Genomic DNA, 222,070 nt, shown 5'->3' with positions numbered 1-222,070 from the left:
TCATGACCAAGTCCGGCGACACCACGACGCTGTCCGACTTCGAACTCGACGGAAAGAGTTTCTCCGTCGATGGCAACATCGTGCTGGTCAATGGCGCCCTGTCTTCCGCAAAGTTCAGCAAGGTCACCTTGAACAGGGGCGACAATGTCGCGGTGTCGGTGAAGCGGTCCGGCAAAGGCTATGCGGTCAACATATCAGGCAACGCGCTGGACGCCCGCTCGCTGATCAAGCAGTTCACCTCGGACGTCGACACCGCGACCAAGACCACGGGTTCCGACTCTATTTCCGTCAGCGCCGATGTCGACCAGCTGACCGGTTTCCACGACGAGCAATTGTCCAACCTGAAGCTCGACTACAGCGCGGCTGGTTCGCGCGTGAACGGACTGAAGGTCAGCGCCACGGCAAGTTCGGGCGCCGCCATAACCATCAGCAACACCACCGGCGCCGGCCGGCGCACGCTCAACATGCAGTCCGCCGACGCTGGCGCGATACTCAGGTTTCTCAACATCTACGAGCACATGGAGGGCGGAGCGATCACCCTGGCGCTGGCGGGGCCGAGCGACGGATCGCTGACGGGCAAGGTGGATACCAGCAACTTTTTCGTGGTCAACGAACCGAAACTGGCCTCCATCGTCTCGACCACGCCGGCCGGCGACAACCGAAGCCTAAACCAGGCGGTCAAGGGCAATCTGGACACGTCGCGGGTGAAGTTCGAACGCGGTTACGCCGAGATCGACAAGGGCAGCGGCTATCTGAAACTGGCCAATGGCGTGCTGCGCGGCCCGCGCATCGGCACGACGTTCCAAGGCACGCTCTACGACCAGAACAACAACATGGACATGACCGGCACGTTCATGCCGGTCTATGGCCTCAATCGCATCTTCGGCGAATTGCCCATCGTTGGCGCGCTTCTCGGCAATGGCCGCGACCGCGGCCTGATCGGCGTCACCTACCGGCTCAAGGGCAACGCCAACAAGCCGGTTCTGGATATCAACCCGCTGTCGGTGATCGCGCCCGGGATATTCAGGTCGATCTTCGAATACCGGTGACCGGCCTCAAACAGGCCGCACGAGAATGTGTTTTTTCCTGCCGAGTGAAAGCTTTGCGACGTTTTCCGGACTCAAATCCTGAGATGTCACCAGCTTGCGCTCGTCGCTGACAGGCAGATCGTTCAGCCGCACCGCACCGCCCTGCACATGCCGCCGCGCCTCGCCGTTCGACGCCGCCAATCCGGCGGTCACGAGCAGCGACAGGATGCCGACGCCGGCTTCGAGTTTGGCATTTTCCACCTCGACGGTCGGCAGCGATTCGGCGAGTGCGCCTTCTTCGAATGTCTTGCGCGCCGTGTCGCCGGCCTGTTCGGCGGCTGCGCGACCGTGCAGCAAGGCCGTGATCTCGGTGGCGAGGACTTTCTTCGCCTCATTGATCTCGGATCCGCCGAGTTGCTCGAGCCGCGCGACCTCGTCCAAGGGCAGCGTCGTGTAGAGTTTCAGGAAACGGCCGACATCGGCATCCTCGGTATTGCGCCAGTACTGCCAGAACTCATACGGGCTCAGCATGTCCGCATCGAGCCAGACCGCGCCCGACGCCGACTTGCCCATCTTGGCGCCCGATGAGGTGGTGAGCAGCGGCGTCGTCAGCGCATAAAGCTGCGCGTCCTCCATGCGGCGGCCGAGATCGATACCGTTGATGATGTTGCCCCACTGGTCGGAGCCGCCCATCTGCAGGCGGCAGCCGAGACGCTTGTAGAGCTCGACGAAATCATAGGCCTGCAGGATCATGTAGTTGAATTCGAGAAACGACAGCGACTGTTCGCGATCGAGCCGCAGCTTGACGGAATCGAAGGCCAGCATGCGGTTGACGGAAAAGTGACGGCCGACGTCGCGCAGGAAATTGACGTAGTTGATCTCCATCAGCCAGTCGGCGTTGTTGACCATGATCGCGTCATTCGGCCCGCTGCCGAATTTGAGGTACGGCATGAAGTTGCGGCGGATGCCGGCGAGGTTGTCGTCGATATCCTGCGGGGTCAAAAGCTTGCGCGCCTCGTCCTTGAAGGACGGATCGCCGATCATCGAGGTACCGCCGCCCATCAGCGCGATCGGCCGATGACCAGTCTGCTGCAGCCAGTGCAGCATCATGATCTGGATCAGCGAACCGGCATGCAGGCTCCTGGCGGTCGCGTCGAAGCCGATATAGGCCGTCACCGTCTCCGTGGCGAAGAGATTGTCGAGGCCGGCATCATCCGAAGTCTGGTGGATGAAACCGCGCTCGCTCATCGTGCGCAGGAAATCGGATTTGAAGGCAGGCATTTTTTGTTTCCCGAAAGCGTCCGGCCGATCTGGCCCAAGCGTGGCGTGCATGAACGCGGGCGTTTAGCACCCAAGCGCGATCAGCAAAAGTGGAATCCGGTTTTGGCGCGATCGCACGTTGCGAGCGGCAGCCGCTGCTGCCCACTGGCCATTTGCCGCAATCCACCGTCCGGCTCCCATGCTTGCTTCATCGTTTCGGCTGGCGTAATGAGGCGCCGCGCCAAAGGTTCTTGCAGTCCACGACCTCAAGCGGCACCGCACGGCATCCACAAAATGCCATATCCGACGACAGAGCCCCGACGCGACATGCCGGACGCATTGATATCCATCGTCATTCCTTGCAGGAACGAGGCGGCCAATCTGCCGCTGTTGATCGACGAGATCGAGGCCGCCATGGCCGGGCGCGACTTCGAGCTGATCATCGTCAACGATGGCTCGACCGACGACACCACTTCGGTTCTGGCCGCGCAAGCAGCACTTCGCCCGTTTCCGGTGCGGGAATTGCGGCACCGGAAATCCGCCGGCCAGAGCCTTTCGGTGCGTTCCGGCGCCTGGGCCGCGCGCGGCGGCATCGTCGCCACGATCGACGGTGATGGCCAGAACGACCCTCAATACATACCCATGCTGGTCGATGCCTTGCGGCAGGCGGGCCCCGATTTCGGCGCGGCACAGGGCCAACGCCTCAAGCGTCGCGACAGCAAGGTCAAGCAACTGGCGTCGCGTTTTGCCAACTGGCTGCGGGGCGCGATCCTGCATGACGACACGCGCGATACCGGTTGCGGCCTCAAGGCGATCCACACCGATATCCTGCGCAAATTGCCGTTCTTCGACGGCACCCATCGCTTCGTTCCGGCCCTGGTCATCCAGGAGGGTTATCGCGTCGTGCATTGCGATGTCGTCGATCGCTCGCGCCGGCATGGCAAGTCGAATTACGGCATTTTCGATCGCGGCCTGCAGGGTGCGCTCGATCTCGGTGGCGTCTGGTGGCTGCGCCGCCGGCGCCGCAGAATGCCCAAAGTAGAGGAAATCAGCCGTGGTTAACGTGCTTCAGGAACTGGTGACCTGGCTTCACCAGGTTTTCGTCAAGCAGTTCGATGCGTGGATCCTGCTCGGCTTCATCGCCCAGTTCTTCTTCACCATGCGCTTCGTCGTGCAGTGGCTCGCCTCCGAGAAGGCCAAGCGCAGCGTCGTGCCGGTCGCCTTCTGGTTCTTTTCCCTGTTCGGCGGCGGCCTGCTGCTGATCTATGCGATCGTGCGCCAGGATCCTGTGTTCATCGCCGGCCAGGCTATGGGCATGTTCATCTATATCAGAAATCTCTGGCTGATCGCCAACGAGCGCAAGGCGGCGGCGATGACCAAGGTCGATTGAGCAGCGGTCGATTGGGCAGTCTGGCGCATCGAGAGAACGGTTGGAGAGGCTGAGAACATGGCGGTGAACAGGAATTACATCCTTCTCTTCCTGTTCAGCCTGGTGATGACGGTTTCGGGGTTGGCCTCGATGCCGCCGATCGACCGCGACGAGTCGCGCTTCGTCCAGGCCACCAAGCAGATGGCCGAGACCGGCAACTATGTCGACATCCGCTTTCAGGACGCCTCGCGCTACCAGAAACCGATCGGCATCTACTGGCTGCAATCGGCGGCCGTGGCGCTGAGCGGCGACGGCGCCCAAGCGCCGATCTGGGTCTACCGCACGGTCTCGGCGCTTGGCATTGCCATTGCGGTGCTGGCGATCGCCTGGACCGGCACCAATCTGTTCGGCGCCAATGCCGGCATCGCCGCCGGCCTTGTCATGGCGGCGATCTTCGCCACCGCTTTCGAAGGCCGCGACGCCAAGACCGACGCTATGCTGCTGGCCTGTTGCGTGGCGGCGCAAGGCGCACTGGCGCAGATCTATCTGGCATCGCGCCGCAACCAACCTGTCGCCGGCCATCTCTGGTGGATTTTCTGGATAGCGCAAGGTGCGGCGATCCTCATCAAGGGGCCGATCGCGCCGCTGCTGTCGGCGCTCACCATCGCCGTGCTGTTTGCCTTCGAGCGTGACGGGCGCTGGCTGTCGAAGCTGAAGACGGGGCGCGGCCTGGCGCTCGTGGTGCTGATCGTGCTGCCCTGGCTTGCGCTGATCACCTGGAAGAGCGGTGGCGCCTTCCTGCAGCAGGCCGTCGGCAAGGACATGATCGGCAAGGTCGCGTCGGGCGAGGAATCGCACGGCCTGCCGCCCGGCTTCTACATGCTGACCTATTCCCTGTTCATGTGGCCCTTCGGCCTGATCGCGGTCGGCGCCGGGCTGCAGGCCCTCAACCGCTTGCGCGACGATCCCCGGCTGCGCTTCTGCCTCGCCTGGTACATCCCGTTCTGGCTGGTGTTCGAGCTCATCCCGACCAAGCTGCCGCACTATGTCCTGCCGGCCTATCCCGGCATGGCGCTGCTGATCGGCTGGCTGCTGACGTTGCAGCCGCAGGATGCGAACGCACCGCTCAAGCGCTGGCAGGATTGGTTGTGGTGGTCGACCGCCTTTGGTCTCGCCGTGGTCAGCCTCGGTCTGGCGGCGGTCTGCATCGGCGCGCCGATCTACCTCACCGGCGCCTTCTCCTGGTGGAGCATTCCGGCGGCGGCGGCAGCGCTCGGCGCCGGCTACTTCGCCTTTTCGCGGGAGTTGCAAGTGCCGCTGCGCCGCATCGGAGCTGTCGCGGTCTGTGCCGGCATCACCTATGGGCTGTTGTTCGGCGTCATCGCGCCGTCGCTGAAGCCGATCTGGCTGAGCCCGGCCATCGAGGCGGCGGTGCGCGCCAACAAGCCTTGCGACACCACCGTACTCGCCTCGTCGCGCTATCAGGAACCGAGCCTGGTGTTCCTGGTCGGCACGAAAACGGTGCTGACCAATGTCGAGGGCGTCGCCAGGCATCTGTTTACCGATCCGGCCTGCGCGCTCGCACTGGCGCCGATCGCGGACGAGCAGAAACTGAATGGCATGCTGGCGGCATACGGCAAATCGGTGAACCGCGTTGCCGAGATCGACGGGCTCAACTATTCGTCGGGAGACAAATTGTCGCTCGGCCTCTATCGTGTGGCCCAATGACGGCTCGTCGATGACAGGGTCGAGTTTCCAATGCTCGTGAAATCGCGCCCTTCCGTTTCAGGTATGCTCCTTGGAGTGGGGCGCCGGTCCCTCGACAATTTTCGCGATACGATGCAGATCGCAAAAAGGCGCTTTGCCGCTCGTCCCGCCAGATACCCGAACGTCGTGTGGCCGGTTTGGGGCCTGGTCTGGATTTTGCTGACGGCGGCGGCGTTTGTTCGCCTCGACACCCCGGCAGGAATGTCTCACGGCCAGTGGTCGCCAGGGTTCGTCCAATTGGCCGATTTCTTCACGCAGTTCGGCCTGGGAGGCTGGTATCTCATCCCATCAGCGCTTTTGCTCGTTGCCGCGAACCTGACGGACTGGCGAAGCCTTTCAAGGCGATCGCTGATGCTGGTCTACAACTGGACCTGCCTGGCTTTTCTGATGCTGAGCGCCGCCGGTCTGTCCGGCCTGGCCGTCAATGTGCTGAAATATGCAATCGGTCGGGCTCGCCCGCTGTATTTCGACGATTTTGGCGTGCTGGCCTTGCATCCCTTTGCTTTTGATGCGCGCTTCGCCGGCTTCCCGTCCGGCCACGCCACCACGATGGGCGCCGTGTTCGGGGTGGCTCTGCTGTTGTTTCCGCGGCGCTGGTACATCGCCCTGGCGATCACGGCCTGCATTGCCTCGACGCGGGTCTTCGTCGGCGCGCACTATCCCAGCGACACCGTCGCCGGCTTCGGCCTCGGCTGCGCCTTCGCGTTGGCTTGCGGGCTGGTCTTTGCCCGGCTCGGCTTCATCTTTCGCCCGATGCCGTCGGGGTTGCCGGCCCGCAAGGGAACGTTTCGGCTGACCTAATTGCCGTCCAGGCCGCCATAGGATCTGACCAGGCGTGCCATGTCAGGCGAGCGGTGGTCTTCGTTTTCGAGCCCTTGCGCAACGCCGACGCGATCGGCGACCGGCCGGTTCTGGCTGACCTTCCACTTGCCGTGGATTTCGCTGATCTCGATTTCCAGCCCGATGATGCCCTTGATCTGCGACTGGATGAAGGGCGCCGGCGCATCGGTCACCGCCCAGGGCGCGGCGCGGGCGCCTTCCTGGGACGCGGTCAGGTCGGCGATCTGCTGCGCCAGCCAGGCCTGGTCATCGATCACCTTGACGGTGCCTCGCACCTGCACGATGGCGTAATTCCAGGTCGGCACCACCTTGCCGGTCTCGCGCTTGGTCTCGTACCAGGACGGCGTCACATAGGCATCGGTGCCCTGGAAGACGATCAGCACCGGCGATGCCGGATTGTCGGCCAACAGCTGCCATTGCGGATTGGCCTTCGCCAGATGGGCGCGCAGCCTGCCGTTCGGCGGCAGGCCTTCATTGAGCCCGGAGGGGGCGTCGAGCAGGAACGGGATGGCGTTGGCGACCGGCCCCTCGGCTCCGTTGCAAATCAACAGGCCCAGAGGATGCGCCCGGATCAGCCCGTGCAGGATTTCCGGCCGCGTTTCCCTGAAATGAGGAGGCTCGTACATCGCTGCCCGTTTCCTTTGCCTATCTCAACCGCTTCGCCTATCTCAGCCGCTTGGGGCGCGGATCCGACAATTCGCCGGCCAGCCGGCGATCGAGATAGTCCGCGCATTCCTCGAGCAGCAGGTCGGCATCGTTGGAGAAGAAGTGGTTGGCGCCGGGCAAGGTCTTCTGCGTGATGGTGATGCCCTTTTGCGTGTGCAGCTTGTCGACCAGGCCCTGCACATCTTTCGGCGGCGCCACCTTGTCGGCATCGCCATGGATGATCAGGCCAGACGACGGGCAGGGCGCCAGGAACGAGAAATCATAGGTGTTGGGCTGCGGCGCGATCGAGATGAAGCCTTCGATCTCCGGCCGGCGCATCAGGAGTTGCATGCCGATCCAGGAGCCGAAGGAGTAACCGGCGACCCAGCAGCTCTTGGAATCCGGATGCAGGGACTGCACCCAGTCCAACGCGGCAGCGGCGTCCGACAACTCTCCGGTGCCGTGGTCGAACTCGCCCTGGCTGCGGCCGATGCCGCGAAAATTGAAGCGAAGCGTGGTGAAATCCCGCTTCTGGAACATGTAGAAGAGGTCGTAGACGATCTTGTTGTTCATCGTGCCGCCGAATTGCGGATGCGGGTGCAGGACGATGGCAATCGGCGCGCTCTTTTCCTTGGAAGGCTGGTAGCGTCCCTCCAGACGGCCGGCAGGACCGGTGAAAATGACCTCAGGCATGAAATACTCCACTTGGTATGCGAATGCGCGGCGCCCGGAACGTGTCTTCCTCTGGCCTTGACGCAGGGCGAGCGTCTTCTTAGAAGCTAGTTTAGAATTGTTCAAAACTGAGTGGCCAGAAGTCGAGCCCGGCCACCCGCGCCGCAAGCCGCGTAAATAGGACGGCTCGCCTTGGAATTTCAAGGAAATAACGCGATACGACAGCGGAATGGCTTCTGACGGGACCAAACGGACGAAAATGGCCGGAACACGCGCCTATCTCGACCATAATGCCAGTGCGCCGCTGCTTGCCGCGGCGCGTGAGGCTGTGGTCGCGGCACTTGACGTCGCCGCCAACCCGTCGTCGGTCCACGCCGAGGGACGCGCCGCACGCCGCCTGATCGAGACCGCGAGGCGTGACGTGGCGGCGCTGGTCAACGCCAGGGCCGAGCACGTCGTGTTCACCTCCGGCGCGACGGAAGCTGCCTCGACGCTGCTGACATCAGACTGGCAGATGGGGCGCGGCAGCGTGCGCATGAGCCGGCTTTACGTGTCGGCGGCCGATCATCCCTGCCTGTTGAATGGCGGGCGCTTCCCGGCGGCGCAGGTCGCCCGGATCGGCGTCGACGCCAACGGCATTGCCGATCTCGACGCGTTGGCGGCCGCACTCGCCCATCACGACAAGGCCGAGGGCCTGCCGCTGGTCGCCATCCATGCCGCCAACAACGAAACCGGCGTCATCCAGCCGATCGATCGTATCGCCGAGATCGTCAAGGCAGCGGGCGGCGTCCTCGTCGTTGATGCAGTCCAGGCCGCAGGGCGCGTTTCGATCGATCTGTCAGCGGGTTACGCCGATTACCTGATTCTGTCCTCGCACAAGATCGGTGGTCCCAAGGGGGTCGGCGCCATCGTCGCCGCCTCGGATCTGATGATGCCGAAGCCCTTGATCAATGGCGGCGGCCAGGAAAAGGGCCATCGCGGCGGCACGGAAAACCTCGCCGCCATTGCTGGCTTTGGCGCCGCTGCACGCGAGGCACTCACCGGATTGACGGCCATGGATGCGGTGCGCCATCGCCGCGACGAGATCGAGGCAATCGTGAAAATGCTGGTGCCGGACGCGGAAATCTTTGGAACCGGTGCGCCAAGGCTTGCCAACACGACATTCTTCGCTATTGCGGGCATCAAAGCCGAAACCGCGCAGATCGCCTTCGATCTGGCCGGCGTGGCGCTGTCGGCCGGCTCCGCCTGTTCGTCGGGCAAGGTCGGCCCGAGCCATGTGCTGAAAGCCATGGGGTACGGTGACAGTCTTGGCGCCTTGCGCGTGTCGATCGGTTCGGCGACCGGCGCAGAGGACATCGAACTGTTCCGTACCGCGCTGGCGGCAATCGCCGCACGCCGGGCGAACAGGGAAAAGGCCGCATGAGCAGCGGCCGGACACAAACAGGCCTTTGGCCTGGCAGAGCCGTGCGTTTCATATTGGCCGGGTGAATTTCCGGTCGAAACGCACTATATGAAACTTACGCTGCCGCGAATGCCCTTCGGCGTTCATTTTTGGCGGTGCCATAGTTTGAAAACTGTCGGGCCTTGACCCCGGCGTGGATGGAGAACGCATATGCCTGCTGTGCAGGACACGATCGATCGGGTCCGAAAGATCGACGTCGACCAATACAAATACGGATTCCAGACCGAAATCGCGATGGACAAGGCCCCCAAGGGCCTCAGCGAAGACATCATCCGTTTCATTTCGGCCAAGAAGGACGAACCGTCCTGGATGCTGGAATGGCGTCTGGAAGCGTATCGCCGCTGGCTGACGCTGGACGAGCCGACCTGGGCGCGCGTTCACTACCCGAAGATCGATTTCCAGGACATCTACTTCTACGCGGCGCCGAAGAGCACGCCCGGCCCGACGTCGCTGAGCGACGTCGATCCCGAACTGCTGAAGGTCTACGAAAAGCTCGGTATTCCGCTGAGGGAGCAGGAAATCCTCGCCGGTGTGCAGAAGACCGACGCCTCGGAGCTCGAGGAAGTCAGCGATAATGTCTACAAGTCGGGCCGCGTCGCCGTCGACGCGGTGTTCGATTCCGTCTCCGTCGTCACCACTTTCAAGAAGGAACTGGCGCAGGCCGGCGTCATTTTCTGCTCGATCTCGGAAGCCATCCGCGAGCATCCGGAGCTGGTGAAGAAATATCTCGGCTCGGTCGTGCCGACCTCCGACAATTACTACGCCACGCTCAATTCCGCCGTGTTCACCGACGGCTCCTTCGTCTTCGTGCCCAAGGGTGTGCGTTGTCCGATGGAGCTGTCGACCTATTTCCGCATGAACGAGAAGAACACCGGCCAGTTCGAGCGCACGCTGATCATCGCCGAGGAGGGGGCTTATGTCTCCTATCTCGAAGGCTGCACGGCGCCGCAGCGCGACGAGAACCAGCTGCACGCCGCCGTCGTCGAACTGGTGGCGCTCGACGATGCCGAGATCAAATACTCGACGGTGCAGAACTGGTACCCTGGCGACGCCGAGGGCAAGGGCGGCATCTACAATTTCGTCACCAAGCGCGGCGACTGCCGCGGTCACCGCTCGAAGATTTCGTGGACGCAGGTCGAGACCGGCTCGGCCATTACCTGGAAGTATCCGAGCTGCATCCTGCGCGGCGACGATTCCAGCGGCGAGTTCTATTCGATCGCGGTGTCGAACGGCTATCAGCAGGTCGACAGCGGCACCAAGATGATCCATCTCGGCAAGAACACGTCGAGCCGCATCATCTCCAAGGGCATCGCCGCCGGCTTCTCGCAGAACACCTATCGCGGCCAGGTCTCGGCGCACCGCAAGGCGACCAATGCCCGCAACTTCACTAATTGCGATTCACTGCTGATCGGCGACCAGTGCGGCGCACACACCGTGCCCTACATGGAAGCCAAGAATTCGACGGCGCAGTTCGAGCACGAAGCGACGACGTCGAAGATTTCCGAGGACCAGAAATTCTACGTCATGCAGCGTGGCATTCCCGAAGAGGAAGCGATCGCGCTGATCGTCAACGGCTTCGTCAAGGACGTCATCCAGCAACTGCCGATGGAGTTCGCTGTTGAGGCGCAGAAGCTGATCGGGATCTCGCTTGAGGGCTCGGTCGGCTGACCGGACACATATTCAGGAAACAAAGAATGCTTGAAATCAGAAACCTGCACGCCCGCATCATCGATGATGGCACCGAAATCATCCGCGGCCTGAACCTGACGGTGAAAGCCGGCGAGGTCGCCGCGATCATGGGGCCGAACGGCTCGGGCAAATCGACGCTGTCCTACATCCTCGCCGGCCGCGAGGACTATGAGGTGACCGAGGGCGATATCCTCTACAACGGCCAGTCGATCCTCGAAATGGACCCGGCCGAGCGCGCCACGTCGGGCATTTTCCTCGCCTTCCAGTATCCGATGGAGATACCGGGCGTGGCCACCATGGAATTCCTGAAGGTGGCGATGAACGAGCAGCGCAAGGCGCGCGGCGAGGAGCCGCTGAAGATCCCGGAATTCCTCAAGCGTGTGAAGGAAGCCGCCGCCTCGCTCAGCATGGACATGGCGATGCTGAAGCGGCCGCTCAATGTCGGCTTCTCCGGCGGCGAGAAAAAGCGGGCCGAGATCCTGCAGATGAAGCTGCTGGAGCCGAAACTCTGCGTGCTCGACGAGACCGATTCCGGCCTCGACATCGACGCGCTCAAGATTGTTTCCGACGGCGTCAACGCGTTGCGCGCGCCGGACCGCGCGTTCCTGGTCATCACCCACTACCAGCGCCTGCTCGAACACATCGTGCCCGACAGCGTGCACGTGCTCTACAAGGGCCAGGTCATCAAGTCCGGCGACAAGTCGCTGGCGCTCGATCTTGAAGCCAATGGCTATGCCGGCGTGATCGGCGAAGCCGCGTGAGATGCCAGAGGTAATACCGATGAACATGCACGCACAACCGCAGCGGACACCGGCCGAAACAGCGTTGATCGACGCGTTTGGCGACCGGCTGTCGCTGCTGCCGGGCGACGGCGCGGTAATGCTGAAGCGCGACGACGCCATCGAAGCGATCAAGCACGGTCTGCCGACCCGGCGCATCGAATCCTGGCACTACACCGACCTGCGCCGGCTGTTGAGCGCGGTGCCGGACTTCGATCCGGCCGCCTCGCCCAAAGCTCTTGCACCGATCGTGGAAGGCTCCGCCGTGCTGGCGATCCTCAACGGCGTGTCGAGCGCGAAAGTGCCTGATATCGAGGGCGTCACCGTGCAGCGCCTGTCGGAAAAGCTGACCGACGGCAGCATCGCGCCGGGGCTCGACCCCTATGGCAGCGACGACGCCATCGGCGCGCTGAACGCGGCTTTCGTGGCCGACGGTTACTTTGTCGATATCGCCGATGGCGCCGAATTGGAAAAGCCGATCGAACTGCAGAACCTGCAGGCCGGTGGCCAGACCCATGTGCGCCTGCCGGTGCGTGTCGGCGCCGGCGCCAAGGCTGTCATCGTCGAACGTCAGGCCGGCGATGGGGCTGCTCTGGTCAGCTCGGTCAGCCAGCTCGTGCTCGGCGAAGGCGCCGAGGTGACGTGGCTGATCGTCCAGGAGCAGCCGGAGACGGCGACGCATCTGGCGCAGTTCAAGGCCCATATCGGCAAGAATGCGAAACTGACGCTGTTTGTCATGAATGCCGGCGGCAAGCTTGTGCGCCAGGAGATCATGGTCCGGACGACCGGCGAAGGCGCCGACTTCAAACTGCGCGGCATCAACCTCCTGGCCGGCGACACCCACACCGACGTGACCATGGTGCTCGACCACGCCGTGCCGCACACGGCCTCGACGGAAGTGATCCGCAATGTGGTGACGGGCAAGGCGCGCGGCGTCTTCCAGGGCCGCATCAACGTCCATCAATATGCGCAGAAGACCAACGCCAAGATGGCCTGCAACACGCTGCTGTTGTCGGATGATGGCGAGTTCTCGACCAAGCCGGAGCTTGAAATCTTCGCCGACGACGTCGTCTGCGGCCATGGCGCGACGGTCACCGAGATCGACCACGACCATCTGTTCTACCTGATGGCGCGTGGCGTCGACGAGAAGACCGCGCGGGGCCTTCTGGTCAAAGCCTTCGTCGCCGAGGTGATCGAGGAACTGGACGACGAGACGATCGTCGAGGCCCTGGAAGCGAAGCTCGACGACTGGTTTGTGACACACGGGTAGCTCCCTCCCTTCTCCCCTTGTGGGAGAAGGTGGATTGGCGCGAAGCGCCAAGACGGATGAGGGGTTCTGGAAGGAACGCGGCCTAGAGCGGCAAGGACTTCGAAATGGACCAGAAAGTCGAAAACTTCCCCTACGACGTCGAAGCGATCCGCCGCGACTTCCCGATCCTGTCGCGCGAGGTCTACGGCAAGCCGCTGGTCTATCTCGACAATGGCGCCTCGGCACAGAAGCCGCAGGCGGTGCTCGACGCCATCCAGCATGCCTACAGCCAGGAATATGCCAACGTCCATCGCGGCCTGCATTTCCTCTCCAACGCGGCGACCGACGCCTATGAAAAGGCGCGTGAGACGGTGCGTCGCTTCCTCAACGCACCAAGCACCGACAACATCGTCTTCACCTCGAACACCACCTCGGCCATCAACACCGTCGCCTATGGCTATGGCATGCCCAACATCGGCGAGGGCGACGAGATCGTGCTGTCGATCATGGAGCATCACTCCAACATCGTGCCGTGGCATTTCATCCGCGAGCGGCAGGGTGCGAAACTGGTCTGGGTGCCGGTCGACGATCTCGGCGTCTTCCACATCGAGGAATTCGAAAAGCGGCTGACCGACCGCACCAAGCTGGTCGCCATCACCCAGATGTCGAATGCGCTGGGCACGGTGACGCCGATCAAGGAGATCGTCCGCATTGCCCATGCGCGCGGAATTCCCGTCCTCGTCGACGGCAGCCAGAGCGCCGTGCATATGCCTGTTGACGTGCAGGATCTCGACTGTGACTTCTTCGTCTTCACCGGCCACAAGGTCTACGGCCCCTCAGGCATCGGCGTGCTCTACGGCAAGAAGGACATTCTCCTAGGCATGCGGCCATTCATGGGCGGCGGCGAGATGATCGAGGAGGTGACTGAGGACATCGTTACCTACAACGAGCCGCCGCACCGCTTCGAGGCCGGCACGCCGCCGATCGTGCAGGCGATCGGGCTGGGCGCGGCATTGGATTATATGGAGAAGGTCGGCCGTGAGCGCATTGCAGCGCATGAGGAAGATCTCAAGACCTATGCGCATGAACGGCTGCGCGCCATCAATTCGCTGCGCATCTTCGGTGACGCGCCGGGCAAGGGCGCCATCATTTCCTTCGAACTGCAAGGCATTCACGCCCATGACGTGTCGATGGTGATAGACAGGCAAGGCGTTGCCGTCCGCGCCGGTACCCATTGCGCCCAGCCGCTGTTGAAACGCTTTGGCGTAACCTCCACATGCAGGGCATCGTTTGGCATGTATAATACCAGGACCGAAGTCGACGCTTTGGCCGAAGCGCTTGAAAAAGCGCGCAAGTTTTTTGGGTGACGACCATGGATGACGCTAGCCACACCACCGAGACCGCACCGGAACCGGCCATGAACCCGCTGGTTTCCGCTTCGGCCATTCCCGCCGACGAACTGGCGCGGCTGACCGACGACATCGTCTCGGCGCTGAAGACGGTCTATGACCCGGAAATCCCGGCCGACATCTACGAACTCGGCCTCATCTACAAGATCGACATCGAGGACAATCGCGCGGTCAAGATCGACATGACGCTGACCGCCCCCGGCTGCCCTGTCGCTGGCGAAATGCCCGGCTGGGTGGAAAACGCCGTCGGCGCCGTCGAAGGGGTGTCCGGCGTCGAGGTCAACATGACCTTCGACCCCCCCTGGTCGCCCGACCGCATGTCCGAAGAGGCGCAGGTCGCGGTGGGTTGGTACTAGCGTCGAGCCCGACAGGGGTTGGCGCACTTGCGCCAGTCATAAAACTTCACCATTTTAGGTGAGGAATCGTTCGGCAGGCCTTGAACCTGCGTGAATGCGGAGAAAGAAAAATGGGACGCTTTGCCGTCATCACGATGACCGAGAAGGCCGCCGACCGGGTGCGCGAGATCGTCGCCACGCGCGACGGCGCGCATGGCATTCGCCTCGGCATCAAAAAGGGCGGCTGCGCCGGCATGGAATACACGGTCGACCTGGTGACTGAGCCCAACACCAAGGACGATCATATCGAGCGCGACGGCGCGCATGTCTATGTGGCGCCGGAGGCAGCCCTTTTCCTGTTCGGCACCGAGATGGATTTCGAGCAGACGACGCTGCGCACCGGATTCACCTTCCACAACCCGAACCAGAGTTCGGCCTGCGGCTGCGGCGAATCCGTCGAGCTGAAGCCGGCCGATCTCAAGGCTCTCGCGGAAGCTCGCGCCACGGCCTGAGTGCCCTTCGCCCCGTTTACGGGGTGAAGAACGCTAGTCCACCCACATGCCCGTCCGCTTGTGCCAGTCGGCGATCGATTCCTCCGGGTAGACATCGAACGTCTTGTCGCCCTTGCCGATCACGGGCTCGACCCAGTTGGCCTTGTATTTCAGCATCAGATGCACCCGGCTGGGCGGCTTGGGAAGGTCGTTGTCGATCGCCGATGCGAACGGATGCACGAGCTCCGGCCAGGTCGGATCGTAGAGCCACAGTGCCGACCCGCACTTGCGACAGAAATTGCGCTCGCCCGTTGATATCTCGCACTGCGGACGCTCGTCGTCCTCGATCTCGGCCCGGTAAACGCCGAGGCTCCTTTTGCCCTTGATTTTCAGGGTGTCGTTGATGGCGCCGAGGTTGATGGCAAAGCCGCCGCCGCCTTGCTGCTTGCGGCAGATCGAGCAGTAGCACAGCATGAATGGTGCCGGCGTGTGGCTCCCCACCTCGAAGCTGACGGCATTGCAGCGGCAGGACCCTTTTAGCAGAAGCGGCATGGCAAAAACTCCAACGGATGGCTCTCAACCTGTCAGCATGATTTTGGTTGCGGCATGACAATGCCAAATGCCGGTGACATGATTGCGGCATGGACAATGAACGCATCGCCGAACTGTTCGAGGGCCTCGGCCCGGTCAGCATCCGCAAATTGTTCGGCGGCAAGGGCATCTATTTCGACGGTGTCATCGTCGCCATCGTGCTGCGCGGCGAATTGATGCTGAAGGCCGACGCGCAAAGCGCGCCCGACTTCGAAGCCGCGGGATGCCGGCAATGGACCTATACCGGCTCTCGCCACGGCAAGCTTGTCTCCATGCCGTACTGGACCATTCCCGACAGCGCCTTCGACGATCCCGACGAGATGGCGCCATGGGCACGCCGCGCCTATGAGGCAGGGCGGCGCGCCGGCAAGTAGCTGCGTCGGAACTACAAAGCCTTGGCGATCTCCGCCGCCAGCCTTGCGTTGTTTTCGACCAGCGCGATGTTGGTCTTCAGGCTCCGACCGCCTGTGAGTTCGAGGATTTTCGACAGCAGGAACGGCGTCACCGCCTTGCCGGTCACGTTGAGCGCTTCGGCGGCCTTCTGCGCCGCTTCGATATAACCGGCCATCTCCTCGGCCGGGATTTCGTGGTTCTCGGGCACCGGATTGGCGATCAGCATGCCGCCGGCGAGCCCCAGCGCCTGCCGCGTCTGGTAGAAATGCGCGATCTCTTCCGCTCCGTGCAAGGTCAGCGGCGCGCGGAACGGCGAATGCCGCGACCAGAAAGCCGGCATCGTCTCGCAGCCATGACCGACCACCGGCACGCCGCGTGTCTCCAGCACTTCCAGCGTCTTTTCGATGTCGAGGATGGCCTTGGCGCCGGCTGACACGACAATCACCGGCGTGCGCGCCAGTTCATCGAGGTCGGCGGAAATGTCGAAACTCTTTTCCGCCCCCTTGTGCACGCCGCCAATGCCGCCGGTGGCGAACACCTTGATGCCGACCATGTGCGCGGCGATCATCGTGGCGGCGACCGTGGTGCCGCCGGTGCGTCCTTGCGCCACCGCAAAACCGAGGTCGGCGCGCGACAGCTTCATGGCGTCGCCGGTCATGGCCAGCGATTCGCGCTCGCCGTCCGACAGGCCGATCTTGATGCGGCCGCCAACCACGGCGATCGTGGCCGGCACCGCGCCGCCATCACTGATGATCTTTTCGACATCGGCTGCCATGGTGCCATTGTCAGGGTAGGGCATGCCATGGGTGATGATGGTGCTCTCCAGCGCCACCACCGGCCGCCCGGCGGCCAGGGCTTGCGCCACGGGCGCATGGATGTCGATGAAGGGGCTGGCGGTTTCTGGTGTCATCTTGATCTCCAACCCGGAGTGCGGCGCATCCATCTGGACGCGCAGCTGCATACCGGTGCTATGAACTGGCCGGTCTCATGCCACTTCCTGCGCATCCGGCACAAGAGCCAGCGCCTCGGTGAAATCAGCTGCGGAGAAATCGGGAACGGCGTCGGCGCTCTCGATGGCCAGCGTTGCAGCGGCAATGCCTTCGCGCAGCGCTGCGCGCAAAGGCAGGCCGCGCAGCAAGGCGGCGACCGCCGCGCCGGCCAGCGCATCGCCGGCGCCGGTGACATCGGCGACCTTTCTTGGCGTCGGCGGCAGGATCGAGAAGGTGCCGGCTTCATCGAAGCCCAGCATGGCAGCTCCGCCCGCCGTCACCACGCCGCTTTTGAGCCCTGCGCGTTTCAGCCCGCCGACGATGTCCTGCCCTGGGGCCGCACCGTCCAGGCCGGCAAGGGCTAGCGCCTCGCGCCGGTTCATGAAGACGACGGCCAGATGGCCGAGCACTGGCCTCAGGCGCACGATCTTGGCCGGCGAGATGGCAATGGCGAAGACGGGCTTGCCGGCGGCGAGTGCCACCAGCCGCTCCAGTGCCGCCGTCGGCAGGTTGGCGTCGCAGAAGACGGCATCGGCGGCAGCGACAACCTCTCTCACCTTGGAGCGCCTGATCTGCTTGGGAAACGCCAGCTCATAGAGCGCCATGTCGGCGAAGCCGACGATCAACTCGCCCTCGCTGTCGATCAGCGCCGTATAGCTCGGCGTCGTGCGATCGAGGAACACCGCCGACAGGTCGGCAATACCGGCCTCGGCGATGGCTCGTGAAACGGTATCGGCGGCGGCATCGCCGCCACGAACCGACAGCAGCGACGCGGAGACACCGCGACGAACCGCACTGCGCAAAGCGTTGAAGACGCCGCCGCCGACATCCTCGCGCATCGTGCCGGGATTGGACGCGGCTGGCACGTAGGGGCCGGACACCTGGCCGCGCCTATCGATATGGGCGCCACCTACGGCCAGTATTTTCGCGGATTTCAGCATGCCGGCGATATGACCTTTGTTATTCCAGCCGCACAAGCGCTAGGCTGCGTGACGAAGCTTCGCATCCAAGGCCGCGATTCGGCAGATCGAAACAATCGAGCCGCCTGGCCCAATGCGAGGTGCATTCCTGATCGAATTCCTGGGACAAAAAAAGAACAAATCGGGATATTGATTGTTTTTCAGATATTTGAACCCCCTTGCCAAACGAGAACAAAAAAGGTACAAATAGGCAGGGATTACGGATTGTCCGGCCTTCATTGACGACCAAGGGGTGATGTATCATGGCTCAGAATTCTTTGCGGCTGGTAGAGGACAAAGCGGTGGACAAATCAAAGGCTCTGGATGCGGCGCTGTCGCAAATCGAGCGGGCTTTCGGCAAAGGCTCGATCATGCGGCTCGGCGCGAACGAGCAGGTCGTCGAGATCGAAACGGTGCCGACCGGCTCGCTTGGCCTCGACATCGCGCTTGGCGTCGGTGGCCTGCCGCGCGGCCGCATCGTCGAGATCTACGGGCCGGAAAGCTCGGGCAAGACGACGCTGGCGCTGCACACCGTGGCCGAGGCCCAGAAGAAGGGCGGCATCTGCGCCTTCGTCGATGCCGAGCATGCGCTCGATCCGGTCTATGCCCGCAAGCTTGGCGTCGATCTGGAAAACCTCCTGATCTCGCAGCCCGACACCGGTGAGCAGGCGCTGGAAATCTGCGACACGCTGGTGCGCTCCGGTGCCATCGACGTGCTGGTGGTCGATTCGGTCGCGGCGCTGACGCCACGCGCCGAAATCGAAGGCGAGATGGGCGATTCGCTGCCCGGCCTGCAGGCCCGCCTGATGAGCCAGGCGCTGCGCAAGCTGACCGCCTCGATCTCGCGCTCCAACACCATGGTCATCTTCATCAACCAGATCCGCATGAAGATCGGCGTCATGTTCGGTTCGCCCGAGACCACGACCGGCGGTAATGCGCTGAAATTCTACGCTTCGGTCCGCCTCGACATCCGCCGCATCGGCTCGGTCAAGGACCGCGACGAGGTCGTCGGCAACCAGACCCGCGTCAAGGTGGTCAAGAACAAGCTGGCGCCGCCCTTCAAGGTGGTCGAGTTCGACATCATGTATGGCGAGGGCGTGTCCAAGACCGGCGAACTGGTCGATCTCGGCGTCAAGGCCGGCGTGGTCGAGAAGTCGGGCGCCTGGTTCTCCTACAATTCGCAGCGTCTCGGCCAGGGCCGCGAGAATGCCAAACTGTTCCTGCGCGACAATCCCGACACAGCGCGCGAGATCGAGCTGGCGCTCAGGCAGAATGCCGGGCTGATCGCCGAGAAATTCCTCGAGAATGGCGGCGCCGAGAGTGGCGACGACGGTTTCGAGGAGGAATCCGGCGCGATGTAGCAGCGTCGTGCGCAAGATGCCGGTCGAAGATCGGCCATAATTTTGTTTCATTATCTCAGGCTTATGTAATCGAGTTCTGTGTTTTCGCGTTCCAAACCGCCGGCTTTCGAGCCGGCGGTTTTTCATTTTGACGGCGAAGCAGCCTGGGTTCGAACGGCAGGCAAAGGCCGCGAATTGGACCAATTCCGTGTTTCTGGACAGGGTGCGATGTGACGGCTAAAAGGCCATGTCCATTTCCGCCGGTTTGCCGGCGGCTCTCTCGAAAAGGCAGTATTCATGAGTGGCGTGAACGAGATCCGGTCGACTTTTCTCGACTACTTCCGCAAGGAGGGTCACGAGATCGTCGCGTCGAGCCCGCTGGTGCCGCGCAACGATCCGACGCTGATGTTCACCAACGCCGGCATGGTGCAGTTCAAGAACGTCTTCACCGGCCTCGAGAAGCGGCCCTATTCGCGCGCCTCGACCGCCCAGAAGAGCGTTCGCGCCGGCGGCAAGCACAACGACCTCGACAATGTCGGCTACACCGCGCGCCATCTGACCTTCTTCGAGATGCTCGGCAATTTCTCCTTTGGCGACTATTTCAAGGAGCGCGCCATCGAGCTTGCCTGGAACCTGATCACCAAGGAATTCGGGCTGAACAAGGACAAGCTGCTGGTCACCGTCTATCACACGGACGATGAGGCGGCCGGCTTCTGGAAGAAGATCGCCGGATTTTCCGACGACCGCATCATTCGCATCGCGACCTCCGACAATTTCTGGGCGATGGGCGACACCGGACCGTGCGGGCCGTGCTCGGAGATCTTCATCGACCGCGGCGAACACATCTGGGGCGGACCTCCCGGCACCCCCGAGGAGGATGGCGACCGCTTCCTCGAATTCTGGAACCTGGTGTTCATGCAGTATGAACAGGTGACGAAGGAGGAGCGCATCGACTTGCCGCGCCCGTCGATCGACACCGGCATGGGCCTGGAGCGCATGGCGTCCATCCTGCAAGGGGTGGAAAGCGTCTTCGAGACCGATCTGTTCCGTCATCTGATCGACGCGGCGTCGTCCGCTATCGGGCACGGTCCCGACAAGGAGACGGTCGCGTCGTTCCGCGTCATTGCCGATCATCTGCGTTCATCCTCCTTCCTGGTGGCCGATGGCGTGCTGCCGTCGAACGAAGGCCGTGGCTATGTCCTGCGCCGCATCATGCGCCGTGCCATGCGCCATGCGCAGTTGCTCGGTGCCCGCGACCCGCTGATGTGGCAGCTGGTGCCGGCGCTGGTGCGCGAGATGGGCCAGGCCTATCCGGAACTGGTGCGTGGCGAGCAGTTGATCACCGAGACCCTGAAGCTCGAGGAAACCCGTTTCCGCAAGACGCTGGTTCGTGGCCTCGGCCTGCTTGCGGAGGCGACGGAAACGCTGGGTGTCGGCGACATGCTGGATGGGGAGACGGCTTTCAAACTCTACGACACCTACGGCTTCCCGCTCGATCTGACGCAGGATGCATTGCGCCAGCGCAGCATCTCGGTCGATCTTGCCGGCTTCACCAATGCGATGGAGCGGCAGAAGACCGAGGCGCGGGCACATTGGGCAGGCTCCGGTGACGCGGCCACCGAAACTGTCTGGTTCCCGGTGCGCGAGAAGGCCGGAGCGACCGAATTCCTCGGCTACGAGACCGAGCAGGCGGAAGGCCTCATCCAGGCGCTGGTGCGGGACGGCAAGACCGTCGACAGCGCCGGCAAGGGCGACGCGGTTGCCGTGGTCGTCAACCAGACGCCTTTCTATGCCGAGTCCGGCGGCCAGATGGGCGACACGGGTATCATTTCAGGCGAGGGCTTCTCGATTGAGATTTCCGATACGCAGAAGAAGGCCGATGGGCTGTTCGTCCATATCGGCAAGGTGGCCAGCGGCACGGTCAAGACGGGTGCTGCCGTCGAACTGAAGGTCGATCATTCGCGCCGCTCCAGGCTGCGCGCGAACCATTCCGCGACGCATCTGATCCATGAGGCGCTGCGCGAGGTGCTGGGTAGCCATGTCGCACAGAAGGGTTCGCTGGTCGCACCCGAGCGCCTGCGCTTCGATATCTCGCACAACAAGCCCATTTCGCCGGAGGATCTCGAAGAGGTCGAGCGCATGGCGAACGAGATCGTCGTCCAGAACGGCCCGGTGACCACGCGCCTGATGTCGGTCGACGACGCCATCGCCGAGGGCGCCATGGCGCTGTTTGGCGAGAAATACGGCGATGAAGTGCGCGTCGTGTCGATGGGCACCGGCCTGCATGGTGCCAAGGCCAACCGGCCCTATTCGGTCGAGCTCTGCGGCGGCACGCATGTCAGGGCGACCGGCGATATCGGTCTGGTTCGTGTCGTGTCCGACAGTGCGGTCGCCGCCGGCGTGCGCCGCATCGAGGCGTTGACCGGCGAAGCCGCGCGCAAGCATCTCGACGAGCAGGACCGGCGCCTGAAATCGGTCGCTTCGACGCTGAAGATCTCGCCGGCCGACGTGCCGGCGCGCGTCGAAGCACTGCTCGACGAGCGCAAGAAGCTCGAGAAGGAACTGACCGAAGCGCGCAAGAAACTTGCGCTGGGCGGCGGTGCCGCGGCGGGTGCGCCGTCGGAAAACGAGACCGTGGCGGGTGTCGGCTTCCTCGGCAAGGCGGTCTCGGGTGTTTCGCCGAAGGATCTGAAGCCGCTGGCCGATGCCGGCAAGAGCTCGCTCGGTTCCGGTGTCGTCGTCTTTGTCGGCGCCGGGGAAGACAACAAGGCGAGCGTCGTGGTGGCCGTCACAGACGACCTCGTCGGCCGCTTCAGCGCCGTCGATCTGGTGCGCGTGGCCTCCGCCGCATTGGGCGGGCAGGGCGGCGGTGGCCGGCCCGACATGGCGCAAGCCGGTGGCCCCGACGCTTCGAAAGCCAATGATGCGATCGCCGCGGTAAGGGCTGCGATCAGCGAGGCGGCGTAACAAGCGCCAGTGAGATGAAGCTGGGGTAACAGCCGGCCCGGCGGACATCTTGGGGGATGATGTGCCCACACTGACCATGTATCAGGTCGACGCTTTTGCCGACCGCGCCTTTCAGGGCAACCCCGCTGCCGTCCTCATCCTGCAGGACTGGCTGGCGGACGATGTGATGCAGGCTGTCGCAAACGAGAACAATCTTGCCGAAACCGCCTTTGCGCGGCCGAATGGCAAAGGCTGGGATCTGCGCTGGTTCACACCGGTTCACGAAGTCGACTTCTGTGGTCACGCCACGCTGGCGACCGCCCATGTGCTGGCGTCGCAACACGATGTGGCTGAGGACATGGCCTTTGCCACGCGCGTGGGCGAGTTGCGGGTCTCGCAGCGGCAAGGCGCCTTTCAGCTCGATCTGCCATGTTTTCCGCCGCAGCCTGTCGATGGCGAAACCATGTCGGCGCTGCAGGAGATTTTATCCCCGCTTCCGGTCGCGGGCTTTCGCAATTTTGAAAACCTGTTCGTCGAGTTCGCCGAGGAGCAGTCCGTCCGGACCTTCGTACCCGATCTGCTCCGGATCGGAACCTTCCACCCGCTCGGCCTGGTCATTACCGCGCGCGGTCAAGCGCATGATTTCGTGTCCCGCTATTTCGTCCCGGGAGCAGGCATTCCCGAGGATCCGGTGACCGGCTCCATCCATGCGACGCTGGTGCCCTACTGGTCTGAAAAACTCGGGAAGACCCATCTGTCGGCGTTCCAGTGTTCACAGCGCGGCGGGCATCTGCTGTGTGATCTGGCCGGGGATCGCGTGCTGATCCAGGGCCGCGCCAGGACCTTCATGAAGGCGGAAATCTACCTTCCGGAATGAATGGCGGGCCGGAATAAACAGCAGGTGCAGGCTGATCAGGTCGCCGGGCCGCTCGCGGCAAAGCTTGGACGGGCCGCGATCCGGTCCCACCACGCCTTGATCTCGGGGAACCCGGCGAGCAGTTTTTGCCCCTCGGTGACCTTGATGAAATAGCTGATGATCGGTGCCGCATGCAGATCGGCCAGCGTCAACTGGTCGCCCAAAAACCATGGCCCCGGCGCTTTCAGCGAGGCGAGCGTCTGAAGCGCTTTGCGCGCCTGCGAAAGCCCGTTGGCGATCAGGGTCTCGTCGGGCGCGTCCTTCTCCAGCCGCTCGACGGCGACATCCCAGACCATCGACCTGTAGGCATAGGCGTCGAGCATGCCGATGATCTGGTTCATCCGCGCCTGGCCGCGCGGATCCTTCGGTTGTAGCGCCGGCCCCTCGAAGGCCTCGTCGACATATCTGGCAATCGCGCTGGTCTCGAAAAGCCGAAACCCGTCATGTTCGAAGGCCGGGATGCGGCCGAACGGATGATGCTCGAAATACCAGGCGGGGATGCCCTCGGCGGCAAAGACATCGACCGGCACAAGCTCGTAGTCGATGCCCTTTTCCGCAAGCACGAGGCGGACGATGCGCACATAGACGCTATAGTCCGCGCCGTAGACGACCGGTTTGCCCATGTGCCCTCCCGGGTCTTGGCTGGTCAGGCCATCGCCTTCTGCAGGTTCTCGTCGATCTTGTCGAGGAAACCGGTGGTCGAGAGCCAGGGCTGGTCGGGGCCGATCAGCAGCGACAGGTCCTTGGTCATGAAGCCGGATTCGACGGTCTGGATGCAGACCCTTTCCAGCGTCTCGGCAAAGCGCTTCAGCTCGGCATTGTCGTCGAGCTTGGCGCGGTGGGCGAGGCCGCGCGTCCAGGCAAAGATCGAGGCGATCGAATTGGTCGAGGTCTCCTCGCCCTTCTGGTGCTGGCGGTAGTGGCGGGTGACGGTGCCATGCGCGGCTTCGGCTTCCACCGTCTTGCCGTCCGGCGTCATCAGCACCGAGGTCATCAGGCCAAGCGAACCAAAACCTTGCGCAACGGTGTCGGACTGGACGTCGCCGTCATAGTTCTTGCAGGCCCAGACATAGCCGCCCGACCATTTCAGGCTGGAGGCCACCATGTCGTCGATCAGGCGATGCTCGTACCACAGCTTCTTCGACTTGAACTCGGCCTCGAACTCGGCCTCGTAGACTTCCTGGAAAATGTCCTTGAAGCGGCCGTCATAGGCCTTGAGGATGGTGTTCTTGGTCGAGAGATAGACCGGATAGTTGCGCAGCAGGCCGTAATTCAGCGAAGCGCGGGCGAACTCGCGGATCGAATCGTCGAGATTGTACATGGCCATGGCGACGCCGGCGCCCGGCGCATCGTAGACATCGTGCTCGATCACCTTGCCGTCCTCGCCGACGAACTTGATCGTCAGCTTGCCCTTGCCGGGAAAGCGGAAATCGGTGGCTCGGTACTGGTCGCCGAAGGCGTGACGGCCGACGATGATCGGCTTGGTCCAGCCGGGCACCAGACGCGGTACGTTCTTCATGATGATCGGCTCGCGGAAGATGGTGCCGCCGAGGATGTTGCGGATGGTGCCGTTCGGCGACTTCCACATCTTCTTCAGCTTGAATTCCTCGACGCGCTGCTCGTCGGGCGTGATCGTCGCGCATTTCACGCCGACGCCGTATTTCTTGATGGCGTTGGCCGAATCGATGGTCACCTGGTCGTTGGTGGCGTCACGGTGCTCGATGCCGAGGTCGTAATATTCAAGTTTGAGGTCGAGATAAGGGTGGATCAGCTTGTCCTTGATGAACTGCCAGATGATCCGGGTCATCTCGTCGCCGTCGAGTTCGACGACCGGGTTTGCCACCTTGATCTTCGCCATGGAAAGAATGCCTCGTTCAACAGTTGGGTGATGGCGGGGCCGGCCCCGCCAGGGTAGGGACTTCGCCTATAGCAAAGCGATCCGAGCGGTGCAAACCAACGGCGGCGGAAGACGCAGGCTTCTGCTGTAGAGATCGGTAACAAAAAGGCGATGCCGCACTGCCCTTGAGGGACAGGCGGCATCGCCTTTGTTTCTGCGGCCGCGCAGGCGGCAGGTGGTTATTGCAATGGCGTACCGCCAGGGCCCGGGAAGGCCGTGATCGGCGTGCCGTCGGCTACGTTGCCGGAGATCATGTTGTTCTTGAACGACTGGACGGCGCCGCTTCCGGTATTGCTGACCCCGGTGACATTGCCGAACACCGTCGATCCGCCGAGAAAGGCGATGGCGCTTCCGTTGCCGCTGGCCGCGGCAGCGTTCGCGTTGACGCCGCTGCCGGCATTGGCGCTGATCGTGTTGCCGACAATCGTCGCGCGCACCGGCGATGCCGCGGCGATGGATTTGATCGCCACACCGTTGCCGGTGTTGCCGCTGACCAGGCTGTTGGTCAGTGTCAGGTTCATGGCAACGGTGTTGCCAGTGCCGTCGACAAGAACGCCGCTGCCGTTGTTGGTAATTTCCACCTTCGAAAGGATGGCATTGATGCCAATGGCCCCAGTCGTTTTGACGAGGACACCTTCAGCGCCTGTTTCGGCTATTCGCGTGTTGCTTATGTAGAGTTCGCTGTTGCCGTTGGGGAGAAATTCGACGCCGTTGCCGGTAAACCGCTCGATGTTGCAGTCCTCGATATGCAGCTGACCTTGGCCGACCATACGCACGCCGTCGAGGCCGGTGCCCACACCGAATATGTCGAGGCCGCGAAGATGAACCGCGGCGCCGACAGGCGTGTTCACGATGATGGCGTTCGTACCACTGACAAGCACGCCCGCTTCAGTGTTCCTGCAGTCGATGGTGATGGATTTGGTGATGGTGACCCCGCCAAAACCGCCAGGGTCGATACAGTTGATTTCACCACTTACCGCCGTCTTCGAGATGGCACCTGCAAACGTCTTGCAAGGTGCCGTGCGGCTGCACGGATTGGCGTCGTCACCAACGCCGGAAACCCACGTGCGTGTCGCTTGCGCGGAAGCTGGCGCGGTCAGGAAGACTGACGCCAGTGCCAACACAGCGAGTGAAAGGAAAAACCGTACAACTTTCAATTGCCCCTCCTAGATTTTGGCCAACGCCCTCGTCGGCCATGGAAACCCGTGTCGAAATGCTTGGGGCATAAATAAATGACGGGAGCGTGCAAGACACACTCCATCTTCCAAATACCAACCGTCGATACAGATTGAAAACCCAAGCGGCTGGGAGCCTACCTTTTTCTAATTTGATTCTCCAGTCACGCGGTGCGTCATCGTAAATAAATATGCATTCGGATCGTAGATGATTTCTACAAATGGAAAACATCGTCAATGCCAACAGCGGCCGGTCCATTTGTCGGCTGGCGCATGGTCGGGCGATGCAAACCGGTGGCAGAGAAAGACGCAGGCTTCTGCTGGCAGTCGAGTACAAAAAGGCGATGCCGCACTGCCCTTGAGGGACAGGCGGCATCGCCTTTGTTTCCTACTGCGGCGCAGGCGGCAGGCGCTTATTGCAATGGCGTACCGCCAGGGCCCGGGAAGGCGGTGAGCGGTGTACCGTCGGTGAGGTTGCCGGCGATCATGTTGTTCTTGTACGACTGGACGGCGCCGCTCCCGCTATTGCTGACCCCGGTGACATTGCCGAATATCGTCGATCCGCCGAGAAAGGCGATTGCGCTTCCGTTGCCGCTGGCAGCGGCACCGTTCGCGTTGACGCCGGTGCCGGCATTGGCGCTGATCGTGTTGCCGGTAATCGTCGCGCGCACCGGCGATGCCGCGGCGATGGATTTGATCACCACCCCGTTGCCGGTGTTGCCGCTGATCAGGCTGTTGGTCAGTGTCAGGTTCATGGCAACGGTGTTGCCTGTGCCGTCGACAAGAATGCCGCTGCCGCTGTTGGTAATTTCCACCCTCGAAAGGATGGCATTAATTCCGACGGCCCCAGTCGTCTTGATGAGGACACCGTCAGCGCCTGCCTCGGCTATCCGGGTGTTGCTTATGTAGAGTTCGCTGTTCCCGTTGGCGAGAAATTCGACGCCGTTGCTGGTTATCCGCTCTATGTTGCTGTCCTCGATATGCAGCTGACCCTGACCCACCATACGGACGCCGTCGATCCCGTTGCCCGCACCGTTTATACTGATGCCGCGAAGATGCACTATGGAGCCGACGGGCGTGTTGACGATGACGCCGTTCGTGAGTGACGAAAGCACGCTACCTTCTGTGTGTCTGCAGTCGATGGTGATGGATTTGGTGATGGTGACCGCGCCAAAGCCGCCCGGGTCGAGACAGTTGATCTCGCCGGCCGTCGCCGTCTTCGAGATAGCACCGGCAAACGTCTTGCAAGGCGCGGTTCGGCTGCACGGATTGGCGTCGTTGCCAACGCCGGAAACCCACGTCCGCGTCGCTTGCGCGGAAGCTGGTGCAATCAGGAAGGCTGACGCGAGAAGCAACACAGCGAGTGAAAGGAAAAACCGTACGACGTTCATTTACCCCTCCTAGGTTTGGCTGACGCTTCGTCGGCCATTGAATCAGTGTTGGATGCTTGGGGCATAGATAAATGACAGGAGCGCGCAAAACGCACTCCATCGTTCCAAATACTATTCGTCGATAAAAATTGAACCCAAGCGGTTTCGATATTACCGCTTTCTAAATTGGTTTCCCAGTCACGCGATGCGTCATCGTAAATAAACGTTCATTCGGATCGTAGATGATTTCTACAAATGGAAAATATCATCAATAGCAACAGCGAGCACGGGCCGATCCATTTGTCAGCGGTTTGGGGTCGCAATGGTTGAGCCATTTGCCGCAACAAGACCAGATGTCTTGTCGCCAACTGCACGAGTGCGATGCCGCATCCCACCAATCTCTTGAGGGACGGAGCGCGCGGCTCAACTGCTTGGACAAGTCTGGTATTTGCGCGAGCCCCCCGGTGACGCGCATCTGGATTTTTCGCGCAAACCTGGGGGAGCGGCAGAAGAGTATTTGTCTGTCAGGCGGCCGATAACTCTTCAAAAAGCCGTATCGATATGGCAGGACGCGAAGACTTCGTAACGCAATCACCTGGAACACATGGCAGGAACGGACTTTCAGCGCGACCTCATGACCGCTGGCCCGGCGATCATCCTCGTCGAGCCGCAGCTCGGTGAGAACATCGGCATGGTCGCTCGTGCCATGGCCAATTTCGGCCTGTCGGAGCTGCGCCTGGTCAATCCACGCGACGGTTGGCCGAGCGAAAAGGCGCGCGCCGCCGCCAGCCGCGCCGACCACGTCATCGACGCCGTGACAGTGTTCGACGATCTGGCCTCGGCGCTCGCCGACCTGAACTTCGTTTTCGCAACCACCGCCAGGCAGCGCGACGGCTTCAAATCCGTGCGCGGCCCGGTGGAAGCGGGCAGGGTGCTCCGGACCCGTCACGCAATGGGGCAGCGCACCGGCATCCTGTTCGGACGCGAGCGCTTCGGCCTCTACAATGACGAGGTCGGCCTTGCCGACGAGATCGTCACCTTCCCGGTCGATCCCGATTTCTCTTCGCTCAACATCGCCCAGGCGGCCTTGCTGATGTCCTACGAATGGATGAAGTCCGGCCTGGAAGACAAGACCAAAACCAATTTTTCCGGCCCAGACATGAAGCCGGCAAGCAAGGAAGAACTTCACGGCCTGTTCGCCTATCTCGAAGGCGCATTGGAAGCGCGCGGTTATTTCCGTCCCGCACCGAAGAAGCCGAAAATGGTCGACAATCTGCGCGCCGTGCTGACGCGTGCCGGCTTTGCCGAACCGGAGCTGAAGGTGCTGCGCGGCATAATCTCGTCGCTGGACAGATTTTCACCGGCGATGCCGCGTGGCGAGGGGTCTCCGGGCGACGATCCAAGACGATTGCCCGCGGCCGTGGCGCGCGCCCGCAAGGCGGAAGGCGATCGCCTTGCCGGCAAGGCCACCGGCAAAGACGACGACATGCCGCCGCTCGGCGGAAAAGGAACCGATAATGACTGAGCGGCCGATCCTGATGTTCGATTCCGGCATCGGCGGGCTCACCGTGCTGCGCGAGGCGCGTGTGCTGATGCCTGACCGCCGCTTTGTCTACGTCGCCGACGATGCCGCCTTCCCCTATGGCGCCTGGGAGGAGCCGGCGCTCAACGCCCACATCCTCGGCCTGTTCGGCGCGCTGCTGGAAAAATTCCAGCCCGAGATTTCGGTCATTCCCTGCAACACGGCCTCGACGCTGGTGATCGACGCGTTGCGCGAGAAATTCCCCGGTCATCCCTTTGTCGGAACGGTGCCCGCGATCAAGCCGGCGGCGGAGCGTACGCGCTCCGGACTCGTCTCGGTGCTGGCGACGCCGGGCACAGTCAAGCGTCAATACACGCGCGACCTGATCAGCAAATGGGCGCAGAAATGCCATGTGCGGCTGGTCGGCTCGGACCGGTTGGCGCCGCTGGCGGAAATCTACATGCGCGAGGGGTTCGTCGACGAGGAGATCGTCCGCGCCGAGATCGCGCCATGCTTCGTCGAGAAGGACGGCGCCCGCACCGACATCGTCGTGCTCGGCTGCACGCACTATCCGTTCCTGGCCAACCGCATGCGCAAGACCGCGCCCTGGCCGGTCGACTGGATCGATCCGGCCGAAGCGATCGCCCGCCGCGCCATGTCGCTGCTGGCGCCCGTCAATGGACCACTGCCGGTGGGTGAGCCTGACATTGCGGTCTTCACCTCCGGCAAGGTGGATTTCGCCACCAGCCGGCTGATGCAGGGGTTCGGGCTGGTCGTGAGCTAGATGGCGGCGGAAACGTCTGCCATTCAAACAGGTTCGAAGACGATGCTGCGTTGATCTGGATCGGCCAAGACCAGCCTTAGCGTCAGATCGTCGCCCTGTCTAAGCCCGGAGGCCTTTACGTTGACAACGACAGGCATGTCGGCAAGCTGAACGCGCACGCCATGGTCGACGACGTCGGTGACAGCAGCTTTGAACGTCTCGCCCTCGCGTCCCTTCAGCATTATCGCCTCGGCAAGGTCGATAGCTGCGTGGTTGATCTGCGAAGCGTGGCTATCCGCACGCCCCATCACCTGCGGCAATCTGGCGAACGCGTCGGTGACAGCCTGGGACACCGGCTGGCCATTGGCGATGGCCAGTGCGCAGCGCACGACGTAGCGATCGGCCAGTCGCCTGAGTGGCGCCGTTGCATGGGCATAGGTCGCTGCCATCGCCTCATGCCAAGGGACAACACCTTCTTTATAGGGTTGGTAGGATGCGCCGGCGCTCGCATGGCGGATTTCCAGCATCAGCGCCGCCTGTTGCGGATCGGTCGGGTCAAGGGTCCGCTGATAGTCGCGCAAGCTGGTGGAGGCCGGCCAAGACAGCCCGAGAGCCTGTGCCGCGCTGCGCAGTCTTTGCACCCTGAAGGCATCTGGCTCCGACATCACCCGAAACAACCCGGTATGGTGCGCAAACATGGCGTCGGCAATCGCCATGTTTGCAGCCAGCGAAAGCGCGGCGTTGTCTTGCTCGGATTGCAGCAGCGGTCTGAACGAAAGCCGAAATGTACCATCGGCGAGCCTTTCAACCTCCTGCTCGGGTGGATCGACGCGCGAAGCACCACGACGCTTTTCGTTCATTGCCATGCGTCGCGCCATTTCGGCGAAGCCGGCCGGAACGTCGGAGGCCTTCACACTGTCATAGGCGAGCTTCGCGCGGCTTTGAATGATTGCCCGCTCCGCGCCGTCCAACTTCGTCGCGCCGTCCTGCGCAACCCGAACCGTGAAGACAACCGCTGGCCGCGATCCATCCGGCAACAGGCTCGCTGCACCCTCGGCAATTACCGGCGGGTAGAGCCCGGCCTTGCCGTCCGGCAAGTAAAGCGTCTCGCCCCGCGTCCAGGCTTCGAGATCGATCGCGTCACCGTCCTCGACGAACCAGGCTACGTCGGCAATGGCGTAATGCAGCAGAAGATCGCCGCCGCTCACTTCGATTGAGAACGCCTGATCAAGATCGGTGGAACTCGCCGGATCGAGCGTGACGAAGGGCATCGCTGTTCGATCGGCATGCTGGTTGGGCACACGTTTGGCCGCCGCCTCCGCGGCGGCCATTACGACTACCGGAAATCCATCTGGCACGTGGAATTCGGTGCGGATTTTCGCCAGGCCAGTGGAGAGAGCTTGTGAGGGATCGGTCAGAGATTTCATTCAGCCGTCCTACACTGGGGTTCCAGACACGGGAAGGCTGCCAACGAAAATCACCAAGCCTGACCACGTGGCGAACTGGCACCAAGCGGGCCGGGAACCGAGCCACCGGGGCTGGAACCGTCACCGAAGCGCGGCGTTTCTTCTGAGAGCAAGGGAGAAACAGCCATGCCAGCCACCTCGAAAGCCCAGCAGAAAGCCGCCGGCGCCGCTCTGTCGGCCAAGCGCGGCGAGACGAAAAAGAGCGAGCTCAAAGGCGCTTCGAAGGAAATGTATGAATCGATGAGCGAAAAACAGCTCGAGGAATTCGCCGAGACGAAGCGCAAGGGACTGCCGGAGAGGAAATCGGACAGCTGACCCTGGCAGCGTCATCTGGAGAAGGGCGTCAAAAAATGAAAGCCCGCGGTTGAACCGCGGGCTATCGTCATTGTGACGGATGGGCTGTTTTCCCCGATCAACCGATCCAGTCTGATGTCACCAGCGGTGGCAGCGCCGGACCCTGTGGACGATCACCCTGCGGTGACCATGCCGCCACACCACTCTCTTCTTCACGATGATGCGGCAAACCTGTTTGTGTCCGTGCCAATGACGCGCCATCGCCGGTTCCGGCGCCACCGCCATCGAACCCGCAAGCACCGCAGCACCAGCCAGGGTAAGGAAGAATTTCTTCATAAGTCTTGCGCTCCTCGAGCTCCAGTCCGTTCCTGATGCCGTTGGCGCAACAACCTCCCGCCACATCCGGCACTGCATCTACGCGGGAAAACGGGTATCTCGTCGCCGAGCCCTATGCCAGTCACAAGCTTGACACCGGTTAAATCTCGGTTTAACCAGCCGTCACAACCACCGGGCAGCGATGTCCGGTTTTTGTTTTGTATGCGCAAGATCAGGATGCCTAATCGTTTCTGATCTTGTTTGAAATGACGTGTCCCGTGGGTTTTCCGCCGCGTTGCGTGGGAAAACCCTGTCAGGTCTCGAAAACGGAGGCCAGAGGAGGGCGCGTTTCCTTTACCCGGACCATGAGGTTCCGGGTGTGTTGTTTTGAAAAGGGAATGCGATGAGCAAGCGCGAATCCGCGAAGTACAAGATCGACCGCCGTCTTGGCGAAAATATCTGGGGCCGCCCGAAGTCCCCGGTCAACAAGCGTGAATACGGCCCCGGCCAGCACGGCCAGCGCCGCAAGGGCAAGCTTTCCGATTTCGGCCTGCAGCTGCGCGCCAAGCAGAAGCTGAAGGGTCACTATGGCGACGTTTCGGAAAAGCAGTTCCGCAAGGTCTATGAAGAGGCCGATCGCCGCAAGGGCGACACCTCCGAGAACCTGATCGGCCTGCTCGAGTCGCGTCTCGACGCGGTCGTCTACCGCGCCAAGTTCGTGCCGACGATTTTCGCCGCCCGTCAGTTCGTCAACCACGGCCACGTCAACGTCAACGGCAAGCGCGTCAACATCGGCTCGTACCGCTGCAAGCCGGGCGACGTCGTCGAAGTCCGCGAAAAGTCGAAGCAGCTGGTCATCGTCCTGGAATCGGTGGGCTTGGCCGAACGCGACGTGCCGGACTACATCGAAGCCGATCACAACAAGATGGTCGCGACCTTCTCGCGCATCCCCGGCCTGGCTGACGTTCCGTTCGCCGTGCAGATGGAACCGAACCTGGTCGTCGAATTCTATTCGCGCTAAGCGGCGAATTCCATTCGCGCTGAGCGAACGCATTTGCGATACCCTCCAAAGGCCGCCCGTCGAGGCGGCCTTTTCTTTGTCGGCCATGTCCGCTAATCCGAGCGCTCCGAGCAATTCCAGGAAAAGCGGGAATCGGTTTTCCGTCCGGAATTGCTCCGAACAAAGTGATAGAGCGGTCGGCGTTTCCTTGAAACGATGACCGGTCCACCGAAAGCGACATGCCATGAACATGCTGCCAGACATCGAAACGCTTGAACCGATTGCCGACAGCGACGGCGGCTTTCATCCGCTGTTTGCCGACGTGCCGTCCTCGGTCGAGTTCAACAAATTGCGCAAGCGGCTGCTGCGTCTCACCCGCCAGGCGATCGAGGATTTCTCGATGGTGAAGCCCGGCCAGCGCTGGCTGGTTGCGCTGTCTGGCGGCAAGGACTCCTACGGGCTGCTCGCCGTGCTGTTGGACCTCAAATGGCGCGGGCTGTTGCCCGTCGATTTGCTTGCCTGCAACCTGGACCAGGGCCAGCCGAATTTCCCCAAACACATCCTGCCCGACTATCTCGACAGCCACGCCATTCCGCACCGGATCGAGTATCAGGACACCTATTCCGTCGTCACCGACAAGCTGCCCGAGGGCAGCACCTATTGCGCGCTCTGCTCGCGGCTCAGGCGTGGCCATCTCTATCGCATCGCGCGCGAAGAGGGCTGCTCGGCGCTGGTGCTCGGCCATCATCGCGAGGACATTCTGGAGACCTTCTTCATGAACCTGTTCCATGGCGGCCGTCTTGCCGCCATGCCGCCGAAACTGCTCAACGACGAGGGCGACGTCATGGTGCTGCGGCCGCTGAGCTACTGCGCCGAAACCGACCTTGAGAAATTTGCCGCGGCGATGCGGTTTCCGATCATTCCCTGCGATCTCTGCGGCAGTCAGGAAGGCCTGCAGCGCAACGCCATGAAGGCGATGCTCGAGGATATCGAAAAGCGCATGCCCGGCCGCAAGGAAACCATGCTGCGTGCGCTGTCCAACGGCAGGCCATCGCACCTGCTCGACAGAAAACTGTTCGACTTCGCCGCGCTCAACGACACCCTCACCACCAGGCAAGATGTTCCCGATGAAATTTGACGACACCGCGATCGACTGGCTGGCCGGCCTTCTGGCCGAGGCAGCCCAGGCCGAGATCATGCCGCGCTTTCGCCGTCTGGGCGACGGCGACATCCGGCAGAAGACCTCGGCCGCCGACCTGGTGACCGAAGCCGACGTCAATGCCGAGCGGCTGATCACCGCAAGGCTGCGCGCGCGTTATCCCTCGGCGATGGTGGTCGGCGAGGAAGCCTGTTCAGACGATCCGGCGCTGCTCAATGGCCTGGGCGATGCCGATCTGGCTTTCGTCATCGACCCGGTGGACGGCACTTTCAACTTCGCATCCGGCGTGCCGCTGTTCGGCGTCATGCTGGCAGTGGTGGTCAAGGGCGAGACCGTTGCCGGCATCATCCACGATCCGGTCGGCAAGGACTGGTTGATCGGCGCCAAGGGCGCCGGCAGCCATATCAGGCATGCGCATGGCAGCCTGGAGAAGGTGCGCGTCGCGGCGCCTGCGCTGATCGCGGACATGACCGGCTCCGTCTCCTGGCAATACATGCCCGAACCGGAGCGGTCGCGGCTGGCGCGCAATCAGACGAAGATCCTGTCGCAATTCGCCTATCGCTGCGCGGCCCACGAATACCGCCTGCTGGCCAGCGGCCACGCCCATTTCGTCGTCTACAACAAGCTGATGCCGTGGGATCATCTGGCCGGTGTGCTGATCCATGCCGAGGCCGGTGGCCACGCCGCGCGCTTCGACGGCAGCGCCTATCTGCCGTCGCACCTGGATGGTGGCTTGCTTGTCGCGCCCGACCGGGAAAGCTGGCACGAGTTGCGCCGCGAACTCTGGGCAGAATAGCACCTGTTCCTGCGGCCGGTGTTGAACCGGCGGGTTTAATGCAAGTCGGCCATATGCCCTGAGACCGGCGGGTTGTGGGGCTGGAACATCTTGCCGCGCTCGGCGATGAAAATCATCAGCAGCGCTGCGACCGAGACGCTGCAGAAGCCGGCGGCCAATGGCGTCACCGTGCCGTTGAAGGCCTGACCGATCAGCGTGCCGAGAATGCCGCCGAGAAAGGTCTGCATGAAACCCAGGATGGACGATGCCGTGCCGGCCAGTTGGCCGAGCGGCTCCATGGCCAACGCGTTGAAATTGGCGCCGAGCGCACCGAAAGGCAGCATAGCGCATGCAAAGAAGGTGATGAAAAGCCAGAGTGGCATCTTCATTTCCAGCGAAACGACCAGCCAGGCCAGGCTGATGACCAGAAACAACAGCAGCGCGCTCTGCGACAGGCGGCGCATGCCGATACGGCCGACAAGACGCGAGTTCAGATAGTTGGAGAAAGCAAGCACGCCCGCAACCCCGGCGAAGATAACCGGGAACATCTCGCCGACGTTGAATATGTCGACATAGATCTGCTGCGCCGAGGCGATGAAGCCGAACATGGCCCCGAAAATGAAGGTGCTGGCAAAGGCATAGCAGATCGCAACGCGGTTGGTGAGCACGATGCGGAAACCGCCGACGATGGAGTTGACGGTCAGCGGCCGGCGGTATTCGGGATGCAGCGTTTCAGGCAGGCGCAGCAACGACCAGGCCGACACGATCAGCGCACCGGCCGCCATGGTGACGAAGATCCAATGCCAGGTTGCAAACAGCATGATGAACTGGCCGATCCCCGGCGCGATGACCGGGATGGCCATGAACACCATGAAGATCAGCGACATCACCTCGGCCATGCGCCGGCCGTCGAACGTGTCGCGCACGATCGAGACGGCGATGACGCGGGTCGCGGCCGCGCCTATGCCCTGTACGGCCCGGCACAACAGAAGCGTCGCAAAGCTTGGCGCAACAGCCGCCGCTGCAGCCGCGGCGACATAGATCACCAGCCCGGCCACCAATGGCGCGCGGCGTCCGAAACGATCCGAGATCGGACCGAAGAAAAGCTGGCCGCCGCCGAAGCCCAGAATATAGGCTGTTATGACATATTGCCGATGGTTTTCATTCTCGACGCCGAGCGAGGCGCCGATCTGCTGCAGGGCTGGCAGCATGATGTCGATGGCCAGCGAGTTCAGCGCCATCAGCGCGGCGCACAAGGCGATGAACTCCCAGCGCGGAATGGGCAGTTTGCTTGCCGATTGCGGCGCGGCTGTTGGCTGGTCCACGGCAAGTCCGATCTCTCAAACGAAAACGCGCCGGCGGGCCGGCGCATTGGCTCGTCTTGGTCCCGATATCAGGGACATAAAATTGCCGAGGTGGGGCTGCCCTGGCGCTTAACGTATGCGCAAACAGAAATCAGGCGGCGCCTTTGACGCTGACGCCCTTCTCGACGAGGAACGTCTGCAACTCGCCTGCCTGGAACATCTCGCGGACGATATCGCAGCCGCCGACGAATTCACCCTTGACGTAGAGCTGCGGGATCGTCGGCCAGTTGGAATATTCCTTGATGCCCTGGCGCAGCTCGGCCGAGGTCAGCACGTCCACGCCTTTGTAGTCGGCGCCGATATAGTCGAGGATCTGCACGACCTGGCCGGAAAATCCGCACTGCGGAAAACCGGGCGTGCCCTTCATGAAAAGGACGACGTCGTTGCCCTTCACTTCGTTGTCGATGTAGTCGTTGATACCGCTCATGGACGATCCTTTCACGCCTGTGGGAGTCAGGCTGGAAACATAGCCATCAAATAAACCCATAGGTTGCCCGAAACAAGATGTTTGCGCCGCCGCCGCTGAAATGGCGCAAAGGATCGCCTGATATTGGGCCAAACGGGGGGCATTCTGAAGTCTCGAGGCGCGATGAAAAGCCGGCATGGTGCGGCGATCCTTGGTAGGCATTCTTGCTCTGGGCAGCGCTCCTGATCTGGCGGTTCAGGCAGCCGCAGCGCCCGGCCATCATCATGGAAAACGAACGCCGACGCCGCCGCCAGCCGGATGTGGCAATCGCCACCCAGTCCGGCCCGATGCTGCCCGCCGGGTGGCGCCAAAGCCGAAATATAGCTGTAGCTAACTCTTGAAGCTTGCGCTATTGTGGCCGCAAGTCTCATTTGCAAGGAGGATGCCGGCATGCGCGAGGGGGAACTCTGGCTGGAGCGAAAGCTCGATCGAAGGCTGCTTCTGGCCGGTGGCCTTGCGGCTGCCGGCGGCACCGTGGTCGCGGCGAATGCCGCCCGCGGTCAGACAAGCCACGCCGGTCACGAGATGCCGGCGGCCGCTGCCGCTGAAGCGCCGCCGGCGCATCTCTCAGCCCATGGCGCCATGATTACAGTCGGCGAGGTCGACGACGCACGCAACGGCTTCGATCCATCGAAGATGCTGAGCGACTGGTACACCGGAACGGTGTCGATGCTGCCGGACGGGCGGACGCTTCGGACCTTCGAGGTCACTGCCGAGGACAAGGAGATCGAGATCGCGCCCGGCATCATGTTCCCGGCCTGGACCTACAATGGCCGTGTGCCAGGACCGACGCTGCGTGCGACCGAAGGCGAGCGGCTGAGGATCGTCTTCCGCAACCAAGGCTCGCATCCGCATTCGATGCATTTTCACGGTATCCATGCCGCGCGCATGGACGGTGTTCCGGGCGCCGGCCTGATCGGACCGGGCGAGGAGTTCGTCTACGAGTTCGATGCGAGGCCGTTCGGCTGTCACCTGTATCACTGCCACGCCCTGCCGCTGAAGCGGCACATCCAGAAGGGCATGTACGGGGCCTTCGTGATCGACCCCGATCCGGCCCGGCATCCGGAGCATGAAACGGTCGCCCGATCGCGCCTGCTCGGCACGCCGGAGAATGCCGGCTGGCAGGAATTCGTCATGGTGATGAATGCCTTCGACACCAACTTCGACAACGAGAACGAGGTCTACGCCGTCAACACGGTCGCACACGCCTATGCCAAGAAGCCGATCCGGGTGCTGAAGGACAAGCCTGTCCGCATATATCTCGTCAATGTCGTCGAGTTCGATCCGATCAATTCCTTCCACCTGCACGCCAATTTCTTCGACTACTACAATCAGGGCACAACCCTGACGCCCACGCTCAGGACCGTCGACCTGATCACCCAGTGCCAGGCCGAGCGCGGCATCCTCGAGTTCCATTTCCGCGACCACGAACCGGGCCTCTATATGTTCCACCCCCATCAGTCGGAATTCACCGAACTCGGCTGGTCCGGCATGTTCGACGTCGTGGAGGCCGTGTCGTGACCGACCTGAGCCAGAGTTCTGCCGATCCGCGCGCCGACCGCCCAAGGTCTGCCCATCTGCTCTGGGTCGCACTGCCGCTCGTTGTGCTCGGGCTAGCCATCGCCTGGCTGGTCTCCTCTGACCCGCTGTCGAGCTTCCGCAATGGCGCGCCGCCGGTCGAGAACCTCACCTTTGAACGGACGATCCTGGGGGCCGACGGCATCCGGGTCCTTGTCCGGGGCGGCGGATCGGAAGCGATGACCGTCGCGCAGGTCCAGGTCGACGATGCCTTCTGGCAGTTCACGCAGGATCCTCCTGGACCGATCGCGCGCGGCGCCACGGCGTGGATCAGCCTGCCGTATCCCTGGGTGCTGGGGGAGGCGCATGCGATCAACGTCGTGACCAGCACCGGGACGACATTCGGGCACGAGATCGCCGTAGCCGTACCCACGCCGACACGCGATTCGCTGAGCTTCGCCGCGCAGGCGGTGCTCGGCGCCTTCGTCGGGATCCTGCCGGTAGCGATCGGCCTTATGTTCTATCCCGCGCTCCGCGGCGTCGGACGGGGCGGCATGGACTTTCTTCTGGCCCTGACCGTTGGGCTGCTCGCCTTCCTTTTCGTCGATGCCCTGGAGGATGCCTTCGAACTGGCCGGCGAAGCCGCCGCCCTGTTCCAGGGGCCGACGATGGTGGTGCTTGCCGCCGCCGCCAGTTTCCTCCTGCTGATGGCTGCAGGCCGGCGGAGTGGGACGCCGACCGGTCTGGCGCTCGCCACCTTCATCGCGCTCGGCATCGGCCTGCACAATCTCGGCGAAGGGCTGGCGATCGGCGCCGCCTTCGCCTCGGGCGCGGCGGGGCTGGGCACCTTCCTCGTGCTCGGCTTCACATTGCACAACATCACCGAGGGTATCGGCATCGCTGCCCCGATCCTGAAGCAGCGCCCGTCATTGCGGACCTTCGCCGGACTGACGCTGCTCGCGGGCGGACCCGCCGTCGTCGGCCTGTGGATCGGCAGCCTCGCCTACGCCCCGCAATGGTCGGCGCTGGCGCTGGCTGTCGGCGCAGGGGCAATCCTGCAGGTGATCGTCGAGCTTGTTTCGATGCAGTTTCGCGAGCGGGGAGACGGCACACGTGCATTGTTTGCACCGAGCGCGATGGCTGGTTTGGCAGCCGGAGTTGGCTTCATGTACCTCACGGCGATGCTGGTCAAAATCTGAACAGCGCCGGTCTCGAGGTTCAGTCCGGCACGCTGGTCTGCAGCGCCAGCGCGTGCAGCACGCCGCCCATATTGCCCTTCAGCGCGTCATAGACCATCTGGTGCTGCTGGACGCGGCTCTTGCCGCGAAAGCTCTCTGCCACCACCTCGGCCGCGTAGTGGTCGCCGTCACCGGCGAGATCGCGGATCGTGACCTTGGCGTCCGGAATGCCGTCCTTGATCAGTTTTTCGATGTCGTGGGCATCCATTGCCATGGCAAAATCCTGTTTCGAGCGGCCGGAGCCCGGCCATCTGATAAGAGTCGGGCGAGCCTAAAGCCTTTCTGGTCCGGATTGAAGCCGTTCAATCCTGCCACCGGCAAGAAGACCCGGGCCGACTTAGGCTGGTGGGCTTGCTTCGTCCTCGGCAGCATCCTCGCGCGTCGAAAAAGCGCGGCCAAGGCTGAAGGCCAGCACATAGAGCGGAGCGTTGATAATCAGGCTGACAATGGGGAGATAGCTCGTCATTCGCCAGAACGGCGAGAAGAATGGCTGACCGTATCCATCGCAGACAAGCGAGGAGCCGTATTCCCACAGCGCTCCAACGAGCACCGCGGCCGCGAAAAGCTTGATGCAAGTGACAATATGCCTTGCCCGCGCCGGATCCGGCAAAAGGCGATCCCATAGCACCAGGCAGAGGATCGGAACCGCGTAGATGAGGTTCTGCGCGGCGAGCATCGGAATGGTGCCATTGGCCGCGGCGAGGAACTCCGAGCGTGTTTCCAGCCGTGTGCAAACCTCGCTCGAGGTCGTCGACAGCAGGAAAAAGACGAACGGCCCGAGGAACCAGAAGAAGAACAGCGACGGCCAGAAAACGACTGCAAGCAGCGCCCGGGCAGCCAGTCTCGTCAACTGGCCTGATCCATGAAGCGTGGGAACCAGCCTTCGTGGGCGCCGGTCAATTCGCCGACCGGGATCGCCCGCGCCTCGCCGAGCTTCAGCGTGTTGCCGCCCGTCGAGCCGATCCAGGGCGCGAAAATGCCGAGTTCGCCTTGCTGCTTGCGAATGGTGTTCCATTCATCGCTATCCGGATCGATCGACAGCGTCAGGAGATAGCGCCCCTGATCCTCACCGAACCAGACCGGGATCGGATCGGTGCCGACAAGCCCCGGGACGGTGGCGCCGATGCCGGACGCCATCGCCATTTCGGCCAAGGCCACCGCGATGCCACCATCGGAAACGTCATGCGCCGCCGTGACGATGCCGGACGCGATCAGGGCGCGCACATGGTCCCCGACACGCTTTTCATGCTTGAGGTCGACCGGCGGCGGCGGGCCGTCGCTGCGCCCATGGATGTCGCGCATATAGACCGACTGGCCGAGATGCGTTCCCCACGAAGCGGGCGCGCCGACCAGCAGGATCATCTGGCCCGCACCGGCAAAGCCGGTTCGCACCATCTTCGACCAGTCGGCGATCAAACCGACGCCGCCGATGGTTGGCGTCGGCAGGATGCCCTGGCCGTTGGTTTCGTTGTAGAGCGAGACATTGCCGGAGACGATCGGGAAGCCGAGCGCGCGGCAGGCATCGCCGATGCCTTTCACCGCGCCGACCAGCTGGCCCATGATCTCCGGCCGTTCCGGATTGCCGAAATTGAGATTGTCGGTGGCCGCCAGCGGCAGCGCGCCTGTGGCGGTCAGGTTGCGCCAGCATTCGGCCACCGCCTGCTTGCCACCCTCGTAAGGATCGGCTTCGCAATAGCGCGGCGTCACGTCTGACGAGAAGGCCAGCGCCTTGGTCGCATGACCGTCGACACGCACCACACCGGCGTCGCCGCCCGGCAACTGCAGCGAATTACCCTGGATCAGCGTATCGTATTGCTCCCAGACCCAGCGGCGCGACGAAAGATCCGGTCCGCCGAGCAGCTTCAGGAGCGCCTCGGCGACATCGGCCTGCGGAACGTCGTTGGCGGCAAGCGGGGCTGGCTTCTTGGCCTCGATCCAGGGACGATCATACTCCGGTGCCTTGTCGCCAAGATCCTTGATCGGCAGATTGGCGACCTCGTCGCCCTGATGCAGGACGCGGAAGCGCAGATCGTCGGTGGTCTTGCCGACAATGGCGAAGTCGAGCCCCCATTTGTGGAAGATCGCCTCGGCTTCCTCTTTCTTTTCTGGGCGCAGCACCATCAGCATGCGCTCCTGGCTTTCCGACAGCATCATCTCGTAGGCACTCATGCGCTCTTCGCGCACCGGCACCTTGTCGAGATCGAGCTCGATGCCGAGGTCGCCCTTGGCACCCATCTCGACTGCCGAACAGGTGAGACCGGCCGCACCCATGTCCTGGATGGCGATGACCGCGCCCGAGGCCATCAGTTCGAGGCAGGCCTCCAGCAGGCACTTTTCGGTGAAGGGGTCGCCGACCTGCACGGTCGGGCGCTTCTCGTCGATCTTGTCGTCGAATTCGGCCGACGCCATGGTGGCGCCACCGACACCGTCGCGGCCGGTCTTGGCGCCGAGATAGACGACCGGCAGGCCGACCCCCTTGGCTTCCGACAGGAAGATCGCATCGGTCTTGGCTATGCCGGCCGCAAACGCGTTGACCAGGATGTTGCCGTTGTAGCGGGCGTCGAAATTGACTTCGCCGCCGACCGTCGGCACGCCGAAGGCGTTGCCATAGCCACCAACGCCGGAAACCACGCCTGAAACGAGGTGCCTGGTCTTGGGATGGTCGGGCGCGCCGAAGCGCAGCGCATTCATCGCTGCGATCGGCCGTGCGCCCATGGTGAAGACATCGCGCAATATGCCGCCGACGCCGGTCGCGGCACCCTGGTAGGGCTCGATGTAGGAGGGGTGATTGTGGCTTTCCATCTTGAAGACGACGCAGTCGCCGTCGCCGATGTCCACCACGCCGGCATTCTCGCCCGGTCCCTGGATGACCTGTGGGCCGGTGGTCGGCAGTGTGCGTAGCCATTTCTTCGAGGATTTGTACGAGCAATGCTCGTTCCACATCGCCGAGAAGATGCCGAGTTCGGTGAAGCTCGGCTCACGGCCGACAAGATCGAGGATGCGCTGATACTCGTCGGGCTTCAGCCCATGCGTGGCGATGAGCTCGGGGGTGATCGGCACGGAATTGGAAATGGTCATGGGCGGCGATTTGTATCCGGGGCGCTGGGATTTGAGTCCCCTCTTATCGCAAGCCTTGCGGCCGATACACCCATGGATCGACGAAAAACGCAGGAAAACCGGACAAAGCCACCGGGCAATCCGGGGTAGCCAGCGATCCCTCAGGAGCGAGCTGCTTCGGGCTCAGGAAAAACTGTCGTAGCCGGCGCGGCCCTCATCCAGAAGCCGCCGGATCACCGCGACGCCTTCGGCGATGTCCTTGCGTTGTCTTGGCTGTGAAACGCCGAAGCGCACGCCGTGGAAAACCTGCTCTGAGCGGCCGGCCTTGAATTCGTCCTCGTCGTCGATCAGCACACCGTGTTCGAGACAGGCGTTCTTGAAGGTGCCGGAAAGCCACGGGTCGGGCAGGGTCAGCCAGACAAAGGGCACCTTTTCGTGTGACTTGAACGCGAAGCCGGCCAGTGTCTCGCGCACGATCGCGATGCGGGCGTTGATTTCGGCGATGCTGCGTTTGCGGATCTCGTCCGCCAGGCCGGACAGCACCAGCCGGGTATTCACCTCCGCCAGCAGGAAGGGCATGCCGCCAGTCATCATCTTGTGGGCGACACGGATGCGGTGGCGATAGGCGGGCGGGCAGGAAAGCCAGCCGCCGCGAACGCCGGCCGCGACCGATTTCGACAGGCCGCCTGCGACGATGGTGCGTTCAGGCGCATATTCGGCCAGCAACGGCGTCGGATCATCGGTCAGGTTGCCGTAGAGATCGTCCTCGATGAGAACGACATTGTATTCGCGTGCGACGCGCGCGATTGCCTCGCGGCGCGACGCCGACAAGGTCACCAGCGTCGGATTCTGCGCCGTCGGCATCAGGAAGATCATCCGGGGATGTTTTTGCGCGCAGACGCGCTCGAAATCGGCCGGGTCGATGCCCCCTTCGTCTGACGCCACCAACGCCGTGCGACGGCCGATCAGCCCGGCACTGCGCGAAATCTGCGAGTAGGTGAGGTGCTCGAAGGCGACATAATCACCGGGTGTTGTCAGCGCTGCGATCGCCGCCATCACCGCGGCATGGGTGCCGAGTGTGGGGACAATGGCGTCGGCTTTTGGGCGGAAGGAATTGCGCGACAGCCAGCGGGCGCCGGCTTCGTACCAGCGGTCCGGAAAGTCCCGCGTGTAGCTCGAAATCTCGTGCGGATAGTCCTGCGCCGTGCGCGACAGGACATCGGCGACATCCGCGCCCTGGCCGATGTCGGGCGCGGCCGTGCTGTCGAAACGCAGCTTGCCGCGCGGCGCATCGATATAGCGCGTGCCTTCGCCGCTGACGTCTGAGGTCAGCAGGTTCGGCCTCGCATCATCGGCGCGCTGGCCGAGCACATAGGTTCCACGCCCGACTTCGCCGCTCACCAGCCCGCGCTCGCGCAGCAATTGATAGGCCCGGCCGACCGTGCCGACGGTGGTGCCGATGTCGTAGGCGAGGTCACGTTGCGGCGGCAGTTTTGCTCCCGCATCGATCACGCCCCGGTCGATATCCGTTTCGATGGAATCCGCAAGCCGTTGATACAGCGGCCCGGAGCCGGCGGTGAGGTCTGGCAGCCAATTTGTCATGGTGACAATTTTCTATATTGCACCGAATTGTGAGTCAATACATATCAGCTCTGCATCAAAAAGGGTGCAATTGAGAATTCTGGTAGAAAGAAAATGAATACAATCGCTACAATCCGTCATTCGAGAGCCGAGTTGTCAGGCCAATCGACATGCCCATCGGGCCGGCGCGGCTTTGCCGGCCGGCTGGTGTATGTGGTCAGGTCGCTGGCGAACTGGATCGACCATCTGCTGCAGCGCCGGCGCAGCCGGCTGGTGCTGCTGGAAATGACCGATGATCAGCTCAAGGATATCGGCGTCTCGCGCCGCGATGCCCACAGCGAGGGCATCAGGCCGTTCTGGGACTGACCCGGTTTTGGATCAGGGCCAAACCTGTAATTGCGGACTGGTGTCCGGATGACTAACAGACGCTCGATGTTCTGATGCGTGCAACGCCGTGGTCGACAAGGACGGCGACCACGCACAGCACGAGAAACAGTCCGGTGACGGCTGCCGCAGAGATGGCGACGGTGGCTACGCCGTTCTTGGCGACATCGAGGAAGGGGTAGGGCACCTCGCCCGCGATGGGCGCCCGCGCCGGCGCATAGATCAGGTAGGCCACGGGATAGAGCATCCACCAGGAAATGTCGTTCCACCGCGTCCTGCCGTCGGCGCCTGCCATCAGCCACCACAGCAGGAACAGCACCGGCGTCACATAGTGCAACAGGACGTCGCAGAGCAGGAACAGGCCCTGTGGGTGCCAAAGCTGCGACAGCACCGTCGCATAGACGATGAACACCAGGGTGATCGAAACGGCGATGCCAGCGCGCATCCGGAATCCCGCGAAGGCAGGCAGCCACGCATAGCCGGTGGACGACAGCAGCGATGTGTACACCAGCACCGCGCCGATGTTGGTCAGGATGGTGAAGAAGCTGAAAAGGAAGACGATGGAGCCGAGCAGGCTGCGGCCTGCTTCCATCGACGCCGGAATGCTGATGCAGAACTGCAGGACGAGCCCGGCCAGACCGATGACCAGACCCGCGATCTGCAGGAACCGGCTCATTGCCTATGCGGCCGCCGAACAGGAGGGATTGCCCGCCTGCCAGCGCGCAATGTCCGAGCCGATGCGCGCACCGAGCGGGCCGTCGATCAGCGGTCCAAACGCGTCGACGCGGCTCGAATTGCCTTGTGCCTGCACGACCAGCAGTGGTTTGCCGCCATAATGCTTGGCCGGCACCAGCAGGAAGCGCGGCGTGCCGCTGTACGAATTCAGCTCGTTGGCCATCTGGTATTGCTTGAAGGCCGGATCCTTGCTGGCGATCCAGCATTTGTGGGCAGCGATTGCCACTTGTTCCATGGCCAGCAATGAGGCACTTTTGCCCGAGGGGACAGGCGTGCTCTTCGGGCTCGATTGGCAGGATGCCAGGGCGAAGCCTGCCGCGGCAACCAGCGCGATCGTCTTGCTCCTAGTCAAGCGGCACCCATCTCAAGCTCGGACAGAAAAATCTTCAGGCCGTCGGTCATTTCGCCCCACACCCGCGACAATGCCGGATGCTGCGAGGCGATCTGTTGATAGGCATCGAATTTGGGATAGGCGTCGAGCAGGTCGTGGCGTCCCGTCATGGCGCGGAACTGGTTGAAGATGAACCGTGTCGGCGTCAGCCAGGCGTCGGCGAAACTGATATCGTCGCCGAGCGCGAAAGGGCCTTGCGCCATGCGTTCCTCGATCGCCGCCAGTCCGTGGTGCAGGCGGGCGAACTGGGCGTCGATCTCGACATTGTTTCGCTTCGGCACGAAATGAAGCTCGAAAAGCTTCATCATCGGGGTCAGTACGTCGAGATCGGTGATGCGGGCGAACATGCGCACCAGCGCACGATCCTTGGAATCGGGCGGCAACAGCGCGGGTTCCGGAAAGCGCTCCTCGAGATACTCGGCAATGACCACGGATTCGACGATCGTTTCGCCCGAACCGGTGATCAGCACAGGAATGCGGTTCAGCGGTGAGATGGCGCGAAACTCTTCCGGGATCGGAAAGCCGGGCGGCGGCGCGATGATCTTGAGCGGCACATCCTTGATGTAGGCCAGTGCCCGCACGATCGACGAATAGGGCGACAACGGTCGCGAATAGAGTTTCATGACCGTCTCTCTCCCCAGTGATGCGGACTTGCTCCCGTAAAGAGACAGGAATGTCCGGCTGTTTTCAAGGCATCCGCCTCGATGATGTCAGGCGGCAATGCCAAGCGCGCTCTCGAACAGCGCCCGGCCATCGCTGCCGCCGTGGGCTGCTTCGATCAGGTTTTCCGGGTGCGGCATCAGGCCGAGCACATTGCCGCGTTCGTTGATGATGCCGGCAATGTCGTTGATCGAGCCGTTGGGGTTGGTACCGTCGGCATAGCGGAACACCACCTGACCTTCGCCTTCGAGACGGGCAAGCGTGTCGGCGTCGGCAAAATAGTTGCCGTCATGATGTGCCACCGGCGAGCGGATGATCTGACCCGGCTGGTAGCGGCGGGTGAACATGGTGTTGGCATTGGTGATCTGCAGCTTGACCTGCCGGCAGACGAATTTGAGCGACGTGTTGCGCATCAAGGCGCCAGGCAGCAGGCCGGCCTCGACCAGGATCTGGAAACCGTTGCAGACGCCGATGACCATCACGCCCTGTGCCGCCTTTTCGGCCACCGCCCGCATCACCGGCATGCGCGCGGCGATCGCGCCGCAGCGCAGATAGTCGCCGAAGGAAAAGCCGCCGGGAATGGCGATCAGGTCGACATCCGGGATTTCGGTATCGGTCTGCCAGACCGTGACCGGTGGTTTTCCCGAAATCTTGGTCAGCGCCGCGATCATGTCGCGGTCGCGGTTGAGGCCAGGCAGAAGGACGACGGCGGATTTCACGTCAGGCGATCTCCACCGCGTAATTCTCAATCACCGTATTCGCCAGCAGCTTGTCGCACATGGCTTTCAGATCAGCCTCGGCCTTGGCCTTGTCGGTCTCCGAAAGCTCGACGTCGAACACTTTGCCCTGCCGCACCGCGCCGACGCCGCCGAAACCCAGTCCGGACAGTGCGTGTTCGATTGCCTTGCCTTGCGGGTCGAGCACGCCGTTCTTGAGGGTGACGGTAATGCGGGCCTTGATCACGCTGGACATGCTCCTGTTCTCAAATATCGGGGTGCAAGCCGCTATCAGTGCGGCTTGCCTTTGACGCCTTCGGTCGAGGCGACAAGCACCGGGCCGGTGGGGCGCGGCGGCTCGTTCTCGTTCATGATGCCGAGGCGGCGGGCGACTTCCTGATAGGCTTCGACGAGGCCGCCCATGTCGCGGCGGAAACGGTCCTTGTCGAGCTTGTCATGCGTCGCCACGTCCCACAGGCGGCAGGAATCCGGCGAAATCTCGTCGGCGACGACGATGCGCATCATGTCGCCCTCGAACAGGCGACCGCATTCGATCTTGAAGTCGACGAGCTGGATGCCGACACCCATGAACAGGCCGGAGAGGAAGTCGTTGACGCGGATGGCGAGCGCCATGACGTCGTCGATTTCCTGCGGGCTGGCCCAGCCGAACGCGGTGATGTGCTCTTCCGACACCATCGGATCGTCAAGCGCATCGGCCTTGTAGTAGAATTCGATGATCGAGCGCGGCAAAACGGTGCCTTCCTCGATGCCGAGGCGCTTGGACAGCGAGCCGGCCGCGACGTTGCGCACCACCACCTCGAGCGGAATGATCTCGACTTCCTTGATCAGCTGCTCGCGCATGTTGAGCCGGCGGATGAAGTGGGTCGGAATGCCCATGCGGTTGAGATGGTTGAAGATGTGCTCGGAAATGCGGTTGTTGAGCACGCCCTTGCCGTCGACGACTTCGTGTTTCTTCTTGTTGAATGCGGTTGCGTCGTCCTTGAAGAACTGGATGAGCGTACCCGGCTCGGGTCCCTCATAGAGGATCTTGGCCTTGCCTTCATAAATGCGGCGGCGATTTTTCATCTGATTTTTTCTCTGGAGTTCCGGGCAGGCGGCAAGCGACCATTTCCTGTCCGTCTGCCTGAAATAGTGCGGCTACGGTAGGGTTCAATGCCGGGTCTATCCCAATCACATCGTTTGCTCAATCGGCAAATCCTTCCAATCAACCGCTTTCGGGAGTGAAATGCCGCAGCGCAGCATGCTACGAAGCGTATTGACCGGCTCGCGACCTTTTGGTTTGTGCTTCGTCAACACATATACATCATCACCAGCGAATCGATTTCCATCGGAGGGATGCCATGAGCAGCATGAAGGATCGCGAAGAGGGCTTTGAGCGCAAATTCGCATTCGACGAGGAACTTCGGTTCAAGGCCTCGGCGCGCCGCAACAAGGCGCTCGGCCTGTGGGCAGCCGAAAAGCTCGGAAAATCGGGCGCCGATGCCGACGCCTATGCCAAGCAGGTGGTCGTCGCCGACATCGAGGAAGCCGGCGATCACGACGTATTCCGCAAGATCCGCAAGGACTTCGACGACGCCGGTGTCGACCAGTCGGACCACCAGATCCGCCGCACCATGGACGAGCTGATGGCGCAGGCGATCGAGCAGATCAAGAACACCTGATCCCACCACGCGCTGGACCAATCGACCGCCCGGCCTATCCGGGCGGTTTTTCTTTGCCTTTGCAGCGGTTTCCGGCTGAAACTGCTGTCGTTAACAAGGAAAAGATCAGATGTCCCTGAAGTCCCGCCTTGCGGCCGATGAAACGCTGTTCACCGCATGGTCCGGCGTACCGGATGCCTTGACCGTCGAGATCGTCGCCAAGCAGGGCTTCGATGCCGTCACGCTCGACATGCAGCATGGCGGCCATCATGAGGACAGCGTGCTGCGCGGTCTCGTGCCTGTGCTCGCCGCAAACAAGCCGGCGCTGGTGCGCATTCCGGTCGGCCGCTTCGACATGGCAAGCCGCGCGCTCGATTTCGGCGCCGAGGCTGTCATTGCGCCGATGGTGAATTCGGTGGCCGATGCAAAACTGTTCGCCGCCGCCATGAAATATCCGCCGATTGGCGAGCGCTCCTGGGGCCCGACCTATGCGTTTCCGCGCCACGGCAAGGGCGACCAGGCTGAATGGCTGCGCGACACCAATCAGCGCACCATGGCTTTCGCCATGGTCGAGACCCGCGCGGCACTCGACGCGCTCGACGGCATTCTCGACACGCCTGGTATCGACGGCATCTTCCTCGGCCCGTCGGATTTCTCGATCGCCTGGAGCAACGGCACGACCGTCAATTCGACGCTGGAAAGCATGATGGAAACCGTGGCGTCGGTCGCCGAACGCACCCGCAAGGCCGGAAAACATGCAGCGATCTATGTCGTCGAGCCGGCGATTGCCGGCCGCGTTGTGTCGATGGGCTACCGGCTGCTGGCCATGGGCTCGGAACACGCGCTGATCGGGCTCGGTGCAAAAACCCTGATCAAGAGCGTCAGGGATTCGATCGGCTCCTGAGCAAGCTCAGGGTTTCAGGTCGGTCAGGAACTTGGCGAAGGTCATCGAGCCTTCGGGCCACGGACCGAAGCCTGAATCGGCGTTGAGGTGACCGGTCTCGCCGGCGTCGATGAACAGCGAGCCCCAGGCGCCGGCAATGTCTTCGGCGACATCGAAGGCGCAGAAAGGGTCGTTGCGGCTGGCGATCACGATCGAAGGAAAGGGCAGCGGTTCGCGCGGATAGGGACCGAAGGTCATCAGGTGCCTGGGCTTGATCTTGGGATTGGCGACATCTGGCGGCGCCACGAAGAAGGCGCCGGCGACCGGCTTTACGAACTGCGGCATGGCTTGCACTGCCGCCGCGACACCAAGCGAGTGCGCAACGATGACGACCGGCCGCTCGGCCTCGTTGACCGCCTTGGCCACGCTCGCCGTCCAGTCCTCGCGCACTGGTTTGGACCACTCCGCCTGTTCGACGCGGCGCGCCGTCGACAGCTTCGACTGCCAGCGGCTCTGCCAATGGTCGGGGCCGGAATTGGTGTAGCCCGGCACGATGAGAATATCTGTGTCTTTGACCTTCATGGCGCTGAAATAGCGAGCGGCGTCGCTTCGTGCAACGGCCATGAACCGCGCTCTTGATCACAATGGTGAACACGATGTTCGCTTCTTCACGTCTTGTGTGAACGATGGCGATGGACGATTTGTCGTCAGGAATAGAAACAGCCAGTGCGGGAACTCCACACGGCGTACAATGATTGGCGGCGCGGGGCTCTACCGCAGGCTGGCCGAACGGAGACTTTGATGAGTGAATTGCCTTTTGCCGCCACCACCCCCGTCAGCGTCGCCCGTGTTGGGCTGAAGGCGCGCAATGCCGAAAGCCTTGCCGCCTATTATCGCAGCGTCGTCGGCCTGCAGGAGTTGAGCCGCGCCGATGGCGCGATCACGCTCGGCGCCGCCAACCGTCCGCTGCTGGTCATCGAGGCGGATGCGAAGGCAAAGCCGGACGATCCGCAAAGCGCCGGCCTGTTCCACACCGCCTTCCTGCTGCCCAGCCGCGCCGATCTCGGTCGCTGGATCAACCATGCCATCGCCGACAAGATCGCCATCGAGGGGGCTTCCGACCATCTGGTCAGCGAAGCGCTGTACCTGACCGATCCCGAAGGCAACGGCATCGAGATCTACGCCGACCGCCTCCCGCAGGACTGGAAGTGGAATGGCGACAAGATAGCCATGGCCACCGAGCGGCTGAACATTCCGTCGGTGGTTGCCGAAGTGCCGGTCGGTGACGCGGGTTGGCAGGGGGCGCCGGAAAACAGCATTGTCGGCCATGTCCATCTGCGCGTCGGCAGGCCGGAAGACGCCGAAGCCTGGTGGAACCAGGAATTCGGCTTCGACACCGTGGCGAAATATGGCGGTCAGGCGGTGTTTCTGTCGTCCGGGGGCTATCACCACCACATCGGCGCCAATGCCTGGCGCAGCCCCGGCGCCGGCCGCCGCGATCCGAGCCGCTCGGGCCTTGCCTGGGTTGAGATGCGCTCGGACAATGTGGCCAGCCCGGTGACCCGCGAAGACCCGTGGGGCACGGTGATCAGGACTGTTCCCGGCAAGGCCTGATCAACAAAAGCAGTTTAAGCTCGTAGGCGCTTGTCGACATATGAATCGACGAGCGCAGAGAGTTTCTGGGCATGAGCGAGAAATTTTTGCGCGTCGTAGCCGGCTGCGTCGAGATGAAAATCCAGCACAAACTGATGCAGCAGATCTGCAAATTCGCGGAGATCAGCGGTGTTCAGTTCATGTACGTATATGCAGTTGTAACCCCAGTCGTACTGATTACGAAAATTAACTAGGTACGGCTTTTCTCCGACCCTATCGATACAAAAGCGAATTACCCAGCGAGCGAACCAGGACGCTGTGCCAAAGTCTTCGATAACGTCGTCAATGACAACTACACCCATCGCCTGTACAGTTTATGCGATATGGACAAACTACGTCGTGCCTTGAAAAACGAAGGCGCTGTCGGCAACAACCAAGTTCCCTGCAGTCGAAATCCTCAGGCTTCGCCGAACACCCGCTTGAAGATCGTGTCGACATGCTTGGTGTGATAGCCGAGGTCGAACTTCTCGCGGATCTCGGCTTCCGGCAGGGCTGCGGTCACTTCCTTGTCGGCCAACAATTCCTCAAGAAAATCAGCGCCTTGTTCCCACACCTTCATGGCGTTGCGCTGAACCAGCCGGTAGGAATCTTCACGCGACAGGCCCGCCTGCGTCAGCGCCAGCATGACGCGCTGCGAATGCACGAGGCCGCGGAACTTGTTCATGTTCTTCAGCATGTTGTCGGGATAGACGAGCAGCTTGTCGACGACGCTGGTCAGCCGCGACAACGCAAAGTCGAGCGTCACCGTGGCGTCCGGCCCGATCATGCGCTCGACTGAGGAGTGTGAGATGTCGCGCTCGTGCCAGAGCGCTACATTTTCCATCGCTGGCAGCGCCATGGAGCGCACCATGCGGGCAAGGCCGGTGAGGTTTTCCGTCAGCACCGGATTGCGCTTGTGCGGCATTGCCGACGAGCCCTTTTGTCCCGGCGAAAAATACTCTTCCGCTTCCAGAACCTCGGTGCGCTGGAGATGCCGGATTTCGATCGACAGCCGCTCGATCGACGAGGCGATGACGCCGAGCGTGGCGAAGAACATGGCGTGGCGGTCGCGTGGGATCACCTGCGTCGACACCGGTTCCGGCTTCAGGCCGAGTTTTGCCGCCACATGTTCCTCGACATACGGTTCGATGTTGGCAAAGGTGCCGACCGCGCCCGAAATGGCGCAGGTGGCGATGTCTTCCCGCGCGTGCACCAGCCTCTCGCGGCAGCGCGAGAACTCGGCATAGGCCTGCGCCAGCTTGATGCCGAAGGTCGTCGGCTCGGCATGGATGCCGTGGCTGCGGCCGATCGTGACGGTGTCCTTGTGCTCGAAGGCACGCCGCTTGAGTGCTGCAAGCAGCGCGTCGATGTCGGCGAGAAGGATGTCGCTCGCTCGGGTAAGCTGCACGGCAAAGCAGGTGTCGAGAACATCAGACGATGTCATGCCCTGGTGGATGAAGCGGGCGTCGGGTCCGACGAATTCGGCAAGATGGGTCAGGAAGGCGATGACGTCGTGCTTGGTGACACGCTCGATCTCGTCGATCGCCTCGACATCGAATTTCGCGGCACCGCCCTTTTCCCAAATGGTTTTTGCCGCTTCCTTGGGAATGACGCCGAGTTCGGCCAGCGCGTCGCAGGCATAGGCTTCGATCTCGAACCAGATGCGGAACCGGGTTTCGGGCGACCAAATGGCGACCATTTCCGGCCGGGAATAACGAGGGATCATCGGTCAGTCCTGATTTGTCGAGGAGTTTGCCCGCGTCCTAACAGAGGCGGGCAAAATGCTCAACGCTGCTGCCGTGCAAACCAGACGCTGGCGGCAAACAAGGCGACGAAACCAAGCGGAAAATAAAGCCGGATGCCCAGCACCACGAACTGATAGAGCGCCGTCAGCATCGTGAAGACGAACTGAAGGCCCCAGGTGAAGGTGAAAGCCGGGGCATGCCATTCGGCGTAGTAGGAGCGGTACTGCAGGGCAAACAGCCCGCCGGTCAGGCCGATCGTTGCGCCGAGCAGGCACACGAACGCCGCCGCAAAGGCGACCTCCCAGCGCCTTCCAAGCGAGACCAGCCGTGCCGCGAACAGGCCAAGCGGAAAGGCGAGCGCTCCGCCGCAGGCATAGAGCAGCGACACGGTGCGGATTTTCTCCGGCGTCTCCCAGTCGTCCAAAAGCAGGTTGACGAGCGCGCTGGCGCCCATCGTCACGGCCCACAACAAGGCGCCGAAAAGCGCGGTCCGCGGTGTTGGCATCGCACGGCGAAGGCGGCTCGGGGGGCGATTGCGCCCAGCGGGTTGAACAAGCGGTGTCACAGGCGGCCGGTCACCGCGATCCAGCGAAAGTTCGGCCCCTCGAAGCCGTACTGGCGCACCGTGATCAGCACCGCATAGCCGCTCAGACTGTCCATGGAAAATGTCTGCACCGCGCCGATCCGGTAGCCGTTTGGGCAACCCCGGCTTCTGGGGATCGACTTGTCCTCGTGCAGCAGCTTGCTCGTGCCGCCATCCTGCGCCTCGATGCGCAGCAGCCGAAAGCCGTTGATCTCTCCCTGGCTCTCGCAGCCTTCGGTGTTGTTCATGCCGATCTCGTCGAGCCGGAATTCGAGCGGCCGGTCGACCGGCGAAAAGATCGGGCGTGGGTTGACCGCCATCCGGTGCGGATCGGCCGAAAGCTCGGTCACCGGGTTGAAGCCCGCGGTGATACCCCTGTTCGCGCTCAACTCAGCCTGTTTGACGATCGCTTCGCCTTTCTGCTGGGCCTCAAGGCGCGCCGCTTCGAGCGTGGCGTTCTCATCGTCAATCCGGACCCGGATCGGCGTTCCCTTGAGAAAGCTGTCGTCGTTCGTGTCGATGTAGTAGCGGTTGGCATAGGGGAATCCGGACCCGTCCTGGACGCCATACTCCTCGAAGGCGAAGACGCCGCCGTCCTTGGTGAAACCGAGGATTTCGAGTTCGGCGACATCGCCTGCATGGGCGGCGATCGACGTCGCGAACTGTGCAAGCAGAGAAACGGCTAACAGAAAAAGCAATCGCATCGGTTCACTCCGGCAGCTGTCGTCGTTCCAATCCCCAAAAGCACGTCGCGTTTGAACGGATTCAGGTGACGCGCTTTAGGTCTTTCTTTCTATGCATGTCGTTCTCCCAAAACCGGAACCACCTTTGGGCGACATGCATTAGCACGACGGAATCAAAACGTCGTGCAGTCCCAAAGCCGATGCATCCAATCGGCCCGTCATTAGTTATCGTCAGCAGCCCCAATGGAGAACCACCATGACCGACACCAGCAAAATTCGTGAGCATATGGAAGTCGTTGGCGCCGATGGCGTGCATGTCGGCACCGTCGACAAGGTGGAAGGTGAGCGCATCAAGCTGACCAAGGCCGATAGCGGCGCTGGCGCTCACAAGGGCCACCACCATTACATTCCCCTGAGCCTGCTTGCCGAGGTCGATGGCAAGAAGGTGTGGCTGTCAGCGAATTCCGATGTCGCGGTGACCTTCGAGGAAGAAAAATCCGATCCGGTTTGATCGACTGCTTCACCCCGAGCGCGACGACCAGACTGGAAACAGGTCGTCAACGGCAGGCGTCGCGGCAAACACGCCGCGGCTGATGGCGCGCGCCATGGTGGCTCCGGCCGTGGCGTAGAGGTCGATCGCCGCGTCGGCCGCAAGCTCGACACCACTCGTGCCCGTCGCCAGCGCAAACACCAGGTCGCCATCGGCCGGCGTATGCGTTGGCCAGATGGCGCGCACGAATCCGTCATGCGCCGATATCGCCAGGCGCTTTGCAGCGGCCTTGGTGAGCACCGCGTCCGTGGCAATGACGGCGATGGTGGTGTTTCCGCCGGTTTCCATCTGTCCGCCGACACGCTTGTCGCGGTATTTCAACAGGATCCGTTTCGCATCGTCTGGCATCGGCGAGGGATAGCCAAGCCCGCCGAATTCGTCGCCGATTTCGAACGGTGCCGCCCAGAAATGGCGGGTTCGGCCGACGGTCACCGAGCCGGTCGGATTGATGGCGGCCAGCGCGCCGATGGTGATGCCGTTGTCGAGAAGCGTCGAGGCCGAGCCGAGGCCGCCCTTCAACCCTGAAGTGAGGGCTCCGGTGCCGGCGCCGATCGTGCCGAGCTGGAATTCGGTGCTGGCGGCTTGGACCGCTTCATAGCCGAGGTCGCGGTAGGGTGGATAACGCCCCCAATCCTTGTCGCCGCCATTGCGCAGGTCGAACAGGATCGCCGCTGGCACGATCGGCACGCGAAAGCCGCCGACTTCGAGCCCGATGCCGCGCTCGCGCAGCGCCGCCTGCACGCCGGATGCCGCGTCGAGGCCGAAAGCCGAGCCGCCCGAAAGCACCACGGCGTGGACTGCCTCGACCGAATTGTGCGGTTCGAGCAGATCGGTCTCACGGGTGCCCGGTGCACCGCCCAGGACCTGCACGCTTGCCACCGCCGTCCCGTCGCAAAGCACGGTCGTGACGCCGGACTTCAGCCTGGTGTCGGAAGCATTGCCGACGCGCAGGCCGGCAACGTCGGTGATCAGATTGCGCGGGCCGGTGCGAAACATCAGTTGCTTTCCAAGGGCGCAAAGCGCGTGCCATCGAAGCGGAAGACACGGTAGGGGCTCTGGCTGAGGTCGCCTTTCGCGTCGAAGCGGACCGGCCCGATCGCAGTGGTGAAATCATGCCCCGTCAGAGCGTCGGCGAGCGGCTTGCCCGAGGTTTCGGACAGGCCTGACGCCGCCTTGGCGATCTCGACCGCCGCATAAGCCGGTAATGTGTAGCCGTCCGGCACGATTTTCTGTGCCGAGAAGCTTTCCAGGACCTTTGGATCGGCGACATCGGCCCATTCAGGCGGCGCGATCATCAGCGTGCCCACCGCATAGGGCACGTCGCCCGGTGTGCGCAAATTTTCGCCGCCGGCGAAGACGATGCCGGCAGACAGTTGCGCCGCATCACGGCCCATGATGGCGATGTCTTCGCCGTCGCCGCCGGCAAAGACATGCGAGGCGCCTGCCTTTTTCAGCCGGCCAATCATTCCGATCTGGTTGTCGAGCTGCGGCCGGAACGTGTCGACGAAAACCGGTTTCAGCGCCGCCTGCTCGGCCGCCGCGCGAAGCGTCTCGGCGATTTCGCGGCCATAGATGGTGCCGTCATCGATGATAGCGAACAAGTCATTCTGCCACAGATGGGTGAGGCTGGAGGCGACTGCATTGCGCTCATCGTCACCTCGTGGCCCGAGACGGTAGACCGGCCAGCCGGTCTTGGCACGCCGGTCGGTCAGGCTTTCGGTTCGCACACCAACGGTGATGACCGGAATGTTCGCGTCCTTGAGGATCGGCATCGCCGCTTCGATCGCCTCGGTGCAGAGAAAGCCGACCACGACATTGACCTTGGCCGCCACGAATTCCCTGGCCGCGGCGGCGCCGCCGTCAGCGGTGCAGGCATCATCCATGGTCTTGAGTTCGATGCCGTTCGCTTCGGCTGCAAGACCCGTGCCGGCGTCGATCTGCTTGCCCAGGATGGCTGACGGTCCTGACAAGGGTGCCGCAACGCCGACCAGCATCGTCTGGGCGCTGGCGGCGCTGGCCATGAACAGCCAGGCCAATGCGGCCGATATCGTTACCCTGGATCGCATCCTGATGAAGAATTCCTCCAAGCTGGCGACATTTTGCTGGCGCCAATTCCGCCAAGACCTAAAGGCTGGCCGGGCTTGGTGCAACACGCGAATTTTGGGGAGAAGGAGCCCAGGCTCAGCCGTCGCCTCGCTTGTGGCATGTCATATGTCGCCATATATAGCGGTAGGGTTCTGACTGTGGAAAATTTCCGGTGCTGAAGAAGAACGACATTGGGCCGCAGGCCTATCGCGATGCGATGAGCCATTTTGCCGGCCACGTCCATGTGGTCACCACCGATGGGCCGGCGGGCAAGCGCGGCGCGACGGTGATCGCGGCCTGTTCGGTATCGGATACGCCGCCGACGATTCTGGTCTGCCTCAACTGTGAAAACCTCAAGAATGAGCCGTTCGTGAAAAACGGCAGATTTGCCCTGAACACGCTGGCTTCGCACCAGGAGCCGCTGTCGGTCGGCTTTTCCGGCATCACCGGCCTGCCGGTCGAGGAGCGCTTCGCGCTCGGCGAGTGGGACGTGATTTCCACCGGCGCGCCTACGCTGAAGGGCGCGCTCGCGGTGTTCGACTGCGAACTGATCGACACCAAGGATCTGGCCACGCATCGTGTGCTTTTTGGCAAGGTGACAGGCCTGCGCATCGGCGATAATTTGCGGCCGCTGATCTACCACGCCCGCGGCTACCACGTTCTGGACAGCGGAGCGCCGGCGTTCACGGAGAAAGAATGACCGAGCTGAAACCGCGCACCGTGCCGCGGACGATCGACGAGACGCTCGATCTCCTGACCGGCGCGGACTATGTGGCGGACCGGTCGCTGGCGACCGTGCTGTTCCTGTCGTTGCGCATGAAGCGGCCATTGTTCCTCGAGGGCGAGGCCGGCGTCGGCAAGACCGAGATCGCCAAGGTGCTGGCCCAGGCGCTTGGCCGCCGGTTGATTCGCCTGCAGTGCTATGAAGGGCTCGATGTCTCGTCCGCCGTCTACGAGTGGAACTACGCCGCGCAGATGATCGAGATCCGCATGGAGGAGGCGGCCGGCAAGGTCGACCGCACCGCCATGGAGCGTAATGTCTTCTCCGAAAAATACCTGATCCGTCGCCCTGTGCTCGATGCGCTGACCGGCAAGACAGGCGCTGCCCCGGTCTTCCTGATCGACGAGCTCGATCGTACCGACGAGGCATTCGAGGCCTTCCTGCTCGAAATCCTGTCCGATTTCCAGGTGACGGTGCCTGAACTCGGCACCATCAAGGCGGAAGAACCGCCAATCGTCATCATCACCACCAACCGCACACGTGAGATCCATGACGCGCTGAAACGGCGCTGTCTCTATCACTGGGTCGACTATCCCAATGCCGAGCGAGAGCTGGAGATCGTGCGCCGAAAGGTGCCGCAGGCCAACCAGCGGCTTTCGGCCGAAGTGGTTTCCTTCATCCAGAAGCTGCGCCAGATCGAACTGTTCAAGGTGCCGGGCGTGGCCGAAACCATCGACTGGGCCGGCGCACTGACCGAGCTCGACAAGGTGGCGCTCGATCCGGAAACCGTGTCCGACACGATCGGCGTGCTGTTGAAATACCAGGACGACATCGCCCGCATCGAACAGGGCGAAGGCCGGCGCATCCTCAACGAGGTGAAAGCCGAGCTTTCGGCTGCGGAGTAGGGCCATGCCGGTGTCGCGCCCCGAACCCAAGGAAGCCCGGCCGGACGGACGCATCGCCGACAACATCGTCTATTTCGCCCGTACCTTGCGCAAGGCAGGCATGCGGGTCGGGCCGGCCTCGGTCAAGGATGCCATAGAGGCGGTGCTGGTCGCCGGCATCGGTTCGCGAGATGACTTTTACTGGACGCTGCATGCCGTGCTGGTGTCACGGCACGAGGATCACGCCACCTTCGACGAAGCCTTCCGGCTGTTCTGGAAATCGCGCGAACTGATCGAAAAGATGCTGGCGATGTTTTCGCCTGTGGCGCCTGACGCCAGGGAGAAGCAGAAGCCGCGCGCCGCCGAGAACCGTGTCAGCCAGGCGATGTTCGAGGGCCACCAGAAGAACCAGCCGGCCCAGGAGATCCCCGAGATCGAGGTCGATGCCCGCTTCACCTTTTCCGGCAATGAGGTGCTGCGCGGCAAGGACTTTGCCCAGATGAACGCCGTTGAAATGGCGGATGCCAGAAGGGCGATCGCCCAGTTGCGGCTGCCATTCGACATGGTGCGGACCCGGCGCTTCAAGGCAGATGCGCACGGCCGCCGCATCGATCCGCGCGCCATGATGCGTTCGGCAGCGCGCACCGGCGGCGAACTGATCCTGCCGAAATTCCGCTCACCGCGTGAGGTCCATCCGCCGCTGGTGGTGCTGGCCGACATTTCCGGCTCGATGAGCCAGTACACGCGCATCTTCCTGCATTTCCTGCATGCGTTGACGGAAAAACGCCGGCGGGTGCACACGTTCGTCTTCGGCACGCGGCTGACCAACCTGACCCGGCAGATGCGTCATCGCGATCCCGATGCCGCACTTGCCGACTGTTCGGCGGCGGTCAAGGACTGGTCGGGTGGCACCCGCATCGGCGACACGCTGGCCGAGTTCAACCGGCTGTGGTCGCGGCGTGTGCTGGGGCAGGGCGCGGTGGTACTTTTGATCACCGACGGGCTGGAGCGCGACGATATCGCCGGCCTGTCGGAGGAAATGGAGCGCCTGCACAAATCCTGCCGGCGGCTGATCTGGCTCAACCCGTTGCTGCGGTTCGACGGTTTCCAGGCGCGCGCCCGCGGCGTCAAGGCGATGCTGCCGCATGTCGACGAGTTTCGCTCGGTGCACAATCTCGATGCACTCGCCGATCTCTGCGCATCGCTGGATAAGAAATCGGCGCAGTCTGTCGATCCGCGCCGGTGGCTGGACGCTGGCGCGAGGCACGCCGCGTGACCATATGTGGCCCGAGAAATACGAGAAACAGACTCTGAGAGAAGCGATCATGGAAGACAGCATCTATCTCGATGAGGCCCGCGACCCGCTGATCATCGCGGAAGGCTGGATGAAGGACGGCAAGGATGTGGCCATCGCCACCGTGGTCGAGACCTGGGGTTCTGCGCCTCGCCCCGTCGGCAGCCATCTGGTCATTGACGCCGACGGCAATTTCCACGGCTCCGTCTCGGGCGGCTGCGTCGAAGGCGCGGTGGTGACTGAAGCAATCGACGTGATCGACAGCGGCAAGGCCAGGATGCTCGAGTTCGGTGTTGCCGACGAAACCGCCTGGCAGGTCGGTCTGTCCTGCGGCGGCCGGATCAAGGTCTATGTTGAAAGATTGGGCTGACCTTTTATGGATCCCTATGCGCTGAAAACGTTGAACGCCGAACGCCGCGCCCGCCGCGCGGCGATCCTTGTCACCGATCTTGGTGACGGCCGCGACCGTATCGTGCGCGAAGGCGATCAGGTTGCCGGCGATCTCGGCGCTGCGATCGCCAAGGCGTTCCGCACCGGCAATTCCGGTTCGGTCGAGGCCGAAGGGCGGACCTTCTTTCTCAACGCGCATCTGCCGCAGCCGCGGCTCGTTGTCGTCGGCGCCGTGCACATCAGCCAGGCGTTGGCGCCGATGGCCAGGATCGCCGGCTATCCCCTGGAGATCATCGATCCGCGCACCGCCTTTGCTACACCCGACCGCTTTCCCGATGTCGCTTTGCACGCCGAATGGCCGGAGGATGTGCTGAAACGCCAGCCGCTCGACAGCTACACGGCTCTCGCCGCCGTCACCCATGATCCGAAGGTCGACGATTTCGCGCTGAAGGCAGCACTCGACGCCAGATGCTTCTATGTCGGCGCGCTTGGTAGCCGCAAAACGCATGCCAAGCGCGTCGAACGCTTGCTGGCGTTGGGCGCGAGCGCCGAGCAGATCGCCCGCATCCATGCGCCGATCGGGCTCGACATTGGTGCTGCCAGCCCTGCCGAGATTGCGGTCGCGGTACTGGCACAGGTTGTCCATGCCTTCCGCTCGCGCGGCCTCGAGTCCAAAGGCGCGGCAGCGTGAAATTTGGCCCGATCCCGATCGAAGCGGCAGAAGGTGCGGTGCTCGCACATGCCACCACAGCCGGAGAACGGCGTTTTCGCAAGGCGCACAGGCTGAGCGCCGAAGATGTCTCGGTGCTCAAGGTGGCAGGCGTCACGCAGGTGGTTGCGGCTGTGTTGGCTTCTGACGATCTCGGCGAAGACGCCGCCGCGCAGGAAATAGCCGAAAGCATGCGCTTTCGCGGTATCGATGTGCGACCGGCCGCCACCGGGCGGGTCAACCTCCATGCCAGCTCAGCGGGCATCTTCACCGTCAATGCCGCGATGATCGACGCCATCAACGCCGTCGATCCCGCCATCACCATCGCCACGCTGGCGCAGCATGCGCCGGTCGAGAAAGGCCAGATGGTCGCGACGGTGAAGATCATTCCTTTCGCGGTCAGCTCCGCGCTGGTCGATGCGGTCACGAAAATCTGCGCCGGTGGCGAGATCTTTGCAGCCAACGCCTATCGGCCGGTTCGCGTTGGCGTCATCCAGACGGTTCTGCCGGGCATCAAGCCGAGTGTGCTCGACAAGACATTGCGCGTCACCGAAGCGCGGCTGGCGCGCTCGGGCGGCAGGCTGACGGCAGAGCGCCGCACGCCGCATGAGATCGCGCCGGTGGCGGAGGCCGCGGCTTCGCTGGCGCGCGACAACGATATGGTGGTGATCTTCGGCGCCTCGGCGATGAGCGATTTCGCCGATGTCGTTCCGGCAGCGATCGAAATGGCGGGTGGTACCGTCATCCGCGCGGGCATGCCGGTCGACCCCGGCAATCTGCTGGTGCTCGGCACGCTCGATGGCAAGCGTGTCATTGGCGCCCCCGGCTGCGCCCGCAGCCCCAAGGAGAACGGCTTCGACTGGGTGCTGGACCGGTTGATCGCTGGCCTTGATGTGACCGCCAAGGATATTGCCGGCATGGGGGTCGGCGGACTGTTGATGGAAATCCCGACCCGGCCGCAGCCGCGCGAACCGCTGCCGGCCAAAAGCCAGCTCAAGGTCGGCATCGTCCTTCTGGCGGCTGGCCGGTCGAGCCGCATGGGTGGACCGAACAAGCTCCTGGCGCTGTTCGATGGCAAGCCTCTGGTGCGCCGCACCGCCGAGCGTGCGCTTGGCTCGAAGGCTTCGGGCACGATTGTCGTCACCGGCCACCAACGCGAGCGGGTGCGCGCGGCGCTGGCGGGCCTCGATGTGACCTTCGCCGACAATCCCGATTTCACCGACGGTCTGTCCACGTCGCTGAAGGCCGGTATTGCCTACCTGCCCGAAGACGCCGCCGGCGTGATGATCGTTCTCGGCGACATGCCGGGTGTCGCGTCGGGTGATCTCGACGGATTGATCGATGCGTTCCGCAAGGCCGGCGGCAATTCGGTGGTCCGCGCCTCGCATGACGGCAAGCGCGGCAACCCGGTGCTCTTGCCGCGCTCCCTGTTTCCAGCGATCGCCCATCTCGAGGGCGACACCGGCGCACGTCATCTGGTCGAGGCCGAAGGGCTCGATGTCATCGATGTCGAGATCGGGGAAGGCGCGTCTGTTGATGTCGACACCCGCGAAGCGCTGGAAGGAGCCGGCGGCGTGCTGCAGGATTGACAAACCGAAGTCGAAAACCGCATGCCTTGGGCATGTCTTTCCGCTTCCGCTTTTTCTGCGCCCTTGTAACCGCGACAACCCTGTTGTCGTCGGTCGCTCAAAGTCAGACGCTGTCGCTAAAACCCTTCAAGGACGATCTCTTCGCCTATCCGGGGACGCTGTCGTCCGACACCAACGGCGCCTACACGGTCCTCGATTACCGTGAGATGCGCGACATCAACCAGCGTGACGAGGTGCCCGAGCGCCGGGTACACGCCCAGTACACCGACACCGGCGTTCGCAAGGCGCAGCAGGATCTGCTGCTGAAGACCGACGCTGGCGATGTCAGGCATGTTGCCGTCGGCAAGACCGAGGGCGCCGCCATCATTGTGCTTTACCTGCACGGGCAGGGCGGCAGCCGCAAGCAAGGCGTCGATGACTTCACCTTTGGCGGCAATTTCAACCGGCTCAAGAACCTGATGGCCGGCAATGGCGGCCTCTATCTCAGCCCGGATTTTACCGATTTCGGCGACAAAGGTGCGGCGCAGGTCGCTGCCCTGATCGACCACTACGCCGAACAATCGCCGGGCGCGAAGATCTTCGTCGCCTGTGGATCGATGGGCGGCGCTCTGTGCTGGAAGCTTGCCGCCCGCAACGACACGGGCCGGCGCATCAATGGGCTGCTGCTGCTCGGCTCGCTATGGGACGAGAGTTTTTTCTCAAGCCCGGCCTTCAGGCGTCACGTCCCTGTCTTCTTCGGCCAGGGCAGCCATGACGTGGTTTTCCCCGTGGAAAAGCAGGAAGCCTTCTTCCGCTCTATCATCGCCAAATCGAAGGCCTATCCCTACCCAACCCGCTTCGTTCGCTTCGAGACCGGTACCCATGGCACGCCGATCCGTATGACCGACTGGCGCGGCACGCTCAACTGGATGCTGTCGAAGGCGCCCTGATTCCCGCTTGGGGGAAGCTCTTCTGACTCTCAGGGTGCGGTGTTGTAGTCGACAACGGTCTGCGGATTTTGCTCGCCGTCATAGGAAGCATCGACGTCGAACTGGACCAGCGAGAAATTGCCGTTGCGGAACAGATACGTCCCCGCGTCGGACGCATCGCCGATGCCGCGCCACTTGTTGAAAGTGGTGATCGTGTGGGCTTCCTCGTCATAGTCGGAATTGACCGCCCACCCGGTCGTCTGGAAGCCGACGATGCTCATGCCCAGCAATTTGCCGTCGCTGTCATTGTTCTCGTAGCGGATGTCCATCTTGGGTTCGGCGAACTGCAATTGCTGCACGCCCGACACCTCGTCGGTCATGTAGTAGATCGAGCTTTCATTGTAGGCAGCGGCCGAACAGGAAAAATGGAACAGCCGCGTTTCCTTGTCGGGATCGCCGGGCGCCGCATCCTTGTCCTTGTACTTGATCGAAAAGACGGTCGGCTCATTGGCCAGGAACTGCTTGTCGCACTGGTCGCCATAGGTCGCCAGGAAGGCCTTCTTGGCCTGCTCCAATGCCGTGTCCTTCGTCGGTTGCGGCGGCCCGTCGCCGCAACTCGCCGGCAGTGCCTCCTCGAAATCGGCCGTGGAGGGTTTCAGCGCGCCTTTTTCGATGTGGATCGGGTCGAAAGGCGGTGCCGCCTGGATCTGGGCATTGACCTGGCGCAGCGTATAGCAACCGGCAAACACCTTTTCGCCGCCACTCTTGTCGGTGGCGCGGATGGCGACTGGGACGTTGTAGAAAATGCTGCCGGCGGCGCCTTCGTCTGAAACGGCACCCGTCGCGACCTCGACCTTGTCGGTGCCGTCAAAGCCCTTGACGAAACTGTCGAAGTCTTTTGCCGGCTTTGTATCGCCGAAATAGCCCCAGGCGCGGGCGAATTCATGCCGGTTGATGGCGCTGTAAAGTGAGCGGACAACGGCGTCGGCGCTTGATCGATCGTCGACATAGGGCGCTTCGGGGGCATCGTCGGCGGCGAGCGCCGTCTGGCCGGTTGTGGCAAGGGAGAGAAAGGCAGTCGCTGCGAAAAGGACGCGTCTCATCGGGAATCTCCGCTCGATGAGGAGATTCTACGATGGCGATTGCGGCAACGTGGTGACGGGGCGTGAGGGACGCTTGAAGAATCGTGCGCGAAGGCGTTACGTCCGTCCGCCGGCGTCCGGCCGGACAGGAGATTTGACGTGACGATATCGATGTATGAGGCATCCGTGCCAGTGTTTTCGGCCAGGCTGAAAGCACTTTCCACTGTGCTGGCGGCCGCCGAACAGAATGCGCTTGACCGCAAGATCGACCCGCAGGTGTTTTTGACGGCCCGGCTGGCGCCTGACATGTATGCGCTGACCCGGCAGGTGCAGATCGCCACCGATCACGCCAAGGGCGCGCCGTCGCGCCTCGCCGGGCGCGAAGTGCCGAGATATGAGGACAATGAGGCGAGTTTTGCCGAAGTCCAGGCGCGCATCACGAAGACCCTGGACCTGCTGGCGACATTTTCAGCTGCCGACTTCGACGGTTCGGATGACAAGGTGATCGAGTTGAAGCTTGGCGGGCGCGAAAGCTCGATGCCCGGCCTGCAGTATCTGCTGCATGTGGCCATGCCCAACTTCTATTTCCACCTCACCACGGCTTACGACATCCTTCGCCACAATGGCGTGCCACTGGGCAAGGCGACATTCCTGGGCGCGCGCTGAGCAATTGAGGCTTTCGAGATGTCCCGGATGGGGCCGGGACATCTTGGCCTCCATGCACCTAGCGGATGGACATTTCGCGGGCGATGCGCGGAAAATCGGCGGGCTTGATGCCGATGTCGGCGCGGTCAGCATTGCTCATCGAATGAAGCAGTGCGAGCGCCGAGCGATATCTCAGATGTTCCTGCGGCCGCGGCCTGGCGAACATTTCAGTGAAGAAACCCATGATTCAGCCCCTGGTTGGTCCTCCACGGCTGCCAATATAGGTGAATCGTGACAATTGTGCATTGCAGCATTTGCATAGCAGCCATGTCTTCATGATCTTTTTTGAAGATATTTTGCAGTCGACTGAAACTTCTGTCCGGTGCGCACCGTACGCTTGAACGCTGGCACATGCCGGCTTTCCTCGCCACTCCTGGCGAATTCCGGACTGCATGAAAGTGCAGTCCGGCTTTTTGTCTTGGGACTGCGGATGAGCGAGCGGCGAACCAGGCGAAGGCTAAATTCGTTAACATCGGTGGCATGCATTTTTAACGAGCCGGTTCTATGCTCCGAAGCTTGCATGGTCGGGCGAGAGGGAGGCTGACATCGCTACTGGCGCCAAGCGTGATTTCGCTTCGTTGCTCGACGACCTCTTCGTCGCCTCCGACAAGAGCGACGGGATTGAGGGCGAAGAGACCGGCGCTCGTCCGTCCATCCCTTTCGACTATCTCTCGGTGGCGGATGAACTCCATTCCGGCCGCATCAAGGTATCGGGCAGCGGCTTTGCCACTGAATATCGCGAGGCCGGCGCCGATCTGGCGACCGAATTCGCTGCATTGCTCGATCATGCCAAACTGGCTCTCGCCGGCGAAGAACAAAAGCCCGAGGAAAAGCTGCCGCCGATCGATCCGGAATCCATCGCGGTCGAACTTGGCCTCAATCAACCGAAGCTCATCGCCGATTTTGGCCGCATGCGACGCAGCTTTGCCTTCGCCAACCATCCGGACCGTGTCGCTCCGCACCTGCGCCAGCGCGCCATGATCCGCATGCAGGTCGCCAACATGCTGATCGATGAGGCCAAGCGCCGTGCGCTGGCCGGCGCTCGCCGCTAAACGCCGCTGGTTCACGCAAAAGTCGGTCTGGCGAGGCTTGGAGAGCGCCTCTGCTTTCCCTATAGATGCGGCTTCCTTCCCATGCCGCCTAGCAAGCTTTCCCTCCGGAGCAGAATTCCATGCACAAACGCCGTCTCGGTCGGACCGATCTTCTTGTTACCCAGATCTGCCTGGGCTCCATGACCTGGGGCCAGCAGAATACCGAGGCCGACGGGCATGCCCAGATGGACCTGGCCTTTTCGCGCGGCGTCAACTTCATCGACACAGCCGAGCTCTACCCGATCCCGCCCAAGGCGGAGACGCAAGGGCGGACCGAAAAGATCATCGGCAGCTGGATGAAGGCGAAGGGAAACCGCGACAAGGTGATCCTGGCCTCCAAGGTGGTCGGCCGCACGGCCAACAGCTGGTTTCGCGGCGACCGGCCGTCGCAGCTGGTGCGCGCCGATATCTTTGATGCCATCGACAAATCGCTGGCCAAGCTCGGCACCGACTATCTCGACCTCTATCAGATCCACTGGCCGGAACGGGACATACCCTGGGGCGCCAACCCGACGCGCGTCGGCGCCGTACCGCGCCGTGCTGATTCTGTCGGCGCACCAACCGACGAGACGCCGATCGAAGAGACGCTTGCCGTGTTCGACGAACTGGTGAAGATCGGCAAGATCCGCCATTTCGGCCTGTCGAACGAGAGTTCCTGGGGCGTGATGCGGTTCCTGGCCGAGTCTGACAAAGGTGTCGGTCCCCGTGTAGCGTCGATCCAGAACGCCTACAATCTCGTCAACCGCACGTTCGAGGTAAACCTCGCCGAGGTCTGCGAGCGCGAGCAGGTGTCGCTGCTCCCCTATTCGCCGTTGGCGCAGGGCTATCTCTCAGGCAAATACGACCATGGCGCGCGCCCGTTGGGATCGCGCACCCAGCTGTTCAATCGCGGCCAGCGCTATGAGACCCCCAATGCGGCCGAAGCACAGCTCGAATACAACGAACTGGCACGCTCCTTTGGCCTGGAGCCTGCGCTGTTTGCCAATGCCTATGTGTCGAGCCGGCCCTTCGTCACCTCGAACATCGTCGGTGCGACGACCCTTGCGCAACTCGACATGGCGCTGTCTTCGGTGGACGTCGTCTGGACCGAAGAGATGCAGAAGGCGGTGGATGCAATCCATCAGCGCGTCGGCAATCCCTGTCCTTGATTGGCTTCGGGGTAGAATTGTCCAGGAATGACTGAGGGGTGGAGACGATGGCGGATTTTTCGATCGAGGCAGTGCGTGGAAGGTTTCCGGCCCTCTCGCTGGCCGACAAGGGGCGGCGCCGCATCTATCTCGACAACCCCGCCGGCACGCAGGTTTCGCACGCGGTGGCCGATGCGGTGTCGCGCTGCCTTTTGACCACCAACGCCAATCTCGGAGGCTATTTCGAAACCACGATTGCCGCGCAGGCCGTCGTCGACGAGGCGCATCAGGCGATGGCCGATTTCCTCAATGCGGCGAGCCCTGAGGAAATCATCATCGGCGCCAACATGACGACGCTGACCTATCACATGTCGCGCACGCTCGGCCGCACGCTGAAGCCGGGCGATGAGATCATCCTCACCCGCATGGACCATGAGGGTAACGTGTCGCCCTGGCTGCAATTGGCCGAGGATCTCGGTCTGGTGGTGCGCTGGCTGCCGTTCGACGAAAAGAGCTGGCAGGTCGAAGAGGCGACGTTGGCCGCGCTGCTCACGGACAAGACCCGGCTGGTCGCGTTGAACTACGCCAGCAACCTGACCGGCTCGATCAATCGGGTGAAGGCGTTGACCGCCATCGCCAGGAATGCCGGCGCGTTGGTCTATGTCGACGCCGTCCAGTTCGCGCCGCATGGCCTGATCGACGTCAGGGATCTCGGCTGCGATTTCCTGATCTGCTCGGCCTACAAATTCTTCGGTCCGCATATGGGCATATTGTGGGGCCGGCGCGACGTCATCGATGGCTTGAAACCCTACAAATGCCGCTGTTCTTCGAATGGCCTGCCGGAGCGGTTCGAACTCGGAACGCCGCAGATCGAACTGATGGCGGGCCTCACGGCCGCTGTGGATTATTTCGGCGAACTGGGTGCGGCAGCGGGCGAGGGTGGGTCGCGAAGGCAGAAGATCGCCAAGGCATTCGAGGTGTCGATCGCCTACGAAAACCCGCTGGCGCAGAGGCTGATCGACGGCCTGTCCGACATTTCAGGGCTGACCATCCATGGCATCACCGATCCGAAGCGGCTCGGCGAGCGCGTACCGACGGTTTCCTTCACCGTCGATGGCATCGTGCCGGAGACGATCGTTCGGCAGATGAACGCCGAAAACATCTTCCTGTGGTCCGGGCACAACTACGCCTGGGAGATCGTCCACCAACTCGGCATTCCTGCCGAGCATGGCGTCGTGCGCATCGGCATCGCCCACTACAACACGGCAACCGAAATCGACGAGACGCTGGAGAGCGTGCATCGGGTGATCGCCATGCTCAGGCAGCAGCGCTCCTGACGCCAGTCCGGATCTTCAGCGCGTCTTGCCACCGAAGCCGGTGAGGAAGGCGGTGAGGTTGTCGCTGAGTTCGTCGCAGAGGTAGCCGCCTTCCTGGACGATGACCGTCGGCAGGCCGAGCGTGGCAATCGCCTCGCCAATGCGCGAAAAGCCTGGTGTCGTCACCGAAAGCCCGCCGAACGGATCGCCCTCGAACGCGTCGAGGCCGAGTGCGACGACCAGCGCGTCGGGCGAAAAGGCACGAATACGCTGGAACGCCACCGCAAGCGCTTCCAGAAACGCCGCATCGGCGGATTTGCGCGGCAGCGGCAGGTTGAAGTTATAGCCGAGGCCCGGGCCTTCGCCGCGCTCGTCGGCATGGCCCCAGAAGAACGGATAGAAGCGCACTGGATCGGCATGCAGTGACACGGTGAGCACGTCCGGCCGAGCATAAAAGACGCCTTGCGTGCCGTTGCCGTGATGCAGGTCGACATCGAGGATCGCCACCCGCGCCGCCTGCTTGCGCAGAACCTGAGCTGCAACGGCCGAATTGTTCATGAAACAGAAGCCGCCGGCGACATCGGCAAAGGCATGGTGGCCCGGCGGCCGGCACAGTGCGTAAGCGGCCGGCGCGCCAGCCATCACTGTCTCGGCTGCTTCGACCGCGCTCCACGCGCTCCATAGCGCGCTCTGCCATGTTTGGCCCGAGATCGGGCAAGCGGTGTCAGCCATGTGATAGCCGGCCTGGCCCACCGCCGAGGCCGGATAGGATCCGTTGCGCGCGATCGGATGGATGTTGGGGATTACCTCGGCCGAAGCGCCGTCGATGCGCTGCCAGCGCTCGAAGATGTGCTCGAGAAAGTCGAGATATTCGGGCGTATGCACCGCCGCGACCGGGCCGAGCCCGTGATCCCGCGGCCGCTCGATCGTGCAGCCGGCAGATTTTGCGCCGGCTAGCAATCGCTCGACCCGTTCCGGCTTTTCCGGATTGGGCTTTGCCGCACCGCTCGAAAGAAAGGCCTTAGGGTCGTGGCGCTTCTGTTCCTCGGCATAGAAGGCTTTCATTCCTGCTCTCCATTCTCCGGCGCGTCGGCGAAGGCAAAAAAGGCATCGCCGATGATCTTCTGCGTCTGCTCGTAGCTCGACCAGGCGATGCCCAGCCTTTCATAAAACGCCTTGGCGCTCTCATTGTCGGTGTCGACGGACAGTCGCAGATAGACGCCGCCTTCCTTTCGGCACTGTGCCGCGACGTGCCGCAGCAGGCGCTCGCCGATCTTGCGACCACGAAACCGGTCCTCGACATAGAGGTCCTGCACATAGACGCCAGGCCGCCCCATCCAGGTGGAAAAGATCGGGAAATGCAGGCAGAGACCGGCGAATTCGCCGTCCACCTCGGCAATTAGGGTGGAAAAGGCGGGTTTTTCGCCAAAGCCGTAGGTTCTGAGATCGTCTGTTGTCGAGATGATCTCTTCGGGCACGCCGATGTGGCACCCGAGTTTCAGGATCGCCGCGTGGATGGTTTCGACATCGTCTATGCGGCCGGGCCGGATAACGGTGTCGGTGGCTTGGGCTTTTTCTCGCATGGATCAGGCCGCGGCGCCGGCCGAACCCGGTCTGGTCAAAAGGTCATCAAGCTCGTCAATGCCGTCTTCCGAAAAGACGCGAATGCCGTTCGCTTCCAGCAGCGCGGTGGTCGTGCCATGGCCAGCCACCCGGTTACCCCTGAAACTCCCGTCATAGATGAAACTGCTGCCGCAGGACGGGCTGCCGTCGGTAAGAACCGCATATCGACACCCTGTTTCTCGGGCGAGATCGAGCGTGAGTTGCCCGGCTTCGAGATAGAGTTCGGTCACATCGTTTCCCGTTTGCTCGACCACTTGGCCTTGGCCGTGAAGCACTGCGCGGCCGTCTCCTGTGCCTCGAATTTCCGCCGGAGGACGTGGCGTGGAGAAGCCTGCGGCAACCTCCGGGCAGATCTGCACGATCCGCCCCTCTGCCTGCCATCGCGCAAGAATGGGATGATCGTTGAGCCGGTAGGAGCCGTTGTAGCGGACCTTGCTGCCGAGCAGGCAGGCGAAACGAGAACCCTTTCCATATCAGCCCTCCCTTTTCCACTCGACCTCCAGTGCTCCCCTAGAACGCCACCCGGTCGCCGCCCTTGAGTGCCAGCATGTCGCGCGCTTCGGTGGGCGTGGCAACCTCCAGCGACAGCCCGTCGAGAATGCCACGGATACGGCGCACCTGATCGGCATTGGACTTCGCCAGTTGGCGGCCGTCATAGAGACTGTCTTCCAGCCCGACGCGGACATTGCCACCCATCGCCGCGGCAATCGAGATCAGCGGCATCTGATTGCGGCCGGCGGCCAGCACCGAGAACTGGTAGCTGTCGCCGAACAGCTTGTCGGCGATCCGCTTCATATGGACGAGATTGTCCGGGTCGGCGCCAATGCCGCCCAGTATGCCCAGCACGAACTGGATGAACAGCGGTCCCGACACCAGCCCGCGGTCGCGGAAATGCGCCAGCGAATAGAGGTGGCCGACATCGTAGCATTCGAATTCGAAGCGCGTGCCGCAGCCCTTGCCCAGCCTCTCAAGCACGCCCTCCATGTCGGCGAAGGTGTTCTTGAAGATGGTGTCGCGCGTGGCTTCCAGCAGCTTCGGCTCCCATTCGTGCTGCCACTCCCTCGGCTTGTCGAGCATCGGAAACAGCGCAAAATTCATCGAGCCCATGTTGAGCGAGCACATTTCGGGTTCGGCCCGCAGCGGCGCTGCCAGCCGCTGGTCCAGCGTCATCAGCGACGAGCCGCCGGTGGTGATGTTGATCACCGCATCGGTCGCCTGCTTGATGCGCGGCAGGAACTGCATGAACACGTCCGGATCGGCGGTTGGCCGTCCATCCCTGGGATCGCGGGCGTGCAGGTGCAGGATCGAGGCGCCGGCTTCGGCGGCGGCGATCGCGTCCGCTGCGATCTGGTCCGGCGTCACCGGCAGGTAGGGCGACATTGACGGCGTGTGCACCGATCCGGTGACGGCGCAGGTGATGATGACTTTTCGCGACGCCATTCCTTTACCCCTGGCCTTCGACCGGCAGGTCGAGCTCGGCGGCCAGAATCTCCAGCGAGTCGCCGATGATCGAGACGATCTCGCCGACCTGCTCCCTGGTGACGATCATTGGCGGCGCGACCATGAAATTGTCGCCATCGACACCACCCTTGACCCTGCGGCCATAGATGATCAACCCGCGTTCATAGGCGAGGTCGAGCAGCCGCTGCGTGGCTTTCTTGTTCTGCTCTATCGGTCGTAGCGTCTCGGGATCGGCAACCATTTCCGCGCCGGTGAGCAGGCCCTTGCCACGCACGTCGGCGATGAACGGAAACCGCTTCGCCAACCCCTTCAGCCCGTCCATAAGCATATCGCCCATCGCGGCGGCATTGGCGATCAGGTCGAGCCGGTCCATTTCACCGAGCACCGCTAGGCCGGCGGCACAGGCCAGCGGATTGCCCGCATAGGTGTGGCCGTGCTGGAAGCCGCCTGAGGCGAGCAGCGGCTGCACCAGCCGCATCGGTGCAGCCAGCGCCCCAAGCGGCGCATAGCCCGAGCCCAAGCCCTTGGATAGCGCGACGATGTCGGGCTTGCAGTTCCAGTGGTCGCCGCCGAGGAATTTGCCGGTGCGGCCGGTGCCGCTCATCACTTCGTCATGGATGAGCAGGATGCCGTAGCGGTCGCAGATCTCGCGGATGCGCGCATAATAGCTGTCCGGTGCCACCAGGGCTGCGGTCGCGGCGCCGCCGATAGGCTCCATGATGAAGGCAACCACGCTCTCCGGGCCTTCGGCCAGGATCTTCTCCTCCAGCATGTCGGCATAGCGGAGACCGCGCTGTTCCATCGAAAGGTTGTCGCGGTCGCGCCACGCCGTCGGCGCCGGCACGGTCGGCATGACGCGCATCATCGGCGTAAAAGTTTCGGCCAGCGCATCGTCGCCGGTGATCGAGAGCGAGCCCAGCGTGCCGCCATGATAGGAGGGGAAGCGCGTGATCACCTTCCAGCGGCTGGCCTGACCGGTGGCCACCGCCCACTGCCGCGCCAGCTTGATGCAGGATTCCGTCGCCTCCGAGCCGCCCGAAACGAAGAAGATGCGGTCCATGCCTTCGGGCAGTTTTCCGGCCAGCTCCCGCGCCAGTTCCTCCGCCGGTTCGTTCTCGAAATGCAGCCGATACGCGAAGGTGGCGCGGTCCATCTGGCGCTTCATCGCGTCGAGTACATTGCGGTTGGAATGGCCGATATTGGCGACCATCGGTCCGCTCGACCCGTCGATAAAACGGCGGCCATCCTGCGTCCAGATGTAGATGCCCTCAGCGCGATCGACCAATGGCCGGCGCAGGCTGGACAGATAGAACAGATGCGATTCTCGCCGGGCGTCAGTGTCTTGAGCGGCGGTCTGGACTTTCGACATATCAGGACTTTCTGAGGTAACGATCGAGGACATTCTTGGTGACGCGTTCGACCATCGGGTCATGTCTTAGCAGGCCGGCGACCCATTCGCAGCTTCCGGCGTGGAACACCTCGCCCTTGCCGCGCGGGAAATTGACGATCATGCCATTGCCGCGTTTGACTTTTTCCAGATTGGCGTCGCTCGGGTCGCCGAACAGCGTTTCGGCGGTGAAGCGGCCGTCCTCGTCGATGAGGAACTGATCCTCGATCGGAATGTCAGCGCTTTCCTCGACCTGGGATGCCATGCCGACCGCGAGAACCTGGAGGCCCTCAGGCGCGCCGCTGGTGGCGGTAGGATAAGGCAGGCCGCCGCGTATCTCGAAGTCGAGCCCGTCGACCTCGTAGCCATAGACATGGCTGTCGGCGCCGAGCAGGTCGCCGTAATAAATGCCGGTGCCGGCAAAGGCCCAGTGCTCGGGCCGGTAGACCGGAAAGCCGCGCACGCCGCGCGGCGCGCAGCCACCCCAGCCGGCATAGACGCCGCGGGTCGCGTTGAGTCCGAAGGTCGCCGAACCCGGCCGGCCGATTTCCGGCGCTTCCCAGGAATTGGTCGCGCGGGTGACGTCGCCGCTGCTGAGATAGGCGGGATCTTCGGCACGCGCGCGGTATTTGTAGCAGACCTGCCGGCGGCCCTCGTCCTCCAGCCGCGTCTGCCACATGAAATTGCCGGCGAAGCGCGCCGTATGGCCGCCGCGCTCGACAAAGGCGTCGACCGCATCGCGCATTTCCCAGGTCCAGTATTCGTCATGACCGACGAAGACCGCGCAGTCGTAGCCGTCGAGAATGTCCGGTGAGAAATGCAGGTCGTGCTGGCTGGCGAGGTCGACGCCATAGCCGGACCGTTCGGCGAAGCGGAAGAAGTGGCTGTCGTAGCTCGCCCAGCCCGACGAGGCGTATTTCTTCGAATGGCCGGTGGCGAGCGCCCATTCCATATGCGGATAGCGCGGCACCGTCTTCGGCGGCACCGCGACTTCCAACGGCACACGCGGTGCATCGTTCGGCAGGACGACGAAGCCTCGGCACCAGGGGCGTTGCGTCGAGACAACAGGCGAATACTGGTCGCGGTTCGGCCCGGTGATGCCCTGATAGTGGTTGGAGCCGCCCCAAGTGTTGTAGGAGAGCCAGGTCCCCGTCGCCGCCACCTGCAGCACGCGGCCGGGCTTCCTGCCGCGCTGCGGAGCGACGATGAAAAGGTGGTGGCTTTGGATCGGGTTGCCGTCGCGGCCATCCGCAGTCAGCGTCACCCGATAGGCTCCGGACGGCCAGTCATCGTCGACACGAAATTTGAACGAGGCCTCCCAGCCGCAGCCCTCGGCCGAGCACTGATCGGGAGTGTCCTGCCAGCGCGCCGCAATGCCCGATTTCTCGAACACTTTCGTCTCGGTACCGCCGTCGCGAATGATCGTCATGCTGAAGGTCGGAGCTGTCGAACTGACATGCAACGCCACCGTATCGCCGGCACGATAGGAAAACCGGTCGCTGTAGCACCAGATTTCGCCGCGCTCGCCGTCCATGCCAGGCCACTCGTAATAGTGGCCGCGCACCGCGTGACGGCGCTGCTCCGGCGTCAGTCCGAAATCGGGAAACTCGGTCGGAAGGTTGATCATGAAGCCCTGGAGTTTCAAAGGCGCCATTTCGGCGATCTGCCGGTCGAGCGTCAAATGGAAACCATCGGGCCAGCATTCGTTAGCCGCGCCCTTGGTGCTTTTGAACAAACCGACTATCTCAAGGGAGGGCGGCGTTTCCGCCACGGGGGTCGGCATGCTCAGAGTGCAAAAGGTCAAGGTCGACGACATCTATGTGCCGACGGCGCGCAAGAAGACGCTGCATCCCGAGACCGTCAGGCATCTGGCCGAGGACATATTGGAAAACGGCATGAAAACGCCGATCCAGGTCCGCCACGACGGCAAGCGCCATATCCTGGTCGAAGGTCTGCATCGGCTGGAAGCGGCAAAATGGCTCGGCGAGACCGAGATCGACGCCTATCTGGTGCAAGCCAAGCGCCACTGACGCTTCCTTCGTTCGTGATCTCTGCCCAGTAGACGCATTCTCCGGAATTTTTCGCTGGCCCAGAATATTTCGCTGGCGATGTCGGCCTGCGTTTCAGCCGTTCGTCCTTGGGGCGGAAGCCAGATAAAACCGAGGAAACCATCATGACCACCAAGCTCGACATCGCCCCCGCCAACGACCGCGAACTGGTTGTGGCGCGTATCATCGATGCGCCGCGCGACAACGTCTATCGCTGCTGGACCGACACCAAGCTTTTGACGCAGTGGTTCGCGCCAAAGCCGTGGACGACCCCGCGCGCCGAGATGGATGTGCGCACCGGCGGCTCGAGCCTTGTCGTCATGGCCGGCCCCGACGGCAACGAATTCCCCAACCCCGGTGTTTTCCTCGAAGTCGTTCCCGGCAAGAAGATCGTCTTTACCGACGCCTACACCCAGGCATGGGAGCCGTCGGAAAAGCCGTTCATGACCGGCGTGCTGACCTTCGAGGACGAGGGCGAGGGCAAGACCCGTTACATTGCGCGGGTCAGGCACTGGAGTGTCGCCGACCGCGAGCAGCACGAGAAGATGGGTTTCCACGAGGGTTGGGGCCAGTGCACCGACCAGCTCGAAGAGCTCGCCAAGACGCTTTGATATGGCCAGGACGCTTTGATAGCGGCAGGACGAGAGGAGATCGATATGTCCAAAACCTTGCTTTTCGCCATTCTTGCTTCGGCCGCAGCGCTTCTTGCTTCGCCGGGCTTCACAAACGCAGAGGAGGCAAAACCTGCCATGAAGAGCGCAACGAACACACTGCCGAAGCCGGAAAAGTCCGGCCTGCTGCCGATCGATGGCCTGAACTACTACTACGCCATCTACGGCAAGGGCGAGCCGCTGCTTCTGCTGCATGGCGGTCTTGGCAGCACGGACATGTTCGCGCCGATCCTGCCGAAGCTTGCCGAGAACCGCACCATCATCGCCGTCGACCTGCAAGGTCATGGCCGCACGGCACTCGGCGAGCGTCCGTTCACCCTGGAGGCGATGGGCGACGACATGGCAGCTGTCGTCAAGGCGCTCGGCTACGACAAGGTTGATGTCATGGGTTATTCGCTGGGCGGCGGCGTCGCCTTCCGCATGGCGGTCCAGCATCCGGAAGCGGTGCGCCGCCTCATGCTGGTGTCGACAGGCTACGCCGCGGACGGCTTCTACGCCGAGATGCGCGGCCAGCAGGCGCAGGTGAGCGCAGCAGCCGCCGATTTCATGAAGGACACGCCGATGTACAAATCCTACGTGGCCGTCGCACCGCATCCGCAGGATTTTCCGAGACTGCTCGACACGCTGGGCAACTTCATGCGCCAGAACTACGATTATTCCGCCGATGTCGCCAAGTTGAAGATGCCGGTCATGCTGGCCTATGGCGACAGCGATATGTACCAGCCCGAGCATGAGATCAAGTTCTACCAGATGCTCGGTGGCGGGCTGAAGGACGCCGGCTGGATGCGCGAGAACCTGTCGCAGAACCGCTTGGCCATCCTGCCCAACCGCACCCACTACGACGTCTTCTTCGCCCCCGAACTGACGGCCGCGGCACTGCCGTTCCTCAACGGCGAGACCAAGGTGAAGACCTGGGACGAGGTCGTCAGCGAAACCGAATAATCCTGTCCATTCCCACCGGCCGTCTCCGACGAGACGGCCGGTGGTTTTGTTTATGAAGCTTTGGCGCGGCGCGGCTGCCTGAGATGCTTGATGCCGCTCATCTCGACGAAATTCGTCGCCGTTTCCCAGAGATAGTCGCCGGAGAGAAACGGCTCGAAGGCTTCTGTGCCGGTCAGCGGCAGTGGCGCGATCTCCGCGTCGACGCGCGGCTCGTAGAAGAACGGGATCGAGGACCGCGCCGTCTTCGCTGCGATCACCCGGTGTCGCGTCGCCCGGACGCGTCCGCCGGTCCAGCGCTCCAGCAACTGGCCGAAATTGACCGCCAGCGTGCCGTTGGCAGGCGGCACGTCGATCCATTCGCCGGCGAGGTTTTTTGCCTGCAAGCCCCCGACGCCGTCCTGCGCCAGCAACGTGACAAAGCCGGAATCTGCATGCTCGCGGCCGATGATCGTGCGCGTCTCGCCCTTGTGCATCACTGAAAACTCCGGCCCGCTGGTGTCGATGCCGGCATTGGCGTCTCGCAAGGGATAACGGATCAGGCGCAGCGTCGAGATGCCGCCTTCGAAAGAGGCATCGAAGATCGGTTCCGGCAGGCCAAGACCGCGGGCAATCGATCGCATCAGCGCGTTGCCCACCGTCTCCATCGCGCGGTAGTAATCCGCTGCCGCCGCGCGCCAGCCGGGCAGGGCATCTTCGGCCGGCAAGGGTGTCGGCTCGCACAACGGATCTTCAGAAACCGGAATATCAGCCGCGTCGACAAGACCCGGATTGGCAAAGTCCGGTCCCATGTCGATGCCTTCCTTGTAGGAAACAGCTGCTGGCTGCAGCGGGAACCAGCCGCGATAGACGTTCTTCTTGGTGTGGTCGAAATTCCAGCGCAGCAGTTTCTGCTTCTCGTCGTCGGGAAGCGCGAAGATGCGCAGCAATTGTGCCCGCCTTTCCGGCGTCAGCCAGCCGTCGCCGGGAAAGTCCCGGACCGCCATGAATCCGATGCCGGAGGCGGCAGCCATGATCTTGGCATCGGTACGGTCGCGAGCGGACGAGGGCGGCCCGAACAGATCCGCAATGCCGATGGTTTCGATGTCCGGCGTCATGGCTTCAGGTCCACCGCATCACGATAATCGATGGCGTTGTATCAAAGCTTTTCAATTGACCCAATCGGCCCCGCCTTTACCTTGCCGCTTATTCTCTCCACCGATGGGATCAGGGTAATGGCAAGATACCAGGGCGGATGCCTGTGCAAAGCGGTGCGCTACCGCACGGACGCAGCGCCGATCAACGAGCGCGTCTGCCATTGCCGGCTCTGCCAGAAGGTGATTGGCGCCGCCTTCAACGCACGCGTGCTGTTTCGCATCGACGATGTGACGGTCGACGGGCCGTTGGCGACGGTGAACACCTCGCCGGACCTCAAGCGCGGCTTTTGCTCGAGCTGCGGCACGACGATGTTCTCCCGGCGCGATTCCGCCGGCATCATCGGCATCACCACCGGTTCGCTCGACGATCCCACGGTCTTCAGCCCGCAAATGCATATTTTCACGGCCTCGAAACAGCCCTGGGTGATGCTCGACGATGGCCTGCCGCAGTATGAAGGCGCACCGCCGCCAGGCTAGGCTTTTCCCCTCTCCCAAGCGGGCGAAGGGAGAGCGCAAGCATGACCAAAATTTAATCGAAAGGGACACGAGATAGCCGGCAAAGCGTCATTGGCGGGCCATCATTGTCTCCCTATTTAAGGGGCGCGGGCACGGCATTCGAGGAGACGACCGATGAACGACAGCATCAGCACCCTGGACGAGCTTTTGAGCGATCCGATGGTCCTGCTTGTGATGGAGCGCGCTCATGTGCGCCCGGAACAGGTGCGCATGCTGCTCGAACGGGCCCGCCGGCCTGCCGTCGACGAACCTGTCGTGCCGCCGGCGCATGTGATTGCCAGGACATGCCAGAAACTCTGGCTCTGCCCATAATCGCGTTGCGATTTCCCGTATGAACACTCCAAGGCGGGCCGGGCCATGAACGCTGCGCATTTCGGCGCACCACCGCCAGCTTACAAATCCGTAAATTGATTATCCGGTCCATGACGATAAGGCTTGCCCGGGATTGACCGACAATTGGTCGGTCCTGCGCAAGCCCGATCTCTCATACCTGGAATTCGATATTGGCCGACATCTGCACTCAAGGCGTCGACACTGGCTTTGTCGGCTTGGGATTCGCCAAAGTGGCGTTTCTTGGCGTGGTGCAAGGCATCACCGAATTGCTGCCGATTTCGTCGACCGCCCATATGCGCATCGTGCCGGCCGTGCTCGGCTGGCAGGATCCGGGTTCTGCCTTCTCCGCCGCCATGCAGCTTGCGGCACTTGCCGCCGTGGTCAGCTATTTCTGGAGCGACGTCAGGGACATCCTGTTCGGTTCGCTCGACGCCCTGACGCGACGCGATTTCGCCGACCGGCATTTCCGGCTGGCATTGTGGATCGTGCTGGCGACGATCCCGATCGTCATCGCCGGGGTGGCGCTGTCGGGCGTGCTCAACGCCTGCAATTCGCCGCTGCGCAGCCTGACGGTGATCGGCTGGGCCTGCATCGCCATGGCGATCCTGCTGGCGCTGGCCGAGATTTTTGCCAGTCACCGACGCAGCATGGGCGAAGCGTCGTTGGCCGATGCGCTGCTCGTCGGCGTCGCCCAGATCGGCGCTCTGATTCCTGGTGTCTCGCGCTCGGGCTCGACCCTGACGGCCGCGCTCGGGCTCGGCTTCAAGCGGGCCGAGGCGGCGCGGTTCTCGTTCCTGCTCGGGTTGCCCGCGATCGCGCTCGCCGGCCTCAAGGAGCTTTGGGAACTGCACAAGGTCCATCTCGACGCGCACGGCTGGTCGGTTCTGGCGGTGGGTTTGGTCGTCGCCTCGGTTTCGGCCTTTTTCGCCATATGGGGCCTGATGCGTGTGCTGGAGCGTTTTTCTGCCTGGCCGTTCGTCATCTATCGCGGCCTGCTCGGAGTTCTCCTGCTGCTCGGTTTGGCGATGGGATGGCTTGCCTGATGCATGTCGCCCAAAAGTGGCGCCGGTTTTGGGAAAACGACATGCACAAAACAAGACCTAAAGCGCGTCGCTCAGTCCGTTCAACGCGATGCGCTTTAGGGCCTGTCCACAGTATCGCTTGAAACAGGCTATATCCGCGTCGGACTCTCAACTTGGATTCCGGTACGCGCATGGATTTTTTGACCCTCCTGCAATCGCTGCCGCTGTTGCTGGCGCTGGCCAAGGGCGCGCTGCCGTCGGTGGCGGCACTCGGCATGGGATTCGGCCAATGGGTCGCCACGCTGCCGCCATGCCGGGACTTTGCCTTTGAGGCGACCAGTTATCTCGTTTGCGAGGTCGATCCGAAACGATATCAGGTCGAACTGTTCTGGAAAGATCCGGCGGGCAAGCCGTTTCAGTCACTGCACAATCTCAATGCCGCGCAGCAGGCCGCCGGGCGCACCATGCTGTTTGCCATCAATGCCGGCATGTATCACCCCAACCTCGATCCGGTCGGTCTCTATGTCGAACGCCGCAAGGAAATGGCCTCGGTGAAGACGGGTTCGGGAAGCGGCAATTTTTCCATGCAGCCGAACGGCATTTTCTACATGAGCAACGGCAAGGCCGCGGTTCGCTCCACCAGGGAGTTTGTGAAAAAACGGCCGCCGCTCGACTATGCGACGCAATCCGGGCCGATGCTGGTGATCGACGGCCGGCTGCATCCGAAATTCCAGGCCGACAGCACCTCGCGCAAGACCCGCGACGGTGTCGGCGTGCGAAAGGATGGCGTCGCCGTCTTTGCCATTTCGAACGGCACGGTGACCTTCCATGCCTTCGCCCGCCTTTTCCGCGACGCGCTCGGCTGCGACAATGCGCTGTTTCTGGACGGCACGATATCCAGCCTGTTCGCTCCGGCCATCGGTCGCAATGACGACTACTGGAATCTGGGGCCGATGATCGGCGTCTTCAGAAAGTCCTAGCGGCTTTACCAACCGGCTCCGCAAGGCTGGCCGATCGCTTGCTCCGGGAGCCAGATTTCGGCGCTGGTGCACGCGAAAAAAATTGATTCAAACTTTATTGGTAATTTCTCGTTCATAACTGATCTGGTTTGTCCGTCGGCTGTCGTTTCGCCCTCGGTCTGTTGTGTTTTGAGTACAGGTCCAGATGCGGATTCCGGGCGTCATCAGTTTCTTGGTCGCATCGCTATGCCTTGCCGGCTGTTCGTCGACGGCCGGCGTCGATGCGCTGGATTTGCAGAAACCGTCCAACGAGACCACCAGTTCGGTGATCCGGCCGCCCGCGCCGATCGCCGCCGTCCCGGCTGCAATGGCCAGGAGGGCGCCGAGGGTCGAAATGGCCGTGCCTGAAAACAGTCCGGCGGAAAGAACCCGGCCCTTCAGCCTTGCGGAGGAGGAAGAGACCGCGGCGTTTGCGCCGCCCGAAGTGCCCGATCCCGAAGCGCCTGATGTCGGCGGGCTGCCGGTCGAGCCGGCCGCGCTGGTGTCGCCGCCGAGGCTCCTGACGCGTCCCGCCCCGGCTATGCTTGCCGGGCCGGTCACCCGTTACGGCTTTCGCGACGCCAAGCCGATCAATTTCGGCCGGTCCTCGCCCCGGCACCTCGCCGTGCATGGCGTCGACGTCTCGCGCTGGCAGGGCAACGTCAACTGGGACAAGCTGCGCGCCCAGGGCGCCAACTTCGCCTACATCAAGGCGACCGATGGCGGCGACCATCTCGATCCGATGTTCATGAAGAACTGGCGCAATGCCGATGCCGCCGGCCTGAAGCGCGGCGCCTATCATTTCTTCTACTGGTGCCGCACGGCGGGCGAGCAGGCCGACTGGTTCATCCGCAATGTGCCGAAGATGGATGGCGCGCTGCCGCCGGTGATCGACGTCGAGTATAATGGCGAATCCAGTTGCAAGCGGCGGCCGTCGCGCGAAAAGGTGCTGGAAAAGATGCAGGTGTTCATGGACAAGCTGGAGCGCCATTACGGCCAGCGGCCCATCATCTACACCGCGCCTGACTTCTACCGCGACAATCTCAAGGGCGAATTCCTCGACTATCCCTTCTGGCTGCGCGCGGTGGCGCGGCATCCGTCGAAGGTCTATCCCGACCGCAAATGGCTGTTCTGGCAGTATTCCGGCTCCGGCCTGTCGCATGGCGTCACTGGCCGCATCGACCTCAACGTCTTCCACGGCGACGAACGGCAATGGCGCGCCTGGGCCGGCGGACGGGTTTCCGTCGCCGACGCCGACTGAGCCCATCAGGCCCGGCGTGCTTCACTCTCCCGTATGTCCGCGGTCTGGGCCAGGACCCAGTCCCGGAACACCTTGATCTTCGGCGTGTTGCGGCGGCTTTCGGAGTGCACTAGCCAATAGCCATCGCCGTCGGATCCGAGGACTTCAAACGGCTGTATCAACTGTCCCTTTGCCAGGAGCGCGCTGTAGATGTTGCGGGTGAGGATGGCAGCGCCCTGATCGGTCAGTGCCGCCATCGCATCATAAGCCTGCGACCCCAGCATCGGACCCGCGATGACCCGATCGGGCTCGAACGGTACACCGGCTGCTTCGAACCAGATTTTCCACCAGGGATCCGTGGCGCAGCATAGCGCCACCTTGTAGAGATCCTCAGGGTGGCGAATACCGCCCACGCTCTCGGCCAGTTTTGGGCTGAGCATTGGCGTGTAGTCCGCCTTGAACAGATAATGCGCTGTCAGGCCGGACCATTTTCCGGTGCCGGTTCTGATCCCGATATCCATGTCCTCGCGCGTGAAATCGACCAGCCGGGACGATGTATTCACCTTCACTGCGAGGTCGGGATGCATCAGCTGGAATGTTCCAAGCCACACGGCCAGCCAGTTCGATGCAAATGTTTCCATGGTCGTGACGGAAAGCACGCCTGTCGCTCCACCCTTTGTGGCGACCCACGCATCAGCCAGGGTTGAAAACGCGCCGGTTGCGTGCGGCGCCAACTGCTGCCCGGCGTCAGTCAAGGCGATCTGTCTTGTTTTCCTTACGAAAAGCGGCGTTCCGGCGCGTTCTTCCAGCACCTTGATCTGATAGCTCGCGGCTGATTGGGTCATGCCGAGTTCTTCGGCCGCCTTGGTGAAACTGCCCAGCCTTGCTGCAGCTTCAAACACCCGAATGGCGCCTAACGGCGGTAGCTCCCAGCTCATGACGCATCAATCCTCCTGATGCATGCTACGCGACGTTCGATTGGAAACCAAGCCAGCAAAGCGGCATACTCTGGTCATCAACTCGAACCCGAAAGGACACGGCAATGACCACCACCCTCTACTCCACGCTTCGTCGTCCCATGCTCGACCTCTTCACCGCTCCGTTCAGGCCCCGCACGCGCGGCCTTCTCGACCACCGTTGCCTGTCGGACCACTTCCTGCGTGATATCGGCATGCTCGATGGCCATGCTTCCGCCGGCAGCATCCGCTGAGGAAGTGTCCGGCTCTTTGACCACCATGGAATGCAAGGGAGGAAAAGATGAGCGTTTCTGCAGAGGCCCTGGCAAAGAACCGTCAAACGATCTCCTCCTACGAGGATTATGCGGAACAGTATGATGCAATCGTGCGGCATGTTCCCAACCCGAGAGAGCAGGCGGCGCTAAAGCGCCTTGTGGCGATCGCCGGCACAGGCGGCCAGATTCTGGAAGTCGGGTCGGGACCGGGATACGATGCGGACTTTCTGGAGAGTTTAGGCGTCAACGTTCGGCGCACCGACGCAACACAGCGGTTTCTTGAGCTGCAGGCCGCGCGCGGCAAGCACGGCGAGCTTCTCGACCTCATCACCGATGATCTCGGCGGCCCCTACGACGCAGTGTTGGCCCTGTGCGTCCTGATCCATGTGCCTCGCGACCAAACCGACCAGGTGCTTGCCAAGATAGCCGGATCGCTGCGGCCAGGCGGCGCCTTCCTCGTCTCGATGCGCAATGGCGATGGCGAGACATCAGGCGAATATCATACCGTCTACTGGCGCAGGGACGACTTCGCGGCCCGTATCGAAAGCGCCGGGCTGGTCCTTATCAGGGATGATTTCAACGTCGGCCGCGATCGCGAAGAATGGAACACGTTCCTGGCTGTGAGGCCGTCATGACGCGACGCGGACTGTTACGACGTCACGTTCAAGGATTGAGTCTCAAGCGCATCATGGCTCGTTGATCATCGCTTCGATGTTGTAGCCATCGGGATCAAGCACGAAGCAGGCGTAGTAATTTTCGGCATAGTTCGGCCGCGGGCCGGGTGCTCCATTCTCTCTCGCACCGGCCTCCAGTGCTGCCCGATAGAACGCATCGACCTCTGCCTTGCTGCCGACCCGGAAAGCGACATGCAGATGGGTGAGCGGCGGCTTCTCGTCCGTTCGCTGGATCTCGAACAGGCAGCCTTTGCCGACATCAAAAGCCCAGAACACGCCCTCTTTGCCAAAGGAAAGGCGATACCCCAGGGGAGCGAAAGCGGACTCATAGAAGAGCTTGCTCTTCTTCAGGTCACCCACTTCGATGGTGATATGATCGATCATGTTGTCTTCCAGAAATGTGAAGGGCGCAGGATGACGGCCGCCGTAGCCGATGTCGAGGACTGGATGCTCAAGAACGATTGCGGCACGGCGTACAGGGGGCTCGTCAGCCGGCATGATGTCCTGACGCCGACTTACGTATGAGACCCGTCAAGAACGTGCCCATGCAGGCTGCTGACGCGACCAACGTCATTCGGGATGCCCTTCTGTTGGGAGGCTATGACAGGGTCATGGCGATCGATGATGCCGGGTAGCGCAGGGTTGTCGCTTCCATGGCCACGCGGCGCATTGAGACTTGCCAGCGTTCAAGTCCCGACTTTGCGAATAAACAAGACATTGTTGTCGCCGTGTTGTCTATGTGCAGGTTCCTGCACTCCTGGGGGGAGACGAGTTGGAACTCAAGATTATGCTTGTCGGCTTTGCCTGCGTGATCGCGGGCAGCCTGTCGCTCATCACCTTTGTTAAATGGCGCGAGGTGAAGGCACTCAGCCGCTGGCTGCCGACACCAGGAAAGATCATCTCGTCGCGCGTTGAAGCCCGTGAGGTGAGACGCTCGGGCGTTGGCTCGGACAGTACCGACACCACCGAAATGCGCAATTTTCCGGCGATCACCTTTGAATACAAGGTCGGCGGCAAGAAATTTCAAAGCTCGCGCTACAGCGTGAAGGAGAATTTGGGGAATTTCGAAGTCAATGAGACCCTCGCGCAGTTTCCCCGCGGCGCGGAGGTGACTGTCTTCTACAATCCGGCCGATCCGAGCAAATCCGTGATCGAGCGCACCTTGCCGGACGGCGCCTTCAAGTTCATGGTCCAGCTTTCGGCCGGACTGGTGATCGGCGCGCTGGTGCTGGTGTTTTCCGTCGGCGGTCTGCTGGAGGCGATCGGGCCGCATCTGCCCAAGCCGCAAAATCTAGGTGCGGGAGCGCTGCTGCTGTTCATGGGACTGTTCATCCTGAGCATGGGTTTCGCCCAGAAGTCGCTTGCCGAGCAGGCGGCAAAATGGCCGATCGCCGCCGGCCGCATTGAGTCCTCGGGCCTGCAGGCGCTGCGAAGCCATTCAGGCTATCGACGCTGGCGCACCGTCTTCAAATCCCGCATCGTCTACTCTTATGACGTCGCCGGCCAGCGCTACAGCGCGGATCGTGTGACCTTCGGCGGAACCGTGACGGCCTCGCTGCCCGGCCTCGTCGGCGGTCAGGCACGAGAATATGTCGAAGGCAGCAAAGTCGACGTGCACTATGACCCCGCCAACCCCGCCTCGGCGGTGCTCGAATGCCGGGTGCGCGGGCTTTGGCTGTTGTGGGTCTGTTCGGCTGGTTTTCTCGGCGGCGCCGCGTTTCTGGTCGGGCTGTTCTGAGACGCCGGATACTCAGCAGCGGACGAGGGGGCCGCTGTCGAAGCCGGGCCAGGTGAACCGCAGCGTGGCGCCATGCCTCTCGATATGGATGACGCGCGTGAACGGCTCCTTGAGTGACGGATCCGAGCCGTAGCATTGGCTGGCATGCACCGCCCATCCGGTCGGATTTTTGCGAAACGTCGCCTGCTCGCAGCCGAATTCGGGAAGCGACAGCGACGCCTGATCCACGGTGAACACAGTCTGGCGCTGGATGTCGGCGGCCGCGTGGCAGTTCAGCCTGTCACCGGACCACGCCCCGACATAGGGCGCCACCGCCAGCGCCGGACCAACAGCGAATACGGATGTTGCCATTGTCATCACCAAACGCGGCATCACCAGGCTTTCTCCTTCGGTCAGTGCGCTCGACCATACAGTCTGTTGGAATTTGCGAGGGACAAGTTTTCGTCCGGGTGCGGATAAAAGCGGCGGCTCGGGATTTCGCTTATGATTTTGCGCGGATGGTGCGACTGTGCGGGCCAGTCCCACCCAGGCAACGCTTTCCCAGAGACTTTTGATGATCACCCGCAAATTAGCCTTCGTTTTCCTGGGCCTGCTCGGTCCGGTGCAGGCGGCGAGCGCCGGGGAATGTCTGCTGAGTCACGCCACCTACCGCGAACCGCGCTCGGGCGCGATCATGCAGTTTCGGCCGCTCGCCAAGGAGCCGGCAGCGGCGACGACCGAGGTGTTTTCGCTGACCATGCCCAATACCGACACGAGCCTGCCGGCCGACATCACCTGGACCAACGGCAAGAATTCGTTTCCACTCGGCACCATCCGCCACCCTTGCACCGACGACGACCGCGAAGCGGGCCTGCAGGACGGCGGCGGCCTGTGCAGGATATGGGATGGCCAAGTCTACGCCTTGACCGGAGGCGGCGCCGAGCAGTTGAACTCCAGCGAAGCGACACCGGCGCCGAAAGGATTGCTGCTGCCTGATTTCGGCGCCGCTTTCACCGAATGGGCCGATTTCGCCAATGCCAATCCGGATGGCTCGGCATGGGATGCCTTCACTTTGACAGGATGCAGCGATGAATAGCGCCATGAAATCGATCGTCTGGGTTTGCGCCCTGTTCGCATCCGTGGCGACATCCGCCATGGCGCGTGCGGACGAGCCGGCGCCGTCGCGCCCGCCCATCGACAAATGCGTGTGGGAAAGGGTGACGGACAAAAATGTCGGGCTTGCCGCCTGGGTGCAGCGTTGCGATTTCGGCTTCCGCCAGATCCATTTCGAGTTCGCCGGCAACGCGCTCGCCATCAAATACAGCGATGGTGGAGACGCCGATCCGCTTGTCGAGTTGTATGACATCAGGTCCGGCGAAACCGCCGAAGTCGCGTTGCAGCGGCTGTTCCTGGAAAAGACCGACAAGGCCGTCAGCGCCCGCTGCGTGCTGGCGCCCTACACCGAGGGAAACGTGCCCGCCGGCGTCAAACGCCACACGTTCAACCCCGACGTTGCGTACGCGAAAGAACTGGAAGCGAAGGCCGATCCCAATGAGATCCCCGACCCACCCTGCGGCGACTGGGGCGAAATGCCAGAAGGCATCCAGTATTTCGAGGTGCCGGCGGGTGCGGCGCGCAAGCTGCTGTTCGTCCGCATCGGCCAGGACGAGCCGTTGTTCGATGAGCAGACGTTGCAGGTATTGCCATAGGGGTGAGGTCGGTCTGAGCCTGATCCGCATTGGGTGGGCGCCTCCCTTCTTCCACAAGGGGAGAAGGGGGACGCACCGGATCACGACCCTTAAGAACAAATCGGCCCGATCTTGCGACCGGGCCGATGATATTGCGTTTTAGCGCGTCAGAATTCCTCAGCTGCACCCGCTCGTGGCGCCGCACGTGTCGCACTTCTCGCAAGTCCCGTTCCGCACCATCGTAAAGTTCTGGCACTCTGAGCAGGAATTGCCGGTGTAGCCCTGGAGCAGCGATTTGGCGCGGCGGTCGTTGGCGAGTTTCTTTGCCTCGGCCGCTTCATTGGCCGCCGCGTCGGTGAACAGCGCCGCCGTCGTGTCGGAAGCAGCACCCGCTGCTTCCTCGAAGGCGATGTCCTCGGCCAGTTCCTTTGCCCGCTCCTCATAGTCACGCTTGTACGCGACCGCTTCGTCGCTGGCCGGCTTCAGCGCCAGCACGTTGGAGCCGGAGAAGGCGGTCGGCGCCGAGCGGGCAGGGGCGCCCGAGGGAGCCGCAAAGCCCTTCGGATCGTTGCCGCTCACCCGCGACACCAGCTTCACCGGCGAAGCGCCGCGGGTCAGGCCCTTGGAGACCGCGTCGGTCTTGCCTTCGCTGATGCCACGGCCAAGTGCGGTGTTGGAAAAGTCCGACTGGTCGACATGGGCGAGGTCGTTGCGGCCGAGATAGGAAATCGCCAGTTCCCGGAACACGTAGTCTAGGATCGACGTCGCGCTCTTGATGGCATCATTGCCTTGCACCATGCCGGCCGGCTCGAACTTGGTGAAGGTGAAGGCGTGCACATATTCGTCGAGCGGCACGCCATATTGCAGGCCGAGCGAGATGGCGATGGCGAAGTTGTTGAGAAGGCCACGCAGCGTCGCGCCTTCCTTGTTCATGTCGATGAAGATCTCGCCGAGACGGCCATCGTCATATTCGCCGGTGCGCAGGAAGATGGTGTTGCCACCGATCTTGGCCTTTTGCGTGTAGCCCTTGCGGCGTCCGGGCAGCTTTTCCTGCTCGCGCGACACGCGCTCGATGATGCGCTCGACGATCCGCTCGGTGATCTGTGCCGCGCGCGCTGCCGCCGGTGCGGCGATCAGCTGCTCGAGGGCTTCGTCCTCGTCGTCCTCGCCATCGGCGAGCAGCGAGGAGTTGAGCGGCTGCGACAGCTTCGAGCCATCGCGGTAGAGCGCGTTGGCCTTCAGCGCCAGCTTCCACGACAGCATGTAGGCGCCCTTGGCGTCTTCCACCGTCGCATCGTTCGGCATGTTGATGGTCTTGGAGATGGCGCCGGAGATGAAGGGCTGTGCTGCAGCCATCATCTGGATGTGGCTGTTGATCGACAGCGAGCGCTTGCCGATCTTGCCGCACGGGCTGGCGCAGTCGAACACGGCAAGGTGTTCGGCCTTGAGGAAGGGCGCGCCTTCCAGCGTCATCGCACCGCAGACATGGATGTTGGCGGCCTCGATGTCCTTCCTGGAGAAGCCCAGCGCCGGCAGGATCTCGAACGAGAAGTCGTTGAGCTGCTCGTCGGTGAAGCCAAACGTCTCCTTCACCCAGTCGGCGCCCAGCGTCCACTGGTTGAAGACGAACTTGATGTCGAAGGCCGACTTCAGCGCCGCATTGAGCGCCGCGATCTTCTCGTCGGTAAAACCCTTCGCCTTGAGCGCGCCGGGGTTGATGCTAGGTGCCTGGTTGAGATTGCCGTGGCCGACCGCATAGGCCTCCATCTCGCCGATCTGGGCTTCGGAGTAGCCGAGCGTGCGCAGCGCTTCCGGAACGGCGCGGTTGATGATCTTGAAGTAGCCGCCGCCGGCCAGCTTCTTGAACTTGACCAGCGCGAAGTCTGGCTCGATGCCGGTGGTGTCGCAATCCATCACCAGGCCGATCGTGCCGGTCGGCGCGATCACCGTTGCCTGCGCATTGCGATAGCCATGCTCTTCGCCGAGCTCGATGGCGCGGTCCCAGGCGGCCTTGGCGTGCACGGCCAGGTCCTGCTGCTTCAGGTCGGAGGCGACCAGCGGCACCGGATTGACCGCCAGCTTCTCATAGCCCTGCTTCTCGCCATAGGCGGCGCGGCGATGGTTGCGCATGACGCGCAGCATGTTCTGCGCGTTGCGGTCGTAATCGGCGAAGGCGCCGAGTTCGGCGGCCATCTCGGCCGAGGTGGCATAGGCCGTGCCGGTCATAATCGCGGTGAGCGCGGCGCAGATGGCGCGGCCCTCGTCGGAGTCATAGGGAATGCCGGATGTCATCAGCAGGCCGCCGATGTTGGCATAGCCGAGGCCGAGGGTGCGGTATTCATAGGACTGCTTGGCGATCTCCTTCGACGGGAACTGCGCCATCATGACGGAGATTTCGAGAACGATCGTCCACAGCCGCACCGTGTGCTCGTAGGCGGCGATATCAATGGTGCCGTCGGCGTTGCGGTAGGGCAGCAGGTTGATCGAGGCGAGATTGCAGGCCGTGTCGTCGAGGAACATGTATTCCGAGCACGGGTTGGACGCCCGGATCGCGCCGGCGGAGGCGCAGGTGTGCCAGTCGTTCATCGTCGTGTTGAAATGCAGGCCCGGATCGGCGGAAGCCCAGGCGGCGTAGCCGATCTTTTCCCACAGGTCGCGCGCCTTCAGCGTCTTCAAGACCTTGCCGTCCTTGCGGGCGGTGAGGTGCCAGTCGGCATCATCCTCAACGGCGCGCAGGAAATTGTCCTTCAGCGACACGGAATTGTTGGAGTTCTGGCCCGAAACGGTGAGGTAGGCGTCCGAATCCCAGTCGGTGTCGTAGGTCTTGAACGACATCGAGCTGTAGCCCTGCTTGGCGAACTGGATGACGCGGTAGATGTAGTTCTCCGGCACCGCGGACTTCTTGGCCGCCTTGATCTCGCGCTTCAGCGCGGTGTTGATCGACGGGTCGAAGCAGTCGTCGGCATTGCCTTCGCAGTTGACGCAGGCCTTCATGATCGCTTCGAGATGCTTCTTGACGATCTTGGAGCCGGTCACCAGCGAGGCGACCTTCTGCTCTTCATTGACCTTCCAGTCGATGAATTCCTCGATATCGGGGTGGTCGGCGTCGACGATGACCATCTTGGCGGCGCGGCGCGTCGTGCCGCCCGACTTGATGGCGCCCGCCGCGCGGTCGCCGATCTTGAGGAAGCTCATCAGGCCGGACGAACGGCCGCCGCCGGACAGCTTTTCGCCTTCGCCGCGCAGCAGCGAGAAATTGGAGCCGGTGCCGGAGCCATATTTGAACAGGCGCGCTTCACGCACCCAAAGGTCCATGATGCCGCCCTCGTTGACGAGGTCGTCCTGCACGCCCTGGATGAAGCAGGCATGCGGCTGCGGATGCTCGTAGGAGGACTTCGACTTGGTCAGCTTGCCGGTGAACGGGTCGACATAGAAGTGGCCCTGGCTCGGGCCGTCGATGCCATAGGCCCAATGCAGGCCGGTGTTGAACCATTGCGGCGAATTCGGCGCCACGCGCTGGGTGGCCAGCATGTAGGCAAGCTCGTCGCGGAAGGCGCGCGCGTCTTCCTCCGACGCCTTGAAGTAGCCGCCCTTCCAGCCCCAGTAGGTCCAGGTGCCGGCGAGGCGGTCAAAGACCTGGCGGGCGTCGATCTCGGAACCATAGCGCTCGGCTTCCGGCAGCTTGGCAAGCTCGGCCTCATCGGCGACGGAGCGCCACAGGAAGGAGGGGACGTCGTTCTCCTCGATCTTCTTCAGCCGTGCCGGGACACCGGCCTTGCGGAAATATTTCTGCGCCAGGATGTCGGCGGCGACCTGGGAGAACTGCGCCGGCACATCGATATTGTCCAAGCGGAACACCACCGAACCATCCGGATTCTTGATCTCCGAAAGCGCCTTGCGGAATTCGATCTCCGCATAGGCAGATTGTCCTTGCTTGGTGAAACGACGCTCGATGCGCATTGGTCCGGTCCCTTTTGTCTATATATAGCGCTTTCGTCAGGGGATTTCTGCCCCCCATGCGAAACGCGCATGTCCGCCGCCTGCCGGCGTTCGAAAACGGCCGGCTCTCCATTTTGCAGTCTCCGCCGGCCCTGCTGGTCAAACTCCTTGCGAAGTGCCTGTCCAACGCGCCGACGAACCCGCGGGTCCCTCAAAACTGATTTTTTCCGATTCCCTCACTCGAGGGAAATTCACACTATCTAGCGCCGAACCTGCCTGCAAACACTAAATATAGTGTTAACAGACAATTTATTCCAGTCCGACAATTCTCCCTATCGTCCCCAACCGCCCGCAATCCCAACGCTTCCGCCGGCCTCGTAAACAGGCGGAAATGCGGGAAAGAACACACATAATCCGGGAAAAAGACCGGGCTCAGAACTTTCCGGTCGCACTCTCAACAGGAGCGCACGGCCTATAAAAGGCGACTCGTTTTGCGCCGTCAAGGATTCGTTTGCGTAGCTTTTGTGACCCCAACATCTTGTGTGTCACATATGTGGATAACGGGGATAGAATTGAGCTTCAGCGCCGGCGATTTTGCCGCCGGCAGGCTGGCGCCAGCATGTGTCGCCCAAACACAACCGCTGCGGCCCCTGGGCGGATCAGCCGTAATGCAATTTCGGCTTTGGCTCGGTGCCGGTGAACTGCACCCCGATGCGATCATTGCGGCGCCAGCGAACCTCGCACCGATAGGCAACACCGTCGAGCGGCACATAAAGAAGAAAGTGGTCGGGGACCCGTGCTTCCAGCGGTATCTTTAGTTCGGCGCCACCCTCGTGCTGATTGCGCAGCGTGCAACCGACCTCCGAGTTCTGAATCCCGGTGATGATCGATCCGCCCTTGAGCACGCGCGGACGACGTTCGCGCTGAGGCTCGCCGGAATCTTGCTGAAGTGGGTTTACAGGGTTTGCCATCGATAAAGCGCCCGATCGGCCCGATTCTTACCCGCCAATGATTAGCAAACCATTTCACGACGCATCACAGGGTTGCGAATCGGCCGTGATACACGCGGGAGATGAGCCGGCAAGGGGAAGCCAACGGCTAGGGGAATCTGTGCGGGTCGGCGCAGAAATAGGCGATGATCTGGCAAAGGTCGGGTTCGTTGACCATGCGTACCGCTTCGCTGGAACTGACCCATTTGCGGGTACGCGAGTGTTTTTCCTTCCAACGATCGGCGATCTTGTCGACGTGTAGTGGAAACACCAGGACTTCGCACGGCACTTCTTCGCCGGAAGCCAACACCTTGGCGTAGAAGTAACGGCCGGCCTCAAGGTGCGACACCGTTCCGCGCAACCCGGCTTCCTCGCCGGCCTCGCGCGCCGCGGCCTCACAGAGCGGCTCTTTGGCCTCTGGCCAACCCTTCGGGATAACCCAGCGACCGGTATCGCGGCTGGTGATCAGCATGATCTCGACACCGTTTCCGTTGTCGCGCCAGGGCAGGGCGGCGACCTGCAGGCGGCATGGCGCTGTGCCGAAGAGCCGCCGGACCCTTTCGGCCAGATGATTGTGCGTCGTTGGCCTCGTTAACATCGGAGAAGCTAGCCCCAGCCTCCAGAATCGTTTGCCGTCTCACGAATCTTACGGCCAATCATAAGCAATAAAAGTAAAAACTTTTGCTCGTCCGGCCAATTTTCGCCAAGGAACGTCGATTTCGCAAAATATCTGGCCTGCCGGGACCATTTGCGGAAGCAACTGATGCCCGACAGCGGCGGCTGATCTGGAAGAGGCAGTTGTTGCGAATCAACCGGCGTGGTCGTCAGCGATCGGCTTCTGATAGGTGAAGCCCATGTCCCACGGGAAATAGATCCAGGTGTCCTGGCTGACTTCGGTGACGAAAGTATCGACCAGCGGCCGGCCTTTTGGCTTGGCGTAGACGGTGGCGAAATGCGCCTTCGGCATCATCGCGCGCACGATGCCCGCGGTCTTGCCGGTGTCGGTCAGGTCGTCGATGATCAGCACGCCGGCGCCGTCGTCGGCCAGCAGGGCGGGGGTGATCTCCTTGAGAACCTGCAACTGCCCCTGGCTGGTATAGTCGTGATAGGAAGCGACGCAGACCGTCTCGATGACGCGGATGCCGAGTTCGCGCGAGATGATGGCAGCCGGAACCAGCCCGCCACGGGTAATGCAGACGATTGCTTTCCATTGCCCCTTGTTGGCACCCGCAAGTCGCCAGGCCAGCGCGCGGGCGTCACGATGGAACTGGTCCCAGGAGACCGGAAAGGCTTTTTCGGGAAGGGACATGTCGCGCACTCCGCAGCACGCGGGGATCGCGCGCAAGACAACAGGGAATGCGCGCGGAATTAACTGGAAAGCCTTGGCCTTGGCAAGGGCAGGGGACAGCGATCGCTGTGGACTTACCGCGACAGGAAGGCCGCTACCTGCGCCGTGCGCAGCACGCTGCGTGTCACGCCGCCGAACAGAAGCTGGCGCAGCCACGAGTGGCTGTAGGCGCCGAGCACCAGCAGGTCGGCGCCGGTCTCCGCGATCCTGGTCTGGATGATGTCGTCGATCGAGTTGCCGCCCGACCTCTGCACCGAGACGCTGACGGTGGCGCCGTGGCGTGACAGGGCGGATGCAATTTCGGCGCCGGCGGCCTCCGGGCTCTCGTCGAGCGTGTCGGGGGGATCGATGACCAATATGTCGGTTTTCTCGGCTTCGATGATGAAGGGCAGCGCGTCGAAGGCGGCGCGGGCGGCTTCCTTGCTGCCGTTCCAGGCGAGCAGCACATGCTTGAAGGTGGTGACCAGCGGGCCGGCATGCGGCACCACCAGCACTGGCCGGCCGGCATCATAGACCAGCGTATCGACATCGGCGCTCGGATCGCCGCCCGTCTCCCGCTGCGCGGCGATGATCAGATCGGCGGCGCGCACGCTGGAAATGCCGGTCAGCGCGCTGTCGCCCGAAAAGCTTTCCAGGCTTCGCCACTCGAAGGAAAGCCCGGAATTCTCGATATGCTTGAGAAAAATGGCCTGCAGTCTCTCGGCCCGCTCCCGGTTCATGTCGGCCGAAACCTGTAGGAACTCGGTGTCCGGAAAGCCGGTGGCCGAGGTGTAGGGCACCGGAAGCGTTTCGGCATGGATCCCGATCAAATGGCTCTGGAACCGGTTGGCGAGTGGAATGGCGCAGTCCAGCACGCGCTCGGCGTCCTGCTCGTTCTGCAGAATCGCGACGATGGTTTTGAATCGCATGGTAAATCCCTCAGTTTACGAGCGACCGGACTCGCGCGAAGCAAACGTTCCAGCGTCGTGCTTGGTTCCGGTCTGGACCAGATCAGCCGGGACTGCTGGCGAACCCGGCCACCATCGCCTCGACGTCCGCCCGAGCGGCATCCAGCGCTTCCTGGCTGCGGGCACGCACGACCAGTTCGGTCCAGAATTTGCCATCGCCATATTTCGGATAGGAGCCGATGATGGTGTCCGGATGCGCTTTCTGGATGTCGCCCAGCGGTCCGCCGATGAGGCCTTCGCCGAATGGGCAGTTCACGGTTGCCGACAGCATCTTGGTGCCGGCCTTCAGCGTCGGTACGACATTGTCGAGCATGGCCTGGAAGATTGACGGTACGCCGGCCATGACATGGACGTTGCCGATGCGAAACCCGGGCGCGACGGACACCGGGTTGTCGATGAGATCGGCGCCGCGCGGCATCCGCGCCATGCGCTTGCGGGCCTCGGTGTATTCGATGCCGCGCGCGGCATAGCTTGCCTCCAGCATGGCATAGGCCTTGGCGTCGTATTCGCAAGGCACGCCAAAGGCTTTGGAAATGGAATCGGCCGTAATGTCGTCATGCGTCGGGCCAATGCCGCCGGTGGTGAACACATAAGTGTAGCGCGCGCGCACCGCATTCACCGCCGCGACGATCTCGTCTTCCTCGTCCGGAACGATGCGCACCTCCTTCAGGTCGATGCCGATCGCCGTCATGATATCGGCGAGATGACCGATGTTCTTGTCCTTGGTTCGGCCGGACAGAATCTCATCGCCGATGACGAGCATGGCGGCGGTAACGATTTCGGGCATGGAACACTCCGGCAGGACGGCTCGCCTCAGATAGCGCGGCGCGGCAGCCGTCGCAATGCTGCCTGAACGGGTCAGCAAATCAACTATCGACGGTGGTCCTCGGGCCGCCGGGTTTCGATGCAAGGTTGCAGCGGCACCGGATGCGGCTAAGCTCAAGCTGGTTCTCGTTCGGGTGAACAATGGTTCTGTCGATTCTGTCGTGGCTGCTTGCCGTTCTGGTGTCGCTGGCGATCCTGGGGATCGCCTGTCTGGCGCTGGCGACGCTGTGGATCGCGGCGAAGGCCGAAAGGCTGGTGCCGCCGGTCGGAAAATTCATCGAGATCGACGGCAACCGCATCCACTATGTCGACCACGGCGAGGGGAGCCCGATCGTCTTCCTGCACGGGCTTGGCGCCCAGCTCCATCATTTCCGGCACACTCTGTTCGGGCGGCTTGGTCCGGGCTACCGGCTGATCGCGCTCGATCGACCGGGGGCGGGCTATTCGGTGCGGGCGAGCGGCGCGACGGGCCGGCTGCCCGAACAGGCCGAGATCGTGCGCCGCTTCATTGAAGAGCTCAGGCTGGAAAAGCCGCTGGTCGTCGGTCATTCCCTGGGCGGCGCCATTGCGCTGGCCCTGGCGGTGGAACACCCAGAGGCGATTTCCGGCATCGCGCTCCTGGCGCCGCTGACCCACATGGAAGCCGATGGGCGCGAAAAATTCGGCTCACTCTACATTCCGTCACGCCTGTGGCGCTGGATCATGAGCTATACTCTGGCGATACCGACAAGCCTCAGATATGCGCTGCCGACGATGGAGTTCATCTTCGCGCCGCAGGTCCTGCCTGGCGACTACATGGTCGCGGGAGGCGGGTGGCTTGGGCTCAGGCCAGCCCATTTCTATGCCATGTCCTCCGATGTCGTGGCGATCGAGCGCGACCTTGGCCGCATCGAAGGGCGCTATGGCGAGATTGCCATGCCGGCCGGCATCCTCTTCGGCGATGCCGATCGCGTGACCCGCTTTCACACCCAGGGCGCGCCGATGAGGTCAAGGATCGAGGGGCTCGATTTCGAATTGGTCGAGGGGATGGGGCACATGCCGCAATTCGTCGCGCCGGAGCGGATCGTGGCCTTCATCAAGCGCGTCGCCAACCGGGCCTTCGCTGGCCGGACATCACCGCGGCCTCACGACAATTTCACTGAACCATTCGGCTGATTGCCGGTTTTACCCGTGTCGCACCCAAGGCGGCCAAGACACGGAGTAATTCAATGGTCACGAAACTTCTCGCAGCCTCTGTTCTGACGATCGGTCTTGCCACATCGGCAATGGCGCAATCGTCGGACAGCACCTATTCCAGCCAGCACAACTGGCTCTTCGGCAACGAGCAATCCTCGGCTGTCGACAACAGCACCACCGGAAGCATCAACGGCGATCGCTCAGGATTGAACACTCTGGGAAATCTCGGCCCGGCCGGGCCTTGTGCCTCCAACACCGCCGGTCCCGATGCGAATGCCCAAGGGAACGTGAACGATCAGTATTGCGGCAAATAGTCGGAGCATGATCCCGAAAGTGGGTACCGGTTTTCGGCAAAAATCATGCTCGGAAGCTAGAGCCCGCAGGGCAGTCGCTGGCCCCGGAACGTCTTCTCTCCGGACATCTGCGGTCGGCGTGCTGCCTGCCCAATATTGAAATTAGTCGGAGACTTCCGTCTGCGGCCGGTCGCGGCCGTCGGCCAGTTCCTCGTGCCATTTGCCTTCGGCGTCCTCGTACTGGATGCCGTCCGTGGCTCCGGCGACCTGCTGCTCGGCCGAAGCGATTTCGGCGGCCCGCAGCGCGTCCTGATGCGTGGGAAACGTCTCCGAGAAGGTCGCTCCGACCTTGTAGGCCCAGCCGCCGTCATGCTCGACGATCTTGTAAGTCAGCTTCGCCATGAAAACCTCCAGTTGAAAGGCCCGTCTGCTCAATGCAGCCGGTCGTCGCGCAGTTTGTCGTCGGGCACCAGCACTTCCGATTCCTTGGCGGCTTCAATCAGCGCCCGGCGCGCATCCGCTGTCGAACGATAACCTTCCAGCACTTTGAGGCAAGTGTCGAGGGCTTCACGATGGCGCTGGCCGCGATTGAGCGGCCACACGGTCATCAGGCACTCCGCCGCTTCCTGGGCACTGCGGATATGGCGATATTTGCCGACGTGGCCAAGTTCGACGACGACCGGCACTTCAAAAGGTTTGTTGTCCATCATGGCCGCAACGCAAAGCAGCCAATTTGGTTGCAACCGTGGCCGTTAGCCTGCGCCCAAAAGTCGCGTCACGTTTGCGACGCGCTTTAGCTCTTTGTTTGATGCATGTCGTTGTCCCAAAACCGGATCCACTTTTGGGTGACATGCACGGGCGTCTCAGTAGCCGCAATCGTTGCGCAGCCAGCGTGCGTTTGCCCAGCCGGTCCTGCCGCCGATCTCGACCTGATACCAGTTGCCGCGCCGGTCGAAGATTTCGGTGTGGTCGCCATTGAACAGCTGTCCGATCATCCGCGACGACGAGTTCGGCCGTGTCCGCACGGCGAGAAATCCGCTGCCGGTCGCCAGATTGTAGCGGCTGGACAGGCCGTGCACCGTGCCCTCGCAATATTGCGCGCCGGCCGGCGTCGATGCGCCAATCCAAAGGCCGGCCACGGCTGTCAGCGCTGCAACCGGCAACAATGCCCTGAACGACATGATTTCCTCCCAAGCCCGGCCGCGCCCGCCGCAGCCTTACCCAAGGTAACAGTTCGCGAACAGAATTGAAGCGGAGCTGTGGCCAACTGTCCAGAAACTACGGGCAGGACCGCCCCGGTATCGGCGGAACGGGCCGATCAGCCCGCCGCCTTCATCCAGTGCTGCATCGTCGTCACCGAGCGGGCAAGCTGCGGTGCCGGGTGGATTGTCTCGCTGAACGTGGCCGCCGCACGCCATCCCCAGCGTGGATCGGCCAGGAAGGCCCGCGCCAGCGCCACCATGTCGGCTCGGCCCTCGGCGACGATCGCCTCGGCCTGCTTGGGGTCGTCGATCAGGCCAACCGCACGGGTCGGAATGCCGGCGCCCCTGCGCAGGGCTTCCGCCAGGTGCACCTGGTAACCGGGGCCCGTGGGCAATTTCTGCAACGGTGAATTGCCGCCGCTCGAGCAGCAGAGATAGGCGACGCCGACGTCCTTGAGTGCTTTCGCCACTTCGATCGCGTCTTCCACATCGAAGCCGCCATCGACCCAGTCCTTCACCGACAGCCGTGCGCCGAGCATCAGCTTAGGCGTTGCTTTGCGCACCGCCTTGGCGATCTCGACGGCAAGACGCATGCGGTTTTCCAGCGAGCCGCCCCAGCGGTCGGTGCGCTGGTTGGACAATGGCGACAAGAACTGGAAGATCAGATAGCCGTGTGCGGCATGCAGTTCGAGGAAGTCGAAGCCGGCGCGCTCGGCGCGCCTTGCCGCCTCGGCGAAGCGTTCGATGAGCTGCAGGATCTCCTCGTCCTCCAGCGCGCGCGGCACGTTCCAGCCGGTGTCGTAGGCGATGGCCGAGGCCGAGATGGTCTGCCAGGGATCCTCATTTGGCTGCAGCGGCCCACCGCCCTCCCAGGGCTTGCGGTTCGAGGCCTTGCGGCCGGCATGGGCAAGCTGCGATCCGAACTTCGTGCCGGGAGCGGCGACGCGTCTGGCCGCATCCAGCGTGCGACGGGCGGCCGCCTCATTGTCTTCGGAGTAAAGGCCAAGGCAGCCATGAGTGATACGCCCGCGCCGCTCGACATCGGTCATCTCGACCGTGACCATGCCGGCGCCGGACATGGCAAGGTTCATCCAATGATAGAGGTGCCAGTCGCTGGCCGAGCCGTCTTCGGCGGAATACTGGCACATCGGCGCGACCGCGATGCGATTGGGAAAGGTGAGGCCGTCGAGGGTGATCGGCTGGAAAAGCGATGCGGTCATGAAAAAGGGCTCCGGGAGGGGTAAGCCGCTATCTAGGCAATGGATCGAAGGCGCGCCAGACACGAGACGGTGACACGCCTTTTTGGACCGATTGCCTGCATTGCGCAAACGCCGGTTCGCGGCTACGCCTCAACCAGCCAATGCATGTCGCCCCAAAAATGGCCCCGGTTTTGGGAGAACGACATGCATAGACAGGAGCATGAAGCGCGCCGCCCGCGCTTTGGCATGGAGACCATGATGGAAGATCGCATCCGCATCCGTTCGGAGGAAATCCTCTCCGACGACTGGGCTGTCCTGAAGAAGACCGTCCTCGACTACCGCCGGCGTGACGGGCAGTGGGAGACGCAGATCCGCCAGACCTACGATCGCGGTGACGGCGCGGTGATCCTGCCTTACGATCCCTCGCGCTCGACCGTGCTTCTGGTGCGCCAGTTCCGCTATCCCGCCTACGTCACCGGTCATCGCGAGCCGCTGATCGAGGCCTGTGCCGGCCTGTTGGACGAAAACGATCCGGAAACCTGCATCCGCAAGGAAGCCGAGGAAGAACTGGGCTACCGGCTGCAGAATGTGGAGCGGCTGTTTTCACCCTATATGAGCCCCGGCAGCGTCACCGAGCGGCTCTGGTTCTTCGTCGCCCGCTATTCGCCCGCCGACCGCATCTCGGCCGGCGGAGGTGCAGCGGACGAAGGCGAGGACATCGAAGTGCTGGAAATGCCGCTCGACGAGGCGCTGGCCGGCATCGCCGATGGCCGCATCATCGACGCCAAGACCATCATTCTGATCCAGCATTTGAAGCTGAACCCGATCCCTGCTTGAAGCGCCGGCCTTCTGGCGCCTTACATCCTGTCGTTTGGTTTCAGCGTGCGCGCATGCGGCGCGCGCAGGCCGGCCCGGGGCCGCGCATATAGTGGAGTTCTGGCCGGTAGCGAGGTGCAACGAATTCGCGAAACGCTGATGCCAACCGGGTGATCAAGGCCCAACGCCCCATGACCCAATCCCGGCAAGACGCCGCTGCAGGAGCCTGTTCACTGCCGATTTTTGTCTGTGCTATCCACATGACGGCAACGTCCGCGACGCTGAAGTCGACACGGTCTCGCGTGATGGACCGCTTGAACAAAAGACTGAACCGGATTGGGTCGCCGTCAGAAATCCCCATGAGGTGTCGGACGACAAGAGGGCTATGCCCAAGGCCGTGACCAGGAACACTGCGGGAAGGCCGAACAGAAGCTTACGCGACATCATTGTCCCAACCTCACACGCCGGTGTCGATGTGGACAGCGTCTCTGCGCCGGCGTGTCTGAAGTTATGGTAGCAAGAACCGTGCCAAGCTTGCCCAGCCCGCGTTTCCCGCCGGACCAATCCTGGCCGACGCCGCCTGAGCCAGCGCGCGCAGATGTCCCGTAATGGGTCATTTGCGCTGGCACCAGAATTGCAGTGTCAGCAATGCCGGGTGTTGGGGCCGGCAGTCGGGGCGGGTGGGGGTCTCGCCGCTTCGCAAATGGAGCGGCGAGGCTTTTTCATTCAGCCATAAGCTTTCAGGCGGCTCGACAGCCGTCGGGGTGGCGAGAGGCCGCCGAGCCTAACCGGCTTGGGGTTTCTTGTTGGGGCAAGCCGGCTAAAGCCAATCCTAATATTAGCAACTCTGCAGCAGAACCCTGTTTGGACGTTTTCCCCCGCTATTGGCCGCGCAGCTTTCGGAGGGCTATTGGCAACAGAGGGATGTCAGGTGTGCTGCAAAGCGACAAAGTCGTAAGCAAGCGCCGGTCGACAGGCTTGGCCCGGATCACGGCTCAATACATTGGGATCTGGTGGCGGCTCTTCGGTCGCGAAACATCACGGCCGCGACCGCAGACCGGTGTTCTTCACGGCCACTCCTGACTACGGGCCAGCAGAGGGAGCGCAATCGCGACTGGAGCCAACTTTCGATAGCGCCAAGTCAGAGCGCCAAGCAGTCATTGAACCGTAGGTTTCGGAAGAAACTTTGGATCCTGCAGATCACGGCCCAATCTCGTTGCCTGACCAGGGCTAAGGAGGACCGGGAACGGTTCGCCTGCCGTCGGGAACATGCGCAAGACGACTTGGCCCATCTCCTCGCTCATCGTTACATCCCATTTTTCGAGAGCTATCGTCCTTTTTGCGAGAGCTATTGCCCTTTTTTCAGCCGCCATCTGATTCCCCTTCGTCCGTCCCCAAGGCAATAATCGCGCAACCCGAAGGCGAGTGCAAGCGGGCGCCTCGCGCGGGGGTGCTCGACGATTTCAGCGCGAGTGGGGGGGCGGAGCACATTTCGCTGTTTCGATGATGCCGGCTTTGCTGTGGGAAACGGCCCGGCACCGGGCGGCCCAGCGGCCTGGTTGCCAGTGTGATTGGCAGCTAGGCCGCCGGGCCTGACCGGCGGGGCGGGTTGGGGCGGCGCCGGCTGGCGACGATATATATGCTTCTGCTAATATAAGCGGAACACACCCATATGAACGAAGGTAGTAGCCAAAGGTGGAGCACAAACCGGCCACCTCCTACATCGTGAGCGTTTTCGAGAAGCTGCATTGGCGGACCGTGCTGACCACCAGAGACAAGGCCAAATGCTGGCGGCGGCAAGGAGACCGGTGACAAGGTGGGGGTCGAGGAGATCACGCCGAAAGTAAAGCGCTGACGGGAGCGGATTTTTTACCGGGGCGGCCCAGCGGCTTGGGTCGTGGGGGACTAGCAGCGGTGGCCGCTGGGCCTGACCAGCCAGGCTCGAGGAGGCGCTGTGCTGGCTGAGCCGAAGCATGCGCTCACTCTAATATAAGAGCCAGAGCGCATCCGCATGAAGGCTACCGCCGAAAGGTGTAGTTTCAATCGCAAGGGCGCGTTTGACAGGAGTTCGATCCAGCCGAAGCCGCTTTGCCGATGGCCTGTACCACCTAAAACCCGAGCCAAGTTCTCGCGCGGCGTCTGGTAGTCAAGACATTGGAATGTCGCGATCAATCGACGAAAGCATGGGGTGATAACCGCTTAACCTACGACGTGCCGCTCCCCCCACATCTTTAGATTGTGAGGGCTTTGCCGGATCTCGGATGTAGGTCTTCCGTCCAAGGCAATCACAATGCCAAGGCCTACTGCGACGATGCCAGCGAGCACCAACAACGTGACCGCGACCCGAGCGTTGTTTCGTTTGCCTTCCAAGGCTTTGCTGAGATCGTCGAAAACCGATTCCATATTCGAAATTCTAAATCGGAACTGGTCGAAAGCGGTATCCCTAAAAGCCGGCGGCAAAAATGGGGGATCACGGGCGCTTGCGACGACTGCGGATGATCCATGAAGATGCGGCGATCGACGAGGAGACCAGGCCGAGGATCAGGAGAAAAGCCGAAAGGCCCGCGATGTCGTCCTTCGCGGCCGGCCAGTAGGTCAACATTTTGTCGCGCCCCGCACCCGCCACGACCAGGGTCCAAAGAACGTACGACACTATCACCGCCATGAAGGCGGGACTTGCGTCGAAATAGCGATCTGTTGTCAGCCGGCGGATCATGGCAACTAGGAGGACGGTATTGATCATGGCGGCAAAAGGAGGCCCCCATATGCCAAGTCCGCTGTGGTCGTTGAGGTCGACGCCGACATAGGTGATAAGGGCGTCGATCTGGGCGACCAGGGCAAGAAAGGTCAAGCGAGGCTCGGCGAACGCGGCGACCATCATGGTGATCTCGAAGGCGTAGAAGTAGCGCTCGTGCATCTTTGGCAGCGCCCACGGCATCAGCTGCAGGCAGACAGCCGCCGCCAGGATGGCAAACAGCGGCGTCCAGGCTGCCTCACGGGCAACTCTCAATGAAAACGCTAATCCCGCCAGCGCGGCGAGCACCAGGCCGACAACGACCCCTGCGTGGTAGAACTCGTTTGGCACGAAGATCCAGAGGTTCGCGGCGTTCTTGGAGAGCTCCTGGAAGAACTCGGCCTGGGCCTGATAAACCAGCAGCACGTCAAGGACGGACCTGCCGAGTAGGAGCAGAGGAACGGCGGTCAGCGCATAGACAATTGGGACCAGAGCCAGCCATGGCCAGTGGAGCTCGCGTCGCAGAACGAGGGCGAAGATCATGGGGCCGAAGAAAATGGCCTGCAGCTTGATGCTCACGGCGAATGCGAAAGCCGCCATGGCCCCAACCGGGCGTCTCCGGCAGATCGCATGCAGGGAAACCATGATGAAGAACGTCCAGATCGCATCGGCTTGGGCCCACAGGGCGCCATTGAAGATGACGCTCGGGGCCAGCCAGACCGCTGCAAATGCCCAAGCTGGCCGAGTGAACGAGTCGGTCGAGGTTGCGACGAGCCGATAGGCCATAGCCGCGCAACCCAATTCGAAGGGCAGCGATATCAGCTTGATGGAGGCGAAGACCGGCAGCCGGTCATGCACAAGTGTGATGGCATAGAATGCATAGCTGTACAGCGGAGCGTAGTTCGTCAGCCCCTGCCGCAGGCTGTCCGCCCCCGCCGAAAGACCCAGTTCATACCACTGGACGAAGAGGCCGGCATCTGTTGGCGTGTAATCGCGGGTGAGGAATCTGACAGCGAGGCCGGCAGCCAGCGCCAGGCCGATGATCGCCCACGAGACGACGTTATGCGAAAGGCGCCTCCGGCGACCGAGCAGAGCGCGGTCTCGCCAACGATTAGCCTGATCAGCACCTATGTTAAGTTTATCCACGCCCTTCCCCCGTAAGCAGAATGCGACTCATGGCGGCTGGTGTCCAGATGCACTTGCGAGATGCGCGAACGGCTCTGGACATGCGTCCGGGGACCCTCGCAGGGACGCGCCTAAGGGCATGAAGCGGCTGGCGACACGTGGTGCGGGCGACGGGACTCGAACCCGTACGATCAGAGATCGAGGGATTTTAAGTCCTTTGAGACTTTACCCGTTGCTGGTAGGCTGCCTGTAAGGAGAGGAAGGGGAAAGCTTATGATCTGTAGCAGCTTGTTCAGTCGCGCGGTCGTCACTTGTGGCATGCTTGCGATCTCTTCGGTGGCAGGCAACGGCTTGGACGGCATTTTGGGGTTTCGCCTCGTCAGTCCGGTGGAAGCAAAGACGGTCGTGATCCAGAGGACGACCATCTACATCACGACCCTGCCCAAAGGATGCGTGAAGACCACCTACAGCGGTGGGGCCGTGGTCTGGAAATGCGGGACGAAGTATTACCAGCCTTACAAGAACCGCTACGTGCTGGTTTACATCAAGTAAGGGCTGGCCTCACCGGAGAGGCCGTGAAAGCTTTCGCCAAGTAGCCGGCGGGACACCGCACGCCGGCTGCCGTTCGGTTGCGGTCCCTGGATCGTCCGAGGCAGCCTACTTTGCCTGGAGGCGCGGCAGCCGAAAATGGTGCGGACGACGGGAATCGAACCCGTACGATCAGAGATCGAGGGATTTTAAGTCCCTTGCGTCTACCAATTCCGCCACGTCCGCAGGCCAGCCCTTTTCAGACGCCAGACGCAGGCCGTCAAGTCGTGTTCTCGGCCACGTCTGAATGCGGAAACCAGACAAGCTGGCGTGGCGGTACTGGTGTGATCACGGAATTATGCGCGCTGCAGGCACTGCTACAATATTCTTCGGCGGATCAGATCCGCTACGGCCGGCGCCTCTCAGGCCCAACCCATTACCCCGCCCAACTGGGAGCGTCGGCCGCCCCCTTGAAATCGCAGCTACGATATTGGCCGGTGGCGTCCCGCTGCCGGCGAGGTTCAGAACTTGTAACTCAGATTGATGCCGACTGTGTTCAGCTTCACATCCTGATCGCGGTCGGTGAAATCACCGGACGCGTCATAGTGCTCGGAGCCAAAATCGTAGTAGCGATACTGCGCGCCGACGACGAACTTGTCGGTCAGCGCGTAATCGACGCCGGCGCCCACGGTCCAGCCGACACTCGTGCGTGAGCTGTCGAAGGCCGTGCCTGTCGCTTGCGAGGTTTCGATGCCGGCAAAGGCGATGCCGCCAATGCCGTAGACCAGCGTGCGGTCCATGGCGTAGCCGGCCTTGGCGTTGATCGACCCGAACCATTTGATGTCGGTGCCGAAAGTGTTTCCCGGCTCCGCTTCGGTCGTGCCGTCGACCGAAGAATAGTTGAGGTCGGCCTCGCCGCCGAGCACCGCCTGGTCGAACTGCCACAGGCCGGCGATATGGCCACCGACAAAACCGCCGTCGATGTCGGGCGAGGCGGAAAATGGCTCGCCCTCTGTTCCTGATATATCGGATTGGCCCCAGCCATATCCTGCCTGCAGGCCGGCGTAGTAGCCGGTCCAGTCGAAGCCGGGTGCGGTCATCGGCACGTCGACCATAGGGTCGGCCGCGAAAGCCGGCACGGCCAGAGCGGCAAGAAAACCGGCACTTGCGACCATCAGGCGACGCACATCGAACTCCCCGAAATGGCGGTTCAGAAAGGTCCTTTCGGGGAACCTAACCCGATTTGCGACAAAACGGAATCCTATTTCGGCCGATGTCGCTCTCGCCATGCCCGGGGAGGGCAGCCCGAAGAGGCGGCATTGCCGCGGCAGCATTGCCGTGCAGGATCGGCGGTTGTGGAGAAAATCCTGATGCGTGCCTTGTTTCGCCTGATCAACACAGCGGCCATCGCGCTCCTTGCCTGCGGCTTCGCCATGGCCGAGCCATTGACGCTGGCCATTGCCAAGGCGGTGGTCGTACCCGATCCGGCGCCAGGACAAGTGGCGCTCAACCTCAAGATGACACCGGACAGTACGCAGGCATTCGCAGCCTTCACCAAGGCGAATGTCGGAAGGACGATCGATCTCAGCGTGGGCGGCAGCGTCGTGATGTCGCCGCGGCTGGTCGAACCCATCCTCGGCGGCGAGGTCCTGATCAGCGGCCGGTTCGCCAAGGGTGAACTCAGCCGTCTGGCGGAACGGATTTCGGCCGGAAAGGCGAAAGTCACGATCGACGTGAAGGCCCAGTAGGCTCCATAAGGCGCAGTAGATCCCAAGCTCTCCGCTGTTTGACGCTGGTCAAAACCGCACCGGCTTGGCACAGTCGGGCAAACAGGAGTCTTTCATGGCAAAGAAGCCGTCGGCCCATGCGACGAAACCCAAACCCTGGACCGAGATGGCGACGCAGCTGGTCGATGTCGCCATGGGGCGCACACCTGCCGATCTCGTCATCCGCAACGGCCGCTGGGTGAACGTCCATTCGGGCGAGATCATCGCCGGCACCGACATCGCCATTGCCGGCGGGCGCTTCGCCTATTGCGGGCCGAACGCCAGCCATGCCATCGGCCAGGGCACCAAGGTGGTCGACGCCGGTGGGCGCTATCTGGTGCCCGGTCTCTGCGACGCGCATATGCATGTCGAGAGCGGCATGGTGACGGTGACCGAGTTCTGCCGCGCGGTCATTCCGCACGGCACCACTTCGATGTTCATCGACCCGCACGAGATCGCCAATGTGCTGGGCCTGCCGGGCGTGCGGCTGATGCATGACGAAGCCGTCGCGATGCCCATCAACGTGCATGTGCAGATGCCGTCCTGCGTGCCTTCGGCACCGGGGCTGGAACATGCCGGCGCCGAGCTGACGGTCGCCGATGTGGCGGAAGCGATGACGTGGGAGAACATCATCGGGCTGGGTGAGGTGATGAACTTTCCCGGTGTCGCCGCCAACGACCCGGTCATGTCCGGCGAGATCGCGGCTACCGTGAAAGCAGGAAAAACGGTTGGCGGCCACTATGCCTCGCGCGATCTCGGCCTGCCGTTCCACGGCTATGTCGCCGGCGGCCCCGAGGACGACCACGAGGGCACGCGCGCCGAGGATGCCATTGCCCGCGTGCGCCAGGGCATGAAGGCGATGCTGCGGCTGGGCTCGGCCTGGTATGACGTCGCCTCGCAGATCAAGGCGGTGACCGAGAGCGGCATCGACCCGCGCAACTTCATCCTGTGCACCGACGACAGCCACTCCGGCACGCTGGTCCATGAGGGCCATATGGACCGGGTGGTGCGCCACGCCATCCAACAGGGGTTGAAGCCGGTGACGGCAATCCAGATGGCGACGCTCAACACCGCCCAGCATTTCAAACTGGAACGCGAGGTCGGCTCGATCTCGCCAGGGCGGCTGGCCGACCTGCTGATCGTCTCGGATCTTTCCGCCATGACCATCGATGAGGTCTATGCGCGCGGCGTCAGGCTGGCCAAGGGCGGCAAGCTCGAAATCGACATTCCAGCCTATGACTACCCGAAGACGGCGAAGAACACCGTCAAGCTCGGCAAGAAACTCAAGGCCGGCGACTTCGACATTGCGGCCCCCAAGGGCGCCAACGAGGTGCGCGTGCGGGTCATCGGCGTCATCGAGAACCAGGCACCGACGCGGGCATTGGAGGCCGATCTGCCGGTCGAAGATGGGCTGGTCGCCATGGATCGCCGCAACGATGTCTGCCAGATCTCGCTGGTCGAGCGCCACAGGGGCACCGGCGGTGTCACCAACGCCTTCGTCTCCGGCTTCGGCTATATGGGCGATTGCGCCATGGCCTCCAGCGTGGCGCACGATTCCCATCACATCATCGTCGTCGGCACCAACAAGCAGGACATGGCGCTGGCCGTGAATCGACTGGGGGAAGTCGGCGGCGGTGTCGTGCTGTTCTCGAAAGGCAAGGAACTGGCGCTGGTTGAAATGCCGATCGCCGGGCTGATGTCGGACGAGCGGGCGGAGATCGTTGCCGCCAAGGCCGAGAAGCTCACCGAGGCGATGCGCAAGATGGGCTGTTCGTTGAACAACGCCTATATGCAGCACTCGCTGCTGGCGCTGGTGGTCATTCCGGAACTCAGGATTTCCGACGTCGGGCTGATCGACGTGACGACATTCCAGAAGGTCGATCTCTTCGTTTGAGATCGGTCGTCACCGCTCGGTTTTCATCCGCCAGTGGCGATGGTCAGCACCTTGAACGGCGTGGTGATGACGACCTCGGCCACCGAGCCGACCGCCTTGCCGAGGCCCTGGCCGAGATTGTTGAGCTGCGCCTGATCGGGTTCGGCCGAGGCCAGGCCGGCTGGCGCGCGCAGGCGGTCGCCGAGCAATTGCACCAGGATCGGGTTGTCGGCGAATTTTGCGTGGTTCAGGCGGTCGCCACCCTTGGCCTGGGAAAGGTCGACGACCGACACGCCATAGCTGGCGAGGTCGGCCGCATTGCCGTAGTCGCCGACACGCGGCTTGTCGCCCGAGATCAGGGAGGACAGCTTGAGAGCCCGATCATCCGCCGAGAGCAGGATGGCGAACGGCTTGTCGGGTTTGCCGTAGCGGATCATCTGCTTCTTGAACACATCGACATCGATGTCCGGCGAGGCCAGGATGACATAGCCGAGCTTGCCGTCGAGGTCGCGGTCCCCGGTGATGGCGAGCTGCCGCAGCGCCTCCATCGTCACCCACGTTCCCATCGAGTGAGCGATGATGTCGATGCTCTTGACGCGCGTCTTGGTCAGCATCCTGAGCGTCGCTTCGAGGTCGTCGCGCGCCGCGTTGGCGCTTTCCTTGTCGTAGATATAGCCGGTCGGCTTGCCGCTCGACGCCCAGGAGAACAGCACCGGCGTGCCGGGATATTTGGTGTCGTGGGCGATCTGCGTCAGTCTGTAGATGCCGTCGTCGAAGCCGTTGTTGAAGCCGTGCACGAAAACCAGCGCACGATCGCCGCGCATGGCGATGTCGGCGCCAACCGCCTTGGCGAATTGCGGCGCGCCTTCGTAGAAGGTGACGTCCTTGGCGGTGAAATCCTTGGCTGGATTGCTGTTTGCTGATCCCTTGACCCGCTCGATGGCGCCGACCTTGTGGCTTTTGGGAACTGTGACGTCGACCCGCGCAAAGCTGGTGGTCAGCGAGCGATCGCCGCCATACACCTGTCGCGGGTCCTTTGTGGCCCTCAGGCGTGTCGTGGCGACGAAGATCTCATGCGTCGCCGCAATGTCGGAGGCGGGCACCGTGACCGTCGTCTTGTTGAGCAGATCATGCGTCTTCTGGCCGGCGCAGCCAGTGACAGCGAGCGCGAACGCGACGATGAGGAAACTCTTCAAACGCACGGTCACACGCCGGCTCCCGCAAAGGGGGACGTCAAACGCATGACGTCGCTGGCTATTCCGATAAAGCCAGAGGCCGGCGCGGTCCAGTTCAAAGTGAAGCGATATGTCCGCAATGCTGAACTGGCACCGCGAAAGCCTCGCGAATGCATCTATTGCCCGAGCAGGCCAATGCGATCGGTCACGTCGCGATCGCTGGCAAAACCGTCATCGTCGCGCAGCCGCTGGCCGATCATCTTCACCAGTTCGGGATTGTCGGCGAATTTGGTGTGGTTGAAGCTGTCGCTACCCTTGACCTTCGAGAGGTCGACGACCGTCACGCCGTAGGAGGCAAGATCGGCGGCATCCTTGTAGTCGCCGACGCGCGGCCGCGAGCCGGCGATCAGCCCGGAGAGCCTCAGCGCCCGATCGTCGTCGGACAACAGCAGGATGAATGGCTTGTCGGGCTTGCCATAGCGCCGCATCTGGCTCTTGAACACATCGACATCGATGTCGGGCGAGGCCAGCACCACGTCACCGAGCTTGCCGCCGAGATCGCGGTCGCCGCTGATGGCCATCTGGCGCAGCGTTTCCATGGTGACCCAAGTCCCCATCGAATGGGCGACAATGTCGATGCGCCGCGCGCCGGACTGCTCCAGCATCCGCAGCGTCACTTCCAACTGGTCACGCGCCGCGCTGGCGCTCTCCTTGTCATAGACATAGTCGGTGGTCTTGGCGCCTGAGGCCCACGAGAACAGGACTGGCGTGCCCGGATAGCCGGAATCATGGACGATCTGGGTCAGGCGGTAGACGGCGTCGTCGAAGCCGGTGTTGTAGCCATGCACGAAGACCATGACGCGGCCGCCACGCGCCGCGATGTCGGCGTTGAGCGCGGCGGAGAATTTCGGCTGTGTGTCGTAACCGACGACTTCGGATGCCATGAAATACTTGGCCGGGTCATTCGATTTGCCGCGCGAACGGCGCTCGATCTGGCCGGTCTGGTGGGCACCTGGCACCGTGACATTGACGCGGGCGTAATTCAGCGTGGCCGAACGCTCACCGTCGAAAACCTTGTTTGGATCGTCGGACTTCTTGCGCGTCGTGGCGATGAAGATGCTGTGGTTGCCGGCAATCTCCGTCACCGGCGCAGCGACGATGGCGCTGCCAAGCAGTTCCTGCGTTTGCGTGCCGGCGCAGCCGGAAACGAGCAAGGCGAGGACAACGGCAAAGATCTTCTTCAAAGGCACTTAGAAATTCCAACTCCGGCCAAAAGGCCTGTCTACCCCCGCGACACCTCCGGACAGCCAGAGTGCGGCAGAACTAAGTCGTGTCCAGCCGAAATATGATCAGCGTCCGGTTACGGCCATCGCACTGTTGCGCGAAAGCCAAAATGGCGGGAGAAACGCCGGAATGTTGGAAAAGGGCAGTACCTCCGGCTTGAGGCGGATGCCGAGCACATCCGCCATGAAGCCGCGCCGCGCCTCGATGCGGCCCCAGGCCTCGGGATAACGCGCTGCGATCTCCTCGCGCAGAGGCTCGTCGGCGAGCGCGATGCCGTCTTCGATATTGGTGGTGAAATAGGCGCTGCCGGTCGCCGGAATGATGTCGACCTGTAGCGCCATGCCGGATCGCAGCCTGATGTCGGAGCCGGAAAACACCGGAGAATGCATCCACTCGTCGATATGGACGAGATGGCCTGGATTGAGTGAAACACCAAAGAACGGATCGCCTATGCGGTCATGCACCGCCTTCCACAGCGTGCCCCCCGCGGTGCCGATGCCGATTGCTTCGTACCAGTCGACGACGGCGGCAAAATAGGGCGCGACCAGCCTGTCGACATAGTCGCGGATGTCAGGAGGAAGCTCGGACCCATCCTCGGCGAGGAAGCCGGCGCGCGCATTGAGCGCGCCCTGGATGCCATAGGCCATGGTGATCGGGTCGCCGCGCCGGATGACATCGAGGCGCGGGCTGGGCAGGCCATAGGCGGCGCGCTTGCCTGCCGACAGCATCGGGTGACAGCCATGCGGCAGTCCGTTCATGCCCATCAGCCGGGCCGCCTGCAGTTCGGTCATGCCGGGCTCGATGCCTTGCAGGACATTGCGCAGCCCCTGCGAAGTGAAGGTCGCTGCAAACTCGAAGGCAGCCAGTTGGTCGGCCTCGTTGAGGGCGCGCAGGCCGTCGGTGGGGTTCATTAGCAGATTGGCCGCGTTCACAACCGCACCCTTGTCGCCAGCGAGCGCGCGTAGCGTATCGGCGATGAAGGATGGCAGGTCGAGCGCCGTTTCGCCGAACCCGGTGTCACCCGCGCCGAACGGCTTCCAGCCAATGGCGCCGATGCGCTGGCCGGGTTTCAGGCCGCAATCGGCGAGGATGTCGGGAAGCGCGTCCGAGCGATCGCGCGGCTGCGCCGGTAGCGAGAAGGTCTGATAGAGCACGCGCTCGTACGGCCCGTCGCAGAGTTCGGCATAGCCCCAGCCTTCATTGCCGACGAGAAGTTTTGCCTGCCGTCCGGGGACGATGATCAGCAGCGTTTCCTCGAAGCGCGGATCGTAGCCCGAGAGATATGCCACATTGGCCGCGTGTTCGCGGTCGCCGTAGATGGCGAAGGCGTCGAGGCCGGCCTTGGCGCCTATCGCCGTCAGTGCCGCGATGCGGCTTTCGTGACTGGCGCGCGCAACCAGCGGCATCACCGTCGGTTCGCCGAATTCCGGCAACAACATGGATTTCAGGCCAACCGATGCGACAGGCATGAACAAACGCCTCCAAGTGCTTGCAAAGATTCTGCGAATGCCCGTTGCGGAGGGGCATGGATGGCCGGACAATGGCGTCGCGGGGCCGGATATGCAATAGCCGGGATCGGCCGCGCGACGGCAGGGCGCTCAACAACAGCGGGTGCGCGGCCCGATCAATGATAGAGGTTCCGCAGACGACACGCGGTGCGAGGTGGTTTTCCGATGAACAGTTTTTCTTCCCGCGTTGCAGTCGCGGCCGCCGCGATCCGCCAGATTTTTCCGGAAACGCCGCTGCAGGAGAACGACTATCTGTCGAAGAAGACCGGTGCGCGGGTGCTGTTGAAGCGCGAGGACCTGTCGCCGGTGCGCTCCTACAAGATCCGTGGCGCCTTCAACTTCTTCCGCAAGACGCTCGCGGCCGGCAACGAGGCCGAACTGTTCGTCTGCGCATCCGCCGGCAACCATGCGCAGGGCTTCGCATTCGTCTGCCGCCATTTCGGCAAGAAGGGCGTGGTGTTCATGCCGGTGACGACGCCGCAGCAGAAGATCGACAAGACCAGGCTGTTCGGCGGCGATTTCGTCGAGATCAGGCTGGTCGGCGACTTCTTCGACGATTGCTATCGCGCCGCCTTCGAATTCACCGAAAGTTCCGGCGCTCACATGGTGCCGCCCTTCGACCACAAGGACATCATCGAGGGGCAAGCTACTGTCGCCTATGAGATTGCCGATCAGATGCCGGGCGCACGGATGCCCGACATCATCCTGCTGCCGGTCGGCGGTGGCGGGCTGGCCGCCGGCGTCACCCATTATTTCGCCGATCAGGGCCGGGAAGCGCGCTTCGTCTTCTGCGAGCCGGCCGGCGCGCCGAGCCTGCGCGAAAGCCTGTCTGCCGGAAAGCGCCTGAAGCTCGCCAAGGTCGACAATTTCGTCGATGGAGCCGCGGTGGCCGAGATCGGCCGCGAGCCGTTGCGTCATCTCAAGGATTTTCCGGCCGACACCGTGCGGTTGATCCCCGAAAACCGGCTCTGCGCCACCATGATCGAGATGCTCAATGTCGAGGGCGTCGTGCTGGAGCCGGCTGGCGCGCTGGCGATCGACGCGCTCAAGGATTTTTCGAAGAAGGAGATCAGGGGCAAGACGATCGTCGCGGTGGTTTCGGGCGGCAATTTCGATTTCGAGCGGCTGCCTGACGTGAAGGAGCGGGCGCTGCGCTTCGAGGGCCTGAAGAAATACTTCATCATCCGCTTTCCGCAGCGGCCGGGTGCGTTGCGCGATTTCCTTGAATTGCTTGGGCCCGACGACGACATCGCCCGCTTCGAATATCTGAAGAAATCGGCCCGCAATTTCGGTTCGGTGCTGATCGGCATCGAAACCAGGGATCGCCGCAATTTCGACCTGCTCAAGGCGAACTTCGAGGCCGAGGGCGTCCAGTATCAGGACATCACCGACAACGAGACACTGGCCGGGTTCATCATATGAGTGGTCGAGGAAGAACCTTCGTCGCACTGTTTTCCGGCATCAATGTCGGCGGCAACCGCATCGTCAGGATGGCGGAGCTGCGGTCGTTCTTCGAGGATCTCGGCTTCTCCGATGTCGCCACCTATGTGCAGAGTGGCAACGCCGTGTTCCGGGCGAAGAAGGCTGACGCGGCGGCGCTGACGAAACAGATCGAAACAGCCTTCGAGAAGAAATGGGGATTTCATTCGCGCATCATGGTGCGCGATCTCGGCTGGTTCGAGCGGCTGGTCGCGGACAATCCATACCCGGAGATCGCCGAAGAGCCGACCAAGCTCCATGCCTATGTGCTTGAGCGCGAGCCGACCGGCGATGAGGTGGCGCGGCTGGCCGAAAAGTGTACCGGCCCCGAACGGTTCGAGATCAGGGGCGACGTGCTCTATCTGCACGCGCCGGACGGGCTCGGCAAATCGGTTTTTGCCGGGCTGATCCCGCGCACGCTGAAAGTGCCGGGCACCGCGCGCAACTGGCGCTCGGTGCTGGCGCTACAGGAGATGGCAGGTCAGGCCGGCGGAGCTTAGCTGGTCGTTTGCGCTGCCGTGGCGGGCTTCCAGTCGAAGGTCAGTTCTTCGCGGAAAGCGAAACGCTTGATGTGATCGGCGACGACGCTTTCCAGGCGCTCCAGCGATCCGCCTTCCTCGGTTGACACCGTGATATGCAGTGCGCTCGCATCGGCATCCATGACGGTGCGCCCGAGCGAGAGATCGATCGTGCCGTGGTTCGGATCGAACTCGACGGGGAATTTATGCGCCCAGTGCTTGCACAGTTGCTGCAAATAGCGGCTGGCATGTTCGGTGGGGACTTCGGCACGGCTGGTCGGCATGAGTGAATTCTCCGGGAGGGCAGGCGCCCATTGCTTGACATGGCGCCAGACTTGCCAGCCTGGCGCGACAGCCGGATAGATAGGTGCCGTCGTGCAAAATGCCAAAGGCTGCCGGGCAATCTCTGCCCGGCGCCATGGTCGAAGCCTACCAGCTTCCGGTGTTCGCCATCGAAGCCCAAGGTTCGGCCTTGGCCTTGGCCGGGCCTTTCTGCAGGAGCTCGATCGAAATGCCGTCCGGCGACCGGATGAAGGCCATGTTGCCGTCGCGCGGCGGCCGGTTGATGGTGACGCCATTGTCCATCAGATGCTGGCAGGTGGCGTAGATGTCGTCGACCTCATAGGCGAGGTGGCCGAAATTGCGCCCGCCCTTATAGTCTTCCGGGTCCCAATTGTAGGTCAGTTCGACCAGCGGCGCCTTTTCGTTGACGCCGCTCTCCTCGTCTTCCGGCGCGGCGAGGAAGATCAGCGTGAAGCGGCCTTGCTCGTTTTCGTAGCGGCGCACCTCCTTGAGGCCGAGCTTGGCGCAGTAGAAGTCGAGCGAGGCATCGACGTCGGCGACGCGGACCATGGTGTGCAGATAGCGCATGTCATTTCCTCGATAAATTGCGTTGCGGCGCAACATAGGGTCGACCCGGTCAAAGGGCAATCGTTCGGCAGTGCACAGTGCCGGCAAAGAACAAATCCGGTATTCCCCCAATGAACCGTGAAAAAAGGCACGTCAGGTCTTGCACACACCGGAAGCCGCAGTGTTAATCTAGCGTCAAGAATCAGTTGCGGTGTTCTTGAAAAAAGGGGGCATTCTTATGGGGGAAAAGGCCTCTTTGACGGGGCAGGACGGACCCCTTGGCGACGCCTTGCATCGTGACGAAGGCGGCGATGCCGCCGATCTGCTCGAAATCGCCGGCGCCATCAAGTGGTTCGATGTGGCCAAGGGCTATGGTTTCATCCTCCCGGATGACGGCATCTCGGGCGATATCCTCCTCCATGTGACATGTCTTCGAAGGGATGGCTTCCAGACGGCCCTGGAGGGTGCGCGCGTGGTCTGCCTCGTCAAGCATGGCGATCGCGGATTGCAAGCCTTCCGGGTGCTCTCCATGGACCTGACCACCGCAGTCCATCCCGCCGAAATGCAGGAGCAGCGCACCCATATCGCGGTGACGCCGGAAAGCGGCCTCGAGCGCGCCTTGGTGAAGTGGTTCAACCGCACCAAGGGGTTTGGTTTTCTCACCCGCGGCGAGGGCACCGAGGACATCTTCGTCCACATGGAAACCTTGCGCCGCTACGGCATCACCGAGCTTCGGCCCGGACAAGTTGTGCTGGTTCGTTTTGGACGCGGCGACAAAGGCCTTATGGCTGCCGAAATTCACCCCGATATGGGCACCTTGCCGGCTTCGCACTAGGACGATTTCGGTCGAGGACTTTGAATGGCTCACAGGAACTGGCTGACGGCGGGTGTGGTGTGCGCCATTGTCGCCGTGGCCGTTGCCGCGGGCGCTTACTTCTATTCCGACCAGCCGACCGCGGCGGACAGCCGGGCGATGCTTCTTCCCGTCGATTCGGTGCCGCTAATTGTGGTGACGAAGAGCGGGAACCGCTCTTTTTCGATTGAAATCGCCGACACCCCCTCGGAGCGCGAGGCTGGGCTGATGTACCGCCAGGACATGGCGGACGACCGTGGCATGCTGTTCGTCTTCGATATCCAGCAGCAGGTCAGCTTCTGGATGCAGAACACGCCGATGCCGCTGGACCTGATTTTCGTCGGCCAGGACGGCAAGATCCGGGCGATCAAGCATGGCGATCCGCAATCCGAGGCCATCATTTCGCCTGGCGTGCCGGTGCGCTTCGTGCTCGAGCTCAAGGCTGGCACCGCTGCCAGGAACGGCATCGAGTATGGCGACCTGTTGCGCCACCCGGCCGTTGGCACCGTGTCTGGTCCCAGCATGCCGCCAGCGGACAATGGCGATGCGCCCAACGGCGGTGCCGGTTGAGTGCGCGGGCGGGGTCGCTGATGCAGGTTTTCACCCATGACGGCTTCGATCTTGCCTTCCTCGACCGCCAGCCGGCGTCGGGTCAGGGCGATCCGGTGCTTATGATCCATGGCTTCGCCTCGAGCCACTATGTCAACTGGGTGTCGCCTGGCTGGTTCAAGACGCTGAATGATGCCGGTTACCGCGCCATCGCCTTCGACAATCGCGGCCACGGCTCTTCTTCGAAGAGTTATGACGAGGCCGACTACACGCCGGTCAAGATGGCTTCGGATGCCGCAGCCTTGCTCGGCCACCTCGGCATCGAGCGCGCCCATGTCATGGGCTATTCGATGGGCGCGCGCATCGCCGCGTTCCTGGCGCTGTCCGATCCCGACAAGGTGGCGACGCTGGTCTTCGGCGGTCTCGGCATCGGTATGATCGACGGTGTCGGCGATTGGGATCCGATCGCAACCGCCCTTCTTGCCGACGATCCGACCACGGTCACCCATCGGCGCGGGCAATCGTTTCGCGCCTTCGCCGACCAGACCCGCAGCGACCGCCGGGCGCTGGCCGCCTGTATCGCCACCTCGCGGGAGTTGCTGAGCGAGGAGGATCTTGCCCGCATCGCCCAGCCGACGCTGGTTGCCGTCGGCACGACGGACGACATTGGCGGCTCGCCCGACGAGCTTGCAGCGCTGATGCCGAACGCCAGGGCCTTTCACATCGAGGGCCGCGACCATATGCTGGCGGTCGGGGACAAGGCCTTCAAGCAACGCGTGCTGGAGTTCTATGCCGAAAATCCGCTCTGAGCGGACGGTGAGGGGAGCGGGCAACAGTGGCACAATGGGCAGAAGCACGGCAGCCATACCGGACGCGGTCGTGCAGGGTTTGCTCGCCTAACGTTCAGTCGTCCTGGCGCTGTCGGCATTCGCGGCGGGCGCGATTGCGATAACCATCCTGGTGGCGATGCCGAGCGACGCTTCGCAGCTCACCCAGAACATCGCCACGGGTTTCTTCATGGCGGTATTCCTGCTCGCCGCACCGTTAGCGCATGTTACCGGTGCGGTTTTCGGCGTGATGGCGTTGGTGCGTTGGAACGACAATCGTGCGCTTGGCATTCTCCGGATCATTCTCAACGGCCTGTCGGTGATGGCAGGGCTGGCTCTCCTTGCGGCGATGGCATCGACGACAGGCGCCTTCACCTGACTGTTCTCAGCCTGCGGTGAGGGCTTCCAGAGACCGCGCCATGTTCGCTCGGGCCTGCGGTTCGAAGCGCTGGCGAAACTCTTCGGTGTGGAAGATGTGCGGGCGGGCGAGGAGATTCTTCAGGACCGCGCTGCGGCCGGCCCGCCACATCGGCTCTTCCACCCAGGCATATTCGCGCCGAACCGACCGTTCATAGGCGTCGAAGGCATCCGGCGCGGCACCCAGGATCGACAAATCCATGTCGAGGAAAAGACCGGCATCCCGTGCTGCCGTCGCGTCGTCAAACAGCGGCAGTCGGTGCGTGGCGGTAGCGACGATCATCGCCGAGATGCGGTTGAGGCGCCCGGCTTCAGTGCGGCCCGCGAGCTTTTTCTCGGCAAGGGCGGCACTTTGCGCCTCGTTGTCCTTGGCCCTGCTGTCATAGATGGCGTCATGGAACCAGATCGCCGCTTCGACGGCTTCGGGGTCATCGAGCAGCCCTCGATAGTCGCCTGCGAGCGCAAGCATCGCCTCGATATGGGCCAGGTTGTGATAGTGGCGGTCTTTCGCGCTGTAGAGCGCCGAAAGCTCGCGCTTCAGCGGCTCGTCGATCAAGGGTTCGTTTTCCATGGCTGCGTCACTATCCACGCAATGAGATGATCCCGGCATCCTCGGCCAAAACACGGCACAGCGGAAGGCTGCGGGGGAGCCATGGTGCCACACCCGATTGACCAAATCGAAGGACGGCGGGAAGCTCCTTGCCATGAGCAGGATCCACGCGGTCACCCGCTCGGACGCATCTTGTCATTTTCAAAGCACTCAAACCCAAGGAGCCTGACATGACCACTATCGACATGAAGCTGGAGGCCGTCGTCATTTCCGTTTCGGATGCCGATCGGGCCAAGCGGTTCTATGGTGGCCTGGGTTGGAGGCTCGACGCCGACTTCGTCGTTGGCGATGCGTTTCGGGTCGTGCAGTTCACGCCGCCGGGGTCACCATGCTCGATCCATTTTGGCAAGGGACTGACGACCGCCGCGCCAGGCTCGGCAAAGGGGCTTTATCTCGTGGTGTCCGATATCGAGGCGGCGCGTGCCGAACTCGTGGCGCGCGGGGTCGATGCGAGCGAAGTGTTCCACCGTGCGGGCCCTGGGCAGCCGCCGATCAGCGGCAGACATCCTGAGGGGCGCAGTTATTCCTCCTATGCCTCGTTCAGCGATCCGGATGGCAACAACTGGCTGCTGCAGGAGATCACCCAGCGATTGCCGGGGCGCGTGGATGCCCTCGACACGACATTCACCTCGTCGACCAAGCTTGCCGCCGCGCTGCGGCGTGCGGCGGCCGCGCATGGCGAGCACGAGAAGCGGACCGGCGGACAGCGGGATGAGAACTGGCCCGACTGGTACGCCGAATACATGGTAGCGGAACAGGCCGGCAAGCCGCTGCCGACTTGAACAGCGGCCATTGTTGCGGCGTCATCGCCATCGCGGCGAACTTGGGCACGCTGGCCACCAGACCGCTACACCTTCCGCGGTCAAGCGCGGAAGGCTCGCTTTCAGTGGCTCATCGATCAAGGGTTCGTTTTCCATGGCTGCTTGAATTCCCGCGAACCAAATCCATTTGACACAGCACTAAGGAAAATTGAGTTCAATCGTGCTACGATCTGGCTTATATGTGCCGCCAGACAACAGGCAAGCACAACAAGCAAGCCCGGCAGGACGCAGGACGAGACGGCGATGAACAGCATCAGCATTTCCCGACACAGCGCATTGCAGCCGGTCGACCCGATCTGGCGCTCGATCCGCGACGAGGCGATGGAGGCGGTCAACCGCGACCCGCTGCTTGCCGCGTTCCTCTATTCGACCATCCTCAACCAGGACAGCCTGGAAGAAGCGGTCATCCATCGGCTGGCCGAGCGGCTCGACCATCAGGACATCGGCTCCGATCTCATCCGCCAGACCTTCAAGTCCATGCTGGCCGACGACAAGGACTGGCCGACGACCGTGCGCGTCGACATCCAGGCCTATTACGACCGCGATCCGGCCTGCGACCGCTTCATCATGCCCGTGCTCTATTTCAAGGGTTTTCACGCCATCCAGACCCATCGGCTGGCTCATTGGCTGTGGAAGCAGGGCCGCAAGGACTTCGCCCTTTACCTGCAGAGCCGTTCGTCGTCGGTCTTCCAGACCGACATCAACCCGGCCGCCCGCATCGGCAAGGGCATCTTCATCGACCACGCCACCGGCCTCGTCGTCGGCGAGACCGCGGTCATCGAGGATGATGTGTCGATCCTGCATGGCGTGACGCTGGGCGGCACCGGCAAGGCCGGCGGCGATCGTCACCCCAAGATCCGCTACGGCGTGCTGATCGGAGCCGGCGCTAAGATCCTCGGCAACATCGAAATCGGCCATTGCTCGAAGATCGCGGCAGGCTCGGTGGTGCTGTCGCCTGTGCCGCACAACAAGACGGTTGCCGGCGTGCCCGCCCGCGTCGTCGGTGAGACCGGCTGCGATCAGCCGTCGCGCCAGATGGACCAGCTTCTGCCGTCACAGACGATGGATCAGGTCGTCAGCTTCGACATCTGATTTTCATCTGCCCGCTGCCTGTAGCCGGAGTCTAGCCGCAGGCAAGAGCGGGCGGTTGTTCTCGTCTTATCGGGCCGCTTGCCTTTACATCGCCATTGTCGACGTGCCAGAAGCGCCTTCGAACGAGCAAGCCCGATGATCGGAGAAGACTGTTGAAGCCGGACGAAATCAGAAAGCTGGACGCCTATTTCAAGCGCGTCTTCCAGAACCCCAAGATCGAGGTCAAGGCACGGCCGCGCAAGGAAGATTCGGCCGAGGTGTATGTCGGCGACGAGTTCCTCGGCATCGTCTTCAAGGACGAGGACGACGGCGACTACAATTTTTCGATGGCGATCCTCGACATCGATCTGGCCTGAGCCAGCCATCCAGTGCTCGGCCGGCTCCGCCACGAATGCGGCCGGCCAGCCCGATCTCCAAGCTTTCCTAGAGCAATTCCAGGAAAAGTGTGAAACGGTTTTCCGTCCGGAACTGCGTCAAAACAAAGAGATAGAGCGGTTCTGCATTTCCGTTAAACGGTAAACCGCTTAATGTCCTGTTTTCAGGATGCGCGCGGCTTCGGTGGCAATTGCCGCGTCGAGCGCCTGCCAATCGTCCAGAAACTCCCTGGGGAAGCGATAGGTGAGGCTGAGCTCGTCGCCGATCTGGATGTCGCGCTCGCAGGGCGCCAGCGATTCCTCGGCACTCGGACCGCTCAGGCAGCGGGCCACGAACGGGTCCTTGCCGGGGCGCTTGCCGACAACCAGATCCTCATTCAGGTAGCCTGATTTTTCATTGAAGCCATACACCGTCGTGCCGCCGGGGCCGGCAATGCCGGGTTGGGTAATCAAAGCGCTGTAGATCGGCGCGAAGCGACCGCTCATGTCGCGCGACATCATCTGCTGTTCGAAGGACAGGAAAATGATGTTCCTGCTCGCTCCCATGTGATTGAAATCGTCGCGCGCCGGCTCGCTGTAGCCGTCCATCTGGGGATAGCGCAGATAAAGGTCGAGCCGCGAGGCGATGCCGTCGCGTCGCGCCTGGGCGAAACGGATGGCGTTGGCCGGCACGGCGATGACATTGTTGCCGATCACCACCTGGTGGATCGTTGGGTCGTCGGTGTATCCGGCCATCGCGATCGAATGGCCGAACCATTTGCCGCCGAGGCTGATCGCTACCGACAGCAGCGCCAGCGCCGCGAATGCGTAGAACACCCGCCTCATCAGCACGGAATCGACCACGGTGAGTTCGGGGCCGTCGGTGGTCGCTGCCTGTTTCATCTCAGTCCTCGGATCCACGCTGCTGTGCGCCTTTGGGTGTCCCTGGGCGGCACACATCGCACGGCACGGCTCTTGCAGCCTTCATGGCACGACTGTGCAATTTCATGGTAAATGGAACGTAAAGATGAGCTCTCTGGCACTCACCGTATTCGCTTTTGTCGTCGGACTGACGGCCTGCGGGCTGGCTGGATCGATGATGGAGCTGGTGTCGGGCCGCAAGGTCGCCTTCACTGAGCCCTATGTGTCGCCGTCGCATCTGCTGCGCTCGCTGCTCGCCACCGCTTGTGCAGGCCCCTTCATGTTGGTCAACGACGCCCTCGATGCCCGGCGGGAGCGCCGCATATCGACCTTGGCGCTGATGTCCTGCGGTTGCACGGCGATTGCCTGGGCGCTGGCGCTGGGCGTCGTCGTGCTCGCCATTGCCTCGTGGGCGATCGGTCTCCTAGGCTCCAGCCTTCCAGGCTGAGACGATTCGGAGACCGAAAATGCCGCTTTATGCGATCGATGGAGCGGAGCCCAGCTTCGCGGATGTGGACTCAAACTGGATCGCGCCCGATGCGACTCTGATCGGCGATGTACGCGTCGGCCGCAATGCCGGCATCTGGTTCGGCACCGTCATTCGCGGCGACAATGAACCCATCGTCATCGGCGCCGACACCAATGTGCAGGAACACACGGTCATGCACACCGATCCCGGCTTCCCGCTGACGATTGGCGAAGGCTGCACGATCGGCCACCGCGCCTTGCTGCATGGCTGCACGATCGGCGACAACAGCCTGATCGGCATGGGCGCCATCGTGCTGAACGGCGCCAGGATCGGCAGGAATTCGCTGGTTGGCGCCGGGGCACTGGTCACCGAAGGCAAGGAATTTCCGGACAATTCGCTGATCGTCGGCTCGCCGGCCAAGGCAATCAGGGTGCTGGACGACGCGGCTATTGCCAGACTGCGCGGCTCGGCGGCTCACTACGTTGCCAATGGCAAGCGCTTCAAGGGGGGATTGAAGAAGGTTTGAGGCCAGCGTGTCCGGCCGATGGTTTCATCGCGCCCCAACTCACCGTCGGTTAGAGCCGCGCCTGGCCATCGCATCGCGCAGCAAGGAAGCGCCGGCTTCAAAGCCGGCAATGTCGGCTTCCTCGGTGGCTGTCCTGTAGTCATCGATGCGGGTTTCGAGCGCCGGGTCGGCGCCCGCCGCCAAAAGCAGGCGGATCGCCTCGACGCTACGGATGGCCACCGAATAGTGAAGCGGCGTCCAGTCGTTCACGCCCCGCATGTTGGGGTCGGCGCCACCCTCGATCAGCACCCGCACAATTTCCAGTCTGTCGGCCCGGTCAGTGGACAGCGCGGCAATGATTGCCGGAAACCCACCGTGATCCTGATAATTCGGATCCGAGCCCGCATCCAGCAAAGTCGAGATGAAGCCTACGGGGCTCCAATAGATCGCATACTCCAGCGGGTGCCCGAGGCCGAACTCGAATGGCATGCGCTCGTTGAACCAGCAGGGCGACCCGCCCAGGGCCACACCGAGGCCCTCGAAATCGCCGGCTTTGAAGGCATCGTCGATCGCCTTGAACAGACGATGGCGCTCGCATCGATCTTCCGGGATTTCCAACATCACCGCGATCCAGAAGGCGAAACCAACGGCCTATTGTGCCTCGATCTCCTGCCCGTGGAAAGGCGGTCGCCTGATGTGCTTGGCGGGTCGGTGGGACCTGTGACCCGCCAGACGTCGCTATGTGGCTTTGTTTTTTACCTTTTTCCCAGCCGCGGGCTTGGTCCGTATTCGCATGGCTCCGCCCTTCGGGGTTTCGATTTCAAATGCGTCTGTACTCCGCACCAGATCGCTCAATTTGCTGAAACCGTAGGTACGGGGATCAAAATCGGAAAACAGGTTTGACAACTGTTTTCCAAAGGTGCCGAGCAGGACCCAACCATCCTCGCTTTCCATCTGACCAATGACTTTCTTGAGTATGGGCATCGCAGCACTGGGCACTTGAAGCGGCTTGGTTGCGGGCGCGGCATCCTGAATGTTCGCCGTGCCCCGCAGAAGATTTTCGGTGTAGACGAAACGGCGACATGCTTGCCGGAAGCTTTCCGGAGTTTTCTGCTCCCCAAACCCGAACACATCGACGCCTTGTTCGCGTATGCGTGCAGCAAGCCGGGTGAAATCACTGTCGGAAGAGACCAGACAGAAACCGTCGAAACGACCGCTGTGGAGCAGGTCCATGGCGTCGATCACCAGTGTGATATCGGACGCGTTCTTGCCGGTGGTATAGGCGAACTGCTGCTGCGGGATGATCGCATGCTTTGACAAGACGTCTGCCCATCCCTTCGATCGGGCGTTTGAAAAGTCACCATAGATGCGGCGGACGCTGGCTTCGCCAATCTTCGCGATCTCCTCGAACAGGCCGTCGACAATCTTGGCAGAGGCGTTGTCGGCGTCGATAAGAACTGCAAGGCGCGGTGATCGGGGTTCGGTCGGCATGCGACACTTCCTGCGGCTGGCGGGAGCTTCGAACTGAAGCCGGCGAAACCGTTGCCGAACCGCCGTTCGCGCTACTTTGCTGTTGTAGCAGAGGCATGTGGCAAACAGAAATCTAAGCCGTTGAAATCGTATCTTTTATCGGAATTTCAATGAGTTACCGCCAGAAATGGTGGAGCCGGCCCGGGGACGGGGCCGGCTCCTTGACCCGGTCGTTGGGGACGGGGAGGGTGGGGACTCGACCGGGTTTCTCCTTAGGCGGTCGCATTCTTGCGACGCGCTTGACCTCTGTTTTAGCGGACGCTGGCGACCGCGTCGGAGCGGCCGTCGTTGATCGTCACCCAAACACCGGAGTTCTGGTCTGACTGGCGCTTGAGGTAGGTGTAGTCGGTGTCCGTCCAGGACAGCACCTTGGTCTGCAGATTGTCGAGGATGAACTCTCCGAGGCTGGTGCGTACCGTCAGCACCGCATGGCCGTCGCCATTTGGCTGGCGCGCGACCGTCATCAGGAGATTGCCGGCGGGCACGCCCGCATCCATCAATTCGCGGCGCTTTTCCAGCGCGTAGTCCTCGCAGTCGCCATAGCCATTGTCGGGATAGGCCCAGTATTCCTCGACACCGTAATTTTCCATGTCGGTGCGCGGCTTGACCCTTGTGTTGACCGAATTGTTGATGCTGACGATCGTCGCCCACAATTTGCGGGTCAGTTCGACCGGCGCGCCCTTCGGCGTCCTTTCGCTGCATTCGCCAGGAATGCGCTGGCAGAATTCATAATGGCCAACAGGCTGCGTGGTGCGTCCGCCGGTGTGCATATAGGCCGGTCCCGCGGCATATGCTGATCCCCAAGCGGAGAGCTGCATCGCCATTGCCGCCAGCAACAGCTTGCCCCTCGTCTTCTTCATTGTTGTAGTCTCCCCGTTCGAAGGAGACATTGCCACATGTGGATTTATTTGAGGCAAAAGCGCGAAGTAGATATTGAGTAAAACCTCAATAGAATAAACATAAAATTTGAATCATTTGAGTATTAAATTGTTTGGACGTCCCGGGCGCCTTCCAGGGCTCGATGTCATACAGGCCTTCCGGGGCAGCTGCTGCAACCTTGGCCAAAGCATCTCGACCAACGGTCTCCTGAACCACAAAAAACCGGCCGCGAAGGGCCTGTTTCATAGAGTGCTTCTGTCGGCCTGTCAGGTGCGTGGCGTGTTGAATTCCGAATCAAGCGTTTCGGGACGCTGGATGACGGCGAATTCGATGGCGACGCCGTCCTCGAAATGACGAACGATCTGCCCGCGCATGGTGCCGAGCATGACCTGGATGCCGATCGCCGGCTTGACGTCGATCTCGATCGCGGCGCCAGAAAGCGATAGGTCGATGATACGACACTGGTACTGACGGCCGTCGGTGAGTTGCAGCACGCTGGTCGGATTGCGCGGCGCAACGCGCTCGTGCCGGCGGTCTTCCGGCAGGTCGAGCTCGTGCTTGTTGGCCAGCCAGGTCAACTGCGCGGCAAGCTTGTCCTTCTTGCGGTCGGACGCGATGACGGTCATCGCGAAACCGTCTTGCAAGGTCCGCGTGACGACACCCTCGATGCGGCCGATATGGTCGATATAGGCGATGACTTTTTCGCCGGGCATGCCGATGCGATCGGTGCGAAACGCCACATTGCCCGGCGACATGTCGACGACCTGGCAGGGGTGTTCGGTGCGATCTTCCAGCATGAAGCGCCCGTAGATCTTGACCCGGACGCGCTGAAAGTTACGCCTTTCAGCTTGGGACGGCGCATAGTCGATCGCCGCTGACCTCATGACTGCCTATACCTCGTTTGGCATCCCGCGCGTCGATGCGAGGAACTTCATCAGAGAAGTACAACAATGGGGGTTAACAAAGGGGAAAAGCAGGTGCCGTTACGGGCGCGATTTGCCGCCTATTCCTCGCGCCCACCGTCGAAGACGACGAGATGGCGGATGCGGCGCGCGCGACCGAGCGCCGATATGGTCTCCGGTGCCCCGAGTTCGTCGGGAACGAGCGAGGGAACATTGATCGCCGGGCGATTGTTGAGGAGTTCCTTCTCCGGATCGATGACGCGGATCGAATCGATCAAGGCGTCGGTTATCGGGTCGGCCCCCAGCCAGAAGGGCTTCTCCACAGCACTGATCACGCCCAGGCAGCGCGGATTTTCAACGCCGCCGTCGAGCGGCAAGGCGAGCAGTTCGAACTTGTTGGACCGGCCGTTGCGGCTGAAACCCTCGAAGGCGATGAGCACGACCGACTTCTGGTCGAAGACGCCATGGATCAGCCGCGAGACGAGCCGCTGATCCTTCTCGCGCCACAGCGACGGAAAGGAGAACCCCTTGAGTTCGCGGCCATAGCAGGCGCAAAGCCTGGTGCCGGCCAGCCGAAAAACGGCTTGCCCGCGCGTGTCCCTTTCCAAGATGAAGGTGTCGGCCAGCAGCGACTTTATGTCGGCCGGCTCGACCTCCGAACGCTTGGGGGCGGGGCGTCCGTCACGCAGGCGGTTCCAATATTGGAACAGCGTGATCGATCCGTTCTGGTTCATGCTATGCTGCTCCGCGCAATCTGTCGTCTGATGTCCCATCGGTGAACAGAAGGGCGCCCTCCGATGACCTACATGCGTTGCGGAGCAGGAAGCGTGCCAGCGTCGTTAACACTTGTTCACGGGTCGGGGCCGTTAAGGTTAACAAGTGGTTGACGTTGCGCCGAGGCGAGCTGCATGGCACATAAAAACCACTCCAGAAGCGGTCGTTTCGCAACGATCGGCAGCACTTCAGTCAAGAGTTTTAGGGGGAGCAGGGGGCTCGACCAGCCGTTCAAGGGAAACCTTGAACGGCTTTTTTTTGATTCGCAGTGGGGCGATTCGCCGTTTGCGGTTCGTTCGGGGGTGATCTAGATGCTCGAACCCGAATCCCATGGTTGAGTGCAATTTCATATGAGCGAACCGGTAGGCCCCTCGGAAATAGAGCCGATCGAGGATGTACCCGAACAGCGGCGCGAGCCGGTGTTCAATCTGCCACCTGTCGTGCTGGCAGTGATCGGCATCTGCGCGGCCGTCTATCTGTTGCAGCAGTACGTGCTGACCGATGCGCAGCAACTGACCCTGCTTTACGACGGGGCCTTCATCCCCGTTCTCTACACCGGACAATACGGCTTCGACTGGTTTCTTTTCTCTCGCCCTTTCACCTATGCCTTCATGCATGGCGGCTTTGCCCATATTGCCATCAACATGGTCTGGCTCGCCGCTTTCGGTTCGCCGTTGGCCAATCGCCTGGGCGCGCTCAGATTCGCGTTATTTTTCGCCGTGACCGGGCTGGCTTCGGTTGTGCTTTATTGGGCCATGCATCCGTACGGAGAGGCGCCACTGGTCGGGGCATCGGGCGCTATTTCTGGCATGATGGCGGCTGCCGCGCGTTTTGGTTTCCGCACCAACCGCTCGGCCGGCAAGGCTGCCTTCGACGGCCCTGTGCTGCCCATCGCAATCGTATTGCGCTCGCGCGGCGTCGTGATCTTCCTTGCCGTGTGGATGATCATCAATCTCGCCACTGGCCTTCTCGGCTTTGCCCCGGGCGTAGACGGCCAGATCGCCTGGGAGGCCCATATTGGCGGCTTCGTCGCCGGCTTCTTCGGACTGCGCTGGTTCGACAGGCGATGGCAACCGCCTGAATGGGAGACCACCGACCGTCGCTCTTGAAATGCAACAGATCACGGCGCACGATGTTCACTCTTATGTGAAGGCCGGTCAGGGCAGGAAACCGGCAGGCAAAGCAGAGGAGGACGCCATGACGGTTAAGGCAATTCTCGAGAAAAAAGGCCATGACGTATTGACGCTCGGGCCGAACGAAAAACTTAGCGAAGCCATCCGCATCCTTGCCGAACACAAGATCGGCGCGCTGGTCATCACCAATGGCGATCGCAAGATTGTCGGAATTCTTTCGGAGCGCGACATCGTGCGGGTTGTTGCCAGGGAAGGTGGAGCCGCGCTCGATATCGCCGTGCGTTCGGCAATGACACCGAAGGTGAAGATCTGCAATGAGAACCACACCGTCAACGAGGTGATGGAGATCATGACCAAGGGCCGTTTCCGCCATCTGCCGGTGGAAAAGGACGGCATGCTCGATGGCATCGTCTCCATCGGCGACGTGGTCAAGCGCCGTATCGAGGACGTCGAGCGCGAGGCCGACGAGATCAGGGCATACATCGCCACCGCTTGAGCGGCAAAGGAACCGCCGGCCGGTCACCGACCGGCGGAGCCAAATGCTACCTGTTGTCGAGTTCGGACCGGACGCATTCGAGCCGGCGCCGGGACGAAAGCCGCTGAAATTCCCAGCCTGCGGCTTTGCGCTTGTCTCTTTTGGCGGTTTGCACTAGCGAATGACTTCCACGTTTGACGTGAAATTCACGTTCAAACGTGAGTTCAGTCACCGCAATTCGCAGGCCGCCATGACCCTCATCGATACCCGTACCCCCGACGCAAAACGCCTGATCCCGGGCGCCACCGGCGACTGGGAGATCATCATCGGCCTCGAGGTCCATGCGCAGGTTACCTCCGAAGCAAAGCTGTTTTCCGGCGCTTCGACCGCATTCGGCGCAGCACCCAACGCCAATGTCAGCCTGGTCGATGCGGCCATGCCGGGCATGCTGCCTGTCATCAACGAGGAATGCGTCAAACAGGCGATCCGCACCGGCCTTGGTCTGAAGGCGCAGATCAACCACAAATCCGTCTTTGATCGGAAGAACTACTTCTATCCGGACCTGCCGCAGGGCTACCAGATCTCGCAGTTCAAGCAGCCGATCGTCGGCGAGGGTACGGTGATCGTCTCGGTCGGCCCCGACCGCCAGGGCGAGTTCGAGGACATCGAGGTCGGCATCGAGCGGTTGCATCTGGAGCAGGATGCCGGCAAGTCGATGCACGACCAGCATCCGACCATGTCCTATGTCGACCTCAACCGCTCCGGCGTGGCGCTGATGGAGATCGTTTCCAAGCCGGATATGCGCTCGGCCGACGAGGCCAAGGCCTATGTCACCAAGCTGCGCACCATCGTGCGTTATCTCGGTACCTGCGACGGCAACATGGACGAAGGCTCGATGCGCGCCGACGTCAACGTCTCGGTGCGCAAGCCGGGCGGTGAATTCGGCACGCGCTGCGAAATCAAGAACGTCAATTCGATCCGCTTCATCGGCCAGGCCATCGACTATGAGGCGCGCCGCCAGATCGCCATTCTCGAGGACGGCGGCAAGATCGACCAGGAAACGCGGCTGTTCGACGCCGTCAAGGGCGAGACGCGTTCGATGCGCTCCAAGGAAGAGGCGCACGACTACCGCTATTTCCCCGATCCCGACCTCTTGCCGCTGGAATTCGACCAGGCCTATGTCGATGCGCTGGCGAAGGAATTGCCGGAATTGCCCGACGACAAGAAGGCGCGGCTCATCGCTTCGCTCGGCCTGTCGACCTATGACGCCTCGATCCTGGTTTCGGAAAAGCCGATCGCCGACTATTTCGAGAAGGTGGCCGCCGGTCGCGACGGCAAGCTTGCCGCCAACTGGGTCATCAACGATCTGCTCGGGCAATTGAACAAGGCAGGCAAGGACATTGAAAGCGCTCCGGTCTCGCCCGACCAGCTCGGCGCGGTCATCGATCTGATCAAGGATGGCACCATTTCCGGAAAGATCGCCAAGGACCTGTTCGAGATCGTCTGGACCGAGGGCGGCGATCCACGCCAGCTGGTCGAGAGCCGGGGCATGAAGCAGGTCACCGACACTGGCGCCATCGAGAAGGCCGTGGATGAGGTGATCGCCGCCAACCCCGACAAGGTCGAACAGGCCCGCGCCAAGCCGAGCATGGCCGGCTGGTTCGTTGGCCAGGTGATGAAGGCGACTGGCGGCAAGGCTAACCCGCAAGCGGTCAACGACCTCGTTAAGGCCAAGCTCGGCATCGCCGATCAATGAGCCGAGACGCGAAGCCGGGCAATCCGGCAAGCGTCTCGTCGGCTTTGTTGATTGCCGGCGCCGTGCTGCTTTTTGTCGGCACGTCGCTGCATCCGATGCATGAGGACCCGACTGACGCCCTTGCCGCCTTCGGTGAATATGCCGCCGACCCCATCTGGCTGTTCAGCCACATGGCTCAGCTTGCCGGCGTCCTGTCGATGGTCGCCGGCCTGGTGCTGATCCTTGGCCGTCTGTCCGACGGCCCGCTTCGCGGTTGGGCTCTTCTGACGATCCTGTTTGGCGCGGCATCGCTGGCAGCGGCAGCTGCCTTGCAGGCCGTCGACGGCATTGCGTTGAAGGCGATGGTCAATGCCTGGGCTATGGCCGATGCGGCGACAAAGCCGTCGTTGTTCAGCGCCGCCTTTGCGGTGCGCCAGATCGAAGTCGGCTTTGCCGCAATCAGCGCTATGCTGCTCGGCTTGACGGTTCTGCTCGCCAACGTCGCCCTGCATCAGGCCCAGCGCTGTCCGTTGTGGCTGTCCTTGCTTGGCGGCGCCGGCGCTGTAGGTGTCCTGGTCGGCGGTTTCGCGATCGCGGCAACCGGTTTCTCCAGCACTGCCATGGCGGCCAACATGCCGGGCAGCATGGTGCTTCTTGTCTGGGTCGTGCTGCTTGCAGCAATCGATTTCAGACGCAATCGCGTCGCAACATAAGCGGGAGAGAGAACCCATGTTCGTCCGCACCGCCGGGGACCGCGACCTCGCTGCCATTCGTGCGCTGCTGGTCGAAACCTGGCACGCAACCTATGACGGAATCTACGGCGCCGCCAAGGTCACGGAGATCATCGACGAATGGCATTCGATCGCCTCGCTGAAGGTGCGGCTGACCAAGCCGGTCAGCGAGTTCCTCGTTGCCGATGACGGCAAGCGCATTGGCGGCGTGGCTTTTGCCGAAAGCATCGACAGCGGTAAACTGGTTGTCCTCAAACAGCTCTACGTGCTCCCGGACCTGCAGGGGCGGGGCATCGGCGGTATGCTCATCGATGAAGTCATTGAGAGTTTTCCCGAGGCGCGCGCCATCCGTCTGGAGGTGGAGGAGCAAAACACGCGCGCCATCGCCTTCTATGAGGCGAACGGCTTCGTGCGATCCGGCGATGTCGGCGAACAAACCTCGGGAAAGCCGATGCTCGTCTACCGCAGGCCTCTTGTCGGCTGACCGTCGTCTGCCGGCATATGTCTGGATCACCTTCGCGCGAGCGGCCCGATAAAGGGCTGTTTTCGTTTGACGACCCAAGGGTCCGGCACCAAAGCTGACCGCGCGGAAGCCGGAATGGACCGGCATCCAAGGCGGCGCTGAGGGTATCCATGCCGAGCTTGCCGGAACTGATGCCGACACAGGTGTCGGACGAAACCTTTGGTGGCGTCACCTATCATATTGCTGGCGAACTAGTGCCGGTGCTTTCGGTTGATGTGACCCGCATGCCTGTCTATTTCGAGCACCACATCCTGCTGTGGAAGAATTCCACCATCACCATCGGTCTGAAGTCGCTGAAGGGCGCGCTGAAGCGCATGATGGCCGGCATGCAGATCTTCGTCACCGAAGCGTCGGGGGCGGGCATCATCGCCTTCAGCCGCGACGGACCAGGCCACATCGTGCCGATCCATCTCAGGCGTGGCGAGGAGATCCAGGTACGCGAACACCAGTTTCTCGCCGCCACCGGCAATGTCGACTACACCTTCGAGCGCGTGCGTGGTCTCGCGACGATGCTGTTCGGCCAGAGCGGCTTCTTCATCGACCGGTTTCGTGGCGATGCCGGCGACGGGATCGTCTGGCTGCACGGCTACGGCAATGTCTTCGAGAAAACGCTCGCCGCTGGCGAGACCATCGACATAGAGCCGGGTGGCTGGCTGTTCAAGGATGTCTCGGTCAGGATGGAAACCAAGATCGACCGCCTGTCGAGCGGCTTCTTCGGCGCCAGCATGAATTTCATCGTCAACCGCTTCACCGGACCCGGTCGGGTCGGCATCCAGTCGATGTATCTGCACATGCCGACCGAGGAATAGGCCCGAACAAAGGGATATGTATCAGCGCCGGCCAGTTGCCGCTGTCGTTCCAGCCGGCGCGGCATAACCAATCGCACTCTGCATCGGCTGCGAGGTTCCCATCGATCCCATCCTGGCATGCGTCATCCCGGCGTTTGCTGTGCCCGCTTACGACGGATATGCAGGAAACATGATCAAACTGTCCCGCATCGCAGCACTGGTGGTGCTCGCCATCATCATTTTTGCAACCTTGTCGCCGATCCAGATGCGGCCACACATAGCCGAAGCGAACGTCGAGCGCGCCCTGGCTTACGTGTTGCTGGGCTTCACTGTGGCACTCGGCTTCCCGAATCGCCTGTATCAAGCCGTGATCTTCGTGGTTGCGACCGCCGGCGTTCTGGAATTGCTTCAGATCATCGACCCCAGCCGTCACGCACGCCTCCTCGACGCAATTGTGAAAGCCTTTGCCGGAGTGGTTGGGATCGTCGTCGGGCAAATGCTCGTCAGGCGCGGCGGACGAAGAGCATTGAGGTAGCTCGACCTAGGCGGAGGGAACGTCCACATTGTCGATCAGCCTGGTCATGCCGAGCCACGCCGCCGCGAGCAGGCGCCCTTCACGGTCGCGACGCCATGGCGCGAGCGTCAGGGCTTCGCGGGCCTCGACATAGTCGACCGCGCAGAAGCCGGCCGCGATCAGGGCACGGCTGGCCTCGGCGGTTGCGTCGGCCTGGTCGGCGCCGGCCGCCAAAGCCGCCGCCGTGTCGCGCAAGATCACGTTGAACTGGCGGGCGATGTCGAGTTCGGCTTCGCCGAGATAGGCATTGCGTGACGACATGGCGAGACCATGCCCATCGCGTATCGTCGGTGCGCCGATGATCTCGACGGGTAGGTCGAGGTCGCGGCAGAGCTGCCTGACGACGCAAAGCTGCTGGTAGTCCTTCTCGCCAAAGATCGCACAGTCGGGCATTGCCTGCAGGAAAAGCTTTGCCACCACGGTGGCGACACCGTCGAAAAAGGTCGGCCGAAAGTCCGATTCGAGTCCGGCGGAGGGGCCGCCGACCGAGATTTTTGTGACAAAGCCGGTGGGATACATCTCGCCAACCGTCGGGGTGAAGGCAAGGTCGGCCTTTGCCATTCCCAGCCGGTCGAGGTCGCGGGCGAGCTGGCGCGGGTACTTGTCGAGGTCCTCCGTCGGCGCGAACTGCGTCGGGTTGACGAAGATCGACACCACGCAGCGCTCGGCTTTTTCGAGGGCGATCCTGACCAGCGAGATGTGCCCGTCATGCAGCGCGCCCATGGTCGGCACCATGGCGACACGGAGGCCGTCGCGCCGCCAGTCGCGGATCTGCGCGCGGAGCGCGGCAACGCTGTCGACGACGACGGGCCGGCTCATATCTTGTCCTTGCCCGTCGCGGCCGAAAAGACATGGCTGGGGCCGGGGAATGTCCGGCTTCGCACCTCCGCTGCGTAGCTTTCGGCAGCATGCGAGATCACGCTGCGCAGGTTGGCATATTCCTTGACGAATTTCGGCACCCGGTCGACGGTGAGCCCGACCATGTCGTCGATCACCAGAACCTGGCCATCGCAGTCGCCGCTGGCTCCGATGCCGATGGTTGGAATGGCGATGCGGCGGGTGATGTCGGCGGCGACGGTCTCGACCGTGCCTTCGATGACGACCGCGAAAGCCCCCGCGTTCTCGACCGCGAGCGCATCGCGAACCAGCGCCGCAACAGTCTCCTCGGTGCGGCCCTTGATCTTGTAGCCGCCATCCTTTTCGACCGATTGCGGCTGAAGGCCGATATGTCCCATGACCGGAATGCCGGCAGCAACGATCGCGGCGATCTGCCGGGCCATGTCGACGCCGCCTTCGAGTTTCACCGCCTGGCAACCGGTTTCGTCGACCACACGCCGCGCCGAGGCAACGGCTTGTCCTGCCGAATCTTCATAGGTGCCGGCCGGCATGTCGACGACGACGCAGGCCCTGGCCGAGCCGCGCATCACTGCTTGCCCATGCGCGATCATCAAATCCAGCGAGGCACCCAGCGTCGTCTTGTGGCCGTGCAGGACCATGGCGACGCTATCGCCGACCAGGAGCAGGTCGACATGGCCGTCGAGCAAACGGGCGATTGGATAGGTGTAAGCGGTGAGGCAGACAATCGGTGTGCCGCCCTTGCGGCGGCGAATCGCGTCGGCGCTGATGCGAATGTCGGTGGTCGGCATTTCCGGGGCCAATCGTCACCTCCTTCGGCCTGCAGCCGGGCTGGATACCCGCATGGGCGCGCGCAGAGCTTTAGAAAGACCGCAAAGGCTTGGCAAGCGCCATCCCTGCGTTCGAGAAGTTCACGGGCTTGTGTCGGGTTTCAGGCAAGCCATTTCAACGGTGCCTGTGGCAAAACCCTTGCCTTCCCGAAGGCCTGACGCCATAAGCAGGAAACGGGCGCCGCCGGCGCGAGGGTTCTGAAATGAAGATTTTCCTTACGCAGTTTTTCACCTGGTGGAACAGCCAGACGTTGGGAACGCGCCTGCACACATGGCGGCATGGCAAGAAGGTCGGCCAGGACGAGACAGGCAATGTCTATTACGAAGGCGGCATCGATTCGGAAGGCCGCACGCGCCGCTGGGTCATCTACCGCAACTATTCGGAAGCTTCGGCCATACCGCCCGGTTGGCATGGCTGGATGCATCACCGTGTCGATGTCGCGCCGTCCAGCGAGGACTACAAGGCGCGCGACTGGCAGAAGCCGCATCAGCCCAATCTGACCGGCAGCCCGGCGGCCTATCGCCCCAAAGGCTCGGTGCTGACCAATCAGCATCGCCCGCAGGTGACGGGCGATTATGACGCCTGGACACCCGGGTCGTAACGGCCCCGGGTTGTAACGACGCAAAGTGCAGGTCGGTCCTTTATCGCCACAATTGGTCTTTAGCTGCTTGCTGATCAGAAAACGGCGACTAGCCTTGGCGATCACGAGAATCACCCGGGCGCGAACCACCGGTATCCCTAGATGAGTTTTTTCAACCGAATATCGATGGGCGGTCTGACGCTAGCTGCCGGCCTTGCCGTCAGCACCTCGGGCTTTGCCGCTTCGCCTGAGCCGGCGGCTCCGGCACCCGCGCCGGCGGCGCCGGCGGGATCGGACCGCGTCACCAATCCCATCGCGGAATTCGCTGGCATCGACAAGATCACCGGCCGCATCATCACCTTCGATGTCTATATCGATGAGACGGTGCAGTTCGGCGCTTTGCAGGTGACGCCGCGCGTCTGCTATTCACGGCCGCAGACCGAGGAGCCAAAGACGGATTCCTTCGTCGAGGTCGACGAGATCACGCTCGACCGCAAGATCCGCCGCATCTTCACCGGCTGGATGTTCGCCGAAAGCCCTGGCCTCAACGCCGTCGAACATGCCGTCTATGACGTCTGGCTGAAGGAATGCAAGCAGAAGTCGGACGTGCCGGCGCCCGACGCCGCCAAGGCCGACGCTGCCAAGGCCGACGCCTCGAAGCCCGCTGCGGCCAAACCCGCCGCGGCCGAGCCGGACGCTGCAGCCAGCCCGGATGTGGAACAGCCCGATTCCACGGAACCGGAATCGGACACCACCGACAGTAACTGATCCCCCGGAACCGTCATGGCCACCATGCGTTGAGCCACGGACGACCGCGCCTTTATGCGCAGGGAGGATTTCCGATGTCAGACAGCAAGCGGATCACGGCCAGCAAGAAAGAGCTGTTGGAACTCGAAAAAGGGTTCTGGACGGGCGATGCGGCCTACTATGCGGCCAACGCCGACACCGAATGCCTGGTGGCATTTCCGCAGATGGCCAAGGCGATGGACAATGCGGATTTGGCCAAGACCGCAACCAAGCCCAACCGCTGGCGCGATCTCGACATCGAGCTCAAGGGAATAATCGAGCCCGGCAGCGACATCATCATGTTGACCTACGAGGCGCGGGCGACGCGGGAGAACGGCGAGTCCTACGCCGCACTGGTCAGCACTGGCTACGTCCATCGCGTCAATGGTTGGAAGATGATGTTCCATTCCCAGACGCCGCTGGAAGCCGCGGCCAGGAAGTAAACGGACTCGATCGTCAGGGATAGAATACGGCCTCACCCTTCAGCGCGTCGGCCAGCATCTTCTCATATTTGCCGCGCGGCACGTCGACCGCGCCGAAGCGCTTGAGGTGCTCGGTGGTGAATTGCGTATCAAGCAGAGCAAAGCCTCGCGCCTTCAACCGCTCGACGAGATAAAAAAGGCAGGTCTTGGAGGCGTCCGTTTCCCTGGCGAACATGCTTTCGCCAAAAAACACCCGGCCAAGCGATACGCCATAGAGGCCGCCGACCAGCCGATCCTCGCGCCATGCCTCGACCGAATGACAATGCCCGATCCGGTGCAACTGCACATAGGCTTCGCGGATCGGCGCGTTGATCCAGGTCGACCGCCGCTCCTCGCGCTTTTCGGCACAGCCATCGATCGTGGCTTCGAAATCGAAGTCGAAACGGATGTCGAAAGGATGCTTCTTGATCGTTTTCCTGAGGCTTTTCGGCGTGTGAAAACCATCGAGCGGGATGATGCCGCGCGTTTCCGGCCGCACCCAGAACACCTCCGGATCGCTGGCACTTTCGGCCATCGGAAAAACGCCCGAGGCATAGGCCTTGAGCAACAGGTCGGTGGGGATGCGATAGCCGGGCGCGTAGGGGCGGGTCATCGCGTCCCCGGACTACTCTTCCTTGGCCAGGTATTTTTCCAGCCAGTGGATGTCGTAGTCGCCATTGGCGATATCGGCATTGCCGACGAGATCGCGAAACAGCGGCAACGTCGTCTTGATGCCGTCGACGACGAATTCGTCCAGCGCACGCCGCAGCCGCATCATGCACTCGACACGGTTGCGCCCGTGCACGATCAGCTTACCGATCAGGCTGTCGTAATAGGGCGGGATCTTGTAGCCGGAATAGACGCCGGAATCGACACGGATGCCCAAGCCGCCCGGCGTATGGAAGTGGGAGATCGTGCCGGGCGAGGGGGTGAAGGTGCGCGGATCCTCGGCGTTGATGCGGCATTCGATCGCGTGGCCGTTGAACTTGATGTCTTCCTGCTTGACCGAAAGTCCGCCGCCCGACGCCACGCGAATCTGCTCGTGCACGAGATCGATGCCGGTGATCGCTTCGGTCACCGGATGCTCGACCTGCAGGCGCGTGTTCATCTCGATGAAATAGAACTCGCCGTTCTCGTAGAGGAACTCGATCGTCCCGGCGCCGGAATAGCCGAGGTCGGCGATGGCCTTGGCACAGACGCCGCCGATGCGCGCACGCTCCTCGGCATTGAGGGCCGGCGAGGGCGCCTCTTCCCAGACTTTCTGGTGACGGCGCTGCAGCGAACAATCGCGCTCGCCGAAATGCACGCCGCGGCCAAAACCGTCGCCGAACACCTGCACCTCGATATGGCGCGGCTTTTCCAGGTATTTCTCGATGTAGACGGCATCGTCGCCAAAGGCAGCACCGGCTTCCGAGCGCGCCGTCTGCAGCGCGACCTCAAGGTCGGCCTCGGTATGCGCCACCTTCATGCCGCGTCCGCCGCCGCCGGCCGACGCCTTGATGATCACGGGATAGCCGATCTCGCCGGCAATGCGCCTGGCTTCCTTTTCATCGGTAACCGCGCCGTCCGAACCGGGCACCACCGGAATGCCGAGGCGTTTTGCAGTGCGCTTGGCCTCGATCTTGTCGCCCATGATGCGAATATGGTCGCCGGACGGACCGATGAAGGTGATGTTGTGGGCGGCCAGGATGTCGGCGAACTTGGCGTTCTCCGACAGGAAGCCGTAGCCCGGATGCACGGCATCGGCGCCGGTGATCTCGCAGGCCGCGACGATCTGGTGAATGTTGAGATAGCTGTCGCGCGATGGCGGCGGCCCGATGCAGACGCTCTCGTCGGCGAGCCGCACATGCATGGCGTCGGCGTCGGCGGTCGAATGCACCACCACCGTCTGGATGCCAAGTTCCTTGCAGGCGCGCAGCACCCGGAGCGCGATTTCGCCGCGATTGGCGATGAGGATCTTCTGGAACATCCGGCCCGCTCTATTCGATCACGACAAGGGGCATGCCGTATTCGACCGGCGTCGCATCCTCGAACAGGATAGCCGTCACCGTGCCGGCGCGCGGCGACGGGATCTGGTTCATCGTCTTCATCGCCTCGATGATCAGCAGCGTCTGGCCTTCCTTGACCTTCTGGCCGACTTCGATGAACGCCTTGGCGTCCGGCGACGGCGCCAAGTAGGCGGTGCCGACCATCGGCGAGGTTATTGCATTTTTCGATACATCGGCCACCGCCGGGGCTGCCGCGGCAGCGGGCTGGGCGGCTGACGGCGCATAAGTCTGCTGCGGTGCCGCGATCGCGTGAACGGCCGGTGCCTGCCGCGAGACACGCACCTTCAGGTCGCCCAGTTCAACCTCGATCTCGGTGAGGTTGGTGTCGTTCAGTATGCCCGCCAGATCGCGGATCAGCTGCTGGTCAACACCGGTCTTCTTTATCGACATTTTCGAGCCTTCTGTTTGTTGGCCGGTCATAGGCGTGCGGCCAGCGCCTGCAGCGCCAGCGTGTAGCCGAGCGGCCCAAAGCCACAGATCATGCCGACCGCAACCGGCGCGACCATGGACACGTGGCGGAATGGTTCCCGCGCATGGATGTTGGAAAGATGGACTTCGGCGACGGGCAGCGGCGCGATGGCGCGGATGGCGTCGTGAATAGCGATCGAGGTGTGGCTGTAGGCGCCTGGATTGATGACGATGCCGGCGGCCTTGTCGCCAGCTTCCTGGATCCAGTCGACAAGGTCGCCCTCATGATTCGACTGACGGAAATCGATCTCGAGCCCAAGCGCCGTACCGGCCTGCTTGCAGTCGTCGGCGATCGCGGCAAGCGTCTTGCCGCCATAGATGCCCGGCTCGCGCTTGCCGAGCGCGTTGAGATTGGGACCGTTCAGGACGAAAACCGTTTTCAAAAGCCGACCTTTCCCGGCGCCGACATGAACCGGCGCGCTGGGCCCTCTATAATGGGCATAGACGCCTGCGAAAAGAGCGCAAGTGCGTTCTTTCACTGTCCACAACAGGCGGAAATGTGCCCGTGACGAATATGCTCGTGAGCAAAATCAGAGCGCGGCTTTCGCCGCCTCGATCTTTTCAGCCAGCACTTCCTGTCCAAGCGCCCCAAACACGACCTCGTTGCCGACCACATAGGACGGCGTGCCGGTGATCGCGAGCTTGTTGGCAAGATCGAAGGTCTTGGAAAACGCCTCGGTAATCGACGGGTCCTTCATCTTCTCGCGCAGCGTCGCTTCGTCGGCACCGAGCGAAAGCGCGATCTTGATCGCCGACGCCTCGGTGGCGCGCCCCTGGCCGCCGAGCAGCGCATTGTGGAACTCGCCATATTTTTCCGGCATCATCAGGTGGAAGGCCATCGAGACGACGCTCGCCTTCTGCGAATCCGGTCCGAGGATGGGGAATTCCTTGAGCACGAAACGCAGGTCCGGATCGGACTTGGTCAGCGCCTGCATGTCGTCGATGGCGCGTTTGCAGAAGCCGCAATTGTAGTCGTAGAACTCGACGATGGTGACCTTGCCGTTCGGGTTGCCGACAACGCCGTCGAAGGCGGAGTTGAAAATCTGGTCCTTGGCATTCTTGATCACGCCGAGATGGGCGATACGCTGCTCTTCCTTCTGCTTGGCCTCGAGCGCGTCCTGAACCTCCAGAAGCACTTCCGGGTTCTTCAGCAGATAGTCGCGGATGATGCCTTCGACCTCGGTGCGGTCGATCTTGGTGTCGGCCGCCGCCGTCTGGACGGGCTGCGCCGTGCCGGCCTTGGCAATCTGTGGGCTTCCGGCCACGAATCCGAAAGCCAGCATGGCAAGGGCGACCGCGACCCCCGTGGTGCCCAGCAGCAGTGCCTTTTTCATCGTTCCTGTTCCTTTTACCTGTTTTCCGGGCCGTTCCGTCCGGCTGTGTCGCAGCGCGCGGCTGGAAGGTTCACTTGATCTTGGTTGATGGTGCGTAGTTTATGATGTCCTGAGCGCGCAGCCAGCGCGGCTCGCCGCGCTTCATCTGCTGCTGCGCCCGCATGGCGAAAATCTTAGCATCCTTGTAGTTGCCGGAATAGAAGTGACCTTCGGCGGTGGCAAGTTCGGCGCCCGGTATGTCGCCCAACTCGCCATAGGCCTGTGCCAGATAACGGTATCCGGCGGAATTTTCCTTGTCGCGCCCCAGACCATTGTTGATCTGCACGACGGCTTTCTTCAGGGATTCAGGCGTACCGACGGCCATCAGCGCCTGGCCAAGGGAGACAGGCAGCAATCCGGACCGTGCCGGGTCGAGGCTGACCGCCTTCGCATAGGCCTCCGCGGCCTCCTTGGGCTTGTTCGCCTTCATCAGGATGTCGCCGCGCAATTCCTGGAAATAGGCATTTTTCGGCTGCGCCTTGATCAGTGCATTGGTCTTGGCCAGCGCAGCGGCGATGTTGCCGAACAGATACGTCGACTGGGCATCGCCATATCGCGCGGCGAGGCTGCCTTGCATTTTGCGCATCAGCCGCGACGCGGCCGCCTGGCCTTCCATGTAGACGGCAATCTTTACACGCACCATGTCGTGCCGCTGCTGCAGCGCCGCCGGGTCGACCTTGTCGACATTGGGGCTCTGTTTCACCAGCACTTCGAGGTTGGCGATTCGGTCCTGCGGCATCGGATGGCTGATCCGGTAGGGATCGACCTGCGCGCCCGACAGCGACAGCGCCGTCTGGAAGCGATGGAACGTCTTCAGCATGCCCATGCCGGACTGGCCTGTGGCGTTGAGGTAGGTGATCGCCGAGCGGTCGGCGGTCATCTCCTCGGTGCGCTGATAGGCAAGGATGCTGCGCTGCGCCATCTCGCCGCCGCCCGCCGCCACACCCATACCGGCCCCGGCAAGGCCGCGGCTGTTTGTGGTGGCACCGGCGACGATGGCGCCGGCGCCCAGCAACGTCGCGAGGACGGCCATCGTCTTGGCGCGTTCGAGCTGGTCGCGAAGCTTCTGCTGATGGCCGCCTGCGATATGACCAGCTTCGTGCGCAATGACGCCGATGATCTCGTTGGGCGTTTCGGCCGTCATCAGCGCGCCGGTGTTGATGAACAGCCGCCGCCCGGTGACGAAGGCGTTGAAACTCTGGTCGTTGACCAGAACGATGTCGATGCCGTCGTTCGCCAGCCCCGCCGCCTTGAAGATCGGCCGCGCATAATCGCGCACCAGCGCCTCGATCTCGGCATCGCGTATCACCGGCACGTTCTGGGCGAAGGCGCTGACCGAACTCGCCACCGCAACGGCGACGCCCAGCGAAAGCGTCGCGAAGACGCGCGCTGTCTGGGCAATCGTCGATCTGGGTCGGCTCAACATGACGTGTCCACTGGTAGACGAGCGGGCGAAAGATGAAAAGTCGGCGCCGGAAACTTCCTCAACTTGTGAACCTCACATCAATCGGGCATTTGTGCGGCGCATGCGCCAAAGTCTGGCGCCCTCAACCATCGGGAAGACTGGTTAAATGGTCGTTTCGCTCTCACGCCGTGGCAATGTCGAGCCCTTCCATGCCATGGACATTCTGGCCGAGGCAAACCGGCTGAAGGCGCAGGGCGTGCCGGTTGTTTCCATGGCCGTCGGCCAGCCCTCCGATCCGGCGCCAATCGGCGTTCGCGCGGCGGCGGCCAAGGCCTTGCAGGACGGGCGCATCGGCTACACCGACACGCTCGGGCTCGCTGCCTTGCGCAAGGCGATCGCCGAACATTACGCCGATCATTACGGGCTTGAAGTTCCGCCGGGACGGATCGCGGTGACCACCGGATCTTCGGCCGCCTTCAATCTCGCCTTCCTGGCGATGTTCGATCCGGGTGACCGCGTCGCCATCGCGGCACCTGGTTATCCCGCCTATCGCAACATCATGGCCGCGCTCGGCATCGACGTGGTCGAGATCGAGCTCGGCGACGCCGCCTACCTGCATGCCGGTCACCTGGAAACCGCGCATCGCGAAAAACCGCTGAAGGGCGTCCTGTTTGCCAGTCCGGCCAATCCGACCGGCGCGGTCATACCGGCCGATGAACTGGCGGCCCTGGTGAGGACGGCGGAAGCACTCGGCATCGCCGTGATCTCCGACGAGATCTACCACCGGCTGGCCTATGCCGCGCCCGACACCACGGCGCTCGCCTTTGGGGACAGCGTGACGGTGATCAACTCGTTCTCGAAATACTACTGCATGACCGGCTGGCGCATCGGCTGGATGGTGTTGCCCGAAGACCTGGTGCGGCCGGTCGAGCGCGTCGCCCAGAGCCTCTACATCTCGCCGCCGGAACTGTCCCAGATCGCCGCGATCGAGGCCTTCGCCGCAACCGAGGAGCTGGAGGCCGTCAAGGGCCGCTACGCCTGGAATCGCGAGCTCCTGATGAAGCGTCTGCCGGAGCTCGGCTTTCCGCTGGCGGCACCGATGGATGGCGCCTTCTACGCCTTTTGCGATGTCACCAGGCACACCAATGACAGCATGGCCTTCGCACGAAAGATGCTGGCAGAGGCGCATGTCGCGGCGACGCCCGGCCGCGACTTCGATACGCAGGCGGGGCACCGCACCATGCGTTTCTCCTATGCCGGCAGCCACGACGACATGGTCGAAGCCATGGCGCGCATTGAACGCTGGTTGAGGTAGAGAGCCATGCCGGAACTCGAGCAGGCACTGGCTGAAGTCGCCGCCGAAATGGCGCAACGCACCGATCGTGGTGACGTCGCCACCTACATTCCGCAACTGGGCAAGGTCGACCCAAGGAAGTTTGGCATTGCCGCCGTCACCAATGACGGCCGCGTGCTGATGGCGGGTGACGCCGACCAGGCATTTTCGATCCAGAGTATCTCCAAGGTGTTCACCTTGACGCTGGCGCTCGGCAATGTCGGCGACGCGTTGTGGCAGCGCGTCGGACGCGAGCCCTCGGGCAATCCGTTCAACTCGATCGTGCAGCTCGAGCACGAGAACGGCATTCCGCGCAATCCGTTCATCAACGCCGGCGCCATAGTCGTTTCCGATATCCTGCTTGCCGGCCACCAGCCGCGCGAGGCCATCGGCGAAATCCTGCGCTTCATCCAGTTCCTCGCTGACGACGAGACGATCATCATCGACCGCGAGGTCGCGGCCTCCGAACGGGCCACCGGCTATCGAAATTTCGCGCTTGCCAACTACATGAAATCCTTCGGCAATCTCAACCATGCGCCGGAGCTTGCGCTGGGCGTCTATTTCCATCATTGCGCCATCGCCATGAGCTGCCGGCAACTGGCGCTCGCCGGCCGCTTCCTCGCCAATGGCGGCAAGAACCCGGCGACCGGGCATTCCGTGGTGTCGGCCGAGCGTGCACGGCGCATCGGTGCGATGATGCTGACCTGTGGCCACTATGACGGCTCCGGCGATTTCGCCTTCCGCGTCGGCATTCCTGGCAAGAGTGGCGTCGGCGGGGGCATATTGGGGATCGTGCCGGGCGTGGCGTCGCTTGCCGTCTGGTCGCCTGGCCTCAACGCCAACGGCAATTCCAAGCTGGGGTCGATCGCGCTGGAAAAGCTGGCCAGGATGATGAACTGGTCGATCTTCGCGCCTTAGCATTTTTAGCATTCTTGCGGCCGCAGAACGCCAGATGTGAAAAATCCCGCGCCATCTTTTCGATAGCGCGGGACTTTTGTCAGATAATCAGCACAAGTAATTGAAAAGCCTAGAAAAAGCCCTTCCGCTGCCACCATCCGGCGCGCTTCGGCTTGTCTTCGGTCTTGGCCGCTGGTTCGTCCGCAACGGTCGAAGACACCACCGGCACGACCGGCGCATCCACTGCCGCCGGCTTGCGCCGTGACGGGCGGGCCTTCGGCGTGTCGTCGGCGGTCGCTGCCGCTGTCTCGATGGACGCAGTGACCGGGGTCTCGACCGGTGCTTCCGCGACCACTTCCGCGGCCGGCTCCTCGGTGACGACCTCGGCTGCTGCCTTCTTCGGCTTGGCGGCACGACGTGGCTTCTTCGGCTTTTCGGTGCTTGGCGCGTCGTCATTGGCCGGAGCAAGCGCCACTGGCTCTTCGGCCGGTGCGACAACTACTGGCTCGCTGGTGACCGCCACGCTTTCCGCGACATCACTGTCGGATGCCTCGGCGGTTTCGCCAGCACTTGCTTCGGTCTCGCCTTCACCGTCTTCGCGGCGATTGCGTTTGCCGCCGCGCTTGCCGCGCCGGCGCTTCTTGCCCTGGCCTTCGTCCGAAGCCTCAACCGTTTCAGCGGTCTCGGCAACACCGACAGAGGCGTCGTCGTCCGCTTCCGCTTCGCTATCGCTCGTAGTGGCCGCTGAGCCGGAGAACTCGCCCGCCGGTGCGGAGACGGAAGCCCCTTCCGTCGGCGCGCCATGTTCGCGGTCGCGATCCTTGCCGCCGCGACGCCGCCGGCGCTTGCGGCGTTTGCGGTCGCGGCCTTCGCCTTCTTCGCCACCGGCAGCAGGCCGCGGCTGTTGTTGCTGCGGCTGCAGGCGTGGCTGCTCCGCCTGCACCGGTGCCTCGTCGTCTTCCTCGACGACGGCAATCTCGTCCTCGGGCTCTTCCGACTCGACATAGGCCGGGAAGCTGCGTGCCTCGACAAAGCCTTCCGGCTTTTCAGCCAGCGCGCCGCGGAAGATCGCATAGTGCTGCGCGCCAACAGAATCGTCGGCCTCGATGGTGATGGTCAGGCCGAAGCGGCTTTCCAGTTCAACCAGCGTGCCGCGCTTGTGGTTGAGCACATAGAGTGCGGTCGCCGCCGGCGTCCGCACCGTGATGTGGCTGCGCGAATCCTTGAGCAGGAATTCCTCGATCGCCCGCACCACCATCAGCGCGACCGACGAATCGGAGCGCACATGGCCGGTGCCGCCGCAATGCGCACAGGGCTTCATGGTCGATTCCAGCACGCTGGCGCGGATGCGCTGGCGTGACATCTCCATCAGGCCGAAATGCGAGATGCGGCCGACCTGAATGCGCGCACGGTCGTTCTTCAGGTGATCCTTCAACCGCTTCTCGACGGAGCGGTTGTTGCGGTTCTCGTCCATGTCGATGAAGTCGATGACGATCAGTCCGGCAAGATCGCGCAGCCTGAGCTGGCGGGCGACTTCCTCGGCCGCTTCCAGGTTGGTGTGAAGCGCGGTGTCCTCGATCGAGTGCTCCTTGGTCGAGCGGCCCGAATTGACGTCGATGGCAACCAGCGCCTCGGTCTGGTTGATGATGATGTAGCCGCCGCTCTTAAGCGTCACTTGCGGCTGAAGCATACGATCGAGCTGTGCTTCGATGCCATTGCGTACGAAGATGGGCGTCGTGTCGCGGAACGGCTGAACCACCTTGGCGTGGCTCGGCATCAGCATGCGCATGAAGTCCTTGGCCTCGCGATAGCCTTCCTCGCCGGAGACGAGAATCTCGTCGATATCCTTGTTGTAGAGGTCGCGCACCGAGCGCTTGATCAGGCTACCTTCCTCATAGACCAGGGCGGGGGCCGTCGACTGCAAGGTGAGATTGCGGACATTTTCCCAAAGCCGCATCAGATATTCGTAGTCGCGCTTGATCTCGGCCTTGGTGCGGCTCTCGCCGGCCGTGCGCAGAATGACGCCCATGCCCTGCGGCACTTCGAGATCGGCAACGACCTCCTTGAGGCGCTTGCGGTCCACCGCACTGGTGATTTTGCGCGAAATGCCGCCGCCGCGCGCCGTGTTCGGCATCAGCACCGAATAGCGGCCGGCAAGCGACAGGTAAGTGGTGAGGGCGGCGCCCTTGTTGCCGCGCTCTTCCTTGACGACCTGCACCAGCAGGATCTGCCGGCGCTTGATGACTTCCTGGATCTTGTACTGGCGGCGCACCGGCTTGCGGCGGTTGCGCACTTCTTCCAGCGCATCCTCGGCGCCGACCGATTCGATCTCATGGTCATCCGGATGCGAGGACTGCACTTCCTCGAGCATGCCGCGATCATTGTCGCCGGATGTCGCTTCGCTGCCCTGTTCCGTCTGCGGGACGGATTCGGAAATCACATCGCCTTCGACCGCGGCGGCGATCGATGTCGGGCCGCCCTCGCGGGTTTTGGTTTCGTCCTGCTCGGCTGAACCTTCATCGTGGCCTGACGTATCGGCATGCCCCGACGTCTCGGAATGTTCGGACGTATCGGCTGCGTGTTCGATGATCTCGGATGTGTGGGAGATCTCCTCGAGAACGATGTCGCCATTCTCGCTGCCTTCGCCTGGCTCGCCGGAGCTTTCGCTCGCCTCGCCGGATTCGGCTGCGTCGCGCTTGTGCTCACCGCGGTCGCGGCTCTTGCCGCCGCGCCGGCGTCCGCGCCGTCCGCGATCACGGCTCTGACGATCTTCACCGTCGCCGTCCTCGTCCTCCTCGTCTTCAGCCTCCTGCGCTTCGGCGCGCAGCAGTGCCTGACGATCGGCGACCGGGATCTGGTAATAGTCGGGGTGAATTTCACTGAAGGCGAGAAAACCGTGACGGTTGCCGCCATATTCGACAAAGGCTGCCTGAAGGGAGGGTTCGACGCGCGTTACGCGGGCGAGGTAGATGTTTCCTTTGAGCTGCTTCTTGTCCTGTGATTCAAAGTCGAATTCTTCAATACGGTTACCGCGAACGACGACAACGCGTGTTTCCTCCGGGTGGGAGGCGTCTATCAGCATTTTGTTGGGCATTATTTCGTTTCCCCCCGGCAGCCGTCAGCCGCAGCTTGCGAGGCAATGCCTGCTGCTGCGTGTCTGGAGTGTGGGTGCCGGATACTTGAATGTCCGCCGGCCGCCGCTTGAGCGCCATGGCGGTGCCGCCCGCAGCCACAATGGCGCGGTTTGATGCGGACCTTTCCATGATTGCGCTTGAAGCCATCGTCACCAGCAGAACCTTTTGAACCAAAGCCCGGACGAACCGGACCAGCTTGTTTGCTCATACAGAGCCGGCGCGGGAACAAACCCGGCCGTTTTCCTCACGCAGGCGATTCCCCCGCCACGGGCGCACACCTGCGAAATTCGTCGCGATCACCTGTGTCCTTTTCGCGTGAAGCGAAAGGAGCCGCCTTTCATCTGACCCTGTAGCAGGAAGCTGCGGAGGAGGGCGGTTCCAGGATTGCAGTGATCCACCATCGCTTTTATGATTTGGCGGGGTGGAAGGCAACCCCGATTTCCGATGCCGGCAAAAAGCGGTTCCGTAACGTAAGAACAGGCTCCGACCTTGCATGAAAAGGCTTGGTTAACCTTCTCTGGATACCAATCGTTAATTGAATCGCGGCCTTGCCGGCATTTCGACGAAACCACCGGCGCCTGGCGCCAAATCGGGAGCGACTGGACGAGAGATGGGACTGGCAGACTTCACAGACAAGGGATGTCGTGTTGGCGGCCAGATCGTCAGTGCCATCTGCCTCTTGCTGTTGCTGGCAATCACTTCCGTTGCCAATGCCGCCGACGCACCACTCGTGGCAAAAGGCTACAAGATGGCTGGCGATGCCACCAAGATGCGCATCGTCATGGATTTCGACCGTGAACCTGATGTCAAATGGTTCCTGCTGCGCGGCCCCAATCGTCTTGTCATCGATCTCGCGAATACGAGATTCGCCATTAACGCCAAGGATTTGAAGGCGCGTGGCCTGGTCAGGGGCGTTCGCCTGGGCGAACTCGGCGAGGGCGTTTCACGGCTGATCCTCACCGGCAAGGGGCCGTTCGCCGTCGACAAGCTCGATGTGCTCAAGAACGAGGACGGAACTGGCTACCGCATTGCCATCGACATGTCGGCAGCCTCCGAACGCGAGTTCGACGCGGCACTCGCCAATCAGGCGCTGACCACCGGATCGACGGTTTCGACCGACAAGGGAGGGCGGGTCGGCACCGGACCGGTCTCCAATCCGGGCCACCGCTTCACCGTCGTCCTCGATCCCGGCCATGGCGGCGTCGACGGCGGCGCCGAGGGCCTGAACGGCACCATCGAGAAGAACGTCACGCTCGCCTTCGCCACCGAGTTGCGCGACAAGCTCGCGGCCGTCGGCAATTACGATGTGTTCATGACGCGCGACACCGACGAATTCCTGCGGTTGGATGATCGCGTGCGCATTGCCCGACAGCACGAGGCCGACCTGCTGATTTCCATCCATGCCGACACAATCAGCGTCAAGGGCATTCGCGGCGCCACCGTCTACACCGTGTCCGACAAGGCTTCGGATCCCGAAGCGCAAGCGCTTGCCGACCGCGAAAACCTCTCCGACCAGTTCGCCGGCATGGAGATCAAGAACGACAACAAGGAAGTCACCGACATTCTGATCGACCTGATCCGGCGCGAAACACACAATTTCTCGATGAGTTTCGCCCACACGCTGGTCGGCCAGTTGTCGACCAGCGTCGGCCTTATCAACAATCCGCAGCGTTCGGCGGGGTTCAAGGTGCTGAAAGCACCCGACGTGCCATCCGTGCTGGTCGAACTCGGCTATCTCTCGAATGCCAAGGACGAGGCGCAGCTGCTCAACGCCGACTGGCGGGGCAAGGCTGCTCAAAGCATAACCAATGCCGTTGCGCTTTTCGCTTCAGCCAAGGGCGGGGCCGGAACCGGAGGCTGATATGCTCGGCCACAACCGGAGGCAGCGTTGCGCGACGACAACAGCCGGTGCTTTTATTTCCGGCTTGCGGTCACGAATTGAGGCATTGCCGTATTTTGTCCACATGGTGGCGACATGGGTTTTCGATTGCGGATTGGGACCGGCTCGAAAGCTTGCGTGGAAGGCGGCTTCGTTTAGGAAATTCCCGAACCAAGGACTGGAGCGGGTATGATTCGTCTCATTGGCTATTTTTTCGGCATCGGCACGACGCTGGCCCTTCTGGTCGCGGCGGGCGTTGCCATCTACATCGGCCATTTGTCGAAGGATCTGCCCGACTACGAGGTGCTGGCCAAATACGAGCCGCCGGTGACCACCCGCATCCACGCGTCGGACGGCGCGCTGATGGCCGAATATGCCCGTGAACGGCGCCTCTACCTGCCGATCCAGGCCATACCGGATCGCGTCAAGGCGGCCTTCCTGTCGGCGGAGGACAAGAACTTCTACAACCACCCCGGCATCGACGTAACTGGGCTTGGCCGCGCCATCATCGTCAACCTGCAGAATTTTGGCTCTGGCAAGCGCCAGGTCGGCGCGTCGACGATCACCCAGCAGGTGGCGAAGAACTTCCTGTTGTCCTCGGACCAGACCTATGAGCGCAAGATCAAGGAGATGATCCTCGCCTTCCGCATCGAGCAGGCCTACCCCAAGGATCGCATTCTCGAGCTCTACCTCAACGAAATCTTCTTCGGCTTCGGCGCCTATGGCGTCGCCGGCGCGGCGCTGACCTATTTCGACAAGTCGGTCAACGAACTGACCGTGGCTGAGGCTGCCTATCTGGCTTCGCTGCCGAAGGGACCGAACAACTACCATCCCTTCAAACATGCCGATCGCGCGATCGAGCGCCGCAACTGGGTCATCGACCAGATGGTCGAGAATGGCTACGTGACGCGCGAGGAAGGCGCCAAGGCCAAGGCCGAGCCGCTGGGCGTGACGCCGCGCCGCAACGGCACCTATCTTTTCGCTGGCGAGTACTTCACCGAGGAGGTGCGCCGCCAGATCATCGCCCGTTACGGCGAGAATGCGCTCTACGAAGGCGGCCTTTCCGTCCGCACGACGCTTGATCCAAAGGTTCAGCTCATCGCTCGCAAGGCGATGCAGAACGGATTGATAAAATACGATACGCTGCGCGGTTATCGCGGGCCGGTGACGAACATCGACGTGTCCGGCGACTGGGGCGTGCCGCTGGGCAACGTCAAGGGACTGGAGGATGTCCCTGAATGGTCGCTCGCCGTCGTGCTCGACAGCTCGGAGACCGGCCTGTCGATCGGCCTGCAGCCCGCGCGCCAGGCGTCGGGCGACATCGTCAAGGAACGCGTCGAAGGCACCGTCAGCAAGGACGACATGGGCTTCGCCATGCGCCATGTGGTTGGCGGCAAGACCGTCAAGGCCAAGTCGCCGGCGGACGTTTTGAAGCCGGGCGACGTCATCTTTGTGCAGAAGAACGATGGCGCCGACGGCGCCTACAGCCTGCGCCAGGTTCCCGAGGTGGAGGGCGGCCTGATCGCCATGGATCCGCATACCGGCCGCGTGCTGGCCATGGTCGGCGGCTTCTCCTACGCGCAGTCCGAATTCAACCGCGCCACCCAGGCCATGCGCCAGCCAGGCTCCTCGTTCAAGCCGATCGTCTATTCGGCCGCGCTCGACAATGGCTATACGCCGGCCTCGGTGATCATGGACGGTCCGATCACCATCCAGAGCGGCAACACGACCTGGACGCCGAAAAATTATGACGGCACCGTCGCTGGCCCGGCAACGCTGCGCTCCGGCATCGAGAAGTCGCGCAACCTGATGACGGTGCGGCTTGCCAATGACATGGGCATGAAGCTGGTCGTCGAATATGCCGAGCGCTTTGGTGTCTACGACCATCTGGCGCCATATCTGCCGATGGCGCTGGGCTCCGGCGAAACGACCGTGATGCGCATGGTGTCGGCCTATTCGATCATGGCCAATGGCGGCAAGTCGATCAAGCCGTCGCTCATCGACCGCATCCAGGACCGCTACGGCAAGACGGTGTTCAAGCAGGACGAACGCGGCTGCCAGGGCTGCAATGCGCCAGAATGGCAGAACCAGCCCGAGCCGGAACTGGTCGACAATTCCGAGCAGGTGCTCGATCCAATGACCGCCTACCAGATCACCTCGATGATGGAAGGTGTCGTGCAACGCGGCACCGGCGCTACCATCGGCGAACTCGGCCGCCACATCGCCGGCAAGACCGGAACGACGAACGACGAAAAGGACGCCTGGTTCATCGGTTACACGCCGAACCTCGTCGTCGGCCTCTATATGGGCTACGACACGCCGCGCGGCCTTGGCCATGGCGCCACCGGTGGTGGTCTCGCGGCCCCTATCTTCAAGGACTTTATGCGCGTGGCGCTGGACGGCACGCCCAATGTCGACTTCAAGGTGCCGGAAGGCATGAATCTGGTCGCCATCAATCGCAAGACCGGCATGCGTGCCGCCTCGGGTGATCCCGGCACCATCATCGAAGCCTTCAAGCCGGGCACCGGTCCTGCCGACAGCTATTGGGTGATCGGCATGGGTGCCGACGGCTCCAATGCCACCGGGGGTGCGCTGTCGCCGCAGGCCAACCAGGCCATCCAATCTGGCGGCGGCGGCCTCTACTGACGATTTTCATGAGCGGATGGGCTGGCCTTGCGCCAGCCCATTTTGCTTTACAGCCGGCGGCAGCCTCCCTATGTATCGCGCCGACCGATTTCAGCAAACAGGACAGAACAGCCAGCCATGCGCGCGGAAACGCAGAATATTGTCGACGAGATCAGGCAGGCGATTACCCTGCTGAGGAGGCATCTTTGACTGGGATCAGGCCATAAAGCGGCTTGAATACCTCAACGTACGCGCCGAGGACGCCAGCCTCTGGAACGAACCGCTGGAAGCGCAGAAGCTGATGCGCGAACGCCAGGGCCTCGAGGAAGGCATTGCCTCGGTGAAAGGTCTGACACAGGCGCTGGAAGACAATATCGGCCTGATCGAACTCGGTGAGGAAGAGGGCGACGAAGGCGTCATCGCCGAGGCCGAAGCGTCGATCCGTTCGATGCAGGGCGAAGCGAAGGCCCGCCAGGTCGAGACGCTGCTGTCGGGCGAGGCCGACTCCAACGACACCTATCTCGAAGTCCATGCCGGCGCCGGCGGTACCGAAAGCCAGGATTGGGCTTCGATGCTTTTGCGCATGTACACGCGCTGGGCCGAACGGCGCCGCTTCAAGGTCGAAGTGCTGGAAGTTCACGACGGCGAAGAAGCCGGCATCAAGTCCGCCACGCTGCTGATCAAGGGCCACAACGCCTATGGCTGGCTGAAGACGGAATCGGGCGTGCATCGCCTGGTGCGCATTTCGCCCTATGACAGCAATGCGCGCCGGCATACGTCCTTCGCCAGCATCTGGGTCTATCCGGTCATCGACGACACGATCGAGATCGACGTGTCCGAATCCGATGTCCGCATCGACACCTACCGTTCGTCCGGCTCGGGCGGCCAGCACGTCAACACCACCGATTCGGCGGTGCGCATCACCCACCTTGCCACCGGCATCGCGGTCGCCTGCCAGGCCGAACGGTCGCAGCACAAGAACAAGGCCAAGGCCTGGGAGATGCTGCGCTCACGCCTCTACGAGGAAGAGCTGAAGAAGCGCGAAGCGGTTGCGAACGCCACCGAAGCGTCGAAGAGCGATATCGGCTGGGGTCACCAGATCCGTTCCTATGTGCTGCAGCCCTATCAGCTGGTGAAGGACCTTCGCACCGGCGTCGAGAGCACCAGCCCATCGAGCGTGCTCGATGGCGACCTCGACGATTTCATGGAAGCCTCGTTGTCGCAGCGCATCGAAGGCGGTGCGGGCGAAGCGGTGGCGGACCTGGATTGATGCACCTCGCATAAAGTGCGCAGTGGCCCGGGAACAGCGGCCTAACATAGACCTGGATTGGGCGATGGCTCGCAAGCTTGTTGGAAAATGCCTGTGCGGCGCTGTGCAATACGCCGTTCAGGACGAATTTGCCTACGCGGCCAACTGCCACTGTTCCAATTGCCGACGGACCACGGGTTCGGCCTTCAAGCCGTTCGCCGGTATCGAGCGTGAAAAACTTGTCCTCACCGAAGGCGAGGACCAGCTTCTGATCTTCGGTGATCAAAGCGGCCACGACGCGCATTGCGGGCTGTGCGGCTCATTGCTCTATTCGCTCGTCCGCGAGGCGGCTTTTGTCCATGTCGCCATGGGCACTCTTGTCGACGATCCGGCCGTCCGTCCAACCGCCCACATCTTCGTCGGTTCGAAGGCAGGCTGGTTCACCATCACCGACGACCTGCCGCAATATCAAGAGCATGTCGTCGGAGCTGTCGACGAATAGGCGTCGGCCGGCCACGTAGCAACTTCTTGCGCCGACTCACATTTGCGCTCACCATTACGGGAGGCAAAAGCATTTATGGCTGGGCGCGGCATATCTGCAAGCTGACGATCCGGCCGCTGGGAAGACACGTTCCGGGAACGGGCAAGCGAAACGCTTGATGCTCGTTTGAAAGGAACGTTTCCATGTCTGCTGCCACACCCAGATCGGCCAAAGCCGTTCAACCGGCCGGCCGACTCCTGTTTACCCTGCTCGCAATTCCAATGATGGCAATGCTGTCGCCGCCGGCGCTGGCGCATGACGCCAAGCCGACCGCGGCGAAGCCGCAAGGCTGGAGCTATCCATTCGCCTGCTGCGCCAATTACGATTGCCACGAGGTGTCGCAGACCTCGATCAGCGAGCGCCCGGAAGGTTATGTCATCAAGGACACCGGGGAGGTGTTGGCCTACAGCGACAGACGAATCAAGGATTCGCCCGACGGCGAATTCCATTGGTGCGCACATGAAGCCGGGCTCGATGCCGGCAAGACCATCTGCCTGTTCGTGCCACCATCGTCCTACTAGAGCATGATCCGGAAAAGTGGGAACCGGTTTTCTCGGAAAAACGGAAACCGTTTGTCCAGGGATCATGCTCACACAAACAGATAGAACCTCATCCCGATTCCATCGGGATGGAACGGGCTCTAGGCCCTTCAGGCTTGATCTTAGGCCGAAGGGTCCAAGCCGACGCGTCGTTTTCGGGCCGCGCCAGCGTGTCTGGCGGGTCTGCTGACAGACAGTTGTCAGGAGCGCCTCTTTGTGCTGCCCTTGCCCTACGAGGCGGCTGGACAGGAGGAAGTTCGTTGATGACCATCAAGGCAAGCTGTCATTGCAAAGCGACGACATTCGAGGTTTCGCAGGCACCGCAGACGGTGACGCAATGCACCTGTTCGTTCTGCTCGAAACGCGGCTCGCTCTGGGCCTACTACATCCCGTCGCAATTCAAGCTCACCAGCCCGCCGGAGAACGTTTCTGTCTACGAGTGGGGGTCGAAAACCGTAAAGCACGGTTTTTGCGCCACGTGCGGCTGCGGCACCTTCACGGAAACGCCGGACTGGTCGACCGGCGAGCCGAATTTTGACAATCCCAAGATCAGCGTCAATTCGCGGCTGTTCGATGATTTCGATCTCGACAAGGTCGAAGTGGTGGTCATCGACGGCAAGAATCTCTGGTAGCTCGCCAGGAGGGCGACCGGCCAATTGGCGCCGGGAAAAGCCGTTGCGAGAGCTCTTGCCGTTCCGCATTTCGCCGCAATTCATGGTACAAGTCGCGGGAAGGGCTGATTTGGCGCCATCGCAATGGCGTGACTTGGAGAGGGACGATCCTATGAAAAAGACTGTGCTCGTCGTCGTGGCGACGGCTGTGCTCGTGAGTGCCTGCACCACCACCGATCCGTATACCGGTGACCAGAAGATTTCCAACACGGCCGCGGGCGCCGGCCTTGGCGCGCTGGCCGGTGCCAGCCTTGGCCTGCTTGCCGGCGGCAATGATCGCCGCAACGCGCTGATCGGCGCGGGCATCGGCGCGCTCGCCGGCGGCGCCATCGGCGCCACCATGGACCAGAACGAGGCCGAACTGCGCCGGCAGCTCGAGGGCACCGGTGTCAGCGTCACCCGCAGCGGCGACCAGATCATCCTCAACATGCCGTCCGACATCACCTTCAACTCGGATCAGGATGCGGTGAAGCCCGGCTTCTACCAGGTGCTGAATTCGGTCGCGCTGGTGCTGAAGAAGTTCAAGCAGACCACGGTCGACGTTTTCGGCCACACCGATTCGACTGGCGGCGACCAGCACAATTTCGATCTGTCGCAGCGTCGTGCGCTGGCGGTCGCCAACTATCTGTCGGGCCAGGGCGTCGATCAGCGCCGCTTTGCCGTCACCGGCTTTGGCAAGACGCGCCCGGTCGCGTCCAATGCGACGGCCGAAGGCCGCGCCCAGAACCGCCGCGTCGAGATCCAGCTGTCGCCGCTCACCTGATTTGTTCGGCACGCGAATCGCAAAACGGCCCCACCTGGGGCCGTTTTTGTTTGAGCGGACGTCGGCGCAGATTGGCGCACCAGAGAATTAGCTAGTTCTAATTGGCTAGTTTCCCGCAATCATGGAAAGGAATAGCATCGTCCCTGTTCCAGAGGGGATGAGGCGGTACAACTGGCCGCGCAATCAGCATTTTCCCCGCCTCGGTCTTGCACGGCCAGATCAGAAAATCTGGGAGGAATGCATGACAAGAACAGCCAGCCTTGGGCGCTGCGGCGTCCTCGTTTTAACAAGTCTTGCAGGCGCATGGTTGGGCGTCGCGACGGCTCGGGCCGAGGACGCCAACAAGGCCGACATCGATGCCTTGAAAAAGTCGCTCGCCAAATATGAGGACTACACCGTCGCCGTCCGCGACCTCTATCTGTCGACAGTCGGCTGCGTCTACTACAGCGGAGAAAAGATACCGGGCACGATGGATTACCCGAAAGGCGCCATGGGTATCCATTTCGTCAACGTCCCAAGTGTCGGCCAAAAACTCGATCCGATGCGCCCCAATGTGCTCATCTACGAACCGACGAAAAAAGGCCTGCGCCTGGTCGGGGTGGAATGGCTTGTGCCGCTGACGCCGGACACCAAGGAGCCGCCCAAGCTGTTTGGCCAAACCTTCATGGGTCCGATGGAGGGGCACTATCCGCTCATCCCGAGGGAGTTCGTCCACTACGATCTTCACGCCTGGCTGTTCAGGGACAATCCGAACGGTATGTTCAGTCCGACGAATCCGAAGGTGAAATGCAGCAAGGCCGAGTTTCCTATGCTGGAGAAACCGACCAAGATGATGCCTGGGCCGATGTAACGGGCGAGCCAGGCCATGAGCAATTCCAGGGAGAAGTGTGAAACGGTCTTCCCGGGAAAAGCGCGTAGCGCTTTCCCTGGGGAATTGCGTCAAAACAAGGAGAGCGGTTCGGCCCTCCGTGAGACGGCGAGCTGCTCTACGAGCTTGAGGGCAAGCCGGACGGCTTGCCTTCGAAAAGCGGTCGGAGATCAGACCTTGGCGACGATCCGCATGAAGGCCGGCATGTCGTCACCGAAGCCGACAGTGGCGTCGTTGTCTTCCTGGCGGTGGCGGGCAGGGCGGTTGCTGTCGCGCTGCGGCCTTGTGTCACCACGTTCCGGAGCGCGCTGTTCGTTGCGATCGGAAGATTTGCGCTCGGTGTTCTCCGAGCGGATTGCATCCTTGCGCGCGCGCCGTTCGCCGATATCGGCGACTTCGACCTCAGCCACCACGGGCTGTTCCTCGCGCACCGTCGCCGGTGCCGCCTCTTCGCTGTGCCTTGCGTGGCGTTCGCGTGGTTTGCGCTCGCCCCTGTCCTTGCGATCGTCGTCCTTGCGGCCGGCACGCCGCGGCGCGCCCTTGCCACGGCGTGGAGCATCGTCCTCGCCGCCTTCGCTGGCGACCACTGTCGACAGGTCCCCATCATGCCACTCGATCTTGTTGCCGATCAGTCGCTCGATGGCATCGATATACTTGGTGTCCGACTTGGTCGCGATGGTGAAGGACTTGCCCGAGCGCCCGGCGCGGCCGGTGCGGCCGATGCGGTGGACGTAGTCTTCGGCATGGATCGGCACGTCGTAATTGAAGACGTGGCTGACGTCGGGGATATCGAGGCCACGTGCGGCGACGTCGGAAGCGACCAGGTAGCGCAGCTTGCCGTCGCGGAAATTGGCCAGCATCTGCATGCGCGCCCGCTGGTCCATGTCGCCATGCAGCGCGCCGGCGTCGAAATCATACTTCAGCAGCGAGCGGAAAAGCTCCGACACCTCGACCTTGCGGTTGCAGAAGATGATGGCGTTCTTCAGTTCCGCGTCCTCGGCCTTCATCAGGTTGCGCAGCGTCTCGCGCTTGTCCCAGGGCTTGGAACCGGATTTGACCAGGCGCTGGATGATGTTGGTCGCTGCGGACGCGGCCTTCGAGACCTCGACGCGCACCGGCGCGTGCAGGAATTTTTCGGTGAGCTTGGTGATTTCCGGCGGCATCGTCGCCGAGAAGAACAGCGTCTGCCTGGTGAACGGGATCATCTCGCAGATGCGCTCGATGTCGGGGATGAAGCCCATGTCGAGCATGCGGTCCGCTTCGTCGATGACCAGGATCTCGACACCGTTGAGCAACAGCTTGCCGCGTTCGCGGTGGTCGAGCAGGCGGCCGGGCGTCGCGATCAGCACGTCGGCGCCGCGCTCCAGCTTCTTGTCCTGTTCGTCGAACGAGACACCGCCGATCAAAAGCGCGATATTGAGCTTGTGGTTCTTGCCGTATCTGATGAAATTTTCTTCGACCTGAGCGGCGAGCTCGCGGGTCGGCTCCAGGATCAGCGTGCGCGGCATGCGAGCGCGAGCCCGGCCTTTTTCGAGGCGGGTCAGCATTGGCAGCACGAAGGAAGCCGTCTTGCCGGTGCCGGTCTGGGCGATGCCCAAAATATCTTTGCCGAGCAAGGCGTGCGGGATGGCACCGGCCTGGATCGGCGTCGGCTGGGTGTAGCCGGCATCGGTTACTGCGGAAAGCACCTTCGGCGACAGGCCGAGGTCTGAAAAGGTCAACGCTTCTGGAGCGATCGTGGTGTCTGAGGACAAGTGTTGTTGTCTTTGGCTGGTTCGGGGAAGCGCAACGGCGTCTGTCGCGGCAAGCGCCACGCGCCTGCAAGATTGGTATTGCGATTAGGCGCAAGCCCGCGATTTGTCAACAGAAACGGGCGGGAAAGGCACGATTGTGAAGTTGTAACCTTAATCGGGATGCTTAATCGAGGTGTCGATCGCTGCGCCGGCTCAGTAGCGGAACTGCTCTGCGAGAATGCGTTCGTTCCAGGAATGATTGGGATCGAACAGCAACGTCGCCGTCGCCGTCGGCGATTCCCTGACCGTGACCGAGGTCACTGCCTTGACTTCGGTGTGGTCGGCTGCAGCGTTCACCGGGCGCTTTTCCGGCTCGAGAATGTCGAAGCGCACCGTCGCCTTGTTGGAGAGCAGCGCGCCGCGCCAGCGGCGCGGGCGAAACGGGCTGACTGGGGTCAGCGCCAGCAGTGGCGCGTCGAGCGGCAGGATTGGCCCGTGCGCGGACAGGTTGTAGGCGGTGGATCCGGCCGGCGTGGCGATCATCACACCGTCGCAGCTCAGTTCCTCGAGCCGTACCTGCTCGTCGACGGTGATGCGGATCTTGGCCGTCTGATAGGATTGGCGCCAGAGCGCCACCTCGTTGATCGCCAGTGCCGAAACCGTTTCGCCTTCCGAGGTCACGGCCAGCATCTCCAGCGGGCGAATCGTTTCGGCGACGGCGGCGGCCAGGCGCTCGGTAAGGCCACCCGAACGATACTCGTTCATCAGGAAACCGATGGTGCCACGGTTCATGCCGTAGACCTTCTTGCCCGTCCCCATCGTGTCGCGCAGGGTCTGCAGCAGGAAGCCGTCACCGCCAAGGGCGACGACGATTCCGGCATCCTCTATGGAGGACTGGCCATAGCGCGCCGACAGGCTTTCCAGCGCCGTCTTGGCGTCAGCGGTGTCGGACGAAACGAAGGCGATGCGGCTGGCGGTTTGGCTCATGGCTCCCCGATGACGACCGATTGGCGGCGGCCGGTTACCGGGCCGCGCCAGCGCCGGGGTAGCATGGGCGGGGCACGTCTGCAAAGAGAGCCGTTGTTCCGGCGAGATGCGGGGTTGCCGTTCGCGCATCATGTCAAAGCCGACACGAATGTGATGGTTAAGACCGGGCTTAAACTCTCGTAAAGCCGGATCGGTCATGTTAGCCGGCAGTGGATGGGTGGCGTGGGGCCTAGCCAGTCGAGGCCGTCATATTGCCGGTAGCACGCCTGATCATCGTCGTTCTGATGCTGGGAAGTTTCGCTCTTGTCTTCGCCGAACTGGTCCGCCAGTCCGAAGAGATGAGCTTCCGGCCTCAGCCCACGGCGTCGCGCTGCGGCGATGCAGCTGGAACACCTTGCCCGCAAAGGGCGCTGTAACTCCCGAAGACCGACAGCGTCTGCCCTGCTTCGGTGCGCGAGATCGCTCGGCAGTTTTCTCCTCAAAACAGAGGCCGGTCGGCCGCGGCGTGTCGGTGGCGCGCGCCAGCTTGCTCGTTGCGTTTGCCGCCCTTCGCGGCGTAGATGAGAGCACGGATTGGCGGATTTGGATTGGTGGTGGCCACGTATCCGCTGTTCTTGGGAAACAAGCCCTGCGGCTCGTTGACTGGCCGGGTGTCTGGAGGGGGAATTTTCCATGTCGCGCAGCGTATTGGTTTCCGGTGGCTGCGGTTTCCTCGGCTCGCATCTGATTGACCGCCTGCTGCAGCGAAGTGATCTGCAAAAGTTGGTCGTCGTCGACAATCTATGGACCGGGACGCGAGACAACATTGCGCATGTCACCGACCCGCGGTTCAGCCTGCAGGTTGCCGACGCCGAAAGCTTTGCATCCAGCCAGCGCTTCGATGAGATCATCCATCTCGCGTCGCCCGCCTCGCCGATATGGTACATGCGCGAGCCGGCACGCACGATCAAGGCCAACATCGGCGGCGCGCTCAATCTTCTGACCCTGCTCAAGCCCGGCGGTCGTTTCTGCTTTGCCTCGACCTCGGAAGTCTACGGCGATCCGCTGGTTTCCCCGCAACCCGAGAGTTACAGGGGATCGGTGGACTGCACGGGTCCCAGGGCGTCCTATGATGAAAGCAAGCGCTGCACCGAGGCATTGCTGTTCGAACAGCAGCGCGTCGGCGGGCTCGACGCTCGTGTCGTCAGGATCTTCAACACATATGGGCCGCGAACCCGCATGGACGACGGCCGCGCCATTTCGAACTTTGTCATCCAGGCCCTGACAACAGGGATCCTGACGGTCTATGGCGACGGCTCCCAATCGCGCAGCTGGGGTTATGTCGACGACATCGTCGATGGATTGGAACGCTTCTTCTGGCGCGATAACATCTCGCACCGTGGTCCGCTGAACATCGGCAACAATCACGAGGTTTCGGTTCTGCACGTCGCTGAATTCGTCAGGGCGCTTGTCCCCGGCAGCCGCATCGAGCACCAGCCTCCGGCTCCCCAGGATCCAACCAACCGATGCCCGGATCTGACTTTGGCGAGGCATGTCCTTCCTGGTTGGGAAGCAAAGACCGGCTATCAGGAAGGTATTGAGCGCACCTACGAGTGGTTTCGCCAACAGATCGCCGTGACCATGCGGTCGATGACGTGACGCAAAAATCGGCCGCGCACCGCGCCACCACCGGCAAATTGGCGTTGCCGTAGAACGTATAGGCAAGATAGGTCGGATCGCCGGTTCATAGAAGCGCTTGCGCATCACTTGCAGCAATCTCGGCGAGATAAACCGGTCCGTCCTTGAGCCGCGCGCTGATGCCGCCATAGAAATCCCTCGAGAAGGCGGCGGCCGCGCGGTCGGTCAAACGGCCACATGCCGCCGATGAACCCCGACGCGCCGCCGGCCAGCACCGCCGGTCCCCAGTCCTGCACGAAGCCGGCGCATCGACCGCATCATCACTGGTCGATGTGGTGCTGGTGGTCGCAAAAAGATATTGACTGTATGTTTAGTCATAGTTATTCCTGATGGCGAGGATCGAGTTGGCCAGCCGGCTTCTGCCGGTGAATGGCCACGAAGGAGAGGGGAATATCTTGACAGCCATACGGCCCGCCGTTGAGGCGAAGGGCGTTACCAGGATCTTTCGGGGAACCGGTCAGGATTCGGTCAGAGCGCTCGACAACGTCTCCGTCGCGATCCGCGAAAACGAGTTCTTCACGCTGCTTGGTCCGTCCGGCTGCGGCAAGACGACATTGCTGCGGCTGATCGCCGGCTTCGACTATCCGACTGACGGCGAAATCCTGCTCTATGGCCAGGACATTGCGCCGCTGCCGCCGTTCAAGCGGCCGGTCAACACCGTCTTCCAGTCCTATGCGCTGTTCCCGCACATGACGGTCGCCGAGAATATCGGCTTTGGCCTGAGGATGCTGGGCAAGCCAAAAGCCGAGATCGAGGCGCGTGTCGATGCGATGCTGAAGCTCGTCCACATGGAGGAGCTCAAAAATCGGCGCACCAGCCAGATCTCCGGCGGTCAGCAGCAGCGTGTGGCGCTGGCCAGGGCACTCGCTCCGCAGCCGAAGGTGCTGTTGCTCGATGAGCCCTTGTCGGCGCTCGACTACAAGCTGCGCAAGGAAATGCAGATCGAACTGAAGCGGCTGCAGCACGAGACCGGCATCACCTTCATCTTCGTCACCCACGATCAGGAGGAAGCGCTGACCATGTCGGACCGCATCGCGGTGATGTCGTCGGGAAACATCCTCCAGGTCGGTTCGCCCTGGGACGTCTATGACCACCCGGCGGAGCGGTTCGTCGCCGACTTCATCGGTGAGACGAATTTCCTGACCGGCATGGTCGAAAGTGCGGGCAATGGCCAGGCGCGGATCGCCTTGCGCTCGGGTGCCAAGATCTGCGCGACCGCCGCCGCGGGCTTCCGCGCAGGCGGCAACGCAACGCTGATGGTCCGGCCTGAGCATGCGAAGCTGGTCAAAGGCCGCGGCGACCTGGCCGGTACGATCGAGAATATCGTCTATTTCGGCACTGATACGCACATCCATGTCCGGCTGGACGAAGGCGACGTCTTCATGGTGCGCCAGCAGAACTCGCGCAGCGCCAGCTGCGGCTTCGAAAACGGCGACAAGGTCGGCATATCGATCGGCGACGATGCTGCCCAAGTGCTGAAGGACTAGGGCCCATGGCGACCGCGATAGAGGTAGCCGAAATGGCCGAACGTGACGACATCAGGTCACGCTGGCTGCTTTCCACCCCGGCGCTGCTGATCGTCTTCCTCGCGGCCCTTGGGCCGCTGCTGATCGTGGTCGTCTATTCCTTCCTGACGCCGGGCAATTACGGCGATGTGAAATGGCAGTTCTCGACCGACGCGTGGGTGAGCGTGTTGTTCGAGCGTGATGTCTTCGACGACACGCTGTCATTGGCCACCGCATATCTGTCGATCTTCTGGCGCTCGGTGTCGCTGTCGCTGGCAACCACCGTGCTGACCCTGATCCTCGGCTTTCCCACCGCCTATTTCATTGCCACGCGGCCGGATCACCGGCGCGACATCTGGCTGTTCCTGATCACCATCCCGTTCTGGACCAACCTTCTGATCCGCACCTTCGCAATGCAGCAGGTGCTGCGCAATGACGGCATCATCAATTCGGTGCTGCAGCTGCTTGGGATCACCGACCATCCTGTCCAGCTCATGTACACCAACTTCGCCGTCCTTGCCGGCATGGTCTACGTGTTCCTGCCTCTGATGGTGCTGCCGCTCTACGCCAGCATGGAGAAGATCGACTTCCGCCTTGTCGAGGCGGGCTACGACCTCTACGCGACGCGGTTCCAGGTGTTGAGGCGCATCATCATCCCGCTGGTCACGCCGGGCATCGTCGCCGGCTCGATCCTCGTCTTCATCCCTTCGCTTGGCGCCTATGTGACACCGCGCGTGCTGGGCGGCGGCACCAATCTGATGATCGGCAACCTGATCGAGCTGCAGTTCGGCCAGGGCAGAAACTGGCCACTCGGTGCCGCGCTCTCGATCACCTTGATGGCGATCGTCATGGTGGCGCTGCTGTTCTACGTCCGCAACACGACCAGGTCGGATGGCGCCCATGGCTAATCGCTTCGACGTCCGGCGGCAGAACGGCTTCGTCAGCGTGGCGATGCTCTGCTTCTTCCTGCTTTACCTGCCGATTGCCACGCTGGTGGTCTACGCCTTCAACGACAATGATTCCGTGGTGATCTGGAAAGGCTTTTCGCTGCGCTGGTTCCACATCGCCTGGAACAATGCGCTGGTCATCGAGGCGTCGATCCGCTCGTTCCAGATCGCCGCCGTCGCCGCCGTGCTGGCGACGATCACGGCGACGATGGCAGCGCTGGCGACGACCAGGACCAAACCGTATCCGGGACTGACGCTCAAATACGCCTTCATCAACCAACCGCTGATGGTGCCGGAGATCGTCACGGCGGTGGCGCTGCTGATCGTGTTCTCGCGCATCAAGATCTGGACCGGTTATTCCGGGCTCGGCTACCTCGTCGCCGCGCACACCGCCTTCTGCATCCCATTCGCCTATCTGCCGATCCGGGCGCGGCTCGAAAGCATGGACCTGTCGCTCGAAACCGCGGCGGCCGATCTCTATGCGACCAAGTGGAAGACCTTCCGGCATGTGACCTTGCCGTTGCTCTGGCCGGGCATTCTTGCCGGGCTGATGCTCGCCTTCGTCGTCTCGCTGGATGACGTCGTCATCACCGAATTCGTCAAATCGGGCGGCCAGGACACGCTGCCGACCTACATGCTCGGCCAGCTCCGGCGCACTGTGACGCCGGAAGTCAATGCGATCTCGACGGCCTTCCTCGTGCTGTCGATCGGTATCGTCACGGCCTTCTTTTTCATCAGCAGGAAACGGACCTGAGGCGGCAACGCCGACAGTCCCAACAATGGGAGCATGGAGCATGAACTGGAAACTGACCGCGACGGCGATCGGGCTGTCGCTGCTGGCCGTGACGGGTGTGGCCCGCGCCGAGGGCGAACTCAACATCTACAATTGGGGCAATTACACCAACCCCGATCTGATCAAGAAATTCGAGGAGACCTACAAGGTCAAGGTCACCGTCACCGACTTCGATTCCAACGACACCGCGCTGGCCAAGATCCGCCAGGGCGGTGCCGGTTTCGACATCGTCGTGCCTTCGGCAAGCGTCGTCCCGATCTGGATCAGCGAAGGGCTGCTGCTTGAATCGCGCCCGGACCAGATGGAGAACTTCAAAAACGTCGATCCCAAGTGGGTCGATGTCCCCTTTGATCCGGGCCGCAAATACACTGTTCCGTGGCAGTGGGGTACGACAGGCGTGTCGGTCAACAAGTCGGTCTATTCCGGCGACATCAACACGTCCGCAATCTTCCTCGACCCGCCACCCGAGCTCGTCGGCAAGATCAATGTCGTGCCCGAAATGGGTGACATCATGTTCCTCGCCATCGCCTACGAAGGCGGCCAATACTGCACCGCCGACAAGGTGGTGCTGAAGAAGGTGCGCGACAAGCTGGTCGAGGCCAAGGCGAAATGGCTGTCCTTCGACTACGGCGCCGTCGACGGCCTGGGCAAGGGCGACATCGCAGCCGGCGTCAACTGGAACGGCATTTCGCTGCGGCAGCGGTTGCAAAACGACAAGATCGCCTATGGCTATCCCAAGGAAGGCTACCCGATCTGGATGGACAACGTCGCCGTCCTCAAGGATGCCAGGAACGTCGACAACGCCAAGCTCTTCCAGAACTTCATCATGGACCCGCAGAACGCCGCACTGATCTCGGCCTTCGCGCGCTATTCGAACGGCATCAAAGGCTCGGAGGTCTTCATGCCCGACGACATGAAGAACGCGCCGGAAGTGAATGTTCCGGCTGAATTCRCTGCCAAGGGACAGTTCATGCAGGCCTGTCCGCCGGACGTGCAGGCGCTCTACACGAAAATCTGGACCGACCTGCAGAAGTAGCCGACCGGAAATCCAACCGAGAACCGCCAGGCCGCGACATCACGCGCGGCTTGGCGCCCTTATGCAAAAGGCGATCTGGCGATCGCAGGAGACTTTCCCATGACCGATCTCGACCTTTGCTATCTGCCAGCCAGCGAGGCGCTGCGGCTGTTCAAGGCGAAGAAACTTTCGCCCGTCGAATTGATGCAGGCGACCATCCGCCGTGCCGAAGCCACCAGGTCGACGATCAACTGCTTCACCTTCACGCATTTCGACGAGGCGATGGAGCTGGCCAGAAAGGCCGAGGCGAAATACGCCAGGGGCGCCAGGACCGGCGCGCTCGAGGGCCTGCCGATCGGCATCAAGGACGAGAGCTACATCAAGGGCAAGCCGACATCACACGGCTCGCTGCTGTCAAAGGACGCCATTGGCGGCCACACCTCGACGATGAACGAGCGCATCATCAAGGCTGGCGGCATCGTCCACGCCCGTACCGCGACACCCGAATTCAGCTGCGCCGGCGTCACCTGGTCGAGGCGCTGGGGCGTGACGCGCAATCCGTGGAATCCGGACTTCACGCCAGGCGGCTCGTCTGGCGGTGCGGCGGCGACGCTGGCCGCGGGTACATCGTCGATTGCCAGTGGTTCGGACATTGCCGGGTCGATCCGCATTCCCGCCTCGGCGTGCGGTCTTGTCGGCTTCAAGCCGCCATACGGCCGCAACCCGGACGAGCCGCCATTCAATCTCGACTTCTACTGCCACACCGGACCGCTGGCACGAAACGTCCGGGATGCGATCCTGCTGCAGAACGTCATGGCGGGTCCAAGCCCGCTCGATATCGCCACGTTGCGCCCGAAACTGCGCCTGCCGCTCGACTACAAGCCGATCAAGGGCTGGAAGATTGCTCTTTCGATGGACCTCGGTTCCTTCGAAGTGGATGCCGAGGTGCGCAGGAACACGCTTGCCGCCTGTGATGCGTTTCGTTCACTTGGCGCCACCGTCGAGGAGGTCGACCTGGGCTGGGGCGACGAAGTGCTCAAGGCCGGCATGGCCTATCTGGAGCATCTCTTCGGCGCCTCGCTGTCGCAACTGCTCAAGCAGCACGGCAAGGACATGACCAGCTATGCACGGCAATTCGCCGAGGATGGGCAAAAGTCCAAGGCCACGGACTTTGTCGCAACTCTGGAGGTGGCGGCCAGGATGTACCAGACGCTAGGCCCGCTGCTGGAGACATATGATGTGCTGATCTGCCCGACCAACGCGCTTCCCGCGGTGCCGGCGGAGTTCGACCACACCAGGGACACTGTCGAGATCAACGGAAAGCCGGTGAACCCGTCGCTTGGCTGGGTGATGACGACGCCGTTCAACATGCTGAGCCGCTGTCCCGTTCTCACCATACCCTCGGGGCGGGCGGCGAGCGGCGTGCCGACCGGCATCCAGATTGTCGGCCGCACCTATTGCGACGCCGATGTCTTCCGGGCAGCGCTGGCCTTTGAAACGGCTCAGGGCCAATGGTACGGAAACGCCGAAACACGCCCGTCGCTTTGAACGGTCACGCAGCCTGTGCTGGCTGGTGCTCGCTCTCTCGCTTCGGCTATGGTGCGCCAGCGCGCGGGGCTGGAAATTACCGCCGCAAGGTTTGAAAAAGGGCTGGACAGGAATGGCGCAACGCAAGGCTGCCGCGGCACAGGGGAATGCAATTGTGGCCGAAGATGGGGACAATAAGATCGAGCCGGCGCCCAGGGATCGCCGGCGCGAGCGCGGCGAGGCCAGCATTCAGCGGATCATCGACGCCACCATCGATCTCATCGCCGACGAAGGCCTGGCGAGCGTCACCATGCAGCGAATCGCCGAGCATGTCGGCTCTTCCAACGCGCTGGTGGTTTTCCACTTTCGCAGCAAGGAGAACCTGTTCCGGGCCGTGCTGCAGTATCTCAGCGATCAGTACGATGAATTGTGGGCGACGCTGGTGCGGGCGCCAGGCATGTCGCCGGTCGAGCGGCTGATGGGCGCGGTCGAATGCGCGCAAAGATTCGCGCGGCAGCATCCGAAATGGGTCTCGGTCTTTGTCGTGTTCTCCAGCGACCGCAAGAGCATGCAGATCTACAACGAGATCGGGCTGCCCAGCGATCTCAGCTACAATGCCGAGGCGCGCGACTTGCTCATCGAAATCAAGCGCGGCGGCGGCTACACTGATGTCGACCCGGACACGCTGGCTGAAAGCCTCAACTATCTCGTCCATGGGGCATGGATCTGGGATCACCTCAACCCACCGTCGGGCAATTCCGATGTGCTGAGGAAGACGATGCTGATGCTGCTGCACCAGGCATTTCCGCGGCATTTCGAATTGATGCGCTAACTCGCTTACTACTAAGGCTGCCGCAGATGGCAGCCGGCCTGCCGCTTCTGCGCCAGATACTCGTCGACGAGCTGGCGGTAGCGCACCTTGCCGAAGCTCGGAAAATGGCCGCCGTGCACGACCGAGACATCGAGGTCGCGCATGCCAACCAGCGTCGCCATATAGTCCGAAATATCCGAGTGATAGACGTCGTCGATCAGCGGGCCGTCATAGATGATGTCGCCGGAAAGCAGGATGCCGGTCTTCTTCTCGTGGAGCGCGATGCCGCCGGGTGAGTGGCCGGGCGTGTGGATCACCTCGAAGGCACGGTCGCCGAGATCGACGACGTCGCCATGTTCGAGCAGGCGGCCTGCCGGTGCTGGCCGGATGCTGTAGCGCGCCGTGTCCCAGCCATGCGGCATGCCGTCAAACATCTCGTCGGTCGCATAGGTGTCGGCGGCCGTCCATTCGTTGCGCGGATCGGCGAGGATTTCGGCCTCGGCCGCGTGCACGCAACGGTCGGGAAATTCGTGATGGCAGCCAATGTGATCGAAATGCGTGTGGCTGGCGACACAGGTTAGCTTTCGCTCCGTCACCAGCGGCAGGTGACGCCTGAGGCTGAAATGGCCGAGACCGGTATCGAACAGGAGATCACGGTCGCGACCGCGCACGTGCCACATGTTGCAGCGGAAGAACGGCTTGATCCAAGGCTCATGGATCAGTGTCACGCCGTCGCTCATGCGGATGGTTTCGTACCAGTCTGGGGCGTCGATGACCGGAAGCGTGCCCATTTCAATCCGTCAGCAGGATGATCTGGTCGGTATCGCACGAAACCGCGACCGTGTCGCCCGGCTGGACGGTGGTTGCCGCTGGCAGCCTGGCGATGAACCGCAGCGAAGGGTGTTCGACGGAAACCGCGAGCACGCGCTTGAAGCTGCCCTGGAAGACGACGTCGCTCACTTCAGCCGTGCCCAGTCTGATATCGCCGCTGGCCGCGCCGAGGACAATGTGCTCCGGACGTATGGCGAGCCCGACCGCCGAGCCCACCGGCAACGCGCTGGGCAGCGAAACCGGCCCGACCGGCGTCGCGACAGTGCTGGTCCTGTCCCTGGCTTTCGTGACCGTGCCGGCAAGGATCGTGCTTTCGCCCATGAAGGTCGCGGAAAAGCGCGTCGCCGGTTTGGCATAGACGCGCTCGGGCGGCCCTTCGTCCTCGATGCGCCCGTCATTCATCACCACGCAGTGGTCGGCCAGCGCCATTGCCTCTTCCTGGTCGTGGGTGACATGGATGAAGGCGGTGCCGACGCGCTGCTGGATCGCCTTCAACTCGTCCTGCATCTGCCGGCGCAATTTGAGGTCGAGCGCGCCGAGCGGCTCGTCGAGCAAAAGCACCGCCGGCTCGATCACCAGCGCACGCGCCAGCGCCACACGCTGCCGCTGGCCACCGGAAAGCTGGTGCGGCTTCTTGTCGAAGGCGGAGGCCAGCCCAACCAGCACCAGCGCCTCGCGCGCCCGGGTGGCTCGTGTCGCACCGTCGACGCCCTGCATGCGCAGGCCGAAGCCAACGTTGCTGCCGACGCTCATATGCGGGAACAGCGCGTAATCCTGGAACACGGTCGTCGTCGGGCGCTTGGCCGGCGGCACCGAGGTGCAGTCCACACCGCGGATGAACACCTTGCCTTCACTTGGAGTAACGAAGCCGCCGAGGATGGACAGCAGCGTCGTCTTGCCTGATCCGGAAGGGCCGAGCAGGATCGTGTAGCTGCCCGGTTCGATCTGCAGCGAGACGTTCTTCAGCACGGTCTGCTGGCCGAAGCGATGCGAGACGGCGCGGATGTCGACCAAGGGCGCGGTCATGCTCTTCTCCTGCGCAGCAACGTCAGTTCGAACAGCACGACCAGCACGATCGAGACGGCGAAGACCAGCGAGCCGACGGCATTGGTTTTCGGATTGAGGCCGGAGCGCAGCAGGTTCCAGATTTCCACCGGCAAGGTCGTGTCGAAGCGCGTCAAAAGGAAGGAGATGACGAACTCGTCCCAGGAGAAGGTCATCGACAGGAAGAAACCGGCGAAGATGGCCGGTGCCATCACCGGCACGGTGATCAGGAGCAGCACCTTCCATTCCGGTGCGCCGAGGTCACGAGCGGCGCGCTCGATGTTGATCTGGTGGTCGCCCATCTGGCTGTAGATGATGGCAAAGCACAGCGGCAGGTTGATCACGACATGGCCGATGCCGGCGGCCAGCAGCGACTTCGGCACGCCGGCCCAGTTGAACAGCACCAGCAGTCCCATGCCGATGATGAGATAGCTGACCGTCAAGGGCAGGGTGATCAGCCCGCGCAGCAGGCCGGAGCCCGGCAGGACGAAGCGGGCAAAACCCCAGGCGGAGAGGAAGCCGAGCGTGACTGCAGCAAGCGACGAGATCGAAGCCACCAGCAGCGAATTGACCAGCGCCGAGGTCAGCCGCGTGTCCGAGAGAACCGCGTCGTACCAGCGCAATGACGGGCCGGTGAAGGGTGGGATCGGGAACGACGTCGCCTGGAGCGAGAACAGCACCAGCACGACAACCGGCAGGAAGATGAAGCCGTAGATAGCAAGCGCGTAGAGCCAGGATACGATACGGACAATCCGGTGCATCTCAGGCCCGCTCGATCTTTAGCCAGCGGGCGCAGGCGAGGTAGGCGATGGTGACAACGGCCATCAGGATGATCGACAGTGCCGATGCCAGCGGAAAGTCGCCGCGCCGGCCGATCTGCATCATCACCAGCTGCGGCATAAGAAGCTCGTTGTTGCCGCCGAGGATCTGCGGAGTGATGTAGTCGCCGATGCACAGCACGAAGGTGAGGAAGGCGCCGACCATGATGCCGGGCAAGGTCAACGGCAGGACGACATGCAGGAAGGTGCGCACCGGCCCGGCGCCGAGATCGGCGGCCGCCTTGCGGTAGCTCGGGCTGAGCTGCTTCAGATTGGCAAAGATCGTCAGCGTCAAAAGCATGACGAAGAAATGCACGAAGCCGGTGACGGTGGCGAAACGCGTGTTGGCGAGTTGCAGGGGCTCGGCAACCGCGCCGATGCCCGTCAGCGCCCGGTTTATGACGCCGTTCTGCGCCAGCACCAGCAGCCAGGAATAGGAGCGCACGACATAGGACGTCCAGAACGGCAGCACGGCCAGCATCAGTGCCAGCCTTTGCCATCGTTCCGGCACCTGTTCGGCCAGGATCCAGGCGAAGGGATAGGCGAGCAGCACCGAGACGACGGTGACGATCGCCGTCACTTGCAGCGAGTTCACCATCGCTTGCCAGTAGGAGGGGTTGGTGAAGAACTGGCTGTAGTTGGACGCCGTGAAGCCGCCGCCCTCATGCGCGGTCAGGCTGGAAAACCCCATGGCGATGAAGGGCAGCACGAAGAACAGCAGCGTCCAGCCGAGCGCAGGCGTGACCAGCGCCCAGGGCAGGGCGCGGCCCGCCCGGGGCAGGGCACGCCCGTTGTTACCAACTGAGTTCATCAGCCGCAGCCGCTCACTTCGCCTGCAGCATTTCGGTCCACATGTCCTGCATCTTCTTGTCGAGGTCGGCATTCGGCGCCGGATAGGCCTGGGCGCGGGCGAGGAAGCCCGGCTGCTCGTCGAAACGCAGGATCTTCTTCTGGTCGTCGGTCAGCGCCGCCTTGGTGTTCGCCGGCATCCCCCAGTAGCAGGACGAAGTGGCAAGCCGCGCCTGGCCCTCCGGGCTCATGATGTATTGGATGAATTTCAGCGCCATGTCCTTGTTCTTGGAATCCTTGAACATGGCCAGCGACTGCGACCACAGCACCGCACCTTCCTTGGGAATGGAGAAGTCCAGCGCCGGGTTCTCCTTGGCCAACCCCGCCGTCACCCATTCGCCGCCGCCGACCAGGATATCGACCTCGCCGGTCGCCAGCGCCGTCTGGCTGGCGGTCACTTCTCCGACCAGCTTGGCATTGGCCTTCATCTTGAGAAGCTCCTCCTTGAGGGCGGGCAGGTCAGCTTCGGTGAGATCCGCCGTCTTCTTGCCGATGGCGAGTGCGGCCATGCCGATGACCGGCAGATAATAGTCGTAGATGGCGACCTTGCCCTTGTACTTGTCGCCGGTCAGCGCCGCCATCGACTGCATGTCGGCCGGATCGACCTTGGTCTTGTTGTAGCCGATCGTGTTGTAGCCGAACTTTTCGGTGATGCCGTAGCGCTTGCCGCCGACCACGGTGGAGCCGTCCATCTTCACCTGGGGAAACATGTCGGCCAGCGGCAGTTTGTCGTCCGGCAGCGGTTCGAACAGGCCCTTTTCGACGCCGCGCGGTATGTCGATCGAGTCGATCACCATCACGTCCCAGTCGCCGGGCTGCGACTGTTCGACGATGGCGAGCCCAGCGCCGGTTCCCTCGAACTCCTTGACGTTGACCTTGACGTTGTTGGCCTCCTCGAAGGGCTGCAGCAGTGCGGGATCGGAATGATCGCACCAGATCAATGTGTTGAGATCGGCGGCCTGGGCGAGACTGCCGGCGCCGAGCAGCAGTGCCGTGGCGGCGCACGCCGCGTGCAGATGGCGCGTCAGGATGGAAAGCGGCTTCCTGGATGCAGATTTTGCGGACATCGAGTGTTCTCCCTTGCCTTTGTGGCTTCTTGCAAAAAGTTGAACCAATTCTAAAATTGAGTCAATTCTGTTTTTGTGGCAAGAGGCTGAGATGAGCGGATTGCGGGCAAGGCAAAAGGCGGATCGGCACAGGCGCATCATCGAGGCGGCAGCCGAACTTTTCCGGGAGGCCGGCTATGAAGGCGCCAAGATCGAGGCGATCGCGGCACAGGCCGAGGTCTCTGTTGGCACCATCTACAACTACTACCAGAACAAGGGCGACATCCTCGGCGCCATCGTCTCGCTGGAAGTCAACGAGGTGCTGAATGCCGGGCAAGGCGTCGTCGCCAGGCCGCCGGCCAATGTCGGCGATGCGCTGGACACGCTGATCGGCATCTATATCGAGCACTCGCTGCACTATCTCAGCAAGGAGATGTGGCGGCAGGCGATGGCGATCTCGACGCAACTGCCCGAAAGCCCGTTCGGCCAGGCCTACACCGCGCTCGACCGGGCGCTGACCGAGCAGATCCGCGCACTGATCGCCCGCCTCCAGGTGCTGGACCTGGTGCGGCAGGACATCGACGGGGCGGCGCTCGGCGAACTGATCTTCAACAACATGAACATGATGTTCATCGAGTTCGTGAAGCGCGACGCGGCGAAGATCCCGGAGCTGCGCGCGGCGATACGCCGGCAGAACCGGATATTGGTGGCGGCGATTGCGGTTTGATTGTCAGGAAAAGGCAGCAGAATTGATTTTTGGGCCAAGCCGCGACTCAACCCTCTTGAGTCGAATCTGAAATCTGATACAACCCATGAGTGCATTTTTTGGGGGGGGGTGAATGCAGTTTTCAGTCTGGCACTGGGCGATAGTTCTGCTGTTGATCGGCATTCCTGTCTTCTTTGCGCTCCGATCTGCCATCAAGCCCTCACAGAATCCGGCTGACCTCGTCGGCTTCGGAGGATGGCTGATGCTTCTTGCGATCGGGCAGGCCTTGTCCCCGTTGCGCACGCTTGCCGCAATGGGGTCCTCGAGCGATGGTTATAACCAGCTCATGCTGATGCCGAACGGAGCCATGGTGGTCTATGGCGAGGTTGCTCTGCTGCTGGCATTTCTGGTGCTTCAACTGGTGGTGTTTGTTGCCATGCTGAGGCGGAGCCCTTGGTTCAAGCACTTGTTTCTCATCCAGTGGCTTGCAATCCCGGTGGTCTTCATCCTGGACGCGGTCTGGGTTTCCACGGCTTTCGGGGTTCCGGTCGGGCAAGTGGTCACCGGACACGCACTTGCCGCGCCTATAGTCTCGTTTGTCCTGGTCGGACTCTGGGTCGCTTACATCCACAAATCCGTCAGGGTACGAAACACGTTCACCGGGGTCAGAGCATCCGCCCGGATCGTGCGCGCCTCCTAGACAGCACAATTTGGAATATTTGAAGCGTTAGGGGCTCGGCGGAAGGCCTGCCAAAGCGAGGATTTCGGGGGCAGGAGTGACATGTGCGTGTGGCCTGCAGAAAGCAGGGTCGATCGCTCGATAGCCAAGCAGGTTGGCGAGCGGCACCAGGATGCCGAGCGCCACCCGCTGGATAGCGGGCGGAGGCTGGGTGAAGACGACCACGTCGGCAAATTCCCTGACGATGACGGCCGCCTGAAGCGGGAAGGGTCTACCTCTCTTATCGACCCGACCGGCATTGGCGAGGCCGAAGAGCATGCCGATCATGAGCTCGAAGCGGTTCGGGTCAATCTGGTCCGCGCCCGGCGCCCGTTCTATTTCGATCAAGACGTGTGCTTCCTCGGTCTTGCTGCTGTTCCACCAATCGTGCACCACGCCCGCCTCGACCATTGCCGATTGGCCGGGCCCCAGAGAAAATGTCTTCCCGGCGATGGAGGCATCGAGCCGGCCGCTGAAGACGGTAAACCGTTCGGTCATGTTCGGATGGAAGTGCTCGCCAACGACCGCAGCTCCCGGCCGAGCGGTTAAATGAACAATGCCGGGTCCTTGGCCGCGATCTTCGTTGCCGCGCAGGATCACCGCAAATTCACCGGTCACCTTGTTCTCGTAGACGTCCCCACAGCGTGACATGGATCAGCTCCTATTTCAGGAACACCGGCACATCAAAGTCAAAGGATCGACGGTTCACTGCGAACTGGTGCCCCCGGACGGAATCGAACCGCCGACCTTCGGTTTACAAAACCGCTGCTCTACCAGCTGAGCTACAAGGGCACGGCGCTCCGGTTAGCATATTTGTTGCGCCAGTAAAGACAAAACTCCTTTTTCGGTTACCCGGTGTCTCATATGGGCTGTGGGGGAGGGGCATCCTGAAAACCGCCAAATCGCTTCCTACATATGAAACGGTGCAATCGCTTCGCCCAGGGGTGTCGCATGATTAGATTTGTCATCATTCTCCCTATCGTCTTCATAGCCTGGATGCTGCTGGTGAAGATCATCAGCGATGTGAAGAAGGCCAATGTCGACTGGACCGGCGTCACCACCATCATCGGCTTCATCGCGCTCGCCTTCTGGCTTCGCCATGTCACGGGCATGGGCTGAAGGGTAGCGAATAGGGAATAGTTACTCGCTCTGAGCGCCGCCTCCGCAAAAAATCTCCTCGATCTTTCGAACCTTTTCCCGTGCCTGGCCGACTGATGGTCAGAGGCGAATGGGTCGCCTCGATCAAGGATCCAGGAGATCATCATGTTCAAGCGCACTCTGACCTCAGGCCTCGTTGCCATTTTCGTCGCCACCGGCGCGCTCGCCGGCACCGTCGGCACGTCGTCGGCCCACGGCATGCATCACCATCATCATCATCACAAGCACTTCAAGAAGCATTGGTGGTGGCACCACAACCATCATCACCACAATCATGGCAGGGTGATCATTTTCCTTTGATGGAGGGACCCAATTCCCCAAAGGGTGGCTTCGGCCGCCCTTTTTGCGTTATGCGACCATCTTGCGAAGCAGCCCGGCAAAGCTGCCGATCTCCCCTTGCGGGGAGATCAGCCGTTATCAAGTTCCTCGCCAAGCTCTTGCACGTCGAACTCGCCGTCGGCACGACCTCGGTCCATGCGATTTGGCCAGTCCAGGAAAAATGTTTCGAACCTTTTTCCTTGCCACCGCGACAGATGATCAAGAGGCGGATGGATCGCCTCGGTCAACGAAGCAAGGAGATCGTCATGTTCACGCGCACACTCGTTTCCGGCGTCATCGCCACCGCCGTCGCCGCCACCGCGCTGGTCGGCACCGTCCAGCCTTCGGCTGCGCATTCGCATCACCATGACCTCGGCATCGGCATCGCCGCCGGCGTTGGCGGCTTCGTCCTGGGCAGCCTGCTCGCCCAGCAGCCCCGTACTGTCTATGTCGACGAAGACGGCGGTTCGTGGCATGTCCGCCGCTGCTTCGACCGCTACGCGAGCTACGATCCGGACTCCGACACCTATGTCGGCTACGACGGCTATCGCCACTACTGCCGGCTCTGAGAGGAGGTGGACCGTTTCAGCAACAAAACAGGGGCTCACCCGGGCCCCTCTTCTGTTTCGATGGCAGCGATGCTTGCTCCATCGGTCGACTTTCAACGTCGGCAAGCACAGACTGAAGCGCTTGCCTTCGGCGGCCGATCTGGGTGGTGTACAGCGATTTTCCGAGCGTCTATTCTGACCGCGAAACGTGGGGGAGAGACCCTTGGACGAGCAGGACCCGAAGGAAGACCTGGTCGAAACGGTTTTCCGCAACGGCACCGTCACCGCCGTCGGCATCCTGCTGGCTTTTTCGTTGGGCTTCATCACCCATTGGGCCGCCAACCCGATCCCGTGGCAGACCTACCATCTTGTCGCCGTCCTGCCGATCCTGCTCGGCATCGCCTTGCAGATGCGGGCGCTGTCGCTGCTGCTCGACACAAAGTCCTTGCAGCGGCGCATCTATGAACACGCCAATCGCGTCTTCATCGCCGGCCTCATCTTCACCGCCTGCGGCGTCGGCATGGCGATTCTGCTCGATTTCTTCGATATTGCGACCAAGAGCGCGCTGCCCGGGGCGGGCTGATCAGCCAGCTTGCACGCCGCCGATCATCCTGGTCACCTCGGCTGCTGCATCGCGCACCAGCGGGCCGATCTCAGCCAGCCGCTCCGGCGTCACCCGAACGGTCGGCCCCGACACCGAGACACCGCCGATCGGCTCGCCGAATTCGTTGAAGATGGCGGCGGCCACGCAGCGCATGCCGGGGTGCCGCTCTTCGTCGTCGACCGACCAGCCGCGCCGCTTTGTCGTGGCCAGGTCATGGGCAAGGGCGGAAATGTCGGAAAGCGTCTTGTCGGTGAAGCGCTGCAGGCCTGCCTTGCGCAGGATGGTGCCGACGCGCTCCGGTTCCAGATGCGCCAGCACCGCCTTGCCGATGCCAGATGCATGGAACGGGCTGCGGGTGCCCGGCCGGAAGAAGGCGCGGATCGCCTGGTGCGTCTCGACCTGGCTGACGAAGACCACGCAATCATCCTCGGCGACGCCCAGATTGGCGGTCTCGCCGGTGCTTTCCATCAGCTCCTGCATGACGATGCGGGCGCGGTCGACCAGCTTGCGGCGGCGCAGGAACGCCGCGCCCATGCGGTAGGTCTCGACGCCGATCGACCACAGCTGGTCGCTGGTGTCGAATTCGACCATGCCGTGGTTTTCGAGCGTCGTCAGCATGCGGTAGGCGGTGGAGGCCGCAAGGCCGCTTTGCGATGATATCTCGCTCAGCGACAGGCCGCTGCCTTCCGCGACAATGGCCAGGATGCGCAATGCCCGGTCGAGCGACTGCACCGAACTGGCCTCGGATGGGCCATTGAAGGCGCGCGGCCGGCCACGCTGGCGTTTCTCGGTGGTTTCCATGGCCGCATTGTCGGCAATTCAGCGCAAAAGGCAATGAAAAAGTTTTTCATTGTGCAATGTCATGCAATCGGTGGAAAACCAAAAGCCATGCAAATTCATTGCCTAATGGTCGTTTCCTAGAAATGAAAAAATATTCTGAAAAAATTGAAAAATAGCCGGCTTGATGACATTCTCAGCTCACAACAAATGACAAAACCCCTGAGGAGGGCCGAAAAATGGCCAGGATGCGCGCTGTCGATGCCGCGGTTCTCGTTCTCGAAAAGGAAGGTATCTCCTGCGCTTTCGGCGTGCCGGGTGCGGCGATCAACCCGCTCTATTCGGCCCTTAAGGCGAGGGCCACCATCCGCCATGTCCTTGCCCGCCACGTCGAGGGAGCCTCGCACATGGCGGAAGGTTTTACCCGCGCCAAGGCAGGCAATATCGGCCTGTGCATCGGCACCTCGGGCCCGGCCGGCACCGACATGATCACCGGGCTTTATTCGGCCGCCGCGGATTCCATCCCGATCCTGTGCATTACTGGCCAGGCGCCGCGTGCCCGGCTGAACAAGGAAGATTTCCAGGCCGTCGACATCGCCGCCATCGCCGCTCCGGTCGCCAAATGGGCGGTCACCGTCATGGAGCCTTATCTGGTGCCGATGGCGCTGCAGAAGGCCTTCCACCTGATGCGCTCGTCGCGGCCGGGCCCGGTGCTGGTCGACCTGCCGGTCGACGTCCAGCTGGCCGAGATCGAGTTCGACATCGATGCCTATGAGCCGTTGACGCCGTTCAAGCCGGCGATGACGCGCACCCAGGCCGAGAAGGCGCTGGCGATGCTCAACGCGGCCGAAAAGCCGCTGATCGTCGCCGGCGGCGGCATCATCAACGCCGACGCGTCGGATCTACTCATCGAATTCGCCGAAATTTCGGGCGTTCCGGTCATCCCGACACTGATGGGCTGGGGCGCCATTCCCGACGACCACCGGCTGATGGCCGGCATGTGCGGGCTGCAGACCTCGCACCGCTACGGCAATGCCACGATGCTCGAGGCCGATTTCGTCTTCGGCATCGGCAACCGCTGGGCCAACCGCCACACCGGTTCGGTCGACGTCTACACCAAGGGGAAAAAATTCGTTCATGTCGATATCGAGCCGACGCAGATCGGCCGTGTCTTCGCGCCGGACCTCGGCGTTGTTTCGGATGCGGGCGCGGCGCTGAAGATGCTGCTCGACGTCGCCACCGAGTGGAAGACGGCCGGCAAGCTGCGCGACTGGTCCGGCTGGGCAAAGGAATGCCAGGGCCGCAAGAAGACCATGAAGCGCAAGACGCATTTCGACCACGTGCCGCTGAAGCCGCAACGTGTCTACGAGGAGATGAACAAGGCGTTCGGCCGCGATGTCACCTATGTCACCACGATTGGTCTGTCGCAGATCGCGGGCGCGCAGTTCCTGCATGTCTACAAGCCGCGCAACTGGATCAATTGCGGTCAGGCCGGCCCGCTCGGCTGGACTTTGCCGGCTGCCCTCGGCGTTCGCGCCGCCGATCCAGACCGCACCATCGTGGCGCTGTCGGGCGACTATGATTTCCAGTTCATGATCGAGGAACTGGCGGTTGGCGCACAGCACAAGCTGCCCTACCTCCATGTCGTCGTGAACAACGCCTATCTCGGGTTGATCCGCCAGGCGCAGCGCGGCTTCTCGATGGATTTCGAGGTGAATCTCGCCTTCGAGAACATCAACCGCTCAGGCGACCCCGAGGCCGGCTATGGCGTCGACCACGTCGCAGTGGCCGAGGCGATGGGCTGCAAGGCGGTCAGGGTGCGCAAGCCGGAGGAATTCGCTGCCGCCTTCAAGGAGGCACAGCGGCTGATGAAGGAGCATCAGGTTCCGGTCGTGCTGGAATTCATCCTCGAGCGTGTCACCAACATCTCGATGGGCACCGAGATCGACAAGATCACCGAATTCGAGGACCTTGCCGAAAGCCATGAAGATGCGCCAACGGCGATCGTGATGTTGGACTAAGCTGCGTTGATATTCAGCTGATGCCGGCCTGCAAATGGCAGCTTCCTGCGCTTCCGGTGCTCACGTACCCAAAAGTACGCTCCGCTCCGGTTCTAGGAACCCACCGTTTTCGACACGGCCTGACCTGAATCTCAACGCACCGCAGGAAGAAGGAGAAAAAAGAATGCCGCGTTTTTCAGCCAATCTTTCCATGCTCTTTGGCGAGCACGATTTCCTTGACCGTTTTGATGCAGCTGCCCGCGCGGGCTTCAAGGGCGTCGAATATATCGGCCCCTATGATCACGCGCCCGAGGTGGTCGCCGCGCGGCTGAAGAAAAACGGTCTGACCCAGGTGTTGTTCAATCTGCCGGTAGGCGACTGGGGCAAGGGCGAGCGCGGCATTGCGGTGCTGCCGGATCGCGTGCCGGAATTTCGCCAGGGCATCGCCAAGGCGATCACCTATGCGCAGGCGCTCGGCTGCCAGCAGGTCAATTGCCTGGCCGGTATCGCGCCAGCCGGCGCCGACCAAAAGGTGCTGGAGGATGTCTTTACCGAAAATCTCGCCTTCGCGGCGGAGAAGCTGGAGCAGGCCGGGATCCGGCTCTTGATCGAGCCGATCAACACGCGAGATATTCCGGGCTTCTTCCTCAACTATTCTGACCAGGCGCTGGCGCTGATCGACCGTATCGGTTCGAAGAACCTATTCCTGCAATACGACATCTATCACATGCAGATCATGGAGGGGGATCTCGCCCGTACCATCGAGGCAAACCTCGGCCGCATCGCGCATATCCAGCTTGCGGACAATCCCGGCCGTCACGAGCCGGGGACGGGCGAGATCAACTATCCCTTCCTCTACGAACACATCGACCGCATCGGCTATTCCGGCTGGGTCGGCGCGGAATACAAGCCGAAAGCCGGGACGGAGGCCGGGCTGGGCTGGTTCAGGGAATTGGTCGGGCAGGGAAGTGCGGCGGCTTAGCTGCGGGGAGCCGAAGCTACCGATCTCCCCTCGTGGGGAGATGGCCGTCAGGCCAGAGGGGGCGCGAGGAACGCAGCCTCGACAAAGACATAGGACGGAGAAAAACAATGGAAACCATCGGCTTCATCGGCCTCGGCATCATGGGCGCGCCGATGGCGGGGCATCTGCTGGATGCGGGTCATAAGGTCATCGCCAGCGACCATCGCTCGAAGCCACCGGCTGACCTCATCGCCAAGGGTCTGAAGTCAGTCTCTGGCCATGCCGCCGTGGCCAAGGCGGCGGAGATCATCATCACCATGGTGCCCGATACGCCGCAAGTGGCCGATGTGCTGTTCGGCGACAACGGCGTCGCGTCCGGTCTGAGCAAGGGCAAGCTGGTGATCGACATGAGCTCCATCTCGCCGATCGAGACCAGGGTGTTTGCCAAAAAGATCAACGATCTCGGTTGCGATTACCTCGACGCGCCGGTCTCGGGTGGCGAAGTCGGCGCCAAGGCGGCATCGCTGACCGTCATGGTCGGCGGCGAGGACAAGGCGTTCGAGCGCGCCAGGCCCGTATTCGAGAAGATGGGCAAGAACATCACCCTCGTCGGGCCGAACGGCGTTGGCCAGACCACCAAGGTGGCCAACCAGATCGTCGTCGCGCTGACCATTGAAGCCGTCGCCGAAGCGCTTGTTTTTGCTTCAAAAGCCGGCGCCGACCCGGCCAAGGTCAGGCAGGCGCTGATGGGCGGGCTGGCGGCCTCGCGCATTCTCGAAGTGCATGGCGAGCGCATGGTCAAGCGCACCTTCGCGCCGGGCTTCCGCATCGAACTGCACCAGAAGGATCTTAATCTCGCGCTGGAGGGCGCCAAGGCGCTCGGTGTTTCGCTTCCCAACACCTCGACCACGCAGCAACTGTTCAATTCCTGCGCGGCCAATGGCGGCGCGAAGGAAGATCACTCGGCGCTGGTCAGGGCGCTGGAGAGGATGGCCAATTTCGAGGTCGGCGGCAACGCAGCCGACGTCAAAGGCAAGGCAGCATAGCAGGAGAGGGCGGCGCACCGTTCCCAAGCCGCCAACTCTTGCCTGTCGAAGAGCGGGCTCCTGCGTTTATCGCCGGAGCCCGTTTCCCATTTCGAGATGTTTCGCCGAACGCCTACCCTTTCGAGAGGCTCAGCCGCGCTTCAAAAATGCCCGCGCTGCATAGAGGCTGATCGCTGCGGCGTTCGATACGTTGAGAGAGCGGATGGCGCCGGGCATGTCGAGCCGCGCCAGCGTCGTTACGGTCTCGCGCGTCTTCTGGCGCAGGCCCTTGCCCTCGGCGCCGAGAATCAGCGCGATCTTTTCGCCTGAAAAACTCGTTTCGAGTTCCGCCGGCCCGTCCGAATCGAGGCCGATGGTCTGGAAGCCGGCCTCGTGCAATTGGTCGAGCGCGTCGGCAAGGTTCTTCACCTCGATCTGGTCGATATGCTCCAGCGCTCCCGATGCAGCTTTCGCCAGCACGCCGGATTCCTGCGGGCTGTGGCGGGCCGTGGTGATCAGCGCCCCAGCGCCGAAGGCGACCGCCGAGCGCAGGATGGCGCCGACATTGTGCGGATCGGTGACCTGGTCGAGCACCAGCACCAGCCTTGCATCGCCAAGGGCATCGAGCCGCTTCGGCTTCAGCGGCTCGGCCTCGATCAGAACGCCCTGATGCACCGCGTCCGACCCGGTGATCTTGTCGATATCCCTGGGCTCGACCAGTTCCGCCTTGAAGCGCAGGGCGGCGAGATCGGCGATTTCCAGGCGCTCGGCCGCATTGCGCGTCACCAGCATCCTTCTGATCCTGCGGCGCGGATTGTCGAGTGCCGCCCGTACCGTGTGCAGGCCATAGAGCCGCACCAGGCCGTCGGCGGCGTTTTCGCCCGGTGGAACCGGCTGCCGGGGCCTGAATGCCGGCGCGCCGCCGCTTTTCTCGTCGCGATAGGCGCGGCGCAGCTTGGCGTAATGGGTGTCTTTCGGCGTCTTGGAATTGTTGTCGTTGCTCATGGCCGGCTTCTATAACCGTGTCGCGCGGCAATGGATACCGCTGGTTCGAACGGCTTGCCGGATGGCAGACGAAATTCAGCGCGTTTTGCCGGGATCTTGCGGTTGACAGTTTTGGGCGGTGCCGCCATAAGGCGCTTCGCGGAAGGCTGCTGAGGCGGTCGCGACGCGTCGATGCCTTGTTGCATGGCTCCGGCGGCAGACTGGAGAGGTGCCCGAGTGGTTAAAGGGGACGGACTGTAAATCCGTTGGCTATGCCTACGTTGGTTCAAATCCAACCCTCTCCACCACTGCCGGCCCGGAAGCCCTGAAACGCAAAGCATCGGACCGAAAAGTGTGTAGCGGTTTTCGGTTGAATCCGATACTTCACTGAAAGGCGCGGGTATAGCTCAGTGGTAGAGCAGCAGCCTTCCAAGCTGAATATGCGGGTTCGATTCCCGCTACCCGCTCCAAGCCTCGGAATTTTTTAGCAATCCGGACAGCCACTTATTCCTTCAGCCGAGGTTTCGCCGGAATCTTGCGGATGGAATGCGTCGAACCGCTATCTCGGCCCAGCGGCTTCAGATCGATTCAATCAATTTGGTCAAAAATGTCGCGAACACGCGGACTTTCTGAACTCGCAGGAGGTCGTATGAGCCAAATGCCGCCCCGATTGACCGCATAATCGGCGAGCACGGTACGAAGACGTCCATCCGCGACGGCACGCGCCGCCAGATAGTGGGGCAATTGGGCAAGGCCGAGGCCGGCGATAGCAGCCAGTGCCACGGTCTCGATATCGTTGAACACAGGCCAATTCGACGGGCGCCCAGGAGCCTTCGCCGCTTGGTCGCGATGTCGCTCTCTTCGATTGTCGTCGTGGCCAAGGCTCTTCGTCTCGGCCCCTGTGGAAAAGTGCCCCGTTGGTAAGCCGCATCCACCCACTCCAAGCTGGGTCGTAACGCATGAGCGGTGGAAACCAGGCACCCATAGGTATTGGCCCTATCAGGTGACACCACCGTCCAAGGGGGCCGTTTCGGCTACCACCAAGGAGTGCGATTGTCCCTGCAGCACCGTGGTGTTTCGCCCGACTTGGCGTCTATGCCCGTTTTTCGAAAGGTGGGATGCTGATGGCAGGCGCCGACCGGGCGCGGCTGCACCACGGAGACGCGCGATGGAAAAAGAAGAAGTCGATATTGATGACAACGAAGATGACGTCTCCAAAAGCAACACCGAGGATGCAGACGATCTCGACATCGATCTGGATCAAAACTCCGAGCTTGGTGACGATGTCGATCTGGGGGTGACGGTCATCGGTTCGCGGCCGGCTATTGTCGAGCTCGACACGGAAGTCGACCAGAACGACGAAATGGATCAGGACGCGGATGTCGACAGCGACGTCGGCGATTCCGGCGGACGTGACATCGAGATCGCGACTGACCAACGGCCCGAGGTCGATCAGCGGATCGACGTCGATGTCGAGGTCAGCGAAGATGACGGGGTCATCGTCGTCGAGGTCGACGCCGAGATTGAAGACGATGTCGAAATCGAGAGCGACCTGAGTGTCGACGTAGACGATGATGATGAAAACAGTCTCGATGCCGATGTCGAACAGAATTCGGAAAATGATGAGAACACCGACGTTGATGTGGAAATCCGCGACGACGTCGACGCTGACGTGGACGTAGACATCGCCTCTCTCGTCGAATCCGCAGTACGTGCCGCCATCGATGCGGCAAAGGATGACGACGCGACGGAGATCAATGTCGATCTCGACGAAGAAGCCGCCGCCGACGGGGACGTCGACATAATCGTGGACCTCAGCGACGCCTGAGCTTCATCGCCGCCGCGACGCGGGACAAGCCGGGCTTTGCCCCGGCTTTCTTCCGGCGCCTGCTGCACTGCTGTCCTGTGCCCACCCAAAAGAAACGCTTCATCCTTCGATGAGCCGGTGGGTTCGCCCGTTCGGGTTGACTCTTTACCCAAGCGAATAAACCAATTGGCATGAGAGTTTCCCGTTTGGGCCGCATGCTCATTGGTAGCTATTTTCCCGTGCTGAGAACGGCGATGATTCTTCCATCGACGCGTTGTCGAAGGATCCACAGGGATCGTCCGGATAGCCCGTCGGTCCGGTCTGCGAGCGGATGCCCGCCAGAGCGGTTCGTCAATCACAGGGAGGGTTAGTCCCATGCCGGACATTGAAGACATTGATTTCGATTTCGACATTGATGCCGATATCGATCAGGACCTCGATCAGGATCAGGATCAGGATGTAGACGTTGATACCGACCAGGACTCCGACGTAGACCTAGACAACAACAACGATTCCGACGTCGACAACGACAACGACCAGGACGCGGACACCGACAACGATGCAGATGCGGACGCAGATGCGGACGCAGATGATGACAGCGATGCTGATGCTGATGCCGATGCCGATGCGGACGGCGATGCCGACAACGACAACGACACCGAAATCGTCACTGATCAAGAGAACGACAATGACGTAGATGTCGATCAGGATCAGGACGTCAACGTAGATGTCGATCAGGATCAATCCGCCAATCAAGACGCGGACATCGATATCGACTTCGATTTCGACTTCGCTTGACCGTCTTTGCTGAAAACCAGGCGCCCGGGACTCATCCGGGCGCCGAGCGATGCCACCCGTCGCAGGCGCAAGCTGCGACGGCCGGGCTTCGCTCGTCGACGCACTTCAATGCACCGCCAAGACACCCTCGTGGAGATAAACCGACAATGGCTCTCTCCTGGATGAAAGGCGGCGCGGAAGCCGAAATAGAGCGCAAACTTCTTTCTTGCAAAGCTTGGCTGCTTTGGGTGCCCGGCCTCCTCGGGGACAAGTCACTCATGATGCTCGCCTGGATGAAGGCCAGCGCAAGAAACGGGGTCGAGCGCGCGTCCAGGGCCGTGCTGCTGGCGGTTCTCACGCTCGGTTTCCTCAGAGACAAATCGCTGGTGGGCGTCGTCTGGATGAGGGCCAGCGCGAGAAACGAGATCGAGCGCGCGTCCAGGGCGCTGCTGTCGGCGGTTCTTGCGCTGGGTCCCCTCAGAGAGAAATCGCTGACGGTCCTCGCGTGGGTGAAGGGAAACGCCAAAGCCGAGATCGAGCGCGCATGTCGTCTTTGCAAGGTCTGGCTGCATGCGGTCCTCGTGCGCAACCTCCGTGACTCGCCCGTAACCCACTCGCGCTTGAAGGGCCGTGGAAGAACCGACGTCGAGCGCGCTTTCAATCTTTGCAAAGCTTCGCTGCTCATGATCCTGGTACTCAGCTTCTTCGTGAACCTGTTGGCGCTGACGGTTCCCCTTTACCTCCTGCATATCTATGACCACGTCCTTGCGAGCCGCAGTATCGAGACGCTCGTGATGTTGACCTTGATCGTCATCGTTGCGTTGGCCGTGCATGCCATCCTGGAGACCCTACGCCGCGCGATGCTCATCCGCATTGGGGTGTGGCTCGATGAGCGCCTGCAAGCTCCGGTTCTTATTGCAGCTGTGCAGTCGGCCATGCGCGGCGATCCGGCCGCGGCGGCGCAGGCCTGGCGGGACATTGGCGGCCTCCGCTCCTTCTTCGGCGGCACCGCCTGCACCGCTTTGTTCGATCTTCCGTGGACGCCGATCTTCATTCTCGCGATGATCCTGGTGCATCCGCTTCTCGGCGCGATCGGCCTTTTGGCGGCGGTTGTCCTGTTCGGGCTTGCGATGCTCAATGAAATGGTGACCCGCAAACCCTTTGCCCGGTCGAGCGCCGTCTGGGCAGAGAGCCAACACCGGTTCGAGTCCCTGCTGCGCAATGTTGAAGCAATCAGCGCCATGGGAATGCTGCCTGGGGTGGCCCGCCTCCTACACGATGACCAGTCCGACGCGAAGGAGGCTCAACTCGCCGCCGCGATGCGTGGCTCAGCAATCCAGGCTCTCGCACGCTTCGTCCGACTTCTCGCTCAAGTCGTCGTCATGGCATGCGCAGCCTGGCTGGTGATCCTGCACGATGTTAGCCCAGCGGTGATCTTCGCAACGTCTATCCTGCTGGGCCGGTGTCTCGGCCCAGTCGAGGGCGCGATCGGTACCTGGAAGGCAGTCAGCGGCGTACGTCTGGGCTACAGCCGCCTTCACAAGATCATGGCGGCCGCGCCGCAGCCTCGAAGGGCAATGGAACTGCCGCGCCCAAATGGACAACTCTCTGTCGAGCAGGTTACCTTCATGCCGCCGGGCGCGGACACGCCGGCGCTGCGCCGGCTGACCTTCGTCGTCAATCCCGGGCAAATCCTTGGAATAGTCGGTCCCTCAGGGGCCGGGAAGTCGACCCTTGGGCGAATCATTGCGGGCACTCTCGCTCCCACGGTCGGGCATGTGCGCCTCGATAGCGCCGACATCGGGCTCTGGCTGGCCTCCGGTGGTCATCGCTATCTCGGCTATCTTCCCCAGGACATCGAGCTCTTAGGCGGGACGGTTCGGCAGAACATCGCCCGCATGCAGGAGGCCCACGCGGATGACGTGATCGCTGCCGCTGCCATGGTGGGCTTGCATGAAGCGATCATGCGGCTGCCTATGGGCTACGAGACTGATATCGGCGAAGGTGGCACGCGGCTGTCCGGCGGGCAGCGGCAGCGGCTCGGCCTGGCACGAGCCCTTTTCGGCCATCCGCGTCTCATCGTTCTGGATGAGCCGAACGCCAGCCTTGACGCCGAAGGCGAAGATGCCTTGCGGCGGGCTATTGAGGAGATGAGGGGGCGAGGATCGACGATCATCGTCATCGCCCAGCGCCTTGGCATCCTGAACATGTCTGACAAGATTCTGGTGCTTGACAACGGCAGAATGGATGCCTTCGGGAACCGTCGGGACGTCGCCAGGAAGATCAAGAGCGGGCGCACCAGCATTGCGGTCAGGCGCCCACAGATCGTAAACGCCCTGAATCGCGCAGGGCAACTTGGCCAGGTTGACTCCTCGGGGCCGCCGCCGGCGGCGAGACGCCTCGCTAACGGGGCGGAAGCCGAGGGGGTCGTGTCATGAGAAGCTCGAACCACACTGTGGCGCACGATCTCGCAGACGTCCTGCCGCCACCGCCGGGGACGCCGTTCCGGCGCTTGCGGTTCCTCGCTGCGAGCGCGTTTGCGGTGGTCGGCGTGTTCGTCATCGGCTTCGGCTTCTGGGCAACCTATGCACCGCTCGAAAGCGCTGCCATCGCTGGAGGGACGATCGAGGCAGAGTCCAGCCGCAAAACCATTCAGCATCTGGAGGGTGGAATAATCGGCCGGATCCTGGTGAAGGACGGCGACGAGGTGACCGCTGGGCAGCCGCTCATCGGGCTGGACAATACAAGGGCTCGCGCCACCGCTCACGTGCTCCAGGCGCAGCTCTGGGAAGCACGGGCCCTGGAGGCGCGCCTGGTGGCGGAGCGCGATGGCCGCGACGCCATTCAGTTCCCGCTTGGCCTTATCTCGGCAGCTCAGCGCAACCCCGCGCTGGGGGAGGTGATGGCCGGGCAAATCAGGATCTTCGATACGCACCACAAGCTCCAGTCATCGCGGATCGGGGTCATTCAGCAGCGCAAGGCTCAGACGAAGGAGGAAATCGCTGCGCTGCGCTTTCAGGCGCAAGCGGCCGCGAAGCGCGCGGCAATCATCAAGAAGGAGATGGCGATTGTTGCCAGCATGGTCGCCAAAGGACTGCAGACGCGCGGACGTCTCTTACAGCTCGAGCGCGAACAGGCCGAGATTGACGGACGGTCCGGCGATACACTGGCGCAGGTTTCGCGGGCCAGGCAAGCCATAGGAGAATCGGATGCGATGATCCTCCAGATGAGGAGCGACCAAGACAACAAGAGCGCCGAGATGCTGCGCGACGTTCAAGCGCAGATTTACCAGCTTATCGAGCGTATTCAGTCCGCAAGGGAAGTGCTGGGCCGAACAATCGTTCGCGCGCCCGAAGCCGGCACGATCACGGATCTGCGTATCCACACTCTCGGAGGGGTCGTGGTCGCCGGCGAGCCGCTCATGGATCTTGTCCCGCGTCGGGACCGCCTGATAGTGCTGGCTCAGGTCAAACCGGAGGACATCGACCTGGTCCGTGCCGGTCTCCCAGCGCGGGTCCGCCTCCTGGCATACAAGCACCGACGGGTGCCTCCCGTCGATGGCGTCCTTACTTATGTCTCCGCCGACCGCCAAATCGACAAGGAAACGGCGCGGGCCTATTACATCGCCCGCGTCCGGATCAGCGAGACGTCCTTGCGTGAATTGCCGGAGGTGGAGATCATGCCCGGAATGCCGGCCGAAGTACTGATTAGGACCGGACAGTTCACTGTCGCCCACTATATGCTGCGTCCCCTCCTCGAGAGCTTCAACCGGGCCTTCCGAGAAGATTGAGAGGCTGGGATGCTTCCCACCGATAGGAGAACCCGCGGCGCCCTGCCACCCATCGGAGCCGATCCGCAGGAAATCGCCGGGCCGGAATTGACCGTCGTTGGCAGCTTGGCCGTGCCGAGCGAGATCCCGTTCCCTGCCGCTCCGCCGGCCATGCATTCGGTTGCCGATCTGGCGCCGGGCGAGCAGGAAGGCGGGCCGACGGCGCACGGCTTCGATGGGAATCCCGCGACAATGCCGATCAAGAACCCGGCTCCGTCCAGCGACGCGCACGACCTCTCGGGCGCCCTTGGAGCGACGGACGGACCAAACGTCATTTCCATCTCCGTGGCTCAGAATTCCTCTGGGCCGAGATCTCCCGCGATCACCCACCGAGAAGGCGCCGGCAGCCATGACGGGCACGATCACCAAGATGAGCCAAGCGGCGACGACGCCGGCGGTGGTGTCAGCCTCGGTCCGAGCGATAGCGAGTTGGACGAAATCGACGACACGCCCACTGGTGTCGGCGCCGGTTCGAACGATGGCGGGCCGACCGGGACCGACGACGTACATAGCATCAATGTGATGCAATCCGTGTTGGTCGACCAGGATGCGAGCTTCGCGGTCAGCGGCTACGTGGGCGAGGTGGCGGCGCGGCTGCACATATTTCAGGATCTTGTGATGGACCAGGACGAAGACATTTCCGTCATCGTCGACGGCGACGGAAATTTCGCGGTTCTGCTCGATCAGGAAATGCGCATCGATCAGGAGATCGATCTCGATCTCGAAATCTTCGAAGCCGACGGTGTGCTCCATCTGGATGTTTTCCTGTGGGACTCCGTCGAGGTCGAACAGGATACGACGATCGATCTGCGGATCAGCGACGGACCACCTGGTGGCACGGTCGACGTGAACCAGGATATCGAGCTCGATCAGGACATCGACATCGACATCGACAGCGAGCTGGAAGAACTTTACGCCGTCAAAGCATATGTTGACGTGCTCCAGCAGGCCGACGCCGATCAGTACGCCGTCGTGGACATCGAGGACTTGAATAGCAAGATCGACGTGGATGTGGACGCAACACAGACCGCGATCATCGAACAGCAAACCGTCGTGCAAGTCGATTTTGCACTGGTCTAGATCATCTGGGCAAACCTGATCCATATCGTGTGACAGTTGCGATCTACACGCAGCCGGCAAACCGGGCACGAGTTCGTCTCAGCGCGCCACAAATGGGGCGTGAGTGCTTGATCCTGTCGGAGAGGGCGCCCGATGCAGTTGTGCATCGCGTAGGTTTGCCTGTCGATCGGCCGCTGGAATTTACGGTTCGACGCGGAATTCGGATCATCTGCTCGGCGCCACGGCCTGCAGGATCGCGGTGGAAGTCCGTCAGACAGAATTGCCGCAAATTTGTGTCAAATGCGACCGATCTTAACCATACGGACAACTAGAGGTAGATTAGCAGCAGCTAACTCGCTTATATTATTTTGGGGAGCCAATAAGGAGGGTGTATTGACTCTCTCGCTTTCGGTCGAACAGAACGGCTCGCCTTGCGAGCGTCCTTCCATCGTTATAGTCGACCACCATCCGCTATGGCGAAGTTGTCTCGCGCGGATTCTTCGTGATGAGTTCCAGGATTTCGCTATCCTGGAGATCGAGACCCCGCATCAATTGGGCTCCGTGGTCGGGAAAGCTATCAGTCTTGCTACGCTCAACATCGGAGGCGCTGCCATAACGGACGAGCGCGTACTGAAGAGCCTTTCTTTGCTTCACCGATTGCTGCCCGACGCCCCTCTCATGCTCCTCACGCGGCTCGAAGCATCAACTATTTCAGATGCAATGATTTCCGAAGTGACCCGCTTTGGGGTGAGAGGCTACGTTGCACACTCCGTTTCTGTCGAGATTGCCTTGGCTGCGCTTCGATTGGTAATCGCCGGTGGCGTTTACTTTCCGCGATCGCTGGACATGGACTGCGCGAGCTGGGTTTCCGTCTCGCCGGAGAATATCGCCGCCTTGCAAACGCCTATTGCCCTGAACGGCATGGCGACCGCGCTGCCCGTGATTGCGAGCCCAGCCAACATCGTATTCACGGGACGCGAGCGACAGGTGCTGGCAACCTTGTTGCGCGGCCTGTCCAACAAGGTCATCGCCAATGAACTGAACTTGTCGCAGAATACGGTCAAGTCGCATATCTCGCGTATCATGCACAAGCTGCATGCGAAGAACAGGACTGAGGCGGTTGTTCTGTCCCAGCACTCTGCGCATGTCGCCAATGGAGGCGCGCAGAGCGACATTTCCGACGCATAGAACCTGCACCACCTGACATCCAGTGGACTCTTGAGGAGACGATCACCGAGGGGGCAACGCTGCCGCGCTTCACCATGAGAGGCACATCAAAGGGAGCTTCTTCGGCGTCCCACCCATGGGAAAGAAAATCGCCGTCCAGGCGATGAATTTTTATCAATGGTCCAATGGACAGATCGTAGGTGAACGTGGGTTGGGGCTTCTGCAACAAATCGGTGCCGCACCCATGTGACGAGTGGTGCATGCCCTCCTGCGATCGAGATGGTGAGCTAGGCGGGGAGCGTTTCTGGTAACCGAAATCAGAGTTATGCCGATGAAAACGAACGCGATCCCCATGCACGGATTCCCGCTACCCGCTCCAGACTCTCATCCCTGCGATCTGCAGGCCGAAACACCGCGCGACAAGCAGCACAGGTGCTCCAACGGTGCGGATGTCTGAGCCGCGCTAGCTGTTGAACGCCGATGCGACCTGGTGCTGCTGCGGTACCTGGCCATTTGGCGTCAGCTTGTCGACGACGCCGGGCAAGGCCGTAGACAACTGCTTGAGCAGTTCCTGCTCATCCATCCCCGTCCGTTGCGCGATCTCGCGGATGACCTGCGGCCCGAGTGCGGCGCCGAGATCATTGGCATTGATCGACTGGTTCTGCCCGGTGCCGACCCAGGAATCGGCGGCGTTGCCGTGGCCGGCATCCCTGAGCTTGTCGAGCAGGCCGCCCAGTCCGCCGAGCAGGCCGCCGTCGGCGGAGGTCGTTCCGGTGGAAGCAGGGCCGGTCGGGGCCGGGGTCTCGGTCTGGTCCGGCTGTTCGGCGCTTCTGCCGCTCAGCATTTTTCCGACCAGCAACGCGCCGAGCGCGATCATCAGCGGTTTGGTGATGTTGCCGCCGGGAACGGCGTTGTCAAAAAGTCCCATAGTGGATCCTCCATCTCAACCAAGCCCAGCCCATTTCAACAATGGGGCATCCGAGCGGGATTTCAAGTTGGCTTGAGGTTTTGACAGTCCTGTGAAAATGTCCGGCTGGCGGGGGATGGAGAGGAAAAAATGTCAATCATCAGCTGGATCATACTCGGCGTCATCGCCGGCTTCCTGGGCAGCAAGATCGTCAACAAGAGCGGCCAGGGCATTCTGCTCGATATCGTTCTTGGCATCGTCGGCGCCATTGTTGGAGGCCTGATCTTCAGCGCCTTTGGCGCGTCGGGTGTCACCGGCCTCAACATCTACAGCCTGATCGTTGCCGTGATTGGCGCGGTGGTCGTCCTGTGGGCCTACCACCAGTTCAGCGGCCGCCGGGCGCTCTAAGCGCGGCTGGATCTTCTGAAGCTTCGAGTTTCTGTCCAGGCAAGACCAGCTTCGCGCCGGGACCCGGCAGCTTGCCTATGGCATCAACACTGCGTCGGCCGCGGCGAAGAAGATCAGCGTTCCCGCGATGAACACCGCCCAGCCGACAAGCGATTTGCGGATGGCGGCCTTGTGCTCGGCGTCGGAGTTCTTGTTCTGGTCAAAATCCGTCATGGGAAACGCCCTTGGCTGATCGATCATGCCGTCGTCTACTGAACGGTCCTTCGCCGATTAGACGATCTTTTTCGGCTCGGCAACAACTCGTTGGAAGACCTGTGTGAGCGCCCCGCTTGGCCCGCGTGAGCAGGTGAGGTCAGGCGACGACGGTCAGCCGGCGCTGGCGCTGATCCAGGGAGACGATGGTCAGTCCGCTGCCGACCACCAGCAGGATGCCGCAGACGGCCAGTGCATTGGGGAATTGCCCGAACACCAGCAGGCCCGAAATGACCGCCCAGACGGTGAAGCAATAGTAGAACGGCGCCACCGCGCTGGTTGGCCCGACGCGGTAGGCCATGAAGATGAAGAAGTGGCCGAAAATCAGGAAAAATCCGGCGCCGGCCATCAGCAGCAGATGGCGCGCCTCGGGCATGACCCAGCGCTCGGAAACCAGATGCGCGGCACCGGCGCCGATCAGCACAATCACGACGGCCGAAATCGCCACGATCATCCCCGGCACCTCGGCCGAAACACGCCTGCCAGCAAGATCGCGCGCCGCCGCGAACGTCGCGTTGCCGAGCGCCAGCAAGGCGTAGATCGAAATGCCTTGCATGGTCGGCTGCGCCACCATCAGCGCGCCGATGAAGCCGAGCCCGATCAGCGCCATGCGCTGCCCGCCGATCCGCTCGCCAAACAGGATCGAGGAGCCGACCAGCATCAACAGCGGCGTGATCTGTCCAAGCGCCGTCGAATCCGCGATCTGCATGTTGGCGAGCGCGATGACGTAGCAGAGGATCGCCGCCAGCTCGAGCAGGTTCCTGCTCAGCACGCGCTTGTCGAAGATCAGCGGGATCTGCTTGCCGTAGCCGAGTGCGAACAGCAGCGGAAAGCCCCACAGCGTCGCCGCCGCACCGCGCAGAAACAGCACTTCGTAGGACGGCAGGCCCGACGTCGCGAGTTTCATCATCGTATCGTTGACGAGATACGACCCGGTCGAGATGATCATGAACAGCGGGCCGCGGATGGCGGTCGGAAGGAAATGCATCCGGCGAAGAAATCAGACCGCGATGACGACCGCAATGGGCCATGACCTGGCCATGACTCAGACAGGGCCGGGCAGGCGAGATGGCGCTGCCGCGGCTTCGATCGAGCGGCCTGTCGCCCATTTCATTTCGGTTCGAGCCTTCCTATATCAGCGCCACATCCCCGCAATCGGATCAATGGTTCGGACTGAGTGAGAGGGCACCCGGCCAAAAGACGCTTGTGTTTTCTGGCCTTTGTCGCTAATCGCCCCGCATTCGACTGAACTGAAGGTCCAGGCCGTCCAAGGAAAGAGACTATGGCAAAAGGTAAATTCGAGCGTAACAAGCCTCATGTGAACATCGGCACGATTGGTCACGTTGACCATGGCAAGACGTCGCTGACGGCAGCGATCACGAAGTATTTTGGCGAATACAAGCGCTATGACCAGATCGACGCGGCACCTGAGGAGAAGGCGCGCGGCATCACGATCTCGACGGCGCATGTCGAATACGAGACGGCCAACCGCCACTACGCTCACGTCGACTGCCCCGGCCACGCCGACTATGTGAAGAACATGATCACCGGTGCCGCGCAGATGGACGGCGCGATCCTGGTTGTGTCGGCTGCCGACGGCCCSATGCCGCAGACCCGTGAGCACATCCTGCTGGCCCGTCAGGTCGGCGTGCCGTCGATCGTTGTGTTCCTGAACAAGGTCGACCAGGTCGACGACGCCGAGCTGCTCGAACTGGTCGAGCTCGAGGTTCGCGAGCTTTTGACCAAGAACGAGTTCCCCGGCGACGACATTCCGATCGTCAAGGGTTCGGCGCTGGCGGCTCTGGAAGATTCGGACAAGAAGATCGGCGAGGACGCGATCCGCGAGCTGATGGCTGCGGTTGACGCCTACATCCCGACGCCGGTTCGTCCGCTCGACAAGCCGTTCCTGATGCCGATCGAAGACGTGTTCTCGATCTCGGGCCGTGGCACGGTYGTGACCGGCCGCGTCGAGCGTGGCGTGGTCAAGGTCGGCGAGGAACTCGAGATCATCGGCATCCGTCCGACGACCAAGACGACCTGCACCGGCGTCGAGATGTTCCGCAAGCTGCTCGATCAGGGCCAGGCTGGCGACAACATCGGCGCGCTGCTGCGCGGCGTTGATCGTGAAGGTGTCGAGCGCGGCCAGGTTCTGGCCAAGCCGGGCACGGTGAAGCCGCACAAGAAGTTCGTGGCTGAAGCCTACATCCTGACCAAGGACGAAGGTGGCCGTCACACGCCGTTCTTCACCAACTACCGTCCGCAGTTCTATTTCCGCACGACGGACGTGACCGGCATCGTGTCGCTGCCGGAAGGCACCGAGATGGTGATGCCGGGCGACAACATCACGGTCGATGTCGAGCTGATCGTGCCGATCGCCATGGAAGAGAAGCTGCGCTTCGCCATCCGTGAAGGCGGCCGCACCGTCGGTGCCGGCATCGTCGTCACCATCAAAGAGTAATCGACGCCGGCATTCTGCCGGTCAGGCTCAAACAGAAAGGGCGGTCCTTGGGGCCGCCCTTTTCTTTTACCGGCGACCGGGTGCCATATTGTCCTGTTGCAAGCCTTTGGACCTTGTCTAGTATAGTTGCATCGCGGGGCTTTTTCCCAAATGGTTGTAGGGCGCCTTCCAGATTGTCAGGCTTTGTGGTCGCTGCGGCTGATCAGTCTGCTGGCGTTGTTTGTCGTTGGGCATGCCGCTTTTGCGGCGGATACAGCGGCGGATCTCGGTCCGACGATGCGGTTTGGCATTGTCCGCAGCAATGCGCCGGGCTGCGAGCCGATCTGCCCGGAATGGATTTCGGCCGAGGGCTCGATAGAAGCCGGGACGCCGGTTCTGTTCAAACGCTTGCTCAAAACGCTCAGTGGTCGAAAGCTGCCGATCGTCGTCGATTCTCCCGGCGGCAATGTCGAGGCGGCGCTGACGCTTGGCCAGCTGATCCGCAAGAACAAGCTCGATATCGCCATCGGCAGGACCCGGTTCGACGGCTGTCTGCCCGATGGAACGGGCTGCGCGGGACATGACGGCAAGGGCGCCCGTTACTTCGGCGAGCCTTACGCCAGCGGCGCGATGTGCAATTCCGCCTGTCCGTTGATGTTTGCCGGTGGTGTCCGGCGGTTGGTCGGCGAGTCTGCCTATCTCGGCGTCCACCAGATCACAACCACCTATATCCGCACCAAACTGCAATATCGGACCACCTATCGCATCGTGGGCGGCAAGAAGAAGGTGCTCAGCACAAGAATCGTCAGCCGAAAGAGTGCCGGCAGCTACAAGACCTACGAGATGAGCAAGTCGGTGGAGAAAAGGCTGGCGGCCTATCTGAACGGGATGGGCATCGAGCAGGGCGTGCTCGAAACGATGAAGAACACACCGGCCAGCGGCATCCACCAGCTGGAGCTGCAAAACATGCTTCGGATGAAGATGGTCACCAGCCTGGATTCCGTCGACCTGCTGACCGCGGGAGCCATCTGCCGCGCCAATCCGCCGCCCGCGAATTGCCGGGAAGTGCCGGCTCCGACGAGCAAGGCCACACCGCCGGCTGCTGTGGCGAGCGCTGAGCCTTCCCCCGCTGCCCCGACCAAATCGCAAACCGTACAGCAGGACAATATTGCCGACATGCGCTTCGTTCTGGTGCGTGGCAAAAGTTTCCTCTGCGACCCGGATTGTCCCGAATGGATTTCGGCGGAAGGCAAAGTTACGGCCGAGACGCCTGAGAAGCTGCGCCAACTGCTGGGCACCCTGGGGGATCGGCGGCTGCCGGTCGTGATCAGCTCGCCGGGAGGTGACTTACCAGGCGCTCTCGCCACAGGGAGGCTGATCCGCGAACGCAAGCTCGACGTGGCGGTCGCACGCACCGAGTTCATGGAATGCGAGCCCGACAAGCCGGGCTGCACGGCTGAGGACGGCGTCTATGTCGGGCTCACGAATGATGCGTTGGGCGAATGCAACGAAGCCTGTCCGATCATGCTTGCGGGCGGTGTCAGACGTCTTGTCGGTCCCCATGCAAGGTTGAGCCTGCGGTCGCTGGAACTCGACCGGAAGGTCAAGTCCTACCTCGAGGAGATGGCGGTCGGGCCGGGTCTGTTTGCGGCGATCAAGCCCCATTCAAGCCAACGGCGGCTCGACCCCAGGATGATGCTCAAAGTCGGGCTGACGACAGGGCCTCAATCGGCGGATGAACTGACGGGCGCCTCGATCTGCAAATCGGCACCGAAGCCGGGCAATTGCCGCCTTGTGTCGGCGCCCAGGCTCCAGGCCAACGCGCCCACCAAGTCGTAGCGCCCTAGCAATTCCAGGAAAAGTGCGTAGCGGTTTTCCGTTCGGAATTGCGACAGGCAAATCGAGCAATTCCAGGAAAAGGCCGTAGCAGTTTTTCCGTTCGGAATTGCGCCAAAAGCTTGGAGGCGCGGAACTGGCCATCGAGGCAGGTTGAGCCATCCCCGACAGTTCCGCTATCGTCATCTGCGGCATCGTCTTGGGGCGCCGGTGGAGGAAACGAAAATGAGCCAGGACGTCCCGACTTTGTACGAATGGACTGGCGGCGCCGAGGCGCTGAACCGCCTGACGGAAACCTTCTACGACAAGGTGCTTCAGGACCCGGTCGTCGGGCCGGTGTTCAGGACCATGTCGCCGGACCATCCCGCCCATGTTGCTGCGTTCATCGGCGAGGTTTTCGGAGGGCCGAAAACCTATAGCGAAAAATTCGGCGGCCACCGTGAGATGGTCATGCATCACCTGGGCAAGCATCTGAACGAGGAGCAGCGCCGCCGCTGGATCAATCTCCTGGCCGATGCCGCCGACGCGGTCGGACTGCCCGACGATCCTGAATTCCGCTCGGCCTTTATGGGCTATGTTGAATGGGGATCGCGGCTGGCCAAGATGAATTCCAATCTCGGTGAGACCTGCGACCCGGAGACGGAGCCGATGCCGGCCTGGGGCTGGGGCGTGCCGGGCGGGCCGTATCGGCCACCGGAAACCAAGTAGCCTTCAGTCGCCACGGGAGGTGTCGGGCTGATGCCGGAAGATACGAAGATCGTGCGCTGGCACGAGTGGGATGGACCCGGCCTGGAACATCTGGCGCTGCGGCAGCGGGCAGGGGAAGTTTTGGCCGACTCCGTCGTCATCTGCTCCGGTGAAACGCCTTTTGCCGTCCGCTATCGCATCGCCTGCGGCGCGAACTGGCGCGCAAGGAGTGTCATGGTCGACATGATCGGCAGTGGCCAGACACTTGCTCTTGTCGCCGATGGCGAAGGTCGCTGGACCAGGGACGGCCTGCCGATGCCCGAGCTCGACGGCGTCCTCGATCCGGATCTCACGGTCACGCCGTTCACCAACACCCTGCCAATCCGGCGATTGCGGCTTTCCACCGGACAAAGTGCCGAGATCACTACCGCCTTCATTGAGTTCCCGGCCCTCACTGTCGTGGCCAACCCGCAGCGCTACACCTGCCTCGAACAGGGCAGGCGATATCTCTATGAATCGCGCGCCAGCGACTTCAAGCAGGAGCTTGAGATCGATCGCGACGGTCTGGTTGTCAGCTATCCCGATTTCTGGCGCAGGGGTTAAGGCGCGTTTGCTTGCAAACCGCTCTTTACAGAGCGTGCGGAAGCCTTTAGGAAGCGCCTGCTGCGCCGACATGCGCACGTACGGGCATAGCTCAGTTGGTAGAGCGGCGGTCTCCAAAACCGCAGGTCGTAGGTTCGAGCCCTGCTGCCCGTGCCATTTCCTTAGGGAAATCAGGCGCTTAGAAATAGCGCTGCTTGGTTAGGAAGCCGAAACCACCCTTACACATCTCTTTCACGAACTTGCACGTCCGCGAGGAGTGTCTGACGGCGGCGGAAAATCACCGGAATCGGGATGGGAAATTCACCTCTATCGGCGCAACGACAGCCCGGTCTGGCCCTATTCGACGGTCCTCAAAGGCAAATAATTGGCGGGTCGGCACCAAGGAAGATAGCTTGGCGAGGGCCGAGGATTGGTACTTCGTCTGAAGGATGCGGGCGCAGAAAACAAACCATCCGACGCTCGGACATAGGCTTCCATGCCACGCTTTGGACCAATTCGAGAATTTACGGCTCGTAGTCAGCAGGCGGACCAACAGATCCGCGTTCGATGATCCCGGTCGGCAGGACGAGCCTTTCGGCCGGTCTTGTTTCGCCCTTCAAGCGGCGAATGAGCAGTTCCGCGACGCTTTTGCCCAGCGCATAGACGGGCTGGTCGACGACGGTGATGGGCGGAGTCGTGACGCTCGTCCAGTCCGCGTCATGGAAGGTGATGAGCGAAACGTCTTCCGGGATGCGCAGCCCGCGCTGGCGGATGACCCTGAAGATCTCCAGGGCTATGACGCTGTCGGAGGCAAGGATTGCGGTTGGTCGATCTGGCCCGGACAACAGTCTGCCGGCGAGCTTCCGCGTCTCGTCGGGGCTTGTCGCGCCAAGGCGAATATGACGTTCCGGTCGATCAACTCCGGCGTCCCGGCACACCTTTAGAAAGCCGTCGATGCGCTCCCGGACCGATGAGGTGTAGATCTGCCCGAGGTCGCGATACTCATGACCTTCGGCGTCAACCGCAGTCACATAGGCGATTTTGCTGTGGCCGGCGTCGACAAGGATACGGGTCGCCCGTATGGCGATGTCTCTGTCGTCAACCGTAACCGTATCGACATCGAGATCGGGCAGCGCCCGGTCAAGCAGGGCAAGCGGCCGGCCTGAACGATGGATGTCGCGCAGGTGTGCGATGTCACGCGATTCCGACGGCGTGACGATCAGTCCGTCGACGCGCTTGCCGATCAACAGCCGCACGGCTGCCTTTTCCACCTCGATCCTTTCGCCGGAGTTGGCCAGGATGACGTTGAAGCCAGCCGCCCTTGCGGCGTCGCTGATGCCACGCACCGCCAGGCTGAAGAACGGGTTCTCGATGTCCCCGACCACCACGCCGATGATGCCGGACCTGCCGGTCGTCATGCTTCGGGCCAGTTCGTTCGGACGGTAGTCGAGGGCCTTGGCGGCGGCCATGACATTCGCGCGGATCGTGTCGCTGACGACACCGTAGCCGCCGAGCACGCGCGCGGCCGTGGCTTTTGACACATTGGCCGCGCGGGCGACGTCGCTGACCGTTATCGACGGGGTCTTGGGCGCGGTTCTTTTCATGGGATGACGACTACAAGAGTTGTTGACGGAAGGTCAATCTGACGATAACGATTATCAAAGAGACCGGTCTCAATCAATAAGAGACCGGTCTCTTTTAAAAAATTGCGAGCCAAGAGGTGCATGCCGCAGTCGCGGCGGCAAGCGCGAGACTGCCGGGCTCGACGCAAATACCAAGAAGAACAGACCTTCAGAGTGGAGAGAAGACATGAGCAGGATAGGAATTCTCAAGTCGTTGATGTCACCGGTCCGGGCCGGCGCAATGGCTCTTATGGCTGTGTGCATCGGCGCGGGTTTGGTTTCTGGATCAGCCGCCGCGGATGACAATCCCTATGGTCTTATTGACGCGAAAGTCATTAGCGTTGGTACCATGGGTGATGCCAAGCCCTACGCTTTCACCCAAGCGGATGGCACATTCACCGGGTTCGACATCGAATTGTTCCGCAACGTCGCCAGCCGCCTTGGATTCAAGCCGGACCAGGTGATCTTCACCGGCCAGGAATTCTCGGCACTGATGCCTTCGGTTGCGAACGAGCGCTTCGATGTCGCGGTCGCGGCAATCGGCACGACGGAAGCGCGCAAGAAGACTGTCGACTTTTCTGACGGGTATCTTGAAGGTTATCTCTCTGTGCTTACGTCCGACAAGGCGATCACGTCGGCGGAGGGGCTCAAGGGCAAGCGCCTCGGCGTCGTGCAGGGAACGCTCCAGGAAATCTACGCGACGAAGAACTTTGTCGGAACGGATCTCGTCAAATTCCCCGACAACAACTCCGCCGTTTCCGCGCTCAACAACGGAACCGTCGACGCGCATTTTCTCGATTACGAGGCCGCCAAACAATATGGCGGGCAGTATCCGGGGCTGGTGATTGCGATCAATATTCCTTCCTTCGATGCCCCCGCAGGCTTCGTGTTGCGCAAGGGCAATGACAAGTTCCGCGACGCATTGAACACCGCCCTTCATGCGGCCATGCAGGACGGCACTTGGAAAACGCTCTATGAGAAGTGGTTCCCCGGCTCGCCGATGCCCGATCAATACCTCCCCAAGAAGTAACCGCACCCGGCCGCTGGCATTTATGCCGGCGGCCGGACCACGGGCTGCCGCGCCTGATCTCGGACGATGCGGACAGTGCAACCGAAAGGGGGCCGAATGAACTGGCTTGAAAACTTGCGGCGCAGTTTCCTTGACTGGCAAGCCATGGCGGACGTGCTGCCGAGCATGATCACCATCGGATTGAAGAACACCTTGATCCTCGCGGCAGCGTCCACGGTGCTGGGTGTCGTTCTCGGCATGATCCTGGCAGTCATGGGCATCTCGCAATCGCGCTGGCTGCGCCTTCCGGCCCGGGTCTACACGGACATTTTCCGTGGCCTTCCGGCGATCGTCACGATTCTTCTGATCGGTCAGGGCTTTGCCCGCATCGGCCGAGAAATCTTTGGGCCTTCGCCCTATCCGCTTGGCATTCTGGCCCTCAGCCTGATCGCCGGCGCCTATATCGGCGAAATCTTCCGCTCGGGCATCCAGAGCGTCGAGCGCGGGCAGATGGAAGCCTGCAGGGCGCTCAGCATGAGCTACGGGCAGGGCATGCGCCTGATCGTGATCCCGCAGGGCATCCGCCGCGTCCTGCCGGCGCTGGTCAACCAGTTCATAGGCAACGTCAAGGATTCGAGCCTCGTCTACTTCCTCGGTCTGCTCGCGTCGGAGCGCGAGATTTTCCGTGTCGGTCAGGACCAGGCGGTGGTCACCGGAAACCTCTCGCCATTGCTGCTGGCTGGCATGTTCTATCTCGTCATCACCGTGCCGTTGACCCATATGGTCAACTACATCGACAATTCGCTGCGGGTCGGAAAGCAAAAGGGCGGCCTCGTCACCAGCGGTCTTGCTGAGGTTAGCGAACTGGAAAGCGCCATCGGCGGGCCACCTTCGGAGACCAGCCCTGAAGATCGCTCGGCGCTGCCACGGTTCAAGGGCGGTAGTCTCGCCGTCAGCAATCTCGACATGGCCTATGGCGACCTCGATGTCCTGAACGGCGTCAGCCTGATAGTCAAACCCGGCACCGTCACCTGCGTCATTGGTCCGTCAGGGTCGGGCAAGTCGACCCTGCTGCGCTGCCTTAACCGCCTGGTCGAACCCAAGGGCGGTGACGTGCTGCTCGACGGCGAGAGCATCCTGGCGATGAAGCCCGAAAAATTGCGCCGGCGTGTCGGCATGGTGTTCCAACAGTTCAATCTGTTTCCCGACCACACAGCCCTCGAAAACGTCATGCTGTCGCTGACCAAGGTCAAGGGCATTCCGGTGCAGGAGGCCGAGCGCCTCGCCGAGGCGCGCCTCGCCGATGTTGGCCTTGCCGCACGCAAACACCATCGTCCCGGCAGTCTTTCCGGTGGCCAGCAGCAGCGGGTGGCAATCGCCCGGGCACTCGCAATGGACCCGGAGGTCATTCTGTTCGACGAGGTGACGAGCGCTCTCGATCCAGAACTGGTGAAGGGCGTTCTCAACCTGATGGCGGACCTCGGCCGGCGTGGCATGACAATGGTCGTGGTGACTCATGAAATGGGGTTTGCCCGCAAGGTCGCCGATCAGGTCATCTTCATGGATGAGGGCCGTGTCATCGAGGCCGGCACGCCCGCTGCGATCTTCGACACTCCGAAAAGTGCGCGCTTGAAGCACTTCCTTGCCGAAGTGTTGTAATCCGCATCATCGCTTGGCCGAGAGACGCGTGGAAACGCCTTCGCCCCGGCCGCTCAACCTATCCACTGCACACTGAAAGAACATCCCCATGGGTACATCACATCCGGTCTCAAAGGTCGTCGTTGTCGGGGGCGGCATTTTCGGTGTCTCCACAGCCGTTCATCTTGCGCGGCTTGGCATCGAAACGACCCTCGTCAATGATGGGCCGCTCGCCCAGGGGGCGTCCGGCCGCTCGCTCGCCTGGCTCAATTCGGCGCGCAAGCGGTCGGCTGAGTATCATCGCTTGCGGATGATCGGCATCGACCGCTACCGAACCTTGTCAGCGAGATATCCGGATGCTGCCTGGCTGCGTTTCGACGGCGGCCTGACATGGGATGCGGACGACGCCTCGAACCAGATCGCGGATGTCTTCGCCCATGAAAAGGACCTCGGCTATGACGCACAACACCTGTCCGCAGCTGCCATAGCGTCGGTCACGCCAGGCGTTGCCGCAAGCGCCGTCACGCCACAGGGTGCCATTTTCAACCCGGGCGAAGGCTGGGTCGACCTGCCGTCGCTGATCGATGTATTGAGTGCGGAATTCGTCGAGCGCGGTGGGCGATTGGTCACTGATGCCGGCAGGGCCACGGTCACGGTTGTCGACGGTCGTGCCACTGGCGCCACCACGACAAGCGGCATCAACTTTCCTGCCGATGCAGTCCTCTTGGCGACCGGCGGTGATGTGCCGCGAATGGTTGCGGCCTCAGGCCAGCATATCGCAGATGGGACACCGATCGCCCTGCTGGTTAGGACCAGGCCGGTCGACTTGGCCCTTCGGGCCGTGCTCAACACGCCGCGCGTCGCCATCCGCCCGACGCCGGACGGAGCCCTCGCGCTCGATTCCGCCTGGTCGGAAGAAGAGGTGATCATCAATACCGACGGCACCTATGGCGTGAAGGATTCGACGATTGAAGGGCTTCTCAAAGAAGCCTCGAAGGTCCTTGAGGGGCATCCAAAGCTGGAATTGGAGAATTATGGTGTCGGCCCCAAGCCGATTCCCGGCGACGGCGAGCCTGTATTCGGCCTGCTGAGAGACATCCGGGGATACTACGTTGCCTTCAGCCACAGCGGCGCGACGCTTGGCCTGATTGCCGGCGAGCTGCTTGCCGGAGAGATCGCCACCGGCAATGAACATCCGCTGCTTGCGAAGTTCCGCCCAAGCCGCTTTGATATTTCTCCGCGCTAGCCTTTGAAACCGGCGGCCCGCTTGCCATATTAGCGCGATTGGGGCATAAGGGCGCCATAGCTGGGACGGAACGACTGGATGGTTCCGAGGCGGCGTTTGGTCATAAAGCGGACACTTGCCACTTGCGTGGATCAAGAATCGGTTTTATGTAGACGAAACAGACACGCGACGCGTGGAGCTGGGAAGCCGGCTTTACGCGTCTGATTTGCATGGGCGAAATGTTTGCGCTGATTCGGCGCGAAAACCAGCCCATGCGGCACGTCCCGGCCAGCGGGATCATCCAGGGGACCCGGCCAACGGGTCTTGAAGACAGAGCGGCATATGGCTTCGAAAACCACAAATCCTTTCGTCTTTCTCCAGCAGGTTCGCGCGGAGACTGCCAAGGTGACTTGGCCGTCGCGGCGCGAAACAATGATCTCGACGGTCATGGTTCTGGCTTTCGCTGTGATCGCGATGATCTTTTTCTTCACAGCCGATCAGCTCATGGGCCTCGCGGTCGAGCAGATTCTTGGCATCGGACGCTAAGTCCGGCGATTACGGAGAAGTCTTGAAATGACTGCGCGGTGGTACATCGTCCACGCCTATTCGAACTTTGAAAAGAAGGTCGCCGAGGACATCGAGAACAAGGCCAAGCAGAAGGGCCTGTCCGCCGATATCCACCAGATCGTGGTGCCGACCGAGAAGGTCGTCGAGGTTCGTCGCGGTCGCAAGGTCGATGCCGAGCGCAAGTTCTTTCCGGGCTATGTGCTCCTGAAGGCCAACCTGACCGACGCTGTGTTTTCGCTGGTCAAGAACACGCCGAAGGTCACCGGCTTCCTGGGCGACTCCAAGCCGGTGCCGATCACCGAGGCGGAAGCGCAGCGCATCCTGAACCAGGTGCAGGAAGGCGTCGAGCGGCCGAAGCCTTCGGTCACGTTCGAGATCGGCGAGGCGATCCGCGTTTCGGATGGTCCCTTCGCGTCGTTCAACGGTTTCGTCCAGGAAGTGGACGAGGAGCGGGCGCGGCTCAAGGTGGAAGTTTCGATCTTCGGGCGCGCTGTGCCTGTCGATCTGGAATTCGGACAGGTCGAAAAAGGCTGATCCGAAATCCCTGCGCCAAGCGCGTCAGGGAAAGGCGGCGCGGAGATCGCGCGGCTTTTGAGAACGGTGGGAGACGAGTGCGGCTTTAGCCGGCCGCATGGATCGCACCACCAGACTGCAACCGCCGGGGTTTCCCAGATAGTGGGGGCCGGCATAGACAAAGGCAGGAAAAGAGATGGCTAAGAAAATTGCAGGCCAGCTCAAGCTCCAGGTCAAAGCGGGATCGGCCACGCCGTCTCCCCCGATCGGCCCGGCGCTTGGTCAGCGTGGCATCAACATCATGGAATTCTGCAAGGCGTTCAACGCGCAGACCCAGGAAATGGAAAAGGGATCGCCGATTCCGGTCGTCATCACCTACTACCAGGACAAGTCCTTCACCTTCGTCATGAAGACGCCGCCGGTGAGCTACTTCCTGAAGAAGGCGGCGAACCTGACGTCTGGTTCGAAGGAGCCGGGCAAGATCAAGGCCGGCACGATCGGCCGCGACAAGGTTCGCGCCATCGCCGAGCAGAAGATGAAGGATCTGAACGCAAACGACGTCGAAGCGGCCATGCGCATGGTCGAGGGCTCCGCCCGCTCGATGGGTCTGGAAGTGGTGGGCTAAGATCATGGCAAAGATTGCAAAGCGTGTATCGAAGACCCGCGAAGGCATCGATCCCAACAAGGCTTACGCCCTGGGTGAAGCGCTGAAACTGCTCAAGGACCGTTCCTCGGTCAAGTTCGACGAGACCGTCGAAGTTGCCATGAATCTCGGCGTCGACCCGCGCCATGCCGACCAGATGGTCCGCGGCGTGGTCAACCTGCCGAACGGCACCGGCCGCTCGGTTCGCGTCGCCGTGTTCGCACGTGGCGACAAGGCTGACGAAGCTCGCGCCGCTGGCGCCGACATCGTCGGTGCCGAGGATCTGGTCGACATCGTCCAGAAGGGCACGATCGATTTCGATCGCTGCATTGCCACGCCGGACATGATGCCGCTCGTCGGCCGTCTCGGAAAGGTGCTCGGCCCGCGCGGCATGATGCCGAACCCGAAGGTCGGTACCGTCACCACCGACGTTGCCGCCGCCGTCAAGGCATCGAAGGGCGGCGCCGTCGAGTTCCGCGTCGAGAAGGCTGGTATCGTTCATGCCGGCGTCGGCAAGGTCTCGTTCGAGGTCAAGGCCCTGGAAGAGAACATCCGCGCCTTCGCTGACGCGGTGACCAAGGCAAAGCCGGCTGGCGCCAAGGGCAATTACGTCAAGAAGGTGTCGGTCACCTCGACGATGGGCCCGGGCCTCAAGCTCGACGTCTCGACGCTCGCAGCGTCCTGATAAGCATGATTGGGATCAGCCGTTAAAGGGCTGATCCGCAAAAGAATTCCGGGCCTCCAATCTAGGTTGGCGGCCCGGTGCCGGAAGTCGAAAGGCTTCCGGACATCCTGTCCGAGATTGCAGGCGGCCCGAGCCTTAGATTGAAAAGGGGGGCCTTAATTCATGTGGGCCTGCATGAGACGGGTGAAGACCGGACAACGGAGCGACTGCTCCAATGAAAGGTTCGAACCGTGTTTGCCTTTTGTCTGCGCATCGCCGGCTTGGCCGTCGATGTGGCGAAAGGGGGCAGGATCCTCGAGCGTCGTTCGGGAGATCCGTTACTGGATGGCCCGGCCGACAAAAGGCAACCCGACGCCTGTCCTCGTGAATGGGAATGTTCCCGTTAACAGGATGGGGGTCAACTGGAGATAGGCAGTGGACAGAGCGGAAAAACGCGAACTCGTCACGGGCCTGAATGGTGCGTTCTCGAACGCAGGTTCAGTGGTCGTGGCCCACTACGCCGGTATCACCGTCGCGCAAATGAACGACCTTCGGTCGAAAATGCGCGCCGCCGGTGGCACCGTCAAAGTCGCGAAGAACCGTCTCGCCAAAATCGCTCTTCAGGGCACGGACTCCGCATCGATCATCGACCTGTTCAAGGGACAGACGCTGATTGCTTATTCGGAGGATCCGATTGCGGCGCCGAAGGTCGCGTCCGATTTCGCCAAGGGAAATGACAAGCTCGTCATTCTCGGTGGCGCAATGGGCACCACCTCGCTCAACGCCGACGGTGTGAAGGCACTCGCCACACTTCCGTCGCTCGATGAGCTGCGCGCCAGGCTGGTTGGCATGATCGCCACGCCGGCAACCCGGATCGCCCAGATCGTCAATGCGCCAGCGGCTTCGGTCGCGCGCGTCATCGGCGCTTACGCCCGGAAGGACGAGGCGGCATGAGGCCGTTCCTCGCTATCACAAACACACGTTCGAACCTGATGAAGGAATACAACAATGGCTGATCTCGCAAAGATCGTAGACGACCTTTCGAAGCTGACCGTCCTCGAGGCGGCCGAGCTGTCGAAGCTTCTGGAAGAAAAGTGGGGCGTTTCCGCCGCTGCTCCGGTGGCTGTTGCCGCCGCTGGCGGTGGTGCGGCTGCTGCTGCTCCGGCCGAGGAAAAGACGGAATTCGACGTCGTCCTCACCGAGGCAGGCGCTCAGAAGATCAACGTCATCAAGGAAGTCCGCGCCATCACCGGTCTTGGCCTCAAGGAAGCCAAGGACCTGGTCGAAGCGGCTCCGAAGCCGGTCAAGGAAGGCGTTTCCAAGGCTGACGCTGACAAGTTCAAGGCCCAGCTGGAAGCAGCCGGCGCCAAGGTCGACCTGAAGTAAGCGTAAAGGCGGCGGACGGCCTCGCGCCGTCCGCCACTCCCTTCGCCCGGAGGGAGCACGCGTAGCGCGAGACGTACGAGAACCTCTTTCCTGAGGGCCGAAAATCGGCCTTCAGGAAACGGGTTTTCTCCCGTTTTAGCCGGCCGCCGACAGGCGCCGGGAAAACAGACAGAGGGTCGCCGCCCAGGTGGCCCAGAATGCAAGGCGAGCCGCGGCGAGGCTCGTCCCGAGTTTAGAGCTAAGGAGCGACGATGGCCCAGACCCAGACTTTCAATGGCCGCAGACGCGTACGCAAGTTCTTCGGAAAGATCCCGGAAGTTGCGGAGATGCCGAACCTGATCGAGGTTCAGAAGGCATCCTATGACCAGTTCCTGATGGTGGCGGAGCCCAAGGGTGGGCGTCCGGACGAGGGACTGCAGGCCGTTTTCAAGTCGGTCTTCCCGATCTCCGATTTTTCCGGCTCCTCGATGCTGGAGTTCGTGAAGTACGAGTTCGAAGGACCGAAATTCGACGTTGACGAATGCCGTCAACGCGACCTCACCTACGCCGCGCCGCTCAAGGTGACGCTGCGCCTCATCGTGTTCGATATCGACGAGGATACCGGCGCCAAGTCGATCAAGGACATCAAGGAACAGGATGTCTACATGGGCGACATGCCGCTCATGACCCTGAACGGCACCTTCATCGTCAACGGCACCGAGCGCGTTATCGTCTCGCAGATGCACCGTTCGCCGGGCGTCTTCTTCGACCATGACAAGGGCAAGTCGCACTCGTCGGGCAAGCTTCTGTTTGCCGCGCGCGTCATCCCCTATCGCGGCTCGTGGCTCGACATCGAGTTCGATTCCAAGGACGTCGTGCACGCCCGCATTGACCGCCGCCGCAAGATTCCGGTGACGTCGCTGCTGATGGCGCTCGGCATGGACGGCGAAGAGATCCTGTCGACCTTCTACAACAAGATCACCTACAAGCGCGCCGGCGACCACTGGCGCATTCCGTTCAACGTCGAGCGTTTCCGCGGCCTCAAGGCCGTCGGCGACCTGGTCGACGCCGATACGGGCGAAGTCGTTGTCGAAGCCGGCAAGAAGATCACTGCCCGCCAGGCCAGGGCGCTTGGCGAAAAGGGTCTCAAGGCGATCAAGGCGACCGACGAGGATCTGCTTGGCAACTACCTGGCCGAGGACATCGTCAACTACGCCACCGGCGAGATCTTCCTCGAGGCCGGCGACGAGATCGACGAGAAGACGCTGAAGGTGCTGCTTGGCACCGGTGAAAACGAGATCAAGGTTCTCGACATCGACCACGTCAATGTCGGCGCCTATATCCGCAACACGCTCAACGTCGACAAGAACGAGAGCCGCCAGGACGCGCTGTTCGACATCTATCGTGTCATGCGCCCCGGCGAGCCGCCGACGCTCGAAACCGCCGAAGCCATGTTCAACTCGCTGTTCTTCGACAGCGAGCGCTACGATCTGTCGGCCGTCGGCCGCGTCAAGATGAACATGCGCCTCGAGCTCAAGGCCGAGGACACGGTGCGCGTGCTGCGCAAGGACGACATCCTGGCAGTCGTCAGGACGCTGGTCGAGCTGCGCGACGGTAAGGGTGAGATCGACGACATCGACAATCTCGGCAACCGCCGCGTGCGTTCGGTCGGCGAGCTGATGGAAAACCAGTACCGCGTCGGCCTGCTGCGCATGGAGCGTGCGATCAAGGAGCGTATGTCCTCGATCGAGATCGACACGGTGATGCCGCAGGACCTGATCAACGCCAAGCCGGCGGCTGCCGCCGTGCGCGAGTTCTTCGGTTCCTCGCAGCTGTCGCAGTTCATGGACCAGACCAACCCGCTGTCGGAGATCACCCACAAGCGCCGCCTGTCGGCGCTTGGACCGGGCGGTCTGACCCGCGAGCGTGCCGGCTTCGAAGTGCGCGACGTGCACCCGACGCATTACGGCCGCATCTGCCCGATCGAGACGCCGGAAGGCCCGAATATCGGTCTGATCAACTCGCTGGCCACCTTCGCACGCGTCAACAAGTACGGCTTCATCGAGAGCCCGTACCGCAAGATCGTCGACGGCAAGCTGACCAATGACGTTGTCTATCTCTCGGCGATGGAAGAAGCCAAGCACCATGTCGCGCAGGCCAATGCCGAGCTCGACAAGAATGGCGGTTTCGTCGACGAGTTCGTCATTTGCCGCAGCGCCGGCGAAGTGATGATGGCGCCGCGCGAAAACGTCGATCTGATGGACGTGTCGCCGAAGCAGATGGTGTCGGTGGCCGCGGCCCTGATCCCGTTCCTCGAGAACGACGACGCCAACCGCGCGCTGATGGGCTCGAACATGCAGCGTCAGGCCGTGCCGCTGGTGCGCGCCGAGGCGCCGTTCGTCGGCACCGGCATGGAACCCATCGTTGCTCGTGACTCGGGCGCCGCCATCGGTGCTCGCCGCGGCGGCATCGTCGACCAGGTGGACGCGACGCGTATCGTTATCCGCGCCACCGAAGATCTCGATCCGGGCAAATCCGGTGTCGACATCTACCGGCTGATGAAGTTCCAGCGTTCGAACCAGAACACCTGCATCAACCAGCGTCCGCTGGTTCGAATGGGCGACCGGGTCAACAAGGGCGACATCATCGCCGACGGTCCGTCGACCGAGCTCGGTGATCTGGCGCTCGGCCGCAACGTGCTGGTCGCGTTCATGCCGTGGAACGGCTACAACTACGAGGACTCGATCCTCTTGTCCGAGCGCATCGTCGCCGACGACGTCTTCACCTCGATCCACATCGAGGAGTTCGAGGTCATGGCGCGCGATACCAAGCTCGGTCCGGAGGAAATCACGCGTGATATCCCGAACGTCTCGGAAGAAGCGCTGAAGAACCTCGACGAAGCCGGCATCGTCTATATCGGTGCCGAAGTTCAGCCGGGCGATATCCTGGTCGGCAAGATCACGCCGAAGGGCGAAAGCCCGATGACGCCGGAAGAGAAGCTTCTGCGCGCCATTTTCGGTGAAAAGGCATCGGACGTTCGCGACACCTCGATGCGCATGCCTCCGGGCACCTTCGGCACCGTCGTCGAGGTACGCGTCTTCAATCGCCACGGTGTGGAGAAGGACGAGCGCGCCATGGCGATCGAGCGCGAGGAGATTGAACGCCTGGCCAAGGACCGCGACGACGAGCAGGCCATTCTGGACCGCAACGTCTACGCGCGTCTTTCCGACGTGCTCGTCGGCAAGGAAGCGATCGCTGGACCGAAGGGCTTCAAGAAGGGCTCGACGCTGTCCAAGGATACGCTCGACGAGTATCCGCGTTCGCAGTGGTGGCAGTTTGCGGTGGAGAACGAAAAGCTCCAGAGCGAACTGGAAGCCCTGCGTGGCCAGTACGACGACTCCAAGAAGGCGCTCGAACAGCGCTTCATGGACAAGGTCGAGAAGGTGCAGCGCGGCGACGAAATGCCTCCTGGCGTCATGAAGATGGTCAAGGTCTTCGTGGCCGTGAAGCGCAAGATGCAGCCGGGCGACAAGATGGCCGGCCGTCACGGCAACAAGGGTGTCGTGTCGCGGATCGTTCCGGTCGAGGACATGCCTTTCCTCGAGGACGGCACGCATGCCGATATCGTGCTCAACCCGCTCGGTGTGCCGAGCCGCATGAATGTCGGCCAGATCCTGGAAACGCATCTGGGCTGGGCTTGCGCCGGCATGGGCAGGAAGATCGGCGATCTGATCGACGCGTACAAGGTGGCGGGTGACATCAAGCCGCTGCGCAAGACGCTCGAGAGCTTTATTCCGGCCAACGACCGTAACGAGCCGGTCCGCGACTATGACGACGAGAGCATCGTTCGCCTCAGCGAGCAGATGCGCCGCGGCGTCTCGATCGCGACCCCGGTGTTCGACGGCGCGCACGAGGCTGACATCAACATCATGCTGGAGCAGGCGGGCCTGCACACCAGCGGTCAGTCGCAGCTCTATGACGGACGCACGGGCGAACCGTTCGATCGCAAGGTGACGATGGGCTACATCTACATGCTCAAGCTTCACCATCTCGTGGACGACAAGATCCACGCGCGTTCGATCGGACCGTACTCGCTCGTCACCCAGCAGCCGCTGGGCGGCAAGGCGCAGTTCGGTGGCCAGCGCTTCGGCGAAATGGAGGTCTGGGCGCTGGAAGCATACGGCGCCGCCTACACGCTGCAGGAAATGCTGACGGTGAAGTCGGACGACGTCGCCGGCCGCACCAAGGTCTACGAGGCGATCGTCCGTGGCGACGACACCTTCGAGGCCGGCATCCCCGAGAGCTTCAACGTTCTCGTCAAGGAAATGCGGTCTCTCGGCCTCAATGTTGAGCTGGAGAACACCAAGCTCGACGACAACCCTGTCCGGCTGCCCGACGCGGCCGAATAAGCAAGACGCCCGGCCGCGGGAAACCGCGACCGGGCGCACCAATTCTTCGGCCGGTGGCCGACACAAGACGGCGGGCGTTTGGCCCGCGCTAGATGCAAGGGGTTTTCGATGACCCCGAAAAGGAGAACGGCATGAACCAAGAGGTCATGAATCTCTTCAATCCGCAGGCGCCTGCGCAGGTGTTCGATTCCATCCGGATATCGCTTGCCAGCCCTGAGAAGATTCTGTCCTGGTCGTTCGGCGAGATCAAGAAGCCGGAGACCATCAACTACCGCACCTTCAAGCCGGAGCGTGACGGTCTGTTCTGCGCGCGCATTTTTGGGCCGATCAAGGACTATGAGTGCCTGTGCGGCAAGTACAAGCGCATGAAGTACAAGGGCGTCATCTGCGAGAAGTGCGGCGTCGAAGTCACGCTGTCGCGTGTTCGTCGCGAGCGCATGGGCCATATCGAACTCGCCGCGCCCGTAGCCCATATCTGGTTCCTGAAGTCGCTGCCGTCGCGCATCGGCACGCTGCTCGACATGACCCTGAAAGACATCGAGCGCGTCCTCTACTTCGAGAACTACATCGTCACCGAGCCTGGCCTCACCGCGCTGAAGGAGCACCAGCTGCTCAGCGAGGAAGAGTACATGATCGCCGTCGACGAGTATGGCGAGGACTCGTTCACCGCCATGATCGGCGCCGAGGCCATTCACGACCTTCTGGCCGGCATGGACCTGGAGAAGATCGCCGGCGACCTGCGTTCGGAACTGGCTTCGACGACGTCCGAGCTGAAGCAGAAGAAGTATCTGAAGCGGCTCAAGGTCGTCGAGAACTTCATGGAATCCGGCAACCGGCCGGAATGGATGATCATGAAAGTTGTTCCGGTGATTCCGCCGGACCTGCGTCCGCTCGTCCCGCTGGACGGCGGCCGTTTCGCCACCTCGGATCTGAACGACCTCTATCGCCGCGTCATCAACCGCAACAACCGTCTGAAGCGGCTGATCGAGCTGCGCGCCCCCGGCATCATCGTGCGCAATGAAAAGCGCATGCTGCAGGAAGCCGTCGATGCGCTGTTCGACAACGGCCGTCGCGGCCGCGTCATCACCGGCGCCAACAAGCGTCCGCTGAAGTCGCTGTCCGACATGCTCAAGGGCAAGCAGGGCCGGTTCCGTCAGAACCTGCTCGGCAAGCGCGTCGACTATTCCGGCCGCTCGGTCATCGTCACCGGTCCGGAGCTCAAGCTGCACCAGTGCGGCCTGCCGAAGAAGATGGCGCTCGAACTGTTCAAGCCCTTCATCTACGCCCGTCTCGACGCCAAGGGTTACTCCTCGACCGTCAAGCAGGCCAAGAAGCTGGTCGAGAAGGAACGTCCGGAAGTCTGGGATATCCTCGACGAGGTCATCCGTGAGCATCCGGTGCTGTTGAACCGCGCGCCGACGCTGCACCGTCTCGGCATCCAGGCGTTCGAGCCGATCCTGATCGAAGGCAAGGCGATCCAGCTGCATCCGCTGGTCTGCACGGCCTTCAACGCCGACTTCGACGGTGACCAGATGGCCGTTCACGTGCCGCTGTCGCTGGAAGCGCAGCTTGAAGCCCGCGTGCTGATGATGTCGACCAACAACATCCTGCACCCGGCTTCCGGCGCGCCGATCATCGTGCCGTCGCAGGACATGGTTCTGGGTCTCTATTATCTCTCGATCGTCAACCAGAACGAGCCGGGCGAGGGCATGGTGTTTGCCGACATGGGCGAACTCCAGCACGCGCTCGAGACCAAGGCGGTGACGCTGCACTCCAAGATCCGCGGTCGTTTCCGGACGGTCGATGCCGACGGCAAGGTCGTGTCGAAGATCCATGAGACGACGCCTGGGCGCATGATCATCGGCGAGCTGCTGCCGAAGAACGTCAACGTGCCTTATGAGACCGCCAACCAGGAGATGACCAAGAAGAACATCTCCAAGATGATCGACACCGTCTACCGCCACTGCGGTCAGAAGGAGACGGTCATTTTCTGCGATCGCATCATGGCGCTTGGCTTCAGCCATGCCTGCCGCGCCGGCATTTCGTTCGGCAAGGACGACATGCTGATCCCGGACGCCAAGATCAAGCTGGTCTCCGACACCGAGGCTTTGGCCAAGGAGTACGAGCAGCAGTACAATGACGGCCTGATCACCCAGGGCGAGAAGTACAACAAGGTCGTCGACGCCTGGGCCAAGTGCTCGGAAAAGGTCGCCGACGAAATGATGGCCCGTATCAAGGCGGTCGAGTTCGAGGACAATGGCCGTCAGAAGCCGATGAACTCGATCTACATGATGTCGCACTCCGGTGCGCGTGGCTCGCCCACCCAGATGCGCCAGCTCGCCGGCATGCGCGGCCTGATGGCCAAGCCGTCGGGTGAAATCATCGAGACGCCGATCATTTCGAACTTCAAGGAAGGCCTGACCGTGCTCGAGTACTTCAACTCGACCCACGGTGCCCGCAAGGGTCTGGCCGACACCGCCTTGAAGACGGCGAACTCGGGCTACCTCACCCGTCGTCTGGTCGACGTGGCGCAGGACTGCATCGTCAACTCCGTCGACTGCGGCACCGACAAGGGCCTCACCATGCAGCCGATCGTCGATGCCGGCCAGGTCGTCGCTTCCGTCGGCCAGCGCGTGCTGGGTCGTACGTCGCTGGACGACATCACCCATCCGGTGTCGGGCGAGATCCTGGTCAAGGCCGGAACGCTGATGGACGAGCGTGACGTGGAAAAGATCGAAAAGGCCGGCGTCCAGTCGGTCCGCATCCGCTCGGCACTGACCTGCGAGGTCAGGGTTGGCGTCTGCGCGGTCTGCTACGGACGCGATCTTGCCCGCGGCACCCCGGTCAACCAGGGCGAAGCTGTCGGCGTCATCGCGGCGCAGTCGATCGGCGAGCCTGGCACCCAGCTCACCATGCGTACCTTCCACATGGGCGGTACCGCGCAGGTGGTGGACAGCTCGTTCCTTGAAGCCTCCTACGAGGGCAAGGTCGAGATCCGCAACCGCAACGTGGTGCGCAACTCCGACGGCCAGCAGATGGTCATGGGCCGCAACATGGCGGTGCTGATCCTCGACGAAACCGGCAAGGAGCGCGCCACGCACCGTCTCACCTATGGTTCGCGCATCTTCGTGGACGATGGCGACAAGGTGAAGCGCGGCCAGCGTATCGCCGAGTGGGATCCCTATACCCGCCCGGTCCTCACCGAAATCGAGGGCAGGGTGTCGTACGAGGATCTGGTCGACGGCATTTCCGTTCAGGAAACGGCCGACGAGTCGACCGGCATCACCAAGCGTGAGGTCATCGACTGGCGCTCGACGCCGCGCGGCAACGACCTCAAGCCAGCGATTGCCATCCAGGACGCCAAGGGCAAGGTCGGCAAGCTGTCGAAGGGCGGTGACGCCCGCTTCCTGCTCTCGGTCGAGGCCATTCTTTCGGTCGAGCCGGGTGCTCAGGTTCGCCCCGGCGACGTGCTGGCGCGTATCCCGATGGAAAGCGCCAAGACAAAGGACATCACCGGCGGTCTGCCGCGTGTTGCCGAACTGTTCGAGGCACGCCGTCCGAAGGATCACGCCATCATCGCCGAGATCGACGGCACGATCCGCTTCGGCCGCGACTACAAGAACAAGCGTCGCATCATCATCGAGCCGCATGACTCGACGCTTGAGCCGGTCGAATACCTGATCCCGAAGGGCAAGCCGTTCCATCTCCAGGACGGCGACGTCATCGAGAAGGGCGACTACATCCTCGACGGCAATCCGGCGCCGCACGACATCCTGGCGATCAAGGGCGTGGAGGCACTTGCTTCCTACCTCGTCAACGAGATCCAGGAAGTCTACCGTCTGCAGGGCGTGTCGATCAACGACAAGCACATCGAGGTGATCGTTCGCCAGATGCTGCAGAAGGTCGAGATCACCACGCAGGGCGACTCGACCTACATTCCGGGCGACCACGTCGACGTGATCGAGCTGGAAGAGGTCAACGAGCGTCTGATCGAGGACGGCAAGAAGCCGGCCGAAGGCCAGCCGGTGCTTTTGGGCATCACCAAGGCATCGCTGCAGACGCCGTCCTTCATCTCGGCCGCCTCCTTCCAGGAGACGACCAGGGTGCTGACGGAAGCCGCGGTTGCCGGCAAGACCGACATGCTGCAGGGGCTGAAGGAAAACGTCATCGTCGGCCGGCTTATCCCGGCCGGCACCGGCGGCACGATGAGCCAGATCCGGCGCATCGCCACCTCGCGCGACGAACTGATCATCGACGAGCGCCGCAAGGCCTCCGGTGTGGAAGTCGCCGAGCCGATGCTGGCCGATATGACAACCGCTGCGCAGTAAGCGCGGCCGGGCCAATTCCAGGAATTGCGCCAAACAAAACATGGAGCGGCTCAGTGAGCCGCTCCAGGAATCTCAGGCAACAAGGCCGTCGGGGCAACCCGGCGGCTTTTTTGTTTGTGCGAGACTTTTGTGCTTCGAATTGGATCGGAGGAGGAAGCGATGAGCAGAAAGACCTGGGCTTCTGTCGACGACTACATCGTCGACGCCCTGTTCGAAGCGGATCCGGCGCTCGATGCCGTTCTGGCAGCCAACCACGACCAGGGCCTGCCGGCGATCGACGTATCGCCGGCGCAAGGCAAGCTGCTTTCGCTGCTGGCGCGCATTCAGGGGCGCGAAGAGGATCCTCGAGATCGGCACGCTGGGCGGCTATTCGACGATCTGGATGGCGCGCGCACTGGCTGCCGATGGCATGATCGTGACGCTGGAACTCGATTCGCACCACGCCAGGGTCGCGCGCTCGAATTTTGAGCGGGCAGGGGTGTCGGAACGGGTCCACTTGCGGGTCGGGCCGGCGCTTCAATCGCTTGCCGCGCTGAGCGCCGAGAACGCCGGTCCGTTCGATCTCATCTTCATCGACGCCGACAAGCCGAACAACCCGAACTACCTGTCCTTTGCCATGCGGCTGTCGAGGCCGGGAACGGTCATCGTCTGCGACAACGTCGTCCGTGACGGCGCGGTGCTCGATGAGGATGGCCATGACGCCAACGTCGAAGGCGCACGCGCGGCGTTCTCCTTCATCGGCGGCAACAAACGGCTGGACGGCACCGCCATCCAGACCGTCGGCGCTAAGGGCTATGACGGGTTTGCGATTGCTATCGTGGATTGACGGTGCTCAGTCGAAAAACGCCTCGACCACATTGCGCTTGCCCAGCATGAAGGCGTCGGCAACATGCTGCAGCGGTGCCAGATCGACATCGGAGGTGCCGGCCCGGACAATCTCTGCAAAGCGCTTGTAGAGCATCGGGTATTCCGCCTCCGGTTCGTCATGGACGACGCGGCCGTCGATGGCCAGCTTCGAGCCGCCGCCTGAAAGCACCATCGCGCCCTTGTCGGTGTCGGCGACAATGTCCCAGCTTTGTGGGCCGGTCTGGAGCCAATCGAGATCCATCGTCACCGGCAACCCGTTCGAGGTCCGGAAGGTGACGTGTGCCGCGACCGGGGCGGCACGGTTCTCTGGAAAATCCAGCACGGCCGAGGTGATGAACATCGCCGGCAGGATGTGGGTCGCGATCGACAGCGCATTGATGCCGGGATCGAAGACGCCGAAGCCGCCAGGCGCCCAGATCCACTCCTGGTTCGGGTGCCAGCGGCGCACGTCCTCCTTCCAGTTGATGGCGGCGGACTTGATCTTGGCAGAACTCAGGAAGGCACGCGCGGCCTCTACCGCCGGCGCATAGCGCGAATGCCAGCTGGCAAACAGCGAGACGCCGTTCTTCACGGCCAATGCTTTCAGATTCTCGACCTCGCTGACCGTGGCGCCGGGCGGCTTCTCTAGGAAGACGTGCTTTTGCGCTTCCAGCGCTGTGCGCGCCGCGTCGTAACGAAACTGCGGCGGCATGCAGAGCGAGACGGCCTCGAGCTCAGGCACCGCGCCGAGCATGGCTTCGATATCAGGAAAATTCGGGATGTTTTCCACCTTGCCATGCCGGCTGGCGGCCGCGATGAGGCGATAGTCCTGGTCTTTCGCCAGGGCCGGCAGGTGCTGATCGCGGACGATCTTGCCGACACCGACGATGCCAATCTTGATGGGCTGGGACACGGCCGCTCCGTCTGTTGGATGATGGTGGTGGTTTCTTAGAGCAATTCCAGGAAAAGTGTGAAGCGGTTTTCTCGGGAAAAGCGCGAAGCGCTTTCCCTTGGGGAATTGCGATAAAACAGAGAGATAGAGCGGTTCGGCGTTTCCTTGAAACGGTGAACCGCTCTGGCAGAACATTTGCCCCGGCAAGCCGAAACCGGCAAGCCGAAGCCGAAAAGTCAGCCCCAGCTTTCCTCGAACTGTAGCGTCAGTTCTTTGCCCGCCAGAAAGGCCTCGATGGCCGGCTCGAAAGGCGAGGGGTCGAGGCTGTTCGCGGCCAGCCATTTGTCGGAATAATAGGTGTTGGCATAACGGTCGCCGGAATCGCAGATCAGCGTCACCAGTGAACCGGCCTTGCCGTCCTCGATCAGGCGCGCGGCCTGAAAGCACATGGCGATGAAATTGGTGCCGGTCGAACCGCCGACACGGCGGCCGAGCCGGCGCGACAACACCCGCATTGCCGCCAGCGAGACCGCGTCCGGCACGCGCAGCATGTGATCGATGACGCCCGGCACGAAGGACGGCTCCATGCGCGGCCGGCCGATGCCCTCGATCCGCGACGGCTGTTCGCAGCGGCAATTTCGATCGTGCGTGGCATAGCCGTCGAAGAAGGCGGAGCGCTCGACATCGGCAACCGACAGCCGCGTGGCATGCTGCTTGTAGCGCAGGAAACGGCCGATCGTGGCGGTGGTGCCGCCGGTGCCGGCGCTCATCACGATCCAGGCCGGGATCGGATGTCGCTCCTCGCGCATCTGCCCGAAAATCGATTCGGCGATGTTGTTGTTGCCGCGCCAGTCGGTGGCGCGCTCGGCATGGGTGAACTGATCCATAAAATGGCCGCCAAGCCGCTCGGTGAGTTCGGCCGACTCGGCATAGATGCGCCTGCCGTCGTCGATGAAGTGACAGTTGCCGCCATAGTGCTCGATGGCCGCGATCTTTTCGCGCGACGTCGAGCGCGGCATCACCGCATAGAACGGCACGCCGATCATGCGGGCAAAGTATGCTTCCGACACCGCGGTCGAACCCGACGATGCTTCGATCACCGGTGCGCCTTCGCGGATCAGGCCATTGCACAGCGCATAAAGAAACAGCGAGCGCGCCAGCCGGTGCTTGAGGCTGCCGGTCGGATGGGTGGACTCATCCTTGAGATAGAAGTCGATGCCGGCCAGTGCCGGCAGATCAAGTTTCCACAGATGCGTGTCGGCCGAGCGGCGCTGGTCGGCCTCGATTGCCGCGACTGCGCGGTCGGCCCAGGTCCGGGACGCAGGTCCAACCGCTTTTGGTCCGGCCATCATCGGCATCCTGGTTTCAGATCGGCACGTCGAACGTAACGATCGACACTTCGCCTTCGAGCGCGCCTTGGAAGGCGGAAAGATGCGGCTCTTCGTCCGGCACGCCGTCCATGTCGCCGATCTGGTCGAGCTCAGCCTCCGCGTAACCTTCCGCCGCGAGCGATTCGAGCGCCCGGCGCACCGCCGAATCGTCGTCGGGGGCGACCAGCATCACATGCACGCCTTCGGGCTTGCCGCCCTTTTTCTTCCACACCCGGCCGGTGATGATGGTGACCGGGCGCTCCTCATTGTCGTTCACGGGCCGATTCCTCCGGGCGAGGGGATTTGTACTGTTCATGCCCCCTTTTTCGCATGAAGCCTTGCCGTGCAACAGCCAAAAGCCGGTCACTTTCTTCCTCGGGCTTGCAAAATGGCGAAAGAAAATTACATGCGGTTTTCGCATGGCTGCCAAGCCCCGGCTTCAATGCAATATTTGGCGCTCCGGGGTTGACGGTTCGCGGGCTTACGAGTAGAAGCCGCCCAGTCAGAACCGATGTGAGGCTCTCCCTTCCGAAGCGACACGCTTTGGAGTTTGCCTCAAACAGGGTTCGTTTTACGAGCGAAAAGACATTTCCGGCGTGCACGAAGCGGCTTCCGCTTCCTCTGCCATTTGTTCGGGCAAGACCGCGAGGCGCGGTTTATGGCCCGAATTTGCGTATGGAAATGACGCTTTGAGCGGCCCTGACCGGGCGAGACACGGAATTGAGAGACAAGAGGGTTTAATGCCTACCGTCAACCAGCTGATCCGCAAGCCGCGCATTGCGCCGGTGAAGCGCAACAAGGTCCCGGCCATGCAGCAGAACCCGCAGAAGCGGGGCGTCTGCACGCGCGTCTATACAACGACGCCGAAGAAGCCGAACTCGGCGCTGCGCAAGGTGGCCAAGATCCGCCTGACCAATGGTTTTGAAGTGATCGGGTACATCCCCGGCGAAGGTCACAACCTTCAGGAACACTCCGTGGTCATGATCCGCGGCGGCCGCGTCAAGGATCTTCCGGGCGTCCGCTACCACATCATCCGCGGCGTGCTCGATACGCAGGGTGTGAAGAACCGCAAGCAGCGCCGTTCGAAGTACGGCGCCAAGCGTCCGAAGTGACCGAAGCGTAGCGAAGGTCATCCCGGGCAAGCATCTGGGATCAAGGCCACCACGCATAATTGAGGCAGAGAAAAAATGTCGCGTCGTCACAGTGCAGAAAAGCGTGAGATCAATCCGGACCCGAAGTTCGGCGATCTGATCGTCACCAAGTTCATGAACGCCGTCATGTATGACGGCAAGAAGTCGGTTGCCGAGACCATCGTCTATGGCGCGCTCGACCAGGTTCAGTCGAAGACCAAGCAGGAACCGGTCACCGTCTTCCATCAGGCGCTCGACAATGTCGCGCCGCATGTGGAAGTGCGTTCGCGTCGTGTCGGCGGCGCCACCTATCAGGTTCCCGTCGACGTGCGTCCCGAGCGCCGCCAGGCGCTGGCCATTCGCTGGCTGATCGCCGCGGCCCGCAACCGCAACGAGACGACCATGGTCGACCGCCTTTCCGGCGAGCTGATGGACGCGGCCAACAACCGCGGCACCGCCGTCAAGAAGCGTGAAGATACCCACAAGATGGCTGAAGCCAACCGCGCTTTCGCGCACTACCGCTGGTAAAGCGCGAACGAGACTGAGAGGCAGCTACGATGGCCCGCGAATACAAAATCGAAGACTACCGCAATTTCGGTATCATGGCGCATATTGACGCCGGCAAGACGACGACCACCGAGCGCGTCCTCTATTACACGGGCAAGTCGCACAAGATCGGCGAAGTCCACGACGGCGCTGCCACCATGGATTGGATGGAGCAGGAGCAGGAGCGCGGCATCACCATCACGTCCGCCGCGACCACGACCTTCTGGAAGGGTCGTAGCGGCAAGATGTACCGCTTCAACATCATCGACACCCCCGGACACGTCGACTTCACCATCGAAGTCGAGCGTTCGCTGCGCGTGCTCGACGGCGCCATTGCGCTGCTCGATGCCAATGCCGGTGTCGAGCCGCAGACGGAAACCGTCTGGCGCCAGGCGGACAAGTACCGCGTTCCGCGCATGATCTTCTGCAACAAGATGGACAAGATCGGCGCCGACTTCTACCGCTCGGTCGAGATGATCGGTTCGCGCCTCGGTGCGCATGCCGTCGTCATGCAGCTGCCGATCGGCGCCGAGACCGAGTTCAAGGGCGTTGTCGACCTCGTCGAGATGAACGCGCTGGTCTGGCGCGACGAGACGCTGGGCGCTGCCTGGGACGTCGTCGAAATCCCGGCCGACCTCCAGGCCCGTGCCGAGGAATACCGCGAGAAGATGATCGAAGCCGCCGTCGAAATGGACGAGACGGCACTCGAGAATTACCTCGAAGGCAAGATGCCGTCGAATGACGAGATCCGCGCGCTGATCCGCAAGGGCACCATCGCGGTGAAGTTCTACCCGATGTTCTGCGGCTCGGCCTTCAAGAACAAGGGCGTGCAGCCGCTGCTCGACGCCGTCGTCGAATATCTGCCGTCGCCGGCCGATGTTCCGGCCATCAAGGGCGTCGATGCCAAGACCGACGCCGAGATCGAGCGTCACGCCGACGACAACGAGCCGCTGTCGATGCTCGCCTTCAAGATCATGAACGACCCGTTCGTCGGTTCGCTCACCTTTGCCCGCATCTACTCGGGCAAGCTCACCAAGGGCATCTCGGTCGACAACACCGTGAAGGGCAAGAAAGAGCGCATCGGTCGCATGCTGCAGATGCATGCCAACTCGCGCGCCGACGTCGAAGAGGCTTTTGCCGGCGACATCGTCGCTCTGGCTGGTCTCAAGGACACGACCACCGGCGACACGCTCAGCGATCCGCTGCATCCGGTCATCCTCGAGCGCATGGAATTTCCGGATCCGGTCATCCAGATCGCGATCGAGCCGAAGACCAAGAACGACCAGGAAAAGATGGGTCTCGCCCTTCACCGCCTGGCCGCCGAGGATCCCTCCTTCCGCGTCAAGACCGACGAGGAAAGCGGCCAGACCATCATTTCCGGCATGGGCGAACTTCACCTCGACATCATCGTCGACCGCATGCGTCGCGAGTTCAAGGTCGAGGCCAATGTTGGCGCACCGCAGGTGGCCTATCGCGAGACGATCACCCGTAGGCACGAGCAGGACTACACCCACAAGAAGCAGACCGGCGGTACCGGTCAGTTCGCCCGCGTCAAGATCGTCTTCGAGCCGAATCCGGACAGCAGCGAATTCGAGTTCGAAACCAAGATCGTCGGCGGTGCCGTTCCGAAGGAATACATCCCCGGTGTCGAAAAGGGCATCAACAGCGTCATGACCTCGGGTCCGTTCGCGGGCTTCCCGATGATCGGCGTCAAGGCGACGCTGATCGACGGCGCTTACCACGACGTGGACTCCAGCGTTCTGGCCTTCGAAATCGCTGGCCGCGCCTGCTTCCGTGAAGCCGCACCCAAGCTTGGCGTGCAGCTGCTCGAGCCGATCATGAAGGTCGAAGTGGTGACGCCGGAAGACTACGTCGGCAGCGTCATCGGCGATCTGAACGGCCGTCGCGGCCAGATCCAGGGCCAGGAAGCACGTGGCGTGGCCGTGGTTATCAACGCGATGGTGCCGCTCGCCAATATGTTCAAGTACGTCGACAACCTGCGCTCGATGAGCCAGGGCCGCGCGGCCTACACGATGCAGTTCGATCACTATGAGCCTGTGCCGACTGCGGTCGCCCAGGAAGTACAGAAGAAATACGCGTAACTCGAACGGGTTGCAGCATTAACTTAATTCAAGGCCCGCACGGGCGAGCAGGATTGGAGACATCACATGGCAAAAGGTAAATTCGAGCGTAACAAGCCTCATGTGAACATCGGCACGATTGGTCACGTTGACCATGGCAAGACGTCGCTGACGGCAGCGATCACGAAGTATTTTGGCGAATACAAGCGCTATGACCAGATCGACGCGGCACCTGAAGAGAAGGCGCGCGGCATCACGATCTCGACGGCGCATGTCGAATACGAGACGGCCAACCGCCACTACGCTCACGTCGACTGCCCCGGCCACGCCGACTATGTGAAGAACATGATCACCGGTGCCGCGCAGATGGACGGCGCGATCCTGGTTGTGTCGGCTGCCGACGGCCCGATGCCGCAGACCCGTGAGCACATCCTGCTCCGTGAGCACATCCTGCT

Annotated in this window: 231 protein-coding genes, 5 tRNA genes and 1 pseudogene (1 of these 237 cut by a window edge); 137 read left to right on the top strand and 100 right to left on the bottom strand. The window is 62.2% G+C overall.

The genetic code is table 11. The features are described from left to right. A protein-coding gene (locus AC1D10_RS21620; RefSeq protein ID WP_477275391.1) for a hypothetical protein crosses the window boundary here: on the top strand, window positions 1-1,049 show its final stretch. The gene continues 2,323 nt to the left of window position 1, outside the view; the window shows 1,049 of its 3,372 coding nt (coding positions 2,324-3,372); the start codon falls outside the window, past its left edge; the stop codon is at window positions 1,047-1,049. A gap of 6 nt (window positions 1,050-1,055) precedes the next feature. On the opposite strand, the gene tyrS is transcribed toward AC1D10_RS21620, so the two are convergent. Then, window positions 1,056-2,309: a tyrosine--tRNA ligase gene (tyrS, locus tag AC1D10_RS21615; protein ID WP_477275389.1), complete on the bottom strand. Its 1,254-nt coding sequence runs from the start codon at window positions 2,307-2,309 to the stop codon at window positions 1,056-1,058. A 306-nt stretch (window positions 2,310-2,615) separates the two neighbouring features. On the opposite strand from tyrS, the gene AC1D10_RS21610 reads away from it, so the two are divergent. The 4 genes from AC1D10_RS21610 (at window position 2,616) to AC1D10_RS21595 (ending at window position 6,225) form a co-directional block, all read left to right on the top strand. After that, window positions 2,616-3,350, top strand: coding sequence for a glycosyltransferase family 2 protein (locus AC1D10_RS21610; RefSeq protein ID WP_477275387.1), 735 nt, complete (start codon window positions 2,616-2,618; stop codon window positions 3,348-3,350). Beyond that, on the top strand, window positions 3,343-3,678 hold the full coding sequence (locus AC1D10_RS21605; protein ID WP_379096937.1) for a lipid-A-disaccharide synthase N-terminal domain-containing protein: 336 nt from the start codon (window positions 3,343-3,345) through the stop codon (window positions 3,676-3,678). The genes AC1D10_RS21610 and AC1D10_RS21605 overlap by 8 nt, the downstream gene beginning before the upstream one ends. A gap of 57 nt (window positions 3,679-3,735) precedes the next feature. Further along, a complete protein-coding gene (locus AC1D10_RS21600) occupies window positions 3,736-5,385 on the top strand; it encodes an ArnT family glycosyltransferase (protein WP_477275385.1) in 1,650 nt (549 codons plus the stop codon). A 276-nt stretch (window positions 5,386-5,661) separates the two neighbouring features. Further along, on the top strand, window positions 5,662-6,225 hold the full coding sequence (locus tag AC1D10_RS21595) for a phosphatase PAP2 family protein (protein ID WP_477275383.1): 564 nt from the start codon (window positions 5,662-5,664) through the stop codon (window positions 6,223-6,225). Here AC1D10_RS21595 and AC1D10_RS21590 read toward each other — a convergent pair. Both AC1D10_RS21590 and AC1D10_RS21585 read right to left on the bottom strand, forming a co-directional pair. Next, the gene (locus AC1D10_RS21590) at window positions 6,222-6,890 is read right to left on the bottom strand and encodes an FMN-binding negative transcriptional regulator (RefSeq protein ID WP_477275381.1); all 669 of its coding nucleotides are present in this window, start codon (window positions 6,888-6,890) and stop codon (window positions 6,222-6,224) included. The genes AC1D10_RS21595 and AC1D10_RS21590 overlap by 4 nt on opposite strands. Window positions 6,891-6,927: 37 nt before the next feature. Next, window positions 6,928-7,602, bottom strand: coding sequence for an alpha/beta hydrolase (locus tag AC1D10_RS21585; protein WP_013532163.1), 675 nt, complete (start codon window positions 7,600-7,602; stop codon window positions 6,928-6,930). Between the two features lie 238 nt (window positions 7,603-7,840). On the opposite strand from AC1D10_RS21585, the gene AC1D10_RS21580 reads away from it, so the two are divergent. The 7 genes from AC1D10_RS21580 to sufA all read left to right on the top strand — a co-directional run bounded on the left by AC1D10_RS21580 (window position 7,841) and on the right by sufA (window position 15,016). Further along, window positions 7,841-9,004: a cysteine desulfurase family protein gene (locus AC1D10_RS21580; RefSeq protein ID WP_477275379.1), complete on the top strand. Its 1,164-nt coding sequence runs from the start codon at window positions 7,841-7,843 to the stop codon at window positions 9,002-9,004. A gap of 189 nt (window positions 9,005-9,193) precedes the next feature. After that, a complete protein-coding gene (sufB, locus tag AC1D10_RS21575) occupies window positions 9,194-10,711 on the top strand; it encodes a Fe-S cluster assembly protein SufB (RefSeq protein ID WP_436161799.1) in 1,518 nt (505 codons plus the stop codon). 26 nt (window positions 10,712-10,737) lie between these two features. Beyond that, complete coding sequence (gene sufC, locus AC1D10_RS21570; protein WP_477275377.1) at window positions 10,738-11,493, top strand: Fe-S cluster assembly ATPase SufC; 756 nt, start codon at window positions 10,738-10,740, stop codon at window positions 11,491-11,493. Between the two features lie 19 nt (window positions 11,494-11,512). Next, window positions 11,513-12,781, top strand: a complete 1,269-nt coding sequence (sufD, locus tag AC1D10_RS21565; RefSeq protein ID WP_477275375.1) for a Fe-S cluster assembly protein SufD — start codon at window positions 11,513-11,515, stop codon at window positions 12,779-12,781. A gap of 104 nt (window positions 12,782-12,885) precedes the next feature. After that, the gene (locus tag AC1D10_RS21560) at window positions 12,886-14,127 is read left to right on the top strand and encodes a cysteine desulfurase (protein WP_477275373.1); all 1,242 of its coding nucleotides are present in this window, start codon (window positions 12,886-12,888) and stop codon (window positions 14,125-14,127) included. Window positions 14,128-14,132: 5 nt separating this feature from the next. Then, window positions 14,133-14,525, top strand: coding sequence for an SUF system Fe-S cluster assembly protein (locus AC1D10_RS21555; protein WP_477275371.1), 393 nt, complete (start codon window positions 14,133-14,135; stop codon window positions 14,523-14,525). A gap of 110 nt (window positions 14,526-14,635) precedes the next feature. Then, a complete protein-coding gene (gene sufA / locus AC1D10_RS21550) occupies window positions 14,636-15,016 on the top strand; it encodes a Fe-S cluster assembly scaffold SufA (RefSeq protein ID WP_379096967.1) in 381 nt (126 codons plus the stop codon). Between the two features lie 33 nt (window positions 15,017-15,049). Here the strand turns inward: sufA and AC1D10_RS21545 are convergent, their stop codons facing one another. Beyond that, window positions 15,050-15,547, bottom strand: coding sequence for a GFA family protein (locus AC1D10_RS21545; protein ID WP_477275369.1), 498 nt, complete (start codon window positions 15,545-15,547; stop codon window positions 15,050-15,052). An 89-nt stretch (window positions 15,548-15,636) separates the two neighbouring features. On the opposite strand from AC1D10_RS21545, the gene AC1D10_RS21540 reads away from it, so the two are divergent. Continuing rightward, on the top strand, window positions 15,637-15,960 hold the full coding sequence (locus tag AC1D10_RS21540; RefSeq protein ID WP_477275367.1) for a TfoX/Sxy family protein: 324 nt from the start codon (window positions 15,637-15,639) through the stop codon (window positions 15,958-15,960). Between the two features lie 11 nt (window positions 15,961-15,971). On the opposite strand, the gene AC1D10_RS21535 is transcribed toward AC1D10_RS21540, so the two are convergent. Together AC1D10_RS21535 and AC1D10_RS21530 are read right to left on the bottom strand one after the other, a co-directional pair. Further along, entirely contained in the window at window positions 15,972-16,889 is a 918-nt protein-coding gene (locus AC1D10_RS21535; RefSeq protein ID WP_477275365.1) for a pseudouridine-5'-phosphate glycosidase, read from the bottom strand. A gap of 75 nt (window positions 16,890-16,964) precedes the next feature. Next, on the bottom strand, window positions 16,965-17,909 hold the full coding sequence (locus tag AC1D10_RS21530; protein ID WP_477275363.1) for a carbohydrate kinase family protein: 945 nt from the start codon (window positions 17,907-17,909) through the stop codon (window positions 16,965-16,967). Between the two features lie 281 nt (window positions 17,910-18,190). Between AC1D10_RS21530 and recA the strand changes: the two genes are divergently transcribed. The 3 genes from recA (at window position 18,191) to AC1D10_RS21515 (ending at window position 23,090) form a co-directional block, all read left to right on the top strand. Continuing rightward, window positions 18,191-19,288 carry a recombinase RecA gene (gene recA / locus AC1D10_RS21525; RefSeq protein ID WP_111542534.1) on the top strand — a complete coding sequence of 366 codons (1,098 nt, stop codon included), beginning with the start codon at window positions 18,191-18,193 and terminating at the stop codon, window positions 19,286-19,288. A gap of 276 nt (window positions 19,289-19,564) precedes the next feature. Further along, window positions 19,565-22,234 (top strand): alanine--tRNA ligase, encoded by a 2,670-nt coding sequence (gene alaS, locus AC1D10_RS21520; RefSeq protein WP_477275361.1) that lies wholly within the window; start codon window positions 19,565-19,567, stop codon window positions 22,232-22,234. A 61-nt stretch (window positions 22,235-22,295) separates the two neighbouring features. Then, window positions 22,296-23,090: a PhzF family phenazine biosynthesis protein gene (locus AC1D10_RS21515; protein WP_477275359.1), complete on the top strand. Its 795-nt coding sequence runs from the start codon at window positions 22,296-22,298 to the stop codon at window positions 23,088-23,090. A 35-nt stretch (window positions 23,091-23,125) separates the two neighbouring features. Here AC1D10_RS21515 and AC1D10_RS21510 read toward each other — a convergent pair whose 3' ends face one another. The 4 genes from AC1D10_RS21510 to AC1D10_RS21495 form a co-directional block, all read right to left on the bottom strand. Beyond that, window positions 23,126-23,752, bottom strand: a complete 627-nt coding sequence (locus AC1D10_RS21510) for a glutathione S-transferase family protein (RefSeq protein ID WP_477275357.1) — start codon at window positions 23,750-23,752, stop codon at window positions 23,126-23,128. Window positions 23,753-23,775: 23 nt separating this feature from the next. After that, window positions 23,776-24,987 (bottom strand): NADP-dependent isocitrate dehydrogenase, encoded by a 1,212-nt coding sequence (locus AC1D10_RS21505; protein WP_379096998.1) that lies wholly within the window; start codon window positions 24,985-24,987, stop codon window positions 23,776-23,778. 218 nt (window positions 24,988-25,205) lie between these two features. Beyond that, complete coding sequence (locus AC1D10_RS21500) at window positions 25,206-26,183, bottom strand: right-handed parallel beta-helix repeat-containing protein (protein ID WP_477275354.1); 978 nt, start codon at window positions 26,181-26,183, stop codon at window positions 25,206-25,208. Between the two features lie 431 nt (window positions 26,184-26,614). After that, window positions 26,615-27,592 (bottom strand): right-handed parallel beta-helix repeat-containing protein, encoded by a 978-nt coding sequence (locus tag AC1D10_RS21495; protein WP_477275352.1) that lies wholly within the window; start codon window positions 27,590-27,592, stop codon window positions 26,615-26,617. A 583-nt stretch (window positions 27,593-28,175) separates the two neighbouring features. Between AC1D10_RS21495 and AC1D10_RS21490 the strand changes: the two genes are divergently transcribed. Together AC1D10_RS21490 and murI are read left to right on the top strand one after the other, a co-directional pair. After that, the gene (locus AC1D10_RS21490) at window positions 28,176-29,096 is read left to right on the top strand and encodes an RNA methyltransferase (RefSeq protein WP_477275350.1); all 921 of its coding nucleotides are present in this window, start codon (window positions 28,176-28,178) and stop codon (window positions 29,094-29,096) included. Next, window positions 29,089-29,877, top strand: coding sequence for a glutamate racemase (gene murI / locus AC1D10_RS21485; protein WP_477275348.1), 789 nt, complete (start codon window positions 29,089-29,091; stop codon window positions 29,875-29,877). Before AC1D10_RS21490 ends, murI begins: the two co-directional genes overlap by 8 nt. A gap of 23 nt (window positions 29,878-29,900) precedes the next feature. On the opposite strand, the gene AC1D10_RS21480 is transcribed toward murI, so the two are convergent. Continuing rightward, window positions 29,901-31,283 (bottom strand): RNB domain-containing ribonuclease, encoded by a 1,383-nt coding sequence (locus AC1D10_RS21480; RefSeq protein WP_477275346.1) that lies wholly within the window; start codon window positions 31,281-31,283, stop codon window positions 29,901-29,903. A gap of 165 nt (window positions 31,284-31,448) precedes the next feature. Here AC1D10_RS21480 and AC1D10_RS21475 point away from each other — a divergent pair, with 165 nt between their 5' ends. Then, complete coding sequence (locus tag AC1D10_RS21475; RefSeq protein ID WP_477275344.1) at window positions 31,449-31,637, top strand: DUF3008 family protein; 189 nt, start codon at window positions 31,449-31,451, stop codon at window positions 31,635-31,637. Between the two features lie 117 nt (window positions 31,638-31,754). On the opposite strand, the gene AC1D10_RS21470 is transcribed toward AC1D10_RS21475, so the two are convergent. Next, window positions 31,755-31,952 (bottom strand): hypothetical protein, encoded by a 198-nt coding sequence (locus AC1D10_RS21470; protein WP_477275342.1) that lies wholly within the window; start codon window positions 31,950-31,952, stop codon window positions 31,755-31,757. Window positions 31,953-32,334: 382 nt separating this feature from the next. Here AC1D10_RS21470 and rpsD point away from each other — a divergent pair, with 382 nt between their 5' ends. From rpsD to AC1D10_RS21455, 3 genes are all read left to right on the top strand, one after another. Beyond that, window positions 32,335-32,952, top strand: a complete 618-nt coding sequence (gene rpsD / locus AC1D10_RS21465) for a 30S ribosomal protein S4 (protein ID WP_013895883.1) — start codon at window positions 32,335-32,337, stop codon at window positions 32,950-32,952. A gap of 223 nt (window positions 32,953-33,175) precedes the next feature. Continuing rightward, entirely contained in the window at window positions 33,176-34,069 is an 894-nt protein-coding gene (gene ttcA, locus AC1D10_RS21460; RefSeq protein ID WP_477275340.1) for a tRNA 2-thiocytidine(32) synthetase TtcA, read from the top strand. Continuing rightward, window positions 34,059-34,886: an inositol monophosphatase family protein gene (locus AC1D10_RS21455; RefSeq protein WP_477275339.1), complete on the top strand. Its 828-nt coding sequence runs from the start codon at window positions 34,059-34,061 to the stop codon at window positions 34,884-34,886. The genes ttcA and AC1D10_RS21455 overlap by 11 nt, the downstream gene beginning before the upstream one ends. A 35-nt stretch (window positions 34,887-34,921) precedes the next feature. Here AC1D10_RS21455 and AC1D10_RS21450 read toward each other — a convergent pair whose 3' ends face one another. Both AC1D10_RS21450 and grxD read right to left on the bottom strand, forming a co-directional pair. After that, window positions 34,922-36,190 (bottom strand): multidrug effflux MFS transporter, encoded by a 1,269-nt coding sequence (locus AC1D10_RS21450; protein WP_477275337.1) that lies wholly within the window; start codon window positions 36,188-36,190, stop codon window positions 34,922-34,924. 130 nt (window positions 36,191-36,320) lie between these two features. Next, a complete protein-coding gene (gene grxD / locus AC1D10_RS21445) occupies window positions 36,321-36,656 on the bottom strand; it encodes a Grx4 family monothiol glutaredoxin (RefSeq protein ID WP_379027203.1) in 336 nt (111 codons plus the stop codon). Between the two features lie 429 nt (window positions 36,657-37,085). Between grxD and AC1D10_RS21440 the strand changes: the two genes are divergently transcribed. Continuing rightward, a complete protein-coding gene (locus AC1D10_RS21440) occupies window positions 37,086-38,216 on the top strand; it encodes a multicopper oxidase domain-containing protein (RefSeq protein WP_477275334.1) in 1,131 nt (376 codons plus the stop codon). Next, window positions 38,213-39,412 carry a ZIP family metal transporter gene (locus tag AC1D10_RS21435; RefSeq protein ID WP_477275332.1) on the top strand — a complete coding sequence of 400 codons (1,200 nt, stop codon included), beginning with the start codon at window positions 38,213-38,215 and terminating at the stop codon, window positions 39,410-39,412. The genes AC1D10_RS21440 and AC1D10_RS21435 overlap by 4 nt, the downstream gene beginning before the upstream one ends. Window positions 39,413-39,431: 19 nt before the next feature. Here AC1D10_RS21435 and AC1D10_RS21430 read toward each other — a convergent pair whose 3' ends face one another. The 4 genes from AC1D10_RS21430 to AC1D10_RS21415 form a co-directional block, all read right to left on the bottom strand. After that, entirely contained in the window at window positions 39,432-39,665 is a 234-nt protein-coding gene (locus AC1D10_RS21430; protein WP_010909092.1) for a BolA/IbaG family iron-sulfur metabolism protein, read from the bottom strand. 123 nt (window positions 39,666-39,788) lie between these two features. Further along, a complete protein-coding gene (locus tag AC1D10_RS21425) occupies window positions 39,789-40,301 on the bottom strand; it encodes a hypothetical protein (RefSeq protein WP_477275329.1) in 513 nt (170 codons plus the stop codon). Next, window positions 40,298-42,529 carry a phosphoribosylformylglycinamidine synthase subunit PurL gene (gene purL / locus AC1D10_RS21420; RefSeq protein ID WP_477275327.1) on the bottom strand — a complete coding sequence of 744 codons (2,232 nt, stop codon included), beginning with the start codon at window positions 42,527-42,529 and terminating at the stop codon, window positions 40,298-40,300. The genes AC1D10_RS21425 and purL overlap by 4 nt, the downstream gene beginning before the upstream one ends. A 162-nt stretch (window positions 42,530-42,691) precedes the next feature. Then, on the bottom strand, window positions 42,692-44,110 hold the full coding sequence (locus tag AC1D10_RS21415) for an aminotransferase-like domain-containing protein (RefSeq protein ID WP_477275325.1): 1,419 nt from the start codon (window positions 44,108-44,110) through the stop codon (window positions 42,692-42,694). 93 nt (window positions 44,111-44,203) lie between these two features. Between AC1D10_RS21415 and AC1D10_RS21410 the strand changes: the two genes are divergently transcribed. Continuing rightward, the gene (locus AC1D10_RS21410; RefSeq protein ID WP_477275323.1) at window positions 44,204-44,455 is read left to right on the top strand and encodes a DUF1127 domain-containing protein; all 252 of its coding nucleotides are present in this window, start codon (window positions 44,204-44,206) and stop codon (window positions 44,453-44,455) included. 52 nt (window positions 44,456-44,507) lie between these two features. Here AC1D10_RS21410 and AC1D10_RS21405 read toward each other — a convergent pair whose 3' ends face one another. The 6 genes from AC1D10_RS21405 to purC all read right to left on the bottom strand — a co-directional run bounded on the left by AC1D10_RS21405 (window position 44,508) and on the right by purC (window position 48,061). After that, window positions 44,508-45,149, bottom strand: coding sequence for a Pr6Pr family membrane protein (locus AC1D10_RS21405; RefSeq protein ID WP_477275321.1), 642 nt, complete (start codon window positions 45,147-45,149; stop codon window positions 44,508-44,510). Between the two features lie 3 nt (window positions 45,150-45,152). Continuing rightward, window positions 45,153-45,560 (bottom strand): hypothetical protein, encoded by a 408-nt coding sequence (locus tag AC1D10_RS21400; protein WP_477275319.1) that lies wholly within the window; start codon window positions 45,558-45,560, stop codon window positions 45,153-45,155. Next, window positions 45,557-46,222, bottom strand: coding sequence for a glutathione S-transferase family protein (locus tag AC1D10_RS21395; RefSeq protein ID WP_477275317.1), 666 nt, complete (start codon window positions 46,220-46,222; stop codon window positions 45,557-45,559). Before AC1D10_RS21395 ends, AC1D10_RS21400 begins: the two co-directional genes overlap by 4 nt. 87 nt (window positions 46,223-46,309) lie before the next feature. Beyond that, window positions 46,310-46,978: a phosphoribosylformylglycinamidine synthase subunit PurQ gene (purQ, locus tag AC1D10_RS21390; protein WP_477275315.1), complete on the bottom strand. Its 669-nt coding sequence runs from the start codon at window positions 46,976-46,978 to the stop codon at window positions 46,310-46,312. 1 nt (window position 46,979) lies between these two features. Further along, complete coding sequence (gene purS / locus AC1D10_RS21385; protein ID WP_457154074.1) at window positions 46,980-47,222, bottom strand: phosphoribosylformylglycinamidine synthase subunit PurS; 243 nt, start codon at window positions 47,220-47,222, stop codon at window positions 46,980-46,982. Window positions 47,223-47,266: 44 nt separating this feature from the next. Further along, window positions 47,267-48,061 carry a phosphoribosylaminoimidazolesuccinocarboxamide synthase gene (gene purC / locus AC1D10_RS21380; RefSeq protein ID WP_111542508.1) on the bottom strand — a complete coding sequence of 265 codons (795 nt, stop codon included), beginning with the start codon at window positions 48,059-48,061 and terminating at the stop codon, window positions 47,267-47,269. Between the two features lie 275 nt (window positions 48,062-48,336). On the opposite strand from purC, the gene AC1D10_RS21375 reads away from it, so the two are divergent. Both AC1D10_RS21375 and AC1D10_RS21370 read left to right on the top strand, forming a co-directional pair. Continuing rightward, window positions 48,337-48,657, top strand: a complete 321-nt coding sequence (locus AC1D10_RS21375) for a DUF1476 domain-containing protein (protein WP_379097050.1) — start codon at window positions 48,337-48,339, stop codon at window positions 48,655-48,657. A 109-nt stretch (window positions 48,658-48,766) separates the two neighbouring features. After that, a complete protein-coding gene (locus tag AC1D10_RS21370) occupies window positions 48,767-49,540 on the top strand; it encodes an HpcH/HpaI aldolase family protein (RefSeq protein WP_477275313.1) in 774 nt (257 codons plus the stop codon). 6 nt (window positions 49,541-49,546) lie between these two features. Here the strand turns inward: AC1D10_RS21370 and AC1D10_RS21365 are convergent, their stop codons facing one another. Further along, window positions 49,547-50,101 (bottom strand): RBBP9/YdeN family alpha/beta hydrolase, encoded by a 555-nt coding sequence (locus AC1D10_RS21365; protein WP_477275836.1) that lies wholly within the window; start codon window positions 50,099-50,101, stop codon window positions 49,547-49,549. A 219-nt stretch (window positions 50,102-50,320) separates the two neighbouring features. Here AC1D10_RS21365 and AC1D10_RS21360 point away from each other — a divergent pair, with 219 nt between their 5' ends. Then, window positions 50,321-51,133 (top strand): VOC family protein, encoded by an 813-nt coding sequence (locus tag AC1D10_RS21360; RefSeq protein WP_477275311.1) that lies wholly within the window; start codon window positions 50,321-50,323, stop codon window positions 51,131-51,133. A gap of 436 nt (window positions 51,134-51,569) precedes the next feature. Here AC1D10_RS21360 and purB read toward each other — a convergent pair whose 3' ends face one another. Genes purB through AC1D10_RS21345 form a run of 3 tightly spaced genes read right to left on the bottom strand, consistent with a single transcriptional unit; the run spans window position 51,570 to window position 54,183 of the window. Then, window positions 51,570-52,877: an adenylosuccinate lyase gene (gene purB / locus AC1D10_RS21355; protein ID WP_477275309.1), complete on the bottom strand. Its 1,308-nt coding sequence runs from the start codon at window positions 52,875-52,877 to the stop codon at window positions 51,570-51,572. 59 nt (window positions 52,878-52,936) lie between these two features. Further along, on the bottom strand, window positions 52,937-53,401 hold the full coding sequence (locus tag AC1D10_RS21350) for a hypothetical protein (RefSeq protein ID WP_477275307.1): 465 nt from the start codon (window positions 53,399-53,401) through the stop codon (window positions 52,937-52,939). Window positions 53,402-53,457: 56 nt separating this feature from the next. Beyond that, the gene (locus AC1D10_RS21345) at window positions 53,458-54,183 is read right to left on the bottom strand and encodes a DUF2259 domain-containing protein (protein WP_477275305.1); all 726 of its coding nucleotides are present in this window, start codon (window positions 54,181-54,183) and stop codon (window positions 53,458-53,460) included. A gap of 235 nt (window positions 54,184-54,418) precedes the next feature. On the opposite strand from AC1D10_RS21345, the gene AC1D10_RS21340 reads away from it, so the two are divergent. Beyond that, complete coding sequence (locus AC1D10_RS21340) at window positions 54,419-54,673, top strand: DUF2171 domain-containing protein (protein ID WP_477275303.1); 255 nt, start codon at window positions 54,419-54,421, stop codon at window positions 54,671-54,673. Window positions 54,674-54,682: 9 nt separating this feature from the next. Here AC1D10_RS21340 and AC1D10_RS21335 read toward each other — a convergent pair whose 3' ends face one another. After that, window positions 54,683-55,708: a P1 family peptidase gene (locus AC1D10_RS21335; protein WP_477275301.1), complete on the bottom strand. Its 1,026-nt coding sequence runs from the start codon at window positions 55,706-55,708 to the stop codon at window positions 54,683-54,685. After that, window positions 55,708-56,778, bottom strand: coding sequence for a branched-chain amino acid ABC transporter substrate-binding protein (locus AC1D10_RS21330; protein WP_477275299.1), 1,071 nt, complete (start codon window positions 56,776-56,778; stop codon window positions 55,708-55,710). The genes AC1D10_RS21335 and AC1D10_RS21330 overlap by 1 nt, the downstream gene beginning before the upstream one ends. Before the next feature lie 191 nt (window positions 56,779-56,969). Here AC1D10_RS21330 and AC1D10_RS21325 point away from each other — a divergent pair, with 191 nt between their 5' ends. From AC1D10_RS21325 to AC1D10_RS21295, 7 genes are read left to right on the top strand one after another with little or no spacing between them, the layout of a single operon-like run. Next, window positions 56,970-57,497, top strand: coding sequence for a flavin reductase (locus tag AC1D10_RS21325; protein ID WP_477275297.1), 528 nt, complete (start codon window positions 56,970-56,972; stop codon window positions 57,495-57,497). Then, window positions 57,494-58,423 (top strand): AAA family ATPase, encoded by a 930-nt coding sequence (locus AC1D10_RS21320; RefSeq protein ID WP_477275295.1) that lies wholly within the window; start codon window positions 57,494-57,496, stop codon window positions 58,421-58,423. Before AC1D10_RS21325 ends, AC1D10_RS21320 begins: the two co-directional genes overlap by 4 nt. A 4-nt stretch (window positions 58,424-58,427) precedes the next feature. Continuing rightward, the gene (locus AC1D10_RS21315; protein ID WP_477275293.1) at window positions 58,428-59,678 is read left to right on the top strand and encodes a vWA domain-containing protein; all 1,251 of its coding nucleotides are present in this window, start codon (window positions 58,428-58,430) and stop codon (window positions 59,676-59,678) included. A 49-nt stretch (window positions 59,679-59,727) separates the two neighbouring features. Further along, window positions 59,728-60,066, top strand: a complete 339-nt coding sequence (locus tag AC1D10_RS21310) for an XdhC family protein (RefSeq protein WP_477275291.1) — start codon at window positions 59,728-59,730, stop codon at window positions 60,064-60,066. A 6-nt stretch (window positions 60,067-60,072) separates the two neighbouring features. Next, window positions 60,073-60,777: an XdhC family protein gene (locus tag AC1D10_RS21305; protein ID WP_477275289.1), complete on the top strand. Its 705-nt coding sequence runs from the start codon at window positions 60,073-60,075 to the stop codon at window positions 60,775-60,777. Then, window positions 60,774-62,384: an NTP transferase domain-containing protein gene (locus tag AC1D10_RS21300; protein ID WP_477275287.1), complete on the top strand. Its 1,611-nt coding sequence runs from the start codon at window positions 60,774-60,776 to the stop codon at window positions 62,382-62,384. The genes AC1D10_RS21305 and AC1D10_RS21300 overlap by 4 nt, the downstream gene beginning before the upstream one ends. Window positions 62,385-62,416: 32 nt before the next feature. Next, window positions 62,417-63,313: an alpha/beta hydrolase family protein gene (locus AC1D10_RS21295; RefSeq protein WP_477275285.1), complete on the top strand. Its 897-nt coding sequence runs from the start codon at window positions 62,417-62,419 to the stop codon at window positions 63,311-63,313. Window positions 63,314-63,342: 29 nt separating this feature from the next. On the opposite strand, the gene AC1D10_RS21290 is transcribed toward AC1D10_RS21295, so the two are convergent. Beyond that, the gene (locus AC1D10_RS21290) at window positions 63,343-64,395 is read right to left on the bottom strand and encodes a DUF1176 domain-containing protein (RefSeq protein ID WP_477275283.1); all 1,053 of its coding nucleotides are present in this window, start codon (window positions 64,393-64,395) and stop codon (window positions 63,343-63,345) included. A gap of 138 nt (window positions 64,396-64,533) precedes the next feature. Here AC1D10_RS21290 and AC1D10_RS21285 point away from each other — a divergent pair, with 138 nt between their 5' ends. Next, window positions 64,534-65,040 carry a DUF1993 domain-containing protein gene (locus AC1D10_RS21285; protein WP_477275281.1) on the top strand — a complete coding sequence of 169 codons (507 nt, stop codon included), beginning with the start codon at window positions 64,534-64,536 and terminating at the stop codon, window positions 65,038-65,040. A gap of 58 nt (window positions 65,041-65,098) precedes the next feature. Here the strand turns inward: AC1D10_RS21285 and AC1D10_RS21280 are convergent, their stop codons facing one another. Continuing rightward, the gene (locus AC1D10_RS21280) at window positions 65,099-65,263 is read right to left on the bottom strand and encodes a hypothetical protein (RefSeq protein WP_023810361.1); all 165 of its coding nucleotides are present in this window, start codon (window positions 65,261-65,263) and stop codon (window positions 65,099-65,101) included. Window positions 65,264-65,657: 394 nt separating this feature from the next. On the opposite strand from AC1D10_RS21280, the gene AC1D10_RS21275 reads away from it, so the two are divergent. The 3 genes from AC1D10_RS21275 (at window position 65,658) to AC1D10_RS21265 (ending at window position 68,634) form a co-directional block, all read left to right on the top strand. Further along, complete coding sequence (locus AC1D10_RS21275; protein WP_477275279.1) at window positions 65,658-66,131, top strand: hypothetical protein; 474 nt, start codon at window positions 65,658-65,660, stop codon at window positions 66,129-66,131. Window positions 66,132-66,250: 119 nt separating this feature from the next. Next, window positions 66,251-67,318, top strand: a complete 1,068-nt coding sequence (locus AC1D10_RS21270) for an aldo/keto reductase (RefSeq protein ID WP_477275277.1) — start codon at window positions 66,251-66,253, stop codon at window positions 67,316-67,318. A 47-nt stretch (window positions 67,319-67,365) separates the two neighbouring features. Continuing rightward, window positions 67,366-68,634: a cysteine desulfurase-like protein gene (locus AC1D10_RS21265; RefSeq protein ID WP_477275275.1), complete on the top strand. Its 1,269-nt coding sequence runs from the start codon at window positions 67,366-67,368 to the stop codon at window positions 68,632-68,634. A gap of 15 nt (window positions 68,635-68,649) precedes the next feature. Here AC1D10_RS21265 and AC1D10_RS21260 read toward each other — a convergent pair whose 3' ends face one another. The 6 genes from AC1D10_RS21260 to AC1D10_RS21235 all read right to left on the bottom strand — a co-directional run bounded on the left by AC1D10_RS21260 (window position 68,650) and on the right by AC1D10_RS21235 (window position 74,711). Next, the gene (locus AC1D10_RS21260) at window positions 68,650-69,678 is read right to left on the bottom strand and encodes a histone deacetylase family protein (protein ID WP_477275273.1); all 1,029 of its coding nucleotides are present in this window, start codon (window positions 69,676-69,678) and stop codon (window positions 68,650-68,652) included. Then, window positions 69,675-70,196, bottom strand: a complete 522-nt coding sequence (locus tag AC1D10_RS21255) for an N-acetyltransferase family protein (protein WP_477275271.1) — start codon at window positions 70,194-70,196, stop codon at window positions 69,675-69,677. Before AC1D10_RS21255 ends, AC1D10_RS21260 begins: the two co-directional genes overlap by 4 nt. Before the next feature lie 3 nt (window positions 70,197-70,199). Further along, a complete protein-coding gene (locus AC1D10_RS21250; RefSeq protein WP_477275834.1) occupies window positions 70,200-70,682 on the bottom strand; it encodes a 2-thiouracil desulfurase family protein in 483 nt (160 codons plus the stop codon). Between the two features lie 64 nt (window positions 70,683-70,746). Further along, window positions 70,747-71,676, bottom strand: a complete 930-nt coding sequence (gene kce / locus AC1D10_RS21245) for a 3,5-dioxohexanoate:acetyl-CoA acetone transferase (protein ID WP_477275269.1) — start codon at window positions 71,674-71,676, stop codon at window positions 70,747-70,749. Between the two features lie 4 nt (window positions 71,677-71,680). Next, the gene (locus AC1D10_RS21240) at window positions 71,681-73,066 is read right to left on the bottom strand and encodes an aminotransferase family protein (RefSeq protein WP_477275267.1); all 1,386 of its coding nucleotides are present in this window, start codon (window positions 73,064-73,066) and stop codon (window positions 71,681-71,683) included. 1 nt (window position 73,067) lies between these two features. Further along, entirely contained in the window at window positions 73,068-74,711 is a 1,644-nt protein-coding gene (locus tag AC1D10_RS21235) for a N,N-dimethylformamidase beta subunit family domain-containing protein (protein ID WP_477275832.1), read from the bottom strand. Window positions 74,712-74,865: 154 nt separating this feature from the next. Between AC1D10_RS21235 and AC1D10_RS21230 the strand changes: the two genes are divergently transcribed. The 3 genes from AC1D10_RS21230 (at window position 74,866) to AC1D10_RS21220 (ending at window position 76,745) form a co-directional block, all read left to right on the top strand. Next, the gene (locus AC1D10_RS21230; RefSeq protein ID WP_008875526.1) at window positions 74,866-75,114 is read left to right on the top strand and encodes a ParB N-terminal domain-containing protein; all 249 of its coding nucleotides are present in this window, start codon (window positions 74,866-74,868) and stop codon (window positions 75,112-75,114) included. Between the two features lie 143 nt (window positions 75,115-75,257). Then, the gene (locus AC1D10_RS21225) at window positions 75,258-75,743 is read left to right on the top strand and encodes an SRPBCC family protein (RefSeq protein ID WP_477275265.1); all 486 of its coding nucleotides are present in this window, start codon (window positions 75,258-75,260) and stop codon (window positions 75,741-75,743) included. 45 nt (window positions 75,744-75,788) lie between these two features. After that, complete coding sequence (locus tag AC1D10_RS21220) at window positions 75,789-76,745, top strand: alpha/beta fold hydrolase (protein WP_477275263.1); 957 nt, start codon at window positions 75,789-75,791, stop codon at window positions 76,743-76,745. Window positions 76,746-76,795: 50 nt separating this feature from the next. Here the strand turns inward: AC1D10_RS21220 and AC1D10_RS21215 are convergent, their stop codons facing one another. After that, window positions 76,796-77,839 carry an isopenicillin N synthase family dioxygenase gene (locus tag AC1D10_RS21215; RefSeq protein ID WP_477275261.1) on the bottom strand — a complete coding sequence of 348 codons (1,044 nt, stop codon included), beginning with the start codon at window positions 77,837-77,839 and terminating at the stop codon, window positions 76,796-76,798. A gap of 117 nt (window positions 77,840-77,956) precedes the next feature. On the opposite strand from AC1D10_RS21215, the gene AC1D10_RS21210 reads away from it, so the two are divergent. The 5 genes from AC1D10_RS21210 to AC1D10_RS21190 all read left to right on the top strand — a co-directional run bounded on the left by AC1D10_RS21210 (window position 77,957) and on the right by AC1D10_RS21190 (window position 82,008). Then, on the top strand, window positions 77,957-78,355 hold the full coding sequence (locus AC1D10_RS21210; protein WP_477275259.1) for a GFA family protein: 399 nt from the start codon (window positions 77,957-77,959) through the stop codon (window positions 78,353-78,355). 153 nt (window positions 78,356-78,508) lie between these two features. Next, window positions 78,509-78,706, top strand: coding sequence for a hypothetical protein (locus tag AC1D10_RS21205; protein ID WP_477275257.1), 198 nt, complete (start codon window positions 78,509-78,511; stop codon window positions 78,704-78,706). Between the two features lie 191 nt (window positions 78,707-78,897). Next, complete coding sequence (locus tag AC1D10_RS21200) at window positions 78,898-79,770, top strand: undecaprenyl-diphosphate phosphatase (RefSeq protein ID WP_477275255.1); 873 nt, start codon at window positions 78,898-78,900, stop codon at window positions 79,768-79,770. A 170-nt stretch (window positions 79,771-79,940) separates the two neighbouring features. After that, complete coding sequence (locus AC1D10_RS21195; protein ID WP_477275253.1) at window positions 79,941-80,729, top strand: phosphodiester glycosidase family protein; 789 nt, start codon at window positions 79,941-79,943, stop codon at window positions 80,727-80,729. Window positions 80,730-80,913: 184 nt separating this feature from the next. After that, window positions 80,914-82,008, top strand: a complete 1,095-nt coding sequence (locus AC1D10_RS21190; protein ID WP_477275251.1) for a glycoside hydrolase family 25 protein — start codon at window positions 80,914-80,916, stop codon at window positions 82,006-82,008. 5 nt (window positions 82,009-82,013) lie between these two features. Here the strand turns inward: AC1D10_RS21190 and AC1D10_RS21185 are convergent, their stop codons facing one another. After that, on the bottom strand, window positions 82,014-82,925 hold the full coding sequence (locus tag AC1D10_RS21185; RefSeq protein ID WP_477275249.1) for a LysR substrate-binding domain-containing protein: 912 nt from the start codon (window positions 82,923-82,925) through the stop codon (window positions 82,014-82,016). A gap of 104 nt (window positions 82,926-83,029) precedes the next feature. Between AC1D10_RS21185 and AC1D10_RS21180 the strand changes: the two genes are divergently transcribed. Together AC1D10_RS21180 and AC1D10_RS21175 are read left to right on the top strand one after the other, a co-directional pair. Continuing rightward, window positions 83,030-83,197, top strand: coding sequence for a hypothetical protein (locus AC1D10_RS21180; protein WP_477275247.1), 168 nt, complete (start codon window positions 83,030-83,032; stop codon window positions 83,195-83,197). Between the two features lie 47 nt (window positions 83,198-83,244). Then, window positions 83,245-83,853, top strand: a complete 609-nt coding sequence (locus tag AC1D10_RS21175; protein ID WP_477275245.1) for a class I SAM-dependent DNA methyltransferase — start codon at window positions 83,245-83,247, stop codon at window positions 83,851-83,853. A gap of 51 nt (window positions 83,854-83,904) precedes the next feature. Here AC1D10_RS21175 and AC1D10_RS21170 read toward each other — a convergent pair whose 3' ends face one another. Beyond that, a complete protein-coding gene (locus tag AC1D10_RS21170; protein WP_477275830.1) occupies window positions 83,905-84,276 on the bottom strand; it encodes a VOC family protein in 372 nt (123 codons plus the stop codon). 388 nt (window positions 84,277-84,664) lie between these two features. Between AC1D10_RS21170 and AC1D10_RS21165 the strand changes: the two genes are divergently transcribed. Further along, window positions 84,665-85,630, top strand: coding sequence for a DUF3592 domain-containing protein (locus AC1D10_RS21165; RefSeq protein ID WP_477275243.1), 966 nt, complete (start codon window positions 84,665-84,667; stop codon window positions 85,628-85,630). A gap of 12 nt (window positions 85,631-85,642) precedes the next feature. Here AC1D10_RS21165 and AC1D10_RS21160 read toward each other — a convergent pair whose 3' ends face one another. Further along, a complete protein-coding gene (locus AC1D10_RS21160; RefSeq protein ID WP_477275241.1) occupies window positions 85,643-85,981 on the bottom strand; it encodes a hypothetical protein in 339 nt (112 codons plus the stop codon). 202 nt (window positions 85,982-86,183) lie between these two features. Between AC1D10_RS21160 and AC1D10_RS21155 the strand changes: the two genes are divergently transcribed. Beyond that, window positions 86,184-86,705 carry a hypothetical protein gene (locus AC1D10_RS21155; RefSeq protein ID WP_477275239.1) on the top strand — a complete coding sequence of 174 codons (522 nt, stop codon included), beginning with the start codon at window positions 86,184-86,186 and terminating at the stop codon, window positions 86,703-86,705. Beyond that, window positions 86,698-87,318 carry a hypothetical protein gene (locus tag AC1D10_RS21150; protein ID WP_477275237.1) on the top strand — a complete coding sequence of 207 codons (621 nt, stop codon included), beginning with the start codon at window positions 86,698-86,700 and terminating at the stop codon, window positions 87,316-87,318. Before AC1D10_RS21155 ends, AC1D10_RS21150 begins: the two co-directional genes overlap by 8 nt. 156 nt (window positions 87,319-87,474) lie before the next feature. Here AC1D10_RS21150 and AC1D10_RS21145 read toward each other — a convergent pair whose 3' ends face one another. From AC1D10_RS21145 to AC1D10_RS21120, 6 genes are all read right to left on the bottom strand, one after another. Further along, the gene (locus tag AC1D10_RS21145; RefSeq protein WP_477275235.1) at window positions 87,475-91,257 is read right to left on the bottom strand and encodes a vitamin B12-dependent ribonucleotide reductase; all 3,783 of its coding nucleotides are present in this window, start codon (window positions 91,255-91,257) and stop codon (window positions 87,475-87,477) included. Window positions 91,258-91,895: 638 nt separating this feature from the next. Then, window positions 91,896-92,207, bottom strand: coding sequence for a PilZ domain-containing protein (locus AC1D10_RS21140; RefSeq protein WP_477275233.1), 312 nt, complete (start codon window positions 92,205-92,207; stop codon window positions 91,896-91,898). Window positions 92,208-92,334: 127 nt separating this feature from the next. Further along, window positions 92,335-92,823 (bottom strand): NUDIX hydrolase, encoded by a 489-nt coding sequence (locus tag AC1D10_RS21135; protein ID WP_477275231.1) that lies wholly within the window; start codon window positions 92,821-92,823, stop codon window positions 92,335-92,337. Window positions 92,824-93,033: 210 nt separating this feature from the next. Further along, entirely contained in the window at window positions 93,034-93,534 is a 501-nt protein-coding gene (gene gpt / locus AC1D10_RS21130) for a xanthine phosphoribosyltransferase (RefSeq protein ID WP_006200882.1), read from the bottom strand. Between the two features lie 113 nt (window positions 93,535-93,647). Continuing rightward, on the bottom strand, window positions 93,648-94,481 hold the full coding sequence (locus AC1D10_RS21125; protein ID WP_477275229.1) for a universal stress protein: 834 nt from the start codon (window positions 94,479-94,481) through the stop codon (window positions 93,648-93,650). A gap of 82 nt (window positions 94,482-94,563) precedes the next feature. Then, the gene (locus AC1D10_RS21120) at window positions 94,564-95,307 is read right to left on the bottom strand and encodes a competence/damage-inducible protein A (RefSeq protein WP_477275227.1); all 744 of its coding nucleotides are present in this window, start codon (window positions 95,305-95,307) and stop codon (window positions 94,564-94,566) included. Between the two features lie 179 nt (window positions 95,308-95,486). Between AC1D10_RS21120 and AC1D10_RS21115 the strand changes: the two genes are divergently transcribed. Together AC1D10_RS21115 and AC1D10_RS21110 are read left to right on the top strand one after the other, a co-directional pair. Beyond that, complete coding sequence (locus AC1D10_RS21115; RefSeq protein WP_477275225.1) at window positions 95,487-96,500, top strand: alpha/beta fold hydrolase; 1,014 nt, start codon at window positions 95,487-95,489, stop codon at window positions 96,498-96,500. Between the two features lie 53 nt (window positions 96,501-96,553). Beyond that, window positions 96,554-96,835: a hypothetical protein gene (locus tag AC1D10_RS21110; RefSeq protein WP_477275223.1), complete on the top strand. Its 282-nt coding sequence runs from the start codon at window positions 96,554-96,556 to the stop codon at window positions 96,833-96,835. Between the two features lie 141 nt (window positions 96,836-96,976). On the opposite strand, the gene AC1D10_RS21105 is transcribed toward AC1D10_RS21110, so the two are convergent. From AC1D10_RS21105 to AC1D10_RS21090, 4 genes are all read right to left on the bottom strand, one after another. Then, on the bottom strand, window positions 96,977-97,216 hold the full coding sequence (locus AC1D10_RS21105) for a DUF2188 domain-containing protein (protein ID WP_013532013.1): 240 nt from the start codon (window positions 97,214-97,216) through the stop codon (window positions 96,977-96,979). A gap of 29 nt (window positions 97,217-97,245) precedes the next feature. After that, window positions 97,246-97,524 (bottom strand): DUF982 domain-containing protein, encoded by a 279-nt coding sequence (locus AC1D10_RS21100; RefSeq protein ID WP_477275220.1) that lies wholly within the window; start codon window positions 97,522-97,524, stop codon window positions 97,246-97,248. Between the two features lie 153 nt (window positions 97,525-97,677). Continuing rightward, complete coding sequence (locus tag AC1D10_RS21095; RefSeq protein WP_477275218.1) at window positions 97,678-97,995, bottom strand: SH3 domain-containing protein; 318 nt, start codon at window positions 97,993-97,995, stop codon at window positions 97,678-97,680. 137 nt (window positions 97,996-98,132) lie between these two features. Continuing rightward, window positions 98,133-99,236, bottom strand: a complete 1,104-nt coding sequence (locus AC1D10_RS21090) for an NADH:flavin oxidoreductase/NADH oxidase (RefSeq protein ID WP_477275216.1) — start codon at window positions 99,234-99,236, stop codon at window positions 98,133-98,135. Between the two features lie 237 nt (window positions 99,237-99,473). Here AC1D10_RS21090 and AC1D10_RS21085 point away from each other — a divergent pair, with 237 nt between their 5' ends. Further along, a complete protein-coding gene (locus AC1D10_RS21085; RefSeq protein ID WP_477275828.1) occupies window positions 99,474-100,052 on the top strand; it encodes an NUDIX domain-containing protein in 579 nt (192 codons plus the stop codon). A 2,449-nt stretch (window positions 100,053-102,501) separates the two neighbouring features. On the opposite strand, the gene AC1D10_RS21080 is transcribed toward AC1D10_RS21085, so the two are convergent. After that, entirely contained in the window at window positions 102,502-103,911 is a 1,410-nt protein-coding gene (locus AC1D10_RS21080; RefSeq protein ID WP_477275214.1) for a hypothetical protein, read from the bottom strand. A 252-nt stretch (window positions 103,912-104,163) separates the two neighbouring features. On the opposite strand from AC1D10_RS21080, the gene AC1D10_RS21075 reads away from it, so the two are divergent. Next, window positions 104,164-104,442: a hypothetical protein gene (locus AC1D10_RS21075; RefSeq protein WP_477275212.1), complete on the top strand. Its 279-nt coding sequence runs from the start codon at window positions 104,164-104,166 to the stop codon at window positions 104,440-104,442. A 136-nt stretch (window positions 104,443-104,578) separates the two neighbouring features. Here AC1D10_RS21075 and AC1D10_RS21070 read toward each other — a convergent pair. Next, window positions 104,579-104,664 (bottom strand) — tRNA-Leu (locus tag AC1D10_RS21070). Between the two features lie 275 nt (window positions 104,665-104,939). Then, on the bottom strand, window positions 104,940-105,605 hold the full coding sequence (locus tag AC1D10_RS21065; protein ID WP_477275210.1) for an outer membrane protein: 666 nt from the start codon (window positions 105,603-105,605) through the stop codon (window positions 104,940-104,942). 183 nt (window positions 105,606-105,788) lie between these two features. Between AC1D10_RS21065 and AC1D10_RS21060 the strand changes: the two genes are divergently transcribed. Both AC1D10_RS21060 and ade read left to right on the top strand, forming a co-directional pair. Then, window positions 105,789-106,166 carry a SecDF P1 head subdomain-containing protein gene (locus AC1D10_RS21060; RefSeq protein WP_477275208.1) on the top strand — a complete coding sequence of 126 codons (378 nt, stop codon included), beginning with the start codon at window positions 105,789-105,791 and terminating at the stop codon, window positions 106,164-106,166. Between the two features lie 94 nt (window positions 106,167-106,260). Then, window positions 106,261-108,078 (top strand): adenine deaminase, encoded by a 1,818-nt coding sequence (gene ade, locus AC1D10_RS21055; protein WP_477275206.1) that lies wholly within the window; start codon window positions 106,261-106,263, stop codon window positions 108,076-108,078. A gap of 23 nt (window positions 108,079-108,101) precedes the next feature. Here the strand turns inward: ade and AC1D10_RS21050 are convergent, their stop codons facing one another. The 3 genes from AC1D10_RS21050 to AC1D10_RS21040 all read right to left on the bottom strand — a co-directional run bounded on the left by AC1D10_RS21050 (window position 108,102) and on the right by AC1D10_RS21040 (window position 111,985). Then, window positions 108,102-109,265 (bottom strand): alpha/beta hydrolase, encoded by a 1,164-nt coding sequence (locus AC1D10_RS21050; protein WP_477275204.1) that lies wholly within the window; start codon window positions 109,263-109,265, stop codon window positions 108,102-108,104. A gap of 143 nt (window positions 109,266-109,408) precedes the next feature. Then, the gene (locus AC1D10_RS21045; RefSeq protein WP_477275202.1) at window positions 109,409-110,482 is read right to left on the bottom strand and encodes an alpha/beta hydrolase; all 1,074 of its coding nucleotides are present in this window, start codon (window positions 110,480-110,482) and stop codon (window positions 109,409-109,411) included. A 99-nt stretch (window positions 110,483-110,581) separates the two neighbouring features. Next, on the bottom strand, window positions 110,582-111,985 hold the full coding sequence (locus tag AC1D10_RS21040) for an aminopeptidase P family N-terminal domain-containing protein (protein ID WP_477275200.1): 1,404 nt from the start codon (window positions 111,983-111,985) through the stop codon (window positions 110,582-110,584). Window positions 111,986-112,189: 204 nt separating this feature from the next. On the opposite strand from AC1D10_RS21040, the gene ilvA reads away from it, so the two are divergent. Together ilvA and AC1D10_RS21030 are read left to right on the top strand one after the other, a co-directional pair. Then, window positions 112,190-113,446, top strand: coding sequence for a threonine ammonia-lyase IlvA (ilvA, locus tag AC1D10_RS21035; RefSeq protein ID WP_477275198.1), 1,257 nt, complete (start codon window positions 112,190-112,192; stop codon window positions 113,444-113,446). Beyond that, window positions 113,443-114,003 (top strand): DUF1697 domain-containing protein, encoded by a 561-nt coding sequence (locus tag AC1D10_RS21030; protein ID WP_477275196.1) that lies wholly within the window; start codon window positions 113,443-113,445, stop codon window positions 114,001-114,003. Before ilvA ends, AC1D10_RS21030 begins: the two co-directional genes overlap by 4 nt. Here the strand turns inward: AC1D10_RS21030 and AC1D10_RS21025 are convergent. Together AC1D10_RS21025 and AC1D10_RS21020 are read right to left on the bottom strand one after the other, a co-directional pair. Next, window positions 114,000-114,305, bottom strand: coding sequence for a DUF2218 domain-containing protein (locus AC1D10_RS21025; RefSeq protein WP_477275194.1), 306 nt, complete (start codon window positions 114,303-114,305; stop codon window positions 114,000-114,002). The two genes, AC1D10_RS21030 and AC1D10_RS21025, sit on opposite strands and share 4 nt — an antisense overlap. A 145-nt stretch (window positions 114,306-114,450) precedes the next feature. Continuing rightward, complete coding sequence (locus AC1D10_RS21020) at window positions 114,451-114,891, bottom strand: VOC family protein (protein WP_095090732.1); 441 nt, start codon at window positions 114,889-114,891, stop codon at window positions 114,451-114,453. A 217-nt stretch (window positions 114,892-115,108) separates the two neighbouring features. On the opposite strand from AC1D10_RS21020, the gene AC1D10_RS21015 reads away from it, so the two are divergent. From AC1D10_RS21015 to AC1D10_RS21005, 3 genes are read left to right on the top strand one after another with little or no spacing between them, the layout of a single operon-like run. Continuing rightward, entirely contained in the window at window positions 115,109-115,705 is a 597-nt protein-coding gene (locus tag AC1D10_RS21015; RefSeq protein WP_477275192.1) for a cold-shock protein, read from the top strand. Between the two features lie 24 nt (window positions 115,706-115,729). After that, window positions 115,730-116,293 (top strand): DUF192 domain-containing protein, encoded by a 564-nt coding sequence (locus tag AC1D10_RS21010; protein WP_477275190.1) that lies wholly within the window; start codon window positions 115,730-115,732, stop codon window positions 116,291-116,293. 20 nt (window positions 116,294-116,313) lie between these two features. Further along, on the top strand, window positions 116,314-117,081 hold the full coding sequence (locus AC1D10_RS21005; RefSeq protein WP_477275188.1) for an alpha/beta fold hydrolase: 768 nt from the start codon (window positions 116,314-116,316) through the stop codon (window positions 117,079-117,081). Window positions 117,082-117,168: 87 nt separating this feature from the next. On the opposite strand, the gene AC1D10_RS21000 is transcribed toward AC1D10_RS21005, so the two are convergent. Beyond that, window positions 117,169-117,291 carry a hypothetical protein gene (locus tag AC1D10_RS21000; protein ID WP_477275186.1) on the bottom strand — a complete coding sequence of 41 codons (123 nt, stop codon included), beginning with the start codon at window positions 117,289-117,291 and terminating at the stop codon, window positions 117,169-117,171. On the opposite strand from AC1D10_RS21000, the gene AC1D10_RS20995 reads away from it, so the two are divergent. After that, the gene (locus tag AC1D10_RS20995) at window positions 117,290-117,478 is read left to right on the top strand and encodes a hypothetical protein (protein ID WP_477275184.1); all 189 of its coding nucleotides are present in this window, start codon (window positions 117,290-117,292) and stop codon (window positions 117,476-117,478) included. The genes AC1D10_RS21000 and AC1D10_RS20995 overlap by 2 nt on opposite strands. A 6-nt stretch (window positions 117,479-117,484) precedes the next feature. Here AC1D10_RS20995 and AC1D10_RS20990 read toward each other — a convergent pair whose 3' ends face one another. Then, on the bottom strand, window positions 117,485-118,087 hold the full coding sequence (locus AC1D10_RS20990) for an HD domain-containing protein (RefSeq protein WP_477275826.1): 603 nt from the start codon (window positions 118,085-118,087) through the stop codon (window positions 117,485-117,487). Between the two features lie 209 nt (window positions 118,088-118,296). Between AC1D10_RS20990 and AC1D10_RS20985 the strand changes: the two genes are divergently transcribed. The 3 genes from AC1D10_RS20985 to AC1D10_RS20975 all read left to right on the top strand — a co-directional run bounded on the left by AC1D10_RS20985 (window position 118,297) and on the right by AC1D10_RS20975 (window position 120,395). After that, complete coding sequence (locus AC1D10_RS20985) at window positions 118,297-118,908, top strand: VOC family protein (RefSeq protein WP_477275182.1); 612 nt, start codon at window positions 118,297-118,299, stop codon at window positions 118,906-118,908. Window positions 118,909-119,190: 282 nt separating this feature from the next. Next, window positions 119,191-120,039 (top strand): serine O-acetyltransferase, encoded by an 849-nt coding sequence (gene cysE, locus AC1D10_RS20980; RefSeq protein ID WP_379097267.1) that lies wholly within the window; start codon window positions 119,191-119,193, stop codon window positions 120,037-120,039. Between the two features lie 152 nt (window positions 120,040-120,191). Then, window positions 120,192-120,395: a DUF3126 family protein gene (locus AC1D10_RS20975; protein ID WP_091578397.1), complete on the top strand. Its 204-nt coding sequence runs from the start codon at window positions 120,192-120,194 to the stop codon at window positions 120,393-120,395. Window positions 120,396-120,563: 168 nt separating this feature from the next. On the opposite strand, the gene AC1D10_RS20970 is transcribed toward AC1D10_RS20975, so the two are convergent. Next, window positions 120,564-121,295 carry a hypothetical protein gene (locus tag AC1D10_RS20970; RefSeq protein ID WP_477275179.1) on the bottom strand — a complete coding sequence of 244 codons (732 nt, stop codon included), beginning with the start codon at window positions 121,293-121,295 and terminating at the stop codon, window positions 120,564-120,566. 124 nt (window positions 121,296-121,419) lie between these two features. Between AC1D10_RS20970 and AC1D10_RS20965 the strand changes: the two genes are divergently transcribed. Continuing rightward, window positions 121,420-121,761, top strand: a complete 342-nt coding sequence (locus AC1D10_RS20965) for a DUF6949 family protein (protein WP_477275177.1) — start codon at window positions 121,420-121,422, stop codon at window positions 121,759-121,761. Window positions 121,762-121,780: 19 nt separating this feature from the next. Further along, the gene (locus tag AC1D10_RS20960) at window positions 121,781-122,308 is read left to right on the top strand and encodes a gamma carbonic anhydrase family protein (RefSeq protein ID WP_477275175.1); all 528 of its coding nucleotides are present in this window, start codon (window positions 121,781-121,783) and stop codon (window positions 122,306-122,308) included. Window positions 122,309-122,347: 39 nt separating this feature from the next. Here AC1D10_RS20960 and AC1D10_RS20955 read toward each other — a convergent pair whose 3' ends face one another. The 6 genes from AC1D10_RS20955 to AC1D10_RS20930 all read right to left on the bottom strand — a co-directional run bounded on the left by AC1D10_RS20955 (window position 122,348) and on the right by AC1D10_RS20930 (window position 126,332). Beyond that, window positions 122,348-122,908, bottom strand: coding sequence for an ankyrin repeat domain-containing protein (locus AC1D10_RS20955; protein WP_477275173.1), 561 nt, complete (start codon window positions 122,906-122,908; stop codon window positions 122,348-122,350). Window positions 122,909-123,025: 117 nt separating this feature from the next. Next, complete coding sequence (locus AC1D10_RS20950) at window positions 123,026-123,778, bottom strand: NYN domain-containing protein (protein WP_477275171.1); 753 nt, start codon at window positions 123,776-123,778, stop codon at window positions 123,026-123,028. Between the two features lie 290 nt (window positions 123,779-124,068). After that, complete coding sequence (locus AC1D10_RS20945; protein ID WP_477275169.1) at window positions 124,069-124,677, bottom strand: transglutaminase-like cysteine peptidase; 609 nt, start codon at window positions 124,675-124,677, stop codon at window positions 124,069-124,071. A gap of 85 nt (window positions 124,678-124,762) precedes the next feature. Further along, window positions 124,763-124,942: a hypothetical protein gene (locus tag AC1D10_RS20940; protein WP_477275167.1), complete on the bottom strand. Its 180-nt coding sequence runs from the start codon at window positions 124,940-124,942 to the stop codon at window positions 124,763-124,765. A gap of 20 nt (window positions 124,943-124,962) precedes the next feature. After that, window positions 124,963-125,580 carry a PilZ domain-containing protein gene (locus AC1D10_RS20935; protein WP_111542442.1) on the bottom strand — a complete coding sequence of 206 codons (618 nt, stop codon included), beginning with the start codon at window positions 125,578-125,580 and terminating at the stop codon, window positions 124,963-124,965. Window positions 125,581-125,699: 119 nt separating this feature from the next. Beyond that, a complete protein-coding gene (locus AC1D10_RS20930) occupies window positions 125,700-126,332 on the bottom strand; it encodes a PAS domain-containing protein (protein WP_379097289.1) in 633 nt (210 codons plus the stop codon). Between the two features lie 390 nt (window positions 126,333-126,722). On the opposite strand from AC1D10_RS20930, the gene AC1D10_RS20925 reads away from it, so the two are divergent. From AC1D10_RS20925 to AC1D10_RS20895, 7 genes are all read left to right on the top strand, one after another. Beyond that, window positions 126,723-127,481 (top strand): rhomboid family intramembrane serine protease, encoded by a 759-nt coding sequence (locus AC1D10_RS20925; RefSeq protein WP_477275164.1) that lies wholly within the window; start codon window positions 126,723-126,725, stop codon window positions 127,479-127,481. An 88-nt stretch (window positions 127,482-127,569) separates the two neighbouring features. Next, entirely contained in the window at window positions 127,570-128,001 is a 432-nt protein-coding gene (locus AC1D10_RS20920) for a CBS domain-containing protein (protein ID WP_184870665.1), read from the top strand. A gap of 229 nt (window positions 128,002-128,230) precedes the next feature. After that, a complete protein-coding gene (gatB, locus tag AC1D10_RS20915) occupies window positions 128,231-129,736 on the top strand; it encodes an Asp-tRNA(Asn)/Glu-tRNA(Gln) amidotransferase subunit GatB (RefSeq protein WP_477275162.1) in 1,506 nt (501 codons plus the stop codon). Continuing rightward, window positions 129,733-130,428, top strand: a complete 696-nt coding sequence (locus AC1D10_RS20910; RefSeq protein WP_477275160.1) for a hypothetical protein — start codon at window positions 129,733-129,735, stop codon at window positions 130,426-130,428. Before gatB ends, AC1D10_RS20910 begins: the two co-directional genes overlap by 4 nt. Window positions 130,429-130,444: 16 nt before the next feature. Next, window positions 130,445-130,930, top strand: a complete 486-nt coding sequence (locus AC1D10_RS20905; protein WP_477275158.1) for an N-acetyltransferase family protein — start codon at window positions 130,445-130,447, stop codon at window positions 130,928-130,930. Between the two features lie 149 nt (window positions 130,931-131,079). Further along, window positions 131,080-131,778, top strand: a complete 699-nt coding sequence (locus AC1D10_RS20900) for an AIM24 family protein (RefSeq protein WP_477275156.1) — start codon at window positions 131,080-131,082, stop codon at window positions 131,776-131,778. 169 nt (window positions 131,779-131,947) lie between these two features. Continuing rightward, window positions 131,948-132,292, top strand: coding sequence for a VanZ family protein (locus AC1D10_RS20895; protein ID WP_477275154.1), 345 nt, complete (start codon window positions 131,948-131,950; stop codon window positions 132,290-132,292). 6 nt (window positions 132,293-132,298) lie between these two features. Here the strand turns inward: AC1D10_RS20895 and panC are convergent, their stop codons facing one another. Next, complete coding sequence (panC, locus tag AC1D10_RS20890) at window positions 132,299-133,150, bottom strand: pantoate--beta-alanine ligase (RefSeq protein WP_477275152.1); 852 nt, start codon at window positions 133,148-133,150, stop codon at window positions 132,299-132,301. Then, complete coding sequence (panB, locus tag AC1D10_RS20885) at window positions 133,147-133,977, bottom strand: 3-methyl-2-oxobutanoate hydroxymethyltransferase (RefSeq protein ID WP_477275824.1); 831 nt, start codon at window positions 133,975-133,977, stop codon at window positions 133,147-133,149. The genes panC and panB overlap by 4 nt, the downstream gene beginning before the upstream one ends. A 242-nt stretch (window positions 133,978-134,219) precedes the next feature. On the opposite strand from panB, the gene AC1D10_RS20880 reads away from it, so the two are divergent. The 3 genes from AC1D10_RS20880 to AC1D10_RS20870 all read left to right on the top strand — a co-directional run bounded on the left by AC1D10_RS20880 (window position 134,220) and on the right by AC1D10_RS20870 (window position 135,826). Then, window positions 134,220-134,618: an NADH:ubiquinone oxidoreductase subunit NDUFA12 gene (locus tag AC1D10_RS20880; RefSeq protein ID WP_477275150.1), complete on the top strand. Its 399-nt coding sequence runs from the start codon at window positions 134,220-134,222 to the stop codon at window positions 134,616-134,618. 141 nt (window positions 134,619-134,759) lie between these two features. Next, complete coding sequence (locus AC1D10_RS20875; protein ID WP_477275148.1) at window positions 134,760-135,365, top strand: DUF2155 domain-containing protein; 606 nt, start codon at window positions 134,760-134,762, stop codon at window positions 135,363-135,365. A gap of 74 nt (window positions 135,366-135,439) precedes the next feature. After that, window positions 135,440-135,826 carry a hypothetical protein gene (locus AC1D10_RS20870; protein ID WP_477275146.1) on the top strand — a complete coding sequence of 129 codons (387 nt, stop codon included), beginning with the start codon at window positions 135,440-135,442 and terminating at the stop codon, window positions 135,824-135,826. 13 nt (window positions 135,827-135,839) lie between these two features. On the opposite strand, the gene aat is transcribed toward AC1D10_RS20870, so the two are convergent. The 6 genes from aat to AC1D10_RS20840 all read right to left on the bottom strand — a co-directional run bounded on the left by aat (window position 135,840) and on the right by AC1D10_RS20840 (window position 141,159). Next, window positions 135,840-136,457 (bottom strand): leucyl/phenylalanyl-tRNA--protein transferase, encoded by a 618-nt coding sequence (aat, locus tag AC1D10_RS20865; protein WP_477275144.1) that lies wholly within the window; start codon window positions 136,455-136,457, stop codon window positions 135,840-135,842. A gap of 12 nt (window positions 136,458-136,469) precedes the next feature. After that, window positions 136,470-137,813: an acetyl-CoA carboxylase biotin carboxylase subunit gene (accC, locus tag AC1D10_RS20860; RefSeq protein WP_379097327.1), complete on the bottom strand. Its 1,344-nt coding sequence runs from the start codon at window positions 137,811-137,813 to the stop codon at window positions 136,470-136,472. Between the two features lie 10 nt (window positions 137,814-137,823). Beyond that, window positions 137,824-138,282 (bottom strand): acetyl-CoA carboxylase biotin carboxyl carrier protein, encoded by a 459-nt coding sequence (gene accB, locus AC1D10_RS20855; protein ID WP_477275142.1) that lies wholly within the window; start codon window positions 138,280-138,282, stop codon window positions 137,824-137,826. Window positions 138,283-138,308: 26 nt separating this feature from the next. Beyond that, window positions 138,309-138,743 carry a type II 3-dehydroquinate dehydratase gene (gene aroQ, locus AC1D10_RS20850; protein ID WP_379097334.1) on the bottom strand — a complete coding sequence of 145 codons (435 nt, stop codon included), beginning with the start codon at window positions 138,741-138,743 and terminating at the stop codon, window positions 138,309-138,311. A gap of 147 nt (window positions 138,744-138,890) precedes the next feature. Next, window positions 138,891-139,694 (bottom strand): DsbA family protein, encoded by an 804-nt coding sequence (locus AC1D10_RS20845; RefSeq protein WP_477275140.1) that lies wholly within the window; start codon window positions 139,692-139,694, stop codon window positions 138,891-138,893. Between the two features lie 70 nt (window positions 139,695-139,764). Then, window positions 139,765-141,159 carry a M48 family metalloprotease gene (locus AC1D10_RS20840; RefSeq protein ID WP_477275138.1) on the bottom strand — a complete coding sequence of 465 codons (1,395 nt, stop codon included), beginning with the start codon at window positions 141,157-141,159 and terminating at the stop codon, window positions 139,765-139,767. A 145-nt stretch (window positions 141,160-141,304) separates the two neighbouring features. On the opposite strand from AC1D10_RS20840, the gene AC1D10_RS20835 reads away from it, so the two are divergent. Continuing rightward, a complete protein-coding gene (locus AC1D10_RS20835; RefSeq protein WP_477275136.1) occupies window positions 141,305-142,453 on the top strand; it encodes a pyridoxal phosphate-dependent aminotransferase in 1,149 nt (382 codons plus the stop codon). 6 nt (window positions 142,454-142,459) lie between these two features. After that, complete coding sequence (locus AC1D10_RS20830) at window positions 142,460-143,389, top strand: glutaminase (RefSeq protein WP_378925910.1); 930 nt, start codon at window positions 142,460-142,462, stop codon at window positions 143,387-143,389. Between the two features lie 109 nt (window positions 143,390-143,498). Here AC1D10_RS20830 and AC1D10_RS20825 read toward each other — a convergent pair whose 3' ends face one another. Further along, entirely contained in the window at window positions 143,499-146,462 is a 2,964-nt protein-coding gene (locus AC1D10_RS20825) for an Rne/Rng family ribonuclease (protein WP_477275133.1), read from the bottom strand. A 650-nt stretch (window positions 146,463-147,112) separates the two neighbouring features. Here AC1D10_RS20825 and AC1D10_RS20820 point away from each other — a divergent pair. The 8 genes from AC1D10_RS20820 (at window position 147,113) to AC1D10_RS20785 (ending at window position 155,619) form a co-directional block, all read left to right on the top strand. Continuing rightward, entirely contained in the window at window positions 147,113-148,363 is a 1,251-nt protein-coding gene (locus AC1D10_RS20820; RefSeq protein WP_477275131.1) for an N-acetylmuramoyl-L-alanine amidase, read from the top strand. A gap of 207 nt (window positions 148,364-148,570) precedes the next feature. Next, on the top strand, window positions 148,571-151,027 hold the full coding sequence (locus tag AC1D10_RS20815; protein ID WP_477275129.1) for a penicillin-binding protein 1A: 2,457 nt from the start codon (window positions 148,571-148,573) through the stop codon (window positions 151,025-151,027). Window positions 151,028-151,144: 117 nt separating this feature from the next. Further along, window positions 151,145-152,276 (top strand): peptide chain release factor 2 gene (gene prfB, locus AC1D10_RS20810; protein ID WP_379097356.1). Its coding sequence is split into 2 segments (ribosomal slippage): window positions 151,145-151,210 and window positions 151,212-152,276, totalling 1,131 coding nucleotides; the frame shifts between segments, so codons are not numbered across the junction. Window positions 152,277-152,340: 64 nt separating this feature from the next. Beyond that, window positions 152,341-152,757 carry a GFA family protein gene (locus AC1D10_RS20805; RefSeq protein WP_477275126.1) on the top strand — a complete coding sequence of 139 codons (417 nt, stop codon included), beginning with the start codon at window positions 152,341-152,343 and terminating at the stop codon, window positions 152,755-152,757. A gap of 182 nt (window positions 152,758-152,939) precedes the next feature. Beyond that, window positions 152,940-153,317, top strand: coding sequence for a hypothetical protein (locus AC1D10_RS20800; protein WP_477275124.1), 378 nt, complete (start codon window positions 152,940-152,942; stop codon window positions 153,315-153,317). A gap of 281 nt (window positions 153,318-153,598) precedes the next feature. Then, the gene (locus AC1D10_RS20795; protein WP_477275122.1) at window positions 153,599-153,967 is read left to right on the top strand and encodes a GFA family protein; all 369 of its coding nucleotides are present in this window, start codon (window positions 153,599-153,601) and stop codon (window positions 153,965-153,967) included. 151 nt (window positions 153,968-154,118) lie between these two features. Next, the gene (locus AC1D10_RS20790; RefSeq protein ID WP_013531371.1) at window positions 154,119-154,769 is read left to right on the top strand and encodes a YiaD family glycine zipper/OmpA-like lipoprotein; all 651 of its coding nucleotides are present in this window, start codon (window positions 154,119-154,121) and stop codon (window positions 154,767-154,769) included. Between the two features lie 241 nt (window positions 154,770-155,010). Further along, window positions 155,011-155,619, top strand: a complete 609-nt coding sequence (locus tag AC1D10_RS20785) for a hypothetical protein (protein WP_477275118.1) — start codon at window positions 155,011-155,013, stop codon at window positions 155,617-155,619. 188 nt (window positions 155,620-155,807) lie between these two features. Here AC1D10_RS20785 and AC1D10_RS20780 read toward each other — a convergent pair whose 3' ends face one another. Next, entirely contained in the window at window positions 155,808-157,391 is a 1,584-nt protein-coding gene (locus tag AC1D10_RS20780; protein WP_477275116.1) for a DEAD/DEAH box helicase, read from the bottom strand. A gap of 192 nt (window positions 157,392-157,583) precedes the next feature. After that, window positions 157,584-158,357: an NAD kinase gene (locus AC1D10_RS20775; protein ID WP_095090691.1), complete on the bottom strand. Its 774-nt coding sequence runs from the start codon at window positions 158,355-158,357 to the stop codon at window positions 157,584-157,586. A gap of 672 nt (window positions 158,358-159,029) precedes the next feature. On the opposite strand from AC1D10_RS20775, the gene AC1D10_RS20770 reads away from it, so the two are divergent. Next, window positions 159,030-159,995, top strand: coding sequence for an NAD-dependent epimerase/dehydratase family protein (locus tag AC1D10_RS20770; protein WP_477275114.1), 966 nt, complete (start codon window positions 159,030-159,032; stop codon window positions 159,993-159,995). An 85-nt stretch (window positions 159,996-160,080) separates the two neighbouring features. On the opposite strand, the gene AC1D10_RS20765 is transcribed toward AC1D10_RS20770, so the two are convergent. Next, entirely contained in the window at window positions 160,081-160,203 is a 123-nt protein-coding gene (locus tag AC1D10_RS20765; RefSeq protein WP_477275112.1) for a hypothetical protein, read from the bottom strand. 226 nt (window positions 160,204-160,429) lie between these two features. Between AC1D10_RS20765 and AC1D10_RS20760 the strand changes: the two genes are divergently transcribed. The 6 genes from AC1D10_RS20760 (at window position 160,430) to AC1D10_RS20735 (ending at window position 166,653) form a co-directional block, all read left to right on the top strand. Continuing rightward, on the top strand, window positions 160,430-161,521 hold the full coding sequence (locus tag AC1D10_RS20760; protein WP_477275110.1) for an ABC transporter ATP-binding protein: 1,092 nt from the start codon (window positions 160,430-160,432) through the stop codon (window positions 161,519-161,521). Between the two features lie 5 nt (window positions 161,522-161,526). After that, the gene (locus tag AC1D10_RS20755) at window positions 161,527-162,447 is read left to right on the top strand and encodes an ABC transporter permease (protein ID WP_477275108.1); all 921 of its coding nucleotides are present in this window, start codon (window positions 161,527-161,529) and stop codon (window positions 162,445-162,447) included. Further along, window positions 162,440-163,240 (top strand): ABC transporter permease, encoded by an 801-nt coding sequence (locus tag AC1D10_RS20750; protein WP_477275106.1) that lies wholly within the window; start codon window positions 162,440-162,442, stop codon window positions 163,238-163,240. Before AC1D10_RS20755 ends, AC1D10_RS20750 begins: the two co-directional genes overlap by 8 nt. A gap of 40 nt (window positions 163,241-163,280) precedes the next feature. Beyond that, window positions 163,281-164,315 (top strand): extracellular solute-binding protein, encoded by a 1,035-nt coding sequence (locus AC1D10_RS20745; protein WP_477275104.1) that lies wholly within the window; start codon window positions 163,281-163,283, stop codon window positions 164,313-164,315. Between the two features lie 99 nt (window positions 164,316-164,414). Next, a complete protein-coding gene (locus AC1D10_RS20740; protein WP_477275102.1) occupies window positions 164,415-165,842 on the top strand; it encodes an amidase in 1,428 nt (475 codons plus the stop codon). A 154-nt stretch (window positions 165,843-165,996) separates the two neighbouring features. Further along, a complete protein-coding gene (locus AC1D10_RS20735) occupies window positions 165,997-166,653 on the top strand; it encodes a TetR/AcrR family transcriptional regulator (protein WP_477275100.1) in 657 nt (218 codons plus the stop codon). Window positions 166,654-166,664: 11 nt separating this feature from the next. Here AC1D10_RS20735 and AC1D10_RS20730 read toward each other — a convergent pair whose 3' ends face one another. From AC1D10_RS20730 to AC1D10_RS20710, 5 genes are read right to left on the bottom strand one after another with little or no spacing between them, the layout of a single operon-like run. Continuing rightward, window positions 166,665-167,423 (bottom strand): MBL fold metallo-hydrolase, encoded by a 759-nt coding sequence (locus AC1D10_RS20730; protein ID WP_477275098.1) that lies wholly within the window; start codon window positions 167,421-167,423, stop codon window positions 166,665-166,667. Between the two features lies 1 nt (window position 167,424). Then, the gene (locus AC1D10_RS20725; RefSeq protein ID WP_477275096.1) at window positions 167,425-168,489 is read right to left on the bottom strand and encodes an ABC transporter ATP-binding protein; all 1,065 of its coding nucleotides are present in this window, start codon (window positions 168,487-168,489) and stop codon (window positions 167,425-167,427) included. Further along, window positions 168,486-169,268: an ABC transporter permease gene (locus AC1D10_RS20720; RefSeq protein WP_477275094.1), complete on the bottom strand. Its 783-nt coding sequence runs from the start codon at window positions 169,266-169,268 to the stop codon at window positions 168,486-168,488. Before AC1D10_RS20720 ends, AC1D10_RS20725 begins: the two co-directional genes overlap by 4 nt. A 1-nt stretch (window position 169,269) precedes the next feature. Further along, entirely contained in the window at window positions 169,270-170,136 is an 867-nt protein-coding gene (locus tag AC1D10_RS20715; protein WP_477275092.1) for an ABC transporter permease, read from the bottom strand. A gap of 13 nt (window positions 170,137-170,149) precedes the next feature. Beyond that, window positions 170,150-171,241 carry a polyamine ABC transporter substrate-binding protein gene (locus tag AC1D10_RS20710; protein WP_477275090.1) on the bottom strand — a complete coding sequence of 364 codons (1,092 nt, stop codon included), beginning with the start codon at window positions 171,239-171,241 and terminating at the stop codon, window positions 170,150-170,152. A 91-nt stretch (window positions 171,242-171,332) separates the two neighbouring features. Here AC1D10_RS20710 and AC1D10_RS20705 point away from each other — a divergent pair, with 91 nt between their 5' ends. Together AC1D10_RS20705 and AC1D10_RS20700 are read left to right on the top strand one after the other, a co-directional pair. Beyond that, on the top strand, window positions 171,333-171,947 hold the full coding sequence (locus tag AC1D10_RS20705; RefSeq protein ID WP_477275088.1) for a TetR/AcrR family transcriptional regulator: 615 nt from the start codon (window positions 171,333-171,335) through the stop codon (window positions 171,945-171,947). Window positions 171,948-172,059: 112 nt separating this feature from the next. Beyond that, window positions 172,060-172,626 (top strand): DUF2569 family protein, encoded by a 567-nt coding sequence (locus AC1D10_RS20700; protein WP_477275086.1) that lies wholly within the window; start codon window positions 172,060-172,062, stop codon window positions 172,624-172,626. A gap of 27 nt (window positions 172,627-172,653) precedes the next feature. On the opposite strand, the gene AC1D10_RS20695 is transcribed toward AC1D10_RS20700, so the two are convergent. Continuing rightward, window positions 172,654-173,262: a cupin domain-containing protein gene (locus tag AC1D10_RS20695; protein ID WP_477275084.1), complete on the bottom strand. Its 609-nt coding sequence runs from the start codon at window positions 173,260-173,262 to the stop codon at window positions 172,654-172,656. 98 nt (window positions 173,263-173,360) lie between these two features. After that, window positions 173,361-173,436: transfer RNA gene (locus AC1D10_RS20690), tRNA-Thr, on the bottom strand. A gap of 159 nt (window positions 173,437-173,595) precedes the next feature. Between AC1D10_RS20690 and AC1D10_RS20685 the strand changes: the two genes are divergently transcribed. Both AC1D10_RS20685 and AC1D10_RS20680 read left to right on the top strand, forming a co-directional pair. After that, window positions 173,596-173,763: a hypothetical protein gene (locus AC1D10_RS20685; RefSeq protein WP_379097425.1), complete on the top strand. Its 168-nt coding sequence runs from the start codon at window positions 173,596-173,598 to the stop codon at window positions 173,761-173,763. Window positions 173,764-173,907: 144 nt separating this feature from the next. After that, on the top strand, window positions 173,908-174,102 hold the full coding sequence (locus AC1D10_RS20680) for a hypothetical protein (RefSeq protein ID WP_477275082.1): 195 nt from the start codon (window positions 173,908-173,910) through the stop codon (window positions 174,100-174,102). 107 nt (window positions 174,103-174,209) lie between these two features. Here the strand turns inward: AC1D10_RS20680 and AC1D10_RS20675 are convergent, their stop codons facing one another. Next, window positions 174,210-174,368, bottom strand: coding sequence for a hypothetical protein (locus AC1D10_RS20675; protein WP_477275080.1), 159 nt, complete (start codon window positions 174,366-174,368; stop codon window positions 174,210-174,212). Window positions 174,369-174,386: 18 nt separating this feature from the next. Between AC1D10_RS20675 and AC1D10_RS20670 the strand changes: the two genes are divergently transcribed. Continuing rightward, window positions 174,387-174,689, top strand: a complete 303-nt coding sequence (locus AC1D10_RS20670; RefSeq protein ID WP_477275078.1) for a BA14K family protein — start codon at window positions 174,387-174,389, stop codon at window positions 174,687-174,689. A gap of 202 nt (window positions 174,690-174,891) precedes the next feature. Continuing rightward, window positions 174,892-175,251, top strand: coding sequence for a hypothetical protein (locus AC1D10_RS20665; protein ID WP_477275076.1), 360 nt, complete (start codon window positions 174,892-174,894; stop codon window positions 175,249-175,251). On the opposite strand, the gene bhcR is transcribed toward AC1D10_RS20665, so the two are convergent. Continuing rightward, window positions 175,252-176,073 (bottom strand): HTH-type transcriptional regulator BhcR, encoded by an 822-nt coding sequence (gene bhcR, locus AC1D10_RS20660; protein ID WP_477275074.1) that lies wholly within the window; start codon window positions 176,071-176,073, stop codon window positions 175,252-175,254. A gap of 215 nt (window positions 176,074-176,288) precedes the next feature. Here bhcR and gcl point away from each other — a divergent pair, with 215 nt between their 5' ends. From gcl to AC1D10_RS20645, 3 genes are all read left to right on the top strand, one after another. After that, window positions 176,289-178,070: a glyoxylate carboligase gene (gene gcl, locus AC1D10_RS20655; protein WP_477275072.1), complete on the top strand. Its 1,782-nt coding sequence runs from the start codon at window positions 176,289-176,291 to the stop codon at window positions 178,068-178,070. A 163-nt stretch (window positions 178,071-178,233) separates the two neighbouring features. Next, entirely contained in the window at window positions 178,234-179,031 is a 798-nt protein-coding gene (otnI, locus tag AC1D10_RS20650; RefSeq protein ID WP_477275070.1) for a 2-oxo-tetronate isomerase, read from the top strand. A 107-nt stretch (window positions 179,032-179,138) separates the two neighbouring features. Continuing rightward, a complete protein-coding gene (locus tag AC1D10_RS20645) occupies window positions 179,139-180,056 on the top strand; it encodes a 2-hydroxy-3-oxopropionate reductase (protein ID WP_477275068.1) in 918 nt (305 codons plus the stop codon). Between the two features lie 129 nt (window positions 180,057-180,185). Here AC1D10_RS20645 and AC1D10_RS20640 read toward each other — a convergent pair whose 3' ends face one another. Beyond that, on the bottom strand, window positions 180,186-181,040 hold the full coding sequence (locus tag AC1D10_RS20640; RefSeq protein WP_477275066.1) for a TrmH family RNA methyltransferase: 855 nt from the start codon (window positions 181,038-181,040) through the stop codon (window positions 180,186-180,188). A gap of 202 nt (window positions 181,041-181,242) precedes the next feature. On the opposite strand from AC1D10_RS20640, the gene AC1D10_RS20635 reads away from it, so the two are divergent. Together AC1D10_RS20635 and AC1D10_RS20630 are read left to right on the top strand one after the other, a co-directional pair. Beyond that, window positions 181,243-181,327 (top strand) — tRNA-Tyr (locus tag AC1D10_RS20635). A gap of 88 nt (window positions 181,328-181,415) precedes the next feature. Continuing rightward, window positions 181,416-181,489 (top strand) — tRNA-Gly (locus AC1D10_RS20630). 118 nt (window positions 181,490-181,607) lie between these two features. On the opposite strand, the gene AC1D10_RS20625 is transcribed toward AC1D10_RS20630, so the two are convergent. Next, entirely contained in the window at window positions 181,608-181,958 is a 351-nt protein-coding gene (locus AC1D10_RS20625) for a LysR substrate-binding domain-containing protein (RefSeq protein WP_477275822.1), read from the bottom strand. A 229-nt stretch (window positions 181,959-182,187) separates the two neighbouring features. Between AC1D10_RS20625 and AC1D10_RS20620 the strand changes: the two genes are divergently transcribed. From AC1D10_RS20620 to AC1D10_RS20590, 7 genes are all read left to right on the top strand, one after another. After that, window positions 182,188-182,847, top strand: coding sequence for a hypothetical protein (locus AC1D10_RS20620; RefSeq protein WP_477275064.1), 660 nt, complete (start codon window positions 182,188-182,190; stop codon window positions 182,845-182,847). Window positions 182,848-183,201: 354 nt separating this feature from the next. Then, window positions 183,202-183,624: a hypothetical protein gene (locus tag AC1D10_RS20615; RefSeq protein WP_477275062.1), complete on the top strand. Its 423-nt coding sequence runs from the start codon at window positions 183,202-183,204 to the stop codon at window positions 183,622-183,624. 146 nt (window positions 183,625-183,770) lie between these two features. Further along, window positions 183,771-186,041, top strand: coding sequence for a type I secretion system permease/ATPase (locus tag AC1D10_RS20610; protein WP_477275060.1), 2,271 nt, complete (start codon window positions 183,771-183,773; stop codon window positions 186,039-186,041). After that, window positions 186,038-187,393 carry an HlyD family type I secretion periplasmic adaptor subunit gene (locus tag AC1D10_RS20605; RefSeq protein WP_477275058.1) on the top strand — a complete coding sequence of 452 codons (1,356 nt, stop codon included), beginning with the start codon at window positions 186,038-186,040 and terminating at the stop codon, window positions 187,391-187,393. Before AC1D10_RS20610 ends, AC1D10_RS20605 begins: the two co-directional genes overlap by 4 nt. Before the next feature lie 231 nt (window positions 187,394-187,624). After that, window positions 187,625-188,512 carry a hypothetical protein gene (locus AC1D10_RS20600; RefSeq protein ID WP_477275056.1) on the top strand — a complete coding sequence of 296 codons (888 nt, stop codon included), beginning with the start codon at window positions 187,625-187,627 and terminating at the stop codon, window positions 188,510-188,512. A 372-nt stretch (window positions 188,513-188,884) separates the two neighbouring features. After that, a complete protein-coding gene (locus AC1D10_RS20595) occupies window positions 188,885-189,679 on the top strand; it encodes a response regulator transcription factor (RefSeq protein WP_477275054.1) in 795 nt (264 codons plus the stop codon). A gap of 115 nt (window positions 189,680-189,794) precedes the next feature. Next, window positions 189,795-189,908: a hypothetical protein gene (locus AC1D10_RS20590; protein WP_477275052.1), complete on the top strand. Its 114-nt coding sequence runs from the start codon at window positions 189,795-189,797 to the stop codon at window positions 189,906-189,908. Window positions 189,909-190,121: 213 nt separating this feature from the next. On the opposite strand, the gene AC1D10_RS20585 is transcribed toward AC1D10_RS20590, so the two are convergent. After that, the gene (locus AC1D10_RS20585) at window positions 190,122-190,586 is read right to left on the bottom strand and encodes a YidB family protein (RefSeq protein WP_477275050.1); all 465 of its coding nucleotides are present in this window, start codon (window positions 190,584-190,586) and stop codon (window positions 190,122-190,124) included. Window positions 190,587-190,715: 129 nt separating this feature from the next. Here AC1D10_RS20585 and AC1D10_RS20580 point away from each other — a divergent pair, with 129 nt between their 5' ends. After that, window positions 190,716-190,973, top strand: coding sequence for a GlsB/YeaQ/YmgE family stress response membrane protein (locus AC1D10_RS20580; RefSeq protein ID WP_111548622.1), 258 nt, complete (start codon window positions 190,716-190,718; stop codon window positions 190,971-190,973). Window positions 190,974-191,048: 75 nt separating this feature from the next. Here AC1D10_RS20580 and AC1D10_RS20575 read toward each other — a convergent pair whose 3' ends face one another. Further along, window positions 191,049-191,186 (bottom strand): hypothetical protein, encoded by a 138-nt coding sequence (locus tag AC1D10_RS20575; RefSeq protein WP_164548697.1) that lies wholly within the window; start codon window positions 191,184-191,186, stop codon window positions 191,049-191,051. 139 nt (window positions 191,187-191,325) lie between these two features. Continuing rightward, entirely contained in the window at window positions 191,326-192,213 is an 888-nt protein-coding gene (locus AC1D10_RS20570) for a DMT family transporter (RefSeq protein ID WP_477275048.1), read from the bottom strand. Between the two features lie 294 nt (window positions 192,214-192,507). Between AC1D10_RS20570 and tuf the strand changes: the two genes are divergently transcribed. After that, window positions 192,508-193,683, top strand: coding sequence for an elongation factor Tu (gene tuf / locus AC1D10_RS20565; RefSeq protein WP_013531404.1), 1,176 nt, complete (start codon window positions 192,508-192,510; stop codon window positions 193,681-193,683). A gap of 117 nt (window positions 193,684-193,800) precedes the next feature. Here tuf and AC1D10_RS20560 read toward each other — a convergent pair whose 3' ends face one another. After that, window positions 193,801-194,244, bottom strand: coding sequence for a hypothetical protein (locus AC1D10_RS20560; protein WP_477275045.1), 444 nt, complete (start codon window positions 194,242-194,244; stop codon window positions 193,801-193,803). A 48-nt stretch (window positions 194,245-194,292) separates the two neighbouring features. Between AC1D10_RS20560 and AC1D10_RS20555 the strand changes: the two genes are divergently transcribed. From AC1D10_RS20555 to AC1D10_RS20540, 4 genes are all read left to right on the top strand, one after another. Then, entirely contained in the window at window positions 194,293-195,501 is a 1,209-nt protein-coding gene (locus tag AC1D10_RS20555) for a COG3904 family protein (protein WP_477275043.1), read from the top strand. A gap of 222 nt (window positions 195,502-195,723) precedes the next feature. Next, window positions 195,724-196,206, top strand: coding sequence for a group II truncated hemoglobin (locus AC1D10_RS20550; RefSeq protein WP_477275041.1), 483 nt, complete (start codon window positions 195,724-195,726; stop codon window positions 196,204-196,206). A 30-nt stretch (window positions 196,207-196,236) separates the two neighbouring features. Further along, the gene (locus AC1D10_RS20545; RefSeq protein ID WP_477275039.1) at window positions 196,237-196,788 is read left to right on the top strand and encodes a putative glycolipid-binding domain-containing protein; all 552 of its coding nucleotides are present in this window, start codon (window positions 196,237-196,239) and stop codon (window positions 196,786-196,788) included. An 80-nt stretch (window positions 196,789-196,868) separates the two neighbouring features. Then, window positions 196,869-196,944: transfer RNA gene (locus AC1D10_RS20540), tRNA-Trp, on the top strand. A gap of 347 nt (window positions 196,945-197,291) precedes the next feature. On the opposite strand, the gene AC1D10_RS20535 is transcribed toward AC1D10_RS20540, so the two are convergent. Further along, a complete protein-coding gene (locus tag AC1D10_RS20535; protein WP_477275037.1) occupies window positions 197,292-198,371 on the bottom strand; it encodes a LacI family DNA-binding transcriptional regulator in 1,080 nt (359 codons plus the stop codon). A 205-nt stretch (window positions 198,372-198,576) separates the two neighbouring features. Between AC1D10_RS20535 and AC1D10_RS20530 the strand changes: the two genes are divergently transcribed. From AC1D10_RS20530 to AC1D10_RS20475, 12 genes and pseudogenes are all read left to right on the top strand, one after another. Beyond that, entirely contained in the window at window positions 198,577-199,419 is an 843-nt protein-coding gene (locus AC1D10_RS20530) for an ABC transporter substrate-binding protein (protein ID WP_477275035.1), read from the top strand. 96 nt (window positions 199,420-199,515) lie between these two features. Then, window positions 199,516-201,057 carry an amino acid ABC transporter permease/ATP-binding protein gene (locus AC1D10_RS20525; RefSeq protein ID WP_477275033.1) on the top strand — a complete coding sequence of 514 codons (1,542 nt, stop codon included), beginning with the start codon at window positions 199,516-199,518 and terminating at the stop codon, window positions 201,055-201,057. 88 nt (window positions 201,058-201,145) lie between these two features. After that, complete coding sequence (locus AC1D10_RS20520) at window positions 201,146-202,282, top strand: NAD(P)/FAD-dependent oxidoreductase (RefSeq protein ID WP_477275031.1); 1,137 nt, start codon at window positions 201,146-201,148, stop codon at window positions 202,280-202,282. A gap of 321 nt (window positions 202,283-202,603) precedes the next feature. Next, window positions 202,604-202,807 (top strand): preprotein translocase subunit SecE, encoded by a 204-nt coding sequence (gene secE / locus AC1D10_RS20515; RefSeq protein WP_013531408.1) that lies wholly within the window; start codon window positions 202,604-202,606, stop codon window positions 202,805-202,807. Between the two features lie 27 nt (window positions 202,808-202,834). After that, the gene (nusG, locus tag AC1D10_RS20510) at window positions 202,835-203,362 is read left to right on the top strand and encodes a transcription termination/antitermination protein NusG (RefSeq protein ID WP_013531409.1); all 528 of its coding nucleotides are present in this window, start codon (window positions 202,835-202,837) and stop codon (window positions 203,360-203,362) included. Between the two features lie 175 nt (window positions 203,363-203,537). Further along, window positions 203,538-203,966 carry a 50S ribosomal protein L11 gene (rplK, locus tag AC1D10_RS20505; protein WP_006333334.1) on the top strand — a complete coding sequence of 143 codons (429 nt, stop codon included), beginning with the start codon at window positions 203,538-203,540 and terminating at the stop codon, window positions 203,964-203,966. A 4-nt stretch (window positions 203,967-203,970) separates the two neighbouring features. Continuing rightward, the gene (gene rplA, locus AC1D10_RS20500; RefSeq protein WP_379097690.1) at window positions 203,971-204,669 is read left to right on the top strand and encodes a 50S ribosomal protein L1; all 699 of its coding nucleotides are present in this window, start codon (window positions 203,971-203,973) and stop codon (window positions 204,667-204,669) included. Between the two features lie 414 nt (window positions 204,670-205,083). Continuing rightward, window positions 205,084-205,602: a 50S ribosomal protein L10 gene (gene rplJ / locus AC1D10_RS20495; RefSeq protein WP_095089664.1), complete on the top strand. Its 519-nt coding sequence runs from the start codon at window positions 205,084-205,086 to the stop codon at window positions 205,600-205,602. A gap of 54 nt (window positions 205,603-205,656) precedes the next feature. After that, a complete protein-coding gene (rplL, locus tag AC1D10_RS20490; protein WP_095089666.1) occupies window positions 205,657-206,034 on the top strand; it encodes a 50S ribosomal protein L7/L12 in 378 nt (125 codons plus the stop codon). Window positions 206,035-206,285: 251 nt separating this feature from the next. Then, on the top strand, window positions 206,286-210,422 hold the full coding sequence (gene rpoB / locus AC1D10_RS20485) for a DNA-directed RNA polymerase subunit beta (protein ID WP_379097691.1): 4,137 nt from the start codon (window positions 206,286-206,288) through the stop codon (window positions 210,420-210,422). Between the two features lie 131 nt (window positions 210,423-210,553). Further along, window positions 210,554-214,750, top strand: coding sequence for a DNA-directed RNA polymerase subunit beta' (gene rpoC / locus AC1D10_RS20480; protein ID WP_477275027.1), 4,197 nt, complete (start codon window positions 210,554-210,556; stop codon window positions 214,748-214,750). A gap of 159 nt (window positions 214,751-214,909) precedes the next feature. Next, a pseudogene (locus AC1D10_RS20475) lies at window positions 214,910-215,576 on the top strand (O-methyltransferase). 6 nt (window positions 215,577-215,582) lie between these two features. Here the strand turns inward: AC1D10_RS20475 and AC1D10_RS20470 are convergent. The 3 genes from AC1D10_RS20470 to AC1D10_RS20460 form a co-directional block, all read right to left on the bottom strand. Beyond that, entirely contained in the window at window positions 215,583-216,509 is a 927-nt protein-coding gene (locus tag AC1D10_RS20470; RefSeq protein ID WP_477275025.1) for a Gfo/Idh/MocA family protein, read from the bottom strand. A gap of 215 nt (window positions 216,510-216,724) precedes the next feature. Further along, window positions 216,725-217,846 (bottom strand): PLP-dependent cysteine synthase family protein, encoded by a 1,122-nt coding sequence (locus AC1D10_RS20465; RefSeq protein WP_477275023.1) that lies wholly within the window; start codon window positions 217,844-217,846, stop codon window positions 216,725-216,727. A 7-nt stretch (window positions 217,847-217,853) separates the two neighbouring features. Next, window positions 217,854-218,135, bottom strand: coding sequence for a transcriptional regulator (locus AC1D10_RS20460; RefSeq protein WP_023762912.1), 282 nt, complete (start codon window positions 218,133-218,135; stop codon window positions 217,854-217,856). A gap of 463 nt (window positions 218,136-218,598) precedes the next feature. Between AC1D10_RS20460 and rpsL the strand changes: the two genes are divergently transcribed. The 4 genes from rpsL to AC1D10_RS20440 form a co-directional block, all read left to right on the top strand. Then, complete coding sequence (gene rpsL, locus AC1D10_RS20455; RefSeq protein ID WP_006333356.1) at window positions 218,599-218,970, top strand: 30S ribosomal protein S12; 372 nt, start codon at window positions 218,599-218,601, stop codon at window positions 218,968-218,970. A 75-nt stretch (window positions 218,971-219,045) separates the two neighbouring features. Beyond that, window positions 219,046-219,516 carry a 30S ribosomal protein S7 gene (gene rpsG / locus AC1D10_RS20450; protein WP_008875664.1) on the top strand — a complete coding sequence of 157 codons (471 nt, stop codon included), beginning with the start codon at window positions 219,046-219,048 and terminating at the stop codon, window positions 219,514-219,516. A 29-nt stretch (window positions 219,517-219,545) separates the two neighbouring features. Continuing rightward, window positions 219,546-221,636, top strand: coding sequence for an elongation factor G (gene fusA / locus AC1D10_RS20445; RefSeq protein ID WP_379078891.1), 2,091 nt, complete (start codon window positions 219,546-219,548; stop codon window positions 221,634-221,636). A gap of 66 nt (window positions 221,637-221,702) precedes the next feature. Beyond that, a partial coding sequence (locus AC1D10_RS20440; protein WP_477275020.1) for a GTP-binding protein occupies window positions 221,703-222,070 on the top strand: 368 nt, incomplete at its 3' end.

This window comes from Mesorhizobium sp. P2_A8, assembly GCF_056404935.1.
Note: the sequence above shows the minus strand (reverse complement) of the source record. Positions and strands in the feature narration are given on the sequence as shown.

Excerpts from the sequence above, each read along its gene's own strand:
- secE (WP_013531408.1), top strand. The coding sequence starts at position 202,604 with ATGGCTTCGAAAACCACAAATCCTTTCGTCTTTCTCCAGCAGGTTCGC.
- AC1D10_RS20995 (WP_477275184.1), top strand. The coding sequence starts at position 117,290 with ATGGCGGTATTCCTGCTCGCCGCACCGTTAGCGCATGTTACCGGTGCG.
- AC1D10_RS20955 (WP_477275173.1), bottom strand. The coding sequence starts at position 122,908 with ATGTTGGAAATCCCGGAAGATCGATGCGAGCGCCATCGTCTGTTCAAG.
- AC1D10_RS20620 (WP_477275064.1), top strand. The coding sequence starts at position 182,188 with ATGGAAAAAGAAGAAGTCGATATTGATGACAACGAAGATGACGTCTCC.
- AC1D10_RS20930 (WP_379097289.1), bottom strand. The coding sequence starts at position 126,332 with ATGAACCAGAACGGATCGATCACGCTGTTCCAATATTGGAACCGCCTG.
- AC1D10_RS20910 (WP_477275160.1), top strand. The coding sequence starts at position 129,733 with ATGAGCCGAGACGCGAAGCCGGGCAATCCGGCAAGCGTCTCGTCGGCT.
- AC1D10_RS20990 (WP_477275826.1), bottom strand. The coding sequence starts at position 118,087 with ATGGAAAACGAACCCTTGATCGACGAGCCGCTGAAGCGCGAGCTTTCG.
- AC1D10_RS20585 (WP_477275050.1), bottom strand. The coding sequence starts at position 190,586 with ATGGGACTTTTTGACAACGCCGTTCCCGGCGGCAACATCACCAAACCG.
- AC1D10_RS21580 (WP_477275379.1), top strand. The coding sequence starts at position 7,841 with ATGGCCGGAACACGCGCCTATCTCGACCATAATGCCAGTGCGCCGCTG.
- purC (WP_111542508.1), bottom strand. The coding sequence starts at position 48,061 with ATGAAAAATCGCCGCCGCATTTATGAAGGCAAGGCCAAGATCCTCTAT.
- fusA (WP_379078891.1), top strand. The coding sequence starts at position 219,546 with ATGGCCCGCGAATACAAAATCGAAGACTACCGCAATTTCGGTATCATG.
- accC (WP_379097327.1), bottom strand. The coding sequence starts at position 137,813 with ATGTTCCAGAAGATCCTCATCGCCAATCGCGGCGAAATCGCGCTCCGG.
- recA (WP_111542534.1), top strand. The coding sequence starts at position 18,191 with ATGGCTCAGAATTCTTTGCGGCTGGTAGAGGACAAAGCGGTGGACAAA.
- AC1D10_RS20925 (WP_477275164.1), top strand. The coding sequence starts at position 126,723 with ATGAGCGAACCGGTAGGCCCCTCGGAAATAGAGCCGATCGAGGATGTA.
- AC1D10_RS21025 (WP_477275194.1), bottom strand. The coding sequence starts at position 114,305 with ATGCCGACCAGCCGTGCCGAAGTCCCCACCGAACATGCCAGCCGCTAT.
- AC1D10_RS21360 (WP_477275311.1), top strand. The coding sequence starts at position 50,321 with ATGAGTGAATTGCCTTTTGCCGCCACCACCCCCGTCAGCGTCGCCCGT.
- sufC (WP_477275377.1), top strand. The coding sequence starts at position 10,738 with ATGCTTGAAATCAGAAACCTGCACGCCCGCATCATCGATGATGGCACC.
- AC1D10_RS20590 (WP_477275052.1), top strand. The coding sequence starts at position 189,795 with ATGGGAAAGAAAATCGCCGTCCAGGCGATGAATTTTTATCAATGGTCC.
- AC1D10_RS20555 (WP_477275043.1), top strand. The coding sequence starts at position 194,293 with ATGTGCAATTCCGCCTGTCCGTTGATGTTTGCCGGTGGTGTCCGGCGG.
- AC1D10_RS20550 (WP_477275041.1), top strand. The coding sequence starts at position 195,724 with ATGAGCCAGGACGTCCCGACTTTGTACGAATGGACTGGCGGCGCCGAG.
- AC1D10_RS21075 (WP_477275212.1), top strand. The coding sequence starts at position 104,164 with ATGATCTGTAGCAGCTTGTTCAGTCGCGCGGTCGTCACTTGTGGCATG.
- AC1D10_RS21000 (WP_477275186.1), bottom strand. The coding sequence starts at position 117,291 with ATGAAGAAACCCGTGGCGATGTTCTGGGTGAGCTGCGAAGCGTCGCTC.
- AC1D10_RS21280 (WP_023810361.1), bottom strand. The coding sequence starts at position 65,263 with ATGGGTTTCTTCACTGAAATGTTCGCCAGGCCGCGGCCGCAGGAACAT.
- AC1D10_RS21440 (WP_477275334.1), top strand. The coding sequence starts at position 37,086 with ATGCGCGAGGGGGAACTCTGGCTGGAGCGAAAGCTCGATCGAAGGCTG.
- sufB (WP_436161799.1), top strand. The coding sequence starts at position 9,194 with ATGCCTGCTGTGCAGGACACGATCGATCGGGTCCGAAAGATCGACGTC.
- AC1D10_RS21510 (WP_477275357.1), bottom strand. The coding sequence starts at position 23,752 with ATGGGCAAACCGGTCGTCTACGGCGCGGACTATAGCGTCTATGTGCGC.
- AC1D10_RS21170 (WP_477275830.1), bottom strand. The coding sequence starts at position 84,276 with ATGATCGATCATATCACCATCGAAGTGGGTGACCTGAAGAAGAGCAAG.
- sufA (WP_379096967.1), top strand. The coding sequence starts at position 14,636 with ATGGGACGCTTTGCCGTCATCACGATGACCGAGAAGGCCGCCGACCGG.
- AC1D10_RS21160 (WP_477275241.1), bottom strand. The coding sequence starts at position 85,981 with ATGGCAACATCCGTATTCGCTGTTGGTCCGGCGCTGGCGGTGGCGCCC.
- bhcR (WP_477275074.1), bottom strand. The coding sequence starts at position 176,073 with ATGGAAACCACCGAGAAACGCCAGCGTGGCCGGCCGCGCGCCTTCAAT.
- gcl (WP_477275072.1), top strand. The coding sequence starts at position 176,289 with ATGGCCAGGATGCGCGCTGTCGATGCCGCGGTTCTCGTTCTCGAAAAG.
- AC1D10_RS21210 (WP_477275259.1), top strand. The coding sequence starts at position 77,957 with ATGGCAAGATACCAGGGCGGATGCCTGTGCAAAGCGGTGCGCTACCGC.
- AC1D10_RS20720 (WP_477275094.1), bottom strand. The coding sequence starts at position 169,268 with ATGCACCGGATTGTCCGTATCGTATCCTGGCTCTACGCGCTTGCTATC.
- AC1D10_RS21405 (WP_477275321.1), bottom strand. The coding sequence starts at position 45,149 with ATGAGCCGGTTCCTGCAGATCGCGGGTCTGGTCATCGGTCTGGCCGGG.
- AC1D10_RS21415 (WP_477275325.1), bottom strand. The coding sequence starts at position 44,110 with ATGACAAATTGGCTGCCAGACCTCACCGCCGGCTCCGGGCCGCTGTAT.
- AC1D10_RS21185 (WP_477275249.1), bottom strand. The coding sequence starts at position 82,925 with ATGAGCTGGGAGCTACCGCCGTTAGGCGCCATTCGGGTGTTTGAAGCT.
- AC1D10_RS21535 (WP_477275365.1), bottom strand. The coding sequence starts at position 16,889 with ATGACACCAGAAACCGCCAGCCCCTTCATCGACATCCATGCGCCCGTG.
- AC1D10_RS20845 (WP_477275140.1), bottom strand. The coding sequence starts at position 139,694 with ATGAAAAAGGCACTGCTGCTGGGCACCACGGGGGTCGCGGTCGCCCTT.
- AC1D10_RS21295 (WP_477275285.1), top strand. The coding sequence starts at position 62,417 with ATGTCTTTCCGCTTCCGCTTTTTCTGCGCCCTTGTAACCGCGACAACC.
- AC1D10_RS21365 (WP_477275836.1), bottom strand. The coding sequence starts at position 50,101 with ATGAAGGTCAAAGACACAGATATTCTCATCGTGCCGGGCTACACCAAT.
- AC1D10_RS21255 (WP_477275271.1), bottom strand. The coding sequence starts at position 70,196 with ATGCGAGAAAAAGCCCAAGCCACCGACACCGTTATCCGGCCCGGCCGC.
- AC1D10_RS21015 (WP_477275192.1), top strand. The coding sequence starts at position 115,109 with ATGGGGGAAAAGGCCTCTTTGACGGGGCAGGACGGACCCCTTGGCGAC.
- rpoC (WP_477275027.1), top strand. The coding sequence starts at position 210,554 with ATGAACCAAGAGGTCATGAATCTCTTCAATCCGCAGGCGCCTGCGCAG.
- AC1D10_RS21040 (WP_477275200.1), bottom strand. The coding sequence starts at position 111,985 with ATGCCTGTCGCATCGGTTGGCCTGAAATCCATGTTGTTGCCGGAATTC.
- AC1D10_RS21120 (WP_477275227.1), bottom strand. The coding sequence starts at position 95,307 with ATGCCCGAAATCGTTACCGCCGCCATGCTCGTCATCGGCGATGAGATT.
- nusG (WP_013531409.1), top strand. The coding sequence starts at position 202,835 with ATGACTGCGCGGTGGTACATCGTCCACGCCTATTCGAACTTTGAAAAG.
- gatB (WP_477275162.1), top strand. The coding sequence starts at position 128,231 with ATGACCCTCATCGATACCCGTACCCCCGACGCAAAACGCCTGATCCCG.
- AC1D10_RS21495 (WP_477275352.1), bottom strand. The coding sequence starts at position 27,592 with ATGAACGTCGTACGGTTTTTCCTTTCACTCGCTGTGTTGCTTCTCGCG.
- AC1D10_RS20545 (WP_477275039.1), top strand. The coding sequence starts at position 196,237 with ATGCCGGAAGATACGAAGATCGTGCGCTGGCACGAGTGGGATGGACCC.
- AC1D10_RS20875 (WP_477275148.1), top strand. The coding sequence starts at position 134,760 with ATGAGTTTTTTCAACCGAATATCGATGGGCGGTCTGACGCTAGCTGCC.
- AC1D10_RS21230 (WP_008875526.1), top strand. The coding sequence starts at position 74,866 with ATGCTCAGAGTGCAAAAGGTCAAGGTCGACGACATCTATGTGCCGACG.
- AC1D10_RS20830 (WP_378925910.1), top strand. The coding sequence starts at position 142,460 with ATGCCGGAACTCGAGCAGGCACTGGCTGAAGTCGCCGCCGAAATGGCG.
- AC1D10_RS20725 (WP_477275096.1), bottom strand. The coding sequence starts at position 168,489 with ATGACCGCGCCCTTGGTCGACATCCGCGCCGTCTCGCATCGCTTCGGC.
- AC1D10_RS21430 (WP_010909092.1), bottom strand. The coding sequence starts at position 39,665 with ATGGCAATGGATGCCCACGACATCGAAAAACTGATCAAGGACGGCATT.
- AC1D10_RS21590 (WP_477275381.1), bottom strand. The coding sequence starts at position 6,890 with ATGTACGAGCCTCCTCATTTCAGGGAAACGCGGCCGGAAATCCTGCAC.
- AC1D10_RS21475 (WP_477275344.1), top strand. The coding sequence starts at position 31,449 with ATGCCAGCCACCTCGAAAGCCCAGCAGAAAGCCGCCGGCGCCGCTCTG.
- AC1D10_RS21610 (WP_477275387.1), top strand. The coding sequence starts at position 2,616 with ATGCCGGACGCATTGATATCCATCGTCATTCCTTGCAGGAACGAGGCG.
- murI (WP_477275348.1), top strand. The coding sequence starts at position 29,089 with ATGACTGAGCGGCCGATCCTGATGTTCGATTCCGGCATCGGCGGGCTC.
- AC1D10_RS21585 (WP_013532163.1), bottom strand. The coding sequence starts at position 7,602 with ATGCCTGAGGTCATTTTCACCGGTCCTGCCGGCCGTCTGGAGGGACGC.
- AC1D10_RS21060 (WP_477275208.1), top strand. The coding sequence starts at position 105,789 with ATGCGTGCCTTGTTTCGCCTGATCAACACAGCGGCCATCGCGCTCCTT.
- AC1D10_RS20960 (WP_477275175.1), top strand. The coding sequence starts at position 121,781 with ATGCCGCTTTATGCGATCGATGGAGCGGAGCCCAGCTTCGCGGATGTG.
- AC1D10_RS21180 (WP_477275247.1), top strand. The coding sequence starts at position 83,030 with ATGACCACCACCCTCTACTCCACGCTTCGTCGTCCCATGCTCGACCTC.
- AC1D10_RS20465 (WP_477275023.1), bottom strand. The coding sequence starts at position 217,846 with ATGCCGATGATGGCCGGACCAAAAGCGGTTGGACCTGCGTCCCGGACC.
- AC1D10_RS21540 (WP_477275367.1), top strand. The coding sequence starts at position 15,637 with ATGGACAATGAACGCATCGCCGAACTGTTCGAGGGCCTCGGCCCGGTC.
- AC1D10_RS21290 (WP_477275283.1), bottom strand. The coding sequence starts at position 64,395 with ATGAGACGCGTCCTTTTCGCAGCGACTGCCTTTCTCTCCCTTGCCACA.
- AC1D10_RS21225 (WP_477275265.1), top strand. The coding sequence starts at position 75,258 with ATGACCACCAAGCTCGACATCGCCCCCGCCAACGACCGCGAACTGGTT.
- AC1D10_RS20710 (WP_477275090.1), bottom strand. The coding sequence starts at position 171,241 with ATGTCCGCAAAATCTGCATCCAGGAAGCCGCTTTCCATCCTGACGCGC.
- AC1D10_RS21410 (WP_477275323.1), top strand. The coding sequence starts at position 44,204 with ATGAATACAATCGCTACAATCCGTCATTCGAGAGCCGAGTTGTCAGGC.
- AC1D10_RS21505 (WP_379096998.1), bottom strand. The coding sequence starts at position 24,987 with ATGGCGAAGATCAAGGTGGCAAACCCGGTCGTCGAACTCGACGGCGAC.
- AC1D10_RS21600 (WP_477275385.1), top strand. The coding sequence starts at position 3,736 with ATGGCGGTGAACAGGAATTACATCCTTCTCTTCCTGTTCAGCCTGGTG.
- AC1D10_RS21560 (WP_477275373.1), top strand. The coding sequence starts at position 12,886 with ATGGACCAGAAAGTCGAAAACTTCCCCTACGACGTCGAAGCGATCCGC.
- AC1D10_RS20520 (WP_477275031.1), top strand. The coding sequence starts at position 201,146 with ATGGGTACATCACATCCGGTCTCAAAGGTCGTCGTTGTCGGGGGCGGC.
- AC1D10_RS20645 (WP_477275068.1), top strand. The coding sequence starts at position 179,139 with ATGGAAACCATCGGCTTCATCGGCCTCGGCATCATGGGCGCGCCGATG.
- rplA (WP_379097690.1), top strand. The coding sequence starts at position 203,971 with ATGGCAAAGATTGCAAAGCGTGTATCGAAGACCCGCGAAGGCATCGAT.
- AC1D10_RS20840 (WP_477275138.1), bottom strand. The coding sequence starts at position 141,159 with ATGTTGAGCCGACCCAGATCGACGATTGCCCAGACAGCGCGCGTCTTC.
- AC1D10_RS21110 (WP_477275223.1), top strand. The coding sequence starts at position 96,554 with ATGGTCACGAAACTTCTCGCAGCCTCTGTTCTGACGATCGGTCTTGCC.
- AC1D10_RS20880 (WP_477275150.1), top strand. The coding sequence starts at position 134,220 with ATGAAGATTTTCCTTACGCAGTTTTTCACCTGGTGGAACAGCCAGACG.
- alaS (WP_477275361.1), top strand. The coding sequence starts at position 19,565 with ATGAGTGGCGTGAACGAGATCCGGTCGACTTTTCTCGACTACTTCCGC.
- AC1D10_RS20750 (WP_477275106.1), top strand. The coding sequence starts at position 162,440 with ATGGCTAATCGCTTCGACGTCCGGCGGCAGAACGGCTTCGTCAGCGTG.
- AC1D10_RS21220 (WP_477275263.1), top strand. The coding sequence starts at position 75,789 with ATGTCCAAAACCTTGCTTTTCGCCATTCTTGCTTCGGCCGCAGCGCTT.
- AC1D10_RS21215 (WP_477275261.1), bottom strand. The coding sequence starts at position 77,839 with ATGACGCCGGACATCGAAACCATCGGCATTGCGGATCTGTTCGGGCCG.
- AC1D10_RS20935 (WP_111542442.1), bottom strand. The coding sequence starts at position 125,580 with ATGAGGTCAGCGGCGATCGACTATGCGCCGTCCCAAGCTGAAAGGCGT.
- AC1D10_RS21480 (WP_477275346.1), bottom strand. The coding sequence starts at position 31,283 with ATGAAATCTCTGACCGATCCCTCACAAGCTCTCTCCACTGGCCTGGCG.
- AC1D10_RS20790 (WP_013531371.1), top strand. The coding sequence starts at position 154,119 with ATGAAAAAGACTGTGCTCGTCGTCGTGGCGACGGCTGTGCTCGTGAGT.
- AC1D10_RS20815 (WP_477275129.1), top strand. The coding sequence starts at position 148,571 with ATGATTCGTCTCATTGGCTATTTTTTCGGCATCGGCACGACGCTGGCC.
- rpsG (WP_008875664.1), top strand. The coding sequence starts at position 219,046 with ATGTCGCGTCGTCACAGTGCAGAAAAGCGTGAGATCAATCCGGACCCG.
- cysE (WP_379097267.1), top strand. The coding sequence starts at position 119,191 with ATGAACAGCATCAGCATTTCCCGACACAGCGCATTGCAGCCGGTCGAC.
- otnI (WP_477275070.1), top strand. The coding sequence starts at position 178,234 with ATGCCGCGTTTTTCAGCCAATCTTTCCATGCTCTTTGGCGAGCACGAT.
- AC1D10_RS20920 (WP_184870665.1), top strand. The coding sequence starts at position 127,570 with ATGACGGTTAAGGCAATTCTCGAGAAAAAAGGCCATGACGTATTGACG.
- AC1D10_RS21095 (WP_477275218.1), bottom strand. The coding sequence starts at position 97,995 with ATGTCGTTCAGGGCATTGTTGCCGGTTGCAGCGCTGACAGCCGTGGCC.
- purL (WP_477275327.1), bottom strand. The coding sequence starts at position 42,529 with ATGACCATTTCCAATTCCGTGCCGATCACCCCCGAGCTCATCGCCACG.
- AC1D10_RS21030 (WP_477275196.1), top strand. The coding sequence starts at position 113,443 with ATGAGTGGTCGAGGAAGAACCTTCGTCGCACTGTTTTCCGGCATCAAT.
- AC1D10_RS21190 (WP_477275251.1), top strand. The coding sequence starts at position 80,914 with ATGCGGATTCCGGGCGTCATCAGTTTCTTGGTCGCATCGCTATGCCTT.
- tyrS (WP_477275389.1), bottom strand. The coding sequence starts at position 2,309 with ATGCCTGCCTTCAAATCCGATTTCCTGCGCACGATGAGCGAGCGCGGT.
- AC1D10_RS20940 (WP_477275167.1), bottom strand. The coding sequence starts at position 124,942 with ATGAAACAGGCCCTTCGCGGCCGGTTTTTTGTGGTTCAGGAGACCGTT.
- AC1D10_RS21090 (WP_477275216.1), bottom strand. The coding sequence starts at position 99,236 with ATGACCGCATCGCTTTTCCAGCCGATCACCCTCGACGGCCTCACCTTT.
- AC1D10_RS20685 (WP_379097425.1), top strand. The coding sequence starts at position 173,596 with ATGATTAGATTTGTCATCATTCTCCCTATCGTCTTCATAGCCTGGATG.
- AC1D10_RS21205 (WP_477275257.1), top strand. The coding sequence starts at position 78,509 with ATGAACGACAGCATCAGCACCCTGGACGAGCTTTTGAGCGATCCGATG.
- AC1D10_RS20985 (WP_477275182.1), top strand. The coding sequence starts at position 118,297 with ATGACCACTATCGACATGAAGCTGGAGGCCGTCGTCATTTCCGTTTCG.
- AC1D10_RS20610 (WP_477275060.1), top strand. The coding sequence starts at position 183,771 with ATGGCTCTCTCCTGGATGAAAGGCGGCGCGGAAGCCGAAATAGAGCGC.
- AC1D10_RS20950 (WP_477275171.1), bottom strand. The coding sequence starts at position 123,778 with ATGCCGACCGAACCCCGATCACCGCGCCTTGCAGTTCTTATCGACGCC.
- AC1D10_RS21100 (WP_477275220.1), bottom strand. The coding sequence starts at position 97,524 with ATGATGGACAACAAACCTTTTGAAGTGCCGGTCGTCGTCGAACTTGGC.
- AC1D10_RS21395 (WP_477275317.1), bottom strand. The coding sequence starts at position 46,222 with ATGAAACTCTATTCGCGACCGTTGTCGCCCTATTCGTCGATCGTGCGG.
- AC1D10_RS21270 (WP_477275277.1), top strand. The coding sequence starts at position 66,251 with ATGCACAAACGCCGTCTCGGTCGGACCGATCTTCTTGTTACCCAGATC.
- AC1D10_RS21315 (WP_477275293.1), top strand. The coding sequence starts at position 58,428 with ATGCCGGTGTCGCGCCCCGAACCCAAGGAAGCCCGGCCGGACGGACGC.
- AC1D10_RS20835 (WP_477275136.1), top strand. The coding sequence starts at position 141,305 with ATGGTCGTTTCGCTCTCACGCCGTGGCAATGTCGAGCCCTTCCATGCC.
- AC1D10_RS20825 (WP_477275133.1), bottom strand. The coding sequence starts at position 146,462 with ATGCCCAACAAAATGCTGATAGACGCCTCCCACCCGGAGGAAACACGC.
- kce (WP_477275269.1), bottom strand. The coding sequence starts at position 71,676 with ATGGCGTCGCGAAAAGTCATCATCACCTGCGCCGTCACCGGATCGGTG.
- rplK (WP_006333334.1), top strand. The coding sequence starts at position 203,538 with ATGGCTAAGAAAATTGCAGGCCAGCTCAAGCTCCAGGTCAAAGCGGGA.
- accB (WP_477275142.1), bottom strand. The coding sequence starts at position 138,282 with ATGTCGATAAAGAAGACCGGTGTTGACCAGCAGCTGATCCGCGATCTG.
- AC1D10_RS21555 (WP_477275371.1), top strand. The coding sequence starts at position 14,133 with ATGGATGACGCTAGCCACACCACCGAGACCGCACCGGAACCGGCCATG.
- purB (WP_477275309.1), bottom strand. The coding sequence starts at position 52,877 with ATGATCCCTCGTTATTCCCGGCCGGAAATGGTCGCCATTTGGTCGCCC.
- AC1D10_RS20820 (WP_477275131.1), top strand. The coding sequence starts at position 147,113 with ATGGGACTGGCAGACTTCACAGACAAGGGATGTCGTGTTGGCGGCCAG.
- AC1D10_RS21175 (WP_477275245.1), top strand. The coding sequence starts at position 83,245 with ATGAGCGTTTCTGCAGAGGCCCTGGCAAAGAACCGTCAAACGATCTCC.
- AC1D10_RS21235 (WP_477275832.1), bottom strand. The coding sequence starts at position 74,711 with ATGATCAACCTTCCGACCGAGTTTCCCGATTTCGGACTGACGCCGGAG.
- ade (WP_477275206.1), top strand. The coding sequence starts at position 106,261 with ATGGCAAAGAAGCCGTCGGCCCATGCGACGAAACCCAAACCCTGGACC.
- AC1D10_RS20775 (WP_095090691.1), bottom strand. The coding sequence starts at position 158,357 with ATGAGCCAAACCGCCAGCCGCATCGCCTTCGTTTCGTCCGACACCGCT.
- AC1D10_RS21335 (WP_477275301.1), bottom strand. The coding sequence starts at position 55,708 with ATGTTTCGCACCGGCCCGCGCAATCTGATCACCGACGTTGCCGGCCTG.
- AC1D10_RS20895 (WP_477275154.1), top strand. The coding sequence starts at position 131,948 with ATGATCAAACTGTCCCGCATCGCAGCACTGGTGGTGCTCGCCATCATC.
- AC1D10_RS20605 (WP_477275058.1), top strand. The coding sequence starts at position 186,038 with ATGAGAAGCTCGAACCACACTGTGGCGCACGATCTCGCAGACGTCCTG.
- AC1D10_RS20535 (WP_477275037.1), bottom strand. The coding sequence starts at position 198,371 with ATGAAAAGAACCGCGCCCAAGACCCCGTCGATAACGGTCAGCGACGTC.
- AC1D10_RS20785 (WP_477275118.1), top strand. The coding sequence starts at position 155,011 with ATGACAAGAACAGCCAGCCTTGGGCGCTGCGGCGTCCTCGTTTTAACA.
- AC1D10_RS20670 (WP_477275078.1), top strand. The coding sequence starts at position 174,387 with ATGTTCACGCGCACACTCGTTTCCGGCGTCATCGCCACCGCCGTCGCC.
- AC1D10_RS20700 (WP_477275086.1), top strand. The coding sequence starts at position 172,060 with ATGCAGTTTTCAGTCTGGCACTGGGCGATAGTTCTGCTGTTGATCGGC.
- AC1D10_RS20560 (WP_477275045.1), bottom strand. The coding sequence starts at position 194,244 with ATGTCCCGCGCAGCCCGTTCCATCGGGCAGACAGCCGTCGAACCGGGT.
- aat (WP_477275144.1), bottom strand. The coding sequence starts at position 136,457 with ATGACCCGCCCCTACGCGCCCGGCTATCGCATCCCCACCGACCTGTTG.
- AC1D10_RS20740 (WP_477275102.1), top strand. The coding sequence starts at position 164,415 with ATGACCGATCTCGACCTTTGCTATCTGCCAGCCAGCGAGGCGCTGCGG.
- AC1D10_RS20900 (WP_477275156.1), top strand. The coding sequence starts at position 131,080 with ATGCCGAGCTTGCCGGAACTGATGCCGACACAGGTGTCGGACGAAACC.
- AC1D10_RS20965 (WP_477275177.1), top strand. The coding sequence starts at position 121,420 with ATGAGCTCTCTGGCACTCACCGTATTCGCTTTTGTCGTCGGACTGACG.
- AC1D10_RS21105 (WP_013532013.1), bottom strand. The coding sequence starts at position 97,216 with ATGGCGAAGCTGACTTACAAGATCGTCGAGCATGACGGCGGCTGGGCC.
- rpsL (WP_006333356.1), top strand. The coding sequence starts at position 218,599 with ATGCCTACCGTCAACCAGCTGATCCGCAAGCCGCGCATTGCGCCGGTG.
- AC1D10_RS21370 (WP_477275313.1), top strand. The coding sequence starts at position 48,767 with ATGTCCCTGAAGTCCCGCCTTGCGGCCGATGAAACGCTGTTCACCGCA.
- rplL (WP_095089666.1), top strand. The coding sequence starts at position 205,657 with ATGGCTGATCTCGCAAAGATCGTAGACGACCTTTCGAAGCTGACCGTC.
- AC1D10_RS21010 (WP_477275190.1), top strand. The coding sequence starts at position 115,730 with ATGGCTCACAGGAACTGGCTGACGGCGGGTGTGGTGTGCGCCATTGTC.
- AC1D10_RS20680 (WP_477275082.1), top strand. The coding sequence starts at position 173,908 with ATGTTCAAGCGCACTCTGACCTCAGGCCTCGTTGCCATTTTCGTCGCC.
- AC1D10_RS21310 (WP_477275291.1), top strand. The coding sequence starts at position 59,728 with ATGGAAGACAGCATCTATCTCGATGAGGCCCGCGACCCGCTGATCATC.
- AC1D10_RS21455 (WP_477275339.1), top strand. The coding sequence starts at position 34,059 with ATGAAATTTGACGACACCGCGATCGACTGGCTGGCCGGCCTTCTGGCC.
- gpt (WP_006200882.1), bottom strand. The coding sequence starts at position 93,534 with ATGTCCCTTCCCGAAAAAGCCTTTCCGGTCTCCTGGGACCAGTTCCAT.
- AC1D10_RS21530 (WP_477275363.1), bottom strand. The coding sequence starts at position 17,909 with ATGCTGAAATCCGCGAAAATACTGGCCGTAGGTGGCGCCCATATCGAT.
- AC1D10_RS20970 (WP_477275179.1), bottom strand. The coding sequence starts at position 121,295 with ATGAAACAGGCAGCGACCACCGACGGCCCCGAACTCACCGTGGTCGAT.
- AC1D10_RS21005 (WP_477275188.1), top strand. The coding sequence starts at position 116,314 with ATGCAGGTTTTCACCCATGACGGCTTCGATCTTGCCTTCCTCGACCGC.
- AC1D10_RS21140 (WP_477275233.1), bottom strand. The coding sequence starts at position 92,207 with ATGGCAAACCCTGTAAACCCACTTCAGCAAGATTCCGGCGAGCCTCAG.
- AC1D10_RS21155 (WP_477275239.1), top strand. The coding sequence starts at position 86,184 with ATGATCACCCGCAAATTAGCCTTCGTTTTCCTGGGCCTGCTCGGTCCG.
- AC1D10_RS20640 (WP_477275066.1), bottom strand. The coding sequence starts at position 181,040 with ATGAGCAACGACAACAATTCCAAGACGCCGAAAGACACCCATTACGCC.
- AC1D10_RS20805 (WP_477275126.1), top strand. The coding sequence starts at position 152,341 with ATGGCTCGCAAGCTTGTTGGAAAATGCCTGTGCGGCGCTGTGCAATAC.
- AC1D10_RS21115 (WP_477275225.1), top strand. The coding sequence starts at position 95,487 with ATGGTTCTGTCGATTCTGTCGTGGCTGCTTGCCGTTCTGGTGTCGCTG.
- AC1D10_RS21085 (WP_477275828.1), top strand. The coding sequence starts at position 99,474 with ATGGAAGATCGCATCCGCATCCGTTCGGAGGAAATCCTCTCCGACGAC.
- AC1D10_RS20705 (WP_477275088.1), top strand. The coding sequence starts at position 171,333 with ATGAGCGGATTGCGGGCAAGGCAAAAGGCGGATCGGCACAGGCGCATC.
- AC1D10_RS20945 (WP_477275169.1), bottom strand. The coding sequence starts at position 124,677 with ATGAAGAAGACGAGGGGCAAGCTGTTGCTGGCGGCAATGGCGATGCAG.
- AC1D10_RS21320 (WP_477275295.1), top strand. The coding sequence starts at position 57,494 with ATGACCGAGCTGAAACCGCGCACCGTGCCGCGGACGATCGACGAGACG.
- AC1D10_RS21145 (WP_477275235.1), bottom strand. The coding sequence starts at position 91,257 with ATGCGCATCGAGCGTCGTTTCACCAAGCAAGGACAATCTGCCTATGCG.
- rpoB (WP_379097691.1), top strand. The coding sequence starts at position 206,286 with ATGGCCCAGACCCAGACTTTCAATGGCCGCAGACGCGTACGCAAGTTC.
- AC1D10_RS20525 (WP_477275033.1), top strand. The coding sequence starts at position 199,516 with ATGAACTGGCTTGAAAACTTGCGGCGCAGTTTCCTTGACTGGCAAGCC.
- AC1D10_RS21305 (WP_477275289.1), top strand. The coding sequence starts at position 60,073 with ATGGATCCCTATGCGCTGAAAACGTTGAACGCCGAACGCCGCGCCCGC.
- AC1D10_RS20755 (WP_477275108.1), top strand. The coding sequence starts at position 161,527 with ATGGCGACCGCGATAGAGGTAGCCGAAATGGCCGAACGTGACGACATC.
- AC1D10_RS20800 (WP_477275124.1), top strand. The coding sequence starts at position 152,940 with ATGTCTGCTGCCACACCCAGATCGGCCAAAGCCGTTCAACCGGCCGGC.
- AC1D10_RS20580 (WP_111548622.1), top strand. The coding sequence starts at position 190,716 with ATGTCAATCATCAGCTGGATCATACTCGGCGTCATCGCCGGCTTCCTG.
- AC1D10_RS20715 (WP_477275092.1), bottom strand. The coding sequence starts at position 170,136 with ATGAACTCAGTTGGTAACAACGGGCGTGCCCTGCCCCGGGCGGGCCGC.
- AC1D10_RS20615 (WP_477275062.1), top strand. The coding sequence starts at position 183,202 with ATGCCGGACATTGAAGACATTGATTTCGATTTCGACATTGATGCCGAT.
- AC1D10_RS21545 (WP_477275369.1), bottom strand. The coding sequence starts at position 15,547 with ATGCCGCTTCTGCTAAAAGGGTCCTGCCGCTGCAATGCCGTCAGCTTC.
- AC1D10_RS21195 (WP_477275253.1), top strand. The coding sequence starts at position 79,941 with ATGGATTTTTTGACCCTCCTGCAATCGCTGCCGCTGTTGCTGGCGCTG.
- AC1D10_RS20600 (WP_477275056.1), top strand. The coding sequence starts at position 187,625 with ATGCCGATCAAGAACCCGGCTCCGTCCAGCGACGCGCACGACCTCTCG.
- AC1D10_RS20770 (WP_477275114.1), top strand. The coding sequence starts at position 159,030 with ATGTCGCGCAGCGTATTGGTTTCCGGTGGCTGCGGTTTCCTCGGCTCG.
- AC1D10_RS21265 (WP_477275275.1), top strand. The coding sequence starts at position 67,366 with ATGGCGGATTTTTCGATCGAGGCAGTGCGTGGAAGGTTTCCGGCCCTC.
- panC (WP_477275152.1), bottom strand. The coding sequence starts at position 133,150 with ATGAGCCGGCCCGTCGTCGTCGACAGCGTTGCCGCGCTCCGCGCGCAG.
- AC1D10_RS21375 (WP_379097050.1), top strand. The coding sequence starts at position 48,337 with ATGAGCAGCATGAAGGATCGCGAAGAGGGCTTTGAGCGCAAATTCGCA.
- AC1D10_RS20575 (WP_164548697.1), bottom strand. The coding sequence starts at position 191,186 with ATGACGGATTTTGACCAGAACAAGAACTCCGACGCCGAGCACAAGGCC.
- AC1D10_RS21240 (WP_477275267.1), bottom strand. The coding sequence starts at position 73,066 with ATGTCGAAAGTCCAGACCGCCGCTCAAGACACTGACGCCCGGCGAGAA.
- grxD (WP_379027203.1), bottom strand. The coding sequence starts at position 36,656 with ATGAGCGGTATCAACGACTACATCGACAACGAAGTGAAGGGCAACGAC.
- panB (WP_477275824.1), bottom strand. The coding sequence starts at position 133,977 with ATGCCGACCACCGACATTCGCATCAGCGCCGACGCGATTCGCCGCCGC.
- AC1D10_RS21350 (WP_477275307.1), bottom strand. The coding sequence starts at position 53,401 with ATGCCAACACCGCGGACCGCGCTTTTCGGCGCCTTGTTGTGGGCCGTG.
- AC1D10_RS20730 (WP_477275098.1), bottom strand. The coding sequence starts at position 167,423 with ATGGGCACGCTTCCGGTCATCGACGCCCCAGACTGGTACGAAACCATC.
- AC1D10_RS21150 (WP_477275237.1), top strand. The coding sequence starts at position 86,698 with ATGAATAGCGCCATGAAATCGATCGTCTGGGTTTGCGCCCTGTTCGCA.
- AC1D10_RS21340 (WP_477275303.1), top strand. The coding sequence starts at position 54,419 with ATGACCGACACCAGCAAAATTCGTGAGCATATGGAAGTCGTTGGCGCC.
- AC1D10_RS21345 (WP_477275305.1), bottom strand. The coding sequence starts at position 54,183 with ATGCGATTGCTTTTTCTGTTAGCCGTTTCTCTGCTTGCACAGTTCGCG.
- AC1D10_RS21020 (WP_095090732.1), bottom strand. The coding sequence starts at position 114,891 with ATGCGCTATCTGCACACCATGGTCCGCGTCGCCGACGTCGATGCCTCG.
- AC1D10_RS20870 (WP_477275146.1), top strand. The coding sequence starts at position 135,440 with ATGTCAGACAGCAAGCGGATCACGGCCAGCAAGAAAGAGCTGTTGGAA.
- AC1D10_RS20905 (WP_477275158.1), top strand. The coding sequence starts at position 130,445 with ATGTTCGTCCGCACCGCCGGGGACCGCGACCTCGCTGCCATTCGTGCG.
- AC1D10_RS21135 (WP_477275231.1), bottom strand. The coding sequence starts at position 92,823 with ATGTTAACGAGGCCAACGACGCACAATCATCTGGCCGAAAGGGTCCGG.
- AC1D10_RS21330 (WP_477275299.1), bottom strand. The coding sequence starts at position 56,778 with ATGCGATCCAGGGTAACGATATCGGCCGCATTGGCCTGGCTGTTCATG.
- AC1D10_RS21125 (WP_477275229.1), bottom strand. The coding sequence starts at position 94,481 with ATGCGATTCAAAACCATCGTCGCGATTCTGCAGAACGAGCAGGACGCC.
- AC1D10_RS20530 (WP_477275035.1), top strand. The coding sequence starts at position 198,577 with ATGAGCAGGATAGGAATTCTCAAGTCGTTGATGTCACCGGTCCGGGCC.
- AC1D10_RS21260 (WP_477275273.1), bottom strand. The coding sequence starts at position 69,678 with ATGAAAGCCTTCTATGCCGAGGAACAGAAGCGCCACGACCCTAAGGCC.
- ilvA (WP_477275198.1), top strand. The coding sequence starts at position 112,190 with ATGAACAGTTTTTCTTCCCGCGTTGCAGTCGCGGCCGCCGCGATCCGC.
- AC1D10_RS20795 (WP_477275122.1), top strand. The coding sequence starts at position 153,599 with ATGACCATCAAGGCAAGCTGTCATTGCAAAGCGACGACATTCGAGGTT.
- AC1D10_RS21490 (WP_477275350.1), top strand. The coding sequence starts at position 28,176 with ATGGCAGGAACGGACTTTCAGCGCGACCTCATGACCGCTGGCCCGGCG.
- AC1D10_RS21470 (WP_477275342.1), bottom strand. The coding sequence starts at position 31,952 with ATGAAGAAATTCTTCCTTACCCTGGCTGGTGCTGCGGTGCTTGCGGGT.
- ttcA (WP_477275340.1), top strand. The coding sequence starts at position 33,176 with ATGAACATGCTGCCAGACATCGAAACGCTTGAACCGATTGCCGACAGC.
- sufD (WP_477275375.1), top strand. The coding sequence starts at position 11,513 with ATGAACATGCACGCACAACCGCAGCGGACACCGGCCGAAACAGCGTTG.
- rpsD (WP_013895883.1), top strand. The coding sequence starts at position 32,335 with ATGAGCAAGCGCGAATCCGCGAAGTACAAGATCGACCGCCGTCTTGGC.
- AC1D10_RS20570 (WP_477275048.1), bottom strand. The coding sequence starts at position 192,213 with ATGCATTTCCTTCCGACCGCCATCCGCGGCCCGCTGTTCATGATCATC.